At 67.7% G+C, this 225921-nt stretch carries 219 protein-coding genes, 6 tRNA genes and 1 pseudogene (2 of these 226 cut by a window edge); 112 read left to right on the plus strand and 114 right to left on the minus strand.

All coding sequences use genetic code 11. The features are described from left to right. A protein-coding gene (locus ACLFA2_RS17610) for a hypothetical protein (RefSeq protein ID WP_029259065.1) crosses the window boundary here: on the minus strand, nt 1-566 show its 5' portion. Its footprint begins 271 nt before the window's first position; the window shows 566 of its 837 coding nt (coding positions 1-566); its start codon is at nt 564-566; its stop codon lies off the left edge, out of view. 91 nt (nt 567-657) lie between these two features. On the opposite strand from ACLFA2_RS17610, the gene ACLFA2_RS17615 reads away from it, so the two are divergent. The 3 genes from ACLFA2_RS17615 (at nt 658) to ACLFA2_RS17625 (ending at nt 3542) form a co-directional block, all read left to right on the plus strand. Then, on the plus strand, nt 658-1932 hold the full coding sequence (locus tag ACLFA2_RS17615; RefSeq protein ID WP_426621728.1) for an MFS transporter: 1275 nt from the start codon (nt 658-660) through the stop codon (nt 1930-1932). Nucleotides 1933-1941: 9 nt separating this feature from the next. Further along, nucleotides 1942-2442 carry a hypothetical protein gene (locus ACLFA2_RS17620; RefSeq protein WP_021200408.1) on the plus strand — a complete coding sequence of 167 codons (501 nt, stop codon included), beginning with the start codon at nt 1942-1944 and terminating at the stop codon, nt 2440-2442. An 86-nt stretch (nt 2443-2528) separates the two neighbouring features. Next, on the plus strand, nt 2529-3542 hold the full coding sequence (locus ACLFA2_RS17625; protein ID WP_021200409.1) for a DNA topoisomerase IB: 1014 nt from the start codon (nt 2529-2531) through the stop codon (nt 3540-3542). On the opposite strand, the gene ACLFA2_RS17630 is transcribed toward ACLFA2_RS17625, so the two are convergent. Together ACLFA2_RS17630 and ACLFA2_RS17635 are read right to left on the minus strand one after the other, a co-directional pair. Then, nucleotides 3508-4515 (minus strand): DUF3137 domain-containing protein, encoded by a 1008-nt coding sequence (locus ACLFA2_RS17630; RefSeq protein ID WP_167254263.1) that lies wholly within the window; start codon nt 4513-4515, stop codon nt 3508-3510. The genes ACLFA2_RS17625 and ACLFA2_RS17630 overlap by 35 nt on opposite strands. 2 nt (nt 4516-4517) lie before the next feature. Continuing rightward, nucleotides 4518-5015 (minus strand): hypothetical protein, encoded by a 498-nt coding sequence (locus ACLFA2_RS17635; protein WP_021200411.1) that lies wholly within the window; start codon nt 5013-5015, stop codon nt 4518-4520. 143 nt (nt 5016-5158) lie between these two features. Here ACLFA2_RS17635 and ACLFA2_RS17640 point away from each other — a divergent pair, with 143 nt between their 5' ends. Continuing rightward, on the plus strand, nt 5159-7627 hold the full coding sequence (locus tag ACLFA2_RS17640) for a tetratricopeptide repeat protein (RefSeq protein ID WP_426621729.1): 2469 nt from the start codon (nt 5159-5161) through the stop codon (nt 7625-7627). A 51-nt stretch (nt 7628-7678) separates the two neighbouring features. After that, complete coding sequence (gene pepN / locus ACLFA2_RS17645) at nt 7679-10162, plus strand: aminopeptidase N (RefSeq protein ID WP_426621730.1); 2484 nt, start codon at nt 7679-7681, stop codon at nt 10160-10162. A gap of 20 nt (nt 10163-10182) precedes the next feature. Here the strand turns inward: pepN (ACLFA2_RS17645) and ACLFA2_RS17650 are convergent, their stop codons facing one another. The 3 genes from ACLFA2_RS17650 to ACLFA2_RS17660 form a co-directional block, all read right to left on the minus strand. After that, the gene (locus ACLFA2_RS17650) at nt 10183-11103 is read right to left on the minus strand and encodes a S1 family serine peptidase (protein WP_426621731.1); all 921 of its coding nucleotides are present in this window, start codon (nt 11101-11103) and stop codon (nt 10183-10185) included. Nucleotides 11104-11218: 115 nt separating this feature from the next. Beyond that, nucleotides 11219-12115: a phosphotransferase gene (locus ACLFA2_RS17655; RefSeq protein ID WP_426621732.1), complete on the minus strand. Its 897-nt coding sequence runs from the start codon at nt 12113-12115 to the stop codon at nt 11219-11221. Between the two features lie 2 nt (nt 12116-12117). Then, complete coding sequence (locus ACLFA2_RS17660) at nt 12118-12756, minus strand: MBL fold metallo-hydrolase (RefSeq protein WP_029259074.1); 639 nt, start codon at nt 12754-12756, stop codon at nt 12118-12120. Between the two features lie 150 nt (nt 12757-12906). Between ACLFA2_RS17660 and ACLFA2_RS17665 the strand changes: the two genes are divergently transcribed. Then, nucleotides 12907-12979: transfer RNA gene (locus ACLFA2_RS17665), tRNA-Glu, on the plus strand. Between the two features lie 66 nt (nt 12980-13045). On the opposite strand, the gene ACLFA2_RS17670 is transcribed toward ACLFA2_RS17665, so the two are convergent. From ACLFA2_RS17670 to ACLFA2_RS17685, 4 genes are all read right to left on the minus strand, one after another. Beyond that, entirely contained in the window at nt 13046-14287 is a 1242-nt protein-coding gene (locus ACLFA2_RS17670) for an MFS transporter (protein WP_021200417.1), read from the minus strand. Further along, a complete protein-coding gene (locus ACLFA2_RS17675) occupies nt 14287-14835 on the minus strand; it encodes a helix-turn-helix domain-containing protein (RefSeq protein ID WP_021200418.1) in 549 nt (182 codons plus the stop codon). The genes ACLFA2_RS17670 and ACLFA2_RS17675 overlap by 1 nt, the downstream gene beginning before the upstream one ends. 117 nt (nt 14836-14952) lie before the next feature. Further along, complete coding sequence (locus ACLFA2_RS17680; RefSeq protein WP_426621733.1) at nt 14953-16101, minus strand: DUF4349 domain-containing protein; 1149 nt, start codon at nt 16099-16101, stop codon at nt 14953-14955. Continuing rightward, nucleotides 16098-16658 carry an RNA polymerase sigma factor gene (locus ACLFA2_RS17685; RefSeq protein WP_029265475.1) on the minus strand — a complete coding sequence of 187 codons (561 nt, stop codon included), beginning with the start codon at nt 16656-16658 and terminating at the stop codon, nt 16098-16100. Before ACLFA2_RS17685 ends, ACLFA2_RS17680 begins: the two co-directional genes overlap by 4 nt. A 289-nt stretch (nt 16659-16947) precedes the next feature. Here ACLFA2_RS17685 and ACLFA2_RS17690 point away from each other — a divergent pair, with 289 nt between their 5' ends. Continuing rightward, a complete protein-coding gene (locus ACLFA2_RS17690) occupies nt 16948-17952 on the plus strand; it encodes a TerC/Alx family metal homeostasis membrane protein (protein WP_021200421.1) in 1005 nt (334 codons plus the stop codon). Between the two features lie 39 nt (nt 17953-17991). Here ACLFA2_RS17690 and ACLFA2_RS17695 read toward each other — a convergent pair whose 3' ends face one another. Continuing rightward, a complete protein-coding gene (locus tag ACLFA2_RS17695; RefSeq protein ID WP_167254250.1) occupies nt 17992-18588 on the minus strand; it encodes an LON peptidase substrate-binding domain-containing protein in 597 nt (198 codons plus the stop codon). Nucleotides 18589-18624: 36 nt separating this feature from the next. Here ACLFA2_RS17695 and ACLFA2_RS17700 point away from each other — a divergent pair, with 36 nt between their 5' ends. Continuing rightward, nucleotides 18625-19122: a DUF427 domain-containing protein gene (locus ACLFA2_RS17700; protein WP_029259080.1), complete on the plus strand. Its 498-nt coding sequence runs from the start codon at nt 18625-18627 to the stop codon at nt 19120-19122. 19 nt (nt 19123-19141) lie between these two features. On the opposite strand, the gene ACLFA2_RS17705 is transcribed toward ACLFA2_RS17700, so the two are convergent. Together ACLFA2_RS17705 and ACLFA2_RS17710 are read right to left on the minus strand one after the other, a co-directional pair. Further along, the gene (locus ACLFA2_RS17705; protein ID WP_426621734.1) at nt 19142-20455 is read right to left on the minus strand and encodes an LLM class flavin-dependent oxidoreductase; all 1314 of its coding nucleotides are present in this window, start codon (nt 20453-20455) and stop codon (nt 19142-19144) included. Continuing rightward, on the minus strand, nt 20452-21747 hold the full coding sequence (locus ACLFA2_RS17710) for an O-acetylhomoserine aminocarboxypropyltransferase/cysteine synthase family protein (RefSeq protein WP_426621735.1): 1296 nt from the start codon (nt 21745-21747) through the stop codon (nt 20452-20454). The genes ACLFA2_RS17705 and ACLFA2_RS17710 overlap by 4 nt, the downstream gene beginning before the upstream one ends. A 191-nt stretch (nt 21748-21938) precedes the next feature. Here ACLFA2_RS17710 and leuC point away from each other — a divergent pair, with 191 nt between their 5' ends. From leuC to ACLFA2_RS17740, 6 genes are all read left to right on the plus strand, one after another. After that, nucleotides 21939-23384, plus strand: a complete 1446-nt coding sequence (gene leuC / locus ACLFA2_RS17715; protein ID WP_021200426.1) for a 3-isopropylmalate dehydratase large subunit — start codon at nt 21939-21941, stop codon at nt 23382-23384. Nucleotides 23385-23387: 3 nt separating this feature from the next. Further along, nucleotides 23388-23984 carry a 3-isopropylmalate dehydratase small subunit gene (gene leuD, locus ACLFA2_RS17720; protein ID WP_426621736.1) on the plus strand — a complete coding sequence of 199 codons (597 nt, stop codon included), beginning with the start codon at nt 23388-23390 and terminating at the stop codon, nt 23982-23984. Between the two features lie 66 nt (nt 23985-24050). Further along, nucleotides 24051-25418, plus strand: coding sequence for a UDP-N-acetylglucosamine 1-carboxyvinyltransferase (murA, locus tag ACLFA2_RS17725; RefSeq protein ID WP_021200428.1), 1368 nt, complete (start codon nt 24051-24053; stop codon nt 25416-25418). Beyond that, the gene (locus ACLFA2_RS17730) at nt 25415-26179 is read left to right on the plus strand and encodes a lysophospholipid acyltransferase family protein (protein ID WP_426621737.1); all 765 of its coding nucleotides are present in this window, start codon (nt 25415-25417) and stop codon (nt 26177-26179) included. Before murA ends, ACLFA2_RS17730 begins: the two co-directional genes overlap by 4 nt. Beyond that, nucleotides 26145-27302 carry an NAD(P)H-dependent glycerol-3-phosphate dehydrogenase gene (locus tag ACLFA2_RS17735; protein WP_373695366.1) on the plus strand — a complete coding sequence of 386 codons (1158 nt, stop codon included), beginning with the start codon at nt 26145-26147 and terminating at the stop codon, nt 27300-27302. Before ACLFA2_RS17730 ends, ACLFA2_RS17735 begins: the two co-directional genes overlap by 35 nt. Further along, nucleotides 27208-28290 carry a D-alanine--D-alanine ligase family protein gene (locus ACLFA2_RS17740; RefSeq protein WP_426621738.1) on the plus strand — a complete coding sequence of 361 codons (1083 nt, stop codon included), beginning with the start codon at nt 27208-27210 and terminating at the stop codon, nt 28288-28290. Before ACLFA2_RS17735 ends, ACLFA2_RS17740 begins: the two co-directional genes overlap by 95 nt. 22 nt (nt 28291-28312) lie before the next feature. On the opposite strand, the gene ACLFA2_RS17745 is transcribed toward ACLFA2_RS17740, so the two are convergent. Next, nucleotides 28313-28795 (minus strand): DUF3515 domain-containing protein, encoded by a 483-nt coding sequence (locus ACLFA2_RS17745; RefSeq protein WP_021200432.1) that lies wholly within the window; start codon nt 28793-28795, stop codon nt 28313-28315. Nucleotides 28796-28818: 23 nt separating this feature from the next. Between ACLFA2_RS17745 and thiL the strand changes: the two genes are divergently transcribed. Next, nucleotides 28819-29814, plus strand: a complete 996-nt coding sequence (gene thiL / locus ACLFA2_RS17750) for a thiamine-phosphate kinase (RefSeq protein ID WP_021200433.1) — start codon at nt 28819-28821, stop codon at nt 29812-29814. On the opposite strand, the gene rsmD is transcribed toward thiL, so the two are convergent. Continuing rightward, entirely contained in the window at nt 29784-30398 is a 615-nt protein-coding gene (rsmD, locus tag ACLFA2_RS17755) for a 16S rRNA (guanine(966)-N(2))-methyltransferase RsmD (protein ID WP_426621739.1), read from the minus strand. The two genes, thiL and rsmD, sit on opposite strands and share 31 nt — an antisense overlap. 61 nt (nt 30399-30459) lie before the next feature. Here rsmD and ACLFA2_RS17760 point away from each other — a divergent pair, with 61 nt between their 5' ends. From ACLFA2_RS17760 to mutM, 6 genes are all read left to right on the plus strand, one after another. Beyond that, on the plus strand, nt 30460-32634 hold the full coding sequence (locus ACLFA2_RS17760) for an ATP-dependent DNA helicase RecG (protein WP_426621740.1): 2175 nt from the start codon (nt 30460-30462) through the stop codon (nt 32632-32634). Between the two features lie 30 nt (nt 32635-32664). Beyond that, nucleotides 32665-33162, plus strand: coding sequence for a pantetheine-phosphate adenylyltransferase (coaD, locus tag ACLFA2_RS17765; protein WP_021200436.1), 498 nt, complete (start codon nt 32665-32667; stop codon nt 33160-33162). A 71-nt stretch (nt 33163-33233) separates the two neighbouring features. Then, nucleotides 33234-33782: a YceD family protein gene (locus tag ACLFA2_RS17770; protein ID WP_021200437.1), complete on the plus strand. Its 549-nt coding sequence runs from the start codon at nt 33234-33236 to the stop codon at nt 33780-33782. A 2-nt stretch (nt 33783-33784) separates the two neighbouring features. Beyond that, complete coding sequence (rpmF, locus tag ACLFA2_RS17775) at nt 33785-33994, plus strand: 50S ribosomal protein L32 (protein ID WP_017830754.1); 210 nt, start codon at nt 33785-33787, stop codon at nt 33992-33994. Between the two features lie 79 nt (nt 33995-34073). Next, the gene (gene rnc, locus ACLFA2_RS17780) at nt 34074-34697 is read left to right on the plus strand and encodes a ribonuclease III (protein ID WP_243844793.1); all 624 of its coding nucleotides are present in this window, start codon (nt 34074-34076) and stop codon (nt 34695-34697) included. Then, the gene (mutM, locus tag ACLFA2_RS17785; protein WP_167254236.1) at nt 34690-35556 is read left to right on the plus strand and encodes a bifunctional DNA-formamidopyrimidine glycosylase/DNA-(apurinic or apyrimidinic site) lyase; all 867 of its coding nucleotides are present in this window, start codon (nt 34690-34692) and stop codon (nt 35554-35556) included. The genes rnc and mutM overlap by 8 nt, the downstream gene beginning before the upstream one ends. Nucleotides 35557-35637: 81 nt before the next feature. On the opposite strand, the gene ACLFA2_RS17790 is transcribed toward mutM, so the two are convergent. From ACLFA2_RS17790 to ACLFA2_RS17805, 4 genes are all read right to left on the minus strand, one after another. Next, nucleotides 35638-36960 carry an FtsX-like permease family protein gene (locus ACLFA2_RS17790; RefSeq protein ID WP_167254234.1) on the minus strand — a complete coding sequence of 441 codons (1323 nt, stop codon included), beginning with the start codon at nt 36958-36960 and terminating at the stop codon, nt 35638-35640. Then, nucleotides 36957-37652: an ABC transporter ATP-binding protein gene (locus ACLFA2_RS17795; protein ID WP_426621741.1), complete on the minus strand. Its 696-nt coding sequence runs from the start codon at nt 37650-37652 to the stop codon at nt 36957-36959. Before ACLFA2_RS17795 ends, ACLFA2_RS17790 begins: the two co-directional genes overlap by 4 nt. Before the next feature lie 101 nt (nt 37653-37753). Next, complete coding sequence (locus ACLFA2_RS17800; protein ID WP_021200442.1) at nt 37754-38833, minus strand: GNAT family N-acetyltransferase; 1080 nt, start codon at nt 38831-38833, stop codon at nt 37754-37756. A 173-nt stretch (nt 38834-39006) separates the two neighbouring features. Beyond that, the gene (locus ACLFA2_RS17805; RefSeq protein ID WP_021200443.1) at nt 39007-39291 is read right to left on the minus strand and encodes a hypothetical protein; all 285 of its coding nucleotides are present in this window, start codon (nt 39289-39291) and stop codon (nt 39007-39009) included. A gap of 531 nt (nt 39292-39822) precedes the next feature. Between ACLFA2_RS17805 and smc the strand changes: the two genes are divergently transcribed. The 3 genes from smc to ACLFA2_RS17820 are packed head-to-tail and all read left to right on the plus strand — an operon-like array spanning nt 39823 to nt 44840. After that, nucleotides 39823-43365, plus strand: coding sequence for a chromosome segregation protein SMC (smc, locus tag ACLFA2_RS17810; RefSeq protein WP_426621742.1), 3543 nt, complete (start codon nt 39823-39825; stop codon nt 43363-43365). 57 nt (nt 43366-43422) lie between these two features. Continuing rightward, complete coding sequence (gene ftsY / locus ACLFA2_RS17815) at nt 43423-44295, plus strand: signal recognition particle-docking protein FtsY (RefSeq protein WP_167254230.1); 873 nt, start codon at nt 43423-43425, stop codon at nt 44293-44295. 44 nt (nt 44296-44339) lie between these two features. Then, entirely contained in the window at nt 44340-44840 is a 501-nt protein-coding gene (locus ACLFA2_RS17820; RefSeq protein ID WP_120775831.1) for a DUF2004 domain-containing protein, read from the plus strand. A gap of 34 nt (nt 44841-44874) precedes the next feature. Here ACLFA2_RS17820 and lipA read toward each other — a convergent pair whose 3' ends face one another. Further along, nucleotides 44875-45864, minus strand: coding sequence for a lipoyl synthase (gene lipA / locus ACLFA2_RS17825; RefSeq protein ID WP_167254228.1), 990 nt, complete (start codon nt 45862-45864; stop codon nt 44875-44877). Then, entirely contained in the window at nt 45861-46514 is a 654-nt protein-coding gene (gene lipB, locus ACLFA2_RS17830) for a lipoyl(octanoyl) transferase LipB (RefSeq protein WP_021200449.1), read from the minus strand. The genes lipA and lipB overlap by 4 nt, the downstream gene beginning before the upstream one ends. Nucleotides 46515-46613: 99 nt before the next feature. Between lipB and ACLFA2_RS17835 the strand changes: the two genes are divergently transcribed. Together ACLFA2_RS17835 and ffh are read left to right on the plus strand one after the other, a co-directional pair. Next, complete coding sequence (locus ACLFA2_RS17835; RefSeq protein WP_167254224.1) at nt 46614-47198, plus strand: TetR/AcrR family transcriptional regulator; 585 nt, start codon at nt 46614-46616, stop codon at nt 47196-47198. Between the two features lie 52 nt (nt 47199-47250). Further along, entirely contained in the window at nt 47251-48810 is a 1560-nt protein-coding gene (gene ffh / locus ACLFA2_RS17840; RefSeq protein ID WP_021200451.1) for a signal recognition particle protein, read from the plus strand. Nucleotides 48811-48816: 6 nt separating this feature from the next. Here ffh and ACLFA2_RS17845 read toward each other — a convergent pair whose 3' ends face one another. Then, entirely contained in the window at nt 48817-49734 is a 918-nt protein-coding gene (locus ACLFA2_RS17845; protein WP_426621743.1) for an EamA family transporter, read from the minus strand. A 78-nt stretch (nt 49735-49812) separates the two neighbouring features. On the opposite strand from ACLFA2_RS17845, the gene ACLFA2_RS17850 reads away from it, so the two are divergent. Continuing rightward, nucleotides 49813-50793 carry a LysR family transcriptional regulator gene (locus ACLFA2_RS17850; RefSeq protein ID WP_426621744.1) on the plus strand — a complete coding sequence of 327 codons (981 nt, stop codon included), beginning with the start codon at nt 49813-49815 and terminating at the stop codon, nt 50791-50793. Here the strand turns inward: ACLFA2_RS17850 and glpK are convergent. The 3 genes from glpK to ACLFA2_RS17865 form a co-directional block, all read right to left on the minus strand. Beyond that, on the minus strand, nt 50753-52267 hold the full coding sequence (glpK, locus tag ACLFA2_RS17855) for a glycerol kinase GlpK (RefSeq protein ID WP_021200455.1): 1515 nt from the start codon (nt 52265-52267) through the stop codon (nt 50753-50755). The genes ACLFA2_RS17850 and glpK overlap by 41 nt on opposite strands. Nucleotides 52268-52293: 26 nt before the next feature. Continuing rightward, a complete protein-coding gene (locus tag ACLFA2_RS17860; RefSeq protein ID WP_021200456.1) occupies nt 52294-53046 on the minus strand; it encodes an MIP/aquaporin family protein in 753 nt (250 codons plus the stop codon). A 92-nt stretch (nt 53047-53138) separates the two neighbouring features. Then, on the minus strand, nt 53139-54848 hold the full coding sequence (locus ACLFA2_RS17865) for a glycerol-3-phosphate dehydrogenase/oxidase (protein ID WP_021200457.1): 1710 nt from the start codon (nt 54846-54848) through the stop codon (nt 53139-53141). Between the two features lie 103 nt (nt 54849-54951). Between ACLFA2_RS17865 and ACLFA2_RS17870 the strand changes: the two genes are divergently transcribed. Continuing rightward, nucleotides 54952-55923, plus strand: coding sequence for a sugar-binding transcriptional regulator (locus ACLFA2_RS17870; RefSeq protein WP_426621745.1), 972 nt, complete (start codon nt 54952-54954; stop codon nt 55921-55923). 18 nt (nt 55924-55941) lie between these two features. Here ACLFA2_RS17870 and ACLFA2_RS17875 read toward each other — a convergent pair whose 3' ends face one another. After that, nucleotides 55942-57036 (minus strand): glutamate--cysteine ligase, encoded by a 1095-nt coding sequence (locus ACLFA2_RS17875; RefSeq protein WP_426622486.1) that lies wholly within the window; start codon nt 57034-57036, stop codon nt 55942-55944. 267 nt (nt 57037-57303) lie between these two features. On the opposite strand from ACLFA2_RS17875, the gene rpsP reads away from it, so the two are divergent. From rpsP to trmD, 4 genes are read left to right on the plus strand one after another with little or no spacing between them, the layout of a single operon-like run. Next, nucleotides 57304-57738 (plus strand): 30S ribosomal protein S16, encoded by a 435-nt coding sequence (gene rpsP / locus ACLFA2_RS17880; RefSeq protein WP_021200460.1) that lies wholly within the window; start codon nt 57304-57306, stop codon nt 57736-57738. A gap of 6 nt (nt 57739-57744) precedes the next feature. Next, nucleotides 57745-57975 carry an RNA-binding protein gene (locus ACLFA2_RS17885; RefSeq protein ID WP_017830729.1) on the plus strand — a complete coding sequence of 77 codons (231 nt, stop codon included), beginning with the start codon at nt 57745-57747 and terminating at the stop codon, nt 57973-57975. Then, entirely contained in the window at nt 57959-58576 is a 618-nt protein-coding gene (gene rimM / locus ACLFA2_RS17890; protein ID WP_046398980.1) for a ribosome maturation factor RimM, read from the plus strand. Before ACLFA2_RS17885 ends, rimM begins: the two co-directional genes overlap by 17 nt. 19 nt (nt 58577-58595) lie before the next feature. After that, the gene (trmD, locus tag ACLFA2_RS17895; protein WP_021200462.1) at nt 58596-59315 is read left to right on the plus strand and encodes a tRNA (guanosine(37)-N1)-methyltransferase TrmD; all 720 of its coding nucleotides are present in this window, start codon (nt 58596-58598) and stop codon (nt 59313-59315) included. A gap of 47 nt (nt 59316-59362) precedes the next feature. Here the strand turns inward: trmD and ACLFA2_RS17900 are convergent, their stop codons facing one another. After that, nucleotides 59363-59956 carry a histidine phosphatase family protein gene (locus tag ACLFA2_RS17900; protein WP_426621746.1) on the minus strand — a complete coding sequence of 198 codons (594 nt, stop codon included), beginning with the start codon at nt 59954-59956 and terminating at the stop codon, nt 59363-59365. A gap of 161 nt (nt 59957-60117) precedes the next feature. Here ACLFA2_RS17900 and ACLFA2_RS17905 point away from each other — a divergent pair. Both ACLFA2_RS17905 and ACLFA2_RS17910 read left to right on the plus strand, forming a co-directional pair. After that, a pseudogene (locus tag ACLFA2_RS17905) lies at nt 60118-60360 on the plus strand (class I SAM-dependent methyltransferase); the annotation flags it as partial. A gap of 125 nt (nt 60361-60485) precedes the next feature. Next, nucleotides 60486-60764 (plus strand): hypothetical protein, encoded by a 279-nt coding sequence (locus ACLFA2_RS17910; RefSeq protein WP_426622489.1) that lies wholly within the window; start codon nt 60486-60488, stop codon nt 60762-60764. 18 nt (nt 60765-60782) lie between these two features. Here the strand turns inward: ACLFA2_RS17910 and map are convergent, their stop codons facing one another. After that, nucleotides 60783-61565, minus strand: coding sequence for a type I methionyl aminopeptidase (gene map, locus ACLFA2_RS17915; RefSeq protein WP_426621747.1), 783 nt, complete (start codon nt 61563-61565; stop codon nt 60783-60785). Nucleotides 61566-61676: 111 nt separating this feature from the next. On the opposite strand from map, the gene ACLFA2_RS17920 reads away from it, so the two are divergent. From ACLFA2_RS17920 to ACLFA2_RS17960, 9 genes are all read left to right on the plus strand, one after another. Next, nucleotides 61677-62165 carry an MFS transporter permease gene (locus tag ACLFA2_RS17920; RefSeq protein WP_167254211.1) on the plus strand — a complete coding sequence of 163 codons (489 nt, stop codon included), beginning with the start codon at nt 61677-61679 and terminating at the stop codon, nt 62163-62165. 169 nt (nt 62166-62334) lie between these two features. Further along, nucleotides 62335-62682 (plus strand): 50S ribosomal protein L19, encoded by a 348-nt coding sequence (rplS, locus tag ACLFA2_RS17925; RefSeq protein WP_017830722.1) that lies wholly within the window; start codon nt 62335-62337, stop codon nt 62680-62682. Nucleotides 62683-62799: 117 nt separating this feature from the next. After that, nucleotides 62800-63525, plus strand: a complete 726-nt coding sequence (gene lepB / locus ACLFA2_RS17930; protein WP_021200473.1) for a signal peptidase I — start codon at nt 62800-62802, stop codon at nt 63523-63525. Then, nucleotides 63522-64181 (plus strand): ribonuclease HII, encoded by a 660-nt coding sequence (locus ACLFA2_RS17935; protein WP_021200474.1) that lies wholly within the window; start codon nt 63522-63524, stop codon nt 64179-64181. Before lepB ends, ACLFA2_RS17935 begins: the two co-directional genes overlap by 4 nt. Before the next feature lie 72 nt (nt 64182-64253). After that, on the plus strand, nt 64254-64580 hold the full coding sequence (locus tag ACLFA2_RS17940) for a DUF2469 family protein (protein ID WP_017830719.1): 327 nt from the start codon (nt 64254-64256) through the stop codon (nt 64578-64580). A gap of 157 nt (nt 64581-64737) precedes the next feature. Beyond that, nucleotides 64738-65100, plus strand: coding sequence for a YraN family protein (locus tag ACLFA2_RS17945; protein ID WP_021200475.1), 363 nt, complete (start codon nt 64738-64740; stop codon nt 65098-65100). Next, nucleotides 65097-66626, plus strand: coding sequence for a YifB family Mg chelatase-like AAA ATPase (locus ACLFA2_RS17950; protein ID WP_021200476.1), 1530 nt, complete (start codon nt 65097-65099; stop codon nt 66624-66626). Before ACLFA2_RS17945 ends, ACLFA2_RS17950 begins: the two co-directional genes overlap by 4 nt. Next, nucleotides 66623-67834, plus strand: a complete 1212-nt coding sequence (gene dprA, locus ACLFA2_RS17955; RefSeq protein WP_426621748.1) for a DNA-processing protein DprA — start codon at nt 66623-66625, stop codon at nt 67832-67834. Before ACLFA2_RS17950 ends, dprA begins: the two co-directional genes overlap by 4 nt. Before the next feature lie 47 nt (nt 67835-67881). Then, nucleotides 67882-68784: a tyrosine recombinase XerC gene (locus ACLFA2_RS17960; protein WP_426621749.1), complete on the plus strand. Its 903-nt coding sequence runs from the start codon at nt 67882-67884 to the stop codon at nt 68782-68784. Between the two features lie 22 nt (nt 68785-68806). On the opposite strand, the gene ACLFA2_RS17965 is transcribed toward ACLFA2_RS17960, so the two are convergent. Then, complete coding sequence (locus ACLFA2_RS17965; protein ID WP_426621750.1) at nt 68807-69331, minus strand: murein hydrolase activator EnvC family protein; 525 nt, start codon at nt 69329-69331, stop codon at nt 68807-68809. A 304-nt stretch (nt 69332-69635) separates the two neighbouring features. On the opposite strand from ACLFA2_RS17965, the gene rpsB reads away from it, so the two are divergent. From rpsB to ACLFA2_RS18010, 9 genes are all read left to right on the plus strand, one after another. Then, entirely contained in the window at nt 69636-70586 is a 951-nt protein-coding gene (gene rpsB / locus ACLFA2_RS17970) for a 30S ribosomal protein S2 (protein WP_021200480.1), read from the plus strand. A gap of 41 nt (nt 70587-70627) precedes the next feature. Then, nucleotides 70628-71455 carry a translation elongation factor Ts gene (gene tsf / locus ACLFA2_RS17975; RefSeq protein WP_029259163.1) on the plus strand — a complete coding sequence of 276 codons (828 nt, stop codon included), beginning with the start codon at nt 70628-70630 and terminating at the stop codon, nt 71453-71455. Nucleotides 71456-71547: 92 nt separating this feature from the next. Beyond that, entirely contained in the window at nt 71548-72264 is a 717-nt protein-coding gene (gene pyrH / locus ACLFA2_RS17980; RefSeq protein ID WP_017830711.1) for a UMP kinase, read from the plus strand. Nucleotides 72265-72332: 68 nt separating this feature from the next. Beyond that, nucleotides 72333-72887, plus strand: coding sequence for a ribosome recycling factor (gene frr / locus ACLFA2_RS17985; RefSeq protein ID WP_021200482.1), 555 nt, complete (start codon nt 72333-72335; stop codon nt 72885-72887). A 5-nt stretch (nt 72888-72892) separates the two neighbouring features. Further along, nucleotides 72893-74038, plus strand: coding sequence for a phosphatidate cytidylyltransferase (locus ACLFA2_RS17990; RefSeq protein ID WP_426621751.1), 1146 nt, complete (start codon nt 72893-72895; stop codon nt 74036-74038). Then, complete coding sequence (locus ACLFA2_RS17995) at nt 74038-74616, plus strand: DivIVA domain-containing protein (RefSeq protein ID WP_292763676.1); 579 nt, start codon at nt 74038-74040, stop codon at nt 74614-74616. Before ACLFA2_RS17990 ends, ACLFA2_RS17995 begins: the two co-directional genes overlap by 1 nt. Before the next feature lie 66 nt (nt 74617-74682). After that, nucleotides 74683-75357, plus strand: coding sequence for a transglycosylase SLT domain-containing protein (locus ACLFA2_RS18000; RefSeq protein WP_347122709.1), 675 nt, complete (start codon nt 74683-74685; stop codon nt 75355-75357). Nucleotides 75358-75366: 9 nt separating this feature from the next. Further along, the gene (locus ACLFA2_RS18005) at nt 75367-75654 is read left to right on the plus strand and encodes a hypothetical protein (RefSeq protein ID WP_029265442.1); all 288 of its coding nucleotides are present in this window, start codon (nt 75367-75369) and stop codon (nt 75652-75654) included. After that, entirely contained in the window at nt 75651-76373 is a 723-nt protein-coding gene (locus ACLFA2_RS18010; RefSeq protein ID WP_029265441.1) for an alpha/beta hydrolase, read from the plus strand. Before ACLFA2_RS18005 ends, ACLFA2_RS18010 begins: the two co-directional genes overlap by 4 nt. A 12-nt stretch (nt 76374-76385) precedes the next feature. Here the strand turns inward: ACLFA2_RS18010 and ACLFA2_RS18015 are convergent, their stop codons facing one another. After that, nucleotides 76386-77447: an AI-2E family transporter gene (locus ACLFA2_RS18015; protein ID WP_021200487.1), complete on the minus strand. Its 1062-nt coding sequence runs from the start codon at nt 77445-77447 to the stop codon at nt 76386-76388. A 181-nt stretch (nt 77448-77628) separates the two neighbouring features. Here ACLFA2_RS18015 and ACLFA2_RS18020 point away from each other — a divergent pair, with 181 nt between their 5' ends. Beyond that, nucleotides 77629-79575 (plus strand): glycosyl transferase, encoded by a 1947-nt coding sequence (locus ACLFA2_RS18020; protein WP_426621752.1) that lies wholly within the window; start codon nt 77629-77631, stop codon nt 79573-79575. Further along, entirely contained in the window at nt 79572-80495 is a 924-nt protein-coding gene (locus ACLFA2_RS18025; protein ID WP_029265439.1) for a tetratricopeptide repeat protein, read from the plus strand. The genes ACLFA2_RS18020 and ACLFA2_RS18025 overlap by 4 nt, the downstream gene beginning before the upstream one ends. A gap of 28 nt (nt 80496-80523) precedes the next feature. Here the strand turns inward: ACLFA2_RS18025 and glgB are convergent, their stop codons facing one another. The 3 genes from glgB to glgX form a co-directional block, all read right to left on the minus strand. Continuing rightward, nucleotides 80524-82728, minus strand: a complete 2205-nt coding sequence (gene glgB / locus ACLFA2_RS18030; RefSeq protein ID WP_426621753.1) for a 1,4-alpha-glucan branching protein GlgB — start codon at nt 82726-82728, stop codon at nt 80524-80526. Next, nucleotides 82725-84797 (minus strand): alpha-1,4-glucan--maltose-1-phosphate maltosyltransferase, encoded by a 2073-nt coding sequence (locus ACLFA2_RS18035; RefSeq protein WP_031207621.1) that lies wholly within the window; start codon nt 84795-84797, stop codon nt 82725-82727. The genes glgB and ACLFA2_RS18035 overlap by 4 nt, the downstream gene beginning before the upstream one ends. A 65-nt stretch (nt 84798-84862) precedes the next feature. Continuing rightward, a complete protein-coding gene (gene glgX / locus ACLFA2_RS18040) occupies nt 84863-86935 on the minus strand; it encodes a glycogen debranching protein GlgX (protein ID WP_021200493.1) in 2073 nt (690 codons plus the stop codon). A 100-nt stretch (nt 86936-87035) separates the two neighbouring features. Between glgX and ACLFA2_RS18045 the strand changes: the two genes are divergently transcribed. From ACLFA2_RS18045 to ACLFA2_RS18060, 4 genes are read left to right on the plus strand one after another with little or no spacing between them, the layout of a single operon-like run. Further along, a complete protein-coding gene (locus ACLFA2_RS18045; RefSeq protein WP_297554051.1) occupies nt 87036-88211 on the plus strand; it encodes a cysteine desulfurase family protein in 1176 nt (391 codons plus the stop codon). Nucleotides 88212-88220: 9 nt separating this feature from the next. Continuing rightward, nucleotides 88221-89318 (plus strand): tRNA 2-thiouridine(34) synthase MnmA, encoded by a 1098-nt coding sequence (mnmA, locus tag ACLFA2_RS18050; RefSeq protein WP_426621754.1) that lies wholly within the window; start codon nt 88221-88223, stop codon nt 89316-89318. A gap of 38 nt (nt 89319-89356) precedes the next feature. Beyond that, nucleotides 89357-91690, plus strand: coding sequence for an NAD-dependent DNA ligase LigA (gene ligA, locus ACLFA2_RS18055; protein WP_426621755.1), 2334 nt, complete (start codon nt 89357-89359; stop codon nt 91688-91690). After that, nucleotides 91687-92154, plus strand: coding sequence for a hypothetical protein (locus ACLFA2_RS18060; protein ID WP_021200497.1), 468 nt, complete (start codon nt 91687-91689; stop codon nt 92152-92154). The genes ligA and ACLFA2_RS18060 overlap by 4 nt, the downstream gene beginning before the upstream one ends. A 23-nt stretch (nt 92155-92177) precedes the next feature. On the opposite strand, the gene ACLFA2_RS18065 is transcribed toward ACLFA2_RS18060, so the two are convergent. Both ACLFA2_RS18065 and ACLFA2_RS18070 read right to left on the minus strand, forming a co-directional pair. Then, the gene (locus ACLFA2_RS18065) at nt 92178-93998 is read right to left on the minus strand and encodes a DEAD/DEAH box helicase (protein WP_021200498.1); all 1821 of its coding nucleotides are present in this window, start codon (nt 93996-93998) and stop codon (nt 92178-92180) included. Nucleotides 93999-94063: 65 nt separating this feature from the next. Then, a complete protein-coding gene (locus tag ACLFA2_RS18070) occupies nt 94064-95764 on the minus strand; it encodes a long-chain-fatty-acid--CoA ligase (protein ID WP_426621756.1) in 1701 nt (566 codons plus the stop codon). A gap of 67 nt (nt 95765-95831) precedes the next feature. On the opposite strand from ACLFA2_RS18070, the gene gatC reads away from it, so the two are divergent. From gatC to ACLFA2_RS18100, 6 genes are read left to right on the plus strand one after another with little or no spacing between them, the layout of a single operon-like run. After that, nucleotides 95832-96131 (plus strand): Asp-tRNA(Asn)/Glu-tRNA(Gln) amidotransferase subunit GatC, encoded by a 300-nt coding sequence (gene gatC, locus ACLFA2_RS18075; RefSeq protein WP_029265429.1) that lies wholly within the window; start codon nt 95832-95834, stop codon nt 96129-96131. After that, nucleotides 96128-97645: an Asp-tRNA(Asn)/Glu-tRNA(Gln) amidotransferase subunit GatA gene (gene gatA, locus ACLFA2_RS18080; RefSeq protein WP_426621757.1), complete on the plus strand. Its 1518-nt coding sequence runs from the start codon at nt 96128-96130 to the stop codon at nt 97643-97645. Before gatC ends, gatA begins: the two co-directional genes overlap by 4 nt. Continuing rightward, nucleotides 97645-99159, plus strand: coding sequence for an Asp-tRNA(Asn)/Glu-tRNA(Gln) amidotransferase subunit GatB (gatB, locus tag ACLFA2_RS18085; protein WP_426621758.1), 1515 nt, complete (start codon nt 97645-97647; stop codon nt 99157-99159). The genes gatA and gatB overlap by 1 nt, the downstream gene beginning before the upstream one ends. A 47-nt stretch (nt 99160-99206) precedes the next feature. Continuing rightward, complete coding sequence (gene dinB / locus ACLFA2_RS18090) at nt 99207-100463, plus strand: DNA polymerase IV (RefSeq protein WP_426621759.1); 1257 nt, start codon at nt 99207-99209, stop codon at nt 100461-100463. A 37-nt stretch (nt 100464-100500) separates the two neighbouring features. After that, the gene (locus ACLFA2_RS18095; protein WP_021200504.1) at nt 100501-100818 is read left to right on the plus strand and encodes a hypothetical protein; all 318 of its coding nucleotides are present in this window, start codon (nt 100501-100503) and stop codon (nt 100816-100818) included. Continuing rightward, nucleotides 100802-101383: a hypothetical protein gene (locus ACLFA2_RS18100; protein ID WP_426621760.1), complete on the plus strand. Its 582-nt coding sequence runs from the start codon at nt 100802-100804 to the stop codon at nt 101381-101383. Before ACLFA2_RS18095 ends, ACLFA2_RS18100 begins: the two co-directional genes overlap by 17 nt. Here ACLFA2_RS18100 and ACLFA2_RS18105 read toward each other — a convergent pair. From ACLFA2_RS18105 to orn, 6 genes are all read right to left on the minus strand, one after another. Continuing rightward, entirely contained in the window at nt 101380-101877 is a 498-nt protein-coding gene (locus tag ACLFA2_RS18105; protein WP_426621761.1) for a DUF2017 family protein, read from the minus strand. The two genes, ACLFA2_RS18100 and ACLFA2_RS18105, sit on opposite strands and share 4 nt — an antisense overlap. Next, entirely contained in the window at nt 101874-102170 is a 297-nt protein-coding gene (gene clpS / locus ACLFA2_RS18110; RefSeq protein ID WP_021200507.1) for an ATP-dependent Clp protease adapter ClpS, read from the minus strand. Before clpS ends, ACLFA2_RS18105 begins: the two co-directional genes overlap by 4 nt. Further along, a complete protein-coding gene (locus ACLFA2_RS18115; protein ID WP_426621762.1) occupies nt 102167-102514 on the minus strand; it encodes a metallopeptidase family protein in 348 nt (115 codons plus the stop codon). The genes clpS and ACLFA2_RS18115 overlap by 4 nt, the downstream gene beginning before the upstream one ends. Before the next feature lie 27 nt (nt 102515-102541). Next, a complete protein-coding gene (locus tag ACLFA2_RS18120; protein WP_021200509.1) occupies nt 102542-103171 on the minus strand; it encodes a LysE family translocator in 630 nt (209 codons plus the stop codon). A gap of 87 nt (nt 103172-103258) precedes the next feature. After that, a tRNA-His gene (locus ACLFA2_RS18125) sits at nt 103259-103334 on the minus strand. 36 nt (nt 103335-103370) lie between these two features. After that, nucleotides 103371-103997 carry an oligoribonuclease gene (gene orn, locus ACLFA2_RS18130; protein ID WP_021200510.1) on the minus strand — a complete coding sequence of 209 codons (627 nt, stop codon included), beginning with the start codon at nt 103995-103997 and terminating at the stop codon, nt 103371-103373. An 87-nt stretch (nt 103998-104084) separates the two neighbouring features. Here orn and ACLFA2_RS18135 point away from each other — a divergent pair. After that, nucleotides 104085-104157 (plus strand) — tRNA-Arg (locus ACLFA2_RS18135). A gap of 139 nt (nt 104158-104296) precedes the next feature. On the opposite strand, the gene ACLFA2_RS18140 is transcribed toward ACLFA2_RS18135, so the two are convergent. Continuing rightward, the gene (locus tag ACLFA2_RS18140; RefSeq protein ID WP_029259185.1) at nt 104297-104566 is read right to left on the minus strand and encodes a hypothetical protein; all 270 of its coding nucleotides are present in this window, start codon (nt 104564-104566) and stop codon (nt 104297-104299) included. A gap of 205 nt (nt 104567-104771) precedes the next feature. Here ACLFA2_RS18140 and ACLFA2_RS18145 point away from each other — a divergent pair, with 205 nt between their 5' ends. From ACLFA2_RS18145 to ACLFA2_RS18160, 4 genes are all read left to right on the plus strand, one after another. Next, a complete protein-coding gene (locus tag ACLFA2_RS18145) occupies nt 104772-105278 on the plus strand; it encodes a single-stranded DNA-binding protein (protein WP_426621763.1) in 507 nt (168 codons plus the stop codon). An 84-nt stretch (nt 105279-105362) separates the two neighbouring features. Next, nucleotides 105363-105860, plus strand: a complete 498-nt coding sequence (locus tag ACLFA2_RS18150) for a DUF6993 domain-containing protein (RefSeq protein WP_426621764.1) — start codon at nt 105363-105365, stop codon at nt 105858-105860. Between the two features lie 63 nt (nt 105861-105923). Then, the gene (gene ettA / locus ACLFA2_RS18155) at nt 105924-107603 is read left to right on the plus strand and encodes an energy-dependent translational throttle protein EttA (RefSeq protein WP_017830677.1); all 1680 of its coding nucleotides are present in this window, start codon (nt 105924-105926) and stop codon (nt 107601-107603) included. 7 nt (nt 107604-107610) lie between these two features. Continuing rightward, complete coding sequence (locus tag ACLFA2_RS18160) at nt 107611-108096, plus strand: acyl-CoA thioesterase (RefSeq protein WP_021200514.1); 486 nt, start codon at nt 107611-107613, stop codon at nt 108094-108096. A gap of 81 nt (nt 108097-108177) precedes the next feature. Here ACLFA2_RS18160 and ACLFA2_RS18165 read toward each other — a convergent pair whose 3' ends face one another. Next, nucleotides 108178-109068: an acyl-CoA thioesterase gene (locus tag ACLFA2_RS18165; protein ID WP_426621765.1), complete on the minus strand. Its 891-nt coding sequence runs from the start codon at nt 109066-109068 to the stop codon at nt 108178-108180. 50 nt (nt 109069-109118) lie between these two features. On the opposite strand from ACLFA2_RS18165, the gene ACLFA2_RS18170 reads away from it, so the two are divergent. Further along, on the plus strand, nt 109119-109784 hold the full coding sequence (locus tag ACLFA2_RS18170; protein ID WP_021200516.1) for a hypothetical protein: 666 nt from the start codon (nt 109119-109121) through the stop codon (nt 109782-109784). Here ACLFA2_RS18170 and ACLFA2_RS18175 read toward each other — a convergent pair. The 5 genes from ACLFA2_RS18175 to pepN (ACLFA2_RS18195) all read right to left on the minus strand — a co-directional run bounded on the left by ACLFA2_RS18175 (nt 109763) and on the right by pepN (ACLFA2_RS18195) (nt 117268). After that, on the minus strand, nt 109763-111235 hold the full coding sequence (locus tag ACLFA2_RS18175; RefSeq protein WP_426621766.1) for a serine hydrolase domain-containing protein: 1473 nt from the start codon (nt 111233-111235) through the stop codon (nt 109763-109765). The two genes, ACLFA2_RS18170 and ACLFA2_RS18175, sit on opposite strands and share 22 nt — an antisense overlap. Before the next feature lie 133 nt (nt 111236-111368). Beyond that, nucleotides 111369-113033 (minus strand): FAD-binding dehydrogenase, encoded by a 1665-nt coding sequence (locus tag ACLFA2_RS18180; protein ID WP_426621767.1) that lies wholly within the window; start codon nt 113031-113033, stop codon nt 111369-111371. Beyond that, on the minus strand, nt 113030-113479 hold the full coding sequence (locus ACLFA2_RS18185) for a globin (RefSeq protein WP_021200519.1): 450 nt from the start codon (nt 113477-113479) through the stop codon (nt 113030-113032). The genes ACLFA2_RS18180 and ACLFA2_RS18185 overlap by 4 nt, the downstream gene beginning before the upstream one ends. Continuing rightward, the gene (locus ACLFA2_RS18190; protein WP_235045244.1) at nt 113476-114546 is read right to left on the minus strand and encodes a mechanosensitive ion channel family protein; all 1071 of its coding nucleotides are present in this window, start codon (nt 114544-114546) and stop codon (nt 113476-113478) included. Before ACLFA2_RS18190 ends, ACLFA2_RS18185 begins: the two co-directional genes overlap by 4 nt. 169 nt (nt 114547-114715) lie before the next feature. Beyond that, nucleotides 114716-117268 carry an aminopeptidase N gene (gene pepN / locus ACLFA2_RS18195; RefSeq protein WP_426621768.1) on the minus strand — a complete coding sequence of 851 codons (2553 nt, stop codon included), beginning with the start codon at nt 117266-117268 and terminating at the stop codon, nt 114716-114718. A gap of 179 nt (nt 117269-117447) precedes the next feature. Here pepN (ACLFA2_RS18195) and ACLFA2_RS18200 point away from each other — a divergent pair, with 179 nt between their 5' ends. From ACLFA2_RS18200 to ACLFA2_RS18220, 5 genes are read left to right on the plus strand one after another with little or no spacing between them, the layout of a single operon-like run. After that, on the plus strand, nt 117448-118632 hold the full coding sequence (locus tag ACLFA2_RS18200) for a ferrochelatase (protein WP_029259195.1): 1185 nt from the start codon (nt 117448-117450) through the stop codon (nt 118630-118632). A gap of 38 nt (nt 118633-118670) precedes the next feature. Further along, on the plus strand, nt 118671-119156 hold the full coding sequence (locus ACLFA2_RS18205; RefSeq protein WP_021200523.1) for a ribose-5-phosphate isomerase: 486 nt from the start codon (nt 118671-118673) through the stop codon (nt 119154-119156). 1 nt (nt 119157) lies between these two features. Further along, the gene (locus ACLFA2_RS18210; RefSeq protein ID WP_292763474.1) at nt 119158-120171 is read left to right on the plus strand and encodes an Fpg/Nei family DNA glycosylase; all 1014 of its coding nucleotides are present in this window, start codon (nt 119158-119160) and stop codon (nt 120169-120171) included. Nucleotides 120172-120210: 39 nt separating this feature from the next. Continuing rightward, the gene (locus tag ACLFA2_RS18215; RefSeq protein ID WP_029259196.1) at nt 120211-120855 is read left to right on the plus strand and encodes an FMN-binding negative transcriptional regulator; all 645 of its coding nucleotides are present in this window, start codon (nt 120211-120213) and stop codon (nt 120853-120855) included. Further along, nucleotides 120852-122348, plus strand: a complete 1497-nt coding sequence (locus ACLFA2_RS18220) for an amidohydrolase (RefSeq protein ID WP_426621769.1) — start codon at nt 120852-120854, stop codon at nt 122346-122348. Before ACLFA2_RS18215 ends, ACLFA2_RS18220 begins: the two co-directional genes overlap by 4 nt. A gap of 75 nt (nt 122349-122423) precedes the next feature. Here ACLFA2_RS18220 and ACLFA2_RS18225 read toward each other — a convergent pair whose 3' ends face one another. Further along, on the minus strand, nt 122424-122909 hold the full coding sequence (locus tag ACLFA2_RS18225; protein WP_021200527.1) for a Dps family protein: 486 nt from the start codon (nt 122907-122909) through the stop codon (nt 122424-122426). 130 nt (nt 122910-123039) lie between these two features. On the opposite strand from ACLFA2_RS18225, the gene ACLFA2_RS18230 reads away from it, so the two are divergent. Continuing rightward, nucleotides 123040-123576, plus strand: a complete 537-nt coding sequence (locus ACLFA2_RS18230; RefSeq protein ID WP_021200528.1) for a gamma carbonic anhydrase family protein — start codon at nt 123040-123042, stop codon at nt 123574-123576. Between the two features lie 30 nt (nt 123577-123606). Next, nucleotides 123607-123680, plus strand: a tRNA-Ile gene (locus tag ACLFA2_RS18235). 4 nt (nt 123681-123684) lie between these two features. Here the strand turns inward: ACLFA2_RS18235 and ACLFA2_RS18240 are convergent. After that, nucleotides 123685-124311, minus strand: coding sequence for a helix-turn-helix domain-containing protein (locus ACLFA2_RS18240; protein WP_021200529.1), 627 nt, complete (start codon nt 124309-124311; stop codon nt 123685-123687). Nucleotides 124312-124441: 130 nt separating this feature from the next. Here ACLFA2_RS18240 and ACLFA2_RS18245 point away from each other — a divergent pair, with 130 nt between their 5' ends. Both ACLFA2_RS18245 and ACLFA2_RS18250 read left to right on the plus strand, forming a co-directional pair. Beyond that, a complete protein-coding gene (locus ACLFA2_RS18245) occupies nt 124442-125662 on the plus strand; it encodes a globin domain-containing protein (RefSeq protein WP_426621770.1) in 1221 nt (406 codons plus the stop codon). 118 nt (nt 125663-125780) lie between these two features. After that, nucleotides 125781-126041: a DUF6458 family protein gene (locus tag ACLFA2_RS18250; RefSeq protein ID WP_021200531.1), complete on the plus strand. Its 261-nt coding sequence runs from the start codon at nt 125781-125783 to the stop codon at nt 126039-126041. Between the two features lie 44 nt (nt 126042-126085). Here the strand turns inward: ACLFA2_RS18250 and ACLFA2_RS18255 are convergent, their stop codons facing one another. From ACLFA2_RS18255 to ACLFA2_RS18265, 3 genes are all read right to left on the minus strand, one after another. Next, nucleotides 126086-126403 (minus strand): hypothetical protein, encoded by a 318-nt coding sequence (locus ACLFA2_RS18255; RefSeq protein ID WP_021200532.1) that lies wholly within the window; start codon nt 126401-126403, stop codon nt 126086-126088. Between the two features lie 168 nt (nt 126404-126571). Next, a complete protein-coding gene (locus ACLFA2_RS18260; RefSeq protein WP_426621771.1) occupies nt 126572-127486 on the minus strand; it encodes a helix-turn-helix transcriptional regulator in 915 nt (304 codons plus the stop codon). A 101-nt stretch (nt 127487-127587) separates the two neighbouring features. Then, the gene (locus ACLFA2_RS18265) at nt 127588-128313 is read right to left on the minus strand and encodes a 3'-5' exonuclease (RefSeq protein ID WP_136024872.1); all 726 of its coding nucleotides are present in this window, start codon (nt 128311-128313) and stop codon (nt 127588-127590) included. 66 nt (nt 128314-128379) lie between these two features. Here ACLFA2_RS18265 and ACLFA2_RS18270 point away from each other — a divergent pair, with 66 nt between their 5' ends. Beyond that, nucleotides 128380-129279, plus strand: a complete 900-nt coding sequence (locus ACLFA2_RS18270) for an alpha/beta fold hydrolase (protein ID WP_426621772.1) — start codon at nt 128380-128382, stop codon at nt 129277-129279. On the opposite strand, the gene ACLFA2_RS18275 is transcribed toward ACLFA2_RS18270, so the two are convergent. Continuing rightward, on the minus strand, nt 129251-129724 hold the full coding sequence (locus ACLFA2_RS18275) for an Lrp/AsnC family transcriptional regulator (RefSeq protein WP_021200536.1): 474 nt from the start codon (nt 129722-129724) through the stop codon (nt 129251-129253). The two genes, ACLFA2_RS18270 and ACLFA2_RS18275, sit on opposite strands and share 29 nt — an antisense overlap. Before the next feature lie 171 nt (nt 129725-129895). Here ACLFA2_RS18275 and pdhA point away from each other — a divergent pair, with 171 nt between their 5' ends. Genes pdhA through ACLFA2_RS18290 form a run of 3 tightly spaced genes read left to right on the plus strand, consistent with a single transcriptional unit; the run spans nt 129896 to nt 133376 of the window. Next, nucleotides 129896-131017, plus strand: a complete 1122-nt coding sequence (gene pdhA, locus ACLFA2_RS18280) for a pyruvate dehydrogenase (acetyl-transferring) E1 component subunit alpha (RefSeq protein WP_021200537.1) — start codon at nt 129896-129898, stop codon at nt 131015-131017. Then, nucleotides 131014-132024 carry an alpha-ketoacid dehydrogenase subunit beta gene (locus ACLFA2_RS18285; RefSeq protein ID WP_021200538.1) on the plus strand — a complete coding sequence of 337 codons (1011 nt, stop codon included), beginning with the start codon at nt 131014-131016 and terminating at the stop codon, nt 132022-132024. Before pdhA ends, ACLFA2_RS18285 begins: the two co-directional genes overlap by 4 nt. After that, entirely contained in the window at nt 132021-133376 is a 1356-nt protein-coding gene (locus ACLFA2_RS18290; protein ID WP_021200539.1) for a dihydrolipoamide acetyltransferase family protein, read from the plus strand. The genes ACLFA2_RS18285 and ACLFA2_RS18290 overlap by 4 nt, the downstream gene beginning before the upstream one ends. On the opposite strand, the gene ACLFA2_RS18295 is transcribed toward ACLFA2_RS18290, so the two are convergent. Beyond that, entirely contained in the window at nt 133369-133977 is a 609-nt protein-coding gene (locus tag ACLFA2_RS18295) for a TetR/AcrR family transcriptional regulator (RefSeq protein WP_021200540.1), read from the minus strand. The genes ACLFA2_RS18290 and ACLFA2_RS18295 overlap by 8 nt on opposite strands. A gap of 110 nt (nt 133978-134087) precedes the next feature. On the opposite strand from ACLFA2_RS18295, the gene ACLFA2_RS18300 reads away from it, so the two are divergent. From ACLFA2_RS18300 to ACLFA2_RS18320, 5 genes are read left to right on the plus strand one after another with little or no spacing between them, the layout of a single operon-like run. Beyond that, on the plus strand, nt 134088-135641 hold the full coding sequence (locus tag ACLFA2_RS18300) for a carboxyl transferase domain-containing protein (RefSeq protein WP_021200541.1): 1554 nt from the start codon (nt 134088-134090) through the stop codon (nt 135639-135641). Nucleotides 135642-135652: 11 nt separating this feature from the next. Then, a complete protein-coding gene (locus ACLFA2_RS18305) occupies nt 135653-137584 on the plus strand; it encodes an acetyl/propionyl/methylcrotonyl-CoA carboxylase subunit alpha (protein WP_426621773.1) in 1932 nt (643 codons plus the stop codon). A 2-nt stretch (nt 137585-137586) separates the two neighbouring features. Next, entirely contained in the window at nt 137587-138735 is a 1149-nt protein-coding gene (locus ACLFA2_RS18310; protein WP_426621774.1) for an acyl-CoA dehydrogenase family protein, read from the plus strand. A gap of 9 nt (nt 138736-138744) precedes the next feature. Next, entirely contained in the window at nt 138745-139233 is a 489-nt protein-coding gene (locus tag ACLFA2_RS18315; protein WP_426621775.1) for a MaoC family dehydratase, read from the plus strand. Then, nucleotides 139230-140036 carry an HpcH/HpaI aldolase/citrate lyase family protein gene (locus ACLFA2_RS18320; RefSeq protein WP_426621776.1) on the plus strand — a complete coding sequence of 269 codons (807 nt, stop codon included), beginning with the start codon at nt 139230-139232 and terminating at the stop codon, nt 140034-140036. Before ACLFA2_RS18315 ends, ACLFA2_RS18320 begins: the two co-directional genes overlap by 4 nt. A gap of 64 nt (nt 140037-140100) precedes the next feature. Here the strand turns inward: ACLFA2_RS18320 and ACLFA2_RS18325 are convergent, their stop codons facing one another. Together ACLFA2_RS18325 and ACLFA2_RS18330 are read right to left on the minus strand one after the other, a co-directional pair. Then, the gene (locus ACLFA2_RS18325; protein ID WP_021200546.1) at nt 140101-140688 is read right to left on the minus strand and encodes a histidine phosphatase family protein; all 588 of its coding nucleotides are present in this window, start codon (nt 140686-140688) and stop codon (nt 140101-140103) included. Beyond that, nucleotides 140685-141524 (minus strand): Sir2 family NAD-dependent protein deacetylase, encoded by an 840-nt coding sequence (locus ACLFA2_RS18330; RefSeq protein WP_021200547.1) that lies wholly within the window; start codon nt 141522-141524, stop codon nt 140685-140687. The genes ACLFA2_RS18325 and ACLFA2_RS18330 overlap by 4 nt, the downstream gene beginning before the upstream one ends. Before the next feature lie 115 nt (nt 141525-141639). Between ACLFA2_RS18330 and ACLFA2_RS18335 the strand changes: the two genes are divergently transcribed. After that, nucleotides 141640-142440, plus strand: coding sequence for a TrmH family RNA methyltransferase (locus ACLFA2_RS18335; RefSeq protein ID WP_029259212.1), 801 nt, complete (start codon nt 141640-141642; stop codon nt 142438-142440). A 4-nt stretch (nt 142441-142444) separates the two neighbouring features. Here ACLFA2_RS18335 and ACLFA2_RS18340 read toward each other — a convergent pair whose 3' ends face one another. Further along, the gene (locus tag ACLFA2_RS18340) at nt 142445-143287 is read right to left on the minus strand and encodes an SGNH/GDSL hydrolase family protein (RefSeq protein WP_021200549.1); all 843 of its coding nucleotides are present in this window, start codon (nt 143285-143287) and stop codon (nt 142445-142447) included. Between the two features lie 147 nt (nt 143288-143434). On the opposite strand from ACLFA2_RS18340, the gene ACLFA2_RS18345 reads away from it, so the two are divergent. Beyond that, nucleotides 143435-145177, plus strand: a complete 1743-nt coding sequence (locus tag ACLFA2_RS18345) for a DEAD/DEAH box helicase (protein WP_021200550.1) — start codon at nt 143435-143437, stop codon at nt 145175-145177. A gap of 145 nt (nt 145178-145322) precedes the next feature. Beyond that, nucleotides 145323-146420 (plus strand): VIT1/CCC1 family protein, encoded by a 1098-nt coding sequence (locus ACLFA2_RS18350; protein ID WP_347125869.1) that lies wholly within the window; start codon nt 145323-145325, stop codon nt 146418-146420. Between the two features lie 266 nt (nt 146421-146686). On the opposite strand, the gene ACLFA2_RS18355 is transcribed toward ACLFA2_RS18350, so the two are convergent. Beyond that, a tRNA-Leu gene (locus ACLFA2_RS18355) sits at nt 146687-146769 on the minus strand. Nucleotides 146770-146880: 111 nt separating this feature from the next. Between ACLFA2_RS18355 and ACLFA2_RS18360 the strand changes: the two genes are divergently transcribed. Together ACLFA2_RS18360 and ACLFA2_RS18365 are read left to right on the plus strand one after the other, a co-directional pair. Further along, nucleotides 146881-148176, plus strand: a complete 1296-nt coding sequence (locus ACLFA2_RS18360) for a M20/M25/M40 family metallo-hydrolase (RefSeq protein WP_029259215.1) — start codon at nt 146881-146883, stop codon at nt 148174-148176. Between the two features lie 40 nt (nt 148177-148216). Next, on the plus strand, nt 148217-149041 hold the full coding sequence (locus ACLFA2_RS18365; RefSeq protein ID WP_021200554.1) for an undecaprenyl-diphosphate phosphatase: 825 nt from the start codon (nt 148217-148219) through the stop codon (nt 149039-149041). Between the two features lie 7 nt (nt 149042-149048). Here the strand turns inward: ACLFA2_RS18365 and ACLFA2_RS18370 are convergent, their stop codons facing one another. Further along, nucleotides 149049-149897 (minus strand): PAC2 family protein, encoded by an 849-nt coding sequence (locus ACLFA2_RS18370; RefSeq protein WP_292763436.1) that lies wholly within the window; start codon nt 149895-149897, stop codon nt 149049-149051. 123 nt (nt 149898-150020) lie between these two features. Between ACLFA2_RS18370 and ACLFA2_RS18375 the strand changes: the two genes are divergently transcribed. The 9 genes from ACLFA2_RS18375 to lnt are packed head-to-tail and all read left to right on the plus strand — an operon-like array spanning nt 150021 to nt 159683. After that, nucleotides 150021-150671, plus strand: a complete 651-nt coding sequence (locus tag ACLFA2_RS18375; protein WP_021200556.1) for an HAD family hydrolase — start codon at nt 150021-150023, stop codon at nt 150669-150671. Continuing rightward, nucleotides 150668-151687 carry a tRNA (adenine-N1)-methyltransferase gene (locus ACLFA2_RS18380; RefSeq protein WP_136024884.1) on the plus strand — a complete coding sequence of 340 codons (1020 nt, stop codon included), beginning with the start codon at nt 150668-150670 and terminating at the stop codon, nt 151685-151687. Before ACLFA2_RS18375 ends, ACLFA2_RS18380 begins: the two co-directional genes overlap by 4 nt. 10 nt (nt 151688-151697) lie before the next feature. Further along, nucleotides 151698-152609 carry a hypothetical protein gene (locus tag ACLFA2_RS18385; protein WP_136024885.1) on the plus strand — a complete coding sequence of 304 codons (912 nt, stop codon included), beginning with the start codon at nt 151698-151700 and terminating at the stop codon, nt 152607-152609. Continuing rightward, a complete protein-coding gene (locus ACLFA2_RS18390; RefSeq protein WP_136024886.1) occupies nt 152609-153601 on the plus strand; it encodes a helix-turn-helix transcriptional regulator in 993 nt (330 codons plus the stop codon). Before ACLFA2_RS18385 ends, ACLFA2_RS18390 begins: the two co-directional genes overlap by 1 nt. Next, nucleotides 153598-154581, plus strand: a complete 984-nt coding sequence (locus ACLFA2_RS18395) for a helix-turn-helix transcriptional regulator (RefSeq protein WP_021200560.1) — start codon at nt 153598-153600, stop codon at nt 154579-154581. The genes ACLFA2_RS18390 and ACLFA2_RS18395 overlap by 4 nt, the downstream gene beginning before the upstream one ends. 44 nt (nt 154582-154625) lie before the next feature. Further along, entirely contained in the window at nt 154626-154862 is a 237-nt protein-coding gene (gene tatA, locus ACLFA2_RS18400) for a Sec-independent protein translocase subunit TatA (protein ID WP_021200561.1), read from the plus strand. A 57-nt stretch (nt 154863-154919) separates the two neighbouring features. Next, the gene (tatC, locus tag ACLFA2_RS18405) at nt 154920-155678 is read left to right on the plus strand and encodes a twin-arginine translocase subunit TatC (protein WP_029259222.1); all 759 of its coding nucleotides are present in this window, start codon (nt 154920-154922) and stop codon (nt 155676-155678) included. Beyond that, complete coding sequence (locus tag ACLFA2_RS18410) at nt 155675-158149, plus strand: DEAD/DEAH box helicase (protein ID WP_167254124.1); 2475 nt, start codon at nt 155675-155677, stop codon at nt 158147-158149. The genes tatC and ACLFA2_RS18410 overlap by 4 nt, the downstream gene beginning before the upstream one ends. A 1-nt stretch (nt 158150) precedes the next feature. Next, nucleotides 158151-159683, plus strand: a complete 1533-nt coding sequence (gene lnt, locus ACLFA2_RS18415; protein WP_167254122.1) for an apolipoprotein N-acyltransferase — start codon at nt 158151-158153, stop codon at nt 159681-159683. Here the strand turns inward: lnt and ACLFA2_RS18420 are convergent. From ACLFA2_RS18420 to ACLFA2_RS18435, 4 genes are all read right to left on the minus strand, one after another. Continuing rightward, nucleotides 159680-160063, minus strand: a complete 384-nt coding sequence (locus ACLFA2_RS18420) for an RNA polymerase-binding protein RbpA (RefSeq protein ID WP_021200565.1) — start codon at nt 160061-160063, stop codon at nt 159680-159682. The genes lnt and ACLFA2_RS18420 overlap by 4 nt on opposite strands. Before the next feature lie 124 nt (nt 160064-160187). Beyond that, nucleotides 160188-160964 carry a glycerophosphodiester phosphodiesterase family protein gene (locus ACLFA2_RS18425; RefSeq protein ID WP_021200566.1) on the minus strand — a complete coding sequence of 259 codons (777 nt, stop codon included), beginning with the start codon at nt 160962-160964 and terminating at the stop codon, nt 160188-160190. Then, nucleotides 160961-161890, minus strand: coding sequence for an SPFH domain-containing protein (locus ACLFA2_RS18430; protein ID WP_021200567.1), 930 nt, complete (start codon nt 161888-161890; stop codon nt 160961-160963). Before ACLFA2_RS18430 ends, ACLFA2_RS18425 begins: the two co-directional genes overlap by 4 nt. A gap of 8 nt (nt 161891-161898) precedes the next feature. Beyond that, nucleotides 161899-162372, minus strand: coding sequence for an NfeD family protein (locus ACLFA2_RS18435; protein ID WP_021200568.1), 474 nt, complete (start codon nt 162370-162372; stop codon nt 161899-161901). 122 nt (nt 162373-162494) lie between these two features. Between ACLFA2_RS18435 and ACLFA2_RS18440 the strand changes: the two genes are divergently transcribed. Continuing rightward, nucleotides 162495-163259, plus strand: a complete 765-nt coding sequence (locus ACLFA2_RS18440) for an SDR family oxidoreductase (RefSeq protein WP_021200569.1) — start codon at nt 162495-162497, stop codon at nt 163257-163259. A gap of 70 nt (nt 163260-163329) precedes the next feature. Here ACLFA2_RS18440 and ACLFA2_RS18445 read toward each other — a convergent pair whose 3' ends face one another. Next, the gene (locus tag ACLFA2_RS18445) at nt 163330-163926 is read right to left on the minus strand and encodes an HdeD family acid-resistance protein (protein ID WP_021200570.1); all 597 of its coding nucleotides are present in this window, start codon (nt 163924-163926) and stop codon (nt 163330-163332) included. 104 nt (nt 163927-164030) lie between these two features. On the opposite strand from ACLFA2_RS18445, the gene ACLFA2_RS18450 reads away from it, so the two are divergent. The 3 genes from ACLFA2_RS18450 to ACLFA2_RS18460 are packed head-to-tail and all read left to right on the plus strand — an operon-like array spanning nt 164031 to nt 167313. Continuing rightward, nucleotides 164031-164507, plus strand: coding sequence for a helix-turn-helix transcriptional regulator (locus ACLFA2_RS18450; RefSeq protein ID WP_046398982.1), 477 nt, complete (start codon nt 164031-164033; stop codon nt 164505-164507). Nucleotides 164508-164512: 5 nt separating this feature from the next. Then, nucleotides 164513-164923: a VOC family protein gene (locus ACLFA2_RS18455; RefSeq protein ID WP_029259226.1), complete on the plus strand. Its 411-nt coding sequence runs from the start codon at nt 164513-164515 to the stop codon at nt 164921-164923. A gap of 32 nt (nt 164924-164955) precedes the next feature. Next, nucleotides 164956-167313 carry an ATP-binding cassette domain-containing protein gene (locus tag ACLFA2_RS18460; protein ID WP_426621777.1) on the plus strand — a complete coding sequence of 786 codons (2358 nt, stop codon included), beginning with the start codon at nt 164956-164958 and terminating at the stop codon, nt 167311-167313. 39 nt (nt 167314-167352) lie between these two features. On the opposite strand, the gene ACLFA2_RS18465 is transcribed toward ACLFA2_RS18460, so the two are convergent. Next, nucleotides 167353-168222 carry a class I SAM-dependent methyltransferase gene (locus ACLFA2_RS18465; RefSeq protein ID WP_426621778.1) on the minus strand — a complete coding sequence of 290 codons (870 nt, stop codon included), beginning with the start codon at nt 168220-168222 and terminating at the stop codon, nt 167353-167355. Nucleotides 168223-168443: 221 nt separating this feature from the next. Between ACLFA2_RS18465 and ACLFA2_RS18470 the strand changes: the two genes are divergently transcribed. Then, on the plus strand, nt 168444-168845 hold the full coding sequence (locus tag ACLFA2_RS18470; protein WP_426621779.1) for an HIT family protein: 402 nt from the start codon (nt 168444-168446) through the stop codon (nt 168843-168845). 44 nt (nt 168846-168889) lie between these two features. Further along, nucleotides 168890-169423, plus strand: coding sequence for an AAA family ATPase (locus tag ACLFA2_RS18475; protein ID WP_021200576.1), 534 nt, complete (start codon nt 168890-168892; stop codon nt 169421-169423). Here the strand turns inward: ACLFA2_RS18475 and ACLFA2_RS18480 are convergent. Continuing rightward, nucleotides 169420-170478: a GNAT family N-acetyltransferase gene (locus ACLFA2_RS18480; protein ID WP_021200577.1), complete on the minus strand. Its 1059-nt coding sequence runs from the start codon at nt 170476-170478 to the stop codon at nt 169420-169422. The genes ACLFA2_RS18475 and ACLFA2_RS18480 overlap by 4 nt on opposite strands. Nucleotides 170479-170525: 47 nt before the next feature. After that, nucleotides 170526-170894, minus strand: coding sequence for a VOC family protein (locus tag ACLFA2_RS18485; protein WP_031207654.1), 369 nt, complete (start codon nt 170892-170894; stop codon nt 170526-170528). 77 nt (nt 170895-170971) lie between these two features. Between ACLFA2_RS18485 and ACLFA2_RS18490 the strand changes: the two genes are divergently transcribed. Continuing rightward, nucleotides 170972-172297 carry an MFS transporter gene (locus ACLFA2_RS18490; protein WP_426621780.1) on the plus strand — a complete coding sequence of 442 codons (1326 nt, stop codon included), beginning with the start codon at nt 170972-170974 and terminating at the stop codon, nt 172295-172297. Nucleotides 172298-172304: 7 nt separating this feature from the next. Here ACLFA2_RS18490 and ACLFA2_RS18495 read toward each other — a convergent pair whose 3' ends face one another. From ACLFA2_RS18495 to polA, 7 genes are all read right to left on the minus strand, one after another. Further along, nucleotides 172305-173117 carry an arginase family protein gene (locus ACLFA2_RS18495; RefSeq protein ID WP_021200580.1) on the minus strand — a complete coding sequence of 271 codons (813 nt, stop codon included), beginning with the start codon at nt 173115-173117 and terminating at the stop codon, nt 172305-172307. A 79-nt stretch (nt 173118-173196) separates the two neighbouring features. After that, nucleotides 173197-173943: a formylglycine-generating enzyme family protein gene (locus ACLFA2_RS18500; protein ID WP_426621781.1), complete on the minus strand. Its 747-nt coding sequence runs from the start codon at nt 173941-173943 to the stop codon at nt 173197-173199. Nucleotides 173944-173974: 31 nt separating this feature from the next. Next, nucleotides 173975-174730 carry an SGNH/GDSL hydrolase family protein gene (locus tag ACLFA2_RS18505; protein WP_021200582.1) on the minus strand — a complete coding sequence of 252 codons (756 nt, stop codon included), beginning with the start codon at nt 174728-174730 and terminating at the stop codon, nt 173975-173977. Between the two features lie 34 nt (nt 174731-174764). Beyond that, nucleotides 174765-176117 (minus strand): MFS transporter, encoded by a 1353-nt coding sequence (locus ACLFA2_RS18510; protein WP_426621782.1) that lies wholly within the window; start codon nt 176115-176117, stop codon nt 174765-174767. A 47-nt stretch (nt 176118-176164) separates the two neighbouring features. Next, a complete protein-coding gene (locus ACLFA2_RS18515; RefSeq protein ID WP_426621783.1) occupies nt 176165-177199 on the minus strand; it encodes an LLM class flavin-dependent oxidoreductase in 1035 nt (344 codons plus the stop codon). A 54-nt stretch (nt 177200-177253) separates the two neighbouring features. Next, nucleotides 177254-178930 carry a DUF885 domain-containing protein gene (locus ACLFA2_RS18520; protein ID WP_426621784.1) on the minus strand — a complete coding sequence of 559 codons (1677 nt, stop codon included), beginning with the start codon at nt 178928-178930 and terminating at the stop codon, nt 177254-177256. A 41-nt stretch (nt 178931-178971) separates the two neighbouring features. Beyond that, nucleotides 178972-181605, minus strand: a complete 2634-nt coding sequence (gene polA, locus ACLFA2_RS18525; protein ID WP_031207658.1) for a DNA polymerase I — start codon at nt 181603-181605, stop codon at nt 178972-178974. 45 nt (nt 181606-181650) lie between these two features. Here polA and ACLFA2_RS18530 point away from each other — a divergent pair, with 45 nt between their 5' ends. Beyond that, the gene (locus tag ACLFA2_RS18530) at nt 181651-182079 is read left to right on the plus strand and encodes a hotdog fold thioesterase (RefSeq protein ID WP_021200587.1); all 429 of its coding nucleotides are present in this window, start codon (nt 181651-181653) and stop codon (nt 182077-182079) included. On the opposite strand, the gene ACLFA2_RS18535 is transcribed toward ACLFA2_RS18530, so the two are convergent. Together ACLFA2_RS18535 and ACLFA2_RS18540 are read right to left on the minus strand one after the other, a co-directional pair. After that, nucleotides 182054-182629 carry a GNAT family N-acetyltransferase gene (locus ACLFA2_RS18535; protein WP_021200588.1) on the minus strand — a complete coding sequence of 192 codons (576 nt, stop codon included), beginning with the start codon at nt 182627-182629 and terminating at the stop codon, nt 182054-182056. The genes ACLFA2_RS18530 and ACLFA2_RS18535 overlap by 26 nt on opposite strands. A 2-nt stretch (nt 182630-182631) precedes the next feature. Continuing rightward, on the minus strand, nt 182632-183252 hold the full coding sequence (locus tag ACLFA2_RS18540; protein WP_017830602.1) for an ANTAR domain-containing response regulator: 621 nt from the start codon (nt 183250-183252) through the stop codon (nt 182632-182634). A gap of 100 nt (nt 183253-183352) precedes the next feature. Here ACLFA2_RS18540 and ACLFA2_RS18545 point away from each other — a divergent pair. Together ACLFA2_RS18545 and ACLFA2_RS18550 are read left to right on the plus strand one after the other, a co-directional pair. Then, a tRNA-Leu gene (locus tag ACLFA2_RS18545) sits at nt 183353-183435 on the plus strand. An 83-nt stretch (nt 183436-183518) separates the two neighbouring features. After that, the gene (locus ACLFA2_RS18550) at nt 183519-184778 is read left to right on the plus strand and encodes an alpha/beta fold hydrolase (protein ID WP_426621785.1); all 1260 of its coding nucleotides are present in this window, start codon (nt 183519-183521) and stop codon (nt 184776-184778) included. Nucleotides 184779-184800: 22 nt separating this feature from the next. Here the strand turns inward: ACLFA2_RS18550 and ACLFA2_RS18555 are convergent, their stop codons facing one another. From ACLFA2_RS18555 to ACLFA2_RS18735, 37 genes are all read right to left on the minus strand, one after another. Then, on the minus strand, nt 184801-185487 hold the full coding sequence (locus ACLFA2_RS18555; RefSeq protein WP_167254099.1) for an esterase/lipase family protein: 687 nt from the start codon (nt 185485-185487) through the stop codon (nt 184801-184803). 79 nt (nt 185488-185566) lie between these two features. Further along, on the minus strand, nt 185567-187015 hold the full coding sequence (gene pyk / locus ACLFA2_RS18560; RefSeq protein ID WP_021200591.1) for a pyruvate kinase: 1449 nt from the start codon (nt 187013-187015) through the stop codon (nt 185567-185569). Between the two features lie 58 nt (nt 187016-187073). After that, a complete protein-coding gene (locus ACLFA2_RS18565; RefSeq protein ID WP_167254097.1) occupies nt 187074-188540 on the minus strand; it encodes a glutamate synthase subunit beta in 1467 nt (488 codons plus the stop codon). Beyond that, nucleotides 188533-193056: a glutamate synthase large subunit gene (gene gltB, locus ACLFA2_RS18570; protein WP_096359530.1), complete on the minus strand. Its 4524-nt coding sequence runs from the start codon at nt 193054-193056 to the stop codon at nt 188533-188535. The genes ACLFA2_RS18565 and gltB overlap by 8 nt, the downstream gene beginning before the upstream one ends. A 143-nt stretch (nt 193057-193199) precedes the next feature. After that, a complete protein-coding gene (lgt, locus tag ACLFA2_RS18575) occupies nt 193200-194225 on the minus strand; it encodes a prolipoprotein diacylglyceryl transferase (RefSeq protein ID WP_021200594.1) in 1026 nt (341 codons plus the stop codon). A gap of 10 nt (nt 194226-194235) precedes the next feature. Further along, nucleotides 194236-195039 carry a tryptophan synthase subunit alpha gene (gene trpA, locus ACLFA2_RS18580; protein ID WP_029259243.1) on the minus strand — a complete coding sequence of 268 codons (804 nt, stop codon included), beginning with the start codon at nt 195037-195039 and terminating at the stop codon, nt 194236-194238. Next, complete coding sequence (gene trpB / locus ACLFA2_RS18585; RefSeq protein WP_426622487.1) at nt 195036-196304, minus strand: tryptophan synthase subunit beta; 1269 nt, start codon at nt 196302-196304, stop codon at nt 195036-195038. Before trpB ends, trpA begins: the two co-directional genes overlap by 4 nt. Further along, on the minus strand, nt 196304-197074 hold the full coding sequence (gene trpC, locus ACLFA2_RS18590) for an indole-3-glycerol phosphate synthase TrpC (protein ID WP_029259244.1): 771 nt from the start codon (nt 197072-197074) through the stop codon (nt 196304-196306). Before trpC ends, trpB begins: the two co-directional genes overlap by 1 nt. Before the next feature lie 2 nt (nt 197075-197076). Then, a complete protein-coding gene (locus tag ACLFA2_RS18595; RefSeq protein ID WP_021200598.1) occupies nt 197077-197307 on the minus strand; it encodes an HGxxPAAW family protein in 231 nt (76 codons plus the stop codon). A gap of 48 nt (nt 197308-197355) precedes the next feature. Further along, complete coding sequence (locus ACLFA2_RS18600; RefSeq protein WP_021200599.1) at nt 197356-197943, minus strand: Trp biosynthesis-associated membrane protein; 588 nt, start codon at nt 197941-197943, stop codon at nt 197356-197358. Beyond that, entirely contained in the window at nt 197940-198320 is a 381-nt protein-coding gene (gene hisI / locus ACLFA2_RS18605; RefSeq protein ID WP_021200600.1) for a phosphoribosyl-AMP cyclohydrolase, read from the minus strand. The genes ACLFA2_RS18600 and hisI overlap by 4 nt, the downstream gene beginning before the upstream one ends. Then, a complete protein-coding gene (hisF, locus tag ACLFA2_RS18610) occupies nt 198317-199078 on the minus strand; it encodes an imidazole glycerol phosphate synthase subunit HisF (protein WP_021200601.1) in 762 nt (253 codons plus the stop codon). Before hisF ends, hisI begins: the two co-directional genes overlap by 4 nt. Then, complete coding sequence (gene hisG / locus ACLFA2_RS18615; RefSeq protein ID WP_021200602.1) at nt 199078-199920, minus strand: ATP phosphoribosyltransferase; 843 nt, start codon at nt 199918-199920, stop codon at nt 199078-199080. The genes hisF and hisG overlap by 1 nt, the downstream gene beginning before the upstream one ends. A 38-nt stretch (nt 199921-199958) precedes the next feature. Beyond that, complete coding sequence (locus tag ACLFA2_RS18620) at nt 199959-200222, minus strand: phosphoribosyl-ATP diphosphatase (RefSeq protein WP_017202142.1); 264 nt, start codon at nt 200220-200222, stop codon at nt 199959-199961. Next, complete coding sequence (rpe, locus tag ACLFA2_RS18625) at nt 200219-200839, minus strand: ribulose-phosphate 3-epimerase (protein ID WP_231479833.1); 621 nt, start codon at nt 200837-200839, stop codon at nt 200219-200221. Before rpe ends, ACLFA2_RS18620 begins: the two co-directional genes overlap by 4 nt. A gap of 64 nt (nt 200840-200903) precedes the next feature. Further along, nucleotides 200904-202403: an RsmB/NOP family class I SAM-dependent RNA methyltransferase gene (locus ACLFA2_RS18630; RefSeq protein WP_426621786.1), complete on the minus strand. Its 1500-nt coding sequence runs from the start codon at nt 202401-202403 to the stop codon at nt 200904-200906. Further along, nucleotides 202400-203320 (minus strand): methionyl-tRNA formyltransferase, encoded by a 921-nt coding sequence (locus ACLFA2_RS18635; RefSeq protein ID WP_029265356.1) that lies wholly within the window; start codon nt 203318-203320, stop codon nt 202400-202402. The genes ACLFA2_RS18630 and ACLFA2_RS18635 overlap by 4 nt, the downstream gene beginning before the upstream one ends. A gap of 18 nt (nt 203321-203338) precedes the next feature. After that, nucleotides 203339-205297, minus strand: coding sequence for a primosomal protein N' (locus ACLFA2_RS18640; RefSeq protein WP_426621787.1), 1959 nt, complete (start codon nt 205295-205297; stop codon nt 203339-203341). A gap of 16 nt (nt 205298-205313) precedes the next feature. Further along, nucleotides 205314-206507, minus strand: a complete 1194-nt coding sequence (metK, locus tag ACLFA2_RS18645; RefSeq protein WP_426621788.1) for a methionine adenosyltransferase — start codon at nt 206505-206507, stop codon at nt 205314-205316. Nucleotides 206508-206595: 88 nt separating this feature from the next. Beyond that, complete coding sequence (gene rpoZ, locus ACLFA2_RS18650; RefSeq protein ID WP_017204385.1) at nt 206596-206850, minus strand: DNA-directed RNA polymerase subunit omega; 255 nt, start codon at nt 206848-206850, stop codon at nt 206596-206598. A gap of 65 nt (nt 206851-206915) precedes the next feature. Next, nucleotides 206916-207827 (minus strand): guanylate kinase, encoded by a 912-nt coding sequence (gene gmk / locus ACLFA2_RS18655; protein WP_021200608.1) that lies wholly within the window; start codon nt 207825-207827, stop codon nt 206916-206918. Further along, nucleotides 207820-208665 carry an orotidine-5'-phosphate decarboxylase gene (gene pyrF / locus ACLFA2_RS18660; protein WP_021200609.1) on the minus strand — a complete coding sequence of 282 codons (846 nt, stop codon included), beginning with the start codon at nt 208663-208665 and terminating at the stop codon, nt 207820-207822. Before pyrF ends, gmk begins: the two co-directional genes overlap by 8 nt. After that, on the minus strand, nt 208662-211949 hold the full coding sequence (carB, locus tag ACLFA2_RS18665; protein ID WP_167254090.1) for a carbamoyl-phosphate synthase large subunit: 3288 nt from the start codon (nt 211947-211949) through the stop codon (nt 208662-208664). Before carB ends, pyrF begins: the two co-directional genes overlap by 4 nt. Continuing rightward, complete coding sequence (gene carA, locus ACLFA2_RS18670; RefSeq protein WP_426621789.1) at nt 211949-213127, minus strand: glutamine-hydrolyzing carbamoyl-phosphate synthase small subunit; 1179 nt, start codon at nt 213125-213127, stop codon at nt 211949-211951. Before carA ends, carB begins: the two co-directional genes overlap by 1 nt. Continuing rightward, the gene (locus ACLFA2_RS18675) at nt 213124-213636 is read right to left on the minus strand and encodes a hypothetical protein (RefSeq protein WP_021200612.1); all 513 of its coding nucleotides are present in this window, start codon (nt 213634-213636) and stop codon (nt 213124-213126) included. The genes carA and ACLFA2_RS18675 overlap by 4 nt, the downstream gene beginning before the upstream one ends. Then, complete coding sequence (locus tag ACLFA2_RS18680) at nt 213633-214937, minus strand: dihydroorotase (protein ID WP_426621790.1); 1305 nt, start codon at nt 214935-214937, stop codon at nt 213633-213635. Before ACLFA2_RS18680 ends, ACLFA2_RS18675 begins: the two co-directional genes overlap by 4 nt. Continuing rightward, on the minus strand, nt 214934-215899 hold the full coding sequence (locus tag ACLFA2_RS18685; RefSeq protein ID WP_021200614.1) for an aspartate carbamoyltransferase catalytic subunit: 966 nt from the start codon (nt 215897-215899) through the stop codon (nt 214934-214936). Before ACLFA2_RS18685 ends, ACLFA2_RS18680 begins: the two co-directional genes overlap by 4 nt. Beyond that, nucleotides 215896-216426 (minus strand): bifunctional pyr operon transcriptional regulator/uracil phosphoribosyltransferase PyrR, encoded by a 531-nt coding sequence (gene pyrR, locus ACLFA2_RS18690; protein WP_021200615.1) that lies wholly within the window; start codon nt 216424-216426, stop codon nt 215896-215898. Before pyrR ends, ACLFA2_RS18685 begins: the two co-directional genes overlap by 4 nt. 84 nt (nt 216427-216510) lie before the next feature. Beyond that, on the minus strand, nt 216511-218088 hold the full coding sequence (locus tag ACLFA2_RS18695; protein ID WP_426621791.1) for a Rieske 2Fe-2S domain-containing protein: 1578 nt from the start codon (nt 218086-218088) through the stop codon (nt 216511-216513). Nucleotides 218089-218169: 81 nt separating this feature from the next. After that, entirely contained in the window at nt 218170-221130 is a 2961-nt protein-coding gene (locus ACLFA2_RS18700) for a DEAD/DEAH box helicase (RefSeq protein WP_426621792.1), read from the minus strand. A 48-nt stretch (nt 221131-221178) separates the two neighbouring features. Next, a complete protein-coding gene (nusB, locus tag ACLFA2_RS18705) occupies nt 221179-221589 on the minus strand; it encodes a transcription antitermination factor NusB (RefSeq protein WP_021200618.1) in 411 nt (136 codons plus the stop codon). A gap of 3 nt (nt 221590-221592) precedes the next feature. Beyond that, complete coding sequence (gene efp, locus ACLFA2_RS18710) at nt 221593-222153, minus strand: elongation factor P (protein ID WP_021200619.1); 561 nt, start codon at nt 222151-222153, stop codon at nt 221593-221595. 55 nt (nt 222154-222208) lie between these two features. After that, on the minus strand, nt 222209-222646 hold the full coding sequence (gene aroQ / locus ACLFA2_RS18715; protein ID WP_029259258.1) for a type II 3-dehydroquinate dehydratase: 438 nt from the start codon (nt 222644-222646) through the stop codon (nt 222209-222211). Beyond that, a complete protein-coding gene (aroB, locus tag ACLFA2_RS18720; protein WP_021200621.1) occupies nt 222643-223731 on the minus strand; it encodes a 3-dehydroquinate synthase in 1089 nt (362 codons plus the stop codon). Before aroB ends, aroQ begins: the two co-directional genes overlap by 4 nt. Beyond that, nucleotides 223728-224246, minus strand: a complete 519-nt coding sequence (locus ACLFA2_RS18725) for a shikimate kinase (RefSeq protein ID WP_426621793.1) — start codon at nt 224244-224246, stop codon at nt 223728-223730. The genes aroB and ACLFA2_RS18725 overlap by 4 nt, the downstream gene beginning before the upstream one ends. Further along, nucleotides 224230-225459 (minus strand): chorismate synthase, encoded by a 1230-nt coding sequence (gene aroC / locus ACLFA2_RS18730; RefSeq protein WP_021200623.1) that lies wholly within the window; start codon nt 225457-225459, stop codon nt 224230-224232. The genes ACLFA2_RS18725 and aroC overlap by 17 nt, the downstream gene beginning before the upstream one ends. 63 nt (nt 225460-225522) lie before the next feature. Then, nucleotides 225523-225921, minus strand: the 3' portion of a protein-coding gene (locus ACLFA2_RS18735) for a shikimate dehydrogenase (protein WP_401121430.1). It continues 456 nt past the right edge of the window; the window shows 399 of its 855 coding nt (coding positions 457-855); the start codon falls outside the window, past its right edge — the gene reads right to left on this strand; the stop codon is at nt 225523-225525.

A 225921-nucleotide genomic window follows, 5' to 3' on the forward strand; every position in this document is an offset into this window, starting at 1 on the left:
CAGTCGGTCCAGTCCTGATCGACGGCGCACGGGCTCACGCCGTCGTCCGCCACCAGGTACAGACCGGTCTCGTACTCCTCGCTGTGGAAGGTCTCGGGCTTCTCGGGCGCATCGACCTTCGTCCAGTGCCGGGCGGTGGTGAACGCCACCACCACGACGATGATCGCGAGCAGCAGCAGGGCACCGACGATGGACAGCGCGACCCAGAGACCGACCCGGCTCTTCTTCTCCGGTCCGCCGGGGACCGGGGCACCGGGAGAAGGGATCGCTGTGGTCGGCGTACCGGCGTACGCCGGCGGAGCGGATGCGAACGCCGCTGTCTGGGCGAAGTCGTGTCCGCCGAGCGGCACCGTCTCGGCGGCCGGGGTCGTCTCGGGTGCGGGGAACGCGGGAGCGGCAGGCTCCGTCTGCGGGTTCATGGATTGCCAGTACGCGTACCAGCTCTGGGCGGCGTGCGGGTCGGCCGCGACCTGCTGGGCTTCGGTGTCCGAGAGCCGGATGCCCAGCCCCTGCCGGGAACCGGCGTCCACCAGTGCGGAACGGAATTCCTCGAGTGACAGCGCCATGTTCGTGATGATGGCAGAAAGCCGCCTCGTCCGACAATCCGCTCGCGAACGCGATGTCTCCGGCATCCGCAAGAATATCGAGGTGATCGGTATGAGGAGCTTCTGGAACGCCCTACCCACGGAGGGGCGGTGGTTGCTGTCGACGGTCGCGATCCAGACGCTCGGTCGCGGTATGACCCTGCCGTTCACGATCATCTATTTCCATGAGGTGCGCGGCTTCGACCTCGGCATCTCCGGAGCGCTGATGAGTCTCATCGCGATCACCGGGCTGATCGTCACAGGCCCCGGAGGGACTCTCATCGATCGCTTCGGCGCACGGCGGGTGCTGATCGTCGGGCTGCTGTCGATGATCGCGGGATGCGCGCTGCTGGCCTACGCCACCCATCCGGTTGTCGCCGCCGTCGCGGTCATGCTGATCGGGGTGAACTTCGGCGTCTCCTGGCCCGGCTTCAACGCCCTCATCGCCACGGTGGTCGAGGGAGAGGTACGTCAGCAGTACTTCGGTGTGAACTTCGCGCTCGTCAACCTGGGGATCGGCGTCGGAGGCGTGATCGGCGGCTTCTTCGTGGACGTGAGCGATCCCGCCACCTTCACGACGATCTTCCTCGTCGACGCCGCGAGCAGCCTCATCCCGCTCGCGCTCCTCCTCGGACCGCTCCGCCGTGTGCGCACGCAGCACGACGCCGAGGCCGACGCCCCTCCGGTGGGCGGGTATCGAGAGATCCTGCGGCGGCCGGCCGTGCTCTGGCTGACTCTTCTGACCTTCCTTTCGGTCTTCATCGGATACGGCCAGATGGAGGCGGGCTTCCCGGCGTTCGCCCGCCAGATGTCACAGGTGTCGACGCAGGTCGTCGGCATCGCATTCGCCGTGAACACCGCGGTGATCGTGCTTCTGCAGTTCGCCGTGCTCCGGGTCATCTCCGGCAAGAGGCGCACGCGGGTGATGCAGGTGATGGCCCTCATCTGGGCCCTGTCGTGGGTGGTGCTCGGGGCGACGGGCTTCCTGCCGGACACAGTCGCCGCCGCCATCGGCGTCATCGCCTACATGGGAGTCTTCGCGTTCGGAGAGACGATGCTGCAGCCCACCGTTCCCGCGATCTACAACGATCTCGCGTCCGACCGCACGCGCGGCCGGTACAACGCGATCAATTCCGCGGCGTTCCAGGGCGGTGCGATCACGGGCCCGCTCGTGGCGGGTGTGATGCTCGGTGCGGGACTGGACATCGGGTTCATCGGCGTCATGATCGCGGGAAGCCTGGCGGTCGGTGTGCTGGCGCTCGTGCTGGAGCGGGCGGTACCACCGGCTGCGAACGGCGCACCCGACATCCATCGAACGGTCGACGTCGACGACGCGCGGACGCAATAGGCTCCCCTCATGGCTCTGGAGTCTCTCTTCCTCCGTTTGGACCGGATCGCCGGTGGACGAAAGGCCGGCGTCGCGATCAGCGAGGCGGACCGCACGCATCCCAAGACCGTCCGGGCATTCACCTGGATTCTCTGGCTCCTGGTGGTCGAACTCGTCATCGGCGTCGGTGCGGTCATCGTCGCATTGGTGCTGGCGGTCGATGGCGAGTCGGTGTCGTTCGCGGTCTGGATGCGCACCCTCGTCGTGCTCGCGATGACCGCGACGTTGTTCTACTTCGCGTGGCGAGCGCAGCGCGGGTGGCGGTGGGCGTACCAGCGCCTGCGCCTGTTCGCCCAGATCTTCCCCGTGATCACGCTGGTCATGGCGGCGATCCCCGGCCTCTATCCGCTCTGGATGGTGTCGGAGCAGATCGTCTTCAGCCTGATCATGATCGGTATCGCCGACTTCCTGACGAGCGATCACATGCGCAGCACGTTCGCGGCACCGGACGTCGAGCCGACCGCGGAATAGCACGGTCGTCGCCGCGACGCCACTCCCTTCCGCGTATCCCACGGCGCCGCCATCCTCGATCGAAGGCATTCGAGGGAGGCAGCAGCATGGCGAGACTGATCCGTGTGGTTCCGGGGGAGGACCCGGGCTTCCGACGTGTGCGATCCGGATCCGGATTCCGCTACGTCGACCCGGCCGGTGAGACGGCGCCCGAGGCCGATCGGGAGCGGATCCACGACCTCGTGATCCCACCCGCGTGGCATGACGTGTGGATCGCGGCCGACCCGCTCGCGCACATCCAGGCGGTCGGCGTCGATGGCGCGGGACGCAAGCAGTACCTCTACCACCCCCTGTGGCGAGTCACCCGGGATCGCCGGAAGTTCGTGCGGGCGCTGGATCTCGCGGCCGCGCTTCCTCGAGCGAGGGCCCAGGTCACCCGTGCGCTCGCGCAGGAGGGGCAGACGAAGGAGCGCGCCCTCGCCGTCGCCTTCCGGCTTCTCGACGATGCGGCCCTCCGCATCGGGTCGGAACGGTATCTCGTCCGCCACGGGAGCCGCGGTCTCACCACACTGCGGAGGCGGGATGTGCGGGTGGAGGGGAGTGAACTGGCGCTCTCGTTCCCTGCCAAGAGCGGCCGTACGGCGTCGATCGAGATCACCGACGAGACGCTCGCCGAGGCGTTGACCGACTTCGCCGCGGGGAAGTCTGCGGCCTTCCTGCTTGCGTACCGCCGAGGGCGTCGGCGGGTACGCATCACCCCCGCCGAGGTCAATGCGTACCTCCGAGATGTCACGGGTGCCGCTTTCACGGCGAAGGACTTCCGCACTCTTCACGGCACGATCATCGCGGCCGACGCCCTCGCTCGGATCGGTGAGCTCGACAGCCGCAACCACCGGAGCCAGGCGGAGCGCCTCGCTGTGCAGGCGGCGGCGACGGCGCTGGGCAACACGACCGCCGTCGCACGCGGAAGCTACATCGATCCACGGGTGTTCAGTCAGTACGCGCGCGGACGGACACTCGATCTCTCGGTGACCCCTGAGACGGCCATCCGGCGTCTTCTCGGCGGACCGCAGATCTCGCGTAAGGTCACCCGACGAAGTGCAGCCAGACGACGGCGATGAGCATCGGCACCAGGGGCGTGGCCACTGCCAGGAGAACGGGCCACCATCGCACGCGCGTGTCGACCCCGCGCGCCCGATCGGCGAGAGTGTCGCCGTCGCGGCGGTAGGACGCCGGGTCCAGCGGTTCGGCGGCCTCGTCGCGATAGAGCATGGTGCGGCGTCCGAAGCGGTCGTACAAGGCAGCGATCACGGCGAGGAAGTCGCGCAGCTCTTCATCGTCGGTCAGGTCGACGGCGGGGAAGTACACGTGGAGCGTGCTGTCAATGATCTCCAGATCGAGGTCGGCGCTCTGGTCGAGGAGCACGACCATCAGGTCGGGTGTGAGCACGTAGAGCGCATCCGTCTCGTAGCCCGCCGGCACCGAAACCTCGAAGACGTCGCTGAAGTCGCCCTCGAGTCGAATCCGGGACGCGCCCGTCGGACGTCGGGGGAGCACGCTGAGTGCGCCGCCGCCGCGCCGTGATCGGAGCGTGATACGCGGCGCTTCGGAAGGAAGGGGGATCCGCACCGCCCGCACCGTGTGCATCGTCGCCCCCTCGCGGTCGCCGACGACGAACGTGCGCTCGATGCTGTCGAAGGGGAGGGCCGCGTGTCGCGCGTCCAGATGATCCCGTGCGGTTCGGGCGCCGCGATCGATCTGCTCATCGATGGAGCCACCCCACACGCGGTCGCCGATATCCGTGCGGAACTCCCAGCCGAGTGTCTCTGCGACGGCGGCGAGAGCGGCCCGATGTCGATGATGCCGGCGAACGGCGATCGTCGACGAGGCGACGATCGCCGCGCAGAGAAGCATCGCGGCGACCTGCGCGAGCACGAGCGTCGCGCCGGTCAGGCCGAAGCCCACGGGCAGCAGGTAGAACGCGATCACGGCGGCGATGCCGACCGTTGCCAGCGACGACCCGATGAGGGCGAGGCCGCCCGGCACGCGCTCGTCGGCGTGCGGGGCGGACTCGCCTTCCAGGAGCGTCGGCACCGTCAGGGCTTGTACACGATGGCGATGTTCAGCTGATCGCCCTCACGTGCCCACGCGAGCCAACGCGGCTCGACCGTGCCGGTGAGTCGCTGGATGGGGATCACGTAGATCCCCTGGTCCAGCCGGCTCAGAGCGCGGAACTCGGGCTTCTTCGAGATCCAGATGGTGCCGCCCCCGTCCCAGGGCTCGAGGCAGGTGTACACATAGCCGTGTGCGCGCAGGTTGACCTGGTCGGCGAGGGCATCCGCTTGTTGCCGGAGTTCGGAGACGACCTCCGCGGGCACGATTCCGTCGAGGGCGAAGGCCGCGACGTCGTACACGTTCCCCTCGCCGTAGTCTCGTGTGGTGAGCAGCGTCAGCTCCGTGACGCCCTTGTCGGAGGTGCGGGTCCACAGTGCGTGCGAGCTCTTGGCCCGCTTGTTCATCAGGAACCCGCCGAAGTTCATCTTCTGAAAGGAGAAGTCGTCGAGTTTCGCTGCGATCGCTGCACGTGTCGTCATGGGGTTTGTCTCCTCGTCCGGGAGGTCGCGGTCGGCCTCTCCGTCGAGCGAGCATAGGGGTGATGAGCACAGGGCCGTCCGACTCCGAACGAGCCCGAACGGCCGCCGTCCGTCGCCGCGACGGCGTGCCATAGGCTCGACCCATGCCCGCGCCGCGCACCCTCGACGAGCTCTGTCTGGGGCTCGGACGGATGCGCGCGAACGCGGGATCACCGTCGTATGCCGAGATCGCCCGTCGCATCGGCGGCCTGCGCGACGGCGCAGAGCCGCCCAAGGTGACCGTGTACGACTGCTTCCGCCCGGGGCGGAGGCGACTCGATGAACGCCTGGTCGGCGACATCGTGCTCGCCCTCGGCGGTGACGATGCCGAAGCCGGCATCTGGCGGGAGAACGCGCGTCTCCTCAACGGTGAGAGAGCGGGTGTGCACGTCGAGGTGACGCTCGATGTTCGGGACGCGGCGGGAGCGGACGTCGGACGGGAAGAGCTGCTGGCCTCGGTCCCCGAGGCCGAAATCCTCCTCCTCACCGGTCTGCCGGGAGCGGGGAAGACCACTCTCGCGACGGCGTTGGCCGGTCCGTCACCCGTGCTCACCGTGCATCTGCGCGAATCGGACGTGGATCGTCCCCGAGCCGACCCGATCGATGTCCTCCGGCGGATGCTGGGAGCCCTCGGCGTCCGCTCTCTTCCTTACGAGCTGCCGCGGCTGCGCGAAGGGCTGCAGTCCGCGGCGCGAGGCATGACCGTGATCATCGAGGACGCGGGCGATGCCAGGCGTCTGGCCGCGCTGCTCGTCCCCGGTGTGCGATTCATCGTGACGACGCGCGTCGACCTTGCCGACCTGGAGGAGCGGATCTCGGCGATGGGTGCACGCGTGGCGCGGGTCGTCGTCCCACCGATGACGAGCGCCGAAGCCCTCCGACTCCTCACCCATCTCCTCCGGGGGGATGATGCGTCGTCCGGGGCCGACGCCGATGCCGACGCCGACGTGAACGTCCACGCGGACGCGCTGCGCCGCATCGTCGCCGTCAGCGGGGGTCTCCCTCTCGATCTCGCGATGCTGGCGGGGATCGTGCGGGAGCACGAGGGCTGGTCGTTCCAGGATCTCGCATCGCGGTTCGAGCACGAGCCTCGTGATCTGCGTATCCGCTCCGTCCTGGAGGCGGCGACCCGGTCGCTGTCCCCCTCCGAGGAAGCCCTGCTCGCGGACGCCGCCCTGTTGGACAGGGACATCGACGAAGGAGTGCTCCTGGCCGCGGGCGGGGCATCGTCCGCCCTCGATCTGCACCGGCTGCACGCCCGCCATCTGGTCGAACTGCGCGACGGCCGAGTGCGCATGCACGACACGGTCTTTGCCTTCGCTGCGTCTCGGTCACGATCACTGCGCCCGTCGTCCACCCGCAGAGGGTTCGTGGAGAGGTCCGCGTCTGCGGTGCTCGCGCGGATCCACGAAGATCCCGACTTCGCCGCACGTGCGGTCACGACGGTGCTCGCGGTCGCGGCGGCGGCCCGCGAGCACGGCCTCGACTCCTCGGTGGAGCGGCTGGCGATCGAGGCGCATCCCGCGCTCTCACGCTGGTCGTTCTGGAACGAGTCGCTGCGGCTGCACGACCTCGCGTCGCGAGGAGAGGGGCTCGACCTGGTCCCGGACATCGCCCTCGGCATCGCGCACTGCGCCGAGAAGCTCGGGCGCCTCGACGAAGCGCTGGTGACCCTCAATCGCGTGCGCCGCATCGCCTCGGGTGCGGCGCTGGCGCGCACGTGGAATCAGATAGGCAACGTGCAGCGCTGGATGAGTCACCTCGATGAGGCTGTGGAATCGTACGAACGAGCGATCGCGCACGCACGGGACGCGGGGGACCGGATCGTCGAGGGCCGTGCCACCGGCAATCACGCCGACACCCTTCGTATCCTCGCCCGCTATCCGGAGGCGCTGGAGCGCTACGCGAGTGCCCTGTCCATGGCGCAGGCCGAAGGCGATGAGCTCAACATCGCCGTCGTCCGTGGCAACCGCCCGCTGCTGCTCCTCGCCATCGGTCGACTCGATGACGCGGAGGTGGAGCTGCACGGGCTGTTGGACGAGTCGAATGGCGAGCCGCTGCCCTTCGTCCGGCGCACTCTGGCCCTCGTCGCGGAGGCACGAGGCGATGATGTGCGCGCCCGCGAGCTCTGTGCGACTGCGATGCAGACGCTGGCGACCGCGGGCGAGTATGCGACCTCTGCCGACCTCGTGCTCCTGCACGCGCGTATCGACGGACGAGCGGGAGATGTCCGGAAGGCTAAGGCTGCCGCGGAACAGATCCTCCGTGAGGCGGAGCGCGCGGGCTCGCCGTTGATCGCGACAGAGGCTGCGAACTCCCTCGCCGAGATCCTGCTGTCGGCGAACACGGAAGACGCGGCGGATGCGGGCGCGGTCCTGCACGAGGCTGAACGACACGCGCAGGAGGCCCGGAGCATCGCAGAGGCGACCGGTGATCGTGCCGAAGTGGCACGAAGCGATGCGATTCTCTCGTCCATCGCGCGGCTGCGAGAAGACGAGGAGTCCGCCGAGGCACGCGCTCACGCTTCGGCACAGGTCTACGCCGAGATCGGGCATCGTCTCCAGAACGCCTGATCCGTCGCACGAGGGTCTGTCCGCCTCGCCTCCGGATGCCAGGATGGAAGCATGGACACAGCCAACCTCACCCGCGAGGAGACCGCAGCGCGATCCGCTGCCGTCACCGTGCACCGCATCCGCGTCGAGCTCGATCTGACCGGAGCGCCGGAGCGTGCTCGGACCGGGTTCCCCAGCGTGACGACGCTCGAGTTCGACGCGACCACCGACACGACGTGGCTCGACTTCATCGGCGAGGGCGTTCAGCGGGTCTCCGTGAACGGGGTCGACCAGGAGATCGTCTATGACGGGGCACGCATCTCGCTCTCCGGGCTCGCCGCGTCCAACCTCGTGCGGGTCGAAGCGGTCGGAACGTACAGCCGTTCCGGTGAGGGACTGCATCGCTTCCACGACCCCGTCGACGATGAGACCTATCTGTACACGCAGTACGAGCCGGCGGATTCGCGACGCGTCATGGCATGCTTCGAGCAGCCCGACATGAAGGCCGAGTACACGTTCGTGGTGGACGCGCCGACCGGATGGGAGGTGCTCTCCAACCAGTCTCCGACGCATACCGACCTCGGCGTCGGTGTGCAACGTGTGGAGTTCGCCCCCACGCTGCCGATCTCGAGCTACATCACCGCCGTCGCTGCGGGACCGTACTCCCGCGTGGATGGGGAGTGGCAGCGCGGCGAGCAGAGCGTCACGCTCGGGGTGTTCGTCCGGAGGTCGCTCGCTCCGCACCTCGAGGCCGAGGAGATCCTCGAGGTCACACGCCAGGGTCTCGATTTCTTCACCGACGCCTTCGCCTCCCCGTATCCGTGGGGCAAGTACGACCAGATCTTCGTTCCGGAGTACAACCTCGGTGCCATGGAGAACCCCGGTCTGGTCACGTTCACGGAGTCGTACCTCTCCCGCGGCGCGGCGACCGATGCGCAGCGCGCGGCTCGCGCCAACACGATCCTGCACGAGATGGCCCACATGTGGTTCGGCGATCTCGTCACGATGACGTGGTGGGACGATCTGTGGCTCAAGGAGTCTTTCGCCGACTACATGGGAGCGCACGCCTCAGCGGTCGCGACGCGCTATCACGATGCGTGGGTCAAGTTCGCCGCGAGTCGCAAGGCATGGGCGTACCAGCAGGACCAACTGCCGACGACGCACCCCATCGTGGCGGACATCACCGATCTCGAGGCCGCCAAGCTGAACTTCGACGGGATCACCTACGCCAAGGGTGCCGCCGTGCTCAAGCAGCTCGTCGCATTCGTCGGAGACGAGGCCTTCTTCGAGGGAGCGCGGCGCTACTTCGCGGCCAACGCGTTCGGCAACACCACCCTCGACGACTTCCTGGTGCAGCTGAGCGCGGTGTCGGGGCGCGACATGAGCGACTGGTCCGCGGCATGGCTGCAGACGTCCGGCGTGTCGACGCTCTGGACGGAGACCGACCCAGAGGGACGACAGATCCTCGTGCAGACCGACCCACGGCCGCATCGACTCCGGATCGGGCTGTACGAGCGCATGGACGGTCGTATCGTCCGCCGTGAGCAGCGCGAGCTCGACCTGGTCGGAGAACGCACGGAGCTCGACCTGCCCGAGGCCGATCTCGTTTTGCTCAACGACGATGACCTCACATACGTCAAGGCGCGTCTCGACGAGGGCTCTCTCGTCACCGTCGAGGAATCCCTCTCGGCGATCGACGATCCGCTGGCCCGTGCACTCGTCTGGTCGTCGTTGTGGAATGCGACGCGGGACGGCGAACTCGCCGCGCAGCGCTATCTCGCGATCGTCCGCTCCCATGCGCCTCACGAGTCCAATATCGGGCTGCTGACGGGAGTCCTCGCGAACGCGATCTACACGATCCGCCATTATGTCTCCGCGACCAGCCGCGAAGAGGAGCAGCGGACGTGGACCGACGGCGTGTGGAGCGCGCTGGTATCCGCCGAGGCCGGCAGTGACGCGCAGCTCTCCTGGGCACGGGCGTTCGCGACCGCATCCGCTTTCGACGACGAGCATCATGCACAGGTGCGAGCACTGCTCGAGGGTGATGCGCCGGAGGGACTCGTCATCGATCCCGACCTGCGCTGGCAGCTGCTCAGCGCACTCGTCACCACCGGACATGCCGACCTGGCCGATGTGGCGGTCGAAGAGCAGCGGGATGACACGGGCGACGGTCGAACAGCCGCACGCCGGGCTCGGGCATCGCGCCCGGATGCGGCGGTACGTCGCGACGCGTGGCAGTCCGCCTGGGAGGATCTCGCGCTCAGCAACGATCACCTCGATGCCGAGATCAGCGGCTTCCGGGCCGGCGGGCGGCGCGACCTGATCGCCGGGTTCGACGCGGAGTACTTCGCCAGGATCGTCCAAGCCTGGGACGAGCGCAGCATCGAGATCGCACGACGGCTGGTCATCGGTCTGTTCCCTGCCGGGGACTCCCTGGATGCCGTCGACGCGTGGTTGGCTGCCAACACAGCGGCGCCGGCGGCATTGCGGCGTCTCGTGGTCGAGCAGCGCGACCACCTCGCGCGGGACCTCCGGGTCAGGGCCGCACAGGACTGAGCCTGCGCGGCCCCGGCTGCTCAGCGTCCGAGGGCCTCCTTCAGGGCCTTGCCTTCGCTGCTCTCCGCCATCGTGTCCCACAGGTCGGCAGAGCTCAACGAGACGTACACCCCAGGCGCTCCTTGTCCGCCGCATCCGTCCCCGTAGGAGACGACACCGATCTGATAGGCGGTCTCGCGAGCGGGCGGCTGGCGGAAGAGGGGGCCGCCGCTGTCGCCCTGACAGGAGTCCTTGCCGACGACCCCGGCGCACAGGTTGACGTCGGGCCGGAAAGCACCGTAGCTGAGCTCGCACTCGGCAGTCGCGAGCATCGGCACCTGTACCTGACGAAGACGGTCGGGGAAGTTGGCGAGAGCGGTGTCCGTGTTCCCCCAGCCGATGACGGTCGCACTCTGACCGGGGCGCAGCAGGGCGTCCGTCCCCTTCGTCGGCAGCTTCACCGGGACGATGCCCTGGACGGGCGCGTCCAGCACGAGGAAGGCGACGTCATAGGCACTGTCGCCGGCGAGGTAGCGAGGATGGACGATGGGCTCGGCGCCGGGGGACTCGGACAGCCCGCGTTCCTGTCCCTGCGTACCGTCGGACAACACCGTACGCCCCACGACCACCGAGACGCCGTCGATCGTCGGCAGACCGGTGAGGGAGTCCGTGCCGGTGACGCAGTGCGCTGCGGTCATCACCAGCGTCGGGCCCAGGAGCGAGCCCCCGCAGAAGGATTCGCCGCCGGCCTGGAGCGAAGCCATGAACGGGTAGGCGTCGTTCGGGACCGCATGGCCCCCGATGATGCGCGACAGCGCGCGCTCGTCCTGGGCCGGTGGGGTCGTGCCGTCATTCGTCGTGGCGCCTGCTGCGGGCCCGATCAGCAGGCTGGCGCAGATGACGGCGGCGCCGGTAATCCCGGCGCCGAGAATCTTCTTCGTTCTGGATCGTACGGTCGTCATGGTGATCTCCGTTCAGATGAGTGATGGGTAACACGCTACTGCGCAGTCAGTACACCATGTCCGAAAACCTGTGGCAAGGATGAGCCCCGAACGTCGGGCGCCCGCCCGCGCGGCATCAGCAGGAGGAGGAAACTCCGGACAGCTCCAGAGCGGTGTCGTGGCCGAGCGCGCGCAGGTCCTCGCGATCGTCGCTCGAATGGCAGAGGATGGCCGCGACGGCTGCTGCCCAGGCGCGAGCGCGCATCCAGGTGGCGTCGTCGTATCTCGATGCCGTCGCGCGCCGGAACACGTGTCGGCCTTCCGTGTCGAAGGCGAGCCACCCCGCGGCGAGATCGTAGGCGGGATCGCCCGAGGTCACATCACCGAAATCGATCAGTGCGGAGAGGCGGTCGCGGTCGACGAGGATGTTGCCGGGGTGCAGATCACCGTGGATCCAGGTGCTCTCGGCTGCTGGTGCGGCGTCCAGGCCCGTCTGCCAGAGGGCGTCGAGAGGCTCCGCGAGCGCTGGGGCGAGGTCGGCGAGGCGCGAGCGGATGCTCTCATCGCGAGCACTCAACGGGACGCCGCGCATGGGGTTCCGGGGCGCATCGACGGGCGCGTCATGGTGCAGGGCGACGAGCACCGCGGCGAGGTCTGCCGCCCAGGAGGTGTTGTCGCGACGGGCGCGACCGAGCGCGTGGCTTCCCGGAAGCCACGGCACGATCGACCACGGCCAGGGGAACATCGGCGTGGGTGCGCCGGCGAACACCGGAAGAGGGGTGCGGACGTTCGTGGGGGCGAGGCGGAGGGCGATCGCAGGAAGGGCGCGCTGTTCGTGCCTGATCAGAGGCGCCGCGCGTTCGCGGCGGGGGATGCGCACCGCGAGGTCGGGCCCGAGGCGCCACGTGACGTTGTCCCATCCCTCAGCGACGCGTGTCAGGGGAAGCGCTGCCCATTGTGGCGCGACACCGTGGAGGAGCTCTCTCACCTCACGCTCGGCGAGGGTGAGCTCGGCGGCGGGGGAGTCCGCCATGTTCAGAGATCGAGGGATTCGCCGGGCTCGAGGACGAAGAACTCGCCGCCGCCCTGCTCCGTGGCCCACTGCAGTCGCTGTCGGTGCATGTTCCTGCCGATCACGGACAGCGTCATGTCGTGGGTGCCGAACGCGCGGCGCGGGGCGACAGCGAGCACGTAGTCCATCGCGTCACCGATCTTCAGCCAGGGGGCGCCGAGCGGCGCGGCCAAAGTGCCGACGGCGACGCCCTCGGGAACCGCGTAGGAGTCGCCGGGGTAGTAGAGCTCGTCGTTCACGAGGACCCCGACGTTCTCGACCGTCGGGAGAGAGGCGTGAATGACCTCGTGCGTTCCGCCGAAGAATCGCAGAGTGAATCCGCCGATCTCGACGGTCTCTCCGGGCGAGACCACCGTGATGTCGTATCCCTCGGCCGCGCGGGCGACTCCCGCGGGCGCGAAGATCGGCGTTCCGGGCGCTGCGCGGAGGAGGCGGTCGAAGTGATCGGTCGTCCAGTGGTCCGGGTGTTCATGGGTGATCACGATTCCCACCAGATCGGTGAGGTCGTTCAGGGGTGCCGTGAACGATCCGGGATCGATCAGAAGGGTCTTCTCGTTCGCATCGAGACGGAGGGCGGCATGTTCGAACTTGGTGACGCGCATGGGATGAGTCAACTCCTTCAGGTCGCCCACGGCAAACGGAATCGGTGCGCCACGCCCGGGATTCGTTTCAGGGCGGCGCCGATTTGGCGCAGTGAGAATCGCCGTGGCATACTTGAACGGTTGTCGCGCGACGGAAACGTTTCGCCAGACGGCCCCATCGTATAGCGGCCTAGTACGCTGCCCTCTCACGGCGGTAACGCGGGTTCGAATCCCGCTGGGGTCACACAACAGAGAAAGCCTCCGGTTCGCCGGGGGCTTTCTTGTTTCCGCCGTCCACGTGCCCGTGCGCTCAGACTGCGGGTTTCAGCGACATCGCCCGGAAAGTCCGATTGCTCAAGGGCAGGATCATCAGCGCCATCATCGCGCCGCCGAAAATGGTGAACGGCACCCAGAGTGCGGTCGCGGAGGCGAGTGCGCCGAATCCGGCCATCGCGAGCGGCATGAGGCAATCGTCGCCGAGACGGGTGAGGGACCCCATGCGACCGAGATATGCGGTGTCGACGGTCGCCGAGAACGTCGCACTCAGCAGCACCGATGCGTACCCCGCGGTGGCGCCGATGACGAAGGCGGCGGTACCGACGGTCCATGCCGGCCCGAAGCCGAGCGCCACGATTCCGGCGCCCTGCACGACCAGCGCCCAGAAACCTGCCCGTGCCTCGTGCCGCGGGCGCCACTTCGCCACCGACACAGCCCCGAGTGCGGCGCCGAGGCCGAGCAGCGCCTCGAACAGGCCGACAGCCTGGGCGCCCCACCCCTCGTCATGCGCCCTCAGGGCGAGCCCGATCCCGACGGCGGGTCCGACGGCCAGGTTCAGTCCCGAGAGGGCGATCACGAGCGTGCGGGTCGTGGGGTTCGCGGAGAGATGGGCGAACCCGCGCGCGATGCCGCGCAGAGCGGTCTCCTTCTCCGCACGGGCGAGACGGAAGCGGGGGCGCAGCCAGATCGCGATGAAAGCGACCACCAGTGTGAAGGTCAGGGCGTTCACGGATGCGCTTCCGGCGAGACCGGCGTGCGCGACGACGAATCCACCGATCGCCGCGCCGCCCATGGTGCCGAGCCGAGACGCCGTCTGCGCTGCAGCGCCGTAGCTGGGGAGGTCGACGGCTCTGACCAGCTGGCGGGCGATCGTGCCCGCCGACGGCTCGTAGAACGCATCGCAGACGCCGAACGCGATCGCGGCGAAGAGCAGCACGGCGACAGAGGGAGGAGTCGTGAGCACCCAGACCGCGACGGCGACCAGCACGCCGACCCGGAGCACGTTGAACACGAGCATGATGCGACGGGCGTCTGCGCGGTCGGCGATCACGCCTCCGAACAGCAGGATCACCGCCCGGGGCACGGTTCCCGCGGCGACGATCAGTCCTGCGACGGCGGGAGAGGCGACCTGCACGGCCGTCCAGGCGAGGGCGATGGTCCAGAGAGCGTCGCCGGCATCCGAGAGCGCCTTCACGCCGATCCACGCGTGCACCAGGCGATCGCGGCGGAAGGCGGGGGGCGCGACGATCTCGACAGGGTCGCTGACGGTCGACATCACGGCGCCGTCGGGAAGGCGTGCGCGAACACGAAGACGGGAGCGCGGTCCTGGCCATCGTCGAGGTCGATGTCGTCCTGCCACGCGCGGATCGTCGTGAGGATCCGCGCGGAGAGGTCCCGCAGTTCCTCGGGTGACGCCCAGGCTGTGGTCTCGGTGTTCGAGCCGTCGTACCCGGCGAAGGCCGGATCGTGGCGACTGCGATGCCAGCGCTGGAGCCGATCGATCTGCATCCGGATGCCCTGTCGCTGGGCCTCTCTGGCGAGCAGGGCATCGGCGGGCGAATCGGCGTAGTCGTCGGTCGACCAGGTGAGGCCCCGACGCGCGACCTTCCACCAGCTGGTGCGTCTGTCGCCCGCAGGATCCGGGGCGCGTTCCACGACGCCGGCGCGCTCGAGCATGCGCAGGTGATGGCTGATGCTGCCGACCTGGCTGTCGAGTGCGCGGGCGATCGCGGTGACCTGCGCCGTGCCGTACAGGAGCAGGTAGTCGTAGATGCGGCGGCGCAGCGGGTGATGCACGGCGGTGATCACGGAGATGTCTTCCACGGCAGACGACGCTAATCGCGGTGCACCGGATGCACAAGTGTTCTTGTATAAGCCGGAAAATCAAGAAGGGGCCGGCTCCCGTCACAGGGAGACGGCCTCTTCCTGACACCGGCCGCGTCAGGCTTCGACGATCGTCTCGTCTGATGTCGTCGCGCCGGCGAGGCGTCGGTTCCGTCGTGCGCGGCGGAGGAACCAGACGACGAGCACGACGGCGCCCGCGATCACGAGCCAGGGGAGGAGGAAGCCCAGGGCGATGACCAGCGCGTTCAGCGACACGACGAGCCCGTTCCATCCCGCCGTCAGCCCGTCGACGAAGCCGGCAGGGTCGGCGGTGGTCGGCGTGCTCGCCTTGGTCAGCTGTACCTGCAGCGATGACGTGGCGACCTGATCGTCGAGGGCGGCGAGCTGCTGCTCATACGATTCGAGCTGTGCCTGGCGGTCTGTCAGCGCCACCTCGGCTTCGATCAGCTCGGCGACGGTTCCCGACTGCGCCATCAGCTGCGTGAGCCGCTCGACCGACGCTCGGGTGGAGTCGACGCGCGCCTGGAGGTCGATCGCGACCGATGTCACGTCCTGCTTCGACGTCGACGACGAGAGCACGTCGCCGGTGTCATCGAGAGCGGCGATCACGTCGGGCAGATCAGCCGACGGCACCCGGATGCTGATCCAGCCGTACGCCGAATCGGCGGGAACGGGGGCCGGCTCGGAGGGGCCGTCGGCGGCGATCGACTTCCCGATCTCCGTGCTCTCGACGTAGCCGCCGTGCTCCTCCGCCAGGGCGGCGATCGCCGTCGCGGCATCGGGAATGCTCTTCACCTGGACCGTCGCCTGCGCCGTGGCGATGATCTGGCGTCCGGTGTCGGCCTCCGCGGTGCCGGACTCCACCGTGCCGGGGAGAGTTCCGTCCGTGCCGGAGCTCAGTGCGCCGTCGGGCAGCGATTCGGGTGTGATCCCGGTGATCCGCTCGGGGGAGGAGGGAGCGGAATCGGCGACGGAGCCGCCGGACGTGCTCACGCCGTCGGCCGTGACAGAGGTGCCTCCGCCGACGGCACCGAGGATCGGCGGAGTCACGAGCACGCCCACGACGAAAGCCGCAGCGATGCCTGCGCCGGTGAGCCAACGCCGATGGCGCGTCCGCGATCGCGCTTCCCCGACGTGCGCGGGGGCCCGCTCGGTGGCGATCTCGGCGAAGACCGCGTCTTCGATGCGGGAGATCGTCTCGTCCGAGAGCTCGGGCAGGTCGCCGCTGGTGGTCTGTTCGTTCATGCGTCTCTCGCTTCCGTGACGGCGCCCCGCAACTGCGTGCGCACTCGGGAGAGACGATTCCGAACGACCGCGTGGGTCACCCCGAGCTCCTCGGCAGCCGTCTGATAGGCGTAGCCCTCCGACGCGCACAGGCGGAAGATCTCGCGGTCCAGCTCGCTCAACGTGCCCACCTCCTGCGCGATCCGCGCTGCCAGCTCCGCCGTGATGACCTGTTCCTCGACGCTCACCGTGTCCGGCAGCAGGGTCTCATCGACCGCCTCCGCGGTGTGCGCCTGATCCCTCCGACGTTGGCGAACTCGATTCGCTGCCTGGAAGCGACAGATCGTGGCCAACCAGGGCAGGATCGACTCGCCCTGGAGCTCCAGACGGGGGAGTTTGCGCCAGGCGACGACGAACGTCTCCTGCGTCACATCCTCCGCGTCGGCCGGCGAGGCGAGGATGCCGTGCGCGATCCAGTACACAGGTCGCACGTGTGTGCGGTACAGCTCGCGGAAGGCGCTCTCGTCGCCCGCCGCGGCCTGCGCCGCCCATCTCTGGTCATCTGTCTGCAGGGGCATCCCGGTTCCGTTCGGTGTCTCTCACAGGGAGAGTGTCGATCGACGCCCCATCGTCTCAGATTCGATGCGGGAGCCGGGGGTCGGGTGGGGCGCGAAGATTCGGGCGTCATCCGCTCCCGCTGATGCCGAGGCTCCGGTAGCATTGCCCGGGCGAGAGGGAGTATCCCGAATCCGCGCGTAACGTCATCACGAGCACCGTCATCGCTGCTCCGGGCGCGCGCCGCACGTCAGTGCGGGGGAGAGACTTTCGACTCATTCCCGACCCCTCCGCGAAAGGTGCAGTGCGCCCTTGGACATTCCCGTCTGGTTCGAGATCACCTCGATGATCGTCCTCACGATCATCCTGATCGGCGACCTGCTCCTCATCCGGCTCCGGCCGCACATCCCGTCGACGAAGGAATCCACACTCTGGGTGGTCTTCTACGTGGGCCTCGCGCTGTTGTTCGCCGTGCTCCTCGGAAACGTCGGGGGCTGGCAGAACGCCGGCGACTTCATCACCGGATGGGCGTTGGAGTACAGCCTCTCCATCGACAATCTGTTCGTCTTCGTGTTGATCATGGCCCAGTTCGCCGTTCCGCGACGGCTGCAGCAGCAGGTCTTGATGATCGGCATCATCATCGCGCTCGTCCTGCGAGGGCTCTTCATCCTCGCCGGCGTCGCGATCGTCGAGAACTTCTCGCCGATCTTCTACATCTTCGGCGCCTTCCTCATCTGGACCGCGATCCGCCAGGCCATGCCGGACGGCGACCACGAGGGCGAGGTGCAGCGTGAGAACTTCATCGTGCGGCTGCTGCGTCGCCGGGTGGACATCAGCGAGACCTACGACGGCTCGAAGATCCGCACCACGGTGGACGGCAAGCGCATGTGGACGCCGATGGTCATCGTCTTCATCACCATCGGTGTGACCGATCTGATCTTCGCGATCGACTCCATCCCCGCGATCTTCGAGATCACCACGAACGGCTTCCTCGTCTTCGCCGCCAACATCTTCGCGCTGATGGGGCTCCGCCAGCTCTACTTCCTGCTCGGCGACCTGCTCGACCGGTTGCGCTACCTGCACTACGGCATCGCCGTCATCCTCGGTTTCATCGGCATCAAGCTGATCCTGCACGCCCTGCACGTCAACGAACTGCCGTTCATCAACGGCGGCGAGCACGTCGAGTGGGTGCCCGACATCAGCAACATGGTCTCGCTCGGCGTGATCCTGGCCTCGATGACCATCGCGACGGTCGCAAGCCTGATCGCGTCGTCCCGTGAGAAGCGCGTGGCGAGGCGATCCACCACCGTGGAGTGACGCCGGCGGCGGCACGCTCGCCAGCGGACGCCTCTCCTCTCATCCGCGTGACCACAGAAGCTCGGCGTCCAGGGTGAGGTCGATGATCTGACGAAGCAGCCCACCCATCGTGGTGGAGTTCAGCAGTGCATATCTGTCGTACTCGCCCAGGGGAGCGATCGCCGCGAGCTGCCAGGCCGCGGCGACCGGCTCGTCCGAGATCTCGGTGTCGGCGTCCCACTGCGCTCCGGGGGCGCGTGCGAGAGTGCGGCGCACGATCGCCTCGGCTTCGGTGCGGAGCGGAGTGAGCTCGTCGTTCCATTCGAGCGCGGACAGCGACGTCACCTCGGCGCGGGGGAAGGGGTCGTCATCGAGCCACTCCTCGACAGCGAAGCGGTCGGTGCCGACGGCGACGGCGAGCAGCGCATCCGCACCGGCGGATACGTTCACCAGCCGGGCCATCGTCCCGATACGACTGCGCCGATCACCCCCGCCGACCTCGTGACCGCGTTCGATGAGAACGACCCCGAATCGAGGGTCCTCCTCATCCAGGAGCCGGCCGATCATCGTGAGGTAGCGCGGCTCGAACACGCGGAGGGGAAGCGGCGTATGCGGGAAATGCACGGAGCCGAGGGGGAACATCGGGATGACGGTCACGGCACCAGTCAACACCGAGAGACGTAAAGTGAACAGATGCGTCGACCTCGTCCCATCGCCCCGGCCGCCGGACAGGAATCCGTCTGGGACTACCCGAGGCCCCCGCGCGTCGAGCCGGTCACGGAGCGCGTCACGATCCGCCTCGGCGGAGACCTGATCGCCGATACCCGTCGTGCGGTGCGCGTGCTGGAGACGAGCCACCCTCCCGTGTATTACCTTCCGATCGCCGACTTCGTCCCCGGTGCACTGGTCGAGGCCGATGGTGCATCGTTCTGCGAGTTCAAGGGCGCGGCCCGCTACTTCGACGTGCGCAACGGCGGCACCGTGCGCCGGGGCGCCGCCTGGAACTATCCGAATCCGACACCGGGATTCGAGGCGCTGACCGATCGGATCGCCGTGTACGCGGCCCCGATGGACGAGTGCACGGTGGGCGACGAGATCGCGACGCCACAGCCGGGTGGGTTCTACGGCGGCTGGGTCACCTCGTCCGTCGTCGGCCCTTTCAAGGGCGATCCCGGTTCCCTGGGCTGGTGACGGTCGGCCCCACCGACGATCAGAACGCGCGCAGGTTCGCCTGCAGGCCACCCTCTGCGTACTCGCGTCGGAGGATCCCGCGGCGACGCAGAACGGGTACGAGCTCATCGAGCGTCCGGTGCAGCGTCACGGGGTGGAAGTCGCCCCACAGCAGCACGCCGTCGTTGCCCCAGTCGCCGAGCTCCTCGATCACGTCTGCGAACTCCTCGGCGGTGCCGACGAATCCGGTGCGATCCTTGAGGCGACCGGCGCGGGCGAGCGCGCTCAGATGCGCACGCAGCGGGGCGTCCTCCCCGCGGTCGCCGATCAGGCGCTGGATGCTGCCCCGCGAGACATGGGCGCCGAAGATCGAGAGGTCGAGCGGCCGGTCGAGGTCGAGTGACGTCAGGTCGGTCTCGAGATCACTCGACTGCTTGCGGGCGATCTGCACGAGCGCGGCGTCGTCGGGGTGCGTAGAGGCCGCGACGATGCGATCGGCTTCGTCGCTCGACGACGTGATCACGGGCTGGATGGCGAAGAGGATCTTGATGTCGTCCGGACGTCGGCCTCTCGCGACCGCCGCCTCGTGCACCTTGGCGCGGTAGTCGCGCACGGACTTCTCGTGCAGCGGGGCGAGCGCCAGCTGTACGTCGGAGTTCGCACCGGCGAAGCCGAGTCCTCGGCCCGAGCCGCCGGGCGAGACGATCGCGGGTTCCCCCTGGGTGAACGGCACGGCGTTCAGCGGTCCGTCGAACGCGAAGTAATCGCCCCGGTGCGTGACGGCCCGCAACCGCGTGCCTTCGGCGAAGACATCGGTCTCGCGGTCGGCGACGAGGGCCCCGTCATCCCAGCTGCGCCAGAGCGAGCGGATGCCGGTGAGCCATTCCTCGGCGCGGTCGTACGCTTCGTCGTGTCCCAGCTGCGTCGCGTCGGAGAAGTGGCGGGCGCTGCCGGTGTCGGTGACGACGTTGAGTCCGAGCCGGTGACCGCTGAGGTGCTGCAAGGTCGCGAACTGCCGCGCCGCCGTGTAGGGGAGGGAGGCGGCGGGATTCACCGTCGGGACCACGCCGAGATGCCTGGTCGCCTGGAAGAGGTACGGCGCGAGGAGGAGCGGATCATGCTTCGGCCCGCCGAAAGCGTGCCGCACCCGCAGGTCGATCGTCGAAGGCGATCCCAGAGATGGTGCGTCCTCGATGATGACCAGATCGAACCCGGCCTGTTCGAGCGTCCGCGCGGCCTCCTGATAGATCTCGGGACGCGTCCAGTCGTAGTCCCAGTCGAGCGACGGATATCCCCAACCCTGCGGGCCGAAGCCACGGGCGAGGAACCAGCCGAAGTGCTGAGGGCGGGTCATGCCACCGTCTCCCGCACACCCTGGAGCACGCGAGACAGGTCGGAGAGAAGATCGTCGACGTCCTCGATGCCGATCGACAGGCGGAGGGTGCCCGGTCCGACGCCGAGGATCTCGCGTTCTTCGTCGGTGCGCTGCGCATGACTTGTCGTCCCCGGATGCAGCACCAGGGAACGGACGTCTCCGATGTGGGTCATGTGGGTGAAGACCTGGACATCCTCGACGAAGCGGCGCGCCGCCGGGAGTCCGCCCCGAAGGGTGAAGGTGAAGATCGAGCCGGAACCGCCGTCGAGGTAGCGCTTCCCGAGCGCGTGGTCGGGGTGGGAGGGGAGTCCGACGTAGTCCACGCTCTCGACGGCCTCGTGCTGCTCCAGCCACCGGGCGATCTGCAGAGCATTGCGGGACTGACGCTCGACCCGGAGTCCGAGCGTCTCCACGCCCTGTCCGATCAGGAAGGCGTTGAGCGGCGAGGGAGAGGCGCCGAAGCGCGGAGCCACCGACTCCCTGGCGTACGCGATGCGGGCACGACCGCCGTGTCGCGCGAAGACACTGGGCGTCTCGCCCCGACCGGGAAGTACGAGGTGGGGGGCGTTGTGGCCCGCCAGCTCGGCGTCGAAGCGTCCGTCGTCGACGAGCACGCCACCGAGCACGGAACCGTGTCCGGCGAGGAACTTCGACGCGGAGTGGACCACGATCGCAGCTCCGTGCTCGAGAGGGCGCAGCAACGCAGGCGTGGCCAGCGTGTTGTCCACGATGAGCGGGATGGCGTGCTCGTCGCCGATGCCGCTGACGGTGCGGATGTCGAGCAGGTCGTTGCGCGCGTTGGCGAGCGATTCGGCGAACAGCGCACGGGTGTTCGGGCGTATCGCCGAGCGCCAGGCCTCCGGATCGGCGATGTCGTCGACGAACGTCGTCTCGATGTCGAGCCGCGCCAGGTTGTCGAGGAACAGGCCTCTGGTGCCTTCGTAGATGTGCGTGGACGACACGATGTGATCGCCGGCGCCCGCGACGGTCAGCAGGGCAGTGGCGACCGCCGCCTGGCCGCTGGCGACGAGCACGGCGTCCGCTCCCGATTCGAGGGCGGCCAGTTGCCGTTCCACCGCGCGCACCGTGGGGTTCCCGGTGCGCGTGTATCCGAAGCCTGTCCCTGTGCGGAAATGATCGGCTGCGTGATCGAAGTCGTCGAACTCGAAGCCCGCCGTCAGGTAGATCGGCGTCGCGCGCGACGCCGCAGTCTCGCGGGTTCTCGCCGCATGGACCGCGCGTGTGGCGAAGCGGGCGGAGTCGACGGTCATGCGGTGCCTCTCGGTCGGTCGGGGTGCTCAACAGAGTGTCATGACGGGGAGGAGCATGTCCGAGCGGTGGTAATCTGACGTCATGCGGGCCGTCCTCCTTCTTCTTAGGCGCCGCGACGAGACCTCGTTCTGAGCCCCTCCTCGTCGCGGAGTCCATCGTGGGCCGAACCGCCAGCCACAGGAGACACGCAATGACCACCCCCGCAAACGGTGCCGATTCCGCACGCCGCAGAACTCTCGCAGAGAAGGTCTGGGACGACCATCTCGTCGTGAAGGGTGAGAACGGCGAGCCGGATCTCATCTACATCGACCTGCATCTGGTGCACGAGGTCACCAGCCCGCAGGCCTTCGACGGACTGCGCAGCGAAGACCGCCCGCTGCGCCGTCTCGATCTCACGATCGCCACCGAGGATCACAACACCCCGACGTGGGAGATCGACAAGCCGATCGCCGATCTCACCAGCCGTACGCAGATCGAGACGCTGCGCCGCAACGCCGCCGAGTTCGGGGTGCGTCTGCACTCGCTGGGCGACGCCGAACAGGGCATCGTGCACGTGGTGGGTCCTCAGCTCGGGCTGACGATGCCCGGCATCACGGTGGTGTGCGGCGATTCGCACACGTCGACCCACGGCGCATTCGGCGCGATGGCGTTCGGCATCGGCACGAGCGAGGTCGAGCATGTCATGGCGACCCAGACGCTCCCGCTCAAGCCGTTCAAGACGATGGCGATCAACGTCGAGGGGACGCTCCGCCCCGGTGTCACGGCCAAGGACATCATCCTCGCGGTCATCGCGAAGATCGGCACCGGCGGCGGTCAGGGGTACGTGCTCGAGTACCGCGGCAGCGCCATCCGCGCCCTGTCGATGGAGGGCCGGATGACCATCTGCAACATGTCCATCGAGGCGGGGGCCCGCGCCGGCATGGTCGCTCCCGACGAGACGACGTTCGCATACCTCGAAGGCCGCCCGCATGCGCCGAAGGGACAGGACTGGGAAGAGGCCGTCGCGTACTGGCGCACGCTGCCGACCGACGACGGCGCGACGTTCGACGCCGAGGTGTTCATCGACGCCGACCAGCTCGAGCCCTTCGTGACGTGGGGCACGAACCCCGGTCAGGGCAGCTCGCTCTCGGCCTCGGTGCCCGACCCGGCCGAGATCGACGATCCGAACGAGCGCGCCGCCGCCGAGCGTGCGCTGGAGTACATGGATCTGACTCCGGGGACACCGCTCAAGGAGGTGCCGGTCGACGCGGTCTTCATGGGGTCGTGCACCAACAGCCGTATCGAGGACCTGCGTGCGTTCGCCTCGATCATCGAGGGCAAGAAGAAGGCCGACGGGGTGCGGGTCATGGTCGTCCCCGGATCCGCCAGGGTGCGGCTGGAGGCCGAGGCGGAGGGCCTCGACAAGGTCATCAAGGACTTCGGGGCGGAGTGGCGTTTCGCCGGATGCTCGATGTGCCTCGGGATGAACCCCGATCAGCTGGCTCCGGGGGAGCGCTGTGCGTCCACCTCCAACCGGAACTTCGAGGGCCGGCAGGGCAAGGGAGGGCGCACCCACCTCGTCTCGCCGCTCGTCGCCGCAGCCACCGCGATCCGTGGCACCTTGTCCAGCCCGAGCGACCTCACGGAAGGGTTCTGAATCATGGAGAAGTTCACCACTCACACGGGTATCGCGGCGCCCCTGAAGCGCTCGAACGTCGACACCGATCAGATCATCCCCGCCGTCTTCCTCAAGCGGGTCACGAAGACCGGTTTCGAGGACGCTCTGTTCCATGGATGGCGTCAGGATCCCGATTTCGTTCTCAACCAGGCGCCTTTCCAGGGGGCATCGGTGCTTCTCGCCGGACCCGACTTCGGCACCGGATCCAGCCGCGAGCACGCGGTCTGGGCGCTCCGGGACTTCGGGTTCAAAGTCGTGCTCAGCCCGCGCTTCGCCGACATCTTCCGGGGCAATTCGGGCAAGCAGGGTCTGCTCGCCGCGACGATCTCGGAAGAGGATCTCGAGCGGTTCTGGGCTGAGATCGACCGGAATCCCGGGGTCCAGATGACCGTCGACCTCGAGGCACGCACCGCGTCCATCGGCGACGTCCAGGCCGAGATCGGTATCGACGATTACACTAGATGGCGGCTCCTCGAAGGGCTCGATGACATCGGGCTCACGCTGCGCAACGAAGACAAGATCGCGCAGTTCGAGGCCCGTCGCGAGTCGTGGCGGCCCCGAACCCTTCCCGTTCAGTAAGACGGTGGGGGCGGGGGAGCCAGGGGCAACCCGCCCCCGAAATCCGTGAATGAAGTGAGGCTCCGAATGACGACACCTGTGCGCGACGCTCTTCCGGACGGAGTCCCTGCCCTCACCGGAGACGTCCTCGCCATCCGAGGCGGACGTCCGCTTCGCGGTCGTGTCGATGTCAAGGGCGCGAAGAACCTGGCGACGAAGGCCATGGTCGCCTCGCTCCTGGGCGAGACCGTGAGCACTCTGCGCGACGTGCCGGCGATCAGCGACGTCGCCGTCGTGCGGTCGCTGCTCGAGGTGCACGGCGTTCGCGTATCCGAGGGCGATGAGCCCGGTTCGCTCGTGTTCGACCCGAGCGATGTGGAGTCGGCGCACTTCGAGGAGATCGACGCCCACGCGGGAGCCTCGCGTATCCCGATCCTGTTCTGCGGACCGCTGCTTCACCGTCTCGGTCAGGCGTTCATCCCCGACTTGGGTGGATGCCGCATCGGGGATCGTCCCATCGACTTCCATCTGGACGCTCTGCGCAAGTTCGGCGCGATCGTCGAGAAGCTGCCCAGCGGCATCCGCCTCTCGACGGGGGGAAGCCGTCTGCACGGCGCCAACATCCACCTTCCGTACCCGAGCGTCGGTGCCACGGAGCAGGTGCTGCTCACCGCCGTCCGCGCCGAAGGCGTGACGGAGCTGCGCAACGCGGCCATCGAGCCCGAGATCATGGACCTGATCGCCGTGCTGCAGAAGATGGGCGCCATCATCTCGTACGAGCCGAACCGCGTCATCGTGATCGAGGGCGTCGAGAAGCTCCGCGGATACGACCACAGGTCGATCTTCGACCGCAACGAGGCGGCATCGTGGGCATCCGCGGCGCTGGCTACCGACGGCGAGATCTTCGTCGGCGGCGCCAAGCAGCAGGAGATGCTCACGTTCCTCAACGTCTTCCGCAAGGCGGGCGGCTGGTTCGACATCCAGGAAGACGGCATCCTCTTCCGTCGCGACGGCGACATCAAGCCCGTCGTGATCGAGACCGACGTGCACCCCGGCTTCATGACCGACTGGCAGCAGCCGCTCGTCGTCGCTCTCACGCAGGCACACGGCCGCTCCGTCGTGCACGAGACCGTGTACGAGAATCGGATGGGGTTCACCGATGCCCTGGTCAAGATGGGGGCCGACATCGTCGTGCACCCCCGTGGTCTCCAGGACGGCCCGCGCCGCGTTCCGCGGCGGGACCTGGAGCAGGCGGCAGTCATCACCGGCCCGACGCCTCTGCATGGCGCGGACATCGTGGTTCCCGATCTCCGCGGCGGCTACAGCCATGTGATCGCGGCACTGACGGCCACCGGCGAATCGAAGGTGTCGGGTGTCGACATCCTCAGCCGCGGCTACGAGAAGTTCCTCGCCAAGCTCGACGCGCTCGGCGCCGACTTCGACGTCATCCGGTGACCGCGGTGACGTCCCGATCATCGGAGACGAAGCGTCCGAGCATCTTCTGGCCGCTCGCGGCGCTGATCATCCCGCCGGTCTCTCTGATCGCGAAGATCCGTGTCCGCGGGGCCGAGAAGCTGCCCCAGGAGGGGTCGTACGTCCTGGCGCCGAACCACTACTCCGAGTTCGATCCGCTCATCGTCGCCGTCGCCGTGTGGCGCTCCGGTCGCGCGCCGCGGTTCATGGCGAAGGAGAGCCTCTTCTCGGTCCCGGTGCTGGGCTGGTTCCTGCACCGCGCCGGGATGATCCCGGTCGCGCGCACCTCGTCCGCTGCCTCCGCACGGCAGACGATGAAGCAGTCGGAGGAGCTCGTCGAGCACGGCCGCGGCGTGATCGTCTACCCGGAGGGCACGCTCACGCGTGATCCCGACCTGTGGCCGATGCGCGGCAAGTCGGGTGCGGTACGCCTGGCCCTCGCCGATGGCATCCCGCTGATTCCGATGGCCCAGTGGGGCACCCAGGCGATCATGGGGCGCTACCAGAAGGGTCTGAGCCTCTGGCCGCTGCGCAAGCCGGTCCAGGTGCTCATCGGCGATCCGGTCGACGTCTCCGATCTGCGCGATCGTGCCGGAGAGCCGGCGGCCCTCACCGAGGCCACCAATCGACTCATGAACGCGATCACCGCGCTCCTCGAGGAGCTGCGGGACGAGAAGGCACCGGCGGAGCGGTGGAACCCCGCGAGCCATGGGCAGAAGGAGACCGGGCGCCTTGACTCCTAAGAGAACCGTTGCAGCAGGCCCACGGGCCACCGTCATCGGCTCGGGCAGCTGGGGGACCACCTTCGGCAAGATCCTCGCCGACGGGGGCGCCCAGGTGACGATGTGGGCGCGTCGTGCCGAACTCGCCCAGGAGATCAACGAGGCCAAGCGCAATTCGCGCTACCTGCCAGGGATCAACCTTCCCCGCACGATGGCGGCGACCCACGAGCTCGCGACCGCGCTGGAGGGGGTGGACCAGGTCTATCTCTCCGTACCGAGTCAGTCGCTGCGCGAGAACCTGAAAGCTCTGCGGCCGCTGATCGCGGACAGCGACGCGAAGATCATCAGCCTCATGAAGGGTGTCGAACGCGGCACCGGATTGCGCATGAGCCAGGTGATCCAGCAGGAGCTGCGGTGTGACCCCGATCGCATCGCGGTGGCTTCGGGGCCGAACCTCGCCCTCGAGATCGCCCGGGAGCAGCCGACCGCCGCCGTCATCTCCTCACGCAGCCAGGAGACGGCGGAGATCGTCGCACGCGCGGCCCGCAACAGCTACTTCCGTACCTTCGTGAACACCGATGTGATCGGTACCGAGTTCGGTGGCGTCCTCAAGAACCTGATCGCCGTGGCCATCGGCATCGTGGACGGTGTCGGCTACGGCGAGAACACCAAGGCGTCGATCATCACCCGTGGACTGGTCGAGATGACCGACTTCGCGGTCGCGAACGGCGCGCACCCGGAGACGCTTCAGGGCCTCGCCGGTCTGGGCGACCTCATCGCCACGTGCCAGTCGCCACTGAGCCGCAACAATACCGCCGGGCGACTGCTCGGTCAGGGATACAGCTTCCAGGACGTCGTGAAGCAGATGCAGCAGACAGCCGAGGGACTCGCCTCCGTCGCGCCCATCCTGCAGCTCGCTCGCGAAGCCGAGGTCGACATGCCCATCGTCGAGCAGGTGAAGATGGTGCTCGACGGCAAGATGGATCCGCGAGACATCGCACCCCATCTGACGACGGACGACGACACCCCGCAGGGTGAGAGGACCAACCATGGACAAGCAGACGGTGGTGGTGCTCTTCGGCGGGCGCTCCAGCGAGCATTCGATCAGCTCCGCAACGGCGGGGGGCGTGCTGGGCGCGATTGACCGCGACCGCTACGCCGTGATCCCCGTCGGGATCACCCGTGAAGGAGCGTTCGTCCTCGAGGACGACGATCCGGCGAAGTTCCCGCTCGATGCCGCGCACCTCCCCGAAGTCGTCGACAACGGCACTCGGGTGCTGTGGCCGGAACCCGGTGGCGACCGCACGTTGCGGGTCGTGCACGCCGATGGCACCGTCGAGGGGCTGGGGGAGATCGACGTCGTCCTGCCCATCCTGCACGGACCCCACGGGGAGGATGGCACGATCCAGGGCTACTTCGACACCCTCGAGGTCCCCTACGCCGGAGGCGGTGTCCTCGATTCCGCTCTGTGCATGGACAAGCACTTCATGAAGATCGCGCTCGAGGCATCCGGCATCGCGGTCGCGCCGTGGGTGACGGTGCGCCGAAAGGACTGGGACCGCAGTGCCGCAGACGTGCGTGCGCGTGCTGCGGGACTCGGCCTCCCGGTGTTCGTGAAGCCCGCCCGTGCGGGCTCGAGCGTCGGAGTGTCCAAGGTCGAGACCGCCGACGAGCTCGACGCGGCTCTGGCGGTGGCTTTCGCCGAAGACGACAAGGTCCTGATCGAAACCGGGGTGAGCGGGCGCGAGATCGAGGTGGCGGTGCTCGAGACCGCTGACGGAGTCAAGGCTTCGCTGCCCGGCGAGATCGTCTTGACGTCGCGGGGCTTCTACGATTTCGAGGGCAAGTACCTGGGCGGTGACGGCGTGGACGTCGTGTGTCCGGCCGAGGTGACGGATGCGGAGTGCGCAGCGATCCAGGAGATCGGCGTCCGCGCGTTCGAGGCTGTCGACGGACGAGGCCTCGCTCGTGTCGACATGTTCCTGACGCCGTCGGGTGAACTCGTGGTCAACGAGCTCAACACGATGCCGGGATTCACCCCGATCTCGATGTTCCCCAAGTGCTGGGTCGCATCGGGCCTGAGCTACGGCGATCTCATCACCGAGCTCATCGAAGCGGGCCTGCGCCGCTGAGATCGGAGTTCCCCGGGGGCGGTCAGCCCGCGGGGAACTCGACGCGGTCCGTGCACTGTCCGGTCGCCGGCTGGAGCCCGGACTGGATGCTCGCCGAGATCTTGTCGACGATCGCCTGGAAGTCGATCTGTTCGCCACGGCGGATCGTCACTTCCACCGCGGGGTCGCGACCGAAGGTGACGAGGCGCTGACGGTCCTCTTCCTGGTCGAGCACGAGCCAGTCGACGCCGCCGAGGGTCGTGCACACCAGGGCCGACGGCGCAGGGGGTTCGACACCGCACCGCAGCACGACTGTGGGGTCGCCCCAGGCACCGGTCGCCTGCGCGTCGGTGAAGACACGATCGAGTCCGCCGACGGACTCCGGCAGCAGCACCGAGACGTTCGCACACGCCGGATTGTTCGCATCGGCTGCGGGCTCGAGGTGCACGGTGGTCGAGCAGCCGGCGAGCACCGCGGTGAGGGTCACTGCCCCGGCGAGGACAGCGAGGCGACGGGAACGGGGCATGCTTCCAGGCTACCTTTGACAGCATGCCCTCCCGACACGAAGCCGACGATCCGCGCCTGGGAGATCTCTCCGAAGGGCGCATCCTGCAGGCGATCCTGACACGGACGCCGACGGGGGCCCACACGCTCATCGGGCCGGGAGACGATGCGGCGGTGATCGCCACGCCGTCGGGTTCCGTGGTCGCGACGACGGACACGCTCGTGCACGGCCCGGACTTCCGGCTCGCATGGTCGAGCGGGTACGACCTCGGCTGGAAGGCCGCAGCGGTGAACCTCGCGGATGTCGCGGCGATGGGGGCGCGCCCGACCGCGCTGCTGGTCGCTCTCGCGGTGCCGCGCGACCTGCGGCTCTCTTTCGTGGAGCGGCTCGCCGACGGCTTCCGCGATGCGTGTGCCGCGCTCGCCCCCGGCTGCGCCGTGGTCGGCGGCGACCTGACGGTGTCGGATGTGCTGACCGTGGCGGTGACGGCGCTGGGCGACCTCGAGGGACGCACTGCCGTGACCAGGAGCGGTGCGCGCCCCGGAGATGTCGTCGCGGTCGCCGGTGAACTCGGTCATGCCGCACGTGGACTCGCGGTGCTGTTCGGTCGATTCCGAGACGGCGACGTGCCGGTGGCTGTCGATGCCGCGAAGCTCGCCGCCGGAGAGCGCGCGGCGGTGACGGCGCAGCTGCGGCCCGCGCCCCCGATCGGCCTCGGCGCAGTCGCCGCGACGGCGGGGGCGACGGCGATGATGGACGTGTCCGACGGACTCGCCCTCGATGCGCGACGGATGGCCGCGGCTTCCGGCGTCACGATCGCGCTGGAACGAGACCTTCTCGGGGACGATCCTGAGCGTGCGATCGCCGGAGGGGAGGATCACGCCCTGCTCGCCGCGTTCCCCGAGGGCGTGCTCCCGCCCGGGTTCCGCGTCATCGGCGCCGTTCGTGCTGCCGGACCGGAAGATCTGCTCTGCGATGACCTTCCGGTCGACCTCAGCGGGTGGGACCCCTATCGGGACTGGGACTCGGTCGCAGGCTGATCGACCGGCTCGTCGTCCTCGCCGGCAGCGGGCTCGGCCCACCAGATGGTGGTGTCGCCGTAGGTCTTCTCGCGGAACTGCGCGAGGTTCGCCGCGCCGAAGTCCGGGGTCGTGGAGCGGCGAGCCCGTTCCACGACGACGACGGCGTCCGACGACAGGAGCGGTGCGAGGGCGACGAGATCGGCGGTCATGGCGACGTCGTCGAGGTCGTACGGCGGATCGGTGAAGACGAGGTCGAAGGGTCCCGTCGCGCGCTGCAGGAACGCATGCACCGTGCTCTCGTGCACACGACCGAGCGGGAGGCTGCCGGCCTTCGCGACCACGCCGGCGTTTCGTCGGACGATGGCGGCGGCCGGGCGCCCGCGCTCCACGAAGTCGGCACTCGCGGCTCCGCGGCTGAGCGACTCCAAGCCCAGGGCTCCCGATCCGGCGTAGAGATCGAGGACCCGCGCCCCGGCGATCGCGCTCAGTGATTCCAGCCCGCCGAACAACGACTCGCGCACCCGATCGCTCGTGGGCCGTGTGCCCGAGCCCGGCACCTCGAGTCGGGCTCCTCTGGCGCTGCCTGCGATGATCCTCGTCACCCGTTCACGATACGACAGGCGGGATGTCTGCCGTGTCCGTCGCGTTCCCTAGACTCGGAACATGTCGCTCACGCTCGATTCCTCGTTGGAGGATGCGCTCGGTGCGGCGTCTGCCAAGACGCTCGGTCGCGCCTTCGGCATGAAGAGCGTCGGTGACCTTATCGCGCACTATCCTCGGCGCTACGCCGATCCGGGCGAGCTGACTCCGATCCGCGACCTCCCCCTCGGCGAGACGGTGACCATCGTCGCGGAGGTGCTGTCGTCCAGCTTCCGTCGCATGCGCAATCGTCCGGGAGCCATGGTCGATGTCGTGATCGGTGACGGCATCGGACGCATGTCGTTGACGTTCTTCGCGAAGAACGTCGGTGCTGCCGAGTGGCGATCGAAGGATCTGGCGGTGGGACGAAGGGGTGTGTTCTCGGGAAAGGTCGGCGAGTTCAACGGTGTGACGCAGTTCGCGCACCCCGAATACGAGCTGTTCGACGACGAGGACTCGGCCCGACGCAGTGCGGATGCGCGGGCCGCCGTCCCGATCCCGATCTACCCGGCTACCTCGGCGATCCAGACCTGGCAGATCGCTCGACTCATCGGACGCGTGCTGGATGATCTCTCCGACGCGCCGGACCCGTTGACGGCGGAGATCCGGGAACGAGAAGAGCTGCTCACCGCCCGCGAGGCCCTGGAGCTTGTGCACCGTCCCCGTACTCGCAACGACATCGATCCCGCCGTGCGAACCCTGCGCATGCACGAGGCGCTCACCTTGCAGACCGCGCTGCTCCAGCAGCGCGATGCGATCCGTGCCCTCTCCGCCACGTCACGGCCTGCGCGTGCCGGCGGACTGCTCGAACGCTTCGACGCGAGCCTCCCGTACACGCTCACGCCCGATCAGGAGACGGTGGGACACCAGATCGCCGAGGATCTCGTGGGTGCCTGGCCGATGAACCGGCTCGTCCAGGGAGAGGTCGGTTCGGGTAAGACCCTCGTGGCTCTCCGCGCGATGCTGCAGGTCGCCGAGAGCGGCGGGCAGGCGGCGCTGATCGCTCCGACAGAGGTGCTGGCGGGTCAGCACCTGCGTTCCATCGCGAAGATGCTGGGTCCCGATCTCGCGCCCCAGCTGATGCCGACGCTGTTGACCGGTCAGATGCCGGCGGCGGAGCGTCGCAAGGCTGCTCTGCGGGTTGCTTCCGGTCAGGCGCTGATCGTCGTCGGAACCCACGCGCTGCTGGGGGAGAAGACCACGTTCGCCGACCTCGGCCTGGTCGTGGTCGACGAGCAGCACCGGTTCGGTGTCGAGCAGCGCGAGGCTCTACGGGCGAAGGGGTCGAGCCCGCATGCCCTCGTGCTGACCGCGACGCCGATTCCGCGGACGGTCGCGATGACGGTCTTCGGCGACCTCGACACCTCGGTCATCCGCACCATGCCGGCCGGGCGCGCGGGTATCGAGTCGTTCGTGGCGCCGCTCGCTGAGCACCCGGGGTGGTTCAACCGTGTCTGGGAGCGCGCTGCGGAGGAGATCGCTCAGGGACGACAGGTCTTCGCCGTCTGTGCAGCGATCGACACCACCAAGAAGACGACGGAGGCGGGGGAGCAGCCGTCGCTCGCTCCAGAAGGGGCCTCCGGGCCGCGATGGGGCGTCGTACAGCTCGACGAAGCCCTCGCCACCCATCCCACTCTGGGCGGATTGCGCCGCGCCGTTCTGCACGGTCGTATGCCGTCGGACGAGAAGGACGCGGTGATGCAGTCGTTCGCCCGGGGAGACATCGATCTGCTGCTCGCCACCACGGTGATCGAGGTCGGCGTCGACGTGCCCAACGCCTCCACGATGATCGTTCTCGATGCCGATCGTTTCGGCGTCTCGCAGCTGCACCAGCTTCGAGGGCGCGTCGGTCGAGGGGGTGTGCCGGGGCTCTGCCTGCTCGTGACCGAGGCTGAGGCCGGGTCGCTCGCCCGTGACCGCGTCGACGCGGTCGCCGCCACGCTCGACGGGTTCGCCCTGGCGGAGGTCGATCTGGAGCTGCGCGGCGAGGGCGATGTGCTCGGCGCCGCACAGGCGGGTGTGCGCTCTTCTCTGAAACTCCTCCGCGTCGTCAAGGATGCCGGCCTCATCACGCGTGCGCGCGAGGTGGCGGAGAGCATCCTCTCCGTCGATCCGGATCTGGCCGACCACCCGGGCCTGCGCGAGGCGATCGGACGACGTGTGAGCGACGAGGATCGAGCGGCGCTGGCGAAGAACTGAACCGGAACCGGCGTGCCCTAGGCTGGAAACATGAGCAGCCGGATCGCCGTCGTCCCGGGTTCCTTCGATCCGCCGACCCTGGGTCACCTCGATGTGATTCGGCGCGCGGCCGCCCTTTACGACGAACTGCATGTGCTCGTCGTGCACAACCCGGGCAAAGAGGCGATGCTGCCGATCGCACAGCGGCTCTCCCTGCTGGAGAAGTCGATCGCGGATGACGGCATGCAGGGCAACATCGTGATCGGTTCGTGGAGCATGGGTCTCCTGGTCGACTACGCCCGCGATGTCGATGCCGGGGTGCTGGTGAAGGGTATTCGCTCGCAGATCGACGTCGCGTACGAGTCTCCGATGGCGATCGTCAACAGGCACCTCGCCGGTATCGAGACGGTGTTCCTTCTGCCCGACCCGTCGCACGCGATGGTGTCGAGTTCGCTCGTGCGCCAGGTGGCTTCCCTCGGCGGCGACGTGACCCCGTTCGTTCCCGCAGCGGTGGCAGATTTCCTCGACACCGGTTCCCGCGGTATCTGAGTCCCTTCCCTGAGCGCGCGGTCAGGGCGACCGCTCGCGTCGGCCGGTAGCATGGAACGGTGCGCTCTCGAATGAACGGCCCTTTTGTCCTCCCCGTCCGCGACATCGTCCGGCGCCCGGGAGAGATGCGCGAGCACGAGTTCACCGTCGCTCTCTCCGAAGCCTGGGGTGAGGGGATCGTGTCCTACGAGGCGGGATCCGAACTCGATCTCGACGTCCGGCTGGAGTCCGTCCACGAGGGCATCCTCGTGTCGGGAACCGCTGACGCCGAGTACGTCGGTGTGTGCGGAAGATGCCTCATCGACATCACTCGGCCCGTCGAAGTCGAGTTCCAGGAGCTTTTCGCGTATCCTGGTGAGGAAGAAACTGACTTCGAGGTTCAAGACGACCACGTGGATCTTGAAACTCTCGTCAGGGATGCGGCCGTACTGGCACTTCCTTTTCAGCCGGTGTGTCAGCCGGATTGCCCGGGTCTTGACCCGAAAACGGGTGAACGACTGACCGTGAGCACCGGAACGGAGCAGGCCGCTCCCATCGATCCTCGGTGGAGTGCGCTCCAGAACATCACAGACCAAGACGGCACGGAAGAATCTCGTGCCGCCGAGAAAGAAGAGAGCTAGTCATGGCTGGTAACCCCCCGAAGCGCAAGGTATCCCGTTCGAACACCCGCTCGCGCCGCGCGCAGTGGAAGGCGGCGCCCGTCGCGCTCGTCAAGACGATCGAGAACGGCCAGGTCGTCTACAGCCGTCCCCACCAGGCGAAGGTCGTCACCGACTCGCAGGGCACGGAGCTCTTCCTGGAGTACAAGGGCCGCAAGGTCGCTGACGTCTGAGTCGCGTACCGTGACGGAGGTCCCCGGGGGGACGAGGCCTCTCCCAGATAAGCTCCGCGTCGATATCGACGCGGAGCTTATGGAGTTGGCCCTGACCCACCGCTCCTACGCGTACGAACACGGCGGCATCCCGCACAACGAGCGACTGGAGTTCCTCGGAGACTCCGTCCTCGGGCAGGCGGTGACCGTCATGCTCTTCACCACGCACCCCGACCTCGATGAGGGCGAACTGGCGAAGCGGCGTGCGAGCGTCGTGTCGACGGTCGCTCTCGCCGAGGTCGCTCGAGGGATCGACCTCGGCAGCCATCTGCTGCTCGGTCGCGGCGAAGAGCAGACGGGTGGCCGAGACAAGGATTCGATCCTCGCCGACACGATGGAAGCCGTCATCGGAGCCACCTACCTTTCCGCAGGTCCCGAGGCCGCCACGGAACTCGTGTTGCGTCTGACGAAACCGCTGCTGGCCGACCCGGAACGCTACGGCGCGGCGATGGACCCGAAGACCAGCCTGCAGGAACTCGCGGCCCGCGTCGGTGCGACGCCTCCGCAGTACTCGGTGGAGGCGAGCGGCCCGGATCACGACCGTCGTTTCGTGGCGACCGTCATCGTCGGCGACGTGAGCATGACCGGTGCCGGCAGCAGCAAGAAGACAGCCGAGATGGCCGCGGCTCTCAGTGCCTGGCGCACCCTCAGCGAGCGTGCCTGAGCTTCCCGAGGTCGAGGTGGTCCGGGCGGGCCTCGCCCCGGCCGCGGTCGGATCTCTGATCACCGCGGTGAGCGTGTTCGACGAGCGAGCGCTCACGCGGCACGTCGCCGGTGCCGCCGATTTCGTCGCTCGTCTCGAGGGGCGGACCTTCAGCGCAGCCTCTCGCCGGGGGAAGTTCCTCTGGCTTCCGCTCGACGATGAGGATTCCGCGCTCATCGCGCACCTCGGGATGAGCGGACAGATGCTGTTGCGCGCACCGGACGCCGGTGCCGAGCGGCATGAGCGGGTGCGCATCGGCATCGAGCATCCCGTCCACGGCGAACTCGCGATCGTTTTCGCCGACCAGCGCACCTTCGGGTCACTCGCGGTCGATGCCCTGGTGGATGACGACGGTTCTTCGATTCCGACGCAGGTCGCGCACATCGCCCGCGATCCGCTGGATCCGGCTTTCGACGACCGGGCGTTCCGTGCCGCTCTGGCACGGCGGGGGAGCGCGATCAAGCGCGTACTCCTCGACCAGGGCGTCGTGAGTGGGATCGGCAACATCTATGCCGATGAGTCGCTGTGGGCGGCGCGCATCCACCCGGAGACACCATCCGACCGACTCTCCACACAGGCGGTGCGCCGACTGCTGAACGAGGTGCGGCTCGTGCTGGCGAAGGCGCTCGCGGAGGGCGGCACCAGCTTCGATGCGCAGTACGTGAATGTGAACGGCCAGGCCGGGTACTTCGCGCACTCGCTCAATGCCTACGGGCAGCAGGGAAAGCCCTGCCCGCGATGTGGCACGCCGATCATCCGGGAGAGCTTCATGAATCGCGGTTCGCACTTCTGCCCGCGGTGCCAGCGGCTGCCGAAGTAGGTCGCGTGCTCGGGCCGGGAGCCTGAACGCTGTGTGCGTCAGGCTCCCGGCCCGTCAGTCACCGCAGGTGCGGAGTGGCGGTCACGCCGTCTGGAAGGAGCGCTGGAGCAGCGGGCGGGTGGCCCATGTGGTCGCCCACACCACACCGATCCCGACGGTGACCACGAGCGCGATGGTCATCAGAGAGACCGGAGCGGTGATCAGCGCGATACCGACCAGCGGGAACACCAGGAGCGCAGCCACCAGCGCCGACCCGATCGCCGTCACGAGCAGAGGCGACATGATCGCGCGTCGGCGTGCCCGGTCCACGGTGTCGAGCGGCATTCCGAGGTGGTGCAGGCTGCGGTGCAGTTCGCTCTGGTCGAGAACGTCCGAGGCCTGATTGACGCCGACGGACGCCGCGACCATCAGGAAGGAGCCGATGAGCGTGATGATGAGTCCCGTGCGGATGTCGTCGGCGAGCGCGATGTCGGCAGCGGCGGCGTCGGAATCGCTCATCATGCTCATCAGCGCCACTCCGGTGCCGGCGAAGACGGCCATGAAGCTCGCCATGGCGATTCCACCCACCTGGCGCCAGGCTGCCTTGGGCGAGTCCAGCACGATGCGTGCGGCCAGCAGCCGCTCGGGTCGCTCGGCGCGACGCAACTGACGCGATGCCGCGACCTTGAGCACCCACGGTCCCACGAGATTCAACACACCGAGTGCGGCACCGAACAGTCCCGCGAGGACGACGATCGTCATCACGACTCCACCCACCGAGGGGAACACCTTGATGAGTGCGAACGCGATGGCGATCGCGCCGGCTGCCAGTACTGCTCGAATCCAGTGCACCTTCGGCACATCAGTGCGCGTACGGACGCCCAGCGGCGAGATGACGACGCGACGAAGTCCGATGACGGCGCTGGTGGCTGCGAGCGCGAGCACGGCGACCACGACGATGACGGTCTGCAGCGGAGGGAGGACCACGGCCGCGAACCCGAGCGGCTCCCCGCGGAACGGGATGAGCCCGATGAGCGGACTGATAGCGACATGCCCGATGACGCCGGCGAGGGCGCCGACCGCCGCGACGAGGACGGACTCCGTGACCGTCGCGATCGTCACCCCGCCAGGTGACACACCGAGCAGGCGGAGGGTGGAGAGCCGTTCATCGCGTCGACGCGCGGAGAGACGAGCCGCTGCCCCGCCGAGGGACATCAGCGGCACGACCAGGAGAACGAGAGCGATCGCTGCAAGCCCCTGGTATAGGGGTGCGAACTCATCGGTCCATCCCCAGAAGGACTGTGCGCCCCCGATGACCGTGAGCACCAATGTGGTCACGACCCCGAACGCGACGACGGGCAACGCGAGGACGCTGCCCTGTCCGGGCGCCGGACGCAGGAGGAGCGCCAGCACGTTGCGATTCATGCGGCCACCGCCGAGGAGATGATACGTCCGTCGCGCACGGCGATCGTACGGGAGCAGCGGGCGGCCACCTCCGGGTCGTGTGTGACCACGACGAGTGTCCGCCCCTGCCCGGTCGTCGACCACAGCAGGGCGTCCATCACCTCGGAGGAGGTGGTCGAATCGAGCGCACCGGTCGGTTCGTCGGCGAAGACGAGCTCTGCGCCGGTGGCCTGTGCTCGGGCGATCGCGACGCGTTGTGCCTGACCGCCGGAGAGCTCGCCGATGCGGCGTTCCTCCATACCGGCGAGTCCGAGGGCCGCGAGCCAGGATCCTGCGTGCTGTACGGCATCCTGACGACGGACGCCGTTGATCATGGATGCGAGAGCCACGTTCTCGACGGCGGTCAGCTCGGGAATGAGAAGCCCCTGCTGGAAGACGAAGCCGAACCTCTCGCGACGCAGACGCGACCGCGTGGACTCGCCGAGTGCGGTGACCTCGATCGGGGCGCCCTCGGCGGGGCGGAACAGTACGCTGCCGGAATCGGGGGCGGTGATCCCGGCCAGCACGTGGAGGAGCGTGGTCTTCCCCGATCCGGAGGCGCCCATGATCGCGACGGCCTCGCCACGATGGATCGCGAGGTCGAGGCCGGCGAGAGCGCGGGTCGTCCCGAAGTTCTTGATGAGGGCGTGGGCTTCGATCACGGGGATGTTCATGGTTCCAGCCTCGCCGAGCGATCCTGCGCCGTCGTCGCCCCGGCGGATGACCGCGCGGGCCCGACGTCATCCCGAAGAATGAGATCGGGTCCGCGCGCACCTCAGATCTTCTTCTGCCACGCGCCCGCGTACGACACGGGCACGAAGCCGATCGCCTCGTTGATGCTCAGCATCGGTCGGTTCTCCTCGGCGTTGAAGGTGGAGACGACGGTCGAGAGAGGCATGAGCTCGCGCCATCGGAGCAGGTTCGCGCACTTCACGATCGTGCCGAGGCGGTGCCCTCGGTGCTCCTTGCTGACCAACGTTCCGAACTGATGGGTGACACCGGTGCGATCCGCGGCGATGAGCAACTCGTTGTAGGCGACGAGCTGGCCGCTCGGCACATGTAGCACGGCGGCCACGGACACCGTCTGACCCGCACCGAGAAGTCGCGCTTCGCGGCGGACGACGCGGTCCGCGTCCCAGTGTTCCTCGGCGAAGTCCATGTCGCCGCTCGGGGCATCCGTGGAAAGACGTGCGAGCACGGCGGCGAAGCCGTCCCGCCACTCCGGAGGCGTCGGCATGTTCCACTCGACGATGCGGTAGTCCGGCCCGGCGAACGCGCTCGCGTCCGCCAGAGCATCGCGGAGCGGGCGGACGTCGCTGTGCAGGTCATACTCACTGTTGCGCTCGACCTGTTCCAGCGAGTAACCATGGTCCTCGGCGAGCTCGGAGAGCGGGGTGGCGGGGATGCGTCCCCATCCCGTTCGAGGCACGAGCATCCGGTCGGCTTCCACGGGACGGTGGAGACTCCAGATCTGCAGGACGGTTCGCCCGTGAGCGCGTGCTTCTTCTTCGGCGCGGTCGAGCAGAGCGGCCTCGACGCCGAGCCCCCAGTGCGCTTGCGGAACCAAGAGGTCGATCTCGGCCGCATGGGCTTCGGCCTCCTGGGCGAGTGTGACCGTCACCATGCCGACGATCTCGTCATCGATCCGTGCCACGAACCCACGGTCGAGCGCGTCGCTGTCGTCCTGCCAGTTCGGCAGCATCTGCGCGGCGTCCGGGGCGAGATCGGGGAGTCCCACCTGCTCGTCGCACACGAGTCGGTTGAGGTCTCCGTACGCGCGGAACTCCGCGGCGTCGTCGGCATCCAGGGAGACCGGCACGATCAGCGGTGTGATGGTCGGTTCGGTGGTCTTCATGTCAGTTTCTTTCGTGCAGGTGCTCAGGGTGATGATCGAGGCCGGGCGTCTACGGGATTCGACGTTCGCGCCACGAGGAGACGGAACCTCTGTGCGCGCCCGCCCGCGGACTACACGGGCGGGCGCACTCAGAGGGGGACGGTGCTGAGGAGGGCGACCGCTGAATCGCGGCGTCAACGCATTCCGCGCTGCATGTCATACGTCAGCAGTGCGTACGATTCCGCTGCCGAACGATGACGCTGCTCACCGAGCAGGAACATGTCTGCCGGATCGATGCGCAGGCCGCGACGCGGACGTCGGGGGCGCTGCGCCCTCTGGAAGAGCCAGAGGCCGATCCGGAGGGAGAGACGATCGGCGAGCGACAAGCGGCGCAGTTCGTCGGGGCGGGGGATCTGGAGGACCTCGCGGTCCTCGGTATCGGGCGGGTGGATGTCGCTGCGATGCAACGTGGTGTTCACGATGGTTCCTTCGAAAGGGATGGTGGTGATGGATGCGGAAGCACCGCGCGCCGACAGCGGAGCGGTCGGGAACGATGCGGAGGAAGCGTGGGTCGGCGGATGCCACGGAGCGTGGACGCCATACGCGGAGAGGAAGTCGTGATCTGCGGTGCAGATCAGCAGACGGGGCGCGGAAGAGCCAGCCGGAGAGGGCCCACTACGGGCCCGAGATCTCGGGGTGCGGTTCTACGAGAGAGCGCTGATGCGGACGCCGGCGGTTACCGAGAACGCAAAGCGCGGCGCAAAATGCGCGGGCGCGGCGAGGCCAGTGGCCTGTGCGTTGAGCTGAGTCGTAATCATCGGTAACCTCCTTTCGTGTGGCGATCCGGAGGACACGGTAGCGAATCCGCGCGGCGGACGTCAAGCACCTGCGGTTCTCCTCGGCGTGTCGCGCGGTTCCCGAGTTCTCCCACCGTCCGCGCGGGATGAGGCTCCAGGCCCGGAATTCCGGTAGCGTAGCCGCGTGATTCTCCCCGGACGAGCGGTGCCCCCATGCATCTGAAGAGCCTGACGCTCAAAGGGTTCAAGTCGTTCGCGCAGCCGACCAGCTTCGTGTTCGAACCCGGCGTCACCTGCATCGTCGGACCGAACGGCTCGGGCAAGTCGAACGTCGTGGACGCGCTGGCCTGGGTGATGGGTGAGCAGGGTGCGAAGACACTGCGCGGCGGCAAGATGGAAGACGTCATCTTCGCGGGAACCTCGACGCGCGGGCCGCTGGGTCGTGCTGAGGTGCAGCTCACGATCGACAATGCCGACGGCGCCCTGCCGATCGAGTACGCGGAAGTGACGATCAGCCGCACGCTGTTCCGCAACGGCTCCAGCGAGTACGCGATCAACGGCGAGGGATGCCGACTCCTCGACGTGCAGGAGCTGCTGAGCGATTCCGGACTGGGCCGGGAGATGCACGTCATCGTCGGTCAGGGGCGCCTCGACACGGTTCTGCAGGCGTCGCCCGAGGATCGTCGAGGGTTCATCGAGGAAGCCGCGGGAATCCTCAAGCACCGCCGCCGCAAGGAGAAGACCCTCCGCAAACTCGACGCGATGGAGACCAACCTCACTCGGTTGAGCGATCTCGCCGGAGAGATCCGCCGGCAGCTCAAGCCGTTGGGGCGTCAGGCAGAGATCGCCCGCGAGGCGCAGACGATCGCCGCCGTCGTGCGCGACGCGAAAGCCCGTATCTTCGCCGACGACGTGGTCGCACTTCGCGCCGCGCTCGCGGACCACACACGCACCGAGCAGGAGCGTCACACCGAGCGTCTGGTGCTCTCGGATCAAGCCGAGACGGTGCGCGCGAACATCGCGCGGCTCGAACAGGATCAGAACTCGGTCGCGGTCGATCAGGCGCGCAGCGTGGCGTTCGGGCTCGAGCAGGTTCAGGAGCGGATGCGCGGGCTCTACACCCTGGCGAATCAGCGTCTCGCTCTCCTCGGCACCGACGATGACGACGCCGCGGTCACTGCCGTCACCGTGACACAGGCCACGATCGACGAGGCGAAGGACGAGATCGAAGCGGTCTCCGCCGGGCTCGGGGATGCTCAGGACGCCGCGGCGGCTGCCAGCCGTGAGGTGGTGCACGCCAGAGCGGAACTCGACACGCTCGACGTCGATATCGCCGAGCAGAGTGCCCTGGTCTCCGAGTACGACATGCGCCTCTCCGCCTTACGCGGGACCGCAGATGCCGCAGCCTCAGCCCTCGCCGCAGTGCGTGGCGCCGTTCTCCGCCAGGAGAACGCGCTCGAGGCCGCAAACGCACGCAGGCGCGAAGCCGCCGAGGCACTCGACGCGATCGACGACGCGGAAGCTCCTGAGGGCACGGCCGTCGAACATGCCGCTGCGTACGACAGTGCGCAACGGGCAGCGACCGCCGCGGAATCGGAGCGTGAGACCCTGCGCGAACGTCTGCACTCGGCAGAGCGCGAGGTCGATGCGCTCACGGCCAAGGCTTCGGCGCTGAGCAGTGCTCTGGCGTTGTCCGGTGGGGCGGCGGAGATCGTCGAAGCGGGCGGAAAGGGTGTGCGGGGGCTCGTCGGAGACGCTGTGCAGGTCCGAACGGGTTTCGAGGCGGCCATCGCCGCGGTCCTCGGTCCGCTCGCGGAGGGCGTGTTGATCGACTCCGTGGACGACGCCTTCGCGTCGGCGAAGGAAGCGGCGGAGCAACGCAGGGGAGTGGTGGACTTCGTCATCGCGAATGCGGTCCGTGGCGACGGCGTGACTCCGACGATCGCCGGAGTCACGCCCGCCGTCGATACCGTGACAGCGCCCGACGGCATCCTCGGCGTGCTCTCGCATGTCCTGATCGCGGACGACCTGGATTCGGCGCGATCGGCGCGGACAGCGCTCGATGTCGCGGGTGACACGGCGACGACGATCGTCACGGTGGCCGGTGACGTCCTCACCGCGCATACCCTGCGCACCGGTTCCGGCGGAGAGCGATCCCGTCTGGAACTCGCCGCCGAGCGGGATGCCGCTGCCGAACGTCTCGCGGAGATCCAGATCGTGGTCGACTCGCTTCGTGAGGCCCGCCGCGACGCCGAGGAGGCTGTCGAGACGACCAGGCGTCACGCGAAGGACGCCCTGCGCGCACTCCGTGAACACGATGCTGCTCTCGCCACGCACGCCGAGCAGCTCAACCGGGTCACGGTGCGCCATGAGTCCGCCGTCGCCGAGTGCGAACGCCTCGAGACCGGGTTGGCACAGGCGCAATCCGCCGTCGCCGAGGCCGAGGCGAAGGCCGAAGCAGCGAAGACGGCGCTGGACGATGCCATCGCGACGCCGAGGCCGGTGCTCGACGCTTCCGCGCGCGACAGCCTGCTCGAGGCGCTCGAGGTCGCTCGCGAGGGTGAAGTGCGGGCGCGGCTCGAGATCGAGACGCTGCGTGAGCGTGTGCGTGCAGCGCAGTCCAGGGTGGTGTCTCTGGAGCGCCAGCGTGAGCATGAACGCGGTGCGGCGGCCGAGGCGGCACGGCGAGCAGTCATCCGTCGCGCGCAGCGCGAGGCGGCCTCGGGGGTGGTCGAGGAGCTGCCGCGCATCCTCGACTCGCTGGATCGATCGGTGACGGAGGCGCGTCTCGCCCTGGCCGAGGCCGAGGCCGCGCGCTCGGCGCAGAGTCAGGAACTGGTCGGCTTGCGCGCGCAGGAGAGTTCCCTGCGAGAGCGCCTCGCCGGGCTCACCGAGAGCGTGCACGGACTCGAGCTGCAGATCCACGAGAAGAAGCTGCATCTGAACAGCCTGCTCGAGCGCGTCTCCTCCGAGCTCGCTCTGGAAGAAGATATTCTCATTGCAGAATATGGTCCTGAACAGCTTGTTCCGCGGGATCCCGGTGCAGAACCCGCCGAAGCAGGGCACGACGACGACACGGCGATTCCGTTCGACCGCCGGATTCAGCAACGCCGACTCGCGGAGGCGGAGCGCAAGCTCGCACAGCTCGGCCGTGTCAACCCGCTGGCGCTCGAGGAGTTCGCCGCGCTGGAGCAGCGGCACGCCTTCCTCACCGAGCAGCTGGCAGACCTGACCCAGACGCGCCAGGACCTCCTGACGATCATCACCGATCTCGATGAGCGGATGCAGTCGATCTTCGCGAGTGCTTTCGAGGACACCAAGGAGGCATTCGGTCAGGTGTTCCCGCTGCTGTTCCCCGGTGGAACCGGCAGCATCTCCCTGACGGATCCCGACAACATGCTGACGACAGGCATCGAAGTGTCCGTCCGCCCTGTGGGGAAGAAGATCGAGCGACTGTCGTTGCTCTCGGGAGGCGAACGATCCCTGGCGGCCGTGGCGCTGCTCGTCGCGATCTTCAAGGCGCGCCCGAGTCCTTTCTACATCCTGGACGAGGTCGAGGCGGCGCTCGACGATGCGAACCTGGGGCGATTGCTGACGGTGTTCGAACAGCTGCGGGAGAGTTCTCAGCTGCTGGTGATCACGCACCAGAAGCGCACGATGGAGATCGCCGATGCCCTCTACGGCGTCTCGATGCGGCAGGACGGCGTCTCCGCTGTCGTGGGTCAGCGTGTCGGCGACCGGGCGGCGGCGGTTTAGGGGCGCGTACGGGCTTGCGCGCGGAGCATCCACTCGCACAACCCGTAGGCTGGAGTGATGGCGGAGAAGTCCTGGTCTCTTGGTCGCGCACTGCGCGGCATGTTCGTCAAGCCCACCATCGATGAGACGACCTGGGAGGACCTGGAGACCGCTCTCCTGACGGCCGACTTCGGCCCGGACATCAGCGAACGCGTCGTGGATGAGCTGCGTGCGAAGGTCGAGCGGTACCGCACCACCGACCCCAAGGATCTCCAGCGGATGCTGCGGGAGACGTTGGAGGAGCACTTCGCGAAGTTCGACACGACGCTGAAGCTCACCGAGCGTCCAGCTGTCGTCCTCGTCGTGGGCGTCAACGGCGTCGGGAAGACGACGACCATCGGCAAGTTCACGAAGTTCCTCCGTGGCTATCAGCGCAGTGTCGTGGTCGGCGCGGCCGACACCTTCCGCGCGGCCGCCGTCGACCAGCTCGCCACCTGGGCGCAGCGCGGTGGAGCCGCGATCGTGCGGCCTCAGCAGGAAGGTCAGGATCCGGCATCCGTCGCGTTCCAGACGGTCGAGTATGCCAAGCGCGAGGGCATCGAGATCGCCATCATCGACACGGCCGGGCGTCTGCACACCAAGGGCGGCCTCATGGACGAGCTCTCGAAGGTCCGGCGCGTGATCGAGAAGCAGGCGCCGATCAGCGAGGTGCTGCTCGTGCTGGACGCCACCACGGGCCAGAACGGTGTCATGCAGGCCGAGGCCTTCCTCGAGCACGCCGGCGTCACCGGACTCGTCCTCACCAAGCTCGACGGGTCGGCCAAGGGCGGGTTCGTGCTGGCGGTGCAGGAGCGCACCGGTATCCCGGTGAAGCTGCTCGGACAGGGCGAGGGGATCGATGACCTGACCGGTTTCACCCCCCATGTGTTCGTCCAGTCGTTGGTCGGTTGATGACGGGACTACCGCACTGAGCACGAGGCTGGTTTCATAGCGTTATGGCGATCGAACACGACTACTTCGGACTCCTGTCCTCAGGCCCGGACGGCTCGATCTTCTGGTCGGAGACCGTGGAGCTCGGCGACCAGAGTGTCACCGTCGATCTGACCGCGCCGGATCAGGACGACGTTTCCGCGGATGCGCTCGACATCGCCGCCTCGCTCATCGCAGGCCTCGAGAGCGTCGACGACACCGCCCGGCGTGGCATGCTCGCCGAAGTCGATGACCGCACGAGCGAGGTGACCGAGTACATCCTCCAGCAGCAGGAGACGTACGGCGACGATCTGCCGGATGTCCTCGTCGATGTCTCGGGCGACGCCGCCGTCGACATCATCCGATCGCTCCGGTTGATGAGCATGACGATCCTCGCCGATGAGCACGGAGGCTCCGAACCGTTCGCGGTGCTCGAGTATGCGCTCGACGACAGCTCGACGGACGAGGTGCTGCTCGTGAATCTCGGCTCGGACGGCAGCGTTCAGTCCGTCATGAGCGCGGACTGATCCGCCGCCCGGACGGGGCCGGGCAGCACTCAGGTCAGACGGCCTGCGCGAAACCGAGATCTGCGCTCTCGGCGATATGCGCGAGGTGTGCGGGGATCTCGCGTCCCTTCGACGTCATGGACTGCGCCCACAGTCGACCGGCCCGATACGACGACCGCACGAGGGGACCCGCCAGAACACCGAGGAATCCGATGCGCTCGGCTTCCTCCTTGAACTCGACGAACTCGGCCGGCTTCACCCAGCGTGAGACCGGGTGGTGGCGGGGTGTCGGTCGCAGGTACTGCGTGATCGTGATGATGTCGCAGCCGGCGTCGTGCAGATCGTTGAGCGCCTGCACCACCTCTTCGGGTTCCTCACCCATCCCGAGGATGAGGTTGGACTTCGTGATCAGTCCGGCGTCCCGGGCCTGGGTCAGGACGTCGAGCGAGCGCTCGTAGCGGAACGCCGGCCGGATGCGCTTGAAGATGCGGGGCACCGTCTCGACATTGTGCGCGAACACCTCGGGGCGCGCGTCGAAGATCTGCCCCAGGAACGCCGGATCGGCGTTGTGCTCGTTGGCGAGCAGCTCCACACCGGTGTTCGGGTTCAGCTCATGGATCTTGCGCACCGTCTCGGCGTTGAGCCAGGCGCCGGTGTCCGGGAGGTCGTCGCGGGCCACGCTCGTGACGGTGGCGTACCGGAGGTTCATCCGGACGACGCTCTCCGCAACCCGGCGGGGCTCGTCGGTGTCGTAGTCGGCGGGCTTGCCCGTGTCGATCTGGCAGAAGTCGCAGCGGCGGGTGCACTGGGAGCCACCGATGAGGAAGGTCGCCTCTCGGTCTTCCCAGCACTCGTAGATGTTCGGGCAGCCCGCCTCCTGGCAGACCGTGTGCAGGTCCTCGCTCTTCACGAGCGAATGCAGCGCCGTGTACTCCGGGCCCATCTTCGCCTTCGTCTTGATCCACTCCGGCTTGCGCTCGATCGGTGTCTCGGCGTTGCGGATCTCGAGGCGGAGGAGCTTGCGACCCTCGGGGGCGGCGGTCATGCGAAGGCTCCTGTCAGTTCGGTGGTCGTGTACTCGGCGAGGAAGGCGCGGGTGACGGCGTCGACGAGGTCGAGGGGCGGGACGGCGGACCCCACCACCTCGCTCACCGTAGTGACGCCGGCATCGGTGATGCCGCACGGGATGATGCCGCGGAAGCCGGCCAGCGAGTTGTCGCAGTTGATGGCGAAGCCGTGCATCGTGACCCCCTGCTGCACGCGCACTCCGATCGCCGCCACCTTGTCCTCCGAGAGTGGCCGGCGTACCCAGACCCCGCTGCGGCCCTCGACCTGATAGCCGTCGACGCCGAAGGGGCGCAGCACGTCGATCAGGAGGCGCTCCAGACGGCGCACGTGCGCGACGACATCGATCGGCTCGGGGAGTCGCACGATCGGATAGCCCACGAGCTGCCCCGGCCCGTGCCAGGTGATCTTCCCGCCCCGATCGACGTCGATCACGGGGGTGCCGTCCTGTGGCCGCTCCTGGGGTTCCGTGCGCTTGCCCGCGGTGTAGACGGCCTCGTGCTCGAGGAGGATCAGCGTGTCGGGACGGGTGCCGTCGACGACATCGGCGTGGACGCGACGCTGAAGCTCCCACCCGTCGATGTACGGCACGAACGTCGGAGCGAACCCGGGCGTGAGGATCTCGAGCATCACAGAACCGCCTTCATTGCGTAAATGGACTGAGGACAACAATACCCCTCGGCGAGCGGGGGCGGCGCTCTCGACCCGCCCCCGCGATAACGTGAGGACATGAGTTCCACTGGCAGAGCCGGGCGACCCAAGGCGTCGTCGCGGGAGACCCTCGCAGAAGCAGCATGCGAGCTCTTCCTGGAGCGCGGATACGACGCGACATCTGTGGCGGACATCACGCAGCGCGCTGGCGTCAGCCGGTCCAGCTTCTTCAACTACTTCGCGTCCAAGAGCGACGTGCTGTGGTCGGGCGTCGACGAACGGATCGGACAGGCCATCGCCTCGCTGGAACAGCTCGGCAGGGCGACGACCGGCGACGCGGTTCACGACATACTGCTGTCGATCGTGCACGATTTCGCACCGGACCCCCTTGCCTTGGCGCTGCGCAATGCCGCAGCGATGGGGGTGGAGGGCGAGCTCATCCGTGACACCGGTCTCCGCCTCGCCCGTCTGTCCGCGGCGGTGTCACGCGCGGCGTCCGCCTCGGGAGTCGACGTCATCCGTGCCGACATCCTCGGGGCGGCACACGCGGCCGCCGTGCTCTCCTCACTGCGCGTGTGGGCGGAACAGGGAGCCGGACGGGGGACGCCGGAGACGGTCCTGAGGGAAGCCCTGGGAACGATCCACGACCTTCCCTGGTCCTGACTCCCGCGCGGGGCTGAGCGACCGGCCTCGGCTCGCGTAGAATCGGAGCACCATGGCTACATTTGGCACGCTCTCCGATCGGCTCACCGAGACCTTCCGCAATCTGCGCACGAAGGGAAAGCTGACCGCGGCCGACGTCGACGGCACCGTCCGCGAGATCCGACGCGCCCTGCTCGATGCCGACGTCGCGCTCGTCGTCGTCAAGGAGTTCACCGCGAAGGTCCGCGAACGCGCACTCGGCGATGAGGTCAACAAGGCGCTGAACCCCGCGCAGCAGGTCGTCCAGATCGTCAATGAAGAGCTCGTGCAGATCCTCGGCGGAGAGCAGCGCCGTCTGCAGTTCGCGAAGACGGCACCGACGGTGATCATGCTCGCCGGCCTGCAGGGCTCCGGTAAGACCACCTTCGCCGGCAAGCTCGCGAAGCAGCTCGAGGGCGAAGGGCACACGCCTCTGCTCGTCGCCGCCGACCTCCAGCGTCCGAACGCGGTCAACCAGCTTCAGGTCGTCGCGGAGCAGGCCGGTGCGTCGATCTACGCCCCCGAGCCTGGCAACGGCGTCGGAGATCCCGTGAAGGTCTCTCGAGACGGTGTCGACTACGCACGTCGTCAGCAGCACGATGTCGTGATCATCGACACCGCCGGCCGCCTCGGCGTGGACGCCGAGCTCATGAAGCAGGCGGCGGACATCCGCAAGGCTGTCAACCCCGACGAGGTCCTGTTCGTCATCGACGCGATGATCGGTCAGGACGCCGTGAACACCGCCAAGGCGTTCCAGGACGGCGTCGACTTCACCGGAGTCGTGCTCTCCAAGCTCGACGGCGACGCCCGCGGTGGCGCCGCGCTCTCGGTGGCCTCCGTGACCGGCCGGCCGATCATCTTCGCCTCGACCGGTGAGCGACTCGAGGACCTCGAGCCCTTCCACCCCGACCGCATGGCGAGCCGCATCCTCGACCTCGGCGACATCCTCACCCTCATCGAGCAGGCCCAGCAGGCCTTCGATGAGGAAGAGGCCATGAAGATGGCCGAGAAGCTCGCGACCGAGGCCTTCACCCTCGAGGACTTCCTCGACCAGCTTCAGCAGATGAAGAAGATGGGCTCGATGAAGAAGATGCTCGGGATGCTCCCGGGCATGGGCCAGATGAAGCAGCAGCTCGACGACTTCGATGAGCGGGAGATCGACCGCACGGAGGCCATCATCCGCTCGATGACGCCGGGGGAGCGCCGCAACCCCAAGGTCCTGAACGGATCGCGCCGTCTGCGCATCGCCAAGGGTTCCGGTATGACCGTCACCGACGTGAACCAGCTCGTGCAGCGCTTCGAGCAGGCCGCGAAGATGATGAAGACGGTGGCGCGCGGCGGCACCCCGAACATCCCCGGTATGGGGCCGGTGCCCGGGATGGGGCGTCCCGGCGCTTCTTCCAAGCGCGGCAAGAAGGGCAAGTCCTCCGGTGGATCGCGTTCAGGCAACCCGGCCAAGCGCGCGGCCGAGAACGCGGGGATCGCATCGTCCGCGACGCCGACCGGCTCCGGATTCGGTTTGGGCGGCGGGGCAGCTCAAGCTCCGAGCGAAGCCGACCTCGCCGAGATCCAGAAGCTCTTCGGCAAGGGCTGACTCCGCTCAGCGCGGCGCCGTGAGAGCATCCGCGGCCGTTGCATGCGGGGCGGGCGCGGCAGTGAGCCGATTGGGCCGCGAGGCCAGCTGCCCCAGCACGAGTGCGCCCAGAGTCAGGACGAGGCCGATGGCCTGGAGGGGGCTGAATCGCTCCCCGGCGACCACGACGCCGAGCGTCGTCGCGACGATGGGGGAGAGCAGCGCGAGGAGCCCCGGCGCGATGACCGGGAGCTGCTGGACGCCGCGGAACCAGAGCGTGTAGGCGACGATCCCGCCCGCCGTCCCGAGCCACAGATATCCGAGCACGGCGCTACCGTCGATGGTCTGGGGCACGCCTTCGACGATCAGTGTCAACGGCAGCAGCAGAAGCCCTCCCGCGCTGAGCTGCCACCCGGCGTAGGCGACGGGTCCGACGCCAACCGGCCGGCCCCATCGCTTCGTCAGGATCATCCCCGCTCCCGTCGCGGTGACGCCTCCGACAGCGGCGAGGATCCCCCAGAGATCCAGCTCGGCGGCGGGACCCAGGACCACCAGGGCCACTCCGCCAGCGCCGACGACGGCAGCGGCGGCGGCGAGCGGCCGGATCCGTTCTTGCAGCACGAGCGCTCCGAGGACGAGGACGATAAGCGGCTGCGCACCCGCGACCGCGGCTGCGACGCCGCCAGGGAGCCGCTCCGCGGCCAGGAACAGCAGCGGGAAGAAGGCGCCGATGTTGAGCGCTCCCAGGATGAACGACTTTCCCCACCACCCGCCGCGGGGGAGACACCCGCTGATGAGGACTGCCAGGAGCCCCGCGGGGAGGGAGCGGAGGAGCCCGGCGAACAGCGGGTGCCCGGGCGGGAGCAGTTCTGTCGTGACGAGGTAGGTCGTGCCCCATGCGATGGGGGCGAGGGCGGTCAGTAGCACCAGGGGCAGGCGGCTCATGCTTCCAGCCTGCGAGGACCAAAGTGATGAGTCCAACGCATGGTTGTCACCGCATACATGAACCGAGATCATGGAAGCATGGAACTTCAACAGCTCCGCTATGTCGTCGAAGTCGCCGAGACGCTGAGCTTCACCCGTGCCGCCGAACGGTGCTTCGTCACCCAATCGGCGTTGAGCCACCAGATCGCGTCACTCGAGCGTGAACTCGGCCGCCGACTGTTCGCACGGTCGAGTCGCCATGTGCGCGTGACAGAGTCAGGTCAGGCGTTCGTCGCACACGCGCGGCGCGCGCTTCGGTCAGCAGACCAGGCGAAGGAGGACGCCGCCGCCGTCGACGGCGTCGTGGAAGGCACGCTGCGAATCGGCGTCATCCCGACGGTGACCGCCATCGACCTCCCCGCGGTGCTCGTCGCCTACCGTGGGGCCTACCCGCTCGTCAGGGTGGAACTGCAGGTAGGGAACAGCGATGTCCTCGCCCGCAGGCTCCGAAACGACGAGCTCGACATCGCGCTGCTCGGACTGCGAGAGGGTGTCGATCCAGAGGGGGTGGAGTCGCGTGTCCTCTCTCGGGATCCCCTCGTCGCCGTCTTCCCTCGCGGGCACGAACTCGCGGATGCGGAGAGCATCGCGCTCGACGATGTCGCGGGGATGACGTTCGCGGACTTCCCCGCGGCGACCTCCGGTCGTGCGCAGAGCGACGGGGCGTTCGCTGCTGCGGGCCTGACGCGTGACGTCGCCTTCGAGGCCGACTCCGCGACCCTCATCCTGGGACTCGTCGAGGCAGGGCTGGCAGTGACCCTGCTGGCGCCGGGCACCGTCGATCGCTCCGGTTTCGACGTGGCCACGGTGGAAGTGCGCGGCGGCCCTGTACGCGTCGAGCACCTCGCCTGGGGTGGCGTCTCGCCACGGAACGTCGCCCGCGCCTTCATGGCCGTGATGGATGACGTCATTGATACACCCGCACACGACGAAGCGGGTCCGGAGTTGGACTCCGGACCCGCTTCGCTGTCACGTCAGATCACTTCACGTCGTCGTCGACCCAGTCCATCGACTTGGTGATCGCCTTGCGCCACAGGCGCAGCTGGCGGTCGCGCTCGGCCTCCTCCATGGAGGGTTCCCAGCGCTTGTCCTCCTGCCAGTTGGCGGAGAGGTCGTCGAGCCCGTTCCAGAATCCGACCGCGAGTCCGGCCGCGTAGGCCGCACCGAGCGCCGTGGTCTCCGCGACCACCGGGCGAACGACCGGCACGCCGAGGACGTCTGCCTGGAACTGCATGAGCGCATCATTCGCCACCATGCCGCCGTCGACCTTGAGCTCGGTGAGATCCACGCCGGCGTCCGCGTTCACGGCATCCAGCACGTCACGCGTCTGGAAGGCGACCGCTTCTAGAGCTGCGCGAGCGATGTGGTTCTTGTTCGCGTACCGGGTGAGTCCGACGATCGCGCCTCGGGCGTCGGGACGCCAGTACGGAGCGAACAGACCGGAGAACGCCGGCACGATGTAGACCCCGCCGTTGTCCTCGACCTTGTCGGCCAACTCCTCGACCTCGGGTGCCGAGGAGATGATGCCGAGCTGGTCGCGCAGCCACTGGATCAGCGATCCGGTGACGGCGATCGAGCCTTCGAGGGCGTAATGCGTGGGCTGGTCGCCCAGCTTGTAGCCGACGGTGGTGAGCAGCCCGTTCTTCGAGTGGACGATCTCCTCGCCCGTGTTGAAGATCAGGAAGCAGCCCGTTCCGTAGGTGTTCTTGCTCTCGCCCTTCTGGAACGCCGCCTGACCGAACGTCGCCGCCTGCTGGTCGCCCAGGATGCCGGCGATCGGGGTCTCGCGAAGCAGCGAGGAGTCCTCCGCCGCGCCGTAGACCTCCGAGGACGAGCGGATCTCCGGCATCATCGACCGCGGCACACCGAAGGCCTCGAGGATGTCGTCGCGCCATTCGAGCGTCTCGAGGTCCATGAACATCGTGCGCGAGGCGTTGGTCACGTCGGTGACGTGCACTCCACCGTCGACGCCACCGGTGAGGTTCCAGAGAACCCAGCTGTCGGTCGTGCCGAAGATCAGGTCGCCGGCTTCCGCCTTCTCACGGGCTCCATCGACGTTCTCCAGGATCCAGGCGATCTTGGTACCCGAGAAGTACGTGGCCAGGGGCAGACCGACGATCGGCTTGAACCGCTCGACGCCGCCGTCAGCAGCCAGTCGGTCCACGATCGCCTGGGTGCGCGTGTCCTGCCACACGATCGCGTTGTAGGCGGGCTTTCCCGTGGTCTTGTCCCAGACCACCGCGGTTTCGCGCTGGTTGGTGATACCCACTGCGGCGATGTCGTGGCGGGTGAGGTCGGCGCGGCTCAGAGCCAGGCCGATGACCTCCTGGACGTTGCGCCAGATCTCGGAGGCGTCGTGCTCGACCCAGCCGGCCTTCGGCAGGATCTGCTCGTGCTCCTTCTGGCCCGTCGCGATGATGCTGCCCTTCTTGTCGAAGATGATCGCGCGGCTCGAAGTGGTTCCCTGGTCGATGGCGAGGATGTAGTCAGCCATTGTGTTCTCCTTTGAATTCAGGTCGTTCAGGCGAGGTGCAGCAGGACGGGCGCTGCAGCGGCGGCGATCGCGCCACCGATGAGCGGACCGACCACCGGGACCCACGAGTAGGACCAGTCGCTGGAGCCCTTGCCCTTGATCGGGAGGATCGCGTGAGCGATACGCGGGCCGAGGTCACGCGCCGGGTTGATCGCGTAGCCGGTCGGGCCACCGAGGGAGGCGCCGATCGCGACCACGAGGAGTGCCACGGGGAGCGCGGTGAGCGGTCCGAGGCCGCCGGGGGTGCCGACCTCGATGTCGCCGTAGTCGGCGAACGCGAAGATCACGAACACGAGCACGAAGGTACCGATGATCTCGGTGACGAGGTTCCAGCCGTACGAGCGGATCGCGGGGCCGGTCGAGAACACGCCGAGCTTGTTGGCCGGGTCGGGCTCCTCATCGAAGTGCTGCTTGTATGCGAGCCACGTGACGATGGCACCGAGGATCGCTCCGACGAGTTCAGCGGCCGTGGCCGTCAGGAACATCACGAAGCTGATCTTGCCCGCGAGCAGCAGGCCGATGCCGACGGCCGGGTTGAGGATCGCACCGGAGTAGGCGGAGACGAGCACACCGGCGAAGACCGCGAGGCCCCATCCCCAGTTGACCATCAGGAAGCCGCCGCCGAAGCCCTTGTTCTTCGCGAGGGCCACGTTGGCGACGACACCACATCCGAGCAGCACGAGCATCGCTGTGCCGACCAGCTCGGAGAGGAAGTAGAGACCGAGATTCACATCAGCCATGTCTTCTTTGACCTTTCTTGTGTGTCGGGGCCCCTCTGCCCCGACACGTTATGGGAGTTGCGCCGCGAGGAGGGCGGCAGTCCGAGACCCCGTCAGCCGCGGGTGCGGGACGGGATATCGAGTCCGTGTCGTTCGTTCAGCAGCTGGCGCGTCTGCTCGAGCTCGGCGTCGTGACGCGAGCGATCCCAGCCGAGCATCGGCGCGAGCGCGTCGGCGATCTCGTCGAGGACCTCGGCATCGGCGCCACCGGTGAACGCGATGCTGGTGCGACGCAGGACGACATCCTCGAGGCGCGCCACCATCTCGTTCTGCACCATCCACTCGAGTTCGCGCGTGGAGAGGGCGCCGCCGGCAAGCGGAGCGTCCGTTCCCTGCTCGACGTACTCCCAGACCTGGGCGGCCCGGGTGCCGTAGCGGGCGAGCAGCTGATCGGCGCGGGCACCGGCGCCGGGAAGGTTCTCCTGGATCCAGATGCGCTTGGCCTTCTCGGTGCGCGGGAACTCCCGGCCGCCGCCGATCGCGCGTCCCGCGGTGGAGACGGTCCTGGTGCGGTCGATGAGGCCGAGCACGACGTCGGAGAGCGATTCGCCGAGCGCGCGGAACGTCGTCCACTTTCCGCCGACGAGGCTCACGAGGGGGACTGCGCCCTTCTCGTCGACTTCGATGCGATAGTCGCGGGAGACGAATCCGGGAGCGGTGTCCTCATGGCGCGGCAGCGGACGGATACCAGAGAACTTGTACACGATCTGGTCGCGTGCCACGGGGATCGTCGGGAAGACGTGGTGGATCAGGTCGAAGAAGTAGTCGACCTCCTCCTCGGTGCACACCGGCACCTCGCGCGGGTCGGCGTCGATGTCGGTGGTGCCGACCAGGACGCGTCCCTTGAGCGGGTAGATGAGTACGATGCGGCCGTCGGAGTGCTCGAAGAAGATCTCCCGCCCCCGCGTCGCCTCGAGCAGCTCTGGGTGATCCAGCACGATGTGCGAGCCCTTGGTGCCGCCCATGAAGCGGGTGTCCGTGCCCAGCGCGTCATTGGTGAGGTCGGTCCAGGGGCCGGAGGCATTGACGACCACGTCAGCCTGCACAGTGAACTCCGTGCCGCTCTCGCGGTCGCGGAGGACGACCTTGTCGCCGTCGCGGGCGATGGCCTCGACGTAGTTGAGAGCGTGCGCTCCCGGGTGCGCCGTGCGTCCGTCCTGCAGCACGTCGAGCGCGAGGCGCTCCGGGTCGTGCATCGAGGCGTCGTAGTACGTGGCGGTGTACTTGATCTTCGGGTCGAGCGAGGGAAGCTCGGCGAGAGACTTCTTGCGGCCGAGGAACCGATGGCGAGGCACCATCCCTCCGTCACGGGAGAAGGTGTCGTAGATCGTGAGGCCGACCTTGATCAGGAACGCGCCCCGTTCCTGGGGCTTTCCGCTCTTGTGCGTGAGGAAGCGCAGGGGAGCGGAGAGGATGCCCGAGAATGTCGAGTAGATCGGGATGGTCGTCTGCAGCGGCTTGACGTAGTGCGGGGCGATCTTGAGCAGGCCGTTGCGCTCCTCGACGGACTCGCGCACGAGCCGGAACTCACCGTTCTCGAGGTAGCGGATCCCGCCGTGGATCATGTGGCTCGATGCGGAGGATGCGCCGGAGGCGAAGTCCCCTCGCTCGACGAGCACGACATCGACGCCCTGCAGAGCCAGGTCGCGGAACGTGGAGATGCCGTTGATCCCCCCGCCGATGACGAGGACGCTGGTGCGTCCGGATTCACGGACGGCGCGAATCTCCGCGCGCTCCGCTGACGAGTGTGTCGAATCGATCATCGTCGACCCTCTCTTCCTTACTTGCCAACCAGCATCGACCTGTGTGACATCCCGCGCAAGCCCACTGCACATATGTGCAAGGATCGAGGGCGAGGAGGTCATCATGCCCGGTGCAAGCGCGGAATCCCGCGACAGCAAGCTGATCGCGGCGCTCACCGCCGCGCAGCTCTACTACATGCAGGACAAGACGATGGAAGTCATCGCGAAAGAGCTCGGCACCTCCCGGTCCTCGGTCTCGCGGCTGCTGAGCTTCGCGCGGGAGAGCGGCCTGGTCGACATCCGGATCAACTCCCCGCTCGAACGCCTCGGCATGCTCGAGCATCGGATTCGCGACAGGCATCGGGTGGCGGCGCACGTCGTGCCGATGCCGGAGATCCTCAGCGAGGTCGAACGTCTCGAGCGCGTTGCGCTCACCGCCGGACGGCTGCTGTCGCAGTTCGTCGACTCGAACATGGTGATCGGCGTCGCATGGGGCTCGACCATCAGTGCGGTGAGTCGCGGGCTCACGCAGAAGGAGACGCACAACACGACCTTCGTGCAGCTCAACGGGGCCGGGAACACGCAGACGACCGGCGTGGAGTACTCCAGTGACATCCTGCAACGGTTCGGCAGCGCCTTCGGTGCACAGGTACAGCAGTTCCCCGTTCCCGCGTTCTTCGATGACCCTGCCACCCGCGAGGCCATGTGGCGTGAGCGCAGCACTCGTCGTGTGCTCGATCTGCAGGCGAAGATGGACGTCGCCGTGTTCAGCCTCGGCTCGCCCGCCGCCGAGGTTCCGAGTCGGGTCTACGTCGGGGGCTATCTCGGACGCGATGACTATCGCAGCCTTCGGGAGGACCACGCCATCGGCGACGTCGCGACGGTGTTCTTCCGTTCCGACGGGTCCTGGCGCGACATCCGTGTGAATGCCAGAGCCACGGGTCCCGGCCTCGACCGTCTGCGTCGCGTCCCGCGTCGCGTGTGTGTCGTCTCGGGAATCCCGAAGCTGGTGAGTCTCCGCGCGGCCCTGGCCGCTGGCCTGATCACGGATGTCGTCCTGGACGAAGGGCTCGCGAGGCGCCTCGTCGAGGACTGAGCTCGCTGCCCTCGACCGCTAGGGCTCGTCGGTGGAGGACTCCGGCCCGGAGCGGAACTCGCGGATCAGGTGGTGCACCACCGCTGAGAGGTCGCCCCCCGCGGCATCCGCCACCGCGAGTTGTCGCGCGTAGCTTGCGCCTCCCTCCAGGATCGTGGCGATGCCGCCGAACTCGCGACCGCAGCCGAGCTCGACGGCTGTCGGGGTGAGGGCTTCGAGCGTCTCCGTCAGATGCTCGCGCACCGGGCGCTGCGTGCCGTCGGCATCGACGATCACGCGGGCCTCCAGCCCGTAGCGCGCGGCGCGCCACTTGTTCTCGCGGTGGAACCAGGCGGGAAGCTCCGGAAGTGCCTTCCCCTCGTCGAGCTGTCGTGAGAAGTCCTCGACGAGCACCTGGACGAGCGCCGCGACCGATGCAAGTTCCGGCAGGGTGGAGAGCCCGTCGCACGCGCGGACCTCGATGGTGCCCCAGCGTGGAGCGGGACGGATATCCCAGCGCACCTCGGTCGCGTCGGCCATGACACCCGTGCGCACCATGTCATCGAGGTAGGACTCGTACTGCGACCAGTCGTGCAGCGGCCACGGCAGGCCGGCGGTGGGAAGCTGCTGGAACACGAGTGCGCGGTTGGAGGCATATCCGGTGCGTTCTCCCGCCCAGAACGGGCTCGACGCCGCCAGCGACTGCAGGTGCGGGAGGAACCCGGCGAGAGCGTTGATGATGGGGAAGACCTTGCGCTGGTCCTCGACGCCGATGTGCACGTGGATTCCCCAGATCATCATGTTGCGTCCCCACCACTGGGTGCGCTCGATCAGGGTGTGGTAGCGCGACTTGTCCGTCACCTGTTGGTCGTACCACTGCGCGAAGGGGTGGCTTCCGGCCGAGAGCAGCTCGACACCCGCCGGATCGGTCGCGGCCCGCACCGCGGTGATGGCGTTCGCGATGTCGTCGACCGCATGAGCCACGGAATCGCCGATACCGCTCGTGACCTCGATCGTGTTGGTGAGCAGTTCGCCGGTGACCGTATGACGCTCGTCGGCGCTCTCGGCCTCGAGCGCGGCGAGAAGTTCGGGGGCGCGACCGACGAGGTCACCGCTCGCGGGGTCCGCGAGCATGATCTCCCATTCGAGGCCGACGGTGGACCGGGCGGATGAGGCGAACTCGAGCTTCACCCGCACAGTCTGGCACGCGAGGCATGCGACACGGCAACGGCGGTTTCCCCACGTTTCGCGCCTGGCGCGCGCATCTGGCAGAATAGAGGGCTGGACCACCTGCTCGACCCTCTATCCAGCAGGTGTCCACACTCATTTGAGCTTCCGCCGGGTGTGCACCCCACTCTCCAGGCGACCGGTTCGTTTCCTTCCACACAATTCAGGAGAATCGTGGCTGTCAAGATTCGTCTCAAGCGCCTGGGCAAGATCCGTGCGCCGTACTACCGCATCGTCGTCGCCGACTCGAAGACCAAGCGCGATGGTCGCGTGATCGAGGAGATCGGCAAGTACCACCCCACCGAGGAGCCCTCGTTCATCGAGGTCGACTCCGAGCGGGCGCAGTACTGGCTCTCCGTCGGCGCGCAGCCGACCGAGCAGGTCGCCGCCATCCTCAAGATCACGGGCGACTGGGGCAAGTTCAAGGGCGACAAGGACGCGAAGTCCACGCTCAAGGTCGCCGAGCCGAAGGTCCCCTTCGAGATCGACGCGTCCAAGAAGTCCGTCGTCAAGCCCAAGGTCGAGAAGAAGGCCGAGGCTCCCGCTGAGGAGGCTCCCGCCGCGGCCGACGCGGAGGCCGCTGAGGCTCCCGCAGCAGACGCAGAGTAATCCGTCGTGCTCGCCGCCGCGCTCGAACACATCGTCAAGGGGATCGTCGATCACCCGGAGGATGTTCGCATCAACGAATCCACGTCGCCGCGAGGCGACCTCCTCGAGGTGCGCGTGCACCCCGATGACCGTGGACGCGTGATCGGGCGCGGCGGCCGCACTGCGAAGGCCCTTCGCACCCTCGTCAGCGCACTCGCTGACGGGCGTCGGGTCCGCGTCGATGTCGCGGACGACTGACGTGGTGCCGAAGGACCGCAATCAGGGCAAGAACCAGCTGCGTGTCGGACGCCTCGTCAAGGCGCACGGACTCAAGGGTGGGCTCAAGCTCGAGCTGTACACGGACAACCCCGAGGGTCGTTTCACCCCCGGTGCCGGATTCACCTTGCAGGTGCCAGAGGCATCTCCGTGGCACGGCAAGCAGATCACGGTGCGCGAGTACCGCGTGATGAACGGCAATCCCGTCGTCTTCTTCGAAGACGTCGACGACCGTGACGCCGCCGACAGCCTCGTCAGGGCGATCCTGTGGATCGACCAGGACGCCGACGAGGTCGAGGACGACGCATGGTTCGACCATCAGCTCGTCGGACTCGATGTCGTCCGAGACGACACGGTCATCGGGCGGGTCATACGGGTTGAGCACTTCCCGGCACAGGATCTCCTCATCGTCAAGGCCGGCGAAGACGAGGTCATGGTTCCGTTCGTCGCCGCCATCGTCCCGACCGTCGATGTGCAGGAGGGCCGCGTCATCGTGACGCCGCCGCCGGGACTCTTCGAAGAGATCGCAGAGATCGCGGACGCCGAGCCACAGGTCGCCCCGGACGCCGACGCGTCCGCGTGACCGCTGATACGGTTCCTCCGTGCGCATCGACGTCCTCTCCATCTTCCCGTCCTACTTCGACGGCCTGACGCTGTCCCTGCTCGGGAAGGCGCAGAGCACGGGTCTCATCGACCTGCGTGTGCGAGACCTGCGCGACTGGACCTCGGACCGTCACCGGACGGTGGACGACACGCCGTACGGCGGCGGCGCCGGCATGGTCATGAAGCCGGAGCCCTGGGGGCTCGCGCTCGACGAGATCGCCGGTTCCTCCGACACCGAGGACGGGCAGCGACCGACCATCATCTTCCCGTCGCCGGCGGGGGAGGTCTTCACCCAGAAGACCGCACGTGAGTTGGCGACCCGTGAGCATCTCGTCTTCGGCTGTGGTCGTTACGAGGGCATCGACGAGCGCGTGTTCGAGTTCGCCGCCGATCTCGGCGAGGTCCGGTTGATCAGCCTCGGCGACTACGTCCTCAATGGGGGCGAGGTCGCGACCATGGCGATGATCGAGGCGATCGGCCGACTCATCCCCGGTGTCGTCGGCAACCCCGAGAGCCTCGTCGAGGAGTCGCACGAGGACGGACTGCTGGAGTATCCGTCCTACACGAAGCCCGCGTCATGGCGTGAGCGTGCCGTGCCGGACGTTCTGCTCAGCGGCAATCATGCCGCGATCGCCGCCTGGCGTCGCGAGCAGCAGTTCGTGCGGACCCGAACCCGTCGACCCGACCTGCTTGCGGAGGGCGAAGCCGCGTCATCGTGATCGACGGGCAGATCTGAATCCCGTCGGGCCCGGCGTCAACGTCCGCCTCAGAGAATCCGCTCGGACCCGCGTTCGATATCGAAGACCACACCGTGCGGATGCCGTAGACCGAGCGCACTCGATGCGTCCAGCCCTCGCAACTCCGCGCGCAGCATGCGTCCGATCATCTCGTGGCTCACGAGCAGGGGGACGCCCTCGGCCGCCCACCCGCAGTTGCTGAGCGCCTTCCGCGCCCGAGACCTGGCCTGCGCGTAGCTCTCCCCGCCCGGGAATGCCCAGCCATAGCGGTTGGCGGCGCGTTCCTCTCTGGCGGTCGGGTAGACCTCGTCGATCTCTTCCCATGTCATCCCGGCGAGCTCACCGTGGTCGACCTCTGCGAGCTCCGGCACCTCGATCAGTTCCGCTCCGATCCGATCGGCGATGATGATCGCCGTCCGCATCGCTCTGCCGAGAGGGCTGGTGCACACGGTGAGCACGTGAGCGCCCACGAGTCTGTCCGCGATCGCGTGGGCGTGGGCGACACCGGCCTCTGTCAGTGGAGAGTCGAGCTGGCCTTGGAGTCGGTGCTCGACGTTCCACACGGTCTGCCCGTGCCGAGCGAGGAGCACCCGCTCCGGCACATGACGGTCCTGCGGAATCATGGATTCAGAATGGCATACGCCGAAGTTCCCGGACCCGCGGGTTGTGAGATGAGCCTTGGTAACGTCGATTCATGCCTGAACATGCGCTCGCAAGGTCGTTCGAGATCATCGGTGACGATTACGACAGATACCGCCCCGGATTCCCGGAGGCAGCGGCGGCCATGATCGTTCCGACAACCGTCGACGTCGGGCTGGACCTGGGTGCCGGGACCGGCAAGTTCACCGAACTGCTCGTCGATCGTGCGCGGCGCACGGTGGCCGTGGAGCCGTCGGAGCGCATGCTGCAGGTGCTGCGAGTCAAACTCCCCGACGTGGAAGCTCAGATCGGAGCAGCGGAGCGGATTCCGCTCGGGGACGCGTCAGTGGACGTCGTCACGGTTGCCCAGGCCTTCCACTGGTTCGATCGTGACGCGGCCTGCGACGAGATCGCTCGCGTGCTGGTCCCCGAGGGGCGCTCGGGCTGCTCTGGAATCGCTCCGATCCGACGTGCACCTGGGACCGGGCTTGTCACCGCATCGCTCATCCGGCGGTGTCCGAGGCCGACGCGACGACCGACGGTGCGGCTGAGGAGCTTCCCCATTTCGAACTCGTCCGCCGGGAGGAGATCCATTGGGCCGAGCGCATCTCGCGCGACCACTATCTTCGTCGATGGGCGACGGTGAGCAGCCTGCTCGTCGCCGAGGAGTCGACGCGTGCGCGGATGCTGGGGGAGATCGGGGCGGTGCTCGACAGTTCAGCGGACACGCGTGGAAGAGAGATGCTCGACCTTCCGCAGGTCACGGACGTCTACGTCTACCGCCGCGCCTGAGAGACCGGCCGCACTCGATCAGTCGACGCCGAGGAACGACCGGTCCGTGAGGATGAGGGGTCCGTCCTCGGTGATGGCGATCGTGTGCTCCGAGTGTGCGCCGCGGGAGCCGTCGACGCTGCGCAGAGTCCATCCATCCGGGTCCGTGACCAGTTCGTCGGTCGTCGCAAGGAACCAGGGCTCCAGCGCGAGTACCAGGCCCGCACGCAGGGGGAAGCCCCGTCCGGCGCGGCCGTCGTTCGGGACATGCGGATCCCCGTGCATCGTGCGCCCCACGCCGTGTCCGCCGAAGTCGGTGTTGATCGAGTAGCCGTCTCCGTGGGCGATGGCAGCGACAGCTGAGGAGATGTCGCCGATGCGGTTACCGACCGTCGCGGCGTCGATCGCTGCCACCAAGGCGCGCTCGGTGGTGTCGATGAGTCGGAGGTCTTCTTCGCGCGCGGTCCCGACGACGAACGAGACTGCGGAGTCCGCGACCCATCCGTCGACGGAGACGGCGAAGTCGAGGGTGACGAGGTCGCCGTCGCGCAAGGTGTAGTCGTGGGGGAGCCCGTGCAGGACGGCGTCGTTGACCGAGGTGCAGATGACCTTGCCGAACGGGCTCGCACCGAACGAGGGGTGGTAGTCGATGTAGCAGGACTCGGCTCCGGCTTTGCGGATCAGGTCGTGTGCGCGTCGATCGATCGAGAGGAGATTGGTCCCGACCTTCGTCTCGTCGCGCAGCGTCGCCAGCGTCTCTGCCACGAAACGCCCTGCAGCGCGCATCTCATCGATCTCGGCGGGGGTGCGCAGTTCGATCATCGGGTGTGTCCTCTCGTCGTATCCATTCTCCCTGATCCCGCACCGGTGGATCCCCGACCGCTCTCAGCGAACACCGGGACGCGCGGGGACGCAGCGACGTACGATCTGAGCATGTGGTTGCGACAGGCCTTCTTCCGCTGGCTCCTTCCGGCGGCGTTCCTGCTGCCGCTCTGGCTGCTGATCGGGTGGGGAGTCTTCCAGGGCGGCTGGTCGATCCTCTGGGTGCTGCTCATCGCGATGCCGTCCGTCTTCCTGGGCCAGCTCCTGCTCACGCTGCTCACGCGTTCACGGCCGTCCGTCCGCATCGAGCGCGCCGTCTCCTGGTGGGACGTGGCGGGATTCACCGTGTGGAACGGGCTCACCATCGCCGTCGGATTCTTCATCGACGGGGCGTTCCCCTGGTTGCTCACCGGTGCGATCGTGGCGGGGATCGCCCTGATCTGGTTGCAGCTGTGGCAGCTGTGGAACGAGGCGAAGGGGAGCGGTACCCGACTGCGCGAGACCATCACGTGGTCCACGATCCCGACGGTCGATGAGCCGGCACCGCCGACGCGCGCGCACGAGGTCATCGTGGTGCGGGAGACCGATTCCCGCGACTGACGTCGTCGTTTTGGCCGGGCGCCGTATCCGTGGCAGAATGAATGTTTGTGCTGTGACCGGCTCTGCCACAGGGGAGCCCGCGGACGCGTCTGCTCCGTACAGCTCACTCCTTTTCTTGTTCCTTTGAATACATGCATGCGACCTGTGGCGGGTGCAGAGAAAGACGATCATGCAGATCCTCGACGCCGTCGACGCGGCTTCCCTCCGTTCGGACATCCCGGACTTCTTCCCCGGTGACACCGTCAAGGTGCACGTCAACATCACCGAGGGCAGCCGCTCTCGTATCCAGGTCTTCCAGGGCGTCGTCATCGGTCGCCAGGGCGACAGCGTGCGCGAGACCTTCACGGTCCGCAAGATCAGCTTCCAGGTCGGCGTCGAGCGTACCTTCCCGGTGCACTCCCCGGTGATCGACCACATCGAGGTCGTCACCCGCGGTGACGTGCGTCGCGCGAAGCTCTACTACCTCCGCCAGCTGCGCGGCAAGAAGGCGAAGATCAAGGAGAAGCGCGACCGCTGAGTCGCAGCATCTCCACAGCACCCCGGGACACGATGTCCCGGGGTGCTTTGTTCTCCCACCGGTGTGCGAACCTAGATACCGTCGCCGCACGACGGTGCATGATCGTGAAGGAACCTGATGACCGAATCCCCGTCCGCGCCCACGTCCAGACGTCGTCGCGGGTTCCTCGTATTCCTTCGCGACGTCCTCGTGATCGTCGTGATCGCCGCGCTGGTCTCGTTCGTGGTGAAGACCTTCGTCGTGCGTTCGTTCTACATCCCCTCCGCATCGATGGAACGTACCCTGTTGATCAACGACCGCATCCTGGTCGATGAGCTCACGCCGCGATGGACCGACTACGAGCGGGGCGACGTGGTCGTCTTCAAGGATCCGGGCGGGTGGCTCGACGGTCAGCCGCAGACCCCCGCACAGCCGCCGCTGGTCGAGGCCGTCGACTGGGTGCTGAACTTCGTGGGCATCTCCGCGACGGACTCGCAGGACCACCTCGTCAAGCGCGTGATCGGTCTGCCGGGCGATCATGTGGTGTGCTGCAACGCGCTCGGCCAGATCACGATCAACGGCGCGCCCATCGACGAGCTCAGCTACCTCAATCTGCCTCCCGGGGACACGGCCGCGTCCAACGAGCCCTTCGATGTCGTGGTCCCGGAGGATTCCGTCTGGCTGCTCGGAGACAACCGCGATCGCTCGCGTGACGCCCGTGCGCACCAGGATCTCCCCAGTGGCGGATTCGTGCCGATGGAGAACATCGTGGGAAAGGCGTTCCTCACGACGTGGCCGTTGAACAGGCTGGGACCGATCGACGGGCACCACGAGATCTTCAACGGCGTCCCGGATCCGGAATGACCGTCGTCGCACCGAAACTCACTCTCGAGAGGCGCCTCCTCGGTGAGTGCGAGGTGATCATCTCGCTCGATGAGGTCGGCCGAGGGGCACTCGCGGGTCCTGTCGCCGTGGGCGCGGCCGCGATGAATGCCGCAGGCGCGCGTCGGCGCGTGCCGGAAGGCCTCCGCGACTCCAAGCTCGTGACGGAGAAGCGCAGACCTGAAGTCGCAGCACGCGCCGCCGCATGGGTGCAGGCGTCGGCCGTCGGATGGGCGAGTGCGGAGGAGGTCGACGAGGTCGGCATCATGCGGGCGCTCGGTCTTGCCGCGTCGCGTGCGGTGCAGGCCGTCGCGGATCAGGGGGTCGCGCTCGACGACGCTCTCGTCCTGCTCGACGGCAACCATGACTATGTGTCGAGGGCGCACCCGGTGCCGCTCCACGTGCGCCCGGTGATCAAAGCCGACCGAGACTGCGCCTCCGTCTCCGCGGCGTCCGTGATCGCGAAGGTCGCGCGGGACCAGCACATGGCGGAGCTCCACGAGACGTATCCCGCGTATCAGTGGAACCGCAACAAGGGCTATGCCAGCCTCGAGCATCGCGACGCGATCCGCGCCATCGGGCTCTCCCGCTACCACCGCGCGTCGTGGGCGATCGCCGACGTTCCCACCCTCTTCTGAGCCGACCGCGGCGCGCACGGCCGACCGCTGGATGACGCGCCCCGGTGTCCGCGACTCTAGGATGGACACATCATGGATGAGGAAGCCTTCGACGACTACGACCGCGAGCTCGAGCTGGCACTGTTCCGGGAGTACCGGGATGTGGTGTCGCAGTTCCAGTACGTCGTCGAGACCGAGCGGCGGTTCTACCTGGCGAACGAGGTCAACGTCGTCCGTCGTGACACCGAGCATGATTTCTATTTCGAGATCTCGATGACCGACGTCTGGGTGTGGGACATCTACCGAGCCGACCGCTTCGTGAAGGCCGTGCGCGTGCTGACGTTCAAGGACGTCAACGTCGAGGAACTGCAGCGTCGGGAGTTCGAGCTCCCCCAGGAGCTCTCGCTCGACGGCGAGTGACGGCGCCTCTCGACGAAGCATCTCGGGGAGCTCTCTCGGCGCGTTGCGGATCTCGGTGTTCCTGCACCCCGCGCTGCGAGTTCGAGTTCTCCCCGACCACCGGGGTTGTGCGCCGGCGCCGGCCACGTGCGATCCGCATGCGCGTGAAGCTGGCCGTATGGCAGCGAAGGACGAGCTCGGAAGAGCAGGGGAAGAGCGGGCCGCTCAGCATCTGAGGCGTCGCGGGTACACCGTGCTCGCCAGGAACTGGCGGTGCGCGCAGGGAGAGATCGATATCGTCGCCGTGCGCGACCACCACCTCGCGGTGGTTGAGGTCAAGACGAGACGGACCGCCGTTTACGGGCACCCGTTCGAGGCCATCGACGCTCGCAAGCGACGTCGGCTCTGGCAGCTCGCTCAGGCATGGGCGACGGAGAATCCGGAGGAGGCGCGAGGGCGCGTCCTCCGGCTCGAAGCGATCGGCATCATCGGGTCCGATCCGGCCTCCGGCTCGCTCGAGCACCTCGTGGACATCGCGTGACGACCTCGCGCACCTGGGCGGTCGCGCTCACCGGCGTCGATGGGCATCTCGTCGAGGTCGAAGCCGACATGTCGAACCAGACACCGGAGTTCCGGATCATCGGGCTCCCCGACAAGTCCCTCGGCGAAGCCGTCCAGCGCGTGCACAACGCCTGCAAGAACGCCGGGCTGGATCTTCCACGGCGACGGCTCACGGTGAATCTGTCGCCGGCGAGCCTCCCCAAGCACGGCGCCGGGTTCGACCTGGGGATTGCCATGGCCTGCCTCGCTGCAGGCGGTGTCATCTCACCGCGGTCGATCTCGGCGACGGTCCACATCGGCGAGCTGGGTCTCGACGGCAGGATCCGGCCGGTGCTCGGGGTTCTGCCGGCGGTGTTCGCAGCGGCACGCGCCGGATTCGAATCGGTGATCGTGCCACGGGGAAACGAAGCCGAGGCACGTCTGGTACCGGGTGTCGATGTGCGCGCAGCCGCTTCACTCGCAGAGGTCGCGGTCTGGCACGGTGCCGATGTCGAAGTGCCCGATGTGGAGGCGGTCGTGCTGGCATCGACTCAGAGCGGACCACGTGACACGCTCGACCTCGCCGATGTCGTCGGTCAGGAGGATGCCGTGGAAGCGTTGGTCGTCGCCGCTGCCGGCGGTCATCATCTGCTGTTGAGCGGACCTCCAGGCGCGGGTAAGACGATGCTCGCGCGCAGGCTTCCGGGCATCATGCCGTCCCTCACGGAGCAGGAGGCACTAGAGGTCGCGTCGGTGCGATCACTCAGCGGAGAGCCCGTCGCAGCGCTCGATGTGCTCCCGCCGATCGAGGCGCCGCATCACAGCGCGTCTGTCGCATCGCTGGTCGGAGGGGGCTCGCGCACGGCGCGACCGGGAGCGATCGCACGTGCCCACCGCGGTGTGCTGTTCCTGGACGAGGCTGCCGAGTTCTCCCGGGTCGCACTCGATGCGCTCCGACAGCCGCTCGAATCCGGGGCGATCGAGGTGCATCGGGCGGGATTCACCGCCACGTTTCCCGCGAGATTCCAGCTGCTGCTCGCGATGAACCCCTGTCCGTGCGGGAACCACGGTGTCCGCGGCGCGGAGTGCGTCTGCCCACCCATGTCGATCAGGCGATACTCCACGCGCTTGTCCGGACCGCTTCGCGACCGTCTCGACATCGATCTGCAGGTGAGTCGTGTCGCGGCATCGCGAGCGATGGGCGATCATTCTCCATCGATGACGACGGCGCAGGCTCGAGAACGCGTCGCTGCGGCCCGAGAGCGAGCTGCCCATCGGTGGATGAGTATGCGGTGGCGACGCAATGCAGAAGCGCCGGGGACCAGTCTGCGTCAGGGGGCACTCCGACTGGCTCCTGCGGTGCGCGCTCCACTCGATCGAGCCCTCGAGCGCGGCGCCCTCACGCTCCGTGGGTACGATCGCGTTCTGCGTGTGGCTTGGACGATGGCAGATCTGGCGGAGCTCGATCGTCCCGGGATCGATGAGGTCGGACGGGCGCTGCATCTCCGAAGGGGGCTCCCGCGATGATGGATGTCCTCCTCGCTGATTCCGAGATCCTCGCCCTCGCCCGCACCCTCCATCCCGGTGATGAGCTGGCCGATTGCGTCGCGCGTGTCGCCTGGTCTGTGATCGCCGAGCCCGGCGATGCAGTGGCCGGATCGTTGATCGAATCGCTCGGTGCAGCGGATGCGCTTTCTCTCGCTGTGGGAGATTCGTCGTCGCTTCTCCCTCCGGGCGGTGCCAGCGCTACGGCAACGCGCGCACTGGTCGACGGTCGAGCCCGCTGGCGCCCCCGCGCCGATCCTCGGGCGGTCATGGCCGCGCTGCGCGGAGGTGTCGCCGTGCGAGCGCAGCTCGTGATCCCGGGAGACGCCGCATGGCCCCGCGGTCTCACGGATCTCGGCCCACACGCCCCGAGCGCGCTGTGGGTGCGCGGCCGCGTGGAGTTGCTCGGCCGCGAGCCCCGAGTCTCGATCGTCGGGGCTCGAGCCTGCAGCGGGTACGGCGAGCACGTGGCGACCGAACTGGCGGGTGATCTCGCGGCCACCGGCGCCGTGATCGTCTCCGGTGGTGCGTACGGGATCGATGGGGCCGCGCATCGTGCCGCACTCGGCGTTCAGGGCGCCACGATCGCGATCCTCGCCGGCGGCGTGGACCGCGCATATCCTGCCGGCCATCAGAGTCTCCTGCGTCAGATCGCGGAACGTGGGGCTCTCGTGAGTGAGCCGCCGTGTGGGGCGGCGCCCACCAAGTGGCGATTCCTCGCTCGAAACCGTTTGATCGCGGCGCTCGGCCATGCGACGGTCGTCGTCGAGGCGGGGTGGAGAAGTGGATCGCTGAACACCGCGGGCCACGCGGCCTCGCTCGGTCGCCCACTCGGCGCCGTGCCCGGTGCAGTGACGTCTGCGTCGTCGGTGGGGTGTCATCGTCTGCTCCGCGAGTACGACGCACACTGTGTGACCTCCGCGCAGGAGGTGAGGGAGTTGTACGGCGCGATCGACGAAAGAGTCGAGGAAGACGGGTCAGAGCGGGACTCGAGCCATAGCCGCGTGCTCGATGCGTTGGGTACCCGGACGCGTCTGTCCATAGAAGAGGTGGCGCGTCGCTCCGGCCTGTCTCCTGATCGGGTTCGGGCCGTACTCGGGCTCCTTCATCTCGAGGGCGACGTCGCGCATGACTACGGAGGGTGGCATCGTCAGCGCCCCGCGAGAGCATCGGCTTCCCGTGCACGATGAACGGCGAGGCTGCCGCGGACAGAGCATGCGCGGGGCAAGCTGGACTCATGGATCTCGCTGCCGCGACGGAGGCGTTCGCCGAACACCTGGAGAAGGTGCGCCGGCTGTCCGCCGCGACCGTCAAGGCCTATCGCTCAGACCTGCGAGACCTCGACGCCGCGGCGGGTGGTGTTCCCCTCGAGTCGGTCGACCTCGAGGTGCTTCGGGACTGGCTGTGGCGCGCCACTCAGCGTGGCGACGCCAGATCGACCCTCGCGCGCCGCGCCGCCACGGCCCGCTCATTCTTCAATTGGGCTCAGGAGCAGGCGCTCATCACGCATGATCCGAGCCTGCGCCTGGTCGCCCCGAAGAGGGGAAGGACGTTGCCGACGGTCGCCTCGCGGGACGCGATGTCGGCACTTCTGGATTCTCACCGCGACGCCGCCGAAGAGGGCGACCCGATCGCGTTGAGAGACCACGCCATCCTCGAGCTGCTGTACGGCTCCGGTATCCGTGTCTCCGAGCTCTGCGGACTGGACATCGACGATCTCGATCTCGACCGCGGTACGGCGCGAGTGCTCGGCAAAGGCGCGAAGGAACGCATCGTGCCCTACGGCACTCCGGCGCGCGACGCATTGTCGGCGTACCTGAGGCGCGGTAGGCCGGTGCTCGTCGCGCGCGCCCGAACCTTCACCCCTGCCGTGATCCTGGGCAGCCGCGGTGGCAGGGTAGGGCCGCGGGCCGTATACGAACTCGTCGCACGGGTTCTCGCGCCGATCGTGGGCGCCGAGACGATCGGTCCTCACGCTCTGCGGCACACCGCGGCCACTCATCTGCTCGACGGGGGAGCCGATCTGAGGGCGGTCCAGGAGATCCTCGGACACGCCAGCCTCAGTACGACGCAGATATACACCCACGTCTCCACCGAGCGTCTGACGGCGACCTATCGACTGGCCCATCCGCGCGCATGATCTCTCGCTAAGCCCCCGTCGCTCAGCGTGCTTCGCAGCAGGGGAGCAGGACGGCCCTCGGAACGTCGTCGAAGAGCAGCAGGGGATTGATGTAGTCGCCGTCCAGCCGCACGCCGAGGTGGAGGGAACCCGCGGCGGTGTGCCCGCCGATATCCAAGACTCCGAGCGCCTGCCCGGCCGTGACGACATCACCCGCGACGAGCGTCGACCGAACGGGTTCGAGAGTCGTCACGAGGCCGCCGGTGTGCTCGATGGTGAGGAGCGGCCGATCCACCACGGTGCCGCGGAAGGCGACCACACCGTCCGCGGGGGCGGACACCTCTGCGCCGACCACGGCGACCAGATCGACGCCGCGATGGCCGACACCGTACTCGTGCGCGGGCGCGCGAAACGGAGCCGCGACAGCGCGAGGCCCGGCCACCGGCCAGCTCCAGCGAGGCCATTCGGTTGTCGAGGGAGCTTCCGCCGCCGCCACGGGAGCCGGCGCGGTGAGAGCGAGCAGCAGAGCGACGACGAGAAGGGAAAGGGCTCGGGGGACTGTGCGCATGGTGCGAGTCTGGTCGGGTGCACTCCGTCGCGGGCACCGGAATGGTCGGCCGCCGCGGGACACCGGAACAAGACCGGCGTGCGGCGTGAGGTGCAGGGTGAGTGCCCGCGCGATCCTGTATGCTGGGGGAGCACCTCGAAATCGAGGTGACTACGCGTGCCCAAAGCGATTCACTTCGCGGCATCCACTCCCACAGGTCCTTCTCCTCGATAAGGCGGGCGTGAGCCGGGCACCAGGAAGTCCGATCATCCGATCGGCTTGCAACCTCAACGGCGCAGAACCGCGCCAGAACCAGGAGACGACCATGGCTGTGGTCACCATCCGCCAGCTGCTCGACAGCGGCGTGCACTTCGGACACCAGACCCGTCGGTGGAACCCGAAGGTCAAGCGCTTCATCCTCACCGAGCGCAGCGGTATCCACATCATCGACCTGCAGCAGTCGCTGGGTTACATCGACAAGGCCTACGACTTCGTCAAGGAGACCGTCGCCCACGGTGGCACGATCCTCTTCGTCGGCACCAAGAAGCAGGCGCAGGAGATCCTCGCCGAGCAGGCGACCCGTGTGGGTCAGCCCTTCGTCAACCAGCGCTGGCTCGGTGGACTCCTCACCAACTTCCAGACGATCTCCAAGCGTCTCGCTCGTATGAAGGAGCTCGAGGAGCTCGACTACGAGGTCCCCGCGAACAGCGGCTTCACCAAGAAGGAGCTCCTGCTCAAGAAGCGCGAGCTCGACAAGCTGCACAAGTCGCTGGGCGGTATCCGCAACCTCACCAAGACGCCCTCGGCCATCTGGGTCGTCGACGCCAAGCGTGAGCACCTCGCGATCGATGAGGCCAAGAAGCTCGGCATCCCCGTGATCGGCATCCTCGACACGAACGCCGACCCGGATGACTTCCAGTACCCGATCCCCGGCAACGACGACGCGATCCGCTCCGTCTCGCTGCTGACGCGCATCATCGCCGACGCCGCGGCCGAGGGCCTGCAGCAGAAGCACAACCCGGAGACCGGCGACGCCGAGCCGCTGGCCGACTGGGAGAAGGAGCTCCTCGAGACTCCCGCACAGGAGGTTCAGGAGTCCGCTGACGCCGCCGAGGTCGCCACGGCAGATGACGCCGCTGCCGTCGTCGAGACGCCCGCCGCCGACGAGACCGCTGCCGACGAGGCCGGTGCTGAGGCGCACGACGAGGCGATCGCCGCCGCTTCCGGTGAGGAGACCGCTGAGGTCGCCGCCGCCGAGGCTGCTGACGCCAAGTAATCCCTCGTACACACACCTAACGAAGCAAGGAGCCACCACACATGGCCAACTTCACCATCGCTGACCTCAAGGCGCTGCGTGAGCAGCTCGGCACCGGAATGGTCGACACCAAGAAGGCGCTCGAGGAGGCTGACGGAGACGTCGCGAAGGCCACCGAGATCCTGCGTCTCAAGGGGGCGAAGGGCAACGCGAAGCGCGCTGACCGTTCCACGAGCGAGGGACTGATCGTCGCTCGCGAGCAGGACGGCGCCGTGACGCTCATCGAGCTCGCCTGCGAGACCGACTTCGTCGCGAAGAACGAGCGCTTCATCGCGCTGGCCGACAAGGTCGCCGACGCTGCAGCAGCGGTCAAGGCCGACTCGGTCGACGCCGCCCTCGCCGCCTCTGCCGGCGACAAGAGCGTCGAGCAGGTCATCTCCGAAGAGGCCGCGATCATCGGCGAGAAGGTCGAGCTGCGCCGCGTGCGCACGATCACCGGCGACAAGGTCGAGGTCTACCTGCACCGCACGAGCAAGGACCTGCCGCCGCAGATCGGCGTCGTCGTCGCCTACTCGGGTGACGATGCCGAGACCGCGCGCAGCATCGCTCAGCACATCTCGTTCGCCAACCCGTCCTACCTGTCGCGTGAAGACGTGCCGGCTGACGCGGTCGAGAAGGAGCGCGAGATCGTCACTGAGATCTCCCGCAACGAGGGCAAGCCGGAAGCGGCTCTCCCGAAGATCGTCGAAGGCCGCGTCTCTGCGTTCATCAAGCAGGTCGCTCTGCTCGAGCAGGACTATGCCAAGGACAACAAGCTGTCGGTCGCCCAGGTGGCGAAGGACGCCGGTATCACCGTGACGGACTTCGCGCGCTTCAAGGTCGGCGCGTAGCACCGTCGAAGGGGTTCGGATCGCCAAGATCCGAACCCCTTCTTCATGCCCACGAGGCACTATCTTGAATCGGGACGAGAGGACACCCACCCATGACTGAACGCACCGGACGCCGACGCGTCCTTCTCAAGCTCTCCGGAGAGGCATTCGGAGCGGGACAGCTGGGTGTCAGCCCCGACGTGGTCTCGCAGATCGCCCGTGACATCGCTGCTGCGGTGGACCGCGTCGAGGTCGCGATCGTCGTCGGCGGGGGCAACTTCTTCCGCGGCGCAGAACTGAGCCAGCGAGGCATGGACCGCGGTCGCGCCGACTACATGGGCATGCTCGGCACGGTCATGAACGCGCTCGCCCTGCAGGATTTCCTCGAGCAGGCCGGGGCCGCCACCCGTGTGCAGTCCGCCATCTCGATGACCCAGGTCGCCGAGCCGTACATTCCGCGCCGGGCTGAGCGTCATCTCGAGAAGGGGCGGGTCGTCATCTTCGGTGCCGGGGCCGGACTCCCGTACTTCTCCACTGACACCGTCGCGGCACAGCGTGCGCTCGAGATCGGCGCGGACGAGGTCCTCGTCGCCAAGAACGGCGTCGACGCCATCTACACCGCCGACCCCAACAAGCATGCCGACGCGGAGCGCATCGAGCGCGTCACCTATCGCGATGCGCTCCAGCGTGGTCTCAAGGTCGTCGACTCGACCGCCTTCAGCCTGTGCATGGACAACAGCATGGACATGCGCGTGTTCGGCATGGAGCCCGCCGGGAACGTGACCCGTGCGCTCCTCGGCGAGCCGATCGGAACCCTCGTCACCGCCTGAGCGTGTGACACGGCGGAGACGACTTCGCCCGATAGAATTTGCAGAACACCCCGACGATAGGAGTCACCGTGATCGCGGACGTCCTCGCTGAAACCACCACTCGCATGAACCGGGCGGTCGAAGCTGCCAAGGAGGACTTCTCCACTGTGCGCACCGGTCGTGCGAACCCGCAGATGTTCCAGAAGGTCCTCGTGGACTACTACGGCACTCCCACGCCGATCGCCCAGCTCGCCTCCCTGGCGAACCAGGAAGCTCGCACGCTCATCATCACGCCGTACGACAAGTCGGCGCTGAAGGCGATCGAACAGGCGATCCGTGACATGCCCAACCTCGGAGCCAACCCGACGAACGACGGCAACCTCGTTCGCGTGACGATGCCGGAGCTCACGGCCGAGCGCCGCAAGGAGTACGTCAAGCTCGTCAAGACCAAGGCCGAGGACGCGAAGGTCCACGTCCGTGGTATCCGTCGCAAGGCCAAGGACGAGCTCGATGCCCTCAAGAGCGAGCTCGGTGAGGACGAGATCGCGCGAGGAGAGAAGGAGCTCGACGTCCTGACACGTCAGCACGTCGAGCTCATCGATGACGCGCTGAAGCGCAAAGAGGCAGAACTCCTCGAGGTGTAGTCGGGATGTCTGACGAAACGCGAGATGCCGACGACGATGGGTTGTTCACGCGTCACGGCGGGAACGGGAAGACCCCATCCGACGGCGTCCCGCTCGTTGACGCCGCGTTCCCGTCTTTCGACGCGGCTGCCGTCCCTCCGCGCCCACCGCTTCCCGCAGCTTCGGAGGGCGCGCCCTCGGGCGGCGTCGGTCCGCTGGACACGGCGGATCACAACGCTATCCGGGAACAGTGGCGCGCGGCACGGGATGAACTCGGCAGCCATGTCTCCCATGCACGCGACCAGCTCGACCAGGCGAACGAACGTATCAAAGAGCGCACGGGTCGCGATCTCGTGCTCGCCATCCTGATCGGTCTCGCCTTCGGCGCCGCGCTCCTGGGATCGCTGCTCTTCCTCAAGGTGCTCTTCGTCCCGTTCGCTCTCGCGGCCGCCTTGCTCGGGGTCTACGAGCTCTCCCGAGCTCTGCGGAGCTCGGGTCGTCGCGTCGACGTGGTCCCTCAGCTGATCGCCGCTGCGTTCCTCGTGCTCTCGGCGTACTTCGCCGAGCCGTGGTTGTGCTGGGTGATGCTCTTCGTGTCCGTCGCGTTCGTCATCGTGTGGCGGCTCATCGCGCAGATGGTGGAGAAGGACGGCCGCACCTACGGGGACGTCCTCGCCGACGCCGTCACGAGCGGGTTCGTGCAGGTCTACGTCCCCTTCCTCGCGGGAATCGCGCTCATCCTCCTCAAGCAGGAGGGCGGTCAATGGTGGGTCCTCAGCTTCATCGCGATCGCCGTAGCGGCCGACACGGGCGCGTACGCCGCCGGTCTCGCCTTCGGCCGTCACCCGATGGCTCCGAAGATCAGCCCGAAGAAGACCTGGGAGGGTTTCGGCGGCGCCGTCATCGCCTCGCTCGCTGCGGGGGTGCTGCTCGCGATCTTCCTCCTGGAGCTGCCGTGGTGGTGCGGCGTGATCTTCGGCGCGTCGATCCTGCTCTCCGCGACACTGGGGGACCTCGGTGAATCGATGCTCAAGCGCGACCTCGGCATCAAGGACATGAGCTCCTGGCTCCCCGGGCACGGAGGGCTGCTCGATCGACTCGACAGCATTCTGCCCTCGACGATCCCTGCGCTCTGCCTGTATTTCCTCTTCTCTCCTTGGGTGGTTCTGTGATGAACGAAGATCAGCTCGACGAACAGGCGGAATCGACGCCGCCGGCATTCGCACTCACCTCAGGTCGGGTGCGTGGCTATCACCGGGCAGCCGTCGACACGTTCCTCGCATCTGCCCGCCGCGCGTTCGAGGCGGGCGGCGATGAACTCAGCGCGGACGATGTGCGGACGGCCTCCTTCCCGCTGGTGAAGAACGGATACGTCGTCGCGGATGTCGACGCGGCGCTCGGCCGTGTCGAAGACGCCTTCGCCGCTCGAGAACGCGAACGCGCGGTGCGATCCGCGGGAGCAGGTGCCTGGGTGGAGCAGGCCAGAGCAGACGCGCAGGTGATCCTGGATCACCTGGCGCGACCACGGCGCCACCGCTTCGCCCGTACCGGAGTGCTCACCTTCGGGTACCGTCTCGATGAGGTCGATCATGTGTCGACGCGTATCGTGCGGTATCTCCGTGACGGCGATGCGCTGACCGCCGAGCAGTTGCGCTCGGCGGCGTTCCGGATGCAGCGTGGGGGATACCGCGAAGAGCAGGTGGATGCCCTTCTGGACGCCACGATCGACGTGATTCTCGCCGTTCGCTGAGGTTCCTGATGGTCGATCCAGGCACTCTTGCGTAGACTGTCCCTCATCGTGAACTCCCGAAACGACATGAATCTCGAAAGAAACGACCTCTCGCCGGTGCCCGCGGTGAAGGCTCGTTTGGCGCGCACGGGCACACGACGCTGGTCTCGCAGCCGTGGTGTCGTCGGGGTCTTCAGTGCCCTCGCCGTCGTGGGTTTCGCCGGTGCATTGGTCGCACCGACCGGCGTGGCTCTGGCCGCGCCCGCCCCTGAGGAGTCGCCGGACTCCGCCTATTCGCTTGCGCTCGCGGACACTCAGAACCTCACCGTCACCGTCGAAGGTGCCGAGATCGCACCCGTCGTGCGCGGAGGATTCGAGGTCTATGTGAAGCCGAAGCCGGCTCCGGTCCCGACCGTGGCTGCAGCACCCCGTGGGGGATCCTCCGGAAAGTCTTCCGGAGGTAGCCTTCCTCCCTACACGGGAGGCGGTGCTCCTGCAGAGTGGATGGCGGCAGCCGGCATTGCGCAGAGCGACTGGCAGTACGTCGACTACGTCGTGTCCCGCGAGAGCGGTTGGAACCCGAACGCCACGAACAAGTCCTCCGGTGCCTGCGGTCTGGTGCAGGCCCTGCCGTGCAGCAAGGTGCCCGGCAACGGCTACAATCCGGTCGACAACCTTCGCTGGGCGACCGGGTACGCCACCGGCCGCTACGGCAGCTGGGCCGGTGCGTACAACTTCTGGGTCAACAACCACTGGTGGTGAGCAGGCAGTATGCCCCGCTCTCGCAGACGTCCTTCGGAGCGCCCTGACCACGAGGAATCCTTCGATCGCCTCCTCGCGGGCTGGAAGCGTACCGAGACCCGCCGCGGCGGTGAGTGGACCGTGCAACCGGTTTCCGGGGCGCAGGCGCAGAAGGACTACCTCTGCCCGGGCTGCGGTCGATCGATCGTCGCCGGAACCGCGCATCTCGTCGCCTGGCGCGCGGACGGCGTGCTCGGCGACGCGGCCGACCTCGCCGCACGGCGTCATTGGCACACACACTGTTGGAGGCTTGCATGAGCATCGAGATCCGAGGACCACTGGAGCTTCCGGCGCGACGCGAAGACATCGAGCTGAAGACCGCTGACGGTCTCACGTTGGTCGGAGAGCTCGCCGTGCCGGAGACCACGACGCCTGTCGCGACTCTCGTGACGCTTCATCCCCTGCCTACGGCCGGCGGGTTCATGGATTCGCACATCATCCGCAAAGCGGCGGCACGTCTTCCGGCCCTCGCGGATCTGGCCGTGCTGCGATTCAACACGAGGGGGACCACCTCACCTCGTGGGACGAGTGACGGATCCTTCGACGGCGGGGCGTCCGAACAGTTCGACGTCGCGGCAGCGATGGACTTCGCCCGTGAGCGCGCTCTGCCTCGCCCCTGGCTGCTGGGATGGTCCTTCGGCACGGAACTCGCGTTGAAGTACGGTCGGGAACACGACATCGAGGGGATCATCCTCCTTTCGCCGCCCTTGCACCGCGCGACACCGGAAGAGGTCGCCGCGTGGGCGACGATCGACCGACGCGTGGTCGTCCTGGTACCGGAGCTGGATGACTACCTGCGCCCCGCCGAGGCCCGCGAAAGGTTCGCTGCGATCCCGCACGCACAGCTGATCGCGGTGGACGGAGGGAAGCACCTCTGGGTGGGCGAGACCCAGACGCGACGCGTGCTGACGGAGATCGTGGCCGCGGTCAATCCTGCGGCGCTGCCTCTCACCACGCACTGGCCGGCCGACGACTGACGCGCAGCAGGCTCAGAGCTCGTTCATCCGCGGGATGAGCACCTGCCGGTAGATGATCAGGATGCTCGCGGCGACCGGGATGGCGATCAGCGCGCCCAGCAGACCGAGAAGGCTTCCTCCGGCGAGTGCCGCGACCACGACGACAGCCCCCGGTACCGAGACCGCACGGCTCATGATGCGCGGCGAGATGATGTAGGCCTCGATCTGCATGTAGATCAGGTAGTAGATCGCAGCGGCGATCGCGGTCGCCGGAGAGCCCAGTCCGGGGATGAGACACACCAGCACGATGATCGTGGAGCCGGTCAAGGTGCCGACGAGCGGGATCAGGGAGAAGAAGAACGCGATCACCGCGAGGACGGCGGGGAACGGTGCTTGGATGATCGACAGGAAGATCGCGCTGAGCACGCCGTTGATGACACCCTGCGTCACCTGCCCCATGACGTAATAGCCGACCGAATCCGTGATCTGTTCGGACAGGTCGATGAACCTGTCACGTTTCGACGCCGGAGCCAACTGGTAGACCGCCCGTTTGAGGGACGGCGTGGAAGCCGTGAGATAGATCGTCAGGATGAGGACGATGAACGCACCGAACAGGCCGCTGAGCACGGCGCCACTCGCCACGAGGAACCCTTGGCCGATGGAACCGCCGATCTCGGTCAGGTTCGTGGTGAGCCAGTCCTCGACGTAGGTGAAGACATCATCGACCCTCAGGTTGGGGAACGCGTCCGTCATCCACTGCTTGAGGTCGTCGATCGCGGTACCGCGTTGCACGATCGCCGTGATCTGGGCGATCAGCTGGGAGATCTGGTCGACCAGCACGGGAAGGACGATGAGCACGATGCCGACGAAGATGCCGAGCACCGCGAGGATCGTGACGATGACAGCGAGCCATCGGGGGAGACGCCGGCGCTCCAGGAACGAGACGAGCGGATCGAGTCCGAGACTGAGGAAGAGAGCCGTGCCGAGATAGAGCAGAACCGTGGAGAGGTTCTGCACGCTGTTGATCAGCAGGATGCCCAATCCCACGCCGAGCGTCGCCACCAGGGCGGTGCGGAAGGGATTGTGGATCTTCATTCGGAGGCTCCTCGAGGACGGATGCAGCAAGGCTATCCAGAGCGTCCGGCTCGGCACCGACGACGTGCCGGTCCGGCCCGCACTGAACCTGCTCGTGGGCAACACACAGCTGATTTCGCTAGTCTGAAATGTCGAGTGTTGCGTCGCTGGCAAGTGCCGGCGATGCGTGAGGAGACTATTCGTGCGTTTCGTATGGGCCGTGGTGGCCTTCGTGCTGGCTGCCGTGCTGATCGGCGCGGGGATTGCTCAGCGCACCATCTTCATGGGGCCGGACACTCAGCAGACCCAGGTCGAGATCGATGAACCGGCACCCTTCGTCCTCATCGACGGCGACGTGCTTCGGGCGAATCCAGGCGCGCAGACGCTGATCGTCCGGGGAGAGGGCGAGATCTTCGGCAGCTATGGTCGCACCGCCGACATGGAGGCCTGGCTCGCCGACTCCGACTACAACCAGGTCACGCTGAAGAAGAACGGCGATCTGGCGGTCGAGCACGTCACGGCGCCCTCCGCTGACGGCGAGACCGATGCTCCGAGCGACGGCGCTGAGGGCGACTCCGCCGACGCGGAGTCCGCGGGGCGTGATCCGCGGGGATCCGATCTCTGGCTCGACTCGTTCGTCAAGGACAACCGTCTCACGGCCGAGAACATGCAGTTGCCCGAGGGCACGAGCATGCTCGTCGCCTACGACGGCACAGCCGATGCGCCGGATGACATCGTGGTCTCCTGGCCGCTGGACAACTCGACGCCGTGGGCGGGACCTCTCATGGTCGCCGGGGGAATCGTGCTGCTGCTCGGCCTCATCCTCTACGTGCTCGCGATCCGCCATCAGCGCCGCGGCCGCGGCCCCCGGCGCAAGGGCCCGGGTCCGCTCCCGGCGACCGAACCGATCGACGTCGCGGTTCTTCCGCCGTCTGAGCGCGCGGCGATCGAGGAGTCCGGCGCTCCGCGCAGCGAACCCTCCGCAGGAACGGCGGCGCCGGCCGACGGAGACGTCGAGGAGGCGGAGATCGTGGACGAGAGCAAGGACCCCGACGCGAAGACCTCCATGCGCGCAGCCACGCGGCCTCGCCGGCGTCGCATGCTCGCGCTTCCGGCTCTCGGGCTCACGGCGCTTCTTGCCGCCGGGTGCTCGTCGGACTCGTGGCCGCAGCTGGGCGACGCCTCGCCGACCCCGTCTCCGAGTCCGACGGTGATCGCGCCTGAGAACCAGAAGCCCCCTGCGGTGACCGAAGCGCAGGCCAAGCGCATCTTGAAGACGCTCGCCGGCACGGTGAGCGAAGCCGACGCGGCACTCGACCTCGACCTGCTCGCTACCCGCTTCGAGGGACCCGCTCTCGCAGCACGGACCACGGAATATGCGCTGCGCTCGAAGCTCCCGGACACCGTTCCGCCCGCGGCGATCCCGACCGATCAGGTCGAGGTCGTGCTTCCGGAAGCGACCGATCAGTGGCCGCGCACGGTGCTGATGCTGTCGAAGACCGGGGATGACACGGTGCCGCCGGTGGTCCTCACGATGACGCAGGCCGACCCCTGGTCGAACTACAAGGTCTCGAACATCGCCGAGATGTCTGCTGACGCCGTCTTTCCCGAGGTCGCTGCATCCTGGCTCGGGACATCGCTCGTTCCCTCCGATTCCGCGTTCCTGACGATCCCGCCTGCGAACCTCGCCTCGACCTTCGCCGATGTGGTGGACCAGGGGGAGCAGAGCGAGTTCTACGACATGTTCGACGATCTGGCGTTGACCTACGCCAAGTCGATCACCGACAGCCGTCAGGCCGTGATCCAGGCTCTCGCCGACAAGGGCGCCGCCGACACGTCGAAGGCCGCCTTCGACATGGCTCCGACGACGGATGCCCCCATCTCGATGACGACTCTGGACAGCGGCGCGATCGTCGCCGTCACCCTCACCGACACCGAGACGGTGACGCCGACGGGAGACGACGTCTCCATCCGTTTCGGCGACAATGCACAAGCCAAGGCCCTCACCGACGCGACCGAGTCCGCGAAGGGCGTCGAGACGACCTACGAGTTCCAGCTGTTCTTCTCGGTCCCGGCAAAGGGCTCGACGGAGCAGATCCGGCTCCTGGCAGCCCACCAGGACCTCCTGTCCGTGAAGGTGATCAAATGAGTGAGATCTCTCCTGCCGCCCTGCGCGGTGCCGTCGACCTGTCGAGTCTCCGCAACCGGCCCGCATCTCCCGCAGAGGGCGCCCCCGCCCCGGGACTGCCCGATGTCGTCGTGGATGCGACCGACGAGACGTTCGGGCAGATCCTCGAGCTCTCGCGCACCGTTCCCGTCGTCGTCGACCTCTGGGCGGAGTGGTGCGGGCCCTGCAAGCAGCTGAGCCCGATCATCGAGAAGGTGACGCGCGAGCTCGGCGGACGCGTGCTGCTCGCCAAGGTCGATGTGGATGCGAATCCGCAGCTCGCGCAGAGCTTCCGTGCCCAGTCCATCCCGATGGTGGTGGCACTGATCGCCGGTCAGCCGGTGCCGATGTTCACCGGGGCCGTGCCGGAGCAGCAGGTTCGCGACGTCTTCGCGCAGCTGCTGCAGGTGGCGGCGCAGAACGGTGTCACCGGATCGCTCTCGGTCGGCGAGGAGGGCGCGGACCCGGAACCTCCCGTGGAGCCGGAGCTCCCCCCGCTGCACGCTGAGGCGTTCGCGGCGATCGAGGTCGGCGACTACGCGGCCGCCATCACGGCGTACGAGAAGGCGCTCGCGGAGAACCCGCGGGATGCGGACGCGCTCGCGGGTCTCGGCCAGGTACGGCTGCTCGACCGCGTTCAGGGCCTCGATCTGCAGGCGGCACGGGCCGCAGCGGCCGAGGGCCCGCTCGACGTCCAGGCGCAGTTCGATGTGGCCGACCTCGACCTCGCCGGCGGGCATGTCGATGACGCCTTCGGTCGCCTGCTCGATCTGTTCGCGCAGCTCCCGTCCGACCAGCGCACGCCCGTTCGTGAGCGCCTGGTCGAGCTCTTCGGGCTCATCGGTGCGGAGGATCCGCGGGTCGTGTCGGCGCGCAACCGGCTTTCGTCGCTGCTGTTCTAGGGAGGTACGCGCCGAGTCGCCGGCGCGCTCAGCCGTGGTTGACCGTCGGCACGTGAGGGTCGGACTGGTAGCGCAGCCACAGCGTCGAGAGCGCGGGCAACGTCAGGGTCGCGAGCGGTGCTCCTCCTTCTGAGGGTTTCGCATAGACCAACCCGAGGTTGCCCGATCCTCGACCCCCGTAGTCCGCCGCGTCGGTGTTGAGCACTTCCTGCCACACTCCTTCTCGAGGAAGGGTGAGCTGATACCCGGTGCGTTCCACCCCGGCGAAGTTGCTCACGACGACCAGGCGCCCGCCGTGCGCGTCACGCCTCTCGAACGCGATCACCGTAGATTCCCAGCTCGGCGCACCGAGGCGGCTGAACGACGAACCGTCGTTGTCGCGTTCCCAGAGAGGGGCCTGCGCCCGGTAGGTACGGTTCATCTCGCCGATGAAGTCCTGCAGCTGGGCATGTGAGGGCTGCTCGAGGAGCCACCAATCCAGCTCGCGCCCTTCCGACCACTCCGCCAGCTGGCCGAACTCCTGCCCCATGAACAGCAGCTTCTTGCCGGGGTGCCCCCACATGTAGGCGAGGTACGCACGCACGTTCGCCAGCTTGTGCCAATGGTCTCCCGGCATCTTTGCGACCAGGCTGCCCTTGCCGTGGACGACTTCGTCGTGGCTGATGGGAAGCAGATAGTTCTCACCGAAGGCGTAGACGAAGGAGAAGGTCATCTCACCCTCGTGATGCCCGCGGTACATCGGGTCGCGTGAGATGTACTGCAGGGAGTCGTTCATCCAGCCCATGTTCCACTTGAACCCGAAACCCAGGCCTGCGTGGTCGGTGGGAGCGGTGACGCCGGGGAAGCTGGTGGACTCCTCCGCGATCATCAGGATCCCCGGGTGCAGCCGGTAGGCGGTGGCATTCACCTCCTGCAGGAAGCGGATCGCCTCGAGGTTCTCGCGCCCGCCATGGATGTTCGGCTCCCATTCGCCCGGTTGACGGGAGTAGTCGAGGTAGAGCATCGAGGCGACGGCGTCGACACGGAGCCCATCGACATGGAACTCCTGGAGCCAGTACAGGGCGTTGGCGACCAGGAATCCGCGGACCTCCGGGCGGCCGTAATCGAAGATGAGTGTTCCCCAGTCCTGATGCTCTCCGCGTCGTGGGTCCGGGTGCTCGTAGAGCGGCTGACCGTCGAAGCGCGCGAGCGCGAAGGCATCCTTGGGGAAGTGGCCCGGAACCCAGTCCATGATCACGCCGATGCCGGCCTGGTGGAGACGGTCGATGAGGTAGCGCAGGTCGTCGGGCGTGCCGAACCTGCTCGTGGGGGCGTAGTATCCGCTGACCTGATAGCCCCACGATCCACCGAACGGATGCTCCGCCAGCGGCATGAACTCGACGTGGGAGAAGCCCGATTCCGTCACATGCTGGATCAGCGGGTCGGCGATCTCGCGGTACCCGAGGCCCGCCCGCCATGAGCCGACGTGGACCTCGTAGATCGACAACGGCTGCGCCACGGCGTGGGTGGCCGCCCGGCGCGTCATCCACGCGCCATCCGACCAGCTGTGCGTCGATGCCGTCACGATCGATGCCGTGTCGGGCGGAACCTCGGCAGCGAGCGCCATCGGGTCGGCCTTGAGGATCCACGCCCCCTCGCGGGTGCGGATCTGGTACTTGTATCTGGTGCCGATCGGCAGCCCTGGAACGAAGAGCTCCCAGACGCCGCTGACGCCCATCGAGCGCATGGCGTGGGGCTCGCCGTTCCAGTCGTTGTGGTCGCCGACCACCCGCACGGCAGTGGCGTTGGGCGCCCAGACCGCGAACGAGACGCCGATCTCTCCGTCGAACGTGCGCACATGAGCGCCCAACGCCTCCCAGAGGCGTTCGTGACGCCCCTCGGCGATCAGGTGCAGGTCGAGGTCGCCGAGCGTCGGCGGATGCCGATACGGGTCGCCCGACACTGTCTCATCGTGATCTGCGTACCTCGTGGCGATGCGGTAAGGGACCGGGGGACCGCTGTGCTCGCCCTCCCAGATGCCGTGGGCGACGTGGGCGAGCTCCTGCCTGCTGCCGTCGTCGAAGACGGCTGCGACTGCTTCTGCGAGCGGGCGTCTGGCACGGATCACGGTGACGGTGCGATCGGCCGCATCCTTGTGGGCATGCGCGCCGAGAACGGAGTGAGGATCGTGGTACGTGGCTGATGAGACCGCCTCCCATTCGGTGGATGCGGCGACGTCTTCCGTGTAGCTCATGATCGCTCCCTCACCTTCAGGATGTGCACCGGCTCGGCGAAGGCGTCGAGCCGCACGTAGTTGTGATCGGTCCAGGTCCAGACGGCTCCCGTGAGGAGGTCCTCCACCTCGAAGGCCTCGCCCGGGAGGATGCCCCACTGGGTCGTGTCGAGGTGCACGGTGGTCTCCCGCACCGAGTGCGGGTCGACGTTGGCGACGACGATGACGGTGTCTCCGCGACCGGTGCCGGTGAACGGCGCCGCCAGATGCTTGCTGTAGACGAGCACCGCGTCGTCGTCGCTCCAGTGCGCGCGGAAGTTGCGGAGCTGCTGCAACGCGGGGTGAGCGCCCCGGATCTCGTTGAGTCGGCGCAGCAGGGGAGCGAGCGATTCGCCGCGGGCCTCGGCGCCGACCCAGTCTCGGAACTTGTACTCGTACTTCTCGTTGTCGATGTTCTCTTCGGACCCGGGACGGGCGACGTTCTCGAAGAGTTCGTAGCCCGCGTAAACGCCCCATACGGGACCTGCCGTCGCGGCGATGCAGGCGCGGATCCTGTAGGCCGCCCTGCCACCGAACTGCAGGTACTCGGTGAGGATGTCGTGGGTGTTCACGAAGAGGTTGGGCCTCATGTAGTCGGAGGTCTCGTGGGATACCGAGCCGAGGAACTCCTCGAGCTCGGCCTTCGTGTTGCGCCAGGTGAAGTAGCTGTAGCTCTGCTGGAAACCGACCGCGGCGAGCGCGCGCATGACGGCCGGTCGGGTGAACGCCTCTGCGAGGAAGATCACGTCGGGGTCGACGGCGTTCACCTCTGCGATGAGCCATTCCCAGAACTGGAGCGGTTTCGTGTGCGGGTTGTCGACGCGGAAGATCTTCACGCCCTGCGCCACCCAGTGCTGCACGACCCGCAGCATCTCCGCGTAGATGCCGTCCGGATCGTTGTCGAAGTTCAGAGGGTAGATGTCCTGGTACTTCTTCGGCGGGTTCTCGGCGTAGGCGATCGTGCCGTCCGGGAGGGTCGTGAACCACTCCGGATGCTCGCGCACCCATGGATGGTCGGGCGAGGCCTGGAGTGCGAGGTCGAGCGCGACCTCGAGCCCTTCCCTCCGTGCCGCGCGCACGAACGCCCGGAAATCCTGCGAGGTGCCCAGTTCGGGATGGATCGCATCGTGCCCGCCTTCCGTGGCGCCGATCGCGTACGGCGAACCCGGGTCTCCGGCCTCGGCGGTGAGGGTGTTGTTGCGTCCCTTGCGATTGGTGGAACCGATCGGATGGATCGGCACCAGATACACCACGTCGAAACCCATCGCCGCGACGTCGGGCAGACGACGCGTCGCGGTGCGGAACGTGCCGCTCTTGACAGTTCCGTCCTTCAGACGCCGCGCGCCTTCGGAGCGGGGGAAGAACTCGTACCAGGCGCCGACACCTGCCGCGCGCCGGTCGGCATGCAGCGTGTGTGTCGGCGTCGCGGAGCGCAGAGTCGTCACGGGACGGTCGCGGAAGATCTGAACCAATCCCGCATCCGTCGCCAGCGCCATGGTTGTCGCGGCATCGCCGTCCTGCAGGGATACCGCGTCTGCGCCGAGCCGTTTCCGCTGCGGTGCCGGGCGGTCCTTCTCCGCGGCGGCCCGCGCCAGCAGATCTGCCCCCAGCGCTGCCATCACCGGGACGTCGACCCCGGCGGCGACCTTCAGCTCCGCGGCGTGCGCCCAGGTCGCGAAGTCATCGGAGAAGGCCTCGAACCGGAAGAGCCATTCGCCCTGTTCGTCGAGCGCGATCGGCGTCGACCAGGTGTCGGTGCCGTCGTCGCGGGGAGAGAGGCGATGCAGGGTCTCTTCTCCGGAAGGGGACGTGAGCCGGACGTGCACGCCGATGACGTCGTGGCCCTCGCGGAACGCGACCACGCTGAAGGGCACCACTTCGCCGACGAAGGCCTTCGGCCTGAAGCCACCGGGTACCGATGGCGACGGGTCGAGCAGCGGGATGCGGGTCGTCCGCAGTGCACCGGGAGAATCCGCAACGCCCAGGGCGCGCGTCGGGATCTGAGCGGGGCTCCGAAGAGCCGAGGACCGAGTACCAGCACGTGCAGCCACCTCCCGAATGTACCGCGCGGACGTGGCCACGGGTAGCGCGCCGGAGGGTGCGTCGTCGGCCGGCTTCATTCGATGCGGAACAGCCTCATCGACGTGCCCGAGACCGGCAGCACATCGCCAGGCGCGAAGACCTCTTCGTCATCGGAAGGGCGCTCCTGAGCACTCGACCACAGCGAGACGAAGCGGGTCGCGTCTTCGATCTCGACGGGCAGGCGTACATCGATGGGCGACTCGGTACCGTGCACGATCAGGAGGATGCGGTTGTAGGCCTCGGTGTCGGGAGTGGAGGCGGCGACGTACTGCAGCGTCCGGTTCCCTGGGTCGGCCCATTGGTCCTGCTCCATCGTCTCCCCGTTCTGGTCGTACCAGTCCATCACCGAGGCGTTGGGGATGTGCTCGCCGAGTCGCGCGTAGCGGCTCGGTCGCAAGGCGGGGTTCTCCTGGCGCAGCCGGATGAGCCGGGAGACGTGGGCGCGCAGATCGTCCTGCCAGGGCTCGAACTCCCAACCGAGCCAGGTCAGGACGGAGTCCTGGGCATAGGCGTTGTTGTTGCCTCGCTGGGTGCGACCGACCTCGTCGCCGGCGGTGAGCATGGGAATGCCCGCGGACAGCAGGAGCGTTCCGAGCAGGTTGCGCATGGCTTTGCGCCGCGAGGCGAGGATGGTCGGGTCGTCTGTCGGACCCTCGACTCCGTGGTTGAACGCGCGGTTCATGTCCGCACCGTCGCGATTCTGTTCGCCGTTGGCCTCATTGTGCTTGACGTCGTAGGAGACGAGGTCGTGCAGGGTGAAGCCGTCGTGCGCCGTGACGAAGTTCACGCTGGCGAGCGGACCGCGGTCCTCGCTGAAGGTGTTCGACGATCCGGCGAGACGGGTCGCGAATCCACCGATGCCCACCGGGGCAGATGCTCGCCGGGCGTAGTCGATGTCGCTCAGCCAGAAGTTGCGCACCCGATCGCGATAGCGGTCGTTCCACTCATGCCAGCCGGCCGGGAAGTTGCCCGTCTGCCAGCCGCCGAGACCGACGTCCCATGGCTCGGCGATGAGCTTGGTGTCGGCGAGGATCGGATCGTCCGCGATGGCGGTGAGAAGCGGATGCTCCGGGGTGTAGGTGTGGGCGGCGTCGCGGGCGATGGCCGTGGCGAGGTCGAAGCGGAAGCCGTCGATCTGCATCTCCTGCGCCCAGTAGCGCAGGGAGTCCAGAACGAGTCGGGCACCGGCATCGGTCGCCGTGTTCAGGGTGTTGCCGCACCCGGTGGTGTCGACGTAGACGCCGGACTCATCCTGCCGGTAGTAGTTCGCGTTGTCGATGCCGCGCAGGCTCGAGCGCGGACCGCCGATGCCCTCTTCGGACGTGTGGTTGTACACGACGTCGAGGATGACCTCGAGTCCTGCCTCGTGCAGCAGCCGCACCATGCCCTTGAACTCGGCCAGCACCGCCTCCGGCCCCTCCTTGCGGGCCTCCTCGGTGGCGTAGGCGGTGTGCGGGGTGAAGAAGTTCAGCGTGTTGTAGCCCCAGTAGTTGGTGAGACCGCGCTCGAGGAGGCGAGGTTCCGGCACGAAGGCATGAACCGGGAGCAGCTCGATCGACGTGATCCCCAGGGAGTGGAAGTACGCGATCATCGCGGGGTGGGCGAGCCCGGCGTAGGTGCCGTGCAGTGCGGGAGGAACATCGGGATGACGTTTGGTGAGGCCCTTGAGATGCCCCTCGTAGATGACAGTGCGGTCCAACGGCACCCGAGGCTTCTGCGACTCGCCCCAATCGAAGCCGTCGACGATCACCACGGAGCGCCATTCCTCGTACCCGTCTCCCTGCGCGAGGCCGCGGGCGTAGGGGTCGAGGAGCAGCGTCTCCGGGTTGAACGTGTTCCCGGGGCCGTGCGGACCCCCGACACGGATGGCGTACCGCACACCCGGTTGGAGCAGTTCGGTGGTGACCTCCCAGACACCCCCGGCGAGTCGCTCGAGCGGCACTTCGTCCGTCGCCCAGTCGAGGTCGGTGGCGTCGAAGACGACCAACTCGATGGAGGAGGCGTTCTGAGACCAGACACGCAGGGTACCGACGCCGTCGTGCAGACGAACGCCGAGATTGTCGAGGGCAGGTCCGCCGGGCACGGTGAGGTCTCGGGACTCGGGCATGAGTACACACTAGGCGCGATGTGTTGCCGTCTCATGTCACCGCGCACCCGGTACCTGGAGGCAGCACCCTTCCGCCCTCGTTTCGGGAGAGAATCGAAGGATGCGGCACTATCTGGACCACGCGGCGACCACGCCACTGCGCCCCGAAGCACGGGAGGCCTGGCTCGCCGCTTCCCAGATGGTCGGCAATGCGTCGTCGACGCACGGGGCGGGTCAGGATGCGCGTCGGCTGCTCGAGGAGTCGCGCGAACGGGTCGCCGCGGTGCTGGAGGCCGACCCGATCGAGATCGTGTTCACCTCCGGGGGCACGGAGTCCATCAACCTCGCTCTTCAGGGGTTGTGGCACGGCCGCGCGGGCGGAACGTCGGCGATCGTGATGCCCGACGCCGAGCATCACGCGACGATGGACACGGTCGCCGCGCTCGTGGATGAAGGGGCAGCACTGCGACGAGTGCCCGTCGCGCCCGACGCGCGGATCGATCCCGAGCAGTTCGCCGCCGAGCTCCCCGGTGCCGCTCTGGCGACGGCCCTCGCGGCGAACAACGAGGCCGGAACCATCAACGACACCCGCTCCCTCGCAGCCGCGGCGGCGGGAGCGGGAGTTCCCCTGCACATCGACGCCGTCGCGGCGCTCGGACACGTGCCGCTGTCGTTCCGCACCCTGCGAGGTGATGCCGACGGTGGGGTCGGCCTGGTCGCCATGAGCTTTGCCGGCCACAAGATCGGCGCTCCGGTCGGCGTGGGAGTCCTCGTCACGGCACGCACGGCCCGCCTCACCGCGTTGCTGCGTGGGGGAGCTCAGCAGCGCGGGTTGCGCGCGGGCACGCAAGATGTCCCCGGGGCTGCCGCTTTCGCGACGGCGCTGGAGCTCGCAGAGCGCGAACGATCGGACGAGACCGCACGACTCAGCGCGCTGCGTGACCGCCTCGTGTCCGGCATCAGGGCGGCCGTGCCGAGAGCAGAACTGCTGGGGGATCCGACCGTGCGCCTCCCGGGGAACGCGCACGTGCTGTTCCCCGGCGCGGTGGGGGAGAGCCTGCTTTTCCTCCTCGATGTCGCCGGCGTCGCTGCCTCGACGGGATCCGCCTGCCAGGCGGGCGTCGCCGAGCCGTCGCACGTCGTGATGGCGATGGGGCGCAGCGAACGGGATGCGCGCAGCGTGCTGCGGTTCTCGCTCGGTCGGACCTCGACCGATACCGACGTCGATGCGGTGCTCGCCACGATCGCTGACGCCTATGCCCGCGCATCCGGCGCCGGCACAGCCGCGCGCTCGTAGACTGGTCTCATGCGGATCCTTGCGGCTATGAGCGGTGGAGTCGACTCCGCCGTCGCGGCCGCCAGGGCCGTGGAGGCGGGGCACGACGTGGTCGGCGTGCATCTGGCACTGTCCCGTGCCGGCGGCACCCTGCGCACCGGCAGCCGCGGCTGCTGCACGATCGAGGATGCCCTCGACGCCCGTCGCGCCGCAGACGTGCTCGGCATCCCGTTCTACGTCTGGGACTTCTCGGAGCGGTTCCGCGACGACGTGATCGCAGATTTCATCTCCGAGTACCAGGCCGGTCGCACCCCCAATCCCTGCATGCGATGCAACGAGAAGATCAAGTTCGCCGCACTGCTGGAGCGAGCGATCGAGCTCGGGTTCGACGCCGTGTGCACGGGGCACTACGCGACGTTGATCGACGGCGACGGGGGTCTCGAGCTGCACCGCGCCTCCGACAACGCCAAAGACCAGTCGTACGTCCTGGGCGTCCTCAACGCCGAGCAGCTCGCGCACACCTACTTCCCGCTCGGCACCACGCCCGCGAAGGCGATCGTGCGCGCCGAAGCCGAGGCACGCGGTCTGAGCGTCGCGCAGAAACCGGACAGCCACGACATCTGCTTCATCCCCGATGGTGACACCCGCGGTTGGCTCGCCGAGAAGGTCGGCACGGCGACCGGCGAGATCGTCGACCGCAGCGGAGAGGTCGTCGGATCCCACGAGGGTGCTCACGCCTTCACCGTCGGGCAGCGCCGCGGTCTCAAGCTCGGTGTGCCCGCCGCCGACGGCAAGCCGAGGTTCGTTCTCGAAGTGCGCCCGGTCTCCAACACCGTCGTCGTCGGCCCGAAGGAGGCCCTCGCCATCGCCGAGATCGCGGGGGAGCGGTTCAGCTGGGCCGGCGCTGCACCGACCGAATCGTCCTTCTCCTGCCATGTGCAGATCCGTGCGCATTCCGAGCCCGTGGCCGCACACGCCGAGGTCTCCGACGGGGGTGTACGCGTCACACCGGAGGTTCCCCTCGACGGCGTCGCACCGGGGCAGACCGCTGTGCTCTACGTCGGAACGCGCGTGCTCGGACAGTTCACGATCGACACGACGGTCTCGGCGGTTCCCGTCGGCGCGTAGACGTTTCCGGTGTCGGTACCCGCTCGTAGACTGGCGGAGTGCCGGAGAACATCTCGCTGGAAGACGCCCGAACCGAAGCTGAAGAGCTGACCACTCGCATCCTCGACGCCAAAGAGGCCTACTACGGCCGCGACACCTCGGTCGTCGACGACTTCACCTATGACGGATGGATGCACCGGCTCGAAGAGCTCGAGCGTCTGCACCCCGAGCTCCAGGGACAGGACTCGCCCACCCAGATGGTCGGCGCGGCCGAGGCGACGGGTCTTGCGACCATCGAGCACGCCGAGCGGATGCTCAGCCTCGACAACGTCTTCTCGATCGACGAGCTGAAGGAGTGGGCAGCGAAGACGAAGGCCGCAGCGGGCCGCGAGGTCGCCTGGCTCACCGAGCTCAAGATCGACGGACTGGCGATCAACCTCCGCTACGAGAACGGTGTGCTGACCTCCGCGGCCACCAGAGGCGACGGACGCGTCGGAGAGATCGTCACCGAGAACGCTTTGCGTCTCCCTGAGATCCCATATCGGCTCAGCGGCGACGGGCATCCCCCGATCGTCGAAGTGCGCGGCGAGGTCTTCATCCCCGTGGCGGCGTTCGAACGGCTCAATGCGGCGCAGGCAGCCTTCCGCGACCGGGCCTACGCCGACGCGCTCGAGCGGTGGGAGTCGCGCGGCGGGGTGAAGAAGCCCTTCGACGATGAGAAGGCGCGCACTGCGGCCGCCCGGCGATTCCCGGCCTTCGCGAACCCCCGCAATGCGGCGAGCGGTGGACTCCGCCAGCAGATCGACAAGAAGAACGGCCTCGAGCTCGAAGCAGGACTGTTGCGGATCGAGTCGCTCGCGCTGTACGTGCACGGGGTCGGCGCATGGTCGAACCCTCCGGTCGCCGCGCAGAGCGAGGTGTACGACCTGCTCGCGGAGTGGGGGCTGCCCACGAGCCCGCACACGAAGGTCTGCCGCACGATCGACGAGGTCGTCACGTTCGTCGAGTACTTCGGCGAGCATCGGCATGATGTCGAGCATGAGCTCGACGGCATCGTGGTCAAGGTCGACGAGCTCGAGCTGCACGACGAGCTCGGCGCGACGAGCCGGGCCCCGCGCTGGGCGATCGCCTACAAGTACCCGCCGGAAGAGGTGCAGACGAAGCTGCTCGACATCGTCGTGTCGGTCGGTCGCACCGGTCGCGCGACTCCGTTCGCCGTCATGGCCCCCGCACATGTCGCCGGATCGGTGGTCCGCCAGGCGACGCTGCACAACAAGGACGTCGTGAAGGCGAAAGGCGTGCTGATCGGTGACACGGTCGTGCTGCGCAAAGCCGGCGACGTGATCCCCGAGGTCCTCGGGCCGGTCGTCGAGAAGCGCGACGGCACCGAGCGCGAGTTCGTGATGCCCGTCGAGTGCCCGGAGTGCGGCACGCCCCTGCGAGCCATGAAGGAAGGCGATATCGATCTGCGCTGTCCGAACGCACGCTCGTGCCCGGCGCAGGTGCGCGGACGCGTGGAGCACATCGGTTCGCGAGGCGCCCTCGACGTCGAGGCACTGGGCGAGGTCACCGCTGCGGCCCTGACGCAGCCGACGTCTCCTGCAGTGCCACCGCTCGAGACCGAGGCGGGCCTGTTCGCGCTCAGCCTCGAACAGCTGGTCCCCATCGAGCTGTTCGTTCGCGACGCCGAGACGGGTCTCCCCAAGGAAGACGAGGACGGGGTCGTCAAAACTCGCGCTCCTTTCCGACGCAACCCCACTGCGGCTGAGAAGAAATCCGGTCTCGACGGACCCCAGCCCTCCGCACAGGCGCTCACCCTGCTCGCAGAACTGGAGAAGGCCAAGACGAAGGACCTGTGGCGGCTGCTCGTCTCACTGAACATCCGCCATGTCGGCCCTGTCGCCGCGAGGGCGCTCGCTCAGTGGTTCGGGTCGCTCGACGCGATCCGCGCGGCGTCACGCGACGAGCTCGCCGCGGTCGAGGGCGTCGGTGGCATCATCGCCGATTCGCTTCTCGCCTGGTTCGAGGTGGACTGGCACCAGGAGATCGTTCAGCAGTGGGAGGACGCGGGCGTGCAGTGGGCGACGCCTGGGCACCCCGGCCCCGGCGCGGCTGTGGCCGCGGGCGGAGTCCTGGAGGGGCTGACCGTCGTCGCCACCGGATCCCTCGACGGTTACACACGAGACGGCGCACAGGAGGCCATCATCAACGCGGGCGGCAAGGCCGCGTCGAGCGTATCGAAGAAGACCGACTTCGTCGCCGCCGGCCCCGGCGCGGGTTCCAAGCTGGCGAAGGCGGAGGACCTCGGCCTGCGAATCCTCGACGCGGCGCAGTTCCATATCCTGGTGACCCAGGGGCCGGATGCCCTCCCTCCCACGGGCGAAGGGGCGTGAAGCGCTTCGGGCCCCTGATCGTCGTCCCGGAGGCTCTCGCCGTCGGAGATCCCGGTCGCCATCATCTGCGGTTGACCCGTGATGCCGTGATCATTCGCGAGGGCGTCGATAATCGCGGGATCGTGAGCTGGAGCGAGCTCGACACGATCGTCATGGACGTCCCCACGACGAGGTTCCGTCTTCCCGGGCTCGTCAGCACGATTCTGCTCGGCGCTTTGACCGCCGCCATGCTGACCGATCCCGGAGTCGATCCCGACGACGGTTCCGTGACTCTGACGGTCGACGGAGAATCTCGAGTCCTGCCCCTGAGCAGACACCACGTCGGCGGATACTGGGAGCCTGCGGTCATGGGCGCGCATCGGCTGATCGCCCATCTCATCGCGCACCCCGAGCAGCGTGCGCTGCTCACACATCCGGAGCCGCTGATCGATGTCGCCGCGCGACTCGCGCGCGGGACGGGATAATCCGTTCCGCGCGCGAGTGGTGGTCAGCTCTTGTGACGCGGCTTGCGGTACGGCTTCTCGTCACGCGTGTCGCGCGCCGGCCGATCATCGCGGTCCCGACGCTCGAAACGGTCACCCCGACCGCCGGCCTCCCGAGGGCCACCGGTGCGGCGTGCGCCCCCGGGACCGCGGTCGGGCTTGATCTCGATCAGGCGTCCCGAGATGCGCGTGTCGCGCAGCTTCTCGAGGACAGACGGATCCAGGTTCGATGGCAGCTCGACCGTCGAGAAGTCCGGACGGATGTTGATCGCACCGAAGTCGTCGCGTCCCAGACCGCCCTCGTTGGCGAGGGCCCCGACGATCTGGCGGGGTTCGACACGGTGACGTCGTCCGACCTCGATGCGGTAGGCGGTGTAGTCGCCACGCCCGCGTCGTTCCGTACGCGGCTCACGAGCATCGCGCCCCGTGCGCTCGCGCGGGGGACGGTTGTCTGCTTCTACCGCCTTGGTGAGCGGATCGTTGGCGGGGTCGAGCAGCAGCGGCTTGTCACCCTGCGCCACGACAGCCAGAGCGGCGGCCACATCACCCTCAGGGACATCATGGTGACGCACGTAGTGCGCCACGATGTCGCGGAACGCCTCGATGCGCCCGGTCTCCGACAGCGCCGTGGTGATCGCGTCGTCGAAGCGGTTCAGACGTGTGGTGTTCACGTCTTCCGTGCTCGGGAGCTGCATCTGGGCCGGCTGCTGACGCGTCGCCTTCTCGATGTGCTTCAGGAGGTAGCGCTCGCGCGGGGTGATGAAGCTGATCGCGTCGCCCGATCGTCCGGCGCGGCCCGTGCGACCGATTCGGTGCACATAGGACTCGGTGTCGGTGGGGATGTCGAAGTTGACGACGTGGCTGATGCGCTCGACGTCGAGTCCTCGCGCGGCCACGTCGGTCGCGACCAGGATGTCGAGCTTGCCGTCCTTGAGCTGGTTCACGCTGCGCTCACGCTGCACCTGAGGCACGTCGCCGTTGATGGCTGCGGCCGAGTAGCCACGGGCGCGCAGCTTCTCCGCCAGGGTCTCGGTCTCGTTCTTCGTACGGACGAAGACGATCATTCCGTCGAAGTTCTCGACCTCGAGGATCCGGGTGAGCGCATCGACCTTCTGCGCGTACGACACGACGAGGTAGCGCTGCGTGATGTTGGTGCCGGTCGCGGTCTTCGACTTGATGCTGATCTCTTCGGGGTCTCGCAGGTACTTCTGGGCGAGACGGCGGATCTGCGGCGGCATCGTCGCGGAGAACAGCGCGACCTGCTTCTCCTCGGGTGTCTGCGCGAGGATCTGCTCCACGTCTTCGGCGAAGCCCATCTTCAGCATCTCGTCGGCCTCGTCGAGCACGAGGTACTGCAGCTGAGACAGGTCGAGCGTGCCCTTGGCGAGGTGGTCCATGATGCGGCCCGGCGTGCCGACGATCACGTGGACGCCGCGGCGCAGGGCCGACAGCTGCACGCCGTAGCCCTGCCCGCCGTAGACGGGGAGCACGTGCACGCCCTTCATCTTGGAGGCGTACGACTCGAACGCCTCGCAGACCTGGAGCGCGAGCTCACGGGTGGGTGCGAGCACGAGGGCCTGCGGGGTCTTCTGGGAGACATCGAGGCGTTCGAGCACGGGGAGGGCGAAGGCCGCGGTCTTCCCGGTACCGGTCTGCGCCATGCCGACGACATCGCGCCCAGCCAGGAGCGTCGGGATGGTGGCCGCCTGGATGGGCGACGGCGTCTCATAGCCGAGGTCTTTGATGGCTTTGAGGACGGGCCCGGTGATGCCGAGCTCCTCGAATCCAGGGGTCGCGGGAGATTCGTCGGGGGCGTCGGTCAGCACTGCATCTTCAGGGGTCACTTCCCAAGGGTAGCGCGCTGCGGCGTCCGCCGCCTGTGAGGGCGTCCTCAGGCGCCGGTGTTCAGCGCCACGAGCTTCTCCTTGACCTGGCGCCGGAGCACTTTACCGATCAGCGACTTCGGGAGTTCGTCCACCACGAAGATGCGGCGGGGGACCTTGTAGGGGGTGAGGATGCTGCGCGCGAACTCACGAACGGCCTCGACGTCCACGTCGGTTCCCTGATCGATGACGATCGCGGCGACGACCTCTTCACCGGAGTGCTCGCTCGGCAGACCGATGACCGCGGCATCCGCGACCTGCGGGTGCTGGCGCAGGGCGTTCTCCACCTCGGTGGGTGCGACGTTGAAGCCGCCCGTGATGATGAGCTCCTTGATGCGATCGACGATGCGAACGAAGCCGGCCTCGTCGATCGTGACGATGTCGCCGGTGCGGTACCAGCCGTCGACGAAGACCGCCTCCGTCTCCTCCGGCTTGCCGTAGTACCCCGAGAACACCTGCGGCCCGCGCACGACGAGTTCCCCGGCAGAGCCCGACGGCACGTCCTCACCAGGGTTCTCCGGATCCACCACGCGGCATTCGGTTCCGGGCAGGGGAAGCCCGACGGTTCCGGGAACGCGGTTGTCCGCCACCGGGTTCGCCATCAGGACAGGGGAGCACTCGCTCAGCCCGTAGCCTTCGACGAGATATCCGTGGGTGGCCTCCTCGAAGGGGACGACCAGTTCATGTGGCAGCGCCATCGCGCCGGAGATCGCGACCTCGATGCCCTCGAGCGACACGCCCTTCGCCTTGGCCGCGGCGAGAAGGCGGTCGGCTATGGGCGGTACCAGCGGCAGGAACGTGGCGGGGTGCTTCTTGACGACGTCGAGCACGAGGTCCGGATCGAACTTGGGGAAGAGCACGAGTCGAGCCCCCATCGACATCGCGAACGTCAGACAGAGCGTGAGTCCGTAAGCGTGGAACATGGGAAGGACCGCGTACACGACGCAACCGTTGCCGCGTCGGATCGACGGCACCCAGGCCTGCGACTGGGCGGCGTTCGCCAGCAGGTTGCGGTGTGTGAGCGCCGCCCCCTTCGGCGTTCCGGTCGTTCCGGAGGTGTATTGGATGATCGCCAGATCGTCGGTTCCCGGCTTCGAGTGCGTCTCCGGGAGAGGGTCGGAAGCGACCAGCGTGTCCCAGACGACCGTGCCGCGCACCTTGGCCGTGAGGGCCGCGCGGGAGTCGCGAGCCTTCGCGACGGGGAGACGCAGGGCGAAGCGCGTGAGGAACGGCATGGCGCGCGTCACGTCGACGGAGATGAGGTTCGTCACTGCGAGGTCCGCCGGGAACTCCTGCACCGTGGAGACGACCTTGTTCCACACGATCGCGTGTTTCGCTCCATGGTCCTCGAACTGCTTGCGCAGCTCACGAGGCGTGTAGAGCGGGTTGTGCTCGACGACGACGGCGCCGAGTCGCAGCACCGCGTAGAAGGCCACGATGTGCTGCGGGCAGTTCGGCAGCACGATGGCCACAGGGTCGCCGGCGCGGACGCCGAGATCCCGCAGCCCCGTCGCCGCGCGGTCGATCGCTGATTGCAGCTGTGCGTATGTCGTCTCACGCCCGAAGAATTGCAGCGCGGGGGCATCGGGGTAGTCCCGTGCCGACGCGGCGACGATGTCGACGAGTGATCCGTCGACCGGGGCGAGGTCTTCCGGGACGCCTGCGGCGTAGCTGGCGACCCACGGGCGAGGAGGCTGGAACGTGCTCACCCGCCCAGCATATGTCGAGCTGCTCGTCGGGCATGGGACCGGGGAGCGCGCCAACTAGACTGGGGGAGTGTCTGAAATCACCCCTGAACTCGTGCGCCACCTCGGTGTGCTTGCACGCATCCAGCTGAACGACGACGAGGTGTCGAGGCTCACGGGCCAGCTCGACGCCATCGTCGACAACATCGCGAAGGTGTCGGAGGTCGCGACCGCCGACGTCGTGGCGACGAGTCACCCGATTCCGTTGAGCAACGTCTTCCGACCCGACGTGGTCGGCGAGACGCTCACGCACGAGCAGGTGCTTCAGAACGCCCCGGATGCCGCCGACGGCCGCTTCCGCGTGACCGCGATCCTGGGAGAAGAACAGTGAGCGACATCATCCGGCTGGATGCGGCTGACCTCGCCGCGAAGCTCGCCTCTCGTGAGGTGTCGAGCGTCGAGGCGACCCAGGCGCACCTCGATTGCATCGCCGCCGTGGACGGCGACGTCCACGCCTTCCTCCACATCAACGAGGGAGCGCTCGAGGCCGCAACGGCCATCGACGCGCGTCGCGCCGCCGGCGAGGCCCTCGGCCCGCTCGCCGGCGTTCCTCTCGCGATCAAGGACGTCCTCGTCACGACCGACCAGCCGACCACCAGCGGCTCGCGCATCCTCGAGGGCTATCGCTCTCCCTACGACGCCACGGTCGTCGCACGCTCGCGCGATGCGGGACTCATCCCGCTCGGCAAGACGAACATGGACGAATTCGCCATGGGGTCGTCTACCGAGCACTCCGCATACGGCCCCACGCACAACCCCTGGGACCTCGACCGCATCCCCGGTGGCTCCGGTGGAGGTTCGGCTGCCGCTGTCGCCGCATTCGAGGCACCGCTCGCTCTCGGCTCCGACACCGGCGGCTCGATCCGTCAGCCCGCCCACGTGACCGGCACGGTCGGCGTCAAGCCGACGTACGGCGGCGTGAGCCGCTACGGTGCGATCGCCCTCGCCTCCAGCCTCGACCAGGTCGGTCCGGTCTCGCGGACCGTGCTCGACTCCGGCCTGCTGCACGATGCGATCGGCGGTCATGACCCCAAGGACTCGACGTCGCTGCGCGATGCATGGCCTTCGTTCGCGGAGGCGGCTCGCGAGGGTGCGCGCGGAGACGTGCTCAAGGGTCTCAAGGTCGGCGTGATCCGCGAGCTGCCGGACAGTGGCTTCCAGCCCGGCGTCGCCGCATCCTTCCGCAATGCTCTCGCGCTCATGGAGGCTCAGGGCGCGGAGATCGTCGAGATCGGTGCTCCGCATTTCGAGTACGGCGTGGCTGCGTACTACCTGATCCTCCCCGCGGAGGCATCGAGCAACCTCGCGAAGTTCGACTCGGTGCGCTTCGGTCTGCGGGTGACGCCCGACGGAAACCCGACGGTCGAGGACGTCATGTCCGCAACCCGTGACGCCGGCTTCGGTGACGAGGTCAAGCGCCGCATCATCCTCGGCACGTACGCACTGTCGGCCGGTTACTACGACGCCTACTATGGCAGCGCGCAGAAGGTCCGCACACTCATCCAGCAGGACTTCGCCAACGCCTTCGCCGAGGTCGACGTCATCGCGACGCCGTCGGCGCCCACCACCGCCTTCAAGCTCGGCGAGAAGATCGACGACCCGCTGCAGATGTACCTCAACGACATCACCACGATTCCGGTGAACCTCGCCGGCGTTCCCGGCATCTCCATCCCCAGCGGTCTGGCCGATGACGACGGACTCCCCGTCGGCATCCAGTTCATCGCCCCGGCACGGGAGGATGCACGTCTCTATAAGGTCGGCGCCGCGCTCGAGACGCTGCTGGTCGACTCCTGGGGTGCGCCGCTGCTCACCCGCGCACCGCAGCTCGCAGGAGGGAAGCGCTGATGGCCACCGCCAAGCTCATGGACTTCGACAAGGCGCTCGAGCTGTTCGAGCCGGTCCTCGGATTCGAGGTGCACGTCGAGCTCAACACCAACACGAAGATGTTCTCCGATGCGCCGAACCCGGCCAACGAGACCTTCCACGCCGCGGAGCCGAACACGCTGATCGCGCCCGTCGACCTCGGTCTGCCGGGGTCGCTTCCGGTCGTAAACGAGACCGCCATCCGTTCGTCGATCAGCCTGGGTCTCGCTCTCGGATGCTCGATCGCGGAATCGAGCCGGTTCGCGCGGAAGAACTATTTCTACCCGGATCTCGGCAAGAACTACCAGATCTCGCAGTACGACGAGCCGATCGCCTATGACGGTTCGGTCGAGGTCGAGCTCGAGGACGGGACACTCATCACGATCCCGATCGAGCGCGCTCACATGGAGGAGGACGCCGGAAAGCTCACCCACATGGGTGGGGCGACCGGACGCATCCAGGGTGCCGAGTACTCGCTCGTCGACTACAACCGTGCGGGCGTGCCACTGGTGGAGATCGTGACGAACATCATCTACGGCACCGAGCACCGCGCACCGGAGGTCGCCAAGGCCTACGTGCAGGCGATCCGTGACATCGTCCGTGGTCTCGGAATCTCCGAGGCCCGGTTGGAACGCGGAAACCTGCGCTGCGACGCCAACGTCTCTCTGCGTCCGCGTGGCACCGACAAGCTCGGCACCCGCACCGAGACGAAGAACGTCAACTCCATGCGTTCGGTCGAGCGGGCCGTGAAGTACGAGATCCAGCGCCAGGCGCAGATCCTCGCCGATGGCGGCACGATCACGCAGGAGACGCGGCACTGGCACGAGGACACCGGTACGACATCGCCGGGTCGTCCGAAGTCGGACGCCGACGACTACCGCTACTTCCCGGAGCCCGACCTGCTGCCCGTGGAGCCGGCCGCCGAGCTGATTGAGGAGCTGCGCGCGGCTCTTCCCGAGCAGCCTGTCGCCCGCCGTCGTCGCCTGATGACGGAGTGGGGCTTCACCGACCTGGAGTTCCAGGACGTGCGCAACGGAGGCCTGCTCGAAGTGGTCGAGGCGACCATCGCCGCCGGTGCGGCACCTGCGTCCGCCCGCAAGTGGTGGACGGGGGAGATCTCCCGTCTCGCGAACGCGCAGGAGAAGGAAGCCACCGAGCTGATCAGCCCGGAGAACGTCGCCGCACTGCAGCAGCTGGTCGACGCGGGCACGCTCACCGACAAGCTCGCCCGCCAGGTGCTCGAAGGCGTCATCGCGGGGGAAGGCACTCCGCAGGAGGTCGTCGACGCCCGTGGCCTCGCCGTGGTGTCGGACGACGGCGCGCTGATCGCTGCGATCGACGAGGCTCTCGCGGCCCAGCCGGATGTGATGGCGAAGATCAAGGACGGCAAGGTCCAGGCCGCCGGCGCTGTCATCGGCGCCGTCATGAAGGCGATGAAGGGCCAGGCGGACGCGGCGCGCGTCCGTGAACTCATCCTCGAGCGCGCTGCCCAGTAGCGCGTGGCCCCGGGCCTCCTGTCGGAGGCCCGGGGGAGAATGGTCGTATGGGACACGGTGACGGCACGGGACGGATCGTCTCCGCCTCCGACGCCGACGACACCGGGACGCGCATCCTCCATGTCGACATGGACGCGTTCTACGCGGCTGTCGAGGTCCTCGACGATCCCACGCTCCGGGGGCTTCCGCTGATCATCGGCGCACCGGACGGCCGCTCGGTCGTCTCGAGTGCGTCTTACGAGGCCCGCCGATACGGCGTACGCGCAGCGATGCCGGTATCGCAGGCGCTGCGCCTGTGTCCCTCCGCGCGCATCGTGCCGCCGCACTTCCATCGATATCAGGAGGTCTCCCGGCAGGTGATGGCGATCTTCGAATCGTTCACCCCGCTCGTCGAGCCGTTGTCGGTCGACGAGGCGTTCCTCGATGTGCAGGGCGTGCGACGGCTCTGGGGCAGCCCTGCGCACATCGCAGAGCTCATCCGGGGGCGTGTCCTCGATGAGGTCGGCATCACCTGCAGCGTCGGAGTCGCGGCCACCAAGCACGTCGCCAAGATGGCATCGACGATCTCCAAGCCCAACGGCATGCTCGTCGTCGCCGCGAAGGACACCCTCGAGTTCCTCGCGCCACGTCCCGTTCGCGCGATGTGGGGCGTCGGGCCGAAGGCTGCCGAGGCGCTGGAGGCACGCGGTATCCGTACCGTGAGAGATGTGCGCGAGGCTCCGCGCGAGATGATCGAGCGTGCGGTCGGCCCCGCCCTGGGCGCGCGCCTCGCTCAGCTCGCGATGGGTGAGGATGCGCGCGCCGTCGACACGGTGCGCGTGGAGAAGAGCATCGGTCATGAGGAGACCTTCGATACGGACATCCTCGATCGTCCGTTCCTCCGCGCGGAGCTCCTGCGGCTCGCTGACCGTGTCGCCGCACGTCTCCGCCGCGCCGAGTGGGAGACGTCGACCGTCGCCATCAAGATCCGTTTCGACGACTTCCGCACCCTGAGTCGCTCTCAGACGCTGAGCGAGCCCACCGCGGTCGGGCAGCGCATCGGCGAGGCTGCGCAGGCTCTGTTCGAGCAGATCGACCGACGCGATCCCGTGCGTCTGGTCGGCGTCAGAGCCGAGAACCTGCGTCCGGCCGGCGGCGGCGGTCTCGGGCTGTGGGACGACGACGAGGACTGGCGCAGAGTCGAGGGGGCAGTCGACGAGGCCATTGCCAGGTTCGGCACAGCGACGATCAGCCGCGCGCGACACATCGGCCGCGGGGACGGCCGCGGTGCCGCCCAACATCCGAAGGCCCACGGCCTGGATTGATCGCACGCGCGCGCGGTTCCTCGACTAGCGTGGGGGTATGCCGAACATTGCACTGGAACTCGGAAAGCAAGCTGCGTCCTTCGGCGTGAAGAGCGCGTACGGGGAGCCGCAGGATGTCGACGGTGTGAGCATCACTCCGGTGGCATTCACCTACTCGGGCTTCGGCGGAGGCAGCGGAGACGGTGGCGAGGGTGGTGGCGGTGGCGGTGTCTCCGTCCCGGTCGGGGTCTACGTGCGTCGCGAGGAAGGTCTGCGCTTCGAGCCGAACATCGTCACGTTGCTCGTCGTCGCCGTGCCGTTCGTCTGGGTCGCCGGACGGGCGCTCACTCGCATCATCCGTGCCCTCAAGAAGTGACGATCCGGTCGCTGCCGCGCTGGAGCAGGCCGCGACGCTGATCGAGCGGGATGTCCGTGCCGTCGCCGCCGCGAACCCCGTCGTGCTCATCGATGGCGGCAGCGGTGCGGGAAAGTCGTCCCTCGCCTCCCTGTTGGTGCGTCGCTGGCCCGTGGTCGGTCACGTACAGCTCATCGCGTTGGATTCCATCTACCCGGGCTGGGACGGACTCGATGAAGGCGCTGAGCGCGCCCTCGACTGGATCCTCCGTCCGCACGGCCGCGGGTATCTCGGCACCTGGCGGCGATGGGACTGGGAGGACCGCACCGAGGCGGAGAGCCACGCCGTCGACCCGGCCCTCGGAGTCATCATCGAGGGCAGCGGGATCCTCCGCCCCTCGACCGCCGCCCTCGCCGATGTCAGGGTATGGGTGGAGTCGGCGGAGGCATCGAGGAAGGCGCGTGCCCTGGCACGCGATGGAGACGCCTATCGGCCGCACTGGGACCGTTGGGCCGCACAGGAACGCCGACACATCGAGCGGGACGGCCCTCGATCCCTCGCTACGAGAATCGTCGAGGTTCCTTAGAGCTTCCTGCCCTCATCCGCTTCGTCTGCAGCCTGGATGAGAAGTTCCAAACGGTATCCGAGCCAGTCGTACACATCGTGACGCCCATCCGTGGCGGTCTGTTCGTCGGTCGTGATCCCGAGCCGCGTGGCTATGACGAGGCGAATGGCCGTGAGCGTTCGGAGCCAGGCGTCGACGTCCTCCACGGGCACGGTCATCTCCCGCGTCCGCAGCGCTTCTGCCTCGGCGAGGTCGTCACCGGTGACGTCTCCGAGAGACCCACGTGTCCGGCGCGCATCGGCGAGCCGTCGATCGAGGAGATCATCCCTCGTGCTTTCGGCGAAATCGGCGGCGGAGTCCGCATCGTCGGGGTAGGGAGTCGGCGTCAATCGGTCGATGGCGGGGTCCCCGACCTCCCGCGAAGTCGCGAGGAGCTCGATGAAATCGTCCACGAGCTTCGCGAGGTGGAGCTCCTCGATCCCGGTGATCGTGACGATGACGGCGTCCCTGGTCACTGTGAGGCCTTCCTGACCGTGGCCCACAGGCCGTAGTCGTGCATGGCCTGCGCGTGGACCTCCATGGTCTCGCGCGGCCCCGTCGCCACGATGGCGTGTCCGTCGTGGTGCACGGCGAGCATCAGCGTCGTCGCGTGGTCGAGCGAGTATCCGAAATACGTGCGGAAGACACGGACCACGTAGCTCATCAGATTGACGGGGTCGTTCCAGACGACCACCTGCCACGGCTCCAGGGGAGCGGCGCTCAGATCGGTCGCCTCATCGAGATCGGGAACCGCGGCGGGGATCGTCATGCCCAACCCATCTCATGCAGCTGCTCGTCGTCGATGCCGTAGAAATGCGCGATCTCATGCACCAACGTGGTGTGGATCTCCTCGCGGAGCTCTTCCTCGTTCTCGCATTGGGCCAGGTGCGGCTCGCGATAGACCACGATGCGATCGGGCAACTCGCCCATCCCGTACTGGGTCCGATCGGTCAGCGCCAGCCCGTCGTAGAGGCCGAGCAGATCGAGGCTGCCGTCCTCCGGCCGATCCTCCACCACGAACACGACGTTCTCCAACCCTTCGACCATGTCGTCGGGCAACTGGTCGAGCTCATCGATCACGAGCTCTTCGAAGGCGGCGGCATCCATGTCCATCCCCCTCAGCCTAGGGCCCGAGGGAGGTCAGTGCAGGAGAACGAGGATCGCGGCCACCACGATGAACAGGACGCCGAACACGGTGTTGAGGATGCGCTGTCCACGTGCGGTTCGCGTGAGTCGACGGAACGGACGTGCGGCTGCAGCGAAGAATCCCCACATCACGATCACGTCGACGACGATCACGGTGACGATGAGCGTGAGGTATTGGGGGAGCGGAGGCTCGTCCAACCTGACGAACTGCGGAATGAACGCGAGGAAGAACACGATCGCCTTCGGGTTCAGGAGATTGACCCAGAAACCGCGGCGGATCATCGACCAGTGGCTCTCGCGGCTGTCTACCGGCAGGGGATCGTCGTCGACCACGACCGCGGGCTTCGCGAGGATGAGGCGGATCCCGAGGAACACCAGGTAGGCGGCCCCGGCATAGCGGATGCCGTTGAACAGCACTTCCGAACGTGACACCAGGAGCCCGACACCGGCAGCCACGATCGCGACGTGGACGATCAACGCGATCTGCTGGCCGATGATGCCCCAGATCGAGCGCCGCCAGCCCTGGTTCATCGCATTCGACATCGTGTTGATCGCCCCGGCCCCAGGCGTGAAGCTGATCACGACGGACGCGGTCAGCAACGAGAACCAGACCGCGAGTGACACGTCGTCAGTCTAGGGCGTCGGGGGAGGGGTCCCAGCCGCGCGTAGACGCGAAGAAGGCCCGAATCTCGCGATTCGGGCCTTCTTCAGTGGGGTGAGTAACGGGACTCGAACCCGCGACATCCGGCACCACAAGCCAGCGCTCTACCAGCTGAGCTATACCCACCATGTGCCTGCCGGAGCAGGCAACCATACGAGTCTATTACATGTTCGGAGTGAACTCGGACACCGTACGTGCAGCGATCTCGCGAGCTTCGTCGCTGGACGGTCCCGGCTCATCGACGAACACCGCCTCGCGGTAGTAACGGAGCTCTCGGATCGACTCCAGGATGTCGGCGAGGGCGCGGTGCCCTCCGTCCTTGGGCGGAGCCTGGAAGAAGACCCGCGGGTACCAGCGTCGCGACAGTTCCTTGATGCTGGAGACGTCGACATTGCGGTAATGCAGCCACTGATCCACCTGCGGCATGTATTTGGCCAGGAACATGCGGTCCGTTCCGATCGTGTTGCCGGCCAATGGAGCCTTGCGCTCGAGGGGCACGAAGCGCTTGATGTACGCCAGTGTCTGGGACTCCGCCTCCTCCAGCGACACGCCACCGGGGATCTCCTCGATGAGGCCCGATGTCTCATGCATCTTCGTGACGAAATCGTTCATGTGCGCGAGCGCGGCTTCGGTGGGGCGTATCACCACCTGGAATCCGGGGTCGATCGGGTTGAGCTCGAAGTCGGTGATGACGACGGCGATCTCGACGAGTTCGTCGACCGCGAGATCGAGTCCCGTCATCTCGCAGTCGATCCATACGAGACGATCATTCTCGGACGCAGATACCATCTCGCCATACTATCGACGCCCCCGACATCACCGGCCGGAGTGTGACTCGTGAATCGTCTGCGCGACCGCGATACTCTAGAGTCGTGCGCCTCCGTAGCTCAGGGGATAGAGCAGGAGCCTTCTAATCTCTTGGTCGCAGGTTCGAATCCTGCCGGGGGCACTTCACGGTGTCGGCGTTCGAGAATGTTCGCTCCGATGGATGTTCGATCCGACGGATGATCGATCCGACGAGAGACGATCTCATGTGCGGAGCGCGACCTCTCCCGGATCGACGCCATGCGTCGCGGCGGCGACCACCGTCAGGAATAGCGCAGCACCGCGACAGCGTCATCGACACGCCAGAACTCGCCGACCACACGGAACACGCCGGTTGCGAGATGCAGCCTCTCCGCCCGGTACCGGACACCGAGCGGGTCCGGGACGATGCGCAGATGTCCGAGGACATGCTCTCTCTGGTCCTGGACCCTCCAGAGATGATCGGCTGCGCGGACGAGATGCTCTCGCGGAGACGAGAGTCGAGGCGTGGCGAAGGGGACTTCGGGAAGAGAGGTGATCATGCTGTCGGACATCGGTGCTCCTTTCGTGATTCGAAGATATGACCGACCACCGACATTCCCTCGCGCGCAGTCCTCTCGTCCTCATCGGGGGTTTCTCTCCACAGAGGGCAATTGCCTCGGTCTCTCCACCGACTTCGCGTTTCGGGCTCCCCGCCTCCGTCGTGGCCGCGCACGCTGGAAAGACCGGAAGGGATCCGGAGACGAGAGGACGAGCAACATGATCGACACGCTGACCATCGTGGGAAGAGTCGCCACCGACCCGACACAGGTGCAGACCGCAGGAGGTGTGGCGGTCACCAACTTCCGTCTCGCCAGCACCCACCGACGATTCGACCCCGCCGCCCAGGCTTGGACGGACTCGGGGACCAACTGGTACTCGGTGACAGCGTTCCGGCAGCTCGGCGAGAACGCCAAGGCGTCCCTGCGGACGGGTGACGCGGTGATCGTGACAGGTCGGCTGAAGATCCGGAATTGGGAGAGCAACGGCAAACATGGCACAAGTGTCGATGTCGAAGCAGAGGCGATCGGTCACGATCTGCGGTGGGGGACCACGGCGTATCGACCGCAGCCGCGGCCGCAGACCGGGATCGCGGAGGCAAGCTCCGACGCGCCGAGCGCTCACTCTGCAGAGGAAGGAGCCCCTGTACACGCCGCAGAGTCGGAGTCTGCGGCATTCGACCTCTCGTGGGCGGATCCGGCGTCGAGGATAGCGGCGAGCGACTGACGCGCACCGGATTCCGAGAGCGTCGGGTGTCGGCCGTCGGCCGGTTCACGCTGAGGCGGGAGGAAGGCGACGTAGACTCGGCACGTGCTTCGTCGATCGGTCTCCTCACCGGCGCGTGCAGCCGGCGTTCTGGCGGTCACGTCCGTCTCTGCTCTTCTGCTCTCGGGCTGCGTTCCGGAACCTGCACCGACGGCGTCTCCGTCGAGTTCGGCAACTCCCGATGCGGACTCGACGGCGCCGTCTGCTCCCGTGCTCGTTCCCGACGGCAGCGCAGAGGACAACCTGCCGGTGTTCACCGCGACTGCGGAGGGCATCTGGGCGACAGATCAGCGCGGTTCCGGCCGTGCCTACATCGACGCGCTGATCGGCGCAGGGTTCGATCGCGAGTCGATGCAGGTGACCCAGGATCAGACCACCGTCGGCAACCCGGCAGAGAGTCTGCAGTTCTCGGTGCGGTGGGGTCAAGACGAGTGCTTGGTCGGCCAGGTCGGCCCGTCCACCGGACAGGTCGTCACCGCGGTCCTCCCGCAACTCGCCGAAGGGCGATGCCTGGTCGGCACCACACGTCCGATCGACTGGTGACACGCCAGGGGGCCGGTAGGCTGGAGTGTCGATCTTCGACGCCAACAGAAGGAGCGGTTTTCGGTGGCTGAGTACATCTACTCGATGGTTCGTGCGCGCAAGGCAGTGGGCGAGAAGCTCATCCTCGACGACGTGACCATGGCGTTCCTCCCCGGGGCCAAGATCGGCATGGTCGGTCCCAACGGCGCGGGCAAGTCGACGATCCTCAAGATCATGGCAGGTCTCGACACTCCGTCGAACGGTGAGGCGAAGCTCTCCCCGGGGTTCACTGTCGGCATCCTGATGCAGGAGCCGGAACTCGACGAGACGAAGACCGTGCTCGAGAACATCCAGGACGGCATCGCGATCAAGGCGAAGCTCGACCGCTTCAACGAGATCTCGGCGCTGATGGCCGATCCCGATGCCGACTTCGACGCGCTCCTCGCCGAGATGGGTTCGCTCCAGGAAGAGATCGACGCGGCCGACGGCTGGGACCTCGACTCGCAGCTCGACCAGGCCATGGATGCGCTCCGCACACCGCCGGGAGACGCCGCGATCGCGCCTCTCTCCGGTGGCGAGAAGCGTCGAGTGGCGCTGGCGAAGCTGCTCCTGCAGAAGCCCGATCTCCTGCTTCTCGACGAGCCGACCAACCACCTCGACGCCGAGAGCGTGCTGTGGCTCGAGCAGCACCTGCAGGCGTACAAGGGTGCCGTCATCGCGATCACCCACGACCGGTACTTCCTCGACCACGTGGCCGAGTGGATCGCCGAGGTCGATCGCGGTCGCCTGATCGGCTACGAGGGCAACTACTCGACGTACCTGGAGAAGAAGGGCGAGCGCCTCGAGATCCAGGGCAAGAAGGACGCCAAACTCGCCAAGCGCCTCAAGGAGGAGCTGGAGTGGGTGCGCTCCAGCGCGAAGGGTCGCCAGACGAAGTCGAAGGCACGTCTCGCCCGCTACGAGGAGATGGCATCCGAGGCCGAGCGCACCAGGAAGCTGGATTTCGAGGAGATCCAGATTCCCGCCGGTCCTCGACTCGGAAGCGTCGTCATCGAGGCCAAGAACCTGAAGAAGGGCTTCGACGGGCGCTCGCTCATCGACGGCCTGAGCTTCAGCCTGCCGCCGAACGGCATCGTCGGCGTCATCGGTCCGAACGGCGTGGGAAAGACGACGTTGTTCAAGACCATCGTGGGCCTCGAGCCGCTGGACGGCGGAGATCTGAAGATCGGTGAGACGGTCAAGATCAGCTACGTCGACCAATCGCGCTCCAACATCGACCCGAACAAGACGCTGTGGGAAGTCGTCTCCGACGGCCTCGACTACATCACCGTCGGCAAGACCGAGATCCCGTCCAGGGCGTACGTCTCGAAGTTCGGCTTCAAGGGGCCGGACCAGCAGAAGAAGGCCGGGGTGCTCTCCGGTGGAGAACGCAACCGCCTGAACCTCGCACTGACGCTCAAGGAGGGCGGTAACCTGCTGCTCCTCGACGAGCCGACGAACGACCTGGATGTCGAAACCCTCAGCTCGCTCGAGAACGCTCTGCTCGAATTCCCCGGATGCGCCGTGGTCATCACCCACGACCGGTGGTTCCTCGACCGCATCGCCACGCACATCCTCGCCTACGAGGGCACCGACGAGAAGCCGGACCAGTGGTACTGGTTCGAGGGCAACTTCGAGGCGTATGAGGAGAACAAGATCGAACGCCTCGGAGCCGATGCGGCCAAGCCGCACCGTTCGACGCACCGCAAGCTGACGCGCGACTGAGCACCTCGTGACTGCGACGCCGGGGCCCCGCCTGCACATCCCGATCCAGCTCCGCTGGGGCGATCTGGATGCGTTCAACCACGTCAACAACACCTCGATGCTGAAGCTGCTCGAGGAAGCTCGTGTGCGAGCATTCTGGCGTGCAGGCCCCGGCGAAGAGGCACCATCCACCGCGGTGCTCGACTCGGGTATCGATGAGGGGATCCTCACCCTCATCGCGCGACAGGAGATCGAGTACCTCGCGCCGGTGCCCTACCAGCGGCGACCGCTCGAAGTGCAGATGTGGTTCGGCAAGCTCGGCGGATCCAGCGTCGAGGTCTGCTACGAGGTGCACAACGATCCCACGGCGGCGCCGCGTCAGATCTACGCCCGCTCCACGGCGATCATCGTGCTCGTCGATGCGAAGACCGGACGTCCCACCCGTCTCACCCAGGAGATGCGCGACGCGTGGGATCCGTACGTCGGCGAATCGATCGAGTACAGCCACCGCTGACCGCCACACGTACCGCCGGCGTGCACCAGAGCACGGCCACCCGGGCAGACCCGCAGCACGACGAGCGTCTGAGCGGATAAGTCAGTCCTGGCCGTCGGGAACCCTGATCATGATCTCCTGGGCGACACTCGCCACCAGGGTGCCGTCGCGTGTGAAGATCCGTCCGGTGGCGAGTCCGCGGCCTCCGCGGGCGTTGGGTGACTCCTGCACGTAGAGCAACCACTCATCCACGCGAGCAGGGCGGTGCCACCACATCGCGTGATCGAGACTCGCGACCTTGAGGCCGGGGAGCGCCCAATAGACCCCGTGCGCGCGAAGAATCGACTCCTGGATCGTCATGTCGCTGAGGTAGGCGAGCGCTGCGCGGTGCAGACGCTGGTCATCCGGAAGCGGCGCGCGAAGGCGCATCCACACGGCCTGCTGCGGTGTACGGGCATCGTCGCTCGGCAGATACATCGGCGAGTCGACATGGCGGACATCAGCCGCTCGGTCGCTCAGCATCCGCGCCGTGCCGCCGGGGAGTCCCTGTACACGGTCCTCGTCCGGCTGGAGGGCCTCAGGCTCGGGGATGCCCTCGGGCATCCCCGACGCATGCTCGACGCCGGGATCCGCATCCTGGAACGAGGCGATCATCGAGAAGATGGGTACGCCGTTCTGGTATGCCTGGGCACGGCGTGTCGAGAATGAGCGCCCATCATGAATACGATCGACCGAGATCGTGATGCCCTGACTCGCATCGCCGGGGCGCAGGAAGTATCCATGCATCGAGTGCACCGCCCGATCTTCGGGAAGAGTGCGTTCCGCAGCGAGGAGCGCCTGGGCGAGAACCTGTCCACCGTAGATCCGCCCGCTGGGCATCGGGTGCGACGAACCGGTGAAGATGTCCTCGGTGGTCCGTGCCTGGGTCGAATCGAGATCGAGGACCTCGAGCAGTCGCTCGACGGTCTGGATGGCGTGTTCTTCCGCGCTCATGGATTCCTCTCCGCGCCCCGGGACGCCGCTCCGTTGGTAGTTTAGAACGCGTGCCGCATCACCTTCTCCTCGCCGACGCCGACACGGCGAAAGACGTTCTGACATTCGTGGGGCGAGCCGCCAGAATCAGCGACGAGGGCGTACGACTGCAGGCGACGGGGGGAGTCCTCGCGCTCACGACGGCGGCCCTGGCACCACACGGTCTGTTCGATCAGACGCCGACGATCCTCGCGATGCGCATCGTCCATGCCGACCCCGAACTCGAGTGCGATGTCGTCGTCGATCAACTCACGCAGACCGACGGACTCGATCGCCTGACCCTCCCGGATACGGGCCTCTCTCCGGCCTGGGCCGGCATCGCTCCGCCTCGCGGTGCATGGGAACGGTCAGCCGTCCTCGACGCCTCGACGCTGGCCCGACGAGCACAGTGGGGCATTTCCGCCGTCGCCCGAGGCGCGACGCCGGGCGCCGGAGAAGAAGCCGTGCGGGCGCTGCGTGCCGCGATCTGGGGTGAGCCGGACGAGGAGCTCGAGGGTCTGCCGAGAGGGGTCGCCTTCGCCGCGGACGCGATGGGTTTCATCTCCGGCGAGGAGCAGGTATCGGTGACTCGATCCGGGCGATGGACGCGACTCGCCTTCCGGCGGGGGCATGTGCTCTCTCGGGGACCGGTCGCCTCTGGCCTCACGAGCGTGCGTCAGACCGGCGTGCTCGACTGACGCGAAGCGCGCAGGCGCCCCCGTAACGCGACCGGCACGACGCGGAGTGCGACGATCCTGCTCACCAGAGCACTGATTCCCCCCAGCACGAGCACGATCCCGAGAACGTCGAGTAGCGGGAACAGCCAGAGGTCGAATACCCAGTACTGCCATTCGACCGATCCTCCGAGCAATGCCGGTGCGAGCGGGACGAACAGGCCCACCACGATGACGAGCGTCAGCGGGATCAGACGAAGCCAGCTGCGTGGTCTTCGCGCTGCGCGTCGCCGCGCCGCCCACCGCGGAGCACGTAGTGCTGTCACCAGGAGGAGGATCAGAGCGAGCACGGCGAGAGCCGACAGGATCCCGTTGACGATGTTCAGCGGATTCTCATACGGCTTCGCCGCCACCCCGTCGGCACCGACGATCAGGTTCTGCACCAGCTCGCCGGGAGAGCCGACGCCGTTCGTCAGCACCACTGCCGCTCGGCCCGTCTCGGGAACGAATGCCATCGAACCGGTGAACGTGGCCAATGTGCCGCCGTGGGAGACGAAGCCGGGGGCGTCACCTCCGCCCGGAGCGGCGCGTTGCCAGCCGAGGGCGTAGGACTCCGCGCCCGGCTGAGAGACATGGAGCTCTTCGAGCAGTATGCGATCCAGGACGCCCGCTCCGACCTCGCCCTGCTGGAACCGAAGCCACCGCACCATGTCGGCGAGCGTCGACACCACACCTCCGTTCCCCCCGCAGCGTCCGGGCATCTCCGGCATGACGTAGGCGAGTCCGAGCACGACGGAGAAGCCGGGGGCAAGTCGTTCGACCGCCTGATCGCAGGCATCGACGCTCTGTGTGTCGAGCATGCCGAGCGGGACGAAGAGGCGCTGCCGGAGGAAGTCGTCCAGCGACTCGCCGGAGACGACTTCGACGACGCGCGCCGCGATCGAGTAATTGGTGTTGTGATACTCGAATCGGGCGCCGGGCTCGGCCACCAGCCGCCGATCGCGGAGCTCGGCCACGACCGCCTCGGTCGTCCGTGGTGCGGGGAGCGCGAACTCGGGGTTGGTTCGCAGCGAGAGTCCGGAGGTGTGCGACAGCAGCTGCCGTATCGTGACCTCCTCATAGCGCTCGTCGGCCATGGTGAACTCCGGAAGTGTGTCGATCACCCGGTCGTCGAGCGCGATCTTCTTGTCCTGAACGAGCAGCATGACCGCCGTGGCCGTCATCGACTTGCTCATCGAAGTGATCCGAAACAGCGTGTGCGGGGTGATCGTGCGTCCGTCCCCATCCCGACCGCGCACGATCAGCTCGACGCCTCCGTCGGAGACCACCGCCGCAGCTATGCCCGGTGTGGCGAACGCATCCACGTAGGCCTGCACGGTGGCGTCGGAGGAGAGCGGGCCGGAGGCCGCGGCGGCGGGAACCGCGATGCCCGGGATCAGAACGGACAGGAGACCGAGAACGGGGAGGAGGCGCACGAGACCACAGTAGGAACGAATACCGAGCGATTCGAGTGACGAACACACGTCTTCGGGATAGCCCGAACAGGCAGGAGGGATCCCCGGAACGGCATCATCCGGAAAGCTGGAACCGGCGCTCTCGGAACGTGCCTCAGCCCGCGAGTGCCGCTGCCCGCCCCGCCGTCCGTCCCGAGAACAGGCAACCGCCGAGGAACGTGCCTTCGAGGGCCCGGTAGCCGTGCACGCCCCCGCCACCGAAGCCGCTCGCCTCGCCTGCCGCATAGAGCCCCGGGATCGGCTCTCCGGTCGCGTTCAGAGCGCGGCCCTCGAGGTCGGTGTTGATTCCGCCCAGAGACTTCCGCGTGAGCACGTGAAGCTTCACGGCGACGAGCGGTCCGGCCGCAGGATCCTGGAGACGATGCGGTGCAGCGGTACGGATCAGCTTGTCGCCCCGGTAGCTGCGCATCGATCGGAGCATCCCGATCTGCGCGTCCTTCGTGAAGTCGTTCTCCATCTCACGATCACGGGCGATCACCTCGCGCCGGACGTTGTCGATGTCGAGGAGCTCTCCTCCGGCATGACGCTGCATCTGCTCGAGGAGCGATTCGAGGTCGTTCTCCACGATGAAGTCCTCGCCCTCGTCGAGAAACGACTGCACAGGCCCGGTCGGCCCTTTGGCCAGGCGGGATCTCACCAGGAGACCGACGTCCTTGCCGGTGAGATCGGGATTCTGCTCGCTACCGGAAAGCGCGAATTCCTTCTCGACGATCTGGCGCGACGTGACGAACCAGGAATGATCGTGACCGGTCGTGCGCAGGTGCTCCAGCGTTCCGAGGGTGTCGAATCCGGGAAACAGGGGGACGGGGAGTCGTTTACCGGTCGCGTCAAGCCAGAGCGAGGAGGGGCCGGGGAGGATGCGGATACCGTGTGACGGCCATACCGGGTCCCAGTTCGTGATGCCCTCGACGTAGTGCCACATCCGGTCGCCATTGATCAGCCGGGCGCCCGCAGCTTCGCTCACACCGTGCATCGATCCGTCGACGTATGCCGGTACCCCGGTGAGCATGTGCTCCGGCGCGGTACCGAGGCGCGCCGGCCAGGCTGCGCGGACGAGGTCGTGGTTGCCTCCGATGCCGCCCGACGAGACGATGGTCGCCGTCGCAGTGATCTCGAACTCGCCGATGACGTCGCGGGAGGACGGCACACCGCGGCTGGATCCGCTCGTCGCGAGGACGTCTCCTCGCGCTCCGGTGACGGTCCCGTCTGCGGCGAGCAGTTCCGTCACGCGGTGTCGGGGGAGGACCGTGAGCCGTCCCTCCCGCTCGCCCTGTTCGACAGCCGCCGCGAAAGGGGCCACGATCCCCGGACCGGTACCCCAGGTGATGTGGAACCGCGGGACGGAGTTGCCGGGACCGATGGCGCCGTAGCCTCCTCGCTCAGCCCAGCCCACCACCGGGAAGAAGCCGACGCCGCGCTCTCGCAACCAGGCGCGCTTCTCGCCGGCAGCGAACTGCAGGTAGGCCTCGGCCCAACGGCGAGGCCACTCGTCCTCCGGCCGGTCGAAGCCGGCGCTGCCGAACCAGTCCTGAGTCGCCAGCTCGAGAGAATCCTTGATGCCGAGACGCCGCTGCTCGGGGGAGTCGATGAAGAACAGCCCGCCGAACGACCACCAGGCCTGACCGCCGAGATTGGTGCGCGGCTCCTGGTCGACCAGGATGACGCGCCGACCGGCGTCGAGCGCCTCTGCGGCGGCCACCAGACCGGCCAACCCCCATCCGATCACCAGGACGTCTGTGGACCGGGGCGTTGTCGTCATGAGTTCTCCGTTGATTCCTGACGTGAGCGGGTCTCGAGCGTGGGACGGCCGCCGGGACCGGCGCCGATGCCGGAAGGCTCGAGTGTGTTCACCATGGCATAGGCGGCGCGCTCCAGGTAGTCCCACAGCGTCGTTTCGTGCAGAGGAGACAACTGCGCTTCGTCGACGGCCGTTCTCATATGACGAAGCCAACGATCGCGGGCATCGGCATCGATGTGGAAGGGCATGTGTCGCATGCGCAGCCGAGGGTGCCCTCGCGTCTCGCCATAGGTCGTCGGCCCTCCCCAGTACTGCTCGAGGAACATCCGGAGCCGATCCTCCGCCGGTCCGAGATCCTCCTCGGGGTACATCGGCTTCATCACGGGGTCGAGCGCGACCTCGCGGTAGAACACCGAGACGATCTTCCGAAAGGTCTCATGCCCGCCGATCTCGTCGTAGAACGTCACTTCTGAGGGCTCCCGTCATCATTCGGCTTCTTGCGGCGCCAGATCCCACGATCGGGGATGATCGGCACGCCCGTGACCGCGTTCGGACGGGTCCTGGGTGGGTTCGCTCCTCGTACCCGACGGGCGCCGTCGAGCCCCGTCGGCACCACATCGACCATCCGGGGCACGCCGATCTCCTTCTCGAGGAGCGCGGCACGCAAGCGACGACGCAGCTCTTGGGCCACGTCGTCCTTCGCGTTCGCACGGGCCTTGATAACGATGCGGACGACGAGCGCATCGCCGTCGATGGATTCGAGCCCCCACAGCTCCGGCTTCTCGATGATGCGGGTGCGCCACTTCGGGTCCTTCGACAAGCCCTGCGCGGTCTCGAGCATGATGTGCTCGACCTGTTCGAGGTCCGAGTCCGCCGGCACCCCGATGTCGATGATGGAGCGTGCCCATCCCTGTGACATGTTGCCGATGCGGGTGACCTCGCCGTTGCGCACGTACCAGAGGGTTCCGTTGACGTCGCGCACCTGCGTGATGCGCACGCTGACGTACTCGACCACACCGCTCGCGAGACCGAGGTCGACCACATCGCCGATACCGATCTGGTCCTCCGCGACGATGAAGATCCCGTTGAGCACATCCTTGACGATGTTCTGGGCGCCGAAACCGAGGCCGGCACCGACGGCGGCGGTGAGGAGGGTGAGCGAACCGAGCAGGCTGTTGTCGATGGCGTTCACGATGAGCACGATCGCGATCACGACCAGCATCACATTGACGATGTTCTGCAGGATCGTACCGAGGGTGCGGGTGCGCTGCACCAGTCGCATGTCGGCAAGTGGCGAGCGCTCGAGCGCCTGTGTGTCGTCGACGGACGCCTTGTTCTTGGCGCTGTCGACGATGCGGTGCACCACGCGCCGGATGACGACGCGAAGCACGAGGCCGATCACCACGCACGACACGATGATGATCGCGACGGCGAGCACCTTCATGCCGGCAGCTCCGAGCCAGCCGAGCAGCGCCATCACCCAGTCGGGAAGCGGCACGGGGTCGGGAGGAGTGTCTGTCGTGGAGGGGATCATCATCACCACCGATCCTAGCGATCGGGCCTCTGCACTGGCTGGGTGGTGGATGCCGCACGCGAAAACGGAGACCACCTGCCCCGGGGACGGTGCGTCCTCGTCGGACGCGCCGTTCGCGGGGCAGATGGCCTCCGATTCGGTTGCTACTCCGGGATCAACTACGCCGGTATCAGTCCTCGGCGTCGCGCGCCTGCGCAGCGAGCGCCCGTTCGACATCGGCCAGATTCTCGAGCACGAGTCGGCGCAGTGCCGGTGCAGCGTCCTGGTGGGCGGCCAGCCAGCCGCGGGTCGCGTCGCGGAGGGCGATGTCGGCCAGGGCCGTCGGGAAGAGCCCGACGATCAGGTACTGCGCGATCTGATAGGTGCGCGACTCCCAGACGGGGAGCAGCATGTCGAAGTACGCGGGGACGAACTCGCTCAGCGCCGCTGCTCCGGACGGGTGCGTGAAGCCGAGTGCCGCCGAGCGGACGATCGTGTTCGGGGCGTCATCGCGCTCGATGAGCGACGCCCATGCGGCCTTCTTCGACGCCGAGTCCGGGAGAGAGGCGCGGGCCTGTGCCGCGAACTCCCCGCCCTTGGCGGTGTTGTCCGCGGCGAGAGCGGCATCGATGGTCGCGGCATCCGTCGCGCCGATCGTGGCGAGGCCCACGAGGAGCTGCCAGTTCAGGTCGGCATCGATCTCGAGCCCGGGCAGGGTGTCCTCGCCGGAGCGCAGACGCCCGATGATGCCGGCATGCTCCGGGGTGACCAGCGCGTTGGCGAAGGCGGTGACGAACTGCAGCTGGCTGTCGCTGCCCGGCTCGGCGGACTCCGCGAGACTCCACAGGCCGTCGGCGATCTTCAGCCGCGCCGCCTCGCGGTCGGCCGGCGTGACGTACAGCGTCGCCGCAGTGCGCAGCTGGGCGAGCGTGGTGCGCACCGTCGTCGACTCGGTCTCGCGACCGATGTTCCCCAGCACGAGCTCGAGGTACTCCGAGGCGCCGGTCTCGGCGTCGCGGGTCTGATCCCACGCGGCACCCCAGACGAGCGAGCGGGCGAGCGGGTCGTGGATGTCGGCGAGGTGCGCGATCGCGGTGGCGAGCGACTTCTCGTCGAGGCGGATCTTCGCGTAGGCGAGATCGTTGTCGTTGAGCAGCACGAGGTCGGGCCGGGCGAGACCCTGCAGCTCGGGCACCTCGGTGCGGTCGCCGTCGACGTCGACCTCGAGGTAGTGCGTGCGCGTGAGCGAACCGTCGGTCAGCGTGTAGAAGCCGATTCCGAGCCGGTGCGGACGAATCGTCGGGTAGTCCGCCGGCGCGGTCTGCGTGATCGCGAAGCGCGAGATCTTTCCATCGTGGTCCTCTGCGATGACCGGCTCGAGCGTGTTCACGCCGGCGGTCTCCAGCCACTTCTTCGACCAGGAACCGAGGTCACGGCCGCTGGTGGCTTCCAGCTCGGAGAGCAGGTCGCTCAGCTCGGTGTTGCCCCAGGAGTGCTTCTGGAAGTACTGCGACACGCCCGCGAAGAACGCCTCGATGCCGACCCAGGCGGCGAGCTGCTTCAGGACGGAACCGCCCTTGGCGTATGTGATGCCGTCGAAGTTCACCTGCACGTCTTCGAGGTCGTTGATCTCGGCGACGATCGGGTGAGTGGATGGGAGCTGGTCCTGGCGGTAGGCCCAGGTCTTCTCCATGGCGTTGAACGTGGTCCACGCCTCGGTCCACTCGGTGGCCTCGGCGGTGGCGATGGTCGACGCCCACTCAGCGAACGACTCGTTCAGCCAGAGGTCGTTCCACCACTTCATGGTGACGAGGTCACCGAACCACATGTGGGCGAGCTCGTGCAGGATCGTGACGACGCGGCGCTCCTTGACAGCATCCGTCACCTTGCTGCGGAAGACGTAGGTCTCGGTGAAGGTGACCGCTCCCGCGTTCTCCATGGCGCCGGCGTTGAACTCCGGCACGAAGAGCTGGTCGTACTTGGCGAACGGGTACGGCACGCCGAACTTCGACTCGAAGTAGGCGAAGCCCTCGCGCGTCTTGTCGAAGATGTAGTCGGCGTCGAGGTGCTGCCACAGGCTCTTGCGGCCGTACACGCCCAGCGGGATGACACGGCCGGAGGCGCTCGTCAGCTCCGAGAAGGTCGATTCATACGGTCCGGCGACGAGTGCGGTGATGTACGACGAGATGCGCGGGGTCGGCTCGAAGCCCCAGGTGGCGGTGACGTCGTCGTCGTGCACGATGGGCTCGGGCGTGGGGGAGTTGGAGACGACCTTCCACGCTGCCGGTGCCGTCACGGTGAACTGGAACGTCGCCTTGAGGTCGGGCTGCTCGAAGACCGCGAACACGCGGCGCGAGTCGGGCACCTCGAACTGGGAGTAGAGGTAGACCTCCCCGTCGACGGGGTCGACGAAGCGGTGCAGTCCTTCTCCCGTGTTGGTGTATTCGCAGTCGGCGTCCACGACGAGGACGTTCTCGGCCTGCAGCCCGGTGAGCGCGATGCGCGAGTCGGCGAAGACCTCGTTCGGGTCCAACTGCTCGCCGTTGAGCGAGATCTCGCGCACCTCGCGGGCGATGAGGTCGATGAAGGTGAAGCCCTCCGGTGTCGCGGTGAAGCGCACCACGCTGCGGGAGCCGAACACTTCGGCGCCCTTGGTCAGATCGAGGGCGACTTCATAGGACTGAGTGTCGACGACGTCGCGGCGCTCCTGCGCTTCGATGCGGGTGAGGTTCTCTCCAGGCACAGCTGTACTCCCAGGGGTGAGGGGATGTCACCGGGGCTGGGCGCAGTTGGCGCCGACGGCAACCCTGACAGCCTACGCCAGTGCGACGGATGCCCTCTCGCAGCGGCGCAGGAACGGAAACGGATAGAAACGGTGAATGCGCGCACTCCCGCACTCCGCCGAGGTGGGAGGATGGAGGGGTGACTGCGATCGAGCCGAATGTCGTTCCCTTTGCTTCGCCTGCTGCCTCCGGCGGTGCGCCCTTCGTGACCACGCCGGTCGCCTACGACGCGATCCTTCTCGCCGGATTCGGCGGGCCGGAGGGTCAGGAAGACGTGATCCCGTTCCTCCGGAATGTGACGCGCGGGCGCGGCATCCCCGACGAACGACTCGAAGAGGTTGCACACCACTATCGTCACTTCGGCGGAGTGAGCCCGATCAACGGGCAGAACCGTGTGCTCAAGCAGGCGCTCGAGAACGCCCTGGTCGAGCGAGGCATCACGCTCCCTGTCTACTGGGGGAACCGCAACTGGGCCCCGTACCTGGAAGAGGTCGTCACCGAGGCGTCGGGCAACGGTCACAACACCCTCCTGGCTTTCGCCACCAGTGCATACAGCTCGTTCTCCAGTTGCCGTCAGTATCGCGAGGACTTCGCCCGCATCCTCGAGGAGACGGGCCTGGGCGAGACCGTGACGATCGACAAGATCCGTCCCTTCTACGATCACCCGGGGTTCGTCGAAGCGTTCGAGACCGGCGTGCGGGAGGCTGTCGAAGGCTTCCTCGCCGAGGGTGTCGCCGCAGCCGACATCCAGATCCTCTTCTCGACGCACAGCATCCCGACGGCCGACGCCGAGCGCTCCGGCGCACGGGACATCGACTGGGGCGAAGGCGGTGCGTACGCCGCACAGCATCTCGCCGTCGCCGCCTGGGTGATGGACCGCGTGCGGCAGACCGTTCCGGCATCCGCCGATGTGTCCTGGGAACTCGTCTACCAGTCCCGCTCCGGCCCCGCCTCGCAGCCGTGGCTCGAGCCCGATGTGTGCGACGTGATCGGCGAGCTGCCCGAGCGCGGTCGCAAGGCCGTCGCCGTCGTACCAGTGGGCTTCATGAGCGATCACATGGAGGTCCTGTGGGATCTCGACACCGAAGCGGCCGAAGCCGCGGAGGAGGCGGGCCTCGCGTTCACGCGCACACCCACCCCGGGCGTGTCACCGGCGTTCGTGACGGGCATCGTCGACCTGATCGAAGAGCGTCTCCAGGGACGCCCCAACGAAGAGCGCGCGCATGTCACGTCCCTCCCGGGAGGTTTCGACGTGTGCCGTCCCGGGTGCTGTGAGAACATCCGCGCGGGCTTCAAGCCGGCCGCGGCCGGTGTCGCCCCGTGACCTCTCGGTGATGCACGCGCACTTCTAGGATGGGAGTCATGCGCATCCACATCGCCACCGACCACGCGGGCCTCGACTTCTCCACCCAGCTGCAGGGACATCTGCGCGCAGCCGGACACGAGGTCGTCGATCACGGTCCGATCGAGTACGACGCGGTCGACGACTACCCCGCGTTCTGCATCCGCGCGGCTCAGGCGGTCATCGCCGATCAGCGGGCGGGCGTCGAAGCTCTGGGTGTGGTCTTCGGAGGTTCCGGAAACGGCGAGCAGATCGCTGCGAACAAGGTGGAAGGCGTCCGTGCCGCACTCGTGTGGAACCTCTCGACGGCAGAACTGGCCCGCGAGCACAACGACGCCAACGTGATCTCCATCGGCGCACGACAGCACACCTACGACGAGGTCACCTCGTTCATCGACCGTTTCATCGAGACGCCGTTCTCCGGAGACGAGCGCCACGTGCGGCGCATCGGCCAGATCGCGGACTTCGAACGCGACGGCTCCCTGCTCCCGGACCCGCGGGCCTGAGATGCCCGAGGGTCATTCCGTCCACCGGATCGCTCGTCAGTTCGACCGCAACTTCGTCGGCAAGACGCTGAGCGCCTCCAGCCCGCAGGGCCGGTTCGCCGAAGGTGCCGCTGTCCTCGACGGGCGCGCGGCGGTGAGCGTGCAGGCCGTCGGCAAGCAGATGTTCCTCGAGACGGAAGGCGATCTGTGGCTCCGCGTGCACCTCGGTCTGTACGGGGCGTGGGATTTCGCGGGCGAGATCCTCGTCGACCCGACCATCGCCTCGGCGAACGGGCGGATGGGCCAGACCAACCAGCGGGGTACCGTCCTCGACGAGCCGATCCTCGACGAGCCGATCCTCGATGATGCGGGGGAGAACTCGCTGGCGTCGATCGGAGCCCCTCGACGCACCCGGGTGCATGTGCGCATGTCGGAGCAGACGAAGGGCCTCGCCGACGAGGGGATGGAGTGGCCTCCTCCTGTCGTCGGGCAGGTGCGCCTTCGCCTGATGACCGACATCACCGCAGCCGACCTCCGAGGACCGACCGCCTGTGTGCTGCAGACGCCCGAAGAGATGCTCGCCACCGTCGCCAAGCTGGGGCCCGATCCGCTCGTCGGCGATCCGGTCGAGAACGAAGAACGGTTCGTCCGGGCGGTCCGGAAGAAGCCGACGGTCATCGCACTCCTGCTCATGGACCAGTCGGTCGTGAGCGGCATCGGGAACGTGTACCGGGCCGAGATGCTGTTCCGGCAGCGGCTGAATCCGCACACACCTGGTCGGGATGTGCCCGAAGACGTCGTGCGTGCGCTCTGGAACGATTGGGTGCGGCTGCTCGCCGTCGGTGTGGAGACCGGGCAGATGATGACGATGGACGGCCTCACCGGTGCGGACTATCGAGCGGCGATGGCAAACCGCGACGACCGCCACTGGGTGTATCACCGCGCGGGGCTTCCGTGCCGCATCTGCGGGACGGAGATCGCCCTCGAGGAGATCGGCGCGCGCAAGCTCTACTGGTGCCCCCGTTGTCAGGCCTGACCACGCACCTGCCACCGCCATCCGTTCTAGGCTGATCGAATGCGACAGAATCCCAGCTTCACGCTGGCCGACGTGACCGAGATCCGCCGAGTGATCGAGGCGAATCCGTGGGCGACGATCATGAGCGCGGGCGATGACGGACTCGTCGCCTCTCACTACGCCGTTCTCCTCGACGAATCGCGCGACGACCTGACCGTCGTCGGGCACGTCGGCCGTCCGGACGATCTCATCCACGGCATGGGCCGGCGAGAGATGCTCGCGGTGTTCCAGGGTCCACACGGTTACGTGTCTCCGGGCTGGTACGGCGATGTCGCCGCCGTGCCGACGTGGAACTACACCGCCGTGCATCTGGCCGGCGTGCCCGAGATCCTCACGGACGAAGAGAACCTCGTCGTCCTCGACCGGCTGGTGGAGCGATTCGAATCGCGGATGCCCGAACCGAGGCGTATGTGGGAGCGTCCGAATGACCCGGGATACATCGAGCGGCTCGCTTCGGGGACTGTCGGCTTCCGGTTGACGCCGACCCGCGTCGTCGCCAAGAGGAAACTCAGTCAGAACAAGCCGCCGGAGACGATCGAGACGGTGATCGCCGCGCTGTCGACCGACGGACCGTATTCCAACCCGGCTCTCGCCGCGGAGATGCGGCGCGCACAGGACGCGCGCCGAGGAGGACGACAGCAGTGACAGAACGCGGAGCGGCGATCGACACCATCACGGCCGTGCGGATCGCGGGCCCCGGGCGTGAATTCCTGATGGATGACGAGCCCGTGGACATCTTCATCGCCGACGGGCGCATCGTCGACATCGCGCCGACCGGTGCATTGCCGGCGCGGGGCGAGGTCATCCGCGGTGATGGCGCCTGGGCCGTTCCGGGGCTCTGGGACAACCACGTGCACACGGTGCAATGGGCTCTGGCATCGGAACGAGCGCCGCTCGGTCACCTGGAATCCGCCGCCGCTGCCGCCGCGGCGATGAGCGGTGTGGCCCCGTTGCCGGATGGACGTCGTGTCGGCACCGGTTTCCGTGACGCCCTGTGGTCGGATCGGCCCTCACTCGACCTCCTGGACGCGGCGACCGGGGACATCCCGACCTACCTCATCAATGCCGACGTCCACAGCGTCTGGCTCAACACCGCGGCGCTCGCTCGTGAGGGGTTCCGGAGCGACGATGGTGTGCTCCGCGAGACCGACGCCTTCGAGATCTCGCGGCGCCTCAACGCGGTCGACGCCGCCCATGGCGACCGCGCCATGATGCGCGCTGGAGAGCAGGCCGCCGCGCGCGGCATCACCGGCCTGGTCGACTTCGACATGGCGTGGAGTGCGGAAGCCTGGCCGCGACGGGTCCAGGCCGGCTTCGTCTGGCACCGTGTCGAGTTCGCGGTCTACCCCTTCGACCTCGACCGTGCGATCGGCGCCGGGTTGCGCACGGGAGAACTCCGCGAGGAGCACGACGTTCCGACACCGGGTAGAGGCCTGGTCCGCGTCGGGCCGCTGAAGATCATCACCGACGGTTCGCTGGGCACGCGAACCGCCGCCTGCTCGCACTCCTATCCCGGTGACCCCGACAACTTCGGGATGCTCACCGTGCCTTCCGATGAACTCTTCGCGCTCCTGACCCGGGCGACAGGCGCTGGTCTGGGCGTGGCCGTGCATGCGATCGGCGACCGGGCGATCACCTCGGCGCTCGACGCCTTCACCACCACGGGCGCCGTCGGGTCGATCGAACATGTGCAACTCGTCCGACACAGCGATCTCGCGCGGTTCGCGCGCCTCGGGGTGGTCGCCAGCGTCCAGCCGCAGCACGCCGTGGATGACCGTGATCTGGTGGATCGCCACTGGGCGGAGCAGACCGCGATCGGCTATCCGCTGGCATCGCTGCGCGATGCCGGCGTGCACCTGCGTTTCGGATCCGATGCACCCGTCGCCGAGCTCGACCCCTGGCACGCCATCGCGGCTGCGGTATCGCGCACCGACGACGCGCGGGAACCCTGGCATCCGGAAGAACGGATCACAATCGACCAGGCGCTCGAGGCGAGCGTGCGTTCGTCGGTGCGTCCGGGCGAGCCCGCCGACATCGCCCTCTGCGCTGCAGATCCTCGCACGGCGACAGGGGCGGACCTGCGATCCATGCCCGTTCGCTCCACGATTCTGGCCGGATACGTCACCCACATCGGCTGATCTTCCGCACGCACGAAGCGCGCACGAAGAAGGGGCGATCCTCGGAGAACCGAGGATCGCCCCTTGCCGATCAGATCAGGCGGCGATGTGCGAGACCAGGAACCAGCGGTCCTTCTCGAGGCCGCGCTGGATCTCGATCGCGACGTCCTGGCTGGTGAGGTCGACCTCGTCGAGGCCGTCGACGGCGGCCTTGACGTCGACGAGGATCGCGTCGATGTCAGAGATGACGGCGCGGATCAGTTCGTCCGACTGGGCGAAGCCGGCGGCGACGGAGGTGGTTCCCGCCTTGTCGGCGACTGCGTTGACGCGAGCGTCGATCGGCAGACCGAGCGCGACGATCCGCTCTGCGGCGGTGTCTGCGAAGTCACCGGCGTGGGCGACGATCGTGTCGAGCAACTCGTGGACGCCGATGAAGTTGGCGCCGCGGACATGCCAGTGTGCCTGCTTGCCGTTGATCGTCAGCGCCTGGAGGCCGAGCACGACAGGGGAGAGGAACTGGGCCGCCCCTGCAGCCACGGTCGGGTCGATGGCGGTGGTGGAAACGGTCTGTGCCTTGCTCATCTTGTGCTCCTCTGGAACGGGTTCTCGTATCTGATGAAGACAACGCTACTCAGCCTCATACATTCCGCAAGCAAGCTGAGGCTCGGCTCACTTCCGCGTGATTCCGGGGAAGTGAGGGTAGTCTCGCCTCATGAGCATCGCGTCCGGAGCCTCTGTCCTCGCCCTGCCGAACAGCACACCGTCGATCGACGCGACGGCTTTCGTCGCAGACGGGGCGCGCATCATCGGTGAAGTCTCCCTCGCCGCCGGTTCCAGCGTCTGGTACAACGCCGTGCTTCGTGGCGACTCGGCCGGGATCGTCATCGGTCCCGGCTCGAACGTGCAGGACAACGTCTCGGTGCATGTGGATGCCGGACACCCGGTCGTGATCGGTGCCAAGGTATCGGTCGGACACAATGCGGTCGTCCATGGCTGCACGATCGGCGACGGCACGCTGGTCGGCATGGGATCGGTGATCCTCAGCGGTGCGGTGATCGGTGAAGGCTGCCTCGTCGCCGGAGGCGCCGTCGTACTCGGCGGGACGGAGATCCCCGCCGGTTCCCTCGTCGCCGGTGTTCCCGCGAAGGTGCGTCGGGCACTCAGTGACGAGGAGCGTGCGGGACTCATCGCCAACGCCGACATCTATCTGGGGCACTCGCAGACGCACTCATCGGCTACCTCGGCCTGACGGCCCCGGCCGCTAGGCTGGGAGGAGTACGGGGCGGTGGCCAAGCTGGTTAAGGCAGTGGGCTCATAACCCAACGATCGCGGGTTCAAGTCCCGCCCGCCCTACTCCTCAGCCACGACCGCTCCCGGGTTCCCTCCGCCCGAGCAACAGCCGGCATTGCCGCGGCGAGACGAACGGATCCAACCGCTGCATCTCGAGCGGCCCGTCGCTGAGCTGGAGCACGTCGCGGACGAGCTGGGCGTGAACGTCGCAGACGAGCGCCTGATCTTCCGCCAACAGCCCTTGATAGCGGCACGGAGCCAAGTCGAAGCGCAGCGCCGCTTCATCGACGACGGGGTCCAGACCGGCGTCGTCGAGGTGTTCGTAGAGGACGTCGACCTGACGCAGGGCGTCCTCCTCGAGCGCAGTCGGGGCATCGTCCGTCACGGCTCGGAGCATCCGCCCCCGCTCGCTCGCCCCGTCGACGCGCGAGCGCGTGACGGTGTTCGATGTCACGTCGCGCACAGGATGGAAGACGACGGACGGACGCCCTCGACCGCCGGACCTTCGTGTCTCACTGCGGATCAGCCCCTCGTCCTCCAACACCCGCAGATGATCCCGGACGGTGTTCAGCGGGATGCCGCTCTCCTCGGCGAGCGCGCCGGCGCGCCGGCCGGGCGCCTGTTGTATGGCGTGCAGCAGCTGGAGTCGACGCGGCTGAGTGAGTCCTCGGAAGTCATGGGCGCGACGGGGCATGTGGCGAGGATAGGCGGGCGCGAACAGTCCTGGACTCCTTTCCACCGGAAATAACCCGGTGAAAGACCCGGCGCGTACCCTCGCCGCGGGAAAGGGTGGGAGAACCATGACGATGAAGAGAAGGGAAGTCATGAAACTCTCAACGGAGTCCGAGGCGGTCGTGCGTGCGACCGCGGGAGTCGTCGCGCAGCATGCGGACGAGATCACGACGCTGTTCTACCGCGAGATGTTCGCCGCACATCCGGAACTGCTCCGTGTGTTCAATCGTGCAAACCAGGCGATAGGCGAGCAGCCCAAGGCGCTGGCCGCATCGGTGGTTGCGTTCGCCGTCCACCTCATCGACCCCGAGGCCCCCGATTTCACGCCCGTCATGCGCCGGATCGCTCACAAGCACGTCTCCCTGGGCATACAGGCACGCCAGTACACGATCGTCGGGCACCACCTCCTCGACGCTGTCCAGACGGTCCTGGGCGATGCCGTCACCCCCGAGGTCAGAGCCGCCTGGGACGAGGTCTACTGGCTCTTCGGCTGCTCGCTCATCGCGGAGGAGGCGAAGCTCTATGCGCAGGGCGGAACCGATCCCGAGCAGCCGTGGCGCACACACCGCGTCGTGGAGCGCGTGGTGGAGTCCGACGACGTCATCTCCCTCCTCCTCGCTCCCGTGGAGGGGGCAGTGGCCTCGCACCGCACCGGCCAGTACGTCGCCGTCGCCGTCGACCTGCCGGATGGCTCCCGACAGCCGCGCCAATACACGATCTCCTCCGGGCCGCGAGGCGATTCGCTGCGGGTGACGGTGAAGCGGGTACGCGGTGAGGGCGGCCTGCCCGACGGCCTGGTGTCGACCTGGCTGCATGAGCACGCGCATCCCGGAACAGTGCTCGACGTATCGCAGCCGGCAGGCGATGTCGTGCTCGACGACGACGAGCACCCGCTGATCCTGGTGTCGGCGGGTATCGGCATCACTCCGATCGCTGCGATCGTCGAGGACCTGTCACGACGTTCTCCCGGCCGCACTGTGCGGCTCTTCCATGCGGACCGCGCCCACGACACGCACGCGCTGTATCCCTCACTTCGTCGTCAGGTGCTCGCGATGGACGACGCCAGGGCACAGAACTGGTACGCGAAGGACGCAGACGGGGCCCCGACCCTGCATCCCGCTCTTCCGGGCAGGATGGACCTCACCGATGTGGAGCTGCCGGACGACGCGGTCGTGTTCATGTGCGGACCCCTCGAGTTCATGCGGAACGCGAGAGCGACCCTTCTGCGCCGAGGAGTGCCCGCTGAGCGGATCGCCTACGAGGTCTTCGGCCCCGATCTCTGGCTGCAGCAGCCCGCGACCGACGCCGCCTGAGGTCTCCGCACACAGGGGAGGAGGGGAACGGGCGCGCGGATGTCAAGCCCCTCCTCGGCGGTGCCGCACCACGCCATGCTTTCGATGTGCGGCACCGCGCCGCAGAACGGGAGGCACCATGAGCATCGGCAGCGGAATCGCGCTCTTCGTGATCGGGGCGATCCTCGTCTTCGCGATCAACGTCGACGTTCCCTGGGTCGACCTCGACATGGTCGGCTACATCCTGATGGGGGCCGGCGTCGTCGTCTTCCTCATCGGCATCGTGCTGCTCGCACGTCGGCGTCGCACCGAGACGGTGTCGCGCACCTTCGTCGATCCCGCCACCGGAGAGCCGACGACGCGTCGCTCCGTGAGCACCAGCGGCGACGAAGCGGTGTGAGCCCAGCCGCTGACGGCGTCCAGCTCGGAGGGTGTCGGGCGCCGTCAGTCGGCGGTGACGCTCTCGAGATGTTCCTCGACGAGCGTGATGCCACCGCTCGAACTCGCGGAATGAGCCAGCTCTTCGATCCACCTTCTGCTCAGCTCCGGCGTCTGTGCGTCCTGGAAGACGAAGCGGAGCGGGATCGAGGGATGCAGCCACAGGGTGGAACGTCCGGGCGCATCGCCGTCCGGGTGCCGCCACGAGAGGGTGAAGCTCTCGTTACGACGGAGTTTGGTCGCGATGACCACTTTGAGATGCGCGAGCGCGCGGTCATCGATGTGGATGGGAGTCTTCGCGTCGCCGTAGTAGAGGCTTCCCATCAGCGTGGGGACGATTCGTGGGGGTGGCGCGCGTGGACCATGGTTCTCCTCGGGGGCGTGCTCGCAGGACCGAGGTCCGGGACACTCGAACTCTAACCGCAGATCGCTCCGACGCCCCGCGCTCGCCCCCGACCCGCCGAGCGACGCGAAGAGAATATTCGTTCCCTGTCAGGTCGATGGCAGTGCGGGCGTCATCCCGTACGCCTCGCGGTAGGCCGAAGCGAACCGCGAGGAGTTGCTGAAGCCCCACCGTCGAGCGACCTCGCCGACCGAGCGACCCCGACCGTTGCGGAGATCACGATGGGCGCCGTCGAGGCGCGCCCGACGCAGAGCATCCGCAGGCGTGATATCGAGCGCGCGACGGAACGCGTATTGCAGACCACGAGTGGAGATGTAGGACGCGGCCGCGACGTCGTCGATGGTGATCGCCAGATGCGCGTTCGCATCGATGTAGGCGAGCGCTCGGCGAACGGCCGCCGGTGCACCGGCGCGCTGCGCCGGGCGCCGCAGCGATTCGGAGAATGTGGTCGGGAACGCCGAAAGCGTGATCATCAGGGCATGGCGTTCGAGCTCGGCGACGAGCAGATCGTCTGCGATCCCGTCCCGCAGGGACTGGTCGAGGTAGGCGAACATCCGCTCCCACCGTTGGGAATCCATCACGGAGTGCGGCGCGAGTCCGGTCGTGCGAAGCTCTCGCCGATCGTCGCCCGTGATCTGCCGCGCTCTGCTCTGCGCGGCCTGTTGGTCGAAGACGATGGCGCGAACGCGAGCCGACCGGTCCCATCTGGCCTCGACCTCAGTGCCGTCGGACATCCAGACGGCTTCGGCGTCCAAGGAAGCGCGCCCCGACCAGACGCGCGCGTCCGGGGCGTCCACACGGCACACGAGCAACTGATCCTGCGGCTCGGCCCGCGAATGCACCTGAGCGGAAAGGCGATAGTCGACGAACGACGCGGTCTCGAGTTCCTCGGATCGCCAGTCGAATCGAAAGCTCCGCGGATCAGCATTCTGCAGAGAGGCCGATGGAACGAACTGCTGCCACGTGGACTCGACCCGTTCGAGATCGACGGACGTGAACTGCATGGGCTGCTCCTCGTGCTTCGCGCCCTGATCCCACTCGAGGGCGCACCATCTGGAGCGTATCCCACGACACCTGATTCCGAGCCGAGGAGCAGCGACGCACGTCACTCCACGATGGGGCCGGCGTGCCGCACCGGCCAGCGTCCATCGAGCATGTCATCGGGTTCCAGACGTCCGATGCTCACGAAGTACTCGGTGAGGTTGGCTGCCTGCGAGCGGGCCCAGCCGATCTGGTGCGTGTGGAGCTGTACCGGATTCTCGGGGAGACGGAACTGACGGGCGAGCGCCTGCGCCACGCGCCCGGCGGCGATCGCATCCGCAGACGCTTCGTGGGCGCCCTCCAACGGGACGGCGTAGTGCGCCGCGACCACCTCGAGCGTGCGTCGACCGCGCCGGTAGCGGTCATACGCCTTGTCGATGACGAGCGGATCGATCACCGGTGCGGGGTCGGTGAGCGGGTCGACCCCGTGCCGAGCGGCTTCGCAGGCGAGCAGCGAGAAGTCGAACGACGCATTGTATGCGACGACCGGCACACCCTGACGGAACAGGGACCGCAGGGCAGCAGTCACTTCGGCGACCACCTCAGGGACGGGCCGCCCGTGGGCTCGCGCGTGCGCCGTCGTGATCCCGTGCACCGCGGTTGCGCCGTCGGGGATCGGCACACCGGGGTCCGCAAGCCACGAACGGGCCGCGACCTGTCTGCCATCGGCGTCGAGGATACCGACGTAGGCGGTCACCACGCGGTCCGACTCGACGTCGACTCCGGTCGTCTCCAGATCGAACACCCCGACACGGGTGAGCCAGGCAGGAAGCGGGGGACCGGCTGGCATGGCTTCACGCTATGGTCGGCCGCGGACATTCAGGAGAAGGCGCACGGCGACTCGTAGACTCTGAGGATGACCGTGCCTTCCCCGTATGCGGACCGTCTTCGTCGTCTGCCCGTGCAACGCCACGAGGTCGAGGTGCGCGGGGCGACCACGGCGTACTGGGCGTACGGACCCGAAGACGCCGGGACGACCGTCGTCGCGGTGCACGGCTTCCGGGGTGAGCACCATGGCCTCGAACCGGTGCTCGCATACCTCCCCGAGGTGCGGGTGATCGCGCCCGACCTTCCGGGCTTCGGCGAGTCGGCCCCGCTGCCGGGACGCCGTCACGATCTCGACGAGTACGCCGGATGGCTCACCGACTTCGCCACCGAGGTCGCACCCGGCGCGGTCATCCTCGGCCACTCCTTCGGGTCGATCGTGACGGCCGCGGCGGTGGCCCGCGGATTGCAGACTCCGCGCCTGATCCTCGTGAACCCCATCGGTGCCCCCGCGCTCGAGGGGCCCAAGGGGCTCATGACGCGCCTGGCCGTGTTCTACTACGCCCTCGGCGCCCGGCTCCCGGAGAATCTCGGAACCGCGCTGCTGCGCAATCGGATCATCGTGCGGGTCATGAGCATCACGATGGCCAAGACGAAGGACCCCGAGCTCCGGCGGTTCATCCACGACCAGCATGACACCTACTTCTCCCGGTTCTCCGATCGTGATGTGCTCCGCGATGCCTTCGTCGCGAGCGCCTCGCACGACGTCCGCGAGTTCGCGCCCGACATCGACGTTCCGACGCTCTTGGTGGCGGCTGAACGCGACGACATCACGCCGATCGAAGCGGAGCGGAAGCTGGCGACGCTCTTCCCGGACGCCGGGTTGGTCGAGATCGCCCACGTCGGGCATCTGATCCACTACGAGACGCCGGCGGAGGCCGCAGGGGCGATCCGGCGCTTCCTCAGGATTCCCGTCGTGCGAGGCCGATGAGGCCGGCCACACGGAACGGGATCACCTCGCCCATGGCGAGTGAGGTCTCGGTGCGTTCCACTCCCTCGATCGACAGGATGCGCGCGTCGGTGTCGAAGAGGTGACGCGCGTCGCGACAGGCCACGCGTGCGAGCAGATCGATCGATCCGCTGAGCCCATGCGCCTGCACGACTTCGGGAATCCGGGCGAGTTCGTTGATGATGCGAGGAAGCTCCGTCTGGCGGACCCCGATGCTCACGAACGCCTGCAACGGGAATCCGAGCACGTCCGGCGAGAACGACCTCTCATAGGACAGGAAGATCCCGCTCTGCTCGAGACGTGCCATCCGCGCCTGGATCGTGTTGCGGGACAGGCCCAGGCTCTCCGCGAGCGCGACGATCGTGGTCCTCGGGTCGTCAGCGAGTGCGGCGAGAAGCTCGAGATCGATGCGGTCCAGTCCTGGCATAGTGCCAAACCTTAGCAGGAGCCTTCCGTGCCAAATTGAGCAACATGCTCAAGCCCTTTCAGAATGCTTGAGCGAGGTGTTGAGCAGACGTACTCTCAGACCATGCCGGTGATGACGCTGGCATCAGTGCGCGGAGCCTCACGAGGGCCGCCGAGGACGAGGAGGACGACGATGTCACCGCAGATCACCCCCATCGCAGACACCGCCCAGGATCTGGAGCTCTCGGAGCGCATCCTGAATCCGGACGGCAGTCGCATCGCGAACCCTCGGCTGGATCCTTTCGTCGCCGACATCGACAGTGCGCAACTGCGTTCACTGCTGCGGGACATGGTCATCCTCCGGCGGATCGACGCCGAAGGCGTCGCCCTGCAGCGCCAGGGACAGCTCGGCCTCTGGGCACCCTGCCAGGGGCAGGAGGCGACCCAGATCGGCACGGCACGCGCCATCGCGCCGGAGGACTACGTGTTCCCGAGCTACCGGGAAACCGGGGTCATCTACGCGCGCGGCGCCCAGCCGGGCGACTATGTGCGCATGTGGCGCGGCGAGGAGGGCGCCGCGTACGATCCGGCCGCACTCGGAGTCGCGCCCTTGCAGATCATCATCGGTGCCCAGACACTGCACGCCGTCGGCTATGCCTTGGGCATCCAGCACGATGGCGCCAAGGAAGTCGCGGTCACGTACTTCGGCGACGGTGCCACCAGTCAGGGCGATGTCAACGAGGCGATGATCTTCGCCGCCTCGTACCAGGCCCCCGTGGTCTTCGTCTGCCAGAACAACCACTGGGCGATCTCGGAGCCCGTCTCCGTGCAGTCGCAGTATCCGATCGCCGGGCGGGCTCCGGGGTTCGGTATCCCCAGCGTCCGCGTCGACGGCAACGATGTGCTCGCCTGCATGGCTGCCATGCGCTGGGCCCTCGATCATGCACGTGCCGGCAAGGGGCCCGCCTATATCGAGGCGGTCACGTATCGAATGGGGCCGCACACCACGGCCGATGACCCGACGCGCTACCGTGACCAGGACGAACTCGAATCCTGGCGCCGACGCGATCCGATCGCACGGCTGGAAGCCCATCTGCGCGCCACGGGAGATCTGACCGACGAGCACCTCGCCGAGACCCAGGCGGCAGCAGACGCGGTGGCGAAGGAGATGCGCGCCGCATGCCTCGGCATGGTCACGCGCCCGCCCCTCGCGGTCTTCGACGGCGTCTACGCCGAACCGCACACCGGGCTCGAGCGTCAGCGTGGTGAGTACGCCGCGTACCTCGCCTCCTTCGAGGGCGAGGCCGGCGCATGACCGAACTGACCCTCGGAAAGGCGCTCGGCGCGGGACTGCGTCAGGCGATGCGCGACGACGACAAGGTGGTGCTGCTCGGAGAGGACATCGGGAAACTCGGTGGCGTCTTCCGCATCACCGACGGGCTGCTCGACGAGTTCGGCGCAGCGCGGGTGATCGACACTCCGCTCGCGGAGTCGGGCATCGTCGGAACAGCCGTGGGCCTGGCGTTCCGCGGTTATCGGCCGGTGGTCGAGATCCAGTTCGACGGCTTCGTGTACCCCGCGTTCGACCAGATCGTCGCTCAGGTCGCGAAGCTGCACTACCGCACCCAGGGCCGGGTGAAGATGCCGATCACCATCCGCATCCCGTGGGCAGGAGGCATCGGCGCCGCCGAGCATCACTCGGAGTCCCCCGAGGCCTACTTCGTGCACACGGCCGGTCTGCGCGTGATCGCGGTCTCGAACCCGGAGGACGCGTACCGCAGCCTGCGACAGGCGATCGCCTCCGACGATCCGGTGATCTTCTTCGAACCGAAACGCCTGTACCACCACAAGGGCGATGTCGACCTGGAGGCGCCGCTCGCGGACGCAGCGCCCATGGGACTCGCGCGCGTCGTGCGAACCGGGAACGACGCGACCCTGATCACCTACGGGGCGATGGTCTCCACGGCGCTTCAGGCGGCCGACGCTGCAGCGGACGAGGGCGTCTCTCTCGAGGTCATCGACCTCCGCTCGCTCTCACCGGTGGACTACGACTCGGTCGCCGCCTCGGTGCGCAAGACGGGACGCGTGGTCGTCGCCCACGAGGCCTCTCGCGAGGCCGGCGTCGCAGCCGAGGTGATCGCGAGCATCACGGAGCGCTGCTTCGAGTACCTCGAGTCGGCGCCGTTGCGCGTCACCGGACACGACGTCCCCTACCCGCCCGCAAAGCTCGAGAAGTATCACCTTCCCGATCTCGATCGGCTGCTCGATGCCGTCGACCGGGTGCTGGACCGACCGAACAGTCTGACGGGAGCAGGGGCATGATCGCGGAGTTCCGTCTTCCGGACCTCGGAGAGGGACTGACCGAAGCCGAGGTGGTGACCTGGCTCGTCGCCCCCGGCGACGCGGTCTCGCTCAACCAGACTCTCGCGGAGGTGGAGACGGCGAAAGCGGTCGTCGAGCTGCCCTCGCCCTATGAGGGCACGGTATCGGCCCTGCACGCCGAGGCCGGCCAGACGGTCGCCGTCGGTGCTCCGCTGATCGCCTTCGATGTGGTGGGGGAGGACGAGGATGGGCCCGCGCCCGCGTCGGATTCCGAGGAGAAGGCGCAGCCGAACCTCGTCGGCTACGGTGCCGCCCCCACGACCGCCGGCCGCCCTGCGCGACGGGCACGGCGCATCGGAGCCACCCCGGCACCGGTCGACACAGCCGTTCTCGAGGCCGCACCGCATGACGCCACCCCCTCGGCAGCCGTGGATGCGGTCATCGAACGGCCGCGCTCCACCCCGCCCGTGCGCGCTCACGCCAAGCGTCTCGGCATCGATCTCGTGCTGGTCGCCGCCGACGTGGGGGATCGAGTCATCACCCGCCGCGACGTCGACGAATACGCAGAGCGGATCGCCCACCGCACGCCGCGTGCCGACGACCTGTCGTCGACGCCCACCCCGTCGAACGCGTCAGTGCTCACAGACGCGGAGCGAGAGACCCGCATCCCCATCCGCGGCGTGCGCAAGCACACGGCGGCGGCGATGGTGCAGAGCGCGTTCACGGCCCCCCATGTCACGGTCTTCCACACGGTCGACGTGACCGCGACGATGGACCTGTTGTCGAGTCTTCGCGACGATCGCGCCCTCAGCGCACACCGGATCGGCCCGCTCGCGGTGGTCGCGAAGGCCGTCTGTCTCGCTCTGAGCCGCACGCCCGGGCTCAACTCGCGTTGGGACGAGGCCGCCGGGGAGATCGTCCAGCACAACTACGTCGACCTGGGGATCGCCGCCGCGACGGATCGGGGCCTCATCGTCCCGATGATCCGTGATGCGGAGCAGTTGACCCTCGTCGGTCTCGCGGATGCCGTGAAGTCGCTGGCCGAGGTGGCCCGTGCGGGGAAGACCTCGCCGGCGGAACTCGCAGGCGGCACGTTCTCGATCTCGAACATCGGAGTCTTCGGCGTCGATGCCGGCACACCCATCCTGCCCCCGGGGCAATCCGGGATCCTGGCCGTCGGAGCAGTGCGGCGTCAGCCGTGGGAGCACCACGGCGAGATCGCCCTGCGGCAGATGATGACCCTCAGCCTCTCGTTCGATCACCGTCTGGTCGACGGAGCCGAGGGGGCGAGCTTCCTCAAGGATGTCGCCGACATCCTCGAAGAGCCCGGACGGGCGATGCTGCTCAGGTAGTCGCGCGCAGAGCCGCGTCCGCCATCGCGATCAGTACGGTCGCGGTGGCGGAATGCCGCCTGGCGGCGGCACGGGTGCTGTGCGGAGTCGAGTTGATGAGCCCGAAGCATGCCTGCACGCGTAACCGCAGCTCATCCTGATCCGCGCCGCCGCCCGGCGTCCCATGCAACGGCGACAAGGCTGCCATCCACAACTCGATGTACGCGCGCTGGAGGCGGCGGACCTCGGCCCGGTCCGTCTCGGAGAGGAACGCGACATCACGATCCTGCACCTGGATGACCTCGGCATTGCCCAGCGCGAACTCGACATGGAAGCCGATCAGCGCACGCATCCGCTCGTCGGGGGTCGGAGTTTCCTCGGAGACCTGCCGTCCACCGCGGATCAGATCCTGACTCACCTTGACGAGCACGGCCCCGAGCAGTGCCTGCTTGCCGGCGAAGTGACGGTAGACGGCCGGTCCGGATACGCCGACGGCAGCCCCGATGTCCTCCAGGCTCACGCCGCTGTATCCACGCGCGGCGAAGAGACGCGCGGCAGCGTGCAGGATCGCATCCGACCGTTCAGCCTTGGCGCGGTCTCGGGCGGTGACCGGGCTTGTCATCTCAGTTAATCCTCGCTAACCTGAATCAACGGGTTAGTGAACACTAACCGAAAGTGCATGCACCGCGCCAGGGCCCGCCCTCGCGGACGTGGGTCGAGGAGGACATCACGATGCCGGCAACCCAGGAGTCTCTCGCGCAAGACCTGCGAGACCGCCTCGCGACCGCGGCTCGCGGCGGACCGGAGGCGTCCCGCGAACGCCACGTCGCGCGCGGCAAACTGCTCCCGCGGGACCGCGTCGCTCGGGTGCTCGATGAAGGCAGCCCGTTCCTGGAAGTCGCCCCCCTCGCGGCCGACGGCCTGTACGGGGGAGAGGCGCCCGGTGCTGGGGTGATCGCCGGGATCGGACTCGTCCACGGTCGCCACGTCATGGTGGTCTGCAACGACGCGACGGTGAAGGGCGGCACGTACTACCCCCTCACGGTCAAGAAGCATCTGCGTGCGCAGGAGATCGCCCTCGAGAATCGCCTGCCTTGTCTGTACCTGGTCGACTCGGGAGGCGCCTTCCTCCCGAAGCAGGACGAGGTCTTCCCGGATCGGGAGCATTTCGGCCGGATCTTCTTCAACCAGGCGCGTATGTCCGCCGAAGGGATCCCTCAGCTCGCCGCAGTTCTCGGTTCCTGCACGGCGGGTGGCGCCTATGTCCCCGCCATGAGCGACGAGACCGTGATCGTCCGCGGCCAGGGAACGATCTTCCTCGGGGGGCCGCCCCTGGTGAAGGCCGCGATCGGCGAGATCGTGACCGCAGAGGAACTGGGCGGGGGAGAACTGCACGCACGACGCAGCGGTGTGGTCGACCATCTCGCGGAAGACGACGAGCACGCCCTCGAGATCCTGCGCGATATCGTCGCCACGCTCCCCGCACCCGCAGCTCCGGCCTGGGACGTGGCGCCCAGCCGACCGCCGTCCGAGTCCTCCAGCCTCTACGACGCGGTTCCCGTCGACGTGAATGCCGCGTACGACGTGCACGAGGTCATCTCACGCCTCGTCGACGGCGACACGTTCCTCGAGTTCAAGCCCGAGTACGGCACGACCCTGGTCACCGGTTTCGCCCGACTCCATGGTCATCCCATCGGCATCGTCGCGAACAACGGCGTGCTGTTCAGCGAGTCCGCGCTCAAGGGCGCCCACTTCATCGAGCTGTGCGATCAGCGCGGGATCCCGTTGTTGTTCCTGCAGAACATCACCGGGTTCATGGTCGGCTCCGACGCCGAGGCCGGAGGCATCGCGAAGGACGGCGCGAAGATGGTCACTGCGGTCGCAAGCACACGGGTGCCGAAGCTCACGGTCATCATCGGCGGTTCTTTCGGGGCCGGCAACTACTCCATGTGCGGCCGTGCCTACTCGCCCCGCTTTCTGTGGACGTGGCCTGCGAGCCGCATCTCCGTGATGGGCGGCGCGCAGGCGGCGTCGGTGCTCGCCACCGTCAAGGAGGATCAGCTGACCGCGCGCGGCGATGCCTGGAGCGGCGAGGACCGTGCGGCGTTCGAGGCTCCGATCCGTGAGCAGTACGAACACCAGGGCGAGCCCTATTACGCCACAGCCCGACTCTGGGACGACGGGATTGTCGACCCTGCACAGACCCGCGACCTCCTGGGGCTCTCCCTCGACGTCATCTCCCGCAGCCCGCTGCCCGAACCGCGCTTCGGCGTCTTCCGGATGTGAGTGTCTTGTCCATGACCACGACGTCGTCGTCGAACACCGTCTCCTTCCACACCGTTCTCGTCGCCAACCGCGGGGAGATCGCCCGACGGGTGATCCGCACCCTGCGCACGCTCGGCATCCGCAGCGTCGCCGTCTACAGCGACGCCGACGTCGCGGCACCCCACGTGCGAGAGGCCGATGTCGCCGTGAGAATCGGCCCGGCACCGGCTGCGGAGTCGTACCTCGACATCGATGCCGTCATCGCGGCGGCTCGGCGCAGCGGCGCGCAAGCCATCCACCCCGGCTACGGATTCCTCTCCGAGAGCGTCGGACTCGCCGAGGCCTGCGCTGAGAGCGGCATCGTCTTCATCGGCCCGTCGGTGGAGGCCCTGCAGATCATGGGCGACAAGGCACGCGCTCGCGAGCACGTCCTGCGTTTCGGCGTTCCGGTCGTCCCCGGTTTCGACGCCAAAGGCCTGTCCGACGTCGAGATCGCCGAAGAGGCGGAGAACGTCGGATACCCACTGCTGGTCAAGCCCAGCGCCGGCGGAGGCGGCAAGGGCATGGAGGTCGTCGCCGACTCGACGGGGCTGCGCTCTGCGCTCGCCTCGGCCCGGCGCGTGGCGGCCGCGGCGTTCGGCGATGATGCGCTCATCCTCGAACGCCTGATCAGACGTCCGCGGCACATCGAGGTGCAGGTCTTCGGAGACGCGCACGGTACGGTCATCGCGCTCGGGGAGCGGGAGTGCACGCTGCAGCGACGGCACCAGAAGGTCGTCGAGGAGGCGCCGTCGGCAGGCATCCCCCCGCACACCCGGGAGCGACTGCTCGCAGCCGCCGTGCTGGCGGCTGAGAGCGTCGAATACATCGGGGCCGGCACGGTCGAGTTCCTCATCGACGCCGATGCGCCGGACGAGGTGTCCTTCATCGAGATGAACACCCGCCTCCAGGTGGAGCATCCGGTCACCGAGGAGGTCACCGGACTCGATCTCGTCGCCCTTCAACTCCGCGCGGCCGATGGGCTTCCGCTGGATGTCTCGCCGCGTCTGCGCGGTCACGCTGTGGAGGCGCGCGTGTATGCGGAATCGCCCGAGCGCGGCTTCCTCCCCTCCACCGGGAAGGTGCTGTTGTTCGAACCGCCCGTCGGTGTGCGCGTCGACGCGGCGATCGAGACCGGAAGCGAGGTGACCGGGTTCTACGATCCGATGATCGCGAAGGTGATCGCCTTCGCGGACGACCGTGCCACGGCACTCGCGCGGCTCGACGAGGCGCTCGCACGCACGGTCGTGCTGGGCGTCGAGACCAACATCGCGTTCCTGCGAACTCTCTGCCGGGACGCGCGCGTGATCGCGGGGGATCTCGACACGGGACTCATCGAGACCCTGCTTCCCCTCGACGCGCAGACGCCGTCGACCGCACAGCTCGCTGCCGCGAAGGATGCCATCTCGGAGCTCCGCGCGCCGGTGCGGACCAGCCCTCTGTGGCGAGAGCTGCCGGGATGGCGCCTGGGAGCGGAGAACACGGTGGTCGCCCCGTTCGTGGCGCTCACGGATGACGATGAAGAGGTCGAGCTCCACGAGGCCCCGTCCGCACGATCTCGAGTCTCCGTGCGTGCCGCTGTCGACGGCGACGGCGCGGTCTGGGTGGCCGAGGACGGACACACGGTCCGCCTGCGTCCCCTCGACAGAAGGCAGCGGATGCGGCGTCGGCTGTCGGCGCGCGAGGCGGGATCCGGGGCGACGGAACCGGAGGGACGGGCCCCGATGCCGGGCAGCGTCGTGGCGGTTCACGCCGCGGACGGGGAGAGGGTCTCCGCCGGCGACCCTCTCGTCTCGATCGAGGCGATGAAGATGGAGCACCCGGTGCTCGCACCGCACGACGGTGTGGTGCACCTGCTGGTCGCGGTGGGCGATCAGGTGCGGCGCGACCAACCGGTCGCCCGTGTGATGACGGAGGAGAGCTGAGCATGGAAGATCTGACCGCGGAGGAGCGCGAGCTCGCCGCCATGGTGCGGGAGTTCGCAGACACGGTCGTCGCGCCGCAGGCCTATGAGGCCGACCGCACCCATACGCTCTCGATGGACGTCGTGGCGCAGATGGGCGATCTCGGTCTGTTCGGCCTGCCGTTTCCCGAGGAGTACGGCGGACAGGGCGGCGACTACATGGCGCTCGGCATCGCGATCGAGGCGCTCGGCCGCGTGGATCAGTCCATCGCGATCACGCTCGAAGCAGGGGTCAGCCTCGGCGCCATGCCGATCTTCCGCTTCGGCACCGAGGAGCAGCGCCAGGAACTGCTGCCCGATCTGCTCGCCGGACGGGCGCTGGCGGGCTTCGGCCTCACCGAGCCGGAGGCGGGCAGCGACGCCGGCGCGACCAGGACCACGGCCCGACTCGACGGCGACGAGTGGGTGATCGACGGCTCCAAGCAGTTCATCACCAACTCCGGTACCCCGATCACGCGCTTCGTCACGGTCACCGCGGTGACCGGGAACGAGGACGGTCGCAAGGAGATCTCGACGATCATCGTGCCCAACGGCACCCCGGGATTCACGGTCGAGGCCCCCTACGACAAGGTGGGCTGGAACGCCTCCGACACGCATCCGCTGACTTTCGACGGGGCGCGGGTGCCCGCCTCGAACCTGCTCGGCACACGGGGGAGCGGCTTCCGCAGCTTCCTGAGCATCCTCGACGAAGGCCGCATCGCGATCGCAGCTCTCTCGACGGGGGCGGCGGAGGGCTGCCTGGAGGCGGCGGTGGACTACGCGAAGAGCCGCACGATCTTCGGCGCTGCGTTGAGCACGCGCCAGAATGCCCAGTTCACGCTGGCACGGATGCGCGCGCGGGTTCACACCGCTCGGCTCGCCTGGCATCACGCCGCGCGGTTGCGGGATGCCGGCAAGCCGTTCGCCGAAGCGGCGGCCATCGCGAAACTCGTCGGCGGAGAGGCCGCGATGGACAACGCCAGGGATGCGACGCAGATCTTCGGGGGAAACGGGTTCATGAACGAGTTCCCCGTCGGCCGTCATTACCGTGACTCCAAGATCCTCGAGATCGGCGAGGGCACCACCGAGGTGCAGCTCCTCGTCATCGCACGCGGACTCGGACTCGCCGGGTAGCGTGACGGTATGACCACGCACGACATCCTGCAGCGGGGGCTGTACTACGAGGAGTTCGCGGTCGACGGCCGCTACCTGCATCGCCCTGGGCGCACGGCGACCGAGGCCGACAACGTTCTCTTCACGACGCTCACGATGAATACGCAGGCGCTGCATCTCGACGCGGCCTTCGCCGAGGCCCAGGATCCGTTCCACGCGCGGCTGATGAACTCGATGTGGACGCTGTCGACGATGGTGGGATCATCGGTCGCGCAGCTGACCCAGGGAACTCTCGTCGCGCAGCTCGGTTTCGGCGAAGTGGCTTTCCCGCATCCGCTGTTCGCCGGCGACACGCTCTACACCGAGAGCGTCGTCGTGGAGAAACGGCTCTCCTCGTCCCGACCGGGGCAGGGAATCGTGAAGATCGCACACACCGGACGCAATCAGGACGGAACGGTGGTCGCCACTGCCGTGCGCTCGGTGTTGGTGCACTGCCTTTCGGAGGGTCCCGCCGCATGAGCTTCGACCTCGGCCCTGCTCTGCTGTTCTGCCCCGCCGATCGACCCGAGCGTTTCCAGAAGGCCGCCGAGCGCGCCGATGCGCTCATCCTCGACCTCGAGGATGCGGTGCTCCCGGATGCGAAGGACGCCGCGCGCAGGAATGTCGTCGAAGCCGATCTCGACCCCGGCCGCGTGATCGTGCGCGTGAATGCCGCGGACAGCGACGCCTTCGCCGCCGACCTCGCGATGCTGGCGAAGACGGACTTCCGCACCGTGATGGTGGCGAAGACGGAGAGCGCGGAGAGCCTCTCAGCGTTCGACGACCGTTACTCGCTGATCGCTCTGTGCGAGACCGCCCGTGGCGTGCACGCCGCAGACCGCATCGCCGCGCACCCACGGGTCACAGCGATGATGTGGGGGGCCGAGGATCTCGTGGCCTCCCTCGGTGGCACGTCGTCCCGGAATGCCGATGGGGGCTATCGCGACATCGCCCGCTATGCCCGCGCGCGCATCCTCCTCGAGGCTGGGGCCCGGGGCAAAGCCGCCATCGATGCCGTGCACATCGCCCTCGACGACGCCGAGGGCCTCGATCGCGAGGCGCGCGATGCTGCCGCGTCGGGCTTTCGCGCGACGGCATGCATCCATCCCAACCAGGTGGCGGCGATCCGGGCCGCCTACCGACCGGACGAGACGACCGTGGCATGGGCGCGTGCGGTCCTCCTCGCCGCAGCGGCAGAGCGCGGTGTATTCCGGTTCGAGGGACGGATGATCGACGAACCAGTGCTCCGGCACGCGCGCTCCGTCGTCTCTCGTGCCGGCTGATCGCCGCCTCGGCTGATCAGGGCAGCAGCTAATCAGGGCAGCAGCTGATCAGAGCAGCAGCTGATCAGAGGACCGGAGATTCCTCGAGCAGCCGAAGGTATCCGGGAGCTGCCACGAACCGATGCGCCGAGCCGTTCTGAAGGACCTGGCCGTCCCGGGGGAGGGTTCCGCCGGAGACGTGGTCGATCACGGCCCGGATCACTCCGCCATGGGCGACCACGATGACCGACTCCGCGCGAGGAGCGGACCGCCGGCGTGCGTCTCGGGCGATCTCGTGCAGCGCCGCGATGGCCCGTTCGCCGACCTCGTGCAGGGACTCGGCCCCGGGAACCTCCGCATGCCAATCCCCGTAGGTCCTGATGTAGTCCGGCACGAGCATGCCTTCGCCCTCGCCGAACTCGCGCTCACGGATGTCGGGGACGACTCCGGTGATCTCCAGCCCCAGCCGATCCGCGATGATCTCCGCCGTCTCCCTCGCTCTCAGCAGGGGGCTGGTGTAGACGGCATGATGCGTACCGGCAGCGAGCCTCTCCGCCGCCCACCGCGCGTCGTCGCGCCCCGTCTCGTTCAGCGGGATGTCGGTGGAGCCTTGGATGCGCTTGGCGAGGTTCCAGTCGGTCTGACCGTGGCGGACGAGGGTGAGGTGGGTCACGAGAGGAGTTCCTGGAGTGCGGGGAGCACGTCGCTGGTGCCGGCGGCGATGGTGAGGTGCGCCCAGGCATCCGCGCGCGTCGGCTCACGGTTGACGATGATCAAGGGGATGTTGCGGCGACGGGCGCGCTCGACGAGACGCACGCCGGAGTTGACGACCAGCGAGGAACCCGCGACGATCAGTGCGGTGCTGGAGCGCAGCAGCGACTCGGCGGCACGGAAGCGGTCCTGGGGAACGTATTCGCCGAAGAAGACCACATCCGGCTTGAGCGTCCCTGCGCACACCGTGCACACCGGGACGATGAACCCCTCCGTGCTCTCAGGCAGGACGTCGCCGTCGGGAGCGAGCGCGATGTTCTCCGGCACCGTGATCCAGGGGTTGAGCTCCTCGATCTGCACGGCGACATCGCGGCGGTCGAACACCTGACCGCACTTGAGGCAGAGCACGCGGCGCATCGTCCCGTGCACCTCGATCACGTGCGAGCTCCCGGCTCGCAGATGCAGACCGTCGACGTTCTGCGTGATGACTCCGGATACGGTGCCCCCGGTTTCGAGTTGCGCCAGCGCGATATGTCCCGGGTTCGGCTCAGCTCGGGCGAACGCGCGCCAACCGAGATGGCTCCCGACCCAGTACCGACGCCGCGCGGCCTCATCGCCCAAGAATGTCTGGATCGTCATCGGATCGCTGCGGGTCCTGGCGCCTTCACCGCGATAGGCGGGGATACCGGAATCGGTCGAGATACCGGCGCCGGTGAGAAGTGCGATGCGCTTCTCGCGCAGCAACTCGGCGGCGTGGGCGATGGTGGCCGACAGCTCGGCGGGATTCGACACGCTCACGGGACCTCCTCGAGCGAGTCTACGGTGCGGGGACGGACACGGCGCCCGCCGACGGGGCGTCAGCGCGAGAGACGCCGTGCGAGGCCTGCCCACGGACGATGGCAGAGTGGACATCGTGGAACTACTGCCTGTGACCGATGCCGACGACCCGCGTCTCGACGACTACCGCGGACTCACCGACACCGCGCTTCGTGCCCTGTCTGAGCCGTCGGGTGGTCTCTACATCGCGGAATCGACGAAGGTGATCGCCCGCGCGGTGGCGGCTGGACATCGTCCGCGTTCCGTACTGGTCCAGGAGCGCCGGGTGGAGGACATCCGGAGGATCGTCGGCGATCTCGATGTGCCCGTGTACGTGGTGCCGGACGAGATCGCCGAGACGGTGACCGGCTTCGCGGTGCACAGGGGGACGATCGCCTCGATGCACCGCCCCGAGCTGCCGTCGGTTCACGACGTGATCCAGGGGGCGACCCTCGTGCTCATCCTCGAGAACATCGGCGACCACACCAACGTCGGAGCGGCCTTCCGTGCGGCTGCCGGGCTGGGGGCTGACGCGGTGCTGGTGTCGCCAGGGGGCGCCGACCCGCTGTACCGTCGCAGTGTCCGCGTGAGCATGGGGACCGTGTTCCAGGTGCCGTGGACGCGTATCCCCGACTGGGATTCCGCCATCGCAGACCTTCACGCCGCGGGCTTCGACATCGCCGCCCTCGCGCTGCGTGACGACGCGGTGACGCTCGACACCTACGCCGCCGATCGTCCGGAACGCGTCGCACTCGTCATGGGCTCGGAGGGCGACGGCCTCTCGCGCGAGGCGATGGAGGGTGCAGACACCATCGTCACCATCCCGATGTCCGGCGGGGTCGACTCGCTCAACGTGGCATCCGCCGCCGCGGTCGCGCTCTGGTCGATGAAAGCCTGATCTCTCAGTCCCTCTCCGGAGGGGTCTGCTCGAATCGGAACACCGGCGAGGGCTCCGGACGCTTCGCCGCGAGGTTGTCTCCGGATGACTGGTGCCGCAACCTCCGGAGCACCCATGGCACCAGGTGCTCGCGTGCCCAGCCGAGGTCCTCGGCGCGCGCCTCTCGCCACGTCCGCAGCGGGAACGGCTCGGGCTGCATGGCCTCGAGGTCGTTCGGCACGTTCAGCGCGCGCAGCGCCATCCGTGCCACCTCGTGGTGACCGAGGGCGTTGTAGTGCAGGCGGTCGTCGTCGAAGAACCGCATGTCCTGCACGACCTTGAGCGCCCACTGATCGGCGACGATGCAGTCATGACGCTCGGCGATCGCGCGGACGTTCTCGTTGTAGATCGCGACCTTGCCGCGGAACGCCCGGAAAACCGGCGTGAAGGCGGTGTCGATCCCGGTGAAGAGGAGCACGGCCGCTCCCGTCGAGGCCAGTCGGGCCACGGCGTCTTCGAGCTGACTCGCGATGGCGTCCGGATCGGTCCCGGGGCGGATCACGTCGTTGCCGCCCGCACAGATCGACACCAGATCAGGGTGGAGCGCCACGGCCGGCTCGATCTGATCGGCGACGATCTGTGCGATGAGTTTTCCGCGGACGGCGAGATTCGCGTAGGCGAAGTCGTCCACCTGCGAGGCGAGCACCTCCGCGACGCGGTCGGCCCAGCCGCGGTGGCTGCCGGGATGTGCGGGATCCGGGTCGCCGATGCCCTCCGTGAACGAATCGCCGATCGCGACGAAACGACGCCACGGATGTGCGGTCTCGTTCGGAACGTAGGGGGTCCGAGTCGAATCCTGGTCGGTCATCCCGCTCTCCTTCACGAACATTCTGCCCGGCGGAGGTGACCGCTGCGCAGTGACAGAGCCTACTGCAGGCGCACGTCCGGGGGAGGGGCACGCGCGGGAACCGCGGCGAGTGATCCCGTGTCCCCGGCAGCGATTATCGTGGAGTCGATGCTCTCTCCGTCCTTTCCACAGCGTGCTCCTTGGGGCACCGCGAACAAGCTGCGCGCGTGGCAGCAGGAGGCCCTCGAACAGTACTTCGCCGCGGATCAGCGCGACTTCCTCGTGGCCGCCACCCCCGGTGCAGGGAAGACCACGTTCGCTCTCACCCTGGCGGTCGAACTCATGCGCATGGGCGAGGTCAACCGCATCATCGTGGTGGCTCCGACCGAGCATCTCAAGACGCAGTGGGCCGATGCCGCCGCGCGCGTGCACATCCGCCTCGACCCCCGCTTCCGCAACAGCGACTGGGCACCCGCCCGCCACTATCACGGCGCCGTCGTGACGTACGCGCAGGTCGCGGCGAAGTCCTCCGTGCACCGGCATCTCACGGAAGACGCGAAGACGCTGGTGATCCTCGACGAGGTCCACCACGGCGGTGATGCACTGAGCTGGGGCGACGCCATCCGCGATGCGTACGGTCCCGCCAAGCGGCGTCTCCTGCTCTCCGGAACCCCGTTCCGCAGCGACACGGCACCGATCCCGTTCGTCGAATACCACCCCGACGAATCCGGCGCGCGCATCTCTCGCACCGACTACAACTACGGCTACGGTCGTGCGCTGGCCGACGGCGTCGTCCGACCTGTCCTGTTCCACATGTATGCGGGCAAGATGCGGTGGCGCACGACGACGGGCGACGAACTCGAGACGCACCTGGGCCAGGACAACACGAAAGACGTGACTTCGCAGGCCTGGCGCACCGCGCTCGACCCCGAGGGCGACTGGATGCCGGCCGTGCTGTCGGCCGCAGACCGCCGCCTCACCGAGATCCGCCACCACGTCCCCGACGCCGGCGGTCTGGTGCTGGCGACCGATCAGACCGTCGCCCGGGCATACGCCAAGATCCTGCACAGCATCACGGGCCAGCAGGCCACGGTCGTGCTCTCCGACGACGCGACCGCATCGGAACGCATCGAGAAGTTCAGCGCGAACGACTCCCGGTGGATGGTGGCCGTGCGCATGGTGTCGGAGGGTGTCGACGTGCCGCGCCTCGCGGTGGGCGTGTACGCGACCTCCTCGTCGACTCCGCTGTTCTTCGCCCAAGCCATCGGTCGTTTCGTGCGGGCCCGACGCCGCGGTGAGGCCGCCAGCGTGTTCCTTCCGCAGGTCCCCGTGCTCATGGGGCTCGCGAACGAGATGGACAAGCAGCGTGACCACGCACTCGACCGGCAGTCGAAGGAGGACGACGGGCTGGAAGACTCCCTGCTCGAGAGCGCGAATCGCGAGGAGGAGACCTCGGACGCGCTGACGCAGGAGTTCAGCTATCAGGCGCTCTCGTCCGTCGCGCACTTCGATCGCGTGGTGTTCGAAGGTCAGGAGTTCGGACAGCTCGCAGAACCCGGCACACCGGAAGAGGAGGAGTTCATCGGATTCCCCGGTCTCCTCGAACCGGAACACGTCCACGAACTGCTCATGCAGCGTCAGTCCCGTCAATCGCGTCTGCGTGAAGCGCGAGAAGCCTCGACCGCACCGACCGAGACGACGACGCTGCCCCCGCCCCTGCATCGCACGCTCAAAGAGCAGCGACAGCTTCTGAACAGTCTCGTCGGACTCTACGCCCGGCAGAAGGGCGAGCCCCACGGCGCGGTGCATGCCGAGCTCCGACGGATCTGCGGAGGTCCGGCCGTCGCTCAGGCGACGGTGACCCAGCTGCAGTCGCGCATCGAGGTTCTCCGCAAACGCGTGCGTTCCTGAGGACCACAGGACCGCATGACGTCCGGCCGGTGCTTCGGATCCCCGAAATGCTGTCAATCCGCGCCTGAGCAGGGTTCCTGCGCGCCTTCAGAGCTAGCGTTGAACGGTTGCCCGCGCACCGGGCACCGTCTTTCCTGGAGGATCCATGACAGCCCCCGCCGCAGTCGAACCGACGCCAGCCGACCGCCGGCGCTGGGCGCGCTATCTCGTCGAGGAGCGTGCCGAAGGCGCCGTTTATCAGAAGCTCGCTGCACGACGAGAGGGGGAGGAGCGCGACATCCTGCTGAGTCTCGCTGACGCCGAACGCCGCCATGAGCAGCATTGGCTCGATCTTCTCGGCAGCGAGCCGAAGCGACTTCCCCGCGCCGGAGTGCGTTCGCGACTCCTCGGCTGGATGGCCGGTCGTTTCGGGTCCATCTTCGTCCTGGCTCTCGCCCAGAGCGCGGAGGCGCGTTCCCCCTACGATGCGGAGCAGTACGCCACCCCCGCGATGCGGGCCGACGAGAAGGTTCACTTCGAGGTCGTGCGCGGGCTCGCGGCACGCGGCCGCAGGCGCCTCTCCGGATCCTTCCGTGCAGCCGTCTTCGGAGCGAACGACGGCCTCGTGAGCAACCTGGCGCTCGTCCTCGGCATCGGCGCGACAGGGGTGAGCTCCGGTTTCGTGCTCTTCAGCGGCATCGCTGGTCTTCTGGCCGGAGCGCTGTCCATGGGGGCGGGGGAGTTCGTCTCCGTACGATCCCAGCGCGAGCTGCTCGCAGCCACCGAGGCGAACGAAGACGCCCATGCGTCGGCCGGCGATCTCGACATCGACGAGAACGAGCTCGCGCTCGTCTACCGCGCACGGGGCATGGAGCAGGAGGAATCGCTGGCGCGCGCCCGGCGCATCGTGAGCGCAGCCCAGGCCGGGGCGCGCCGGGCCGCGACCGGTCCGGTCGACATCCAGGGCGGCGACGCACACGAGATCGTCGGCAGCGATTGGACGGCCGCGATCTCGAGCTTCCTCCTCTTCGCCTCCGGGGCGATCATTCCGGTGCTGCCCTGGATATTCGGCCTGGAGGGAACGACGGCCGTCGTCGTCGCACTCGTGCTCGTCGGCATCGCGCTCCTGAGCACCGGCGCGATGGTGGGCGTGCTCTCGGGCGGCCCGCCCCTGCGCCGCGCCCTGCGCCAACTCGCCATCGGCTTCGGCGCAGCCGCCATCACCTACCTGCTGGGCCTTCTCTTCGGAGTCAGCGCGGCGTGACCGGCAGCGACTCCTGTTCCTGCGATCGCGTGATCGCCGGAACAGGATAGCGGCCCTCGACGACGACGGAGGCGGGCTCGTACATCCGCATCACCGGACGGAGTTCTCCCGATGGAGCGGAGCCCGGTAGCTCCGGATCAAGGCGCGGCGTGTATCTCCGCTCTCCGGTGAGCTGTTCCCCGCGTCGTCGACGCACACGACGTCGGTCGTCCACACGACAACAAAGAAGGCCCCGGATCCAGGGATCCGGGGCCTTCTTCTTCCTGTGCGCGGAGGGGGACTTGAACCCCCACGCCCTTACGGGCACTACGACCTCAACGTAGCGCGTCTACCATTCCGCCACCCGCGCAGGTGTTGGATGATCGTTGCCGACCGAAGAATGACATTACCACGTCCCCAGCGGCCTCTCGAACCGAGGCGCACGCCCGGGCGTGGCGCGCGCTTTCGATAGCCTGGACCCATGACCGATCCGTCTCTTCCGGAGGTCGTCCGCATCGCGAGCGACCTGATCCGCTTCGACACCTCCAACTTCGGCGGGGGCAACGCGAAGGGCGAGCGCGAGGCCGCGCAATATGTCGGTGCCTACCTGGAGGGGCTCGGGCTCGCGGTCGAGTACTACGAGCCGATCCCGCGCCGCACGAACGTGATGGCGAGGGTGCCGGGGCGTGACAGGGACAAGCCCGCGCTCGTCGTGCACGGCCATCTCGACGTCGTTCCCGCCATGGCGGAGGACTGGAGCGTCGACCCGTTCGCCGGCCTCGTGCGGGACGGAATGCTGTGGGGCCGTGGAGCCGTCGACATGAAGAACATGAATGCCATGATCCTCACGTCGGTGGCCGAGATCCTGCGCGCAGGCGAGCAACCGGAACGCGATCTCGTGCTGGCCTTCTTCGCCGACGAGGAGAACGGCGGTGTCGAGGGGTCAGCGCTCGTCGTGCAGAACCGCCCGGAGTGGTTCGAGGGCGCGACGGCCGCCATCAGCGAGGTCGGCGGCTACTCGATCACCGTCGATGACCGACGGGCCTATCTGCTGCAGGTGGGGGAGAAGGCCCTGATCTGGATACGGCTCGTCGCGAAGGGCCGCGCGGGCCACGGAAGCCGCCTGCACGACGACAACGCCGTCACGAAGCTCGCTGAAGCGGTCGCGGCGATCGGGCGCACCCGGTGGCCGATCCGTCTGACGTCGACGACCAGGGCCCTGCTGGAGGGCCTGAGCGACCTGACCGGGCGCAGCGTCGACGACCCCGATGCCCTCGCCGCAGCCGCGGGACCGGCCGAGGCCTTCCTGCGGTCCTCGTTCCGCACGACGACGAACCCGACAGCGCTGGCAGCGGGCTACAAGCACAATGTGATCCCGGAGCGCGCCGAGGCGCTGATCGACGTACGGGTGATCCCCGGGACCGAGGACGACGTCCTCGCCGAGCTGCAGCAGATCGTCGGAGACGAGATCGTCATCGAGACGGTCGTCCGCGACATCGGGATGGAGACGCCGTTCGAGGGCGAGCTCGTGGAGGCGATGGTCGCCAGCATCGGCCGCCACGACCCGGGGGTTCCGGTCATCCCGTATCTGCTCGGTGCCGGCACGGACAACAAGGCACTGGCATACCTGGGCATCACCGGCTACGGCTTCGCGCCGCTCAGGCTGCCTGCCGACCTCGACTTCACAGGCATGTTCCACGGAGTCGATGAGCGAGTACCCGTAGAATCGCTTGTCTTCGGCCAGCAGGTTCTGACCGATCTGCTGCGCACGTACTGAGCGCCGCGCGCTCCGTGCCTCCCTGAACTGAAAGCTCTCCATGCACCTGCTCGAAGCACTGATCCTCGGCATCGTCCAGGGACTCACCGAATTCCTTCCGATCTCCTCCAGCGCTCACCTGCGCATCCTCGGAACGTTCCTCCCCTCGGGTGAGGACCCGGGGGCCGCGTTCACCGCGATCACACAGATCGGTACCGAGGCCGCCGTCGTGGTGTTCTTCTGGCGCGACATCGTGCGCATCGTCACGCAGTGGTTCCGGTCTCTCGTCGGCAAGGCGCCGCGCAACGATCCGGACGCCAGGATGGGCTGGTTGATCATCATCGGCAGCATCCCGATCGTGGTCCTCGGGCTCCTTTTCCAGGATCAGATCGAGACCGTGCTCCGATCGATGTGGATCGTCGCCGTCATGCTGATCGTGTTCGGCATCCTGCTCGGCGTCGCCGACTACGTGGGAGCGAAGCGCCGAAAGCTCGATGACCTCACCTACCCGCACGGCATCGCCTTCGGTTTCGCGCAGGCGCTGGCGTTGATCCCCGGGGTCTCCCGCTCGGGCGGCACGATCACGATGGGCCTGTTCCTCGGATACGAGCGTGCGGCTGCAGCGCGCTACGCCTTCCTGCTGGCGATCCCCGCCGTCTTCGGCAGCGGCTTCTACCAGGTGTTCAAGAGCTGGGACGAGCCGTCGTTCTTCTCGTTCGGCGACACCCTCGCCGCGACGGGAATCGCCTTCGTGGTGGCACTGGGCGTGATCGCGTTCTTCATGAACTGGATCTCGAAGCGCAGCTTCCTGCCGTTCGTCATCTACCGCATCCTGCTCGGCACCGTCCTGCTGGTCCTTCTCGGCACCGGCGTGATCGCCGCCTGACCCGCGCTCAGCGCTTGCGGTCGCCCGGACCGTCGTCGCGGCGGCGCAGGTAGCGCTCGAATGCCTGGGCGATCGCATCGCCCGACGCCTCGGGGGAGTCCCACGTGTCACGGGTGCGCTCGAGCTGGCGGATGTACTCCGCCATGTCCTCGTCCTCCGATGCGGCGGCATCGATCGACGCCTCCCAGGCGGCGGCCTCCGTGCGCAACGCCGTGCGATCCACATCCACTCCGGTGAGCTCCTCGAGACGGTCGAGGAGGGCGAGCGTGACCTTCGGCGAGGGTGTCGCCGAAGCGACGTAGTGTGGCACGCTCGCCCACAGGCTCGCGGTGGGGATGCCGGCGTTCTCCGCGAAGTGCTCGAAGACGGTGAGGATCCCCACGGGGCCCTCATACAGCGAGCGTTCCAGACCATGTGCCTCGCGCACCTGCTCGTTCTGGCTGGAGGCGAAGATCGAGATCGGCCGTGTGTGCGGAACGTCGGACAGCATGGCGCCGAGGGTGACGAGACCGGTGATGTCGTCGCGCAGAGCGATGTCGATGAACTCGGAGGCGAACGCCTGCCAGGTGCGCGCCGGCTCGGCTCCGGTGAGAAGCCAGAACTCCGGGCCCGGGCCGGGGTTACGAGGACGCCACAGACCTGCTTCCGGCCAGGTGAGCTGACGACGGCCTTCCGCATCCATCCGCGTCGACGGACGCGTGTACTGGTAGTCGAAGTACAGCTCGGGGTCGACGGAATGCACGAGATCGTATTCCGACGAGGAGCGCAGCGCCTCGATGGCGCTGCTCGCCGCTTCACCCGCGTCATTCCAGCCGTCGAAGGCGGCGATGACGATGCGCGGACCGAGAACATCCATCGAGGGCTCCCTTCGAGATCGCGGTCGTGATCCTTCCAGGCTAGTCCGCGAAGGCGGGGAGCGGGCGGCACCACGGCTAGCATGGGTTCAGTGAGCAGAAAGCCCAGCGCGGTCCTATGGGACATGGACGGAACACTCGTCGACACCGAACCGTATTGGATGGCGGCCGAGACAGCACTGGTCGAGTCCTTCGGCGGATCCTGGACCCACGAAGACGCTCTGCAGCTCGTCGGCAGCGGATTGATCGACAGCGCGGTGATCCTTCAGAATGCCGGAGTCGCCATGGAAGCCGAGGCGATCGTCTCCCACCTGACCGACGTCGTGCAGGAATCGCTCCGCACGCAGGGCGTCCCGTTCCGTCCCGGCGCGCGCGAACTGCTCCGGGATCTCCGGGCGGCGGGCATCCCGACCGGGCTCGTGACGATGTCGCTGCGTCGGATGGCTCTGAACGTCGTGGATCTGATCGATTTCGAGGCCTTCGACATCGTCGTCGCGGGGGATGACGTCGACAACCCCAAGCCGCACCCCGAGCCGTATCTACAGGCCGCAGCCCTCCTCGATGTCGACATCGCCGAGGTGATCGTCATCGAGGACTCGCCCACCGGTGTCCGTGCCGGCCTCGCCTCCGGAGCGCTGACGCTCGCCGTTCCGCACATCGTCCCGCTGGATCACCTCGGGGCGCACGAACTGTGGCCGACGCTCGCCGGCCGGGGAGCCGCCGACCTCACCGATCTCTATGACAGCAGCACCGCCTCGACAGGAGCGACCCGATGACCGACTCCCGAGCTCCGCGGCCCAGCGGGCCGTTCCGCGCCGGCGATCGCGTGCAGCTGACCGGTCCGAAAGGCCGTCTGCACACCGTGACGCTCCGCGAGGACGGCGAGCTCCACACGCACCAGGGCGTGCTCCGCCATCGCGACCTGATCGGGCTGCCCGACGGCTCCGTCGTCGCCAACAGCTCGGGACACGACTACCTGGCGTTGCGTCCGCTGCTGCGCGACTTCGCGATGTCGATGCCCCGCGGCGCCGCGATCGTATACCCCAAGGACGCGGCGCAGATCGTGATGCAGGCAGACATCTTCCCTGGGTCGGTGGTCGTAGAGGCCGGGGTCGGTTCCGGCGCGCTCTCGCTCTCGCTCCTGCGTGCGGTGGGTCCGGCGGGAAGGCTCATCTCGTTCGAGCGCCGTGAAGATTTCGCCGATGTGGCGCGCGGCAACGTCGAGACGTTCTTCGGCGAGCACCCGGACACCTGGCGGGTCGTCGTCGGCGATCTCGTCAAGGCGTTGCCGACGGAGACCGCTCCGGCCTCCGTCGACCGCGTCGTGCTCGACATGCTGGCGCCGTGGGAGTGCATGGATGCCGTCGCTGAGGCCCTCACCCCTGGCGGGGTCGTGCTCTGCTACGTGGCGACCGCGACGCAGCTCTCCCGGGTGGCCGAGTACATCCGTGGCACGGGGCTCTTCACCGATCCCGATGCCTCCGAAACGATGGTCCGCGGCTGGCACGTCGAGGGTCTCGCCGTGCGGCCGGATCACCGGATGGTCGCGCACACGGGATTCCTCCTCACCGCACGTCGACTCGCACCGGGCGCCATCGCGCCCTCGGTGAAGCGGCGGGCGTCCAAGAGCAGCTACGGCGACGAAGACGTGGAGGCGTGGACCCCCGGCGCCGTCGGCGACCGCGAGATCAGCGACAAGAACCTGCGCAAGCGCGCGCGGGAGGCGGAGAAGGCCGCCGAGGGGGCGCGCCTGGCCGCCGCATCGCGCGATTCCGGGCACGCGACGGAATAGACTGGAGCGCGTGCGTAAAACGTCCGCCGTTCTGGCCTCTCTCAGCCTTGCCGTCCTCGCCCTCACAGGGTGCACCGCGACCGCATCCGACGGTGTCGCCGCTTGCGATCGCGGGGGCAACGACAAGATCCTGAACGTCGCCGACGTGAGTGGTGACCTCGGCTCTGTCCCAGACGTCACCGTCTTCGGGCCGGTGAAGAGCGACAAGACCTCGTTCGCCGACGTCACGGTCGGCGACGGGCTCGCGCTGGGCTCGGACTTCCAGCCGGTGGTGCTGGACATCGCCTTCTACGGCGGCGACAGCGGCAAGAAGCTCTATCAGTCCGAGTTCAACGGCGACCAGAGCCGCGTCCACAGCATCGACTACTGGGCGCAGCGTTCCGCGGGGCTCTCGGACGTGCTCGAATGCGCGACCGAGGGCAGCCGCGTCCTCGCCGTCCTGACCCCCGAGGACTTCGGCGAGCAGAACGTCCAGGCGTTCGGCCTCGACAAGGGCGAGAACATCGTGGCCGTGATCGATGTGCTCGACGTCATGCCGTCGAAGGCCACGGGAGCGCTCCAGTTCAACGACGCACGCGGCATGCCGACGGTGGTGCGCGCTCCTGACGGAACTCCCGGCATCATCATCCCCGACGTTCCGGCGCCCACCGAGATCACCACCCAGACGCTCATCAAGGGGGACGGCCCGAAGGTGAAGAAGGGCGACATCGTCGTCTCGAACGTCATGGGCGTCGGCTGGGACGACAAGAAGGTCACGACGAGTTCCTGGGGCAAGGATGCCAGCGTCAGCGTTGCTGCAGAGCAACTCGTCGGCGCCACTGTCGGCTCTCAGCTCCTCGTCGTGTTCCCCGCGGCCGAAAACACTCCCGCGACCGCGATCGTCGTCGACATCCTGGGCGCAGTGACGGCGCCTGCGCCGTGATGGCCGCCCGGATCCCCGCGGAGGAGCGCCTGACGAATCTCGTCGTGGCGTTGATGGCCACGGAGATCGGGTTGACCAAGCAGCAGATCCTCGACAACGTCTCCGGCTATCGGCAACGCGCCGAAGCGGGCACCCGCTCGGACGCCCTGGAGAAGATGTTCGAGCGCGATAAGGACGAGCTGCGCTCGCTCGGCGTGCCCATCGAGACCATCGGGGACGCCGCGGACCCGAACGATCTCCGCGAAGCGCGGTACCGCATTCCGCAGGCGGAATACGATCTCCCCAGCGACATCGAGTTCTCGCCCGCCGAGCTGGCGGTGCTGCAACTCGCCGGCAGCGTGTGGAGCGCGGAGTCGGTCTCGGGCGACGCGCAGTCCGGCGTCCGCAAGATCCGAGCCCTCGGCATCGACGGCGACGAACCGATCATCGGGTTCGCGCCGCGCATCACGGCACGAGACGCCGCCTTCTCGCCGCTGCAGGATGCGATCGAGCGGTGCAAGGTGGTGACGTTCGAGTATCTGAAGCCCGGCGAGGACACGCCTCGTCGTCGGCGTATCCGCCCCTTGGCGCTGGTCGACTACGAGGCACGCTGGCATGTCTTCGGCATCGACGTCGACGTCGAAGAAGATCGCACTTTCCTCCTCAGCCGGGTCGTCGGCGACGTGCGCGTGAGCACGCAGAGCTTCGACCCCGCGCTGCGTGACGGGGCGGGGGATCGCGCCCTCGCCGGGTTGGAACGCGTCGCATCCGAGAACTCCGCGCTCCTGGAGGTCACGCCAGGGACGGAGGCCGCACTGCGCCTGGGACGACGGGCCACATCCGCCGCACAGGGGATCAACGTCCCCTTCGTCGACCTGCACATCCTCGCGGATGAACTCGCCTCGTACGGTCCGGAAGTCAGAGTGGTCGAACCCGCCCTGCTCCGGGAAGCGGTGATCTCGCGCCTTCGTGCCGTCGTGCGAGCCCACACCGACGTCGAGGAGGCGAAATGAGCGCGAAGGCGAAGCCCCTGCTCGCGGCTGATCGCGTGCGGGTCTATCTGACCCTCGTCCCCTACCTCCTCGAGCACGGGCAGGTCTCTCTCCAGGAGGCGGCGTCAGAATTCGGCGTGACTCCGCAGGAGATGCGGAGCATGGTCGAGAAGCTCACCGTCATCGGTCTGCCCGGGGAATCGGGCTACTGGCAGCAACCTCAGGAGATGTTCGACATCAACTGGGACCTGCTCGATCTGGACGACGTCATCGAGATCACCAACGACGTCGCTCTGCGTCGCGTCCCACGGTTCACCGCGCGTGAGGCTGCCGCGCTCCTGGCGGGTCTGCAGATGGTGGCTGCGGTGCCCGCCGTCTCCGATTCGGGCCTCGTCGCCGGCCTGATCTCCAAACTCTCTCGAGGCGCCGCGGATGCGCCCGCCGATGTAGTCGTCGCTCCGAGCGCCGTCGACGAGGTTCGCGAGGCGGTCGCCCGCGGGCTTCATGAGGGGGTCGCGATCTCCTTCACCTATCAGGCTCCCGACGCAGCCCCGACGACGCGCACGGTCGATCCGATGCAGATCCTCATCACCAACGGACAGTGGTACCTGCAGGGGTGGTGTCACCTCCGACAGGCGATGCGCACCTTCCATCTCGATCGGGTGAGCGCCCCGACGCTGACCGACATCCCGATCACCCATGCGGGCGATCAGGTTCCCGAGGCATTCGCAGGACTCGACGATGAGCGCGAGGTCACGGTTCGCGTCGCCGAGCGGTTGGCTCCGCTCCTGAACGGATTCCTTCCCCCCGGTGAGACCGAGGTGATCGACGGAGCCGTGACAGCGCGCCTCCATCTCGCCGACCCACGGGGCATCAAGCGGCTGGCTGCGCGCTTCGGCGGAGCGATGGAAGTCCTGGAACCCGGTGTCGCCCGCGCAGCGGCGAGGGACTGGGCTGCCTCGGGACTCGCCCTGTATCGCCAACCCGAAGCAAAGGTTTGATCTGTAGACTGGAGCGAACGCTCACCGACGACGGGAATCCTGACATGTTCGCTGGAATGCAAGGCTGGCACCTGCTTATCGTGCTCGCCGTGATCCTCCTCCTGTTCGGTGCTGCCAAGTTGCCGGCTCTCGCGAAGAGCATGGGACAGTCCGCGCGCGTGTTCAAGGGCGAGATGAAGGCGATGAAGGACGACGACGCCGCTCGCACCGATTCCGCAGCCGCCGAGCCGACCACGGTGAAGGACTCGGGCATCGACCCTGAGACCCCGCCCCGCGCCTGACCGGCCGTGGCAGCCATCGAACCGACCGTGATGCCGAAGGCGGATCGGGATCGACGGATGTCGCTGGGCGCGCATCTCGTCGAACTGCGCAAGCGCCTGATGTTCGCTGCGCTCGCGCTGCTCGTCGGCATGGTCGTCGCGTTCCTCATCGCCGACCCGATCATCAACTTCATCACCGAGCCGGTACGGATCATCGCCGAGAAGCGCGGAGACGACTTCAGCGCACTCAATTTCGGCACGGTGACGGCCGCGTTCGACATGCGCATGCGCATCGCCTTCTCCATCGGCATCTTCCTGTCGGCTCCGGTATGGCTGTGGCAGATCTGGGCGTTCATCATGCCCGGTCTCACCCGCAAGGAGGTCAGGTACACGATCGGTTTCGTCGTGGCCGCCGTTCCGCTGTTCTTCGCCGGCTGCTACCTCGGCGTCATGATCATGCCCCACATCATCGAACTGATGTGGAGCTTCACGCCCGCCGGGGCGACGAACCTCTACTCCGCCCAGGAGTACTACGACTTCATCTTCAAACTGATGATCGTGATCGGCATCTCGTTCGTATTGCCCGTGTTCCTGGTGGCACTCAACCTCGCAGGCGTCATGTCCGGACGGGCGATCCTCAAGGGATGGCGTGTCGCGATCATCATCGCCACGGTGTTCGCCGCGCTCGCGACGCCGGCGGCTGACGTCGTCAGCATGCTGATGCTCGCGGGCATCCTGATCGTCCTCTTCTTCGCCGCCGCAGGTCTCTCACTGATCTTCGACCGACGAAAGCGCAAACGCGACGAGGCATCAGGGCTTCTGCCGGATCCGGCATGAGTTCGCCTTCCGAGAGGTACGCCCGCGCGCAGGAAGCAGTGGAGCACCCGCAGTCGACGGCGTTCGCCGCACTGCAGAAGTTCCAGCTCGATCCCTTCCAGGTCGCCGGCTGTCACGCGCTCGAGAGCGGCCGGAGCGTGTTGGTCGCGGCGCCGACGGGCGCCGGGAAGACGATCGTCGGCGAATTCGCTATCCACCTCGCGATGCAGACCCCGAGTGACAAGGCGTTCTACACGACACCGATGAAGGCCCTCTCGAACCAGAAGTTCCGAGAACTGGTCGACGTCTATGGTGCCGACGACGTGGGACTCCTTACGGGCGACACGAACATCAACGGCAACGCACGGATCGTCGTGATGACGACCGAGGTCCTTCGCAACATGATCTACGCCGATTCCTCGGCCCTCCGCGACCTCCGCTACGTCATCATGGACGAAGTCCACTACCTCGCCGATCGGTTCCGGGGCGCGGTGTGGGAGGAGGTCATCATCCACCTCCCCGCCCGTGTCCGCCTCGTGTCGTTGAGTGCCACGGTGTCGAACGCGGAGGAGTTCGGCGACTGGCTCGACACCGTGCGCGGCGACACCGAGGTGATCGTCTCCGAGGTCCGTCCCGTGCCGCTCGAGCAGCACGTGCTCGTACGCGACGACCTCCTGCCGCTGTTCGACGACCGCGCTGGTCTCGCCACGGCGCAGGTGAACCAGGAGTTGATGCGGATCCGCTCGTCGACGGGCACGACCTACGAGAACAACCGCCAGGCGCAGTCCTATCGCAGCGACCGTCATGCCGGCCGTCAGGCGAAGCGGCCTCCGCGGGGAGGGCGTCGTCCGGTGCGTGCCGCCAATGCCCGCCGGATCGAGCGGATGGACCGCCCCGACGTCGTGCGGCTTCTGGAGCGGGCGAATCTGCTGCCGGCGATCTTCTTCATCTTCAGCCGCGTGGGGTGTGATGCCGCGGTGCAACAGGTGCGCCGCTCGGGGATCCGGCTCACCTCGAATGAGGAACGTGCCGAGATCCGGGCCATCGTCGAAGAGCGCACGCGCACGCTCCAGGAGGAGGACCTCGGCGTCCTCGGCTACTGGGAATGGCTCGACAATCTGGAGCGCGGAGTGGCGTCGCATCACGCGGGGCTGCTGCCCGCCTTCAAAGAGGTCGTCGAAGAGCTCTATCAGCGCAAGCTGGTCAAGGTCGTCTTCGCCACCGAGACGCTCGCGCTCGGGATCAACATGCCGGCACGCACCGTTGTGCTCGAGAAGATGGAGAAGTTCAACGGCGAGGCCCGGGTGGCCATCACCTCGGGGGAGTACACCCAGCTCACCGGGCGCGCAGGACGCAGAGGGATCGATGTCGAGGGTCACGCCGTCGTGCAGTGGACCGAGGGCATGGATCCACAGGCGGTCGCTGCACTCGCCTCCCGCCGCACCTACCCGTTGAACTCCAGCTTCCGCCCGACGTACAACATGGCCGTCAACCTGATCGACCTGTTCGGCAAGCCCAGGGCCCGTGAGATCCTGGAATCGTCGTTCGCCCAGTTCCAGGCCGACCGTGCCGTCGTCGGGCTGGCGCGGCAGGTGCGTGAGGCCGAGGAATCGCTGGCCGGCTATCAGAGCGCAATGGCGTGCGAACACGGCGACTTCCCCGAGTACGCGGCGATCCGACGCGAGCTGAGCGACCTCGAGAAGAAGAACCGTCAGGACTCGAACGCCCCGCGCGCGTCGCGCGACAAGCGCATGAAGCGCATCCAGACCCTGCGGACGCAGATGCAGCGTCACCCGTGCCATCGCTGTCCCGACCGCGAAGCGCACGCACGCTGGGCGGAGCGCTACTGGAAGTTGAAGCGTCAGACGGATCGCATCCGTCGCCAGATCGAGACACGCACCGGGACCGTCGCGCGGGTCTTCGACCGCGTCGTCGAGGTCCTGGAGACGCTCGATTATCTACGTGATGAGGACGGGGAGACCACGCTGACCGAGGCCGGACGGACCATGCGTCGCATCTACGGCGAACGTGACCTGCTCGTCGCGGAGTCCTTGCGTCAAGGCCTCTGGGCCGGCCTCGATGCTCCGTCCCTTGCAGCCATGGCGTGCTGTCTGGTGTACGAACCCCGCCGCGACGAGGCGAACACGGGGGAGAGGGGTCTACCGCGAGGGCCCTTCCGCGCGGCGTATGAGAAGACGACCACGCTCTGGGCCGAGCTCGACGACCTCGAGCAGGACCATCACCTCCCCGGAAGCGAGCCCCTGGCCGCAGGCCTGGCCGGCGCGATGCACTCCTGGGCGCGGGGCGGGATGCTCGACCGAGTGCTGGTCGATGCGGATATGGCGGCCGGGGACTTCGTGCGCTGGGCCAAGCAGACGATCGACCTGCTCGACCAGCTGTCGATCGTGGCCGAGGATGCGGCTCTCGCGCGTACGGCTCGTGCCGCGCTCGACGGGGTGCGTCGCGGCATCGTCGCCTACTCGTCGATGTGAGATGGACGGAATGACCGAGAAACCAGCGCCGCAGCGCGCCCTCCTGCCACTTTGGGCCGCTGTGCTCGCTGCCGCACTCGCCGCCCTGGTGATGGACCTGGCCTATCCTGAGGCCGCGATCTGGATTCTCGCCTTCCCCGCGACCGCGCTTCTGCTCGTCGCGCTGATCGGGCGCCGGTTCGGTGGGGCTCTGCTCGTCGGTCTCGTCTACGGCATCCTGTTCTTCGCGCTTCTCGTCTCCTGGACGTCGCGATACCTGGGACCTGTTCCCTGGGCCGCCCTCAGCGTGGTGGAAGGCGTACTGACCGCCGTCGCCCTGGTTCCGATCGCCCTCGCGTACCGTTGGATGCCGAAGGCCTTCCCCGGGACCGCAGGACGTCTCCTGGGGCTTCCCACGGTCATCGCCGCCCTTTGGGTCGCTCGGGAGCTGTTCATCGGCTCCTGGCCCTACGGGGGCTTCCCTTGGGCACGGATCGGCATGAGTCAGGCGGAGAGCCCTCTGGCATCCGTCACATCATGGGTCGGCGTCAGCGGTCTCAGTTTCCTGATGGTGCTCGTCGTCGCGATGCTGATCGAAGTCTTCCGACTGCGTGCATGGCGTGGTCCGCTCCTTCTGATCGCGCCCGCCGCCGTCCTCGCGGTGCTGCTGTTCACCCCGCTCTTCCCGACGTCCCCGAGCGGTTCCCTGCGCATCGCGGCGGTGCAGGGGAACGGTCCCACCGGGTACTTCGATGACCGCGAAGCGTTCGCCGTCATCCAGGCGCAGACCGAAGCCACGGCGCCTCTCTACGGCGAGGACGTCGATCTCCTCGTCTGGCCCGAAGGCTCACTGGACGGCGACCCCTTCCAGATCGACGCCCTCGCTCGACGGATGACGCTCGTCGCCAATCGGATCGATGCCCCGTTGCTGGCGAATGCGGCCACCGGGCGCGACGACCGCTTCTTCAACACCTCCATGCTCTGGAACGCCGATGGCACCGCGACGCAGCTGCACGACAAGCGTCACCCTGTCCCTTTCGGGGAGTACGTGCCCGACCGTGCCTTCTTCAACGCGCTCGCGCCCGATCTCATCGGGCTCATCCAGAGGGAGTACACGCCGGGGTCGAACCCCCCGATTATGGATGTCGGCGATGTGCGCGTCGGTCTCGCCATCTGTTTCGACGTGATCTACGACGACGTGATCTGGCAGGGACTGAACTCCGGTGCCGAGGTGCTGGTGTTCCAGACCAACAACGCCGACTTCCGCGGTACGGACGAGAACCTCCAGCAGCTCGCCTTCGCGCGGATGCGGGCGATCGAGACGGGCCGCAGCGTGGTGAACGTCTCCACGGTCGGCACCAGCCAGGTCATCCGCGCGGACGGCTCGACGGTCACCAGCCTGGACGCAGATGAGGCCGGAGCGATGCTCGAAGATGTCGAGCTACGGTCCGGCCTCACGGCGGGTGTCGTACTGGGCCCCTGGGTGCAGGCGATTCTGCTGTGGGGCGGTCTCGGCGCGCTCCTCGTCGGGTGGTGGCGCGCCAGGAGGCGCTAGGCGCCGATCTTCTCGCGGGTCGGGTCTTCGCCGGCACCGCGCCGGGCGCGGATGAAGGCGAGGCGCTCTTCGAGGAGCTCTTCGAGCTCGGCGCGGGTACGGCGCTCCAGGAGCATGTCCCAATGGGTGCGGGCGGCCTTCTCATCGCTGGCCTCGAGCGTGACGGCCTGACCGTCGACGTTCAAGCGCGCCTCGGCGCCGCACGCGCGGCACTCCCAGGTCTGGGGCGGCTCTGCATCCGCCGCGAACATCAGGTTCGTGACGTGGCCGCAAGTGTCACAGGTGTAGGTGGTCTCACGGCGCTCCATGAAAACGACGCCCTCTTCGCTCTGTAGGCTCTGGGCGCCGAGTCGGATGCCGCGCAGGCTGCGATCTGCCATTGTGTGGTCCTCTCGTCGCTGTCAGGTATAACGCTCCAGCCTGTGCGCTTCATCCACGCGCCCGCCTTCTCGGCGGAACTCACAGGTTAATCCCAGCGCCGGAGGTTATGGGGCGAGTCGGGAGTCAGTGGGGAGAGAGCGTCTTGAGAGCGAGATCCGCGCGATCGGAGACGATGCCGTCAGCTCCGAGGCCGACGAGTCGCCGCATGTCTTCGGGGTCGTTGACGGTCCACACATGAACCTCGACGCCGTGCCGGTGCGCCGCACGCAGGAGCGCGGGGGTCAGGACCTTCAGCGCGCCGTAACGCTCGGGAATCTGCAACGCGTCGATCTCGCGGAGCAGGCGGGCGGGGGAGAGGTGGAGTGCCGAGGCTCCCCGCAGGGAGGCGATCGTCCGGCTCCCTCCCGACGTCGCGGGACGGAGAGCGGCGCCGGCTCGCAGCACCGAGGCGAGGGCGGCACGGCGGTTCGCGTCGGAGAAGCTGGTCAGGAGGACGCGGTGGGTGTGATCGACCAGGATCGGGCCGAGGGGCTCGACGGCTGCGGCCGTCTTCACATCGATGTTGAAACGCACGTCCGGGAACGAAGCCAGCGCCTCCGACACCGTCAGGAGTCCGCCGTGGTCGGAGAAGAGCGTCCGCAGTTCGCGTGTGCGCACATCCTGGACCCTTCGGCTGTCGCCGATCAGGCGGGTCAGGGTCGTGTCGTGGAACAGCACCACATCGCCGTCTGCGGTGACCTGGCAGTCGGTCTCGATGTAGTCGACGCCCGCCGCGTGCGCGGCGGCGAAAGCCGCGGCAGAGTTCTCCCAGACGCCGGAGTCCTCGCCTGCCGCGGTGATCAGACCGCGGTGGGCGAGGACTCGGGGATGCCGCGTCTTCGAGAAGTACGGGTGCGTCACGCGCCCGGAAGCGTGTTCGTCGGGCCCTGGCCCGGCTTCGGGGTGAACGCACTGCCGATGCCTTTGAGCGCCTCGGTGAGTTCGCTCGGGATGATCCACAGCTTGTTGGACTGCCCCTCGCTGATCTTCGGCAGCATCTGCAGGTACTGGTAGGCGAGCAGCTTGTCATCCGGCTCGCCCTGGTGGATGGCGCTGAAGACGTTCTGAATCGCCTCGGCCTCACCCTGTGCGCGAAGCACAGCTGCCTGCTTGTCGCCCTCTGCCCGGAGGATCTCGGCCTGACGGGCACCCTCGGCCTCGAGGATCGCCGACTGCTTGGTTCCCTCGGCCGTGAGGATCGCGGCGCGTCGGTCACGCTCGGCGCGCATCTGCTTCTCCATGGAGTCCTGGATCGAGATGGGCGGGTCGATCGCCTTCAGCTCGACGCGGCCGACGCGGATTCCCCATTTGCCGGTGGCCTCGTCGAGCACGACGCGCAGCTGCCCATTGATGTTGTCGCGGCTCGTGAGTGCCTCTTCGAGGTTGAGGCCACCGACGACGTTGCGAAGAGTGGTGGTGGTCAGCTGTTCGACCGCACCGAGGTAGTTCGCGATCTCATAGGTGGCTGCGCGCGCGTCGGTGACCTGGAAGTAGACGACCGTGTCGATCGACACGACGAGGTTGTCCTCGGTGATGACCGGCTGCGGCGGGAAGGAGACGACCTGCTCGCGCATGTCGATCAGGGGGCGCAGGCGATCGATGAACGGGACGAGGACGTTCAGACCGGGGGTCAGCGTCTTGTGATAGCGCCCGAGGCGCTCGACGACCCCGGCCGTCGCCTGGGGGATGATGCGGATCGCACGGGCGACGGTGACCACCACGAAGATGATCACCGCGATCACGAGGATCCACAGGATCGCTGTGGGGATGAACGATGCGTCGTTCACGGGTTCTCCTAGTCGTTGACGGGACGGACGATGGCGGTCGCACCGTTGATCGCGGTCACGGCGATCGGAGCGCCCTGCGGGATCGGCACGGGCGTGGCGGTGCGAGCGGTCCAGGTGTCGCCGTTGGCGAGCTTGACCTGGCCGGAGATCTGAGTGATGTCGTGCAGCGCGATACCGCGCAGGTCGACGAGGGCGTCGACATTCGACTTGGTCGGATCTTCTCCGCGGCGCAGTCGCTTGAGGAGCGGGGGACGCAGGAAGAGGATGAACAGCGCGGCGGCGGCCGCGGCGATGATGACCTGCAGCCAGACCGGAACACCGATCAGGTCCGTGACCAGCCCCACGACGCTGCCGAAGCTCAGCATCAGGAAGGTGAAGTCCAGCGACAGCATCTCGATGACGAGGAAGACGGCGATCAGGACCAGCCAGCCGATCCATGCCCATTGGTCGATGAACGTGACGAATGTCGTGAAGTTGTCCATGCGGCCTCCTTTGTGGTCAACGTATCACGCGGGCACCGACGGATCAGGGTGCCACAGCGCGCGCTTGATAGTGTGGGAGGGCCGTGCGATCACGGCTTTTTCACGCATCATGAGGAGTCACCGTGACCGACGTTCTTCCCGCAGGATCCCTTGACGGCAAGGTCGCTCTTGTCACCGGTTCATCGCGGGGCATCGGCGCCGACACCGTGCGCTACCTCGCCGAGGCAGGCGCCGACGTCGTCATCAACTTCCGCAACAAGGCACCGCGTGCAGAGAAGCTCGCCGCCCAGCTCCGCGAGCTCGGCCGTCGCGCTCTCGTCGTCGGCGCGGACCTGACCGACCAGGCATCCGTCGCCGAGATGTTCGAGGCGATCCGCGCCGAATACGGGCGGCTCGACGTCCTCGTGCTCAACGCCTCCGGCGGCATGGAATCCGGCATGGCCGAGGACTACGCCCTCGCGCTGAACCGTGACGCCCAGCTCAACGTCCTGAACGCGGCGACGCCCCTGCTCGGAGACGGCGCGCGCGTCGTGTTCGTCACCAGCCACCAGGCGCACTTCATCCGGACCACGCCGACCATGCCGGAGTACGAACCGGTGGCACTCTCGAAGCGGGCGGGGGAAGACGCGCTCCGCGAGCTCATCCCCGGACTGACCGAGAAGGGGATCGGGTTCACCGTCGTCTCGGGCGACATGATCGAAGGAACGATCACGGCGACTCTGCTCGAGCGCGCGAACCCGGGCGCCATCGCCGAGCGCCGGGAATCGGCCGGCAAGCTCTACAACGTCTCGGAGTTCGCAGCCGAGGTCGCCAAGGCCGTCATCGACCCGGTACCGGCGGACAACACGCGCCTCGTCGGTGACGTGAGCGCCTTCGCCGCCGAGTAGCCAGGGCGCACAGATCGGCCCCGTCCTGCACGCTGCGGGACGGGGCCGTTCTGTTTTCAGACCGAGAGCATCAGCTCGTCGCTCCACCCTGCACGGCGGAGACGTATTCCTTCTCGTCTCGACCGAGCGTGATGGCGCGCACGATCTGGATGATTCCGAGCACGACCAGCGAGATGCCCAGCAGCAGCCAGAACGCGAAGCCGGCGATGAGCGGCGAGAACAACACGATGATTCCCGCGACGATGCTCAGGATCGCGTAGAGGACGGTCCAGACGCGCGAGCCGTCGCTGCCCAGCAGTGTGAGCGCGACGATCCCATCGACGATCCAGCTGACGCCGATGAAGATCACGACCACGAAGGCGAGCGTGGCGGCGGCGGCATTCAGGTTGAAGTACGCGATGACACCGGCAGCGATGTAGAGCAGGCCGAGGACGATGTGACCGACGCGCGCCCACCCGCCCTTCGCGCTCGAGAAGATGCCGAGTCCGACGTAGACGAGACCGGCGATGATGAGGTAGGTGGCGAAGATCGCCGTCACGATGACCGCGGACTTCACCGGCCAGACGAGGAGGACGATTCCGGCGAGCAGCGCCAGCACACCGGCGACGGCCAGCGTGACGCGGATCGACTTGAACAACGACTTGGCCTCCGTGAGTGGTTCAGACATGGTGGGGACCCCTTTCTGAGAAGATCCTGTGAGGATGCGCCCTCAGGATAGCGCTCCGCCGGGCCGGAGCGGGGGAGAAGCCGTCTTCCGCGTTTCGTTCCGTCATGCCGCGACTTCCGGGGACATGGCAAGATCAAGTCGTGACCGACGTCGACGAAGTTCGCCTCCGCGAACTCACCGTGATGAGGAGAGTCCGAGACCGCATCGACCGGGAGTACGCACGACCACTCGATGTCGAGGCGCTCGCCCGCGGTGTGCATATGTCGGCGGGGCACCTGAGCCGGCAGTTCAGAGAGGCCTACGGCGAGTCTCCCTACTCGTATCTGATGACCCGACGTATCGAGCGGGCGATGGCACTCCTGCGACGCGGAGACCTGACGGTGACGGAGGTGTGCTTCGAAGTGGGCTGCTCCTCGCTCGGCACATTCAGCACGAGATTCTCCGAGCTGGTCGGTGTCGCACCCAGCGTGTACCGTGAACGCGCTGCCAGCGTCGAGGGAATCCCCTCGTTCCAGGCCAAGCACGTGACCAGACCGATCAGGAATCGAGAAGCGCCGCGCACCGATGCGCACCTAACGTGAACACCATGAACATCAGCATCCACTACGCATTCCTCCCGCACACCGATGCCGAAGCGGCCCTCGCGTTCTATCGCGACGCCCTCGGCTTCGAGGTGCGCAACGATGTCGGGTACGACGGCCTGCGGTGGCTCACCGTCGGGCCCGAGGGTCAGCCGCAGACATCGATCGTGCTGCACCCGCCGGCAACCGATCCGGGCATCACGGACGCCGAGCGTCAGACGATCCTCGAGCTGATCGCCAAGGGCAGCTACGCGGCCCTCACGCTGGCCAGCGATGACGTCGACGCCCTCTTCGAGCGTCTCGTCGAACGTGGAGCCGATGTCGTGCAGGAGCCCATCGATCAGCCCTACGGTGTGCGCGACTGCGCGTTCCGCGATCCTGCAGGCAACCTGCTGCGTATCAACCAGGCCGCCTGACCTTCTCTCCACCGATCCCACGAAAGACGCCGATGACCACGGACGAGCACCCCGCAGACACCCACGACCTGATCCGCGTGCAGGGCGCGCGCGAGAACAATCTCAAGGACGTCAGCGTCGATATCCCGAAGCGCCGTCTGACCGTGTTCACCGGCGTGTCTGGTTCGGGGAAGAGCTCGCTCGTCTTCGACACGATCGCGGCGGAGTCGCGGCGCATGATCGACGAGACCTACAGCGCCTTCGTCCAGGGGTTCATGCCGTCGGTGCCCCGTCCAGATGTCGACATCCTCGAGGGTCTGACCACGGCGATCATCGTCGACCAGGAGCGTCTGGGAGCGAACCCCCGATCGACCGTCGGCACCGTCACCGACGCCAACGCGATGCTCCGCATCCTGTTCAGCAAGCTGGGGCAGCCCTATATCGGCGGACCGACCGCCTTCTCGTTCAACATCCCGACGCAGAAGGCCAGCGGTGTCATGACAGGCCCGGGTGGAGAGAAGAAGATCGTGAAGGATGCGATCTACCTCGGCGGCATGTGTCCGCGATGCGAGGGCAGGGGAGCGGTGTCCGACCTCGATCTCGCCCAGATCGTCGACGAGTCGAAGTCTCTCGACGACGGTGCCATCATGGTGCCCGGCTACACGGCCGATGGATGGATGGTGAAGGGGTTCTCCCAGTCGGGCTTCTATCCCGCGGATAAGCCGATCTCCCAGTTCACCGACAAGCAGCGACACCTCTTCCTCTACGGCGAGGTCACGAAGGTGAAGATCTCCGGGATCAACATGACGTACGAGGGTCTCATCCCGAAGATCACGAAGTCGATGCTCTCGAAGGACCTCGACGCGCTGCAGCCGCACATCCGGGCCTTCGTGGAGCGCGTGGCCACGTTCGCCGTCTGCCCGCAGTGCGATGGGACGCGGCTCACCGAGGGGGCGCGGTCATCGAAGATCGAGGGTGTGAGCATCGCCGATGCGTGCCGCATGCAGGTGACAGACCTGGCCGATTGGGTCCGGGGACTCGATCTCCCTGGCGCCGGTCCGCTGCTTCAGGCGCTCAGCGCCAATCTCGACGCCTTCGTGACGCTCGGCCTCGGATACCTCAGTCTGGAGCGTCCGTCGGGCACGTTGTCCGGGGGAGAGGCGCAGCGCATCAAGATGCTGCGGCACCTCGGCTCATCCCTCACCGACATCACCTACGTGTTCGACGAGCCGACGATCGGTCTGCACCCGCACGACATCCAGCGCATGAACGGCCTGCTGCTGAAGCTGCGGGACAAAGGCAACACCGTGCTGGTCGTCGAGCACAAACCCGAGACCATCGCGATCGGCGACCACGTCGTCGACCTGGGGCCTGGTGCGGGCAGCGCCGGTGGTGAGATCTGCTTCGAGGGCACGGTCGAGGGGCTGAAGGCCAGTGGTACCAAGACCGGTGACCACCTCGAGGATCGGGCCCAGCTCAAGGAGGCAGTGCGCTCCGGAACCGGATCGATCGAAGTGCGCGGGGCCACGGCGAACAACCTCCAGGACGTCGATGTCGACATCCCGACGGGGGTCCTCACCGTCGTGACGGGCGTGGCGGGCTCGGGCAAGAGCTCGCTCATCCACGGGTCGGTGTCCAAGCGCGACGGAGTCGTGGCGATCGACCAGGCCGCGATCAAGGGCTCCCGGCGAAGCAACCCGGCGACGTACACGGGACTCCTCGAGCCGATCCGCAAGGCTTTCGCGAAGGCGAACGGCGTGAAGCCCGCTGTGTTCAGCGCGAACTCCGAAGGCGCCTGCCCCTCGTGCAAGGGCGCGGGTGTGATCATCACGGAGCTCGGCTTCATGGACACGATCGAGACTCCCTGCGAGGACTGCGGAGGCAAGCGCTTCCAGGCCGGGGTACTGGAGTACAAGCTCGCAGGCAAGGACATCACCGAGGTGCTCGATCTGCCGGTCTCCGAGGCACGGGTGTTCTTCAGCGACGGGGAGGCCAAGCTGCCCGCCGCCACGGCGATCCTCGGGCGGATGGAAGACGTGGGACTCGGCTACCTGTCACTCGGGCAGCCGCTGTCGACGCTGTCCGGTGGCGAACGCCAACGCATCAAGCTCGCGATCCAGATGGGGGAGAAGGGCGACGTCTATGTGCTGGACGAGCCCACGACCGGCCTTCACCTCGCCGATGTGGACAAGATCCTGGGACTGCTGGATCGACTCGTGGATGCCGGCAAGACCGTGATCGTGATCGAGCACCATCAGGCAGTCATGGCGCACGCGGACTGGATCATCGACATCGGGCCGGGAGCCGGACACGACGGTGGCAGGATCGTCTTCGAGGGGACGCCGAGGGATTTGGTATCCCAAAAATCGACACTCACGGGGGAGCACCTCGCGCAGTACGTCGGAGCGTGAGAATGGTCGGAGCGCGTGCCCGCGCCCGCACTCCGACCATCACGCGTCTCCGGCGGCTCCGCCTTCGTCGACGCGCGCGATGATCGTGTACGTGCAGGGGATCAGATCCCGCTCGGCTTCGGGCCAGGCGTAGCCGCCGGACACCTCGACCATGCGATCGCTGAATCGCCACGGCAGCGTACGACCTTCATCGAAGTGGACGAGCCTGAGCCCTGCACGCAGCAGCGCACCGAGGATCTCGGACAACGGGTGCGGCCACTCGTAAGTGCGGGCGTGGTCGATACGACCGTCGCCGGCATATGTGCTGTCGTCGTCCCATTGCTGCGCGCGACCGGTCGCGAAGTAGGAATAGCGCGTGGTCAAGATGTCCGCGTCCTCATCCAGCGCGTACAGGGCGGGATGACCGTCGCGGATGAAGAACATCCCGCCCGGACGCAGCAGCTGCACGATCTGCGCCGCCCACCGATCCAGGTCGTCGAGCCAGCTGATCGTCCCGATACTCGTGTACACGACATCGAAGTCACCGGTGACTGCAGCCCGTGCATCGAGCACATCGGTCTGCACCCACGTCGCATCGATACCCAGACGCGCGGCGAGGTCGGTCGCCGCACGGAGCGCAGACGGCGAGAAATCGACGCCGGTCACCGTCGCACCGGCGCGAGCCAGGGAGACCGTGTCGGTGCCGATGTGGCATTGCAGGTGACAGAGATCGAGGCCGGACAGACCGTCCGCAGGAAGGAACGAGGTCATCGTCGCGAGGTCGTCGCGAACGACGTCGCTGAGATGCGCGGGATCGTCGAACGCAGCGAGCCCATAGGCTTTCGTGTGCACCGGGACGCGATCCTCCCAGTTCTCCTGATTCGCGCGTCGCGCAGATTCCCAGTCGATGTCGACGTTGCTTCCGTTCACGAGGCGAGCCTATCGATCACCGCTCTCGGATCACGAAAGATAGCCGATAATGCACATTATGTCAGCTGAGAAGATCGTCAGCGCCACCGGTGACAGATGCAGCTCCCGGTACCAGCACTCCCCCGTGCGATGATCGGTGCGTGCACCCAGCCACCCACGAGCCGCCCGGATATGCGTGTCCGTTCTGCAAAATCCAACAGGGTCTGTACGACCAACTCAGCATGCCGTCCGACGTGGTCGCCGTCACCGACCGTGCATTCGCTCGGATCGCGCCGAAGTGGTGGCCGGGGAACTCCGGAGCGGTCCTCGTCATCCCGCGGACGCACGTGGAGAACATCTACGACCTGTCACCGGATGACGGCTTCGCGGTGTGGGATCTGACGCAGAGGGTGGCGATCGGCATCCGGTCATCCTACGGATGCGAGGGGACCTCCATCCGGCAGCACAATGAGCCCGCAGGAGACCAGGACGTCTGGCACCTGCATGTGCATGTGTTCCCCCGCTTTCCGGACGATCGGCTGTACCAACGACACGGAGACGCGGAGTGGGTGGATCCCGGCCGTCGCGAGACATTCGCGTCGAGACTCAGGGCCGTGCTGGGAATGCCGTTCGCGCTCGATTGATCGCCGGACTCGACCCGCCTGGCGGGCGCTGCAAGGATGGTTCGATGACTCTCACGGGCAGTGGCTCCACGCGTCTCGTCATCCTGCGCGGCGATGCCGCATCGGGGAAGACGACGACTGCGAGGGCACTGCGACCGGCACTAGGTCAACGGGTCGCCATCATTTCTCAAGACCACTTCCGCCGTGAGCTGCTGCACGACCCCAACCGGTTGAGACGCTCTCGAGCGGCGAGCATCCTGATCGTCGGCGCCGCCCGGCAGGCGCTGGACCTCGGTTACGACGTCATCCTCGACGGGATCTTCAATCTGCGCGACTACGCCGAAGCCTTCGAGAGCTTGTACCTCGACCATCGCGGAACGACAGGAATCTATCAGTTCGACGTCGGCCTCGAAGAGACGATTCGGCGCCATGCCGGAAGGCCTCTCGCGAACACTTTCGGGGAGGACGAGATCCGCCGATGGCACGACGGGTGGCAACCACTCCCCTGGTTCGATGAGCGACGGGTCGGCCCGGAGACGACCACCGATCAACTCGTGACGATGATCCTCGAAGATCTCGGCCACCGCATCGTCGACTAAGCCGGTTCCTCAGCCGCCGGATCAGCAATCGGCCACGGTGACCGGAGTCGGCTGTACACGAGCATGTCCCGGCGCTCATCGCCGATCTTCTGCCACGAATGAAGCAACCCTTCGCGCGCATAGCCCGCCTTCTCAGCAGTCCGGAGTGAGGGCCCGTTCGTCGGATCGATGTGCAGCTGCAGACGATGCAGATCGGCGAGGTGCCACGCCCATTCCGTGAGGGTTTGCAGCGCGCTGTAGGCGTATCCCTCGCCGCGTCGCGTGGGTCGGATCCAGTAGCCGACGGTCGCTCGACCCTGGTCCCGGTCACGAAGCCACAGCCCGATCTGCCCCACGCATTCTTCGTTCGCCTCGATCGCGAACGAGTAGCCGATACCCTTCGCTGCCCGCTCGTGCTGCCGGACCAGCCACGCGCCGGCGAGCCCGGGATCAGCGACGATGGGAACGGTGGTGACGTCGGTGATCGAACGATCGAAGGACGCCTCCAACACGGCATCGATGTCAGATTCCTCGAAAGGTCGGAGAACGATCTCGGGACCCTGTACCCGCGGAACGCTGAGTCCTGAGGTACCCGCGATCGCTCCGCTGTGCGGATCGACGAGATCACGGCGATAGGTGATCATGGGCTCGCCGCCGAGCGGGTGCGGGACAGGCTCCGAGACCGCCGCGAAGCCCTCCGATTCGTAGAGCGGGATGGCGGCGTTCCCTCGCCGCACCGCGAGTTCGAGGCTGAAGAAGCCGGCACCCGTCGAATACTGAATCGCATCGCGCAGCAGGGCACGACCACGTCCCTGCCCGGCGGATGACGGCATCACGGCGATCCGCTCCAACACGGCCGTCGTCTCGTCGTGTGTCTTCGGCGTGGTGAGAGCGAAACCCGCCAGAGGCTCCCCCGTGAGCGCGAACCGGAGGACATGGCCATCGAACAGCTTTCGCATGCGATCGGCGATCGAGCGGGAGTCGACATCCCCGTCACGGTGCCGGAGCGCGTGAATCCAGACGTCCACGCATCTCTCGATGTCCTCGGGGATGTCACCCGCCACGATGTCCGTCATACCGGCAATCGTCGCACGCGCGACACCGGCGAAGCCACGGCTGACTCCTACTGCGTCGACCAGACTCCGAGCTCCGTGCCCGTCGGGTCGGCGAAGTGCAGGCGTCGCCCGCCGGGGAACGCGTACGGCTCTTGGAGGATCGTTCCGCCGGCCTTCTCGATAGCCGCCTTCGTGGCGTCGAGGTCTTCCGAATAGAGCAGTACGAGCGGACCTCCGACGGGACGCGGCTCGTCGGCCAGCATCAGACCGCCGGCTTCGTTGCCGTCGCCTCGTGGCGACACGATCCCGGCGTATCCGGGGCCGTAGTCGTTGAAGCTCCAGCCGAAGGCGTCACCGAAAAAGCTCTTCGACGCCTCCAGATCGGTGACGACGAGCTCGACGTAGTCGAGTGAGTGGTGCAAAGGGGAACTGGTCATGGCGCCACCGTAGCGACCCCGACCGACATCGAGCGGAGGTCGCCGAATGCGCGCCGTCGGAGGAGTAGCGTTGAGGCGTGCCGCAGGTCTCCCCCTCCCCCGTCTCGACACCGGGGTGGAGAGCCTGGGTGATCTGGTCGGTCGGAGTCGCCGCTTACGTGTTGGCCATCACGAACCGCACATCGCTCGGCGCTGTCGGCGTCGAAGCGGCCGACCGCTTCCAGGCGGATGCATCGACGCTCGCTCTTTTCGCCGTGGTCCAGCTCGCCGTGTACGGCGGAATGCAGATCCCGATCGGAGTGCTCCTCGATCGCTTCGGCTCGCGCCCGATCATGACCGTCGGCATGCTGCTGATGGCCGCGGGCCAGCTGACCATGGCCCTCTCCCCCAGCATCGGCATCGCGATCTTCGCGCGTGTCCTGCTCGGTGCCGGTGATGCCGCTATCTTCCCCGCGGTGCTACGACTCGTCGCGACCTGGTTTCCCGCCCAACGCGGGCCGCTCATGGTCCAGTTCACCGGCATCATCGGTCAAGCCGGCCAGCTGATCGCCCTGGTCCCGCTGGCCGCACTCCTGCACGCCACCAACTGGACCATCACCTTCGGCAGCATCGCGGGCCTCGGTGTGCTGTTCACCATCCTCGTGGCGCTGGTGATTCGCAACCATCCCGCAGAGCGCGGCGCCGACGTCACGGTGAACACCGATACCGGTGTCGTCCGCGTCGTCACCTCCGCCATAGATACCGGTGTCGGCATACGTGCCGCCTGGGCACACCCGGGCACGCGGCTGGCCTTCTGGTCGCACTTCACGACCCCGTTCGCGGGTACCGCGTTCGTGCTGCTCTGGGGAATGCCCTTCCTCACCGCGGTGGAAGGGCTCGATACGGCCCACGCCGCGGGAATCATCTCCGTATATGTCGTGGCCGGCATGCTTCTGGGACCCCTCATCGGCGACCTCTCCCGGCGGCTTCCGAATCACCGGTCGCTCGCGCTGGTGCTCCCCGCCGTCGGGGTGCAGATGGCAGCGTGGGTCGCTGTCATCGCTGTGCCCGACACCGCGCCCATCTGGCTCCTCTATGTGCTGGCGATCGCCCTCGCGACCGGAGGGCCCGCCTCCATGATCGCGTTCGACCATGCGCGGACGCACAACCCCACCCACCGTCTGAGCACCGCCACCGGTGTGACGAACGCGGGAGGGTTCATCGCCGCGCTCATCGCCATCTTCCTCATCGGCCTCGCACTCGACCTGCAGGGCGCCGGCACTCCCGAGACATACTCGCTCGGGGCCTTCCGGATCGCGTTCCTGATGCCGATCCCCCTCTGGATCATCGGCACGGTGTTCATCCTCATCGAACGCAAGCGGACGCGCATCCGGATGGGCCTCGATCCGGAACGTCGGCACTGAGCGCACCCTATCGGAGCAGGTGCTGCAGCGTCTCCACGATGAGCTCGACGCTGACGCGCTCCGGCACCTCATCGTCGCCCGCTTCGAACTCCGCGAGTTCGATCCCCCGGACCGAGTCGGACGGCAGCGCCGCGAAAATCGCCGCCACGTGGTGAGGCAGCAAGCCGCCTCCGACCCGGTAGGCGGCGGGGATGTACCCGGGTTCGAGCACGTCCCAATCGACGTGGATCCACACGGGACGTCCGGCGACGAGTTCGAGGACGCGCTCCGGCGTGCTCTCGGAAGGAGCGAGAACGGTGACCCCCGCTTCGGCGAGCAACTCACCCTCAGCGACGTCGATGTCGCGACCGCCGACCACGATCACCTGCTTCGGATCGATGCCGTCGCCGTGCCCACTGTCCCAGAGTCCGCACGCCGCGGCCAGGACCATACCGCCGAGATAGCCCGAATCCGTCGTATCCGGAGTGTTGAAGTCGCCGTGTGCGTCGATCCAGAGCACGACGGCGTCGGGATGATGCTCGGCAGCAGTGGGAAGAGTGCCGAGGCTCGCCGCGCAGGTGTTCGTGATCAGGAGGGGTGTCGCGCCCGTAGAGATGGCGTCGTGCACCGCTGCGCGCAATCCGCTCAGAGTCGCCTCCGCTTCGGGAAGAGCGACGGACCAGTCATCGACCAGGCCCGGTGTCGGGGTGCCGACGACGTGCGGTTCGATCTCCAGCAATGCCGAGACCGCGTCACCCACGCGTCGTGCCCCCACGAGCGCTCCGTCGGTGCGATCGGCCACTCGGCCTTGGGAGACGATAAGCGCGTAGGAAGGTGCCATGTCTCCAGCTTTCCATCCGCGGGATGACAGGACAAAACGTGGAGTGATGCGGACACGGCGGCCGCGCGGTACCGGCGTCTCAGCTCCGACGAGGCGTCCATCCGGAAGGCAACGGTCCATTCCGGACAGCACGTTCGCGGTCCGCGCGCGCGGACCAGCCCTGTGCACCGTCGACCGTGTCGAACGCACCCCGCGCCAGTCGGATCCCGACATCGTCATGGTGCATGCGCGGCGCGCCCCCGCGACGCACCGATGCCCGCACGCTCCACGCGTCGTCGGCGAACCCGCCGCCGCGGAAGACACGGTAGTCGTCATAACGGGCGGGATCCAACAGGTCCCAGCACCACTCCCAGACGTTGCCGAGCGTGTCGAAGAGACCGTTGAGGTTCGGCAGCTTGCCGCCGATGTCCTGCGGAGAGGACACCCCGTCCGCACTCGTCCATGCCGCATCGGCAAGAGGCGCATAGTGCGGACCTGTCGACCCGGCGCGGCAGGCGAACTCCCACTCCGCTTCTGTGGGGAGCCGGTACCCGTCGGCGGTCGTGTCCCAGGTCACCTCCTCGCCATCGAACAGATAGACCCGATCCAGGCCCTCCCATTCGGATGCGGCGTTGCAGAAGTGGACCGCGCGCAACCAACTGAGGTCGGCGGCGGGGCGACGCGGGTGGCGCACCGGGATGCCCAGCACCTCGGTGAGCTGCTCCTCCGTCACCGGATACACACCGATCCGGAACGGCTCGAGTGTCACATCACGCCGCTCGTCACGACGCGCATCGTGCAGCGTTAGAACACCGGCGGGTATACGCGCCAATTCGAAGTCGCTCACCGATCCCCCGCAACCGAGGAACCGCTTCGCATCACGAGGGCACTCGTTCGACCCAGGACGGGTACTTCGCCGTGCGGCCATCGCCCGACGAGGTGCGCGTCACGCGTCGGCGGACCCAGGGACCGACGAACTCCCGGTAGTAGGCGAGCCCCGATGGCCCGGTACCCAGTCGATCATTCGGGGCCCACCATGTCGCCGGGGGCTCGAAACCGAGCGCGTGCAGCACGCGGGCAGCGACACGGTGGTGACCCGCCGCGTTCATGTGCAGACGGTCATCCGCCCAGTACGCACCGCGCGAGAGCTCACGATCCGGCCAATTGAGTGCTCGGACCACGTCGGGGCGCTCTTCGATCCGCCGGAGCACCGCGTCGGAGAGCAGATCGCCGCGCCGCTGGACGAGGGAGCCCATCGGGAGCTGCCCGCTGGGATTGGCACCCGAGAGCAGGATCATGGTCACGCCCTCCTCATCGCACCGACGCAGCACTCGGCTGAAGGCATCGGCGATGTGCTCGACATCGGTGCGCGGGCGCAGCATGTCGTTGCCACCGCCGTTGAAGGAGAGATGCGTCGGGCGCAGGGCGAGCGCGGGTTCGAGCTGCTGCTCGACGATCGGCCAGGCGAGCTTGCCCCTGATCGCGAGGTTCGCGTACTGGATGGAGTGGCCCGCCGCGTCCGCCCAGCCTTGGGCCGCGAGATCGGCCCAGCCGCGCTCCCGCCCATCCGGAAGAACGTCACCGACCCCCTCGGTGAACGAGTCGCCGATCGCCACGAACCGCACATCTGCCATCGTCCCAGCCTATTGCGGCTCACGACGCGCGGCGTCAACGGTCGTCGAGAGCCTGACCACCCCGATCGACGAGCCCCCATGCCGCGGCGGCCGCACCGAGGAAGCACACGCCGAACACGGCGAACAGCAGCGGAGCCCCACCGGCGATCAGAAGGACCGGTACGGAAAGCGGCGCCACGATCGATGCGATGCGGCCGACCCCGGCGGCCCAGCCCGTGCCCGTTCCCCGCAACGACGTCGGATAGATCTCGGGCGTGACGGCGTACAGCGCGCCCCAGGCACCGAGGTTGAAGAAAGACAGAGCCATGCCCGCAGCGATGATCGCCCCCTCGGTCGTGGCCGTGCCGAAGATCACAGCCGAGACGGCCGACCCCAGAAGGAACACCGACAGGGTCAGCCGTCGCCCCCAGACCTCGATCAGCCACGCGGCGACCGCGTATCCCGGAAGCTGCGCGAGCGTGATGATCAGTGTGAATCCGAACGAGCGGACGAGATCGAACCCGGCGTCCACGAGGATGCTCGGAATCCAGATGAACGCGCCGTAGTAGGCGAAGTTCACGCCCAGCCACACCACCCAGAGGCAGAGGGTGCGCAGGCGGAACTCGGGGTTCCAGAGCGTGGCGAGGCGGGCCCGAGCCGTGACCGCGATCGCGCGGGACGCCGGCTCCTTCCGAATGGTCGGGGCCGTCCCCACACCGGCATCAGCCTCGAAGGCCGAGACGATGCGATCAGCTTCCGCGATGCGTCCACGCGAGGCGAGCCATCGTGGAGACTCGGGCATCCGCCACCGCACGAACAGTGCATACACGGCAGGAATCGCGCCGAGCGCGAAGGCCCAGCGCCAACCGTCGTCGGACGCCGGGATGACCAGGAACCCGATGACGGCGGCTGCCGTCCATCCGAGCGCCCAGAAGGCCTCCAACACGACGATCAGACGACCGCGGATTCGGGCCGGTGCGAACTCGCTCACGTACGTCGACGCGACCGGGAGCTCGGCACCGAGACCGAGCCCGACGAGGAATCGCAGCACGAGGAGTGCCGCGATTCCGCCGACGAGCGCGCTGGCCCCGGTCGCGATGCCGTGCACGAGCAGGGTGAGGGCGAACACCTGGCGGCGACCGAAGCGATCGGCCAGCAGACCGCCGAGCGTCGCACCGATGGCCATCCCGATGAAACCGACCGAGGCGATCCACCCCGCCTCGCCCTTGGTCAGTCCCCACTGCTGCGTGAGGGCCGCGAGGATGAAGGAGATCAGACCGACATCCATCGCGTCCAGCGCCCATCCGAGCCCGGATCCGGTGAGCAGCCGGAGGTGTCGACGCGTGAACGGCAGGACGTCCAGGCGCTCGGCCAGCGATGAGCGGCTCGGCAGGGCGGTGTTGGCCATGCTCCTCATCGTAGAGCCGAGCGCCGGACGCCCCGCACGCGATATCGTCAGTCCTGCGCGCTGAGGATCCGCTTCACCCGAGGGATCACTTCCGTGCCGTACAGCTCGATGCTGCGCATCATCGACTCGTGCGACAGTGTGCCTGTGGCGTACTTCAGGTCGAAGCGGCCGAGACCCAAGGTCGTGATCGTGTCGGCGATCTTCGCGGCGACTCGATCCGGTGAGCCCGCGTAGATCGCCCCTTCCGGACCGACATCGTTCTGGAAACGCGCGCGGCTGTATGCCGGCCAGCCGCGCTCGCGGCCAATGGTGTTGTTCATCGCCTCGAATCCGGAGTACGCCGCGTCCCAGGCCTCCGCGTCGGTTTCGGCGATGTGGCCCGGGGAATGAACGGAGACGGGGTGCGAGGTCGTGCCGAACGACGCCACCGAGCGGTGGTACAGGTCGACGAAGGGCTTGAACCGCGCCGCCGGTCCCCCGATGATCGCGAGCATCAGCCCCAGGCCGTGACGCGCGACGCGCACGACGGACTCCGGGCTTCCACCGACACCGACCCAGGTACGCAGCCCCATCTCGGTCTTGGGGAACACATTCGCGTTGTCGAGCGACGCCCGCATCGTGCCCGACCACGTCACGGGCTCTTCTTTGAGCAGCTCGACGAAGAGCTCCAGCTTCTGCTCGAACAGTGCGTCGTAGTCGCGGAGGTCGTAGCCGAACAGGGGGAAAGACTCGATGAAGGATCCGCGCCCGAGAACGACCTCGGCGCGACCGTCCGAAAGCGCGTCCAGCGTCGAGAAGCGTTCGAACACGCGTACCGGATCGTCGGAGGACAACACGGTCACCGCGGTGCCTAGTCGGATGTGTTCCGTGCGAGCCGCGATCGCGGCCAGCACCATCTCCGGCGCGGACACAGCGAACTCGGCGCGGTGGTGTTCCCCCACCCCGAAGAAGTCCACGCCCACCGTGTCGGCGAGCTCTGCCTGCTCCACGACGTTGCGGATGGTCTGCGCTCCGGTGAGGAGCTCTCCGTCTGTATCCCTCGTGATGTCCCCGAAGGTGTCCAGCCCGAATTCGATGCCCATGTCATCCCTCTCTATTCAGGTGAATGAACACGCGGCGATCGAATCGCATTCCCGTCAGCGCGGAAGCAGGGCGCTGCGCAGCGTGTCGAGGCCGACCCCACCCATGTCGAGCGCGCGCTTGTGGAAGCCCTTGAAGGAGAAGGCGTCGCCCTCCGCCGCACGGACGCCGTCACGCACCTGCTCCCAGATGCGCTGACCGACCTTGTACGACGGAGCCTGCCCCGGCCAGCCGAGGTAGCGGTTCACCTCGAACTGCACGAACTGATCCGACATGTTCACGTTCTGACGCATGAAGTCGAGTGCGTACTCCGCATCCCACACTCCCGTGCCATCGAGACGTGGCTTGCCCAGGTGTACGCCGATGTCGAGCACCACACGGGCCGCCCGCATACGCTGTCCGTCGAGCATGCCGAGTCGATCGGCGGGATCGTCGAGGTAGCCGAGCTGCTCCATCAGACGCTCGGCGTACAGGGCCCAACCCTCGGCGTGGCCCGAGGTGCCGGCCAACAGCCGGCGCCAGGAGTTGAGCTCGGCCCGGTTGTACACGGCCTGGGCGATCTGCAGGTGGTGACCCGGCACGCCCTCATGGAAGACGGTGGTGAGCTCTCGCCAGGTGTCGAACTCCGTGACGCCCTCGGGAACGGACCACCACATACGACCGGGACGCGAGAAGTCGTCGGTCGGGCCCGTGTAGTAGATGCCACCTTCCTGGGTGGGCGCGATCATGCACTCGAGCGTGCGGATCGCCTCGGGGATGTCGAAGTGGGAGGCTCCGAGTTCGGCGACCGCGCGATCGCTCGTCTCCTGCATCCACTTCTGGAGAGCGTCGGTGCCCACGAGCTTGCGGGCGGGGTCGGCTTCGAGGTGGGCCACGGCCTCTTCGACGGAGGCCCCCGGCAGGATCTCATTCGCGATCGCGGTCTGCTCCGCCACCATGCGCGCGAGCTCTTCGCGGCCCCACTCGTAAGTTTCGTCGAGGTCGATCGTCGCACCGAGGAAGCGACGGGAGTTGAGCGCGTACAGGTCGCGTCCGACGGCGTCGACCTCTCCGGCGGCGGGGGCGAGTTCCTCCGCGAGGAAGCGGCGCAGCTCGTCGTACGCGACGCGTGCGGCGGCGGAGTTGTCGGCGAGAGTACGCGCGAGCGAGGCAGGCAGCTGGCCTTCTTCGGGGTCGGCCTCCGCGACGAACGCGGCGAAGAATCCGTCATCCGCGGTGTAACGGTCGATCTGCGTCGCGACCTCGATCACTTGACGACGTGCCGGCGTCACCCCCTCGGCGATACCGGTGCGCAGCGTCTCGACGTAGCCACGGAGGGCGTCGGGAACAGCGGCGAGCCTCGTCGCGATCACGTCCCAGTTCTCGACGGTCGCGGTAGGCATCAGATCGAAGGCCGCGCGCACATCCTGCGCCGCCGAGGCGATGACGTTGAGATCGCGCAGATACCACTTCGCGTCGTGCAACTCGAGATCGAGACGCAGCTCCGCGCCCAGGTCGGTCTTGGTCACCTCGTCGATCGCGTCGACGGGCTCGAGGGCCGAGAGCCTGTCGAGCGTCGCGCGGGTCGCAGCGGCGATCTCTTCATGCCCAGCGGGACTCAGGTCACCGAAGCGATCGTTCACCTCGTCGCGGCCGATGTAGGTCCCGAGAGTGGGCGCCAGTACCGCGATCGTGTCGACCCATTCATCGGCGACGGCGTCGATGGCGGAGGGAGTGCGGGGAGCTGAAGTCATAGTTGTCAGCCTAATCCCCGACCCCCTCTCGCCGCCGGGTCTCAGTGCGCTGCTTCGTTCCAGTCGCGGCCGCGTCCGACCTGCACGTCGAGCGGCACCGAGAGCTCGGCCGCATCCCCCATCCGGGCGCGCACGATCCGCTCCGTGGCATCCCACTCCCCCGGAGCGACCTCGACCACGAGTTCGTCGTGGATCTGCAGCAGCACACGAGAGGAGAGCTGCTCGGACCGGAGATCGTCGTGGATGTGCAGGAGCGCGATCTTCATGATGTCGGCCGCACTGCCCTGGATCGGAGCGTTGAGCGCCGCACGCTCGGCGTTCTCACGCAGCACCCGGTTCGGACTCGCCAGGTCAGGGAACGGACGACGGCGACCGAAGATCGTCTCGGTGTAGCCGACCTCCTTCGCCTTCATCACCGAGGCCCGCAGATAGTCGCGCACGGCGCCGAAACGTGCGAAGTACTCGACCATGAGCTGCTTGGCCTCGGACTGCTCGATACGCAGCTGCTTGGAGAGACCGAAGGCGGAGAGGCCGTAGACGAGACCGTACGACATGGCCTTCACCTTGGTGCGCATGGCCGCAGTGACGTCGCTCGGCTCGACGCCGAACACCCGCGCGCCGACGAAACGGTGAAGGTCTTCTCCGCTGTTGAACGCTTCGATCAATCCTTCGTCACCGGACAGGTGCGCCATGATGCGCATCTCGATCTGCGAGTAGTCAGCCGTGAGCAGAGACTCGTACCCCTCGCCGACTTCGAAAGCACTGCGGATGCGGCGAGATTCCTCGGTGCGCACCGGGATGTTCTGCAGGTTCGGATCGGTGCTGGAGAGACGACCGGTCTGGCTTCCGGTCTGCACATAGGTCGTGTGCACACGGTGGTCGTCGCCGATGGCCGTGTCGAGCGACTCGATGATCTGGCGCAGCTTTGTGGCTTCGCGATGCTGCAGCAGAAGGCTCAGGAAGGGATGGGGATTGCTCTCCTGCAGGTCGGCCAGCACCGCGGCATCCGTCGAGTAGCCGGTCTTGGTCTTGCGGGTCTTGGGGAGCTGGAGGTCTTCGAACAGGACCTCTTGGAGCTGCTTGGGCGAGCCGAGGTTGAACTCCCGTCCCACGACGGAGAACGCCTCCTGCGCGAGCCCTTCGGCTCGGGTGGCGAGCTCACCGGAGAACGTCGACAGCACGTCGTGAGAAACCGCCACGCCCGCGACCTCCATATCGGCGAGGGTGAGCAGTGTCGGGAGCTCGATGTCGACCAGGACCGCGGCGACCGGCTCGGGGATGTCTTCACGAAGCGCATCGGCGACGCGAAGCGCGAACCATGCCTCCTGCGACGGGGTGGCCCCCTCCGTCTCGGGGACGAGCTGCGTCGGATCGGCCTCGGGAAGCTTCTCGCCGAGGTAGCGTTCGACCAGATCGGAGAGCGTCTTGTCGGGGAAGCTGGGGCGCAGGAGCCAGCCAGCCAGGCTCGTGTCGTAGGCGAGCCCGCCGAGGCGGATACCCTGGCGGATCAGCGCCTTCACCTGCGGCTTCGCATCGTGGAGCACCTTCGGCGCGTCGGACTCGATCCATCCGCGCAACGCTTCGGCGGCGGCGTCTGCCCAGTCGGTCTCGCGGAGCTCGGTCAGCGTGGCGGCACCGATGCGCACGGGGACCCCGCCTTGGGTCGTGATGCGCAGAGAGACGTCGCCTTCCTGGGCCGCGGCCCACGTGGCGAGATCGGTCGGCGTCACCTCAGCGGGGACGGGAAGGACGACGACGGATGCGGGGTCGTCGGCGACCTCGCCTGCGCCCACGGCCTCGAACACGCGAGGCAACAGGGTGCGGAACTCGAGGCGCGCGAAGATGTCACGCACAGCCTGCGGATCGATCGGTGCCACCGCGAGATCGGCGGGGCCGACCGGAAGCTCGACGTCGGTGAGCAGGCGGTTGAGCTTGCGGTTGCGACGGACGTCCTCGATGTGGTCGCGGAGGTTGCCGCCGACCACACCCTTGATCTCATCGGCACGGGCGATCAGCTCATCGAGCGAGCCGAACTGCGTGAGCCACTTGACCGCGGTCTTCTCGCCGACCTTCGGCACGCCGGGGAGGTTGTCGCTCGTCTCCCCGACGAGTGCCGCGATGTCGGGGTACTGCTCTGGTCGCACCCCGTAGCGCTCCTGAACGGTGGACGGGTCGTAGCGCTTGAGCTGGGAGACACCCTGCACCGACGGGTACAGCAGGGTGACATCGTCGTTGACGAGCTGGATCGTGTCGCGGTCGCCGGAGACGACGAGCACTTCGAAGCCCTGCTCCGCGCCCTGCGACGCGAGGGTCGCGAGGATGTCATCGGCCTCGATCCCCTCTTTCGTCAGGACCGGGATGGACATGGCGGCGAGGCAATCCTGAAGGAGAGGGATCTGACCCTTGAACTCCTGCGGCGACTCCGACCGCGTCGCCTTGTATTCCGGGTACTCATCCGTGCGGAACGAATGACGCGAGGTGTCGAAGGCGATCGCCAGATGCGTCGGCTGCTCGGCCTTGATGAGGTTCACCAGCATCGACAGGAAGCCGTAGATGCCGTTGGTGTGCTGATTGTCCTTGGTCGTGAAATTGTCGACCGGGAGGGCGAAGAAGGCACGATAAGCGAGCGAGTGGCCGTCGACGACCATGAGGGTAGGCTTTGCGGAGTCCGTCACCCTGTCAGCCTAACGAGGACGACAGACACCCGCTGAGGAGGATGCATGAGCGACGTCGCGATGAGCGAGGGACTCGACTGGGCCACGGCCCGTGGAATGGGTGCTCTGGCCGAGAAGATGGGCATGGAGTTCGTCGAGTTCAGCGTCGAGCGCTGCGTCGCGACCATGCCCGTCGAAGGCAACACCCAGCCGGTGGGACTCATGCACGGCGGCGCCTACGTGGTGCTCGGGGAATCCCTCGGATCGATGGCGGCGAACCTGCACGCCGGTGCCGGCCGACTCGCCGTCGGTGTCGACATCAACGCGACGCACACGCGGTCGGCGACCTCGGGTGTCGTCACGGGAGTGTGCACGCCCGTGCACCTGGGCAGGAGCATCACCGTTCACGAGATCGTGGTCACGGACGATCAGGGGCGCCGCTGCTCGACGATCCGCATCACCAACATGATCAAGGACCTTCCCGCCGAGCGCTGAGCGGTTCCTCCAGCAGTCGCTGGAACAGCAGGTGGTCCTGCCACTCCCCCGCGATGCGGAGGTAGTTCGGCGCCATACCGATGCGCTCGAAGCCGTTTCCGAGCAGCACCCGTTGTGACCCGAGATTGTGCAGCAGCGTCGCCGCCTGCAGCCGATGGAGGCGCAGTTCCGCGCGCGAGTACTCGATGATCTGCGCGACCCCGCGGCTCGCGAGCCCACGGTGCAGCCTCGACCTGTCGACCCAGTATCCGAGGTCGGCGCTCCAGAACGCGCCACGGACGATGTTGTTGATGTTCATCCGTCCGCGGATCTCTCCGTCATCGGATTCGATGACGAAGCGGATGCTGCGGCCACTGGCCGCATCATCCACGCATTGCTGCACATGCTGCTCTTGCGAGTCGACGGAGAAGAACGCCTCGCTGCGGGTGGGTTCCCACGGTGCGAGATGCTCGCGGTTCGCGAGATAGGCGCGCGAGAGCGCAGCGCCATCGCCCCGCCGTACGGGCCGCAGGATGTGCTCGGTATCGAGCCGGAGGAACCCGGCGTCCACCGCTACTTCTTGGGAGCGAGCTGTTCGATGATCGCCTTGGCGACGTCCTGCATCGTCAGACGGCGGTCCATGGACGCCTTCTGGATCCATCGGAACGCCTCGGGCTCGCTCAGGCCCATCTTCTCGTTGAGGAGGCCCTTGGCACGGTCGACGAGCTTGCGAGTCTCGAAGCGCTCCACCATGTCGGCGACCTCGGCCTCGAGCGTGATGATCTGCTCGTGGCGGGCCAGCGCGATCTCGATCGCGGGCAGGAGGTCGTTCGGGGTGAACGGCTTCACGACGTACGCGAGAGCACCCGCCTCGCTGGCGCGCTCGACGAGCTCCTTCTGGCTGAATGCCGTGAGGAGGACGACGGGGGCGATGTTGCCCTTGTGCAGCTTCTCGGCGGCACTGATGCCATCGAGCTGAGGCATCTTGACGTCCATGATGACCAGGTCGGGGCGCAGCTCGGTCGCCAGAGCGACCGCGGTCTCTCCGTCACCGGCCTCGCCGACGACATCGAAGCCGTTGTCGCGGAGGATCTCGACGATGTCGAGACGGATCAGCGACTCATCTTCGGCGACGACGACGCGTCGGGGTGCGGATGACGTGGGCTGCTCAGCCTGCTCTTCTTGCTCTGTCACACAACCATCCTAGTGGAGTGCCCCTGTCCGCAGGCCCTCGGCGCTCGGCGCGGACGTTCACGCGCCTCGCCTGCGCTAAAGTCGTAGACGCGACACACGAGCCGGCGTGGCGGAATGGCAGACGCGGAGCACTCAAAATGCTTTGTCCGAAAGGGCGTGTGGGTTCGAGTCCCACCGCCGGCACCCTCGATGGGACTCCCTCCGTCGTCTCCTCCGCGCCCACCAGCCCCCTCCCTCGAAACGGCCCCGTGCGCTAGAAAGTCCTTATGCACGAAGGCGACGACCTGCCTGCCGCACACGCTGCGCGTCCGCGACGTCGTCGCCGTGCCCTCATCGTCATCGGCGCCGTCCTCGCCGTGGCACTCATGCTCCTCGCCGCCGAGGTGACACGGAGAACCCTCGCCGAGCAGGACGAAGCCCGAGCAGATCCCGCGTTCTACACCCTCCCCTCTCCCCCACCCCGGGGAGATCCGGGCGAGATCATCCGCATCGAGTCGATCGAGAGCGCACCCGTGGGCGCCGTCGCGTGGCGCGTGATCTACCACTCCCGCGATCTCGTGGGGGCGGACATCCCTGTCTCCGGCGTGGTGATCGTCCCGGACGGGCCTGCTCCCGAGGGCGGACGCACCGTGATCTCCTGGGGCCATCCCACCACCGGTGCGGCATCGACGTGTGCGCCTTCACGCGGCCTGGATCCGTTCCAGTACATCGAGGGGATGCATGAGCTGCTCGCCGAGGGCTACGCGGTCGTGGCCACCGACTATCCGGGGCTCGGCGTCGAAGGCGCGTCGTCGTATCTGCTCGGCGTGCCCGAGTCCAACAGTGTGCTCGACATCGTCCGGGCGGCGCGACGGATCGACGACGCACACGTGAGCGACCGGGTCGTGCTGTGGGGACACTCGCAGGGCGGGCAGGCTGTGCTCTTCGCTGCGGAACGTGCAGCGGAGTACGCGCACGAGCTCACGATCGAAGGGGTCGCCGTGGCGGCCCCGGCGGCGAATCTGAACGCCCTGATGACCGACGACATCGTGAACCTCTCCGGCGTCACGATCGCTTCCCTCGCCGTTCCGGCCTACGAGGCCGCCTACGCCGAGCAGTACGGCGCCACGGAGATCACCGGCATCCTCACCCCCGCCGGGCTGAAGGCGACACCGGCGATGGCCGCCCTGTGCCTGCTCACCCAGAACGATGAGATCCACGCGATCGCCGATCCCCTGGTCGGCGGATACGTCCGGAGCGATCCCGCCACGACGGAACCGTGGCAGACGATGTTGCAGGAGAACAGTGCGGGGAACAGTCCCGTCAGAGTGCCCGTCTTCGTCGGCCAGGGAGAAGCCGACGAACTCGTGCTGCCGAGCGCGACCGAGGACTACGTGAAGCTGCTGTGCACGCAGAACGCCGAGGTGACGTTCCACCGCTACCCCGGCGTCACCCACGGCCTCGCCGCCTATGCCTCCCTGCCGGACCTGCTGCTGTGGCTCCCGACGCTGGACGGAGACCGCGCAGAGGCTGACGGCTGCCGGTGACCTTCTGATCCTCGGCGACGAACTATTCCGCGAGGACCGCGAGTTCCGCCAGGACCCGAGGATTCGCGAGGATCCGGAAGTGCCCGCCCGTGTCGAGGCGGACGTTCTTGGCTCCGGCGAGTTCGCTCCCCTCCGGGATATGGGGGTCGAACGTCGCATAGACCGAAACGATCCGCCCGTTCACCGTGAGCTGCTGCGCGAGGCTCACGATCGACGGGTCTTCCGGTGAGAACTCCCGCAGAGTGCGCGACAGCATGAGCCGGGCATAGCGCGAACCCCCGAACGGGGTCGCGATCGCGAGCATCGAACGCACTCGCTCGCCCGCGGGACCCGTCATCACGACCTTTCCTGCGAGACCCCCTTTGCTGTGGGCGACGAGGATCACATCGTCGAGCCCGTTCTCCGTCAGGAACGCCTCCACGGCTCGCGCCATGTCCGCCACCGGTCGCTGATTCCGGTGAAGCGTATCGACGATGTGGACCGGATGCCCGCGGTCGTGCATGGCGGCGACGAGCGGCTGCAGGAACCGCCACGTCTCATAGACGCCCGGGAGGACGACGATGTGCGCCGCACTCCCGGATGCGAAGGATGCCGGATCGGTGCGGTCGAACATCGCGCGCACCTGCCAGTACCCGGCGTACACGTAGTCGGCGATCCACCACCCCGCGTTCTTCAGCACGCCGATGACGGGCTCCTCCGACGACACCACGGCTCCATGAGTGAAAACTACCCGATGCGCATGACAGAGGGGGCGGGACCGAAGTCCCGCCCCCTCTGGATGCTGTGCGTCAGACGCCGGCCTTGTAGATCGGAGCTGCACCGCGGATCGCATCGCCGACCTTGTGCACACGAAGGTCGTTCGTCGATCCGACGATTCCGGGAGGGGAGCCGGAGATCACGACGACCTTGTCCCCTTCCTCGGCGAGACCGTTGCCGAGCAGATACTCGTCGACCTGGTGATACATCAGGTCGGTGTGCTGCACCATGTCGACCAGGGTCGAACGGATGCCCCAGGTCAGCGCCATTCGGCGACGGATGCCCGGCTCGGGCGTGAACGCGATCATCGGGATGCGCGAGCGCAGGCGCGACAGACGACGCGCGGAGTCGCCCGACTGGGTGAACACGCAGAGGAACTTCGCGTCGACGAACTCGGCGACCTCGAGAGCAGCAAGCGTGATGGCACCACCCTGGGTGCGGGGCTTGGTCGTGAGGGGCGCGATGCGCTCCAAGCCGTGCTCTTCCGTGGACGCGATGATCCGCGCCATGGTCTCGACGACGACCACCGGGTAGTCGCCGACGCTGGTCTCACCCGACAGCATGACCGCGTCCGCGCCGTCGAGCACGGCGTTCGCGACATCCGAGGTCTCGGCGCGGGTCGGCACCGGGCTGCTGATCATCGACTCGAGCATCTGCGTCGCGACGATGACCGGCTTGGCCATACGACGCGCGATCTCGACGGCGCGCTTCTGCACAATCGGCACGGCCTCGAGCGGAAGTTCCACACCGAGGTCGCCACGAGCGACCATGATCGCGTCGAACGCGTCGACGATCTCTTCGAGCGCGTCGACGGCCTGCGGCTTCTCGACCTTAGCGATGACAGGGACGCGGACGCCCTCTTCCGCCATGATCTCGTGCACACGCTCGACGTCGGCGGCGTTGCGCACGAACGACAGGGCGATCAGGTCGGCACCGATGCGCAGACCCCAGCGCAGGTCGTCTTCGTCCTTCTCGCTCAGCGCGGGGACGTTGACGGCGACGCCGGGCAGGTTGATGCCCTTGTTGTTGGACACGGCACCGGCGACGATGACCTTGGTCGTGACGGTGACGCCGTCGGTCTCGACGACCTCGACCCGGACCTTGCCGTCGTCGATCAGGAGGAAGTCTCCCGGCTTGACGTCATGCGGCAGACCCTTGAAGGTCGTCCCGCTGATGTCCTTGTTGCCGATGATGTCCTCGGTGGTGATCTTGAAGATGTCGCCCTTGGCGAGTTCGTAGGGGCCGTTCTCGAACTTGCCGAGACGGATCTTCGGGCCCTGCAGGTCGACGAGGATGGCGACGGCACGGCCGGCGTCTTCTGCGGCACGACGCACGTTGGCGTAGTTGTTCTCGTGCACGGAGTAGTCGCCGTGGCTGAGGTTCAGTCGAGCGACATCCACCCCCGCATCGATCAGTGCGCGCACCGTCTCATAGGTGGAGGTGGCGGGGCCCAGGGTGGCGACGATTTTCGCGCGTCTCAAAGATTTCTCCAGGGTAGAAGTGGGGGAAGGTAAATCAGGCGACGGTGCCGGCCTCAGCCTACGCGGGCTGGAGACCGATCGCGACATCACTCGGGTGCACCGGCTCGGGCAGCACGGTGGTGCCCATCAGGAACCGGTCGACGTTCGCCGCCGCCGCACGCCCTTCGGCGATGGCCCAGACGATGAGCGACTGACCGCGTCCGGCGTCGCCGGCCACGAACACGCCGGGAACCGTCGACTCGTACGAGGAGTCGCGACGGAACGCACCCCGGTCGGTCACCTGCGGAAGCGTGTCCTCGGTGTATCCGCCCTGCTCGGGACCGGTGAATCCCATCGCGATCAGGATGAGGTCGGCCGGGATCTCCCTCTCGGTGCCGCTCTTGGGCACACGGCGTCCATCGACGTACTCGGTCTCGGCGACACGCAGGGCTCGGACCTCGCCGACCTCGTTTCCGAGGAACTCGACGGTCGACGCGAGGAACACCCGCTCGCCGCCCTCCTCGTGCGCAGACGAGACCTCGAACACGGTCGGCATCATCGGCCACGGCTGGTGGTCGGGACGCGTGTCACCCGGCTGCTTGCCGATCGCGAGGTTGGTGACGCTGAGTGCGCCCTGACGGTGAGCGGTGCCGATGCAGTCCGCTCCGGTGTCACCGCCGCCGATCACGATGACGTGCTTGCCCTCGGCGCTGATCTGATCGGCGACCTTGTCGCCCGCGACCGCGTGGTTCGACTCCACGAGGTACTCCATGGCGAAATGCACCCCGTCGAGGTCACGGCCGGGGATCGCGAGATCGCGAGGAACCGTGGATCCGGTGGCGATGACGACCGCGTCGTACCGCGCGCGCAGATCGGGCCAGGAGATGTCCTTGCCGATCTCGACACCGGCACGGAAGCGGGTGCCCTCCTCCTGCATCTGACGAAGACGCGACTCGAGCTGGGTCTTCTCCATCTTGAAGTCGGGGATGCCGTAGCGGAGCAGACCTCCGATGCGGTCGTCACGCTCGAAGACCGCGACGGTGTGCCCGGCGCGGGTGAGCTGCTGCGCGGCGGCGAGACCCGCCGGTCCCGATCCGACGACAGCGACGGTCTTGCCCGTCAGGCGCTCCGGCGGCTCGGGTTCGACCCAGCCCTTCGCGAACGCCTCGTCGATGATCGAGACCTCGATCTGCTTGATGGTCACGGCCGGCTGGTTGATGCCGAGCACGCACGAGCTCTCGCACGGCGCAGGGCACAGCCGTCCCGTGAACTCAGGGAAGTTGTTGGTGGCGTGCAGACGCTCGATCGCCGCGCGACCCTCACCGCGCCACGTCAGGTCGTTCCACTCGGGGATCAGGTTGCCGAGCGGGCACCCCTGGTGGCAGAACGGCACACCGCAGTCCATGCAACGGCCGGCCTGACGACGGAGCACCTGCTTGTCACCGGGCTCGTAGACCTCTTTCCAGTCCATGATGCGCACCGGCACCGGACGTCGTGCGGGGAGTTCCCGCTCGGTCACCTTCAGAAAGCCTTTGGGATCAGCCACCGGTCACCTCCAGGATGCGGTTCCACACGATGTCGCCGTCGGGGTCGATCCCCTCGGCCAGCGCCTCCTCGCGCATGCTCCGCACAGCGGCGAAGTCACGAGGCAGCACCTTCACGAACTCTGCAGCGGTCTCCTCGAAGCTCTCGAGGAAGGACGAGGCCAACGGCGACGCCGTGCGCTCGACATGCGCGACCAGCAGGCTGCGCAGCACCTCGAGGTCCGCTCGATCGAGCGGTTCGAGCAGCAGCTCTCCACTCCCGAGGGATTGCGCGTTCACCTTGCTCGTGTCGAGCGCGTGCACATACGCCACTCCCCCGGACATGCCGGCGCCGAAGTTGCGCCCGGTCGACCCGAGGATCACGGCCAGACCACCCGTCATGTACTCCAGAGCGTGGTCACCCACGCCCTCGACGACAGCGGTCGCACCGGAGTTGCGCACGAGGAAGCGCTCGCCGACGACGCCCGAGATGAACATCGTCCCCGAGGTCGCGCCGTAGCCGATCACGTTGCCGGCGATCACGTTCTCGTGCGGAGCGATCGCGGAGCCGCGCGGCGGGCGGATCGTGATGTCGCCGCCGGAGAGCCCCTTGCCGACGTAGTCGTTCGCATCGCCCTCGAGGCGGAGCACGATCCCCGGCGGCAGGAACGCGCCGAGCGACTGTCCGGCGGTGCCGTGCAGCGTGACGTCGATCGTGCCCTGCGGCAGACCCGCCGCCCCGTGCCGCGAGGTCACCTGGTGACCCAGCATCGTGCCCACGGCGCGCTCGGTGTTGGCGATGGGCAGCTCCACCACGACGGGTTCGCCGTTGAGGAGCGCCCCCTTCGCGATGTCGATGAGCTGCACGTCGAAGTGCTTCTCGAGCTCGTGATCCTGTGTGCGCCCGCTGCGACGCGGCTCACCCGCAGGGAACACCGGTCCTTCGAGCACCGGAGTGAGGTCGAGCCCCTCGGCCTTCCAGTGCTCGACAGCGGCGTTCACCTCGATGAGGTCGGCACGGCCGACGATCTCGTCGATCGAGCGGTATCCGAGTTCGGCGAGGAGCTCGCGCACCTCCTCCGCGATGAACTCCATGAAGTTCACGACGAACTCGGGCTTGCCCGTGAACCGCTCGCGCAGCACCGGGTTCTGGGTCGCGACGCCCACCGGGCAGGTGTCGAGGTGGCATACGCGCATCATGATGCAGCCGCTGACCACGAGCGGAGCCGTGGCGAAGCCGAACTCCTCGGCTCCCAGCAGGGCTCCGATGATCACATCGCGACCGGTCTTGAGCTGCCCGTCGACCTGCACGACCACACGGTCGCGCATGCCGTTGAGCATGAGCGTCTGCTGCGTCTCGGCGAGACCGAGCTCCCACGGCGTACCCGCGTGCTTGAGCGAGTTCAGCGGGCTGGCACCCGTTCCCCCGTCGTGACCGGAGACCAGGATGACGTCGCTCAGTGCCTTCGCGACACCCGCCGACACCGCACCGATGCCCGACTGGCTCACCAGCTTGGTGTGGATGCGTGCCTCGGGATTCGCCCTCTTCAGGTCGAAGATCAACTGCTTGAGGTCTTCGATCGAGTAGATGTCGTGATGCGGCGGCGGCGAGATCAGGCCCACCCCGGCGGTCGCGTGACGCGTGCGTGCCACCCAGGGGTACACCTTGGTCGGGGGCAGCTGACCTCCCTCGCCGGGCTTGGCACCCTGCGCGAGCTTGATCTGGATGTCGTCCGCCTCGGTGAGGTAGAGGCTCGTGACGCCGAAGCGTCCGGAGGCGACCTGCTTGATCGAGCTGCGGCGCTCGGGGTCGACCAGCCGATCGGGGTCCTCGCCGCCCTCGCCCGTGTTCGACTTGGCCCCGATGCTGTTCATCGCGATCGCGAGGGTCTCGTGCGCTTCCCGGGAGATCGAGCCGTAGCTCATCGCCCCCGTGGAGAAGCGCTTGACGATCGCGGAGACCGGTTCGACCTCGTCGAGCGGCACGGGCTTGCGTGTGCCGGTGCGCAGGGTGAAGAGTCCGCGCAGGGTCTTCAGCTCTGCGGCCTGCTCGTCGACGAGCTTCGTGTACTCGCGGAAGATGTCGTACCGCCGTGTGCGGGTCGAGTGCTGCAGCTTGAACACCGTCTCCGGATTGAACAGGTGCGGAGAACCGTCCCGACGCCACTGGTACTCGCCGCCGGTCCACAGACGCTCGTGCGCACGTGCGGCCGCATCCTCGGGATACGCGTAGTCGTGGCGCGCCTGGTTCTCGGCGAAGATCTCCTCGATGCCGATACCGCCGAGCTTGGACTCGGTGCGCGTGAAGTACGCGTCGATGAACTCCTGGCTGAGGCCGACCGCCTCGAACACCTGAGCGCCCGCGTACGACGACACCGTGGAGATGCCCATCTTCGACATGATCTTGAGCACGCCCTTGCCGAGCGCGTAGATCAGGTTCTTGACCGCCTTCTCGGGCGTGATGCCGTTGATGTAGCCGGTGCGCACGAGGTGCTCGACCGTCTCCATAGCGAGGTACGGGTTGACGGCGGAGGCGCCGTAGCCGATCAGCGTCGCGACGTGGTGCACCTCGCGGACGTCACCCGCTTCGACGATGAGACCGACCTTCATGCGGTTCTCGCGCCGGATGAGATGGTGATGGATCGCCGACACCATGAGGAGAGACGGGATCGGGGTGAGGTCCTTGTTGGAGTCGCGGTCCGACAGGATGATGAACTCGGCGCCGTTCTCGATCGCCTCGTCCACCTCTGCGCACATCTCGGAGAGCCGGTCCTGCAGCGTCTGGGGCCCGGCATCGAAGTGGTACAGACCCCGGATGGTCGCGCTCGACCGGCCGGGCATGGCCTTGTCGATGTGGCGGATCTTCGCGAGCTCGTCGTTGTCGATCACCGGGAAGTCGAGCGAGACCGTGCGGGTGTGCTCCGGCCCCCACGACAGCAGGTTGCTCTCCGGGCCGAGGCCCAGCTTGAGGCTCGTCACGACCTCTTCGCGGATCGAGTCGAGAGGCGGGTTGGTCACCTGCGCGAACTGCTGCGTGAAGTAGTCGAACAACAGCCGGGGACGCTTGCTCAGCACAGCGATCGGCGTGTCCGATCCCATGGCGCCGAGCGGCTCGACGCCGGTCTGCCCCATGGGGGTGAGGAGGATGCGGACCTCTTCCTCGGTGTAGCCGAAGGTGCGCTGACGGCGAGTGATCGATGCCGGCGGGTGCACGATGTGCTCGCGCTCCGGCAGCTCGGCAAGACGCACGGCACCGGCGTCCAGCCACTCCTGCCACGGGTGCATCGTGGCGAGGTCGTGCTTGATCTCGCTGTCCTCGACGATGCGGCGCTGCGCGGTGTCGACGAGGAACATCTTCCCGGGCTGCAGGCGACCACGGCGCTTGATGCGCTCCGGCTCGAACTGCAGCACGCCGGTCTCGGAGCCGATGACCACGAGCCCGTCGGTCGTCTCGGTCCAGCGTCCGGGACGCAGGCCGTTGCGGTCGAGCGTGGCACCGACGAGCGTGCCGTCGGTGAAGATCAGGGCGGCAGGGCCGTCCCACGGTTCCATCTGGTTGGAGTGGTACTCGTAGAACGAGCGCAGCTCCGGTGTGATGTCGGCCTGCTTCTCGTAGGCCTCAGGAACCATCATCATGATGGCGTGCGGCAGGCTGCGGCCGGTGAGGGTCAGCAGTTCGAGCACCTCGTCGAACGAGGCCGAGTCGCTGGCACCGTCGGTGCAGATGGGCAGGAGCGGGGTGATGTCGCCCAGCAGTTCGGATTCGAGTTGAGACTGGCGGGCGCGCATCCAGTTGCGGTTGCCTCCGACCGTGTTGATCTCACCGTTGTGGGCGAGCATGCGCAGAGGCTGCGCGAGCGGCCACGAGGGGAACGTGTTCGTGGAGTACCGGGAGTGCACCACGGCGAGTTCGGACGCGAAGCGCTCATCCTGCAGGTCGGGGTAGAACGGCTCGAGCTGGAGCGTCGTGACCATGCCCTTGTAGCCGAGCGTGCGCGCCGAGAGCGAGACGAAATAAGCGCCGAGTTCGTGACCGGCGCGCTTGCGCAGCCGGTAGGCGACACGGTCGAGGGCGATGCCCGTGAGCGGCGCATCGGTGTGGGTCGCCCCGCCGGCGCTCACGAAGAGCTGCTCGAAGGCAGGACGGGCCTCATCGGCGAGCTTGCCGAGGTTCTCGTTGGCGGTGGGGACGTCGCGCCAGCCGAGGACCCGGAGGCCCTCGGAGCGGGCGATCTTCTCGATCCCGGCCTTCTGCTGGCGGCGCTCGCTCGAATCGCGGGGCAGGAACGCCAGTCCGGCCGCGTACTCCCCCACGGGCGGCAGTTCGAAGCCGACGACGGCGCGGAGGAACGCATCGGGCATCTGCGTCAGGATGCCGGCGCCGTCCCCGGTGCCCGCATCCGAGCCGATGGCTCCGCGGTGCTCGAGGTTGCGCAGGGCCTCGAGGGCCAACGCGATGATGTCGTGCCCGGCTTCGCCGCGCAGGGTCGCGACCATGGCGAGGCCGCAGGCGTCCTTCTCGAACGCCGGGTTGTACATGCCCTGCTTCGGGGGGTATGCGCCGGAGGCGCCGTAAGGGGGCTGGAAGTACACCAGTTACCGTCCTCAGATCTTCGAGTGAAACCCGGGGACGACGTCGGCCCGCTCGTTCAGTGCAATGGTTCTCCCGCCACGAGGCGGCGTTATCGAGAGCCGTCCTCGCTCGTGGGAGCAGTGCTTGTGGCGGTGGCTCCTGCGGTGACTTCTTCGGTCGGAGGCTCGCTCACGTCCACGAAGTCAGAGGGATTGTTCTGCGATTGTACATCAGCGTCCACGTCCGTCCGTTCGCGGCCCGGCTGGTACGGCGAAGGCTCGAGTCCGGGGTGTCGACGTGTCTGGACGATGAGGATCGCGAGACCGACGAGGACGCCGATGATCGCGGCAAGGACGTTGCTGCGCAGGCCGAGGATGATCTCGCTCGGATCGATGCGGATCGACTCCCAGACGATGCGGCCTGCGCTGTACCAGATCAGGTAGATGGCGAACAGACGGCCCCACTGGAAGAAGAGCTTGCGGCCGAGCCAGAGCAGGACGATGACTCCCAGTCCGTTCCAGAGAACCTCGTAGAGGAAGGTCGGGTGGAACAGCGTGCCCTCGGGCAGCCCCGGGGGGAAGGCCGAGTTCGTGGACGGGATCTCCAGCCCCCAGGGCAGGTCCGTGGGAAGACCGAAGAGCTCGTTGTTGAACCAGTTGCCGAAGCGGCCCATGGCCTGCGCCAACAGCAGGCCGGGGGCCAGGGCGTCGGCGAACGTCCAGAAGCGGATACCGGTCCAACGGCACCCGAGGTACGCACCGATCGCACCGCCGATGAGGGCACCGAAGATCGCGATTCCGCCCTCCCAGATCGCCCACACCGAGCCGGGCTGGAAGGGGTTCCAGGTGTTGATCCCCTCCCCGAAGTAGTCGTTCGGGTGGGTCAGGACGTGGAAGATGCGCGCACCGATGATCGCCAGGGGCACGGCCAGGATCGAGATGTCGATGACGACCCACGGCTCCGCGCCGCGCTTGGTGAGACGGTGATTCGTCAGGAAGGTCGCCACGATGATGCCGGCGATGATGCACAGCGCGTAGAAGTGGATCCGAATGGGCCCGAGGTCGAAGTACGAGACCGTGGGGCTCGGGATGCTGGCGAGCACGTTCGTGAAGGTGCTGTGGAGCGCGAGTGACATGAGTGCGATTCTAGTTCTCGTGATCGGGGCGTGCCGACGAGGTGCCGGAGGCCAGGTTTCGGGTGACTTCCGCAAGGGCGGGCACGCCGCCGTCACGCAGGGCGCGGACGAGCGCGGTGCCGACGATCGCGCCGTCGGCATACTCCGACACCCCGGCGATCTGCTCGGCGGTGGAGATGCCGATGCCGACGCATGCACGGTGAGCGCCGTGCGCGCGAAGACGCCCGACCAGGGTGCGGGCGGCGCGATCGAGCTCAGCGCGCTCCCCGGTGATGCCCATGGTCGAGACCGTGTAGACGAACCCGGTGGACGACTTCACCACAAGGTCGAGACGCTCGTCGGAAGAGGTCGGAGCGGCGAGGAATACCCGGTCCAGGCCCGTCCGCTCGCTCGCGGCGATCCACTCCCCTGCCGCGTCGGGTGTGATGTCGGGCGTGATCAATCCGGCGCCGCCCGCAGCGAGCAGGTCGTCCGCGTAGCGGTCGATGCCGTACTGCATGACCGGGTTCCAGTACGTCATCACGAGGACGGGCACATCGGTCGCCGCCGTGATCGCGCGGATCGCCGTGAAGAGGTCGGCCATCCGGAAACCCGCCGCCAGGGCCTTGGTGGTCGCCTCCTGGATGATCGCGCCGTCCATCACCGGGTCGCTATACGGCGGGCCCAGCTCGATGATGTCGACACCGTTCTCGGCGAGGGCGATGGCCGCCTGGATGCTCGTCTCGAGGTCGGGGAAGCCCACGGGCAGATAGCCGACGAAGGCACTGCGCCCGGCGTCCTGTGCGCGCTGGATCGCCTGTTCGACGCGGCTCATCGCTGCGGCTCCCCCTTCGCGGCCAGTTCTTCCTCTTCGCTCTCCGCGGCGACATCGTGGGCCAGAGCGGCCTCGTCGTAAAGCTGGAAGTAGCGCGCCGCGGTGTCCATGTCCTTGTCGCCGCGGCCGGACAGACACACGGCGATCAGTCCGTCGGGGCCGAGCTCGCGGCCGATGCGCAGGGCACCGGCGAGAGCGTGCGCCGACTCGATGGCGGGGATGATCCCCTCTGTCCGGCTGAGCAGACGCAGCGCCTGCATCGCCTCGTCGTCGGTGGCCGGGATGTACTCGGCACGACCGATGTCGGCGAGCCACGAGTGCTCCGGACCGACGCCCGGGTAGTCGAGTCCGGCGGAGATCGAGTGCGACTCGACGGTCTGACCGTCGGCGTCCTGGAGGACGTAGGTCTTCGCACCGTGCAGCACACCGGGGCGGCCCCGCTCGATCGACGCCGCGTGCTTCTCGGTGTCGACGCCGTCGCCCGCCGCCTCGACGCCGTAGAGCTTGACGCCCTCGTCATCGAGGAACGCGTCGAACATGCCGATCGCGTTGGATCCGCCGCCGACGCACGCCATGACGGCGTCCGGCAGACGACCGACCTCGTCGAGCAGCTGGGCACGCGCCTCTTCGCCGATGATCTTCTGGAAATCACGGACCATCGCGGGGAACGGGTGCGGTCCCGCCGCGGTACCGAAGATGTAGTTGGTGGTCTCGACCGACGCCACCCAGTCGCGGTAGGCGTCGTTGATCGCGTCCTTGAGCGTTCGCGAACCCGAGGTGACCGGAACGACCTCCGCGCCCAGAAGGCGCATGCGGGCGACGTTGAGCGCCTGACGCTCGGTATCGACCTCGCCCATGTAGATGGTGCACTCCAGACCGAACAGCGCCGCTGCGGTCGCCGTCGCGACGCCGTGCTGACCGGCACCGGTCTCGGCGATCACGCGGGTCTTGCCCAGACGCTTGGTCAGCAGCGCCTGACCGAGCACGTTGTTGATCTTGTGCGAGCCGGTGTGGTTGAGGTCTTCGCGCTTGAGGAAGATGCGCGCACCCCCGGCGTGCTCGGCGAACCGCGGTACCTCGGTGATGGCGGAAGGGCGGCCGGCGTACGAGCTGAGCAGGTGCGCGAGCTCGGCTCGGAACTCCGGATCGACGATCGCCGCCTCATAGGCCACCGTCAGCTCATCGATCGCGGCGATGAGCGACTCAGGCATGTAGCGCCCGCCGAACTCGCCGAAGAACGGGCCGTGCTGGTCGCGCAGGCTCATCATGCCTCCAGGAAACTCTTGAGGGTGGCGACCGGGTCGCCGGTCACGAGCGCCTCGCCGATCAAGACGACATCGGCGCCGGCGGAGCGGTAGTGCACGACATCGGCGGGCGTCAGCACCGCGGACTCCGCGATCTTCACCGCCGTGTCGGGGATTCGATCGACCAGGCGCCCGAAGAGGTCGCGGTCGAGTTCGAGGGTCTTGAGGTCTCGCGCGTTCACGCCGATCAGCGGCGCGCCGAGATCGATCGCGGCCTCGAGCTCATCCGCGGAATGCGTCTCCACGAGAGGGGTCATGCCCAGCTCGCCGATGAAGCCGAAGAGATCACGGAGCACCGCGGGCTCGAGGCCCGCGACGATCAGCAGAACGAGGTCGGCACCCGCCGCACGGGCTTCGAGCACCTGGTAGCGGGTGGCGATGAAGTCCTTGCGCAGCACCGGCAGCGACACCCGGGCCGTGACGGCCTCGAGGTCGGCGAGGCTTCCGCCGAAACGACGCTCCTCCGTGAGGACGCTGATCGCGGAGGCGCCGCCCGCCTCGTACAGGGAAGCCTGCAGCGCGGGATCGGGGATGTCGGCGAGAGCTCCTCGCGAGGGGCTCGCGCGTTTGACCTCCGCGATGATCTTCACCCGATCCGACGGTGCGAGGAACGACAGGGCGTCCTTGGCCGCGGGGCGTGCGAGAGCGTCTCGCTCGACAGTGGCCAGCGGGCGCGACAGGGAGCGACGCTCAGCGTCTGCGACAGCGCCGGCCGTCAGGTCGGCGAGCACCATTAGTGCGCCTTCGGAGCGTACTTCGGACCCTTCACGCCGTAACCGGCCTTCGCGAGCGCCCAGCCGACGATCGCACCGATCGGGATGAGCGCGACCGAGGCCACGACGAGGGCGGGCTGCTCGAAGCAGAAGGCGACGGTGCCGGCGGCGACGCCGACCAGCATGATCACGACGGCGGTCCAGGCGGCAGGCGAGTGTCCGTGGCCGGGGTCGGCGATCGGGTTGGTCATGTTCTCCTCCGGGGGGACGACGTGCGGTTCGGAATCAGTCTATCGGGGTCAGCGCGTCGGATCGGTGCCCCGGGACAGCTCGTCCCAGGAATCCACGGCGTCGACGGGACCGTCATGCGCGACCTCGACGTGTTCGGTCCGGTAGCGCCGTCCTCCGGCCTTCCATCCCCGCCACGTGATCAGGACGACCAGGGACGCGACGAGCAGGATCGCCCAGCCCACGAGGGCGATGTACGGCCAGGCGGACGGCACGATGCTCGCCACGACCTCGTGGACGGCGAGTCCCCCGGCGAGACCGGTGACCTCGGTCACCGTCGCCGCGACCGCGTCGAAGGGTTCGGCGATCAGCAGCTGGAGAGTCGACCAGCCGAGGAACAGCGCCGTCGCCGCCGCGAGGACACCGAAGATCAGGCGCACGACCTTGCCGGAGATCGACAGCGCCGCGCCGAGGGCCAGAACCGCGAGACTGAGCGGAGCGAGCAGCACCATGGCGGAGGCACCGGGGACCAGGATCGCCTCGCCCGCATCCGCGCGCTCGACCGTCAGCCAGGTCTGGGTCGACGAGATGATGCCGATCGCACCGGCGAGAAGGAATCCGGAGACGGAGAGGGCGCGACCGCGCTGCGCGAAGCTCACGACTGATCCGTCCCGACGATCGCCTCGAGATCGTTCGTGTCGAAGCACGTGCGTGTGCCGGTGTGACAGGCCGGTCCGGTCTGCGCGACGAGGAGAAGGATCGCGTCCCCGTCGCAGTCCAGACGCGCCTCGTGCACGACCTGGATGTTCCCTGACGTGTCCCCCTTGCGCCAGTACTCCTGGCGGGAACGCGACCAGTACGTCGCCCGTCCGGATGTCAGGGTGCGTCGAAGCGCCTCCGCATCGACCCAGGCGAGCATGAGCACCTCGCGGGTGTCCCACTGCTGCACGATCACGGGGGCCAGGCCGTCGGCGTTGAAGACGACCTGTGCGATGCGCTCCTCCACCGAAGCCGCCTGCCCGTCTGCATCGCTCATCGTACGAGCACTCCTTCCGCGCGAAGCGCGTCCTTGACATCTCCGACCGTGAGCGCGCCGGTGTGGAACACGCTCGCCGCCAGGACAGCATCCGCGCCCGCTTTGATCGCGGGAGCGAAGTCGGAAGCCCGCCCCGCCCCGCCCGAAGCGATGACCGGTACGGAGGCTGCCTCGCGCATCAGTCGGACGAGCTCCAGGTCGAAGCCGTCACGCGTGCCGTCGGCGTCGATCGAGTTCACCAGCAGCTCACCCGCGCCGCGTTCCGCAGCCTCCCGCGCCCAGTCGAGCGCATCGAGGGTGGTCTGGGTCCGGCCGCCGTGTGTCGTCACGACGAAGCCCGAGCGCGTTGTCGGAGCACGCTTCACGTCCAGCGACAGCACGAGCACCTGTGCACCGAACCGGTCGGCGATCTCGCCGATGAGCTCAGGGCGCGCGATCGCAGCGGAGTTGACCCCCACCTTGTCCGCGCCCACCGCGAGGAGACGTGCGACATCGTCGACGCTGCGCACGCCCCCGCCCACGGTCAGCGGGACGAACACCTGCTCGGCGGTGCGCTGCACGACATCGTAGGTCGTCGCACGGGCGTCGACCGTGGCGGTGACGTCGAGGAAGGTGATCTCGTCCGCGCCCTGGGCGGCGTAATGCCGGGCGAGCTCGACCGGGTCGCCCATGTCGCGCAGGTTCTCGAAGTTGACTCCCTTGACGACGCGGCCATCGGCCACGTCGAGGCACGGGATCACCCGACTGGCGAGCGTCATCAGAGTCTCGCGTTGTGGATCGCGGTGACCAGGATGGCCCGCGCACCCAGCGCGTACAGTGCATCCATCACGGGGTTCACGCGGGAGCGCGCCACCATGACCCGCACCGCGACCCACTCGGGGTCGCGCAGCGGCGAGACGGTCGGCGATTCGACGCCGCCGGCGATCTTCACGGCGTCATCGAGGAGGGCGACCGGCAGGTCGTAGTCGATCATCACGAAGCGACGTGCGACCATCACGCCGCGGAGGCGACGAAGAAGCGTGTCCGCTCCCTCGGCATCCACCGGTCCCGCGATGAGTACCGCCTCGGATTCCAGGATGACCGGACCGAAGACCTCGAGCCCGGCCTGGCGCAGGGTCGTCCCGGTCTCGACGACATCGGCGACCGCGTCGGCGACGCCGAGGCGGACCGCGGACTCCACGGCTCCGTCGAGCGGCACCAGATCGACGGCGATGTCGCGTTCGTCGAGGAAGGCGTCCACCAGGCCGGGATACGAGGTGGCGATGCGCAGACCGTCGAGCTCGCTCACGTCGGTGTAGCGTCCGGTCGGAGCGGCGAAGCGGAACGTCGAGCCGGCGAAACCGAGCGCCTCGATCTCCCGCGCACCCGGCATGCGGGCGTCGAGCAGCAGATCACGTCCGGTGATGCCGACATCGATCGCGCCGGAGCCGACATAGGTGGCGATGTCCTTGGGGCGGAGGAAGAAGAACTCGACGTCGTTCTCGGCGTCGATGACGTGCAGGGTCTTGGGGTCGCGGCGACCGGCGTAGCCCGCCTCGGCGAGCATGTCGGCGGCGGTCTCGGAGAGCGAGCCCTTGTTGGGAACAGCGATGCGCAGCATGGATGGCTTTCAGTTCGAGGAGATCGGAACGGAGCGCATCACAGATGTCGGTAGACGTCCTGCAGGCTGAGGCCCTTCGCGAGCATCATCACCTGGACGTGGTACAGCAGCTGGGAGATCTCCTCGGCGGCGGCTTCGTCGGACTCGTACTCCGACGCCATCCACACCTCGGCGGCCTCTTCCACGATCTTCTTGCCGATCGTGTGCACGCCGCCGTCGAGTTCGGCGACCGTCCCCGATCCCTCAGGACGGGTCTCGGCCTTGACGCTGAGCTCGGCGAACAGCTCGTCGAAAGTCTTCACGGTTCCAGGCTAGCGGCTCTGGCGAGGTCTCTCAGCCGGGTGACGGCCGCCTCGATGTCATCGGCGCCGTATACGGCCGAGCCCGCGACGAACGTGTCGGCGCCCGCATCGGCGGCGATCTCGATCGTGCGGTCGGAGATACCGCCGTCGACCTGGAGCCAGACGCGGGATCCTCGCCGACGCGCCTCGTCTGCGAGGGCACGGAGCTTCGGCATCGTCTCGGGCATGAAGCCCTGTCCCCCGAAGCCGGGCTCGACCGTCATCACGAGGATCTGATCGAACTCGTCGAGCACGTCGTACAGCGATTCCACGGGAGTCGCCGGCTTGACCGCGACCCCCGCCCGCGAGCCGATGTCACGCAACCGGCGTGCGAGGGCCACGGGATCGCTCGACGCTTCGAGATGGAAGGTCACGCTCGCCGCGCCGATCTCGGCGTATCCGGGAGCCCAGCGCTCCGGGTCGGTGATCATCAGATGCACGTCGAGCGGAATCGGACTGGTCGCCTGGATGCGTTCCACCATCTGCGGGCCGAACGTCAGGTTGGGGACGAAGTGGTTGTCCATGACATCCACGTGCGCGAAGTCGGCTGTCGCGATCCGGGCGAGGTCCGCCTGCATGTTCACGAAATCGGCAGCGAGGATACTCGGGTTGATGCGCGGGGCGCGGGGCAGTTCCACGGTCCTAGTCTTCCTTCCCAGATGAGTGGTTCCCGGTCGATGAGCGTTGCAGGAGTGCGAGGAACATCGCGTCCGTCCCGTGTCGGTGCGGCCACAGCTGGGCGCTACCCGACCCCTCCCGCCCCTCCTCGGCCAGATCGATCGGTGAGCGAGCGACATCGGCGATGGCCGCGCGCGCATCGAGTTCGACGACGTCGGTGCGGTCGCGCAGGACCTCCTTGACGACGCCCGTCGTCTCGGCGAGGTGAGGAGAGCACGTGACGTACGCGACGATCCCGCCCGGGGCCAGAGCATCGACGGCGGAGGAGAGCAGCTCCACCTGGAGCGGAACGAGCTCGGCGACGTCGGCCGGAGACTTGCGCCACCGTGCTTCCGGACGGCGGCGCAGCGCACCGAGGCCCGTGCAGGGGGCGTCCACGAGGATGCGGTCGAACTCGCCCGGCCGCGATGCGGCGAGGGTGCGCCCGTCCTGCTCGTGCACCACGACGTCACCGGGAACCGCCCTGAGCGCCTTGCGGACGAGTCGCGCGCGGACCGGGACGATCTCGTTCGCCTCCAGCGTCGCCTCGTGCTGACGCGCGATCGCGGCGAGGAGTGCCGTCTTGCCGCCGGGACCGGCGCACAGGTCGAGCCAGCGCTCCCCCGTCTTGATGGGCGCGGCGCCCGCGAGCGCGAGCGCGACGAGCTGGGACCCCTCGTCCTGCACGCGCACGGTACCGCCCGAGGCTTCCACCGGCCGACGCGGATCGCCTCCGGGAGACGCGAAGGCGGTCGGCGCGTAGGGAAGTCGGGGCTCATCGGGCTCCGCCAGGCCGGGGAGGGCGACGAGGGTGACCTCGGGCGAGGCGTTGTCGGCATCGAGAAGAGCGTCCAGTTCCTCTCCGTGCCCCTCGGCCGCCAGAGCGCGACGCAAGGCGCGGATCACCCAGACCGGGTGTGCGGAACGCAGAGCGAGGCGCTCGTCGTCGGAGCGTGCCCCGCTCTCGATGCGTTCCTGCCAGTCCGCGCTCGATTCGCGCGTGATACGTCGGAGCACCGCGTTCGCGAAGCTCGATGCGCCACGGCCGGACTCTGTGGCCACGAGGTTCACCGACTCGTTGACAGCCGCATGCGAGGCGACGCGGGTGGCGAGCAGCTGGTGCACCGCGAGGCGCAGCGCATCGAGCACGGCCGGATCGATGCTGTCGGTCGAACGATCCGCCGCAGCGGCGATGATCGCATCATACGTGCCGAGTCGTCGCAGCGTGCCGTAGGTCAGCTCGGTCGCGAGGGCCGCGTCCTGCGGAGAGAGCCGCGCATCGGCGATCGCCGGAGGAAGGACGAGGTTCGCATAGGCATCCGTCTCGGACACCGCGCGCAGCACGTCGTAAGCCACCCGTCGCGCGGGTTGCACGGCACGGACGGGGCCACGCTGAACGTCGCGACGAGCCTCTGTCGCTCCCCGCCCGCCACGCGGCCGTCCGTTCGACGGCTGCGGCCGCCGGGGTCGTCCGTCTTCGCTCATGATCCCGCCACCAATTCATCGACCCCGCGCAGACCGCGCCACCAGTCGACGGCATTCATCGCTCCCTTGCCCGCGGGCTGAACCCTGGTGACGGCCAGCGGCCCGGTGGACGTGCCGATGTGGAGCGCCGTCTTGGCGCCACGAAGACGTCCTGGGGCCAGCGCTTCGGCCTCCGGCGCAGGGACCGCTTCCAGCACCTTCAGCGGCTGCCCGGCGACGGTGGTGTGCGCGCCCGGTTCCGGGGTCACCCCACGGAACCGGGCGAACACGACATCGAGCGGCTGGTTCCAGTCGAGCAGTCCGTCGGCGAGCGTCAGCTTGGCGGCGAAGGTCGGCTCGCCCTGCTGAGGCACCGCTACCGCTGTACCGTCCGCGATCCCCGAGACCACGTCGGCCGTGAGTTCGGCGCCGTCCAGCGCGAGCGCCTCGAGCGCCTCTCCCGCCGTCGCCGTCGCGGGAAGGTCGATCGTGCGGCTCGCGAAGACGTCGCCGGCATCCAGCTCCGCGACGAGCTGGAAGACGCTGGCACCGAGAACCTCGTCGCCGGCGATCAGTGCGCGCTGCACCGGAGCCGCGCCCCGCCAGGCGGGCAGCACGGAGAAATGCAGGTTGATCCAGCCCGCGGTCGGCGCCGAGAGCAGCGGCTCGCGCACGAGCCCGCCGTAGGCCACGATCACACCGAGGTCCGCCCGCAGGGCCGAGATCGCGTCGGTCGCGGCGTCATCGAGCCGAGCAGCCTTGATGACGGGGAGGCCCAGTTCGACAGCCGCTTGAGCCACGGGCGACGGAGTCAGCACCCGACGACGCCCGAGAGGTGCGTCCGGTCGGGTGACGACCGCGGCGATGTCGTGGGACACCGCGAGGCGACGAAGGGTGGGCACGGCGGCAGCGGGGGTGCCGGCGAAGACGAGGCGCATGAAGGTTCTCCGGAAGGGTCAGAGCTCTGGTTCGAGGATATCGAGGCGGACGGAGAGCGTGCTCTTGGTCGCACGTCCCTTTCGGCGACGCCCGCTCACTGCTTCGGCCACGACCGCGGCGCGCAGTGCGGTCGCCACCCGCGCTCCGGCGCCGTAGTCGAACCGAACGAGCGCCCGCACCCGTGGAGGGACGTCGTCGGATTCGACCGGGACGGGCCCCAGCACCGCGTCGGGAGGCAGCGCGAGCTCGGTCAGCGCGGCGAGAGCGCCGGAGACCGCGGGAGCCGACCCCTGGACCAGGGCCACCCGGGTCGTCGGCGGCATGTGCAGCGGAGCCCTGCTGTCGAGCTCCATGCGGGCGTGGCCCGCCTGATTCCAGGTCGCGAGCGCCTTCGCGGCCGCGCCGTTCACTCCGACCAGATGGATCGGTGCGCCGGGTGCGGCGAGGGCCGCCGCGTTCGACCACCAGCGCAGGCAGGACTCGGCGACGCGCAGATCGGGCGCCTGGAGCATCCGTGGGCCGTCGAGCAGGACGACGGCACGATATCCGCCGTCGGCGATCGGCTCGGCACCACGGGTCGCCACCACGAGCGCGGGCTTGGAGGGAACCCGCTCCACCGGGTGCGCACTGTCGGCGACGATCACGCGCACGCCCGGGAACGCCCGACCCAGTTCGTCGGCGGTGCGCTCGCTCCCGGATGAGGCCAACCGCAGCTTGGTGGAGGAGCACGACGGGCACGACCATGCGCTGGCCGATCGACCGCACCAGGCGCACACCGGCACGGCACCGCGATGCTTCGCCCCGAGCGGACCGCCGCAGTGCGCGCATCGAGCCGGGGCCCGGCATTCCGCACACACCAGCGACGGGGAGAAACCCGGTCGCGAGACCTGCACGAGCACCGGTCCCTCTGCTGCGGCGGAACGGGCGGCGAGAAACGCGGAAGACGGCATCCGCTGGGCGGTGGGCTGTTCCATCTCCTGGGGCGTGCTGAGCACGACGCGGGGCAACACGCGGCGCGTTGCTCTGACGTCCTGCAACCAGCCGAGGGCGACCAGACGTTCCACATCGGTCGTCCGGGTGTGCCCGGCGAAGAGCAGCGCCGATCCCTCGAGCTCCTGACGCAGCAGCGCAGCATCACGCGCATTGACGTACGGGACCAGCGGCTCCCCCAGGAGAGGATCGCCGTCGTCCCAGATCGCCACCATGCCGGCGACGACCGGCGAGTAGACCGCCGAACGGTTTCCCACCACGACGCACGGCGCGTCCTCGAGCGTGCGCAGGAAGCCGCGATAGCGATCGGGGTTGGTCTGACGGGAGTCATGGCGCACGATCGCTGCGACGGGCACGAGGACCTCGAGCGCGGCGAGAAGTCGATCAAGGTCACGGCTGTCGGGGACCACGATGATCGACGACTTCCCCGCGGCGAGCATCCGCGCCGCCGAGGCCGCCAGCAACCGGGACCATCCCTGAACCCCGTCGACGAGTTGCGGAATCGCCTCGACGGCCGCCCGTCCACCCGCATCTAGCACGACATCGAGGCCCTCGTAGAGACCGACGGTCTCTTCTGCCGCGATGAGCGCATCCGCCGTCGGCGCCTCGGCCGGCGTGTCGGCGGTCCAGGCCTTCTCGACGCGCACCTGGCGCTTGGGGATGACGAGCCGAAGCACATCGGAGGCCGAACCCGCGGCGCGATCCGCCACGCGGCGTGCGAGCGTGTGCAGGCGCTCCGGAAGCACCGGCACCAGCGACACCACGCTCTCGACTTCCGAGAGCGCCCGGTCGGCGTCGTCCTCGGTGTCGACGTCGACGACATAGCCGTCGATCACACGCCCGGCGGAGCGCAGCGGGACCTGCACGCGAACACCACGCGGCACCTCGCCCCACTCGGGAGGCAACGCGTAGTCGAAGAGCCGATCGAGCTGCGGCAGGGGCGAATCGAGGAGCACGCGCGCGATGCGCCGGCTCTCCGGAGGCATCAGGACCGCGGTCCCATCAGAGCCCGGCAGCGCGACGCAGCTCTTCGGCGCGGTCGGTGCGCTCCCAGGTGAAGTCGGGGAGCTCGCGGCCGAAGTGCCCGTAGGCGGCCGTCTGGGCGTAGATCGGACGCAGCAGGTCGAGCTGCTCGATGATCGCCTGCGGGCGCAGGTCGAACACCTCGTTGATCGCCCGCGTGATGACTTCATCCGACACCGTGCCGGTCCCGAAGGACTCGACGTAGAGACCGACGGGACGGGCGACGCCGATGGCATAGGCGACCTGTACCTCGAGACGCTCCGCCAAGCCTGCGGCGACGGCGTTCTTCGCCACCCAGCGCGTGGCGTATGCACCGGAACGGTCGACCTTGGACGGGTCTTTGCCGCTGAACGCCCCACCGCCGTGACGCGATGCTCCGCCGTAGGTGTCGATGATGATCTTGCGACCGGTCAGACCCGCGTCGCCCTTGGGGCCACCGGTGACGAAGGGACCCGCGGGGTTGATGTAGAGGGTGACGTCGTCGAGATCGAGATCTGTCGTCGCGAGCACCGGGTCGATCACGTGCGCACGGACCTGAGCCTGAAGCTCTTCCTGCGAGATGTCGGGGTGGTGCTGCGTGGAGACCACGACGGCATCGACGGTCTTCGGAGTGAAGCCGTCGTACCCGAGGGTGACCTGGGTCTTGCCGTCGGGGCGCAGGAAGGGCAGCTCCCCGCTGCGACGCACCTCGGCGAGACGCTCCGACAGACGGTGAGCGGTCCACGCGGCCATCGGCATGAGCTGAGGCGTCTCGTTGGTCGCGAAGCCGAACATGATGCCCTGATCGCCGGCGCCGAGGCCGTCGAGCGGGTCCACCGAGGACCCGTCGCGGTGCTCCTGCGCGCTGTCGACGCCATGGGCGATGTCGGTCGACTGCTCGCCGACCGAGATGCTGACGCCGCACGAGGAGCCGTCGAAGCCGGTGTCGCTCGAGGTGTATCCGATGCCGTTCACGACCTGACGGACGATCGTGGGGATGTCGACGTATGCCTCGGTCCGGATCTCACCTGCCACATGGACGAGGCCCGTCGTGACGAGCGTCTCGACTGCGACGCGCGAGCCCGTGTCCTTCGCGATGAGGCCGTCGAGGATGCTGTCCGAGATCTGGTCGCAGATCTTGTCCGGGTGCCCTTCGGTGACGGACTCGGACGTGAACAGACGCAGGGCGCTCATCGGTACTCCAGAACGGGACGGACGGAAGGAGGGTGTTGCACCCATTCTGGACCGCGCCTCCGACAGGCGGGAGGCGCGGTCTCGAATATCACTCTGCGTGACGCAGACGGAGCTTGTCCTCGTTGATCTCGTGCAGGGCGATCGTGAGCGGCTTGTCCTCGACGGACGAGTCCACGAGCGGGCCGACGTTGTCGAAGAGGTTTCCCTCGTGCAGGTCGGAGTAGTAGTCGTTGATCTGACGCGCACGCTTGGCGGCGTAGATGACGAGCTCGTACTTCGAGTCGACGCGGTCGAGCAGGTTGTCGATGGGGGGATCGATGATTCCGTTGTTGTGTCCGGCCATGGTGAGACCTCCTGATCAGGCGACGGGATCGTCGCGAAGACGGTGCGAAAGGCGCGCGAAGACGCTCAGCGCGCAGAGCTTGTGGACAATTCTACGACCTCGCGAGCCGCGGTGGCGACGTCCTCGTTCACGACGAGGTGGTCGAACTCGTTCTGGGCGGCGAGTTCGACCTTCGCGGTGCGCAGTCGTCTGGCCCGTTCCTCGGCGTCTTCCGTGCCTCGCCCGACCAGTCGATGCACCAGTTCATCCCAACTCGGGGGCAGCAGGAATATCAGCGTCGCCGACGGCTCTGCACGACGCACCTGACGGGCGCCCTGGAGGTCGATCTCGAGGAGCACGGTCTTGCCCTCGGCCAGTGCGGCGTCGATCGGCGCGCGTGGCGTGCCGTAGCGGGAGCGGTTGTGCACCACGGCGTACTCGAGCAGCTCGTCGTCGGCGATCAGCCGGTCGAACTCGGCGTCGTCCACGAAGTAGTAGTGCACGCCGTCGATCTCACCGGGGCGGGGCGGCCGGGTCGTGGCCGATACCGACAGGTGGATCTCCGGGTTGTGCTCGCGGATATGCGCGGCGACGGTCCCCTTCCCCACAGCGGTGGGGCCGGCGAGCACCAACAGGCGGCTCCGTGCGTCGCGCGGGGTCGGCACCGGGAAGCGCGAATCGAGCCAGGCCTCCAGCACCCGGCGCTGGCGCGCGCCGAGACCGCCGAGACGCTTGACCGGGGAGATGTGCAGCTCATCGAGCACGCGGTCACGCTTGCCCGCACCGATCGCGGGGAGCGCCAGCAGGAAGTCGGTGATGCGCATCGACCCCTCCACCGAGTCGGCATCGGCCGTCGCGCGGTGCAGGACGGTCTGCGGGGTCACCACGCGCATCGTCAGGTCGCGTTTGACCGATGCCCTGGCGCGGCGCCGTTCCACGGCACGGCGGGCGGCCGCGGCCCTGTCGACCTCAGGAACCGTACGCTGCGCGTCAGGCACGCGCCACCTCCAAGTACTCGGCCGCACGCGCGGTGATGGCGGTCGCCAGGTCGGCGGGACCGGCGGAGAGGATGCTGCGGCTCTCACTCGCGATCACGGCATCCGCCATCGAGCCGAAGCGAAGGCGGAGATCAGCGGGAGTCGCGCCCTGCGCGCCGAACCCCGGAGCGAGGATGGGGGCGACCGGGCCGAACGGCGAAAGGCCTGCGGCCGCCCAGTCCACGGTCGCGCCGACGACGAAGCCGAAGCTCCCCCACTCGCCTGCGCCCGAGGCTGCGGCATTGCGTGCGGAGACCTCCCCGATGATCGCGGCAGACACCGTCTCATCGCTCGCAGTGATCGAACGCTGGATGCCCGCTGCCTCGGGGTTGCTGGTGGCGGCGAGCACGAACACGCCCTTGCCGTGCTCTTCGGCGAGGGCGAAGGACCCGTCGAGGGCACCGACGCCGAGGAAGGGATTCACCGTGAGCGCGTCGGCTTCGAGCGAGGATCCCGGCGTCAACCACGCCTTCGCGTAGTCGTCCATGGTCGATCCGATGTCGCCACGCTTCGCATCGGCGATCACGAGCAGATCTGCGGCACGTGCCGCCGCGAGCACCTCTTCGAGAGCTGCGAAGCCTGCGGAACCGAAGCGCTCGAAGAACGACACCTGAGGCTTCACGAAGCCCACCCGACCGGCCGCCGCCTCGACGGTGCGGAGGCCGAACTCACGGACACCGTGCGCGTCGTCGGTCAGCCCCCACGCAGCGAGCAGTGCCGCGTGGGGGTCGACGCCGACGCAGAGCGGGCCCCGCGCACTCAGCGCGGACCGTGTGCGTTCGCCGAAGCGTTCGCTCACAGTGCCGCCTTCCGGTCCAGCGCGTACTCCTGCAGGCTCTTGACCTGGAAGCCCTCGTGGGCCGCGTCCATCCCGCTCACGGCCGCGCCGAGCACAGCCATCGTGGTGAACAGCGCCTTGTCGGCGGCGACGGCGGCAGCGCGGATCTCGTAGCCGTCCGCTCGCGCGGCACCACCGGACGGAGTGTTCACGACGATGTCGATCGAGCCCTCGTTGATGAGGTCCACGATGTTCTTCGCTCCCGACTCCTGCGTCTCGCTGTACTTCTCGACGACCGTGACGGCGATGCCGTTGCGCGAGAGGATCTCGGCGGTGCCCTCCGTCGCGACGATCGTGAAGCCGAGCTGCTGCAGACGGTGGGCGGGGAGGATGACAGCGCGCTTGTCCGAGTCGGCCACCGAGATGAACACGGTTCCCGAGGTGGGCATGCCGCCGTAGGCCGCGGCCTGGCTCTTGGCGAACGCGGTCGGGAAGTCGCGGTCGATGCCCATGACCTCACCCGTGGAACGCATCTCCGGGCCGAGCACGGAATCGACGGTCTTGCCGTCGGCGGTGCGGAAGCGCTTGAACGGGAGCACGGCCTCCTTGACCGACACGGGTGCGTCGAGCGGAACGCGCGAACCGTCCTGCTCGGGAAGCATCCCTTCGGCGCGCAGCTCGGCGACCGTCGAGCCCGTCATGATGCGGCTCGCAGCCTTGGCCATCGGGATGCCGAGTGCCTTCGACACGAACGGCACGGTGCGGCTGGCGCGCGGGTTGGCCTCGATCACGTAGAGCACGCCGGCGCTGATGGCGAACTGCACGTTCAGGAGTCCGCGCACGCCCACGCCCTCGGCGATGGCCAGCGTGGCCTCCCGCACGCGGTCGACATCGGTCCGGCCGAGCGATACCGGCGGCAGCGTGCAGCTGGAGTCGCCGGAGTGGATGCCGGCCTCTTCGAGGTGCTCCATGACGCCACCGATGTACAGGTCGGTGCCATCGTAGAGCGCATCGACGTCGAGCTCGATCGCGTCGTCGAGGAAGCGGTCGACCAGGAGGGGCTTGCCCTCCTCGATGACGACCTCGCCCGCGGTGCGCACGAAGTAGTCGCGCAGCGACGCGGTGTCGTACACGATCTCCATGCCGCGTCCGCCGAGCACGAAGCTCGGACGCACCAGCACCGGGTACCCGATCTCCTCGGCGATGCGCACGGCACCCTCGACGTCGATCGCGGTGCCGTTGCGCGGTGCGACGAGACCGGCCTCGTCGAGCAGCCGCGAGAAGAGCTCGCGCTCCTCCGCGAGGTCGATCGCCTCGGGGCTCGTGCCGAGCACCGTGTAGCCGGCGGCCTCGATGCCCTTCGCGAGTCCCAGGGGGGTCTGACCGCCGAGCTGACAGACGACACCGAGGATGGTGCCGCTCGCGGCCTCCGCATCGAGCACCTCCAGCACGTCTTCGAGCGTGAGCGGCTCGAAGTACAGGCGGTCGGAGGTGTCGTAGTCGGTCGAGACCGTCTCCGGGTTGCAGTTGACCATGACGGTCTCGAAGCCGGCATCGGACAGCGCGAACGAGGCGTGCACGCACGAGTAGTCGAACTCGACGCCCTGCCCGATGCGGTTCGGGCCCGATCCGATGATGACGACCTTGGTGCGTTCGGACGGCTCGACCTCGGTCTCGAAGTCGTAGCTCGAGTAGTGGTACGGCGTGAGAGCCGGGAACTCGCCGGCGCAGGTGTCGACCGTCTTGTACACCGGGCGGATGCCGAGACCGTGGCGCACGCCGCGGACCTCGGCCTCAGAGGTTCCGCGGAGCTCGGCGAGCTGTGCGTCGGAGAAGCCGTGTTCCTTGGCGTAGCGGAGCGTCGCCGCATCCAGTTCGGATGCCTGGCGCACGACCTCGGCGACCTCGTTGATCAGCACGATCTGGTCGAGGAACCACGGGTCGATCGCCGTCGCATCGAAGGCCTGCTCCACGGTCGCACCCTTGCGCAGCGCCTGCTGCAGGGTGACGATCCGACCGTCGGTGGGGATCTTCGAGATCTCGAGCAGCTCCTCGACGGAGCGGTTCTCCACGCCCCAGTGGAAGCTCGATCCGCGCTTCTCGAGCGAGCGGAGCGCCTTCTGCAGCGCGGTCGCGTAGTTGCGGCCGATGGCCATGGCCTCGCCTACCGACTTCATGGTCGTGGTCAGCGTCGCGTCGGCGGCCGGGAACTTCTCGAAGGCGAACCGCGGCACCTTGACGACCACATAGTCGAGCGTGGGCTCGAAGCTCGCCGGCGTCACGCCCGTGATGTCGTTCGGGATCTCGTCGAGGCGGTAGCCGAGCGCGAGCTTGGCTGCGAGCTTCGCGATCGGGAATCCGGTGGCCTTCGAGGCGAGGGCACTGGATCGCGAGACGCGCGGGTTCATCTCGATCACGATGATGCGGCCGTTCGTCGGGTCGACCGCGAACTGGATGTTGCAGCCTCCGGTGTCGACGCCGACGGCGCGGATGATGTCGATCCCGATGTCACGCATCTTCTGGTACTCGCGGTCGGTGAGGGTGAGCGCCGGGGCGACCGTGATCGAGTCGCCCGTGTGCACGCCGACCGGGTCGACGTTCTCGATGGAGCAGACGACGACCGTGTTGTCGGCCGTGTCGCGCATGAGCTCGAGCTCGTACTCCTTCCAGCCGAGGATGGACTCCTCCAGGAGCACCTCGGTGGTCGGCGAGTCTCGCAGACCGGCGCCGGCGATGCGGCGCAGGTCTTCCTCGTCGTAGGCGAAGCCCGACCCCAGGCCCCCCATCGTGAAGCTCGGGCGGACCACCATCGGGTAGCCCAGCTCGTCGGCAGCCGCCAGCACTTCGTCCATGGTGTGCGCGATGCGGGAGTCCGCCACGTCGGCACCGGCGTCGAGCACCAGCTGCTTGAAGATCTGGCGGTCCTCGCCCTTGTTGATCGCCTCGAAGTTGGCGCCGATCAGCTCGACGTCGTACTTCTCGAGGATGCCGTGGTTGTGCAGCTCGATCGCCGCGTTCAGCGCGGTCTGACCACCCAGTGTGGGCAGGATCGCGTCAGGACGCTCCTTCGCGATGATCGTCTCGATGACCTGCCAGGTGATCGGCTCGATGTACGTCGCGTCGGCGAAGTCGGGATCGGTCATGATGGTCGCCGGGTTGGAGTTGACCAGGATGACCCGGACTCCCTCCTCGCGCAGCACACGGCACGCCTGGGTGCCGGAATAGTCGAACTCGCAGGCCTGACCGATGACGATCGGGCCGGAGCCGATGACGAGGACGGAGTTGATGTCGTCGCGCTTGGGCATTACTTGGAGTCCTTCTGGCTTGCGATGACCAGGTCGCGGAACCTGTCGAAGAGGTAGTTGGCGTCGTGGGGGCCGGCCGCCGCCTCGGGGTGGTACTGCACCGAGAATGCCGGGATGTCGAGGGCGCGAAGCCCCTCGACGACGTTGTCGTTGAGGCCGACGTGGCTGACCTCGACCTTGCCGTAGCCGTTCGGGCTGTCGAAGGTGCCCTCGATCGGAGCCTCGACCGCGAAACCGTGGTTGTGCGCGGTGATCTCGACCTTGCCGGTCTGCTTGTCCAGCACCGGCTGGTTGATGCCGCGGTGACCGAACGGCAGCTTGTAGGTGCCGAGGCCCAGCGCACGACCGAGGAGCTGGTTGCCGAAGCAGATCCCGAAGAACGGCAGCCCGTCATCGAGCACCGCACGCAGCAGCTCGACATGGTCGCCGGAGGCCGCGGGGTCTCCGGGGCCGTTCGAGTAGAAGACGGCGACCGGGTCGACCGCACGGATCTCGTCCATCGTCACGTTCTGCGGAAGGACGTGCACCTCGAAACCGCGGGCGGCGAGGTTGTCGATCGTCGCCTGCTTCACACCGAGGTCGAGCACGGCGAGGTTTCCGATCCGCTCCCCCATCGCCGTCGTCACGGTGGCCACGTCGACCGAGACCTCGGCGGACAGGTTGCGCCCGGCCATCTCCGGTGCTTCGCGGACGATGCGCACCTGCTCCTCGGCATCGAGCGCCGCATCGGCACCGGAGAAGATCCCGCCGCGCATGGAGCCCGCCGACCGGATGTGGCGGGTGATCGATCGGGTGTCGATACCGCTGATCCCCACGACGCCGTCTTCGACGAGCACGTCGTCGAGCGAGGCGTTCGCGCGCCAGTTCGACACGACGCGGGAGGGGTCACGCACGATGTAGCCGGCGACCCAGATGCGACGTGATTCGGCGTCTTCGTCATTCATGCCCGTGTTGCCGATGTGCGGCGCCGTCTGCAGGACGATCTGGCCCGCGTAGGACGGATCGGTGATCGTCTCCTGGTATCCGGACATGCCGGTCGCGAAGACGACCTCGCCGAGGGTGCGGCCGCGGGCGCCGTAGGCGCGTCCGATGTGACGTGTGCCGTCTTCCAGGACGAGGACGGCGGGATCGGGAAGCGAGGCCGCGGGGGCCTGCCCGGAGGTTGTCGAGAGTGTCATGACTGTGCTCCTGTGTCGGGGGCGGCGGGGACGAGCCGCTGCAGGTCGGAGATGAGGTTCTGGGGATCGCCGGTGGCGAGGCGCAGGTAGCTGTCGACGATGGTGTCGTCGTCGATGTTCCAGGCGATGCGCACGAGGCCGCCGGGCTCCACGACGCGGTCGATGGTGACCGTAGCGCGGTCGACGGCGACGAGCCGGTCGTTCGCGAGGAAGACCGTCGGGGTACCGTCGAGGCAGAGGGCGATGCCGCGATCCGTGAGCGCGAGCTCGCCGCGGGCCCGGTACGCGAGAGGTGACACCGCGAGACGCTCGAGCGGCTGCTCGTGCCGTGTCGTCGACACGTACAGCACCTCGTCGCGGCGGGCGACCTCCGCGTGCTCAGGCACACCCAGCGGGGCCGTGAACACGGAATCGCGGCGGACTCGTCGTCGCCAGGCGAGAAGCATCACCAGCAGCACCAGGAGCGCGACGGCGATCGTGATCGCGACGGCGAGGTCCCGAGCGCTCATGCGCGGAGCTCCTCGACGACGCTGCCGCCGTCGACCGTGAGCACGCCGCCGTGGATCGTGTACTCCACTCGTCCGGGAAGCGCGCGGCCGAGGTACGGCGAGTTCACGCTCCGGCCGTGGAGGTCGGCCTCCGTGAAGACACCGTCGACCGCGGCGTCGTACAGCGTGAGCTGTGCCGGCTGTCCGACTTCGAGCGGCGTGCCGTGTCCGGAGAGACGTCCGATGCGAGCGGGTGCCGCGCTCATCACACGCGCGATGTCGGCCCAGTCGAGCAGGCCGGTCTGCACCATCGACTGGTGCACGACGCGCAGCGCGCTCTCGAGACCCACCATGCCGTTCGCCGCTGCCTGCCACTCGCAGGCCTTGTGCTCGCTGGGATGCGGGGCATGATCGGTCGCGACGATATCGATGGTTCCGTCGGCGAGACCCTCGCGCACCGCGAGCACATCCTCTTCGCGACGCAGCGGAGGATTGACCTTGTAGCGCGCGTCGTACCCGCGCACGAGTTCGTCGGTCAGAAGGAGGTGGTGAGGGGTGACCTCGGCCGTGACGTCGATGCCGCGCTTCTTGGCCCAGCGGATGATGTCCACCGAGCCCGCGGTCGAGAGATGGCACACGTGCAGTCGCGAGCCGACGTGCTCGGCCAGCAGCACGTCGCGGGCGATGATCGACTCCTCGGCGACCGCGGGCCAGCCGGCGAGGCCCAGCTCGGCCGACACCGTGCCCTCGTTCATCTGCGCGCCCTCCGTGAGGCGGGGGTCCTGCGCATGCTGGGCGATCACGCCGCCGAACGACTTCACGTATTCCAGCGCGCGACGCATGATGAGCGGGTCGAACACGCAGAAGCCGTCGTCGCTGAAGACACGGACCTGCGCGCGGGAGGTGGCCATCGCGCCCAGCTCGGCGAGCCGCTCGCCCTTCTGCCCGACGGTGACGGCGCCGATGGGCTGCACCGTGGCGTAGCCCGCCGCTTCACCGAGCGCGAGCTCCTGCTCCACGACACCAGCGGTGTCGGCGACCGGCGAGGTGTTGGGCATCGCGAAGACGGCGGTGAAACCTCCGGCCGCGGCGGCGCGCGTTCCGGTGAGGATCGTCTCGGACGCTTCGTAGCCGGGCTCGCGCAGATGCGTGTGCAGGTCGACCAGTCCGGGCAGGGCGACGAGACCCGCTGCGTCGATGACCCGAGCGCCCGAACGCTGCCGTCCGCTCCCGATCTCGGCGATCCGGCCGTCCTCGATGATGATGTCGGCGCTCTCGGCACCGAGCAGTCGTGCACCGGTGATGACGAGGGTCTCGCTCACAGGTCTCCCCCTCGTTCGTCGTCTCGTTCTCCTGCCAACAGCAGGTACAGCACCGCCATGCGGACGGATACCCCGTTCGTGACCTGTTCCAGCACCGTCGAGCGGGGGGAATCGGCAGCTTCCGAGGAGATCTCCAGTCCCCGGTTCATGGGTCCGGGGTGCATGACAATGCTACCTGCCGGAAGACCGGCCACACGCCGTGCGTCCAGGCCCCAGCGACGGGAATACTCCCGCTCAGTCGGGAAATACGCCGCATTCATCCGTTCCAGCTGGATGCGCAGCATCATCACGGCGTCCGGCTCTTCCGCCAACGCCTCATCGAGGTCGTAGACGACCCGCACCGGCCAGAGCGACACGTTCTGCGGAACCAGCGTGGGCGGCGAGACGAGCGTGACATCGGCGCCGAGCGTGGTGAGCAGCCAGACGTTGGAGCGCGCGACCCGAGAGTGCAGCACGTCACCGACGATCACCACGCGCAGACCGCTCAGGTCACGACCGCGACTGTCGGCGCCGAACCGGCGCTTGCGGATCGTGAAGGCGTCGAGCAGCGCCTGTGTCGGGTGCTCGTGGGTGCCGTCGCCGGCGTTCACGACACCGGCCGAGATCCAACCGCTGGTGGCGAGCGTCTGCGGCGCGCCGGAACCCGGGTGCCGGACCACGACCGCGTCAGCACCGATCGCCTCCAGGGTCTGCGCCGTGTCCTTCAGGCTCTCGCCCTTGGAGACGCTGGATCCCTTCGCCGCGAAGTTGATCACATCGGCGGAGAGGCGTTTGGCGGCCGCCTCGAACGAGATGCGCGTGCGCGTCGAATCCTCGAAGAAGAGGTTCACGACGGTCTTGCCACGCAGCGTCGGAAGCTTCTTGACCTCACGCGACTGCGTGTCGGACATGTCTTCGGCGACGTCGAGGATGCGCAGGGCGGTGGCCCTGTCGAGGGTGCGGGTGTCGAGGAGGTGTCTCATTCGCCGATCGTCACCTCCTCCGCGCCGTCGTTCTCGAAGAGGCGCACGTTGACCCGCTCGGTGCGGGCGGAGGGGATGTTCTTGCCGACGAAATCGGGACGGATCGGGAGCTCACGGTGCCCGCGGTCGACGAGGATCGCGAGGCGCACGACCGAGGGGCGCCCGATCGACTGGATCGCGTCCAACGCTGCCCGGATGCTGCGACCGGAGAAGAGCACATCGTCGATGAGCACGACGGTCTTGCCGTCGATGCCGCCGACCGGGATCTCGGTGGGTTGCGGGGAGCGTGTCGGGTGCTGGGCGAGGTCGTCGCGGAAGAGCGTGACGTCGAGAGCGCCGACCGGGACGGACTGCTGCGCGATCTCGCTGATCAGCAGCCCGAGGCGATGGGCGAGGGTCACACCGCGGGTCGGGATGCCCAGCAGGACCAGATTCTCGGCTCCTCGATTGGACTCGAGGATCTCGTGCGCGATACGGGTCAGCGCTCGTGAGATGTCGGCTTCGTGCAGCACGGTGCGCATGCTCATCGGCCGCTCCCTTCTCCGCCTCACAGGACGGTGTTAAAGGTTGCTTGTGATGTCAGTCTATCGGAGCGCGGGGACTCCGGCGGATCAGCTGGCCTCCTGCAGCACGGGGTCGGTGACCTCATCGATCTTGGAGGAACGGATCGGGTGACCGGCGGTCGACAGACAGCGCCCCGTCTTCAGGTCCCACTTCCAGTCGTGCATGCTGCACGTGAGGATGCCGTCTTCGTCGACCGTGCCCGTGCGGGTGAGGTCGGCACGCAGGTGCGGGCACCGGCGCTGCACGACCCAGTCGCCGATCTCGGCATCCTCGGTCTGGTCGGTCTGCTCCTGGTACCAGTTCTCGACGTACTCGATCCGATCCACGGAGAGGCACTTGAGGAACGTGGTGAGGAACTCGTTGAACTTGCCGCTGCGCCCCACGGAGAACTGCATCGAGAGGAAGATCGAGTTCGACCAGTCGATCTCGTGATCGACGATGTTCGTCGAGACCAGGTCTGCGGGGATGGTGTACCAGTAGATGCACTCCTCCCCGGCGTACTCCCGGACCTTCGCGCGGGGGAAGTCGACCACCATGTCGAGCTCGCCGATGCGGAAGCGCACGCACCCGCCGACGCCGAGTCGGATCGTGCGGGACTTCTTCAGCAGCGGCTCCCACCAGTTCTTGATCGCCTCGAGCATCTCGGCGGGCGGGATGATCGCGGCACGAGAAGCCTCCTCGTCGCGGATCTCCTGCTGTCGACTCGCCCGCTGCTCCTCGAGGTAGTCCCACTTCTCGTCGAAGATGTGCGAGATCTCGGCCTCGGTGTAGAGCGTCTGCTCGCTCGTGACCGATCCGTCCTCGACCGAGACGACCGTGCCGGGGATGAAGAGCTGACCGTCGTACTGCGGTGCCAGCTCCTTCATGTGCGCGAGGAACTGCTTCTGGTCGGTGAAGATCGACTCGCCGTTCTTACCGAGACCGTTGAAGTCGAACAGGTCGTCACGCAGGAACATGGGCGGGCCCGCCATCGGGAAGACGTGCGGAGCGTCGACCTTCTCGATGTAGTACATGGCGCGCTTGTTCTGCGCTTCGCGCTTGAGACGGGCGAAGTTCTGCTTGGCATCGAGAGGCAGGTCGTAGACCATGGGCCACCAGATCGCGCCGGACACCTGGGTGAAGTACGCGTCGGGCTTGCCGAAATCGAGCAGCTTCTCGAGATCGAGCGGGTGGGAGTCGTTCTGGTTCAGCATCGAGCCGGTGCCGTCGTCGACGCTCAGCGAGGAGTCGCCGATCGGACCGTCGCTGGGGGCTCGCAGCGGGGTGATCATCATCTTGAGCTCGCCGCGCTGGATCACCTGCCCGGCCGGGGCGTACGTGATGTTCGTGTAGCCGAGGGCCCGGATGTCCTTCTCGAGGTCATCGGTCGGGTACTCCGGAAGCAGCACCTCGATGTCCTTGCGGATGTAGCGTTCGAGGAGCCGCGGGTCGAAGTGGTCGCGGTGCCGGTGCGAGATCCAGAGGAAATCGGCTTCACGCCCGAAACGCTCCCAGTCCAGGCCTCGGTTGTCGGGGAACGGGAACCAGGATCCGTAGAACGAGGGTCCGAGGACCGGGTCGCAGATGATGTTCCCGCCGACCGTCTCGATGAACATCCCGGCGTGGCCGAGTCCCGTGATCCGCATTGCATTCCTCCCGAAAGTGAACCGTTCGATTGTACCGACGGCTCCCTGAACGCCCGGTCGACCGGGCCGTGAGTATTCCGGTCAGCCCTCGAACAGCCCGCGGATGTCGTCGGCGGAGAGCGATTGCGCGAACAGCGCCTCGTCGTCGAGCACGGCGGTGAACAGCCGGGCCTTGCGGCGTTGCAGGTCGAGCACCTTCTCCTCGATCGTGCCGGTGGAGATCATGCGATACACGAACACCTGGCTGTCCTGACCGATGCGGTGTGTGCGATCGACGGCCTGCGCCTCGGCTGCGGGGTTCCACCACGGATCGAGCAGGAAGACGTAATCGGCCTCGGTCAACGTGAGGCCGAAGCCGCCGGCCTTCAGACTGATGAGGAACGCCGGCTGCTCCCCCGAGGTGAAGCTCTCGACGACCTTCTGCCGGTGACGTGTCGACCCGTCGAGATGCGCATAAGGAATGCCGGCGGCATCGAGGCGCGCCGCGGCCAGATCGAGGAACGAGGTGAACTGGCTGAACACGAGCGCCCGATGGCCCTCCGCCTGGAGCTCGATCACCCGCTCGATCAGCACGTCGAGCTTGCGCGAACCGATCTTCGCATCTTCGGGGTCGATGAGCCCGGGGGCCAGGCTGAGCATGCGCATCAGTGTGAGCGAGCGGAAGACAATGAAGCGGTTGCGATCGAGGTCTTCCAGCAGTCCGAGAACCTTCTGCCGTTCGCGCTGCAGGACCACGTCGTAGAGCGCGCGATGAGACGAGCTGAGCTCGACCTCGAGGATCTGCTCCTGCTTCGCCGGGAGGTCGGGGGCCACGAGCTCCTTCGTCCGTCGCAGCAGCAGGGGCCGGATGCGCCGCCGCAGCTGCTCGAGGCGTCGCTGCCGATAGGCGCCGCCCTCCTCGTTCTCCGGGACCTTTCCCTGCTCGATCGGCTGGATGTAGTGTTCGCGGAACTTCCGCGCAGAGGCGAACAGGCCGGGAGCGGTGAGCTTCAGCAGCGCCCACAGCTCGCTGAGGCTGTTCTCCATCGGGGTGCCGGTGACCGCGAACGTCACGTCCGCACGGAACGAGGCCACAGCACGATGCAGCTTGGTCGCCGGGTTCTTCACGAACTGCGCCTCGTCGAGGATGAGTCCCGCCCACTCGACACGGGCGTACTCGGCCTCGTCAAGACGGGCGACCGCGTAGGTCGTGATGACGAGATCGGCGTCGCCGATGCTGTCATCGAGCGAGCGACCCTGTGTGCTCCCCCGGAGCAGCACCCGGAGCGCAGGCGCGAAGCGCTCGGCCTCGCTCCGCCAGGTGGCGAGCACCGACGTCGGGACGACCACGAGGAACGGCCGCTGCTCCCCCGTCTCTCGGGCATGCGCGATGAGAGCCAGGAGCTGGAGCGTCTTTCCGAGCCCCATGTCGTCGGCGAGGATACCGCCCAGACGATGACTCCACAGGAAGGCGAGCCAGTCCAGGCCCTCCTTCTGGTACGGCCGGAGCGCGGCGGTGATGCCCGACGGCATCGACACCGCAGGCACGGAGGTGGCTGTGCGCAGGCCGTCGGCGGTCGCGCGCCACGTGACCGCGGGAACCGCCTCATCAGCGAGATCCTCGAACTCCTCCCAGAGATCGGTCTGGTAGCGGCTGATCCGCGGGCCGGTCTCCCATTCTTCGAGCTCGCCGGACTCGTCGATCAGCTCCCGGAGACGATCGAGCGCTCGATGGTTCAGGGAGAAGTAGCTGCCATCCACGAGGAGGAGCTTCTTGCGGCCCTTGCTGAGCGCCGTGAACAGCGGTTCGAACGGGATGGTGCGCCCGTCGATCTTTACCAGGACTCCCAGGTCGAACCAGTCGGGGTCGCTGCTCTCGACGGTGGATACGGTGATCTGCGGCTCGCCCGTGAGCTCGTGATAGCTCTTGCGACGACCGGATACGGAGACCATGACGCCCTCTGCCTCGAGCGCCGGCACCATGCGAGTGACGAACTCGGCGGCGGCGACGTCGTGGAAGGAACCCGCCGAAGTGAGTTCTTCGCCCAGCTGCTCCATCCAGACGGCCTGGAGCGCGTCTCGGAGCATCTCCTCCGCGACCGCGTCGCGCACGGCGTCTCCTCCGGGAGCGAACGGGACGCGCCCGAACCCGCGATAGTCCCATTCGAACGTGTACTTCACCGTGTCGCCGCGCAGGAACGACAGTTCGAGCACCGGTCGGGGTGCGGGCAGCACCGGCAGCTCGACGCGACCGACCGGACGCACCTCGACCCGCCGGGCAAGCAGCGGGTAGGCGTCACGGAAGAACGCGGCTTCGTCACGCGCGGGCACCTCGAGCCCCGTCCTTGCGGCGAGCAGTGCGTGCACCGGCTCGGCGATCGGTGCCTCGGCGAGCGTCACGCGCAGCTTCGTGCCGTGTTGAGCGACCTCGTAGAGCCCTCTGTGCCCGATCGTCTGCACGTCGGCGGGGTCTGCATCGCGGCCGTCGATCGTGATGTCAGGGCGCACGAGGAGTCCGCCCGCGTCGTCACGGCCGACCGTCGCGCCGATCGTGGCGCGATCAGCGAGAACGACGGTCGTGCTCTTCTGCGTGGCGATCAGCGGGACGTCGACGTCGGCCGCCGCGCGCAGATGCCCCCACAGCAGGCCGGACTCGATCAGATCGGCGACCAGCCAGTCGCCCGCCGTGCCGGACAGCAGCGTGTCGCGCGCGATGCTGAGCAGATCGGCGAACCATCGGGAGCGGTCGCGTCCGTACTGCGTCGGGGAACGTCTCACCGCGTCCCAGGTTGCCGCACCCTGCACCCAGGCACCGGTCGCCGCGCTCTTCTCGAGCGGACGGATGCCGAGCAGGATCTCCCCCGTGCGCTTGGCGACGTCGCGCGCAGTAGCGGTCCGCTGCGGGCGGGAGGCCCAGGGGTTCGCTCCGCGACCGTCGCGCACGCGGAGCTCGACCCCGAGCGCGAGCTGCGTCACCGCATCTTCGCGCGGCGCTCCGAGGATCGAACGCCAGTCTGCGGATGACGCGCCATCGGGACGGGACGGGTCGTTCGGCAGGGGCATGCCCCCATCCTCTCCGACACCGCCGACAGTGCCTCCCCGTCGGACGGATCAGGCGGCGCGGGCGACTCGCGCGAGGACGCCGTGCACGAAGGCGCCGGAGTCATCGGTCGAGAACTCCTTGGCGAGTTCCACGGCCTCATCGATCGCGACAGCCGTCGGAACGTCGTCGTTGTAGAGGATCTCCCACACGCCGATCCGGAGCAGCGCGCGGTCGACCGCGGGCATCCGCTCCAGCTTCCAGTCGCGGCTGTGCGTCGTGATCTGCTCGTCGATCTCATCGCGCGAGTCGATGATGCCGTCGACGATCTCGCGGGCGTAGAGCCAGGACGCCTCGCGGGCGGGCTCGCTCGCGGCGCGCTTCGCCTCGGCGGCCAGCGTGACCGCGAGGTCGTCCCCGCGCACATCGGCGGAGAACAGGATGTCGAGAGCGCGCTTGCGCGCCTTCGTCCGGGCGCTCACGCCTTACTTCTCGCGGCCGAGGTAGTCACCCGTGCGGGTGTCGACCTTGACCTTGGTGCCGGCCTCGACGAAGAGCGGCACCTGGATCTCATAGCCGGTCTCGAGCGTGGCGGGCTTGGTGCCGGCCGACGAGCGGTCGCCCTGCAGGCCGGGCTCCGTGTAGGTGATCTCGAGGACCACGGACGCCGGGAGGTCGATGTAGAGCGGGTTGCCGTTGTTCAGGGCGATCGTGACGGCCTGGTTCTCGAGCAGGAAGTTCTTCGCGTCGCCGACCGTAGCGGCGCCGACCGTGATCTGGTCGAAGTCTGTCTGGTCCATGAAGACGTAACCGTCGCCGTCGGTGTACAGGTACGTGTAGTCGCGGCGGTCGACGTTCTCGATCTCGATCTTGGCGCCGGCGTTGTACGTACGGTCGACGACCTTGCCCGAGACGACGTTCTTCAGCTTGGTGCGCACGAAGGCGCCACCCTTGCCGGGCTTGACGTGCTGGAACTCGATGACGCTCCAGAGCTGCCCGTCGATGCTGAGGACGACGCCGTTCTTGATGTCTGCGGTAGATGCCATGCGCTGCGAGTTCCGTTCGTGAGTCTGCGGGGTCGGACGAGACCGACAGTCGATTCTAAGGGATGAGTGCTGCGAGCTGCCGCACGGCATCCGCGTAGCCGTCGACACCGCGTCCGACGACGCGCACGGCCGCGACGTCGTCGAGGTAGGAGTGGTGCCGGAATTCCTCCCGGGCGTACACATCGGAGATGTGCACCTCGGCGAACGGCAGCGAGACTCCGGTGAGAGCGTCGCGCAGCACCACCGACGTGTGCGTGAGTCCGCCGGGATTGATCACGATCGCGGCGCAGTCCTCACGGGCGGCGTGGATCGCGTCGATCAGCACCCCCTCGTGGTTGCTCTGCACCGCACGCACCTCGAAGCCGTGTTCTGCAGCGGCGGCGATGGTGATGCGCTCCACGTCGGCGAGCGTGGCCGTGCCGTACACCTCGGGTTCGCGCGAACCGAGCAGGTTCAGGTTGGGTCCGTTGACCAGGAGGATGCGTCGGCTCACGCGCCGACCTCCTGGTAGGCGGCGAACATCAGCGATTCGTCCGGGGCCTGCAGCACCGTCGGCTTCGCGATGTCGTCGAGAAGGATGAAGCGCAGCATTCCGCCGCGGCTCTTCTTGTCGCGCTGCATCGTGGCGAGCAGCTGCGGCCATGCTCCTGCGCGGTACGAGGTCGGAAGCCCCAGCGACTCGAGGATGGTGCGGTGACGCTCCGCCGCGGCGTCGGAGAGGCGTCCGGCGAGACGCGAGAGCTCGGCCGCGTACAGCATGCCGACCGAGATCGCGGCGCCGTGACGCCAGCGGTATCGCTCTGCGTGCTCGATGGCGTGCCCGAGGGTGTGGCCGTAGTTGAGGATCTCCCGCAGGCCCGCCTCCCGGAAGTCGTCCGAGACGACCTCGGCTTTCATCGCGATCGCAAGTTCGATGGCACGCCGGAACTCGTCCGTCGTGGGGTCAACGGCACGAGCGGGATCCGCCTCGACGATGTCGAGGATCTCCGGCGCCCAGATGAATCCGGCCTTCACCACCTCGGCGAAACCGGCGGTCGCCTCGTTCGGGCTGAGGCTCGCGAGCTCGTCGAGGTCGCCCACGACGGCGCGCGGCGCCCAGAACGCACCGACGAGGTTCTTGCCCTCCGCGGTGTTCACCCCGGTCTTGCCGCCGACCGCCGCGTCGACGAGGCCGAGGACCGTGGTCGGCACCTGGATCAGCTGCACACCGCGCAGCCACGTCGCCGCCACGAAGCCGGCGAGATCGGTGACCGAGCCGCCGCCGTAGCCGATGACGGCGTCACTGCGCGTGAAGTCGGCCTGCCCCATCACCTGCCAGCAGAAGGCCGCGACCTCGATGCGCTTGCCCTGCTCCGCATCCGGGATCTCGGCGAGCAGCACCTCACGCGGCCCGTCCGAGGTGTCGGCGAGCAGGCGATCGCGCAGCTCGGCGGCCCGGGCGGCCAGCGTCGGGGGGTGCACGACCAGGATCTTGCGCACCCCCGGAGCCAGCGCAGCCGAGACCCGTTCGAGGATCCCCCGCCCGATCGTGATGTCGTAGGCGTCGCTACCGGTGACGCTGATGGTCGTCGTGCTCATCGCTGCTCTCTCCTCCATGCCACGATCTCGTCCGCGATCTTCTGCATCGGACGACGTGAGGTGTCGAAGGTCGCCGATGACACCTCGGCGTACCACCCCCGACGTTCCTCGAAGATCTTCTTCCAGCGCTCCAGGGGGTCCTCCCCCGCCAGCAGCGGACGATTGCTCCCACGGAGCCGATCGGCCACCGCGTCGGGGCTCACGGTCAGGAACACGACCGGGTGCTCTGCCAGCAGCTCCCGGGTCGCCGCTTCCGTCACCGCCCCGCCACCGAGGGAGATCACCCCGCCCTCTGCGAGGGCCTCTGCCACCGCCGCCCGCTCGAGGGCACGGAAGTGCGCCTCGCCGTGGACCTCGAAGATGCCGGCGATGGGTCCGTGAGCGGCCACGATGCGCTTGTCGGTGTCGATGAACGCGACGCCGAGCCGACGGGCGACGCGTCTGCCGACGCTGGTCTTGCCGGCGGCCATCGGGCCGACCAGCACCAGCGTCAGCGGATCAGCCGCGCTCGTCATGCGCGATGAGCGCCGCCTCGGACGCGGGGGTCGTGCGCAGCTCGGCAGGGATGCCCGCCAGGTACCCGTCGAGGTTCCGTCGCGTCTCCCGGATGCTGTCGCCGCCGAACTTCTCCAGCACGGCGTTCGCGAGCTCGACCGCGACCATCGCCTCGGCAACCACACCGGCGGCTGGTACCGCGCACACGTCGGAGCGCTGGTGGTGGGCGGTGGCGTCGTCTCCTGTCGCGATGTCGATCGTCCGCAGCGCGTGCGGCACCGTCGCGATCGGCTTCATGCCGGCACGCACGCGCAGGACGGTGCCCGTCGACATGCCGCCCTCGGTGCCGCCGGCACGGTCGGATCCGCGCGTGATGCCGTCGGCGGTCGCGAAGAGCTCGTCGTGCGCGGCCGAGCCGCGACGACGGGTGGTCTCGAAGCCGTCGCCGACCTCGACACCCTTGATCGCCTGGATGCTCATCAGGGCCTGGGCCAGACGCGCGTCGAGGCGCCGGTCCCAGTGCACGTGGGAGCCGAGTCCCGGAGGCAGCCCGTACGCGAGGACCTCGACGATCCCGCCGAGCGTGTCGCCGTCCTTCTTGGCGTCGTCGACCTCGGCCACCATCAGCGCGGAGGTCGCCGCGTCGAAGCACCGGAGCGGATCGGCGTCCAGCGCCTCGACGTCATCCGGCGTGGGCAGCGCAGAACCCTCGGGTACGCGCACCGGGCCGATCGACAACGTGTGGCTGACGAGACGGATCCCGAGCTCACCGAGGAAGGAGCGGGCGATCGCTCCCAACGCGACACGAGCGGCCGTCTCGCGGGCGCTCGCACGCTCGAGGATCGGACGCGCCTCGTCGAAGTCGTATTTCTGCATGCCCACCAGATCGGCGTGCCCTGGACGCGGACGGGTGAGAGGCGCGCTGCGTCCGCGAGACTTGTCCGTGAGCTCGACGGGCTCGGGGTTCATGACCTCGATCCACTTGGGCCATTCGGTGTTGCCGATGCGCAGCGCGATCGGACTGCCGAGGCTCCGGCCGTGGCGCACACCGCCGGAGATCGTCAGCTCATCCTGCTCGAACTTCATCCGCGAGCCGCGGCCATAGCCCAACTTGCGACGGGCGAGGTCGGCCTGGATGGCCTCGGAGGACACAGGGACGCCGGAGGGAAGACCCTCCATGACGGCGATGAGTTCTGGGCCGTGCGATTCGCCGGCCGTGAGCACGCGGAGCATTGCTCCAGTCTCCCACGGGTTCGCACCCCCGCAGCGCCGCGTTTCGTCGAGCGAGCGATTCGGTCAGAGCGCGGCGCGCATCGCGGTGATCACCGCGGCCTCGTCGCGGAGCTCCATCGTCGGATCGCCGTGCCGGAAGATGCGGATCTGGCGCACGGCCTGATGCAGCAGCATGCCGAGTCCGGAGATGGCCGGGCCCTCGCTCCAGGTCATCGCGAGAGCTGACGGCCACGGGGCGTAGGCGGCGTCGAAGAGCGACCCGCCACTCGACGACAGCACCGAGGCGATCTCCGCGGGGAGAGCCGTGCCGCTGGGCAGCGTGGCCACGGTCAGCTCGACGGCCGGAGCAGGCGCATCGAACGCGCGTACCTCCACGACGAGGCCGAGCCGCTCCCCGAGATCCACCAGCGCGGCCGCGGCAGCAGCGCGCCGAGCACGCACGTCGACGCGCGCGGCCCCGAT

Source organism: Microbacterium sp. As-52 (genome assembly GCF_049949185.1).
In the GTDB taxonomy this organism is placed as follows: Bacteria; Actinomycetota; Actinomycetes; order Actinomycetales; family Microbacteriaceae; genus Microbacterium; species Microbacterium maritypicum_A.

Coding starts and splice junctions, on each gene's coding strand:
- thiL (WP_021200433.1), top strand. CDS start 28,819: ATGCCCTCCCGACACGAAGCCGACGATCCGCGCCTGGGAGATCTCTCC.
- ACLFA2_RS17940 (WP_017830719.1), top strand. CDS start 64,254: ATGGATGAGGAAGCCTTCGACGACTACGACCGCGAGCTCGAGCTGGCA.
- ACLFA2_RS18550 (WP_426621785.1), top strand. CDS start 183,519: ATGCACGAAGGCGACGACCTGCCTGCCGCACACGCTGCGCGTCCGCGA.
- rpsB (WP_021200480.1), top strand. CDS start 69,636: ATGGCTGTGGTCACCATCCGCCAGCTGCTCGACAGCGGCGTGCACTTC.
- ACLFA2_RS17625 (WP_021200409.1), top strand. CDS start 2,529: ATGGCGAGACTGATCCGTGTGGTTCCGGGGGAGGACCCGGGCTTCCGA.
- ACLFA2_RS17995 (WP_292763676.1), top strand. CDS start 74,038: ATGAACGAAGATCAGCTCGACGAACAGGCGGAATCGACGCCGCCGGCA.
- ACLFA2_RS18435 (WP_021200568.1), bottom strand. CDS start 162,372: ATGGACAACTTCACGACATTCGTCACGTTCATCGACCAATGGGCATGG.
- ACLFA2_RS18495 (WP_021200580.1), bottom strand. CDS start 173,117: ATGGCACCTTCCTACGCGCTTATCGTCTCCCAAGGCCGAGTGGCCGAT.
- ACLFA2_RS18390 (WP_136024886.1), top strand. CDS start 152,609: ATGGCCGCCCGGATCCCCGCGGAGGAGCGCCTGACGAATCTCGTCGTG.
- glpK (WP_021200455.1), bottom strand. CDS start 52,267: ATGGCTGACTACATCCTCGCCATCGACCAGGGAACCACTTCGAGCCGC.
- ffh (WP_021200451.1), top strand. CDS start 47,251: ATGGCTACATTTGGCACGCTCTCCGATCGGCTCACCGAGACCTTCCGC.
- lepB (WP_021200473.1), top strand. CDS start 62,800: ATGACCGAATCCCCGTCCGCGCCCACGTCCAGACGTCGTCGCGGGTTC.
- smc (WP_426621742.1), top strand. CDS start 39,823: ATGCATCTGAAGAGCCTGACGCTCAAAGGGTTCAAGTCGTTCGCGCAG.
- ACLFA2_RS18395 (WP_021200560.1), top strand. CDS start 153,598: ATGAGCGCGAAGGCGAAGCCCCTGCTCGCGGCTGATCGCGTGCGGGTC.
- ACLFA2_RS18290 (WP_021200539.1), top strand. CDS start 132,021: ATGATCGCGGAGTTCCGTCTTCCGGACCTCGGAGAGGGACTGACCGAA.
- ACLFA2_RS18315 (WP_426621775.1), top strand. CDS start 138,745: ATGACCACGCACGACATCCTGCAGCGGGGGCTGTACTACGAGGAGTTC.
- ACLFA2_RS18370 (WP_292763436.1), bottom strand. CDS start 149,897: ATGGATGTTCTCGGTCCGCGCATCGTCATCGCCGCCTTCGACGGCTGG.
- leuD (WP_426621736.1), top strand. CDS start 23,388: ATGGAGAAGTTCACCACTCACACGGGTATCGCGGCGCCCCTGAAGCGC.
- rplS (WP_017830722.1), top strand. CDS start 62,335: ATGCAGATCCTCGACGCCGTCGACGCGGCTTCCCTCCGTTCGGACATC.
- hisG (WP_021200602.1), bottom strand. CDS start 199,920: ATGCTGCGCATCGCTGTTCCCAACAAGGGCTCGCTCTCCGAGACCGCC.
- ACLFA2_RS17680 (WP_426621733.1), bottom strand. CDS start 16,101: ATGAACGAACAGACCACCAGCGGCGACCTGCCCGAGCTCTCGGACGAG.
- ACLFA2_RS18180 (WP_426621767.1), bottom strand. CDS start 113,033: ATGACGACAACGCCCCGGTCCACAGACGTCCTGGTGATCGGATGGGGG.
- glgX (WP_021200493.1), bottom strand. CDS start 86,935: ATGCCCGAGTCCCGAGACCTCACCGTGCCCGGCGGACCTGCCCTCGAC.
- murA (WP_021200428.1), top strand. CDS start 24,051: ATGACGACACCTGTGCGCGACGCTCTTCCGGACGGAGTCCCTGCCCTC.
- ACLFA2_RS17620 (WP_021200408.1), top strand. CDS start 1,942: ATGGCTCTGGAGTCTCTCTTCCTCCGTTTGGACCGGATCGCCGGTGGA.
- rnc (WP_243844793.1), top strand. CDS start 34,074: ATGGAGTTGGCCCTGACCCACCGCTCCTACGCGTACGAACACGGCGGC.
- ACLFA2_RS17860 (WP_021200456.1), bottom strand. CDS start 53,046: ATGGCTGATGTGAATCTCGGTCTCTACTTCCTCTCCGAGCTGGTCGGC.
- ACLFA2_RS18240 (WP_021200529.1), bottom strand. CDS start 124,311: ATGCCCCGTCGCGCCCATGACTTCCGAGGACTCACTCAGCCGCGTCGA.
- ACLFA2_RS17735 (WP_373695366.1), top strand. CDS start 26,145: ATGGGCAGAAGGAGACCGGGCGCCTTGACTCCTAAGAGAACCGTTGCA.
- ACLFA2_RS17705 (WP_426621734.1), bottom strand. CDS start 20,455: ATGACCCGCCCTCAGCACTTCGGCTGGTTCCTCGCCCGTGGCTTCGGC.
- ACLFA2_RS17745 (WP_021200432.1), bottom strand. CDS start 28,795: ATGCCCCGTTCCCGTCGCCTCGCTGTCCTCGCCGGGGCAGTGACCCTC.
- ACLFA2_RS18480 (WP_021200577.1), bottom strand. CDS start 170,478: ATGACGGACATCGTGGCGGGTGACATCCCCGAGGACATCGAGAGATGC.
- ACLFA2_RS18420 (WP_021200565.1), bottom strand. CDS start 160,063: ATGGCAGATCGCAGCCTGCGCGGCATCCGACTCGGCGCCCAGAGCCTA.
- gltB (WP_096359530.1), bottom strand. CDS start 193,056: ATGTACAACCCGGCGTTCGAGAAGGACGCCTGCGGCCTCGCCATGGTC.
- ACLFA2_RS17870 (WP_426621745.1), top strand. CDS start 54,952: ATGCCCGGTGCAAGCGCGGAATCCCGCGACAGCAAGCTGATCGCGGCG.
- ACLFA2_RS18675 (WP_021200612.1), bottom strand. CDS start 213,636: ATGAGCGCTCGGGACCTCGCCGTCGCGATCACGATCGCCGTCGCGCTC.
- ACLFA2_RS18205 (WP_021200523.1), top strand. CDS start 118,671: ATGCGCATCCACATCGCCACCGACCACGCGGGCCTCGACTTCTCCACC.
- dinB (WP_426621759.1), top strand. CDS start 99,207: ATGGGACACGGTGACGGCACGGGACGGATCGTCTCCGCCTCCGACGCC.
- ACLFA2_RS18270 (WP_426621772.1), top strand. CDS start 128,380: ATGACCGTGCCTTCCCCGTATGCGGACCGTCTTCGTCGTCTGCCCGTG.
- ACLFA2_RS18725 (WP_426621793.1), bottom strand. CDS start 224,246: ATGACGAGCGCGGCTGATCCGCTGACGCTGGTGCTGGTCGGCCCGATG.
- ACLFA2_RS18350 (WP_347125869.1), top strand. CDS start 145,323: ATGACAGCCCCCGCCGCAGTCGAACCGACGCCAGCCGACCGCCGGCGC.
- lgt (WP_021200594.1), bottom strand. CDS start 194,225: ATGTCACTCGCGCTCCACAGCACCTTCACGAACGTGCTCGCCAGCATC.
- map (WP_426621747.1), bottom strand. CDS start 61,565: ATGATCGAACTGCGCACCCCCGCCGAGATCGATGAGATGCGCGCTGCA.
- ACLFA2_RS18145 (WP_426621763.1), top strand. CDS start 104,772: ATGATCGACACGCTGACCATCGTGGGAAGAGTCGCCACCGACCCGACA.
- ACLFA2_RS17740 (WP_426621738.1), top strand. CDS start 27,208: ATGGACAAGCAGACGGTGGTGGTGCTCTTCGGCGGGCGCTCCAGCGAG.
- ACLFA2_RS18460 (WP_426621777.1), top strand. CDS start 164,956: ATGACCACGGACGAGCACCCCGCAGACACCCACGACCTGATCCGCGTG.
- ACLFA2_RS17965 (WP_426621750.1), bottom strand. CDS start 69,331: ATGCGCACAGTCCCCCGAGCCCTTTCCCTTCTCGTCGTCGCTCTGCTG.
- ACLFA2_RS17640 (WP_426621729.1), top strand. CDS start 5,159: ATGCCCGCGCCGCGCACCCTCGACGAGCTCTGTCTGGGGCTCGGACGG.
- coaD (WP_021200436.1), top strand. CDS start 32,665: ATGAGCAGCCGGATCGCCGTCGTCCCGGGTTCCTTCGATCCGCCGACC.
- ACLFA2_RS17655 (WP_426621732.1), bottom strand. CDS start 12,115: ATGGCGGACTCCCCCGCCGCCGAGCTCACCCTCGCCGAGCGTGAGGTG.
- hisF (WP_021200601.1), bottom strand. CDS start 199,078: ATGACGCTCGCCAGTCGGGTGATCCCGTGCCTCGACGTGGCCGATGGC.
- ACLFA2_RS18700 (WP_426621792.1), bottom strand. CDS start 221,130: ATGCCCCTGCCGAACGACCCGTCCCGTCCCGATGGCGCGTCATCCGCA.
- ACLFA2_RS18380 (WP_136024884.1), top strand. CDS start 150,668: ATGACCGACTCCCGAGCTCCGCGGCCCAGCGGGCCGTTCCGCGCCGGC.
- orn (WP_021200510.1), bottom strand. CDS start 103,997: ATGGTATCTGCGTCCGAGAATGATCGTCTCGTATGGATCGACTGCGAG.
- ACLFA2_RS18275 (WP_021200536.1), bottom strand. CDS start 129,724: ATGCCAGGACTGGACCGCATCGATCTCGAGCTTCTCGCCGCACTCGCT.
- ACLFA2_RS17960 (WP_426621749.1), top strand. CDS start 67,882: ATGGATCTCGCTGCCGCGACGGAGGCGTTCGCCGAACACCTGGAGAAG.
- ACLFA2_RS18410 (WP_167254124.1), top strand. CDS start 155,675: ATGAGTTCGCCTTCCGAGAGGTACGCCCGCGCGCAGGAAGCAGTGGAG.
- trpB (WP_426622487.1), bottom strand. CDS start 196,304: ATGAGCCTGCGCGACCAGCACGGCCCGTTCTTCGGCGAGTTCGGCGGG.
- ACLFA2_RS18165 (WP_426621765.1), bottom strand. CDS start 109,068: ATGAGCGCGGAAGAACACGCCATCCAGACCGTCGAGCGACTGCTCGAG.
- glgB (WP_426621753.1), bottom strand. CDS start 82,728: ATGAGCTACACGGAAGACGTCGCCGCATCCACCGAATGGGAGGCGGTC.
- dprA (WP_426621748.1), top strand. CDS start 66,623: ATGATGGATGTCCTCCTCGCTGATTCCGAGATCCTCGCCCTCGCCCGC.
- ACLFA2_RS17710 (WP_426621735.1), bottom strand. CDS start 21,747: ATGACCGTCGACTCCGCCCGCTTCGCCACACGCGCGGTCCATGCGGCG.
- ACLFA2_RS18045 (WP_297554051.1), top strand. CDS start 87,036: ATGCGGCACTATCTGGACCACGCGGCGACCACGCCACTGCGCCCCGAA.
- ACLFA2_RS18595 (WP_021200598.1), bottom strand. CDS start 197,307: ATGACCAACCCGATCGCCGACCCCGGCCACGGACACTCGCCTGCCGCC.
- ACLFA2_RS17760 (WP_426621740.1), top strand. CDS start 30,460: ATGTCGCTCACGCTCGATTCCTCGTTGGAGGATGCGCTCGGTGCGGCG.
- lipB (WP_021200449.1), bottom strand. CDS start 46,514: ATGCTCGAGATCCTCACGCCCGGGTTCGCTCCGACGTTCGTGCCGTAC.
- ACLFA2_RS18515 (WP_426621783.1), bottom strand. CDS start 177,199: ATGGGCATCGAATTCGGGCTGGACACCTTCGGGGACATCACGAGGGAT.
- carA (WP_426621789.1), bottom strand. CDS start 213,127: ATGACACTCTCGACAACCTCCGGGCAGGCCCCCGCGGCCTCGCTTCCC.
- ACLFA2_RS18470 (WP_426621779.1), top strand. CDS start 168,444: ATGCCGTCCGACGTGGTCGCCGTCACCGACCGTGCATTCGCTCGGATC.
- pyrR (WP_021200615.1), bottom strand. CDS start 216,426: ATGAGCATGCGCACCGTGCTGCACGAAGCCGACATCTCACGAGCGCTG.
- ACLFA2_RS18445 (WP_021200570.1), bottom strand. CDS start 163,926: ATGTCTGAACCACTCACGGAGGCCAAGTCGTTGTTCAAGTCGATCCGC.
- rpoZ (WP_017204385.1), bottom strand. CDS start 206,850: ATGGCCGGACACAACAACGGAATCATCGATCCCCCCATCGACAACCTG.
- ACLFA2_RS18320 (WP_426621776.1), top strand. CDS start 139,230: ATGAGCTTCGACCTCGGCCCTGCTCTGCTGTTCTGCCCCGCCGATCGA.
- ftsY (WP_167254230.1), top strand. CDS start 43,423: ATGGCGGAGAAGTCCTGGTCTCTTGGTCGCGCACTGCGCGGCATGTTC.
- ACLFA2_RS18115 (WP_426621762.1), bottom strand. CDS start 102,514: ATGGACATGGATGCCGCCGCCTTCGAAGAGCTCGTGATCGATGAGCTC.
- ACLFA2_RS18215 (WP_029259196.1), top strand. CDS start 120,211: ATGCGACAGAATCCCAGCTTCACGCTGGCCGACGTGACCGAGATCCGC.
- ACLFA2_RS18210 (WP_292763474.1), top strand. CDS start 119,158: ATGCCCGAGGGTCATTCCGTCCACCGGATCGCTCGTCAGTTCGACCGC.
- ACLFA2_RS18285 (WP_021200538.1), top strand. CDS start 131,014: ATGACCGAACTGACCCTCGGAAAGGCGCTCGGCGCGGGACTGCGTCAG.
- ACLFA2_RS17900 (WP_426621746.1), bottom strand. CDS start 59,956: ATGATTCCGCAGGACCGTCATGTGCCGGAGCGGGTGCTCCTCGCTCGG.
- ACLFA2_RS18360 (WP_029259215.1), top strand. CDS start 146,881: ATGACCGATCCGTCTCTTCCGGAGGTCGTCCGCATCGCGAGCGACCTG.
- ACLFA2_RS18225 (WP_021200527.1), bottom strand. CDS start 122,909: ATGAGCAAGGCACAGACCGTTTCCACCACCGCCATCGACCCGACCGTG.
- ACLFA2_RS17800 (WP_021200442.1), bottom strand. CDS start 38,833: ATGAAGACCACCGAACCGACCATCACACCGCTGATCGTGCCGGTCTCC.
- ACLFA2_RS18455 (WP_029259226.1), top strand. CDS start 164,513: ATGAACATCAGCATCCACTACGCATTCCTCCCGCACACCGATGCCGAA.
- ACLFA2_RS17685 (WP_029265475.1), bottom strand. CDS start 16,658: ATGCCCCTGCAGACAGATGACCAGAGATGGGCGGCGCAGGCCGCGGCG.
- ACLFA2_RS17920 (WP_167254211.1), top strand. CDS start 61,677: ATGTGGTTGCGACAGGCCTTCTTCCGCTGGCTCCTTCCGGCGGCGTTC.
- ACLFA2_RS18340 (WP_021200549.1), bottom strand. CDS start 143,287: ATGACCGACCAGGATTCGACTCGGACCCCCTACGTTCCGAACGAGACC.
- aroC (WP_021200623.1), bottom strand. CDS start 225,459: ATGCTCCGCGTGCTCACGGCCGGCGAATCGCACGGCCCAGAACTCATC.
- ACLFA2_RS18025 (WP_029265439.1), top strand. CDS start 79,572: ATGAGTGAGATCTCTCCTGCCGCCCTGCGCGGTGCCGTCGACCTGTCG.
- metK (WP_426621788.1), bottom strand. CDS start 206,507: ATGAGCGCCCTGCGTCTGTTCACGTCCGAGTCCGTCACCGAAGGGCAC.
- ACLFA2_RS17795 (WP_426621741.1), bottom strand. CDS start 37,652: ATGAACATCCCCGTGATCGAAGCCCACGCCCTCATCAAGAACTTCGGG.
- ACLFA2_RS17820 (WP_120775831.1), top strand. CDS start 44,340: ATGGCGATCGAACACGACTACTTCGGACTCCTGTCCTCAGGCCCGGAC.
- ACLFA2_RS17845 (WP_426621743.1), bottom strand. CDS start 49,734: ATGAGCCGCCTGCCCCTGGTGCTACTGACCGCCCTCGCCCCCATCGCA.
- ACLFA2_RS18450 (WP_046398982.1), top strand. CDS start 164,031: ATGCCGCGACTTCCGGGGACATGGCAAGATCAAGTCGTGACCGACGTC.
- rpmF (WP_017830754.1), top strand. CDS start 33,785: ATGGCTGGTAACCCCCCGAAGCGCAAGGTATCCCGTTCGAACACCCGC.
- ACLFA2_RS18640 (WP_426621787.1), bottom strand. CDS start 205,297: ATGCCTCCGGAGAGCCGGCGCATCGCGCGCGTGCTCCTCGATTCGCCC.
- ACLFA2_RS18345 (WP_021200550.1), top strand. CDS start 143,435: ATGCTCTCTCCGTCCTTTCCACAGCGTGCTCCTTGGGGCACCGCGAAC.
- rimM (WP_046398980.1), top strand. CDS start 57,959: ATGTCGCGGACGACTGACGTGGTGCCGAAGGACCGCAATCAGGGCAAG.
- ACLFA2_RS18475 (WP_021200576.1), top strand. CDS start 168,890: ATGACTCTCACGGGCAGTGGCTCCACGCGTCTCGTCATCCTGCGCGGC.
- ACLFA2_RS18375 (WP_021200556.1), top strand. CDS start 150,021: ATGGACGGAACACTCGTCGACACCGAACCGTATTGGATGGCGGCCGAG.
- gatB (WP_426621758.1), top strand. CDS start 97,645: ATGGCCACCGCCAAGCTCATGGACTTCGACAAGGCGCTCGAGCTGTTC.
- ACLFA2_RS18250 (WP_021200531.1), top strand. CDS start 125,781: ATGAGCATCGGCAGCGGAATCGCGCTCTTCGTGATCGGGGCGATCCTC.
- ACLFA2_RS18015 (WP_021200487.1), bottom strand. CDS start 77,447: ATGAAGATCCACAATCCCTTCCGCACCGCCCTGGTGGCGACGCTCGGC.
- pyrH (WP_017830711.1), top strand. CDS start 71,548: ATGACTGAACGCACCGGACGCCGACGCGTCCTTCTCAAGCTCTCCGGA.
- ACLFA2_RS17635 (WP_021200411.1), bottom strand. CDS start 5,015: ATGACGACACGTGCAGCGATCGCAGCGAAACTCGACGACTTCTCCTTT.
- ACLFA2_RS18300 (WP_021200541.1), top strand. CDS start 134,088: ATGCCGGCAACCCAGGAGTCTCTCGCGCAAGACCTGCGAGACCGCCTC.
- ACLFA2_RS17945 (WP_021200475.1), top strand. CDS start 64,738: ATGGCAGCGAAGGACGAGCTCGGAAGAGCAGGGGAAGAGCGGGCCGCT.
- ACLFA2_RS18095 (WP_021200504.1), top strand. CDS start 100,501: ATGCCGAACATTGCACTGGAACTCGGAAAGCAAGCTGCGTCCTTCGGC.
- ACLFA2_RS18305 (WP_426621773.1), top strand. CDS start 135,653: ATGACCACGACGTCGTCGTCGAACACCGTCTCCTTCCACACCGTTCTC.
- tatA (WP_021200561.1), top strand. CDS start 154,626: ATGTTCGCTGGAATGCAAGGCTGGCACCTGCTTATCGTGCTCGCCGTG.
- rpe (WP_231479833.1), bottom strand. CDS start 200,839: ATGCAGGCGGACCTCGCCCGGATCGCGACAGCCGACTTCGCGCACGTG.
- ACLFA2_RS18365 (WP_021200554.1), top strand. CDS start 148,217: ATGCACCTGCTCGAAGCACTGATCCTCGGCATCGTCCAGGGACTCACC.
- tsf (WP_029259163.1), top strand. CDS start 70,628: ATGGCCAACTTCACCATCGCTGACCTCAAGGCGCTGCGTGAGCAGCTC.
- leuC (WP_021200426.1), top strand. CDS start 21,939: ATGACCACCCCCGCAAACGGTGCCGATTCCGCACGCCGCAGAACTCTC.
- ACLFA2_RS18265 (WP_136024872.1), bottom strand. CDS start 128,313: ATGCCAGCCGGTCCCCCGCTTCCTGCCTGGCTCACCCGTGTCGGGGTG.
- pdhA (WP_021200537.1), top strand. CDS start 129,896: ATGTCACCGCAGATCACCCCCATCGCAGACACCGCCCAGGATCTGGAG.
- ACLFA2_RS18630 (WP_426621786.1), bottom strand. CDS start 202,403: ATGAGCGAAGACGGACGACCCCGGCGGCCGCAGCCGTCGAACGGACGG.
- ACLFA2_RS17650 (WP_426621731.1), bottom strand. CDS start 11,103: ATGACGACCGTACGATCCAGAACGAAGAAGATTCTCGGCGCCGGGATT.
- efp (WP_021200619.1), bottom strand. CDS start 222,153: ATGGCATCTACCGCAGACATCAAGAACGGCGTCGTCCTCAGCATCGAC.
- ACLFA2_RS18140 (WP_029259185.1), bottom strand. CDS start 104,566: ATGTCCGACAGCATGATCACCTCTCTTCCCGAAGTCCCCTTCGCCACG.
- lnt (WP_167254122.1), top strand. CDS start 158,151: ATGGACGGAATGACCGAGAAACCAGCGCCGCAGCGCGCCCTCCTGCCA.
- ACLFA2_RS18485 (WP_031207654.1), bottom strand. CDS start 170,894: ATGACCAGTTCCCCTTTGCACCACTCACTCGACTACGTCGAGCTCGTC.
- ACLFA2_RS18005 (WP_029265442.1), top strand. CDS start 75,367: ATGCCCCGCTCTCGCAGACGTCCTTCGGAGCGCCCTGACCACGAGGAA.
- ACLFA2_RS18510 (WP_426621782.1), bottom strand. CDS start 176,117: ATGGCCAACACCGCCCTGCCGAGCCGCTCATCGCTGGCCGAGCGCCTG.
- ACLFA2_RS18530 (WP_021200587.1), top strand. CDS start 181,651: ATGAGCGACGTCGCGATGAGCGAGGGACTCGACTGGGCCACGGCCCGT.
- carB (WP_167254090.1), bottom strand. CDS start 211,949: ATGCCCAAGCGCGACGACATCAACTCCGTCCTCGTCATCGGCTCCGGC.
- ACLFA2_RS18255 (WP_021200532.1), bottom strand. CDS start 126,403: ATGGGAAGCCTCTACTACGGCGACGCGAAGACTCCCATCCACATCGAT.
- ACLFA2_RS17935 (WP_021200474.1), top strand. CDS start 63,522: ATGACCGTCGTCGCACCGAAACTCACTCTCGAGAGGCGCCTCCTCGGT.
- trpA (WP_029259243.1), bottom strand. CDS start 195,039: ATGAGCCGCGTCGAACAGGCGATCCAGCGCGCACAGGACGCCGGGCGC.
- ACLFA2_RS18310 (WP_426621774.1), top strand. CDS start 137,587: ATGGAAGATCTGACCGCGGAGGAGCGCGAGCTCGCCGCCATGGTGCGG.
- ACLFA2_RS17835 (WP_167254224.1), top strand. CDS start 46,614: ATGAGTTCCACTGGCAGAGCCGGGCGACCCAAGGCGTCGTCGCGGGAG.
- ACLFA2_RS18520 (WP_426621784.1), bottom strand. CDS start 178,930: ATGACTTCAGCTCCCCGCACTCCCTCCGCCATCGACGCCGTCGCCGAT.
- clpS (WP_021200507.1), bottom strand. CDS start 102,170: ATGACGATCCCCGCCGCGGTTCCCGATCTCGATGAGGCGACCGATCTG.
- ACLFA2_RS17670 (WP_021200417.1), bottom strand. CDS start 14,287: ATGTCGACCGTCAGCGACCCTGTCGAGATCGTCGCGCCCCCCGCCTTC.
- ACLFA2_RS17865 (WP_021200457.1), bottom strand. CDS start 54,848: ATGATCGATTCGACACACTCGTCAGCGGAGCGCGCGGAGATTCGCGCC.
- ACLFA2_RS18190 (WP_235045244.1), bottom strand. CDS start 114,546: ATGATCCCCTCCACGACAGACACTCCTCCCGACCCCGTGCCGCTTCCC.
- mnmA (WP_426621754.1), top strand. CDS start 88,221: ATGCGGATCCTTGCGGCTATGAGCGGTGGAGTCGACTCCGCCGTCGCG.
- ACLFA2_RS17770 (WP_021200437.1), top strand. CDS start 33,234: ATGAACGGCCCTTTTGTCCTCCCCGTCCGCGACATCGTCCGGCGCCCG.
- ACLFA2_RS18245 (WP_426621770.1), top strand. CDS start 124,442: ATGAAACTCTCAACGGAGTCCGAGGCGGTCGTGCGTGCGACCGCGGGA.
- ACLFA2_RS18505 (WP_021200582.1), bottom strand. CDS start 174,730: ATGGCAGATGTGCGGTTCGTGGCGATCGGCGACTCGTTCACCGAGGGG.
- ACLFA2_RS18685 (WP_021200614.1), bottom strand. CDS start 215,899: ATGAGACACCTCCTCGACACCCGCACCCTCGACAGGGCCACCGCCCTG.
- ACLFA2_RS18635 (WP_029265356.1), bottom strand. CDS start 203,320: ATGCGCCTCGTCTTCGCCGGCACCCCCGCTGCCGCCGTGCCCACCCTT.
- ACLFA2_RS17790 (WP_167254234.1), bottom strand. CDS start 36,960: ATGAATCGCAACGTGCTGGCGCTCCTCCTGCGTCCGGCGCCCGGACAG.
- ACLFA2_RS17850 (WP_426621744.1), top strand. CDS start 49,813: ATGGAACTTCAACAGCTCCGCTATGTCGTCGAAGTCGCCGAGACGCTG.
- ACLFA2_RS18010 (WP_029265441.1), top strand. CDS start 75,651: ATGAGCATCGAGATCCGAGGACCACTGGAGCTTCCGGCGCGACGCGAA.
- ACLFA2_RS17615 (WP_426621728.1), top strand. CDS start 658: ATGAGGAGCTTCTGGAACGCCCTACCCACGGAGGGGCGGTGGTTGCTG.
- pepN (WP_426621730.1), top strand. CDS start 7,679: ATGGACACAGCCAACCTCACCCGCGAGGAGACCGCAGCGCGATCCGCT.
- lipA (WP_167254228.1), bottom strand. CDS start 45,864: ATGACCGCCGCCCCCGAGGGTCGCAAGCTCCTCCGCCTCGAGATCCGC.
- ACLFA2_RS17990 (WP_426621751.1), top strand. CDS start 72,893: ATGTCTGACGAAACGCGAGATGCCGACGACGATGGGTTGTTCACGCGT.
- ACLFA2_RS18000 (WP_347122709.1), top strand. CDS start 74,683: ATGAATCTCGAAAGAAACGACCTCTCGCCGGTGCCCGCGGTGAAGGCT.
- ACLFA2_RS18260 (WP_426621771.1), bottom strand. CDS start 127,486: ATGCAGTTCACGTCCGTCGATCTCGAACGGGTCGAGTCCACGTGGCAG.
- ACLFA2_RS17660 (WP_029259074.1), bottom strand. CDS start 12,756: ATGCGCGTCACCAAGTTCGAACATGCCGCCCTCCGTCTCGATGCGAAC.
- ACLFA2_RS18295 (WP_021200540.1), bottom strand. CDS start 133,977: ATGACAAGCCCGGTCACCGCCCGAGACCGCGCCAAGGCTGAACGGTCG.
- ACLFA2_RS17875 (WP_426622486.1), bottom strand. CDS start 57,036: ATGCTCGCGGACCCCGCGAGCGGTGACCTCGTCGGTCGCGCCCCCGAA.
- hisI (WP_021200600.1), bottom strand. CDS start 198,320: ATGAGCGATGCAGACGGGCAGGCGGCTTCGGTGGAGGAGCGCATCGCA.
- tatC (WP_029259222.1), top strand. CDS start 154,920: ATGTCGCTGGGCGCGCATCTCGTCGAACTGCGCAAGCGCCTGATGTTC.
- aroB (WP_021200621.1), bottom strand. CDS start 223,731: ATGAGCACGACGACCATCAGCGTCACCGGTAGCGACGCCTACGACATC.
- ACLFA2_RS18695 (WP_426621791.1), bottom strand. CDS start 218,088: ATGCGGATCACGGGACTCGGCCACGCCGGGATGTTCATCGAGACGGTC.
- ACLFA2_RS18230 (WP_021200528.1), top strand. CDS start 123,040: ATGAGCATCGCGTCCGGAGCCTCTGTCCTCGCCCTGCCGAACAGCACA.
- ACLFA2_RS17700 (WP_029259080.1), top strand. CDS start 18,625: ATGCGTCGACCTCGTCCCATCGCCCCGGCCGCCGGACAGGAATCCGTC.